The sequence below is a fragment of the Bradyrhizobium sp. 170 genome, from assembly GCF_023101085.1.
Taxonomy (GTDB): Bacteria; Pseudomonadota; Alphaproteobacteria; order Rhizobiales; family Xanthobacteraceae; genus Bradyrhizobium.
Genome location: NZ_CP064703.1, coordinates 4,623,055 through 4,851,662, shown reverse-complemented (window position 1 = coordinate 4,851,662; position 228,608 = coordinate 4,623,055). Strand labels below are relative to the sequence as shown.

210 protein-coding genes, 1 tRNA gene and 3 pseudogenes (2 of these 214 only partly in view) are annotated in these 228,608 nt (G+C 62.7%); 99 read left to right on the top strand and 115 right to left on the bottom strand.

All coding sequences use genetic code 11. The features are described 5' to 3' along the window. A protein-coding gene (locus tag IVB05_RS43775; protein WP_346771769.1) for a hypothetical protein crosses the window boundary here: on the top strand, window positions 1-371 show its 3' portion. Its footprint begins 79 nt before the window's first position; the window shows 371 of its 450 coding nt (coding positions 80-450); the start codon falls outside the window, past its left edge; the stop codon is at window positions 369-371. Window positions 372-388: 17 nt separating this feature from the next. On the opposite strand, the gene IVB05_RS43555 is transcribed toward IVB05_RS43775, so the two are convergent. Then, window positions 389-514: a hypothetical protein gene (locus tag IVB05_RS43555; protein ID WP_256472507.1), complete on the bottom strand. Its 126-nt coding sequence runs from the start codon at window positions 512-514 to the stop codon at window positions 389-391. Between the two features lie 134 nt (window positions 515-648). Continuing rightward, window positions 649-1,734 carry a hypothetical protein gene (locus IVB05_RS22540; RefSeq protein WP_247778113.1) on the bottom strand — a complete coding sequence of 362 codons (1,086 nt, stop codon included), beginning with the start codon at window positions 1,732-1,734 and terminating at the stop codon, window positions 649-651. Window positions 1,735-2,100: 366 nt separating this feature from the next. Here IVB05_RS22540 and IVB05_RS22535 point away from each other — a divergent pair, with 366 nt between their 5' ends. Then, window positions 2,101-3,090 (top strand): DUF2155 domain-containing protein, encoded by a 990-nt coding sequence (locus IVB05_RS22535; RefSeq protein ID WP_247778112.1) that lies wholly within the window; start codon window positions 2,101-2,103, stop codon window positions 3,088-3,090. 99 nt (window positions 3,091-3,189) lie between these two features. Here IVB05_RS22535 and aat read toward each other — a convergent pair whose 3' ends face one another. After that, complete coding sequence (gene aat, locus IVB05_RS22530; RefSeq protein WP_247778111.1) at window positions 3,190-3,861, bottom strand: leucyl/phenylalanyl-tRNA--protein transferase; 672 nt, start codon at window positions 3,859-3,861, stop codon at window positions 3,190-3,192. A 134-nt stretch (window positions 3,862-3,995) separates the two neighbouring features. Here aat and IVB05_RS22525 point away from each other — a divergent pair, with 134 nt between their 5' ends. After that, window positions 3,996-4,937, top strand: a complete 942-nt coding sequence (locus IVB05_RS22525) for an AEC family transporter (RefSeq protein WP_247778110.1) — start codon at window positions 3,996-3,998, stop codon at window positions 4,935-4,937. Window positions 4,938-4,959: 22 nt separating this feature from the next. Here IVB05_RS22525 and IVB05_RS22520 read toward each other — a convergent pair whose 3' ends face one another. The 6 genes from IVB05_RS22520 to IVB05_RS22495 form a co-directional block, all read right to left on the bottom strand. After that, window positions 4,960-5,835, bottom strand: a complete 876-nt coding sequence (locus tag IVB05_RS22520) for an amidohydrolase family protein (protein WP_247778109.1) — start codon at window positions 5,833-5,835, stop codon at window positions 4,960-4,962. Window positions 5,836-5,859: 24 nt separating this feature from the next. Then, window positions 5,860-6,240, bottom strand: coding sequence for a RidA family protein (locus tag IVB05_RS22515; protein WP_247778108.1), 381 nt, complete (start codon window positions 6,238-6,240; stop codon window positions 5,860-5,862). A 28-nt stretch (window positions 6,241-6,268) separates the two neighbouring features. Then, window positions 6,269-7,072, bottom strand: a complete 804-nt coding sequence (gene hpaH, locus IVB05_RS22510) for a 2-oxo-hept-4-ene-1,7-dioate hydratase (protein WP_247778107.1) — start codon at window positions 7,070-7,072, stop codon at window positions 6,269-6,271. 4 nt (window positions 7,073-7,076) lie between these two features. Then, window positions 7,077-7,937: a fumarylacetoacetate hydrolase family protein gene (locus IVB05_RS22505; protein ID WP_247778106.1), complete on the bottom strand. Its 861-nt coding sequence runs from the start codon at window positions 7,935-7,937 to the stop codon at window positions 7,077-7,079. A gap of 73 nt (window positions 7,938-8,010) precedes the next feature. Next, on the bottom strand, window positions 8,011-8,628 hold the full coding sequence (locus IVB05_RS22500) for a flavin reductase family protein (RefSeq protein ID WP_247778105.1): 618 nt from the start codon (window positions 8,626-8,628) through the stop codon (window positions 8,011-8,013). A 3-nt stretch (window positions 8,629-8,631) separates the two neighbouring features. Beyond that, on the bottom strand, window positions 8,632-9,609 hold the full coding sequence (locus tag IVB05_RS22495) for a tripartite tricarboxylate transporter substrate binding protein (RefSeq protein WP_247778104.1): 978 nt from the start codon (window positions 9,607-9,609) through the stop codon (window positions 8,632-8,634). A gap of 164 nt (window positions 9,610-9,773) precedes the next feature. Here IVB05_RS22495 and IVB05_RS22490 point away from each other — a divergent pair, with 164 nt between their 5' ends. Continuing rightward, window positions 9,774-10,580 (top strand): IclR family transcriptional regulator, encoded by an 807-nt coding sequence (locus IVB05_RS22490; RefSeq protein WP_247778103.1) that lies wholly within the window; start codon window positions 9,774-9,776, stop codon window positions 10,578-10,580. On the opposite strand, the gene IVB05_RS22485 is transcribed toward IVB05_RS22490, so the two are convergent. The 11 genes from IVB05_RS22485 to IVB05_RS22435 all read right to left on the bottom strand — a co-directional run bounded on the left by IVB05_RS22485 (window position 10,577) and on the right by IVB05_RS22435 (window position 20,843). Next, window positions 10,577-11,470 (bottom strand): nucleotidyl transferase AbiEii/AbiGii toxin family protein, encoded by an 894-nt coding sequence (locus tag IVB05_RS22485; RefSeq protein ID WP_247778102.1) that lies wholly within the window; start codon window positions 11,468-11,470, stop codon window positions 10,577-10,579. The genes IVB05_RS22490 and IVB05_RS22485 overlap by 4 nt on opposite strands. A 61-nt stretch (window positions 11,471-11,531) precedes the next feature. After that, a complete protein-coding gene (locus tag IVB05_RS22480) occupies window positions 11,532-12,170 on the bottom strand; it encodes a hypothetical protein (RefSeq protein WP_247778101.1) in 639 nt (212 codons plus the stop codon). 150 nt (window positions 12,171-12,320) lie between these two features. Next, on the bottom strand, window positions 12,321-13,412 hold the full coding sequence (locus tag IVB05_RS22475) for a histidine kinase dimerization/phosphoacceptor domain -containing protein (RefSeq protein WP_247778100.1): 1,092 nt from the start codon (window positions 13,410-13,412) through the stop codon (window positions 12,321-12,323). Next, complete coding sequence (locus IVB05_RS22470; RefSeq protein WP_247778099.1) at window positions 13,409-13,849, bottom strand: response regulator; 441 nt, start codon at window positions 13,847-13,849, stop codon at window positions 13,409-13,411. The genes IVB05_RS22475 and IVB05_RS22470 overlap by 4 nt, the downstream gene beginning before the upstream one ends. Then, window positions 13,846-15,375, bottom strand: coding sequence for a CHASE3 domain-containing protein (locus IVB05_RS22465; protein ID WP_247778098.1), 1,530 nt, complete (start codon window positions 15,373-15,375; stop codon window positions 13,846-13,848). The genes IVB05_RS22470 and IVB05_RS22465 overlap by 4 nt, the downstream gene beginning before the upstream one ends. Before the next feature lie 116 nt (window positions 15,376-15,491). Next, window positions 15,492-16,850, bottom strand: a complete 1,359-nt coding sequence (accC, locus tag IVB05_RS22460) for an acetyl-CoA carboxylase biotin carboxylase subunit (RefSeq protein WP_247778097.1) — start codon at window positions 16,848-16,850, stop codon at window positions 15,492-15,494. Window positions 16,851-16,873: 23 nt separating this feature from the next. Further along, window positions 16,874-17,365, bottom strand: coding sequence for an acetyl-CoA carboxylase biotin carboxyl carrier protein (accB, locus tag IVB05_RS22455; protein WP_247778096.1), 492 nt, complete (start codon window positions 17,363-17,365; stop codon window positions 16,874-16,876). Window positions 17,366-17,440: 75 nt separating this feature from the next. Then, window positions 17,441-17,908, bottom strand: coding sequence for a type II 3-dehydroquinate dehydratase (gene aroQ / locus IVB05_RS22450; RefSeq protein ID WP_247778095.1), 468 nt, complete (start codon window positions 17,906-17,908; stop codon window positions 17,441-17,443). Between the two features lie 194 nt (window positions 17,909-18,102). Then, the gene (locus IVB05_RS22445) at window positions 18,103-18,885 is read right to left on the bottom strand and encodes a hypothetical protein (protein WP_247778094.1); all 783 of its coding nucleotides are present in this window, start codon (window positions 18,883-18,885) and stop codon (window positions 18,103-18,105) included. Window positions 18,886-18,919: 34 nt separating this feature from the next. After that, window positions 18,920-19,489: a hypothetical protein gene (locus IVB05_RS22440; RefSeq protein ID WP_247786845.1), complete on the bottom strand. Its 570-nt coding sequence runs from the start codon at window positions 19,487-19,489 to the stop codon at window positions 18,920-18,922. Between the two features lie 58 nt (window positions 19,490-19,547). Beyond that, window positions 19,548-20,843: a YadA-like family protein gene (locus IVB05_RS22435; protein ID WP_247778093.1), complete on the bottom strand. Its 1,296-nt coding sequence runs from the start codon at window positions 20,841-20,843 to the stop codon at window positions 19,548-19,550. Between the two features lie 281 nt (window positions 20,844-21,124). Here IVB05_RS22435 and IVB05_RS22430 point away from each other — a divergent pair, with 281 nt between their 5' ends. Further along, window positions 21,125-22,231, top strand: coding sequence for a helix-turn-helix transcriptional regulator (locus tag IVB05_RS22430; protein WP_247778092.1), 1,107 nt, complete (start codon window positions 21,125-21,127; stop codon window positions 22,229-22,231). A gap of 113 nt (window positions 22,232-22,344) precedes the next feature. On the opposite strand, the gene IVB05_RS22425 is transcribed toward IVB05_RS22430, so the two are convergent. The 3 genes from IVB05_RS22425 to IVB05_RS22415 form a co-directional block, all read right to left on the bottom strand. Next, window positions 22,345-23,163, bottom strand: coding sequence for a DUF1236 domain-containing protein (locus IVB05_RS22425; RefSeq protein WP_247778091.1), 819 nt, complete (start codon window positions 23,161-23,163; stop codon window positions 22,345-22,347). A 187-nt stretch (window positions 23,164-23,350) separates the two neighbouring features. After that, complete coding sequence (locus IVB05_RS22420) at window positions 23,351-24,118, bottom strand: DsbA family protein (RefSeq protein WP_247778090.1); 768 nt, start codon at window positions 24,116-24,118, stop codon at window positions 23,351-23,353. Window positions 24,119-24,260: 142 nt separating this feature from the next. Next, window positions 24,261-25,667 (bottom strand): M48 family metalloprotease, encoded by a 1,407-nt coding sequence (locus IVB05_RS22415; RefSeq protein WP_247778089.1) that lies wholly within the window; start codon window positions 25,665-25,667, stop codon window positions 24,261-24,263. 273 nt (window positions 25,668-25,940) lie between these two features. Here IVB05_RS22415 and IVB05_RS22410 point away from each other — a divergent pair, with 273 nt between their 5' ends. Next, window positions 25,941-27,128: an aminotransferase class I/II-fold pyridoxal phosphate-dependent enzyme gene (locus IVB05_RS22410; protein WP_247778088.1), complete on the top strand. Its 1,188-nt coding sequence runs from the start codon at window positions 25,941-25,943 to the stop codon at window positions 27,126-27,128. Window positions 27,129-27,228: 100 nt separating this feature from the next. Here the strand turns inward: IVB05_RS22410 and IVB05_RS22405 are convergent, their stop codons facing one another. The 3 genes from IVB05_RS22405 to IVB05_RS22395 all read right to left on the bottom strand — a co-directional run bounded on the left by IVB05_RS22405 (window position 27,229) and on the right by IVB05_RS22395 (window position 30,306). Next, window positions 27,229-28,122: a ferritin-like domain-containing protein gene (locus tag IVB05_RS22405; RefSeq protein ID WP_256472503.1), complete on the bottom strand. Its 894-nt coding sequence runs from the start codon at window positions 28,120-28,122 to the stop codon at window positions 27,229-27,231. Between the two features lie 525 nt (window positions 28,123-28,647). Next, window positions 28,648-28,857, bottom strand: a complete 210-nt coding sequence (locus IVB05_RS22400; RefSeq protein WP_247778086.1) for a hypothetical protein — start codon at window positions 28,855-28,857, stop codon at window positions 28,648-28,650. Between the two features lie 69 nt (window positions 28,858-28,926). Next, entirely contained in the window at window positions 28,927-30,306 is a 1,380-nt protein-coding gene (locus IVB05_RS22395) for a hypothetical protein (protein WP_247778085.1), read from the bottom strand. A 314-nt stretch (window positions 30,307-30,620) separates the two neighbouring features. Between IVB05_RS22395 and IVB05_RS22390 the strand changes: the two genes are divergently transcribed. After that, window positions 30,621-31,949, top strand: a complete 1,329-nt coding sequence (locus tag IVB05_RS22390) for a dicarboxylate/amino acid:cation symporter (protein WP_247778084.1) — start codon at window positions 30,621-30,623, stop codon at window positions 31,947-31,949. Window positions 31,950-32,018: 69 nt separating this feature from the next. Here the strand turns inward: IVB05_RS22390 and IVB05_RS22385 are convergent, their stop codons facing one another. Beyond that, complete coding sequence (locus tag IVB05_RS22385) at window positions 32,019-35,162, bottom strand: ribonuclease E/G (RefSeq protein ID WP_247778083.1); 3,144 nt, start codon at window positions 35,160-35,162, stop codon at window positions 32,019-32,021. Between the two features lie 735 nt (window positions 35,163-35,897). Between IVB05_RS22385 and IVB05_RS22380 the strand changes: the two genes are divergently transcribed. The 8 genes from IVB05_RS22380 to IVB05_RS22345 all read left to right on the top strand — a co-directional run bounded on the left by IVB05_RS22380 (window position 35,898) and on the right by IVB05_RS22345 (window position 47,009). Beyond that, a complete protein-coding gene (locus IVB05_RS22380; RefSeq protein WP_247778082.1) occupies window positions 35,898-37,226 on the top strand; it encodes an N-acetylmuramoyl-L-alanine amidase in 1,329 nt (442 codons plus the stop codon). Between the two features lie 240 nt (window positions 37,227-37,466). Beyond that, window positions 37,467-39,977 (top strand): penicillin-binding protein 1A, encoded by a 2,511-nt coding sequence (locus IVB05_RS22375; protein ID WP_247778081.1) that lies wholly within the window; start codon window positions 37,467-37,469, stop codon window positions 39,975-39,977. A gap of 168 nt (window positions 39,978-40,145) precedes the next feature. Then, complete coding sequence (locus IVB05_RS22370) at window positions 40,146-42,677, top strand: penicillin-binding protein 1A (protein WP_247778080.1); 2,532 nt, start codon at window positions 40,146-40,148, stop codon at window positions 42,675-42,677. Between the two features lie 89 nt (window positions 42,678-42,766). Continuing rightward, window positions 42,767-43,898, top strand: a protein-coding gene (prfB, locus tag IVB05_RS22365) for a peptide chain release factor 2 (RefSeq protein ID WP_247521166.1) whose coding sequence is annotated in 2 segments (ribosomal slippage) — window positions 42,767-42,835 and window positions 42,837-43,898 — 1,131 coding nt in all. Because the reading frame shifts where the segments join, the coding sequence is not laid out codon by codon here. Between the two features lie 3 nt (window positions 43,899-43,901). Then, a complete protein-coding gene (locus IVB05_RS22360) occupies window positions 43,902-44,771 on the top strand; it encodes an NAD(P)-dependent oxidoreductase (RefSeq protein ID WP_247778078.1) in 870 nt (289 codons plus the stop codon). A gap of 73 nt (window positions 44,772-44,844) precedes the next feature. Further along, on the top strand, window positions 44,845-45,750 hold the full coding sequence (locus tag IVB05_RS22355; protein WP_247778076.1) for a DMT family transporter: 906 nt from the start codon (window positions 44,845-44,847) through the stop codon (window positions 45,748-45,750). A gap of 84 nt (window positions 45,751-45,834) precedes the next feature. Further along, window positions 45,835-46,518, top strand: coding sequence for an XRE family transcriptional regulator (locus tag IVB05_RS22350; protein WP_247778074.1), 684 nt, complete (start codon window positions 45,835-45,837; stop codon window positions 46,516-46,518). Beyond that, window positions 46,515-47,009: a hypothetical protein gene (locus IVB05_RS22345; RefSeq protein ID WP_247778072.1), complete on the top strand. Its 495-nt coding sequence runs from the start codon at window positions 46,515-46,517 to the stop codon at window positions 47,007-47,009. Before IVB05_RS22350 ends, IVB05_RS22345 begins: the two co-directional genes overlap by 4 nt. A 35-nt stretch (window positions 47,010-47,044) precedes the next feature. On the opposite strand, the gene IVB05_RS22340 is transcribed toward IVB05_RS22345, so the two are convergent. Further along, complete coding sequence (locus IVB05_RS22340; protein ID WP_247778070.1) at window positions 47,045-49,219, bottom strand: carbamoyltransferase C-terminal domain-containing protein; 2,175 nt, start codon at window positions 49,217-49,219, stop codon at window positions 47,045-47,047. Window positions 49,220-49,427: 208 nt separating this feature from the next. On the opposite strand from IVB05_RS22340, the gene IVB05_RS22335 reads away from it, so the two are divergent. Then, entirely contained in the window at window positions 49,428-50,084 is a 657-nt protein-coding gene (locus tag IVB05_RS22335) for a hypothetical protein (RefSeq protein WP_247778068.1), read from the top strand. Between the two features lie 356 nt (window positions 50,085-50,440). On the opposite strand, the gene IVB05_RS22330 is transcribed toward IVB05_RS22335, so the two are convergent. The 3 genes from IVB05_RS22330 to IVB05_RS22320 all read right to left on the bottom strand — a co-directional run bounded on the left by IVB05_RS22330 (window position 50,441) and on the right by IVB05_RS22320 (window position 53,312). Beyond that, window positions 50,441-50,890: an SRPBCC family protein gene (locus IVB05_RS22330; protein ID WP_247778066.1), complete on the bottom strand. Its 450-nt coding sequence runs from the start codon at window positions 50,888-50,890 to the stop codon at window positions 50,441-50,443. 216 nt (window positions 50,891-51,106) lie between these two features. After that, a complete protein-coding gene (locus IVB05_RS22325; RefSeq protein ID WP_247778064.1) occupies window positions 51,107-52,462 on the bottom strand; it encodes a M23 family metallopeptidase in 1,356 nt (451 codons plus the stop codon). Between the two features lie 112 nt (window positions 52,463-52,574). Continuing rightward, window positions 52,575-53,312, bottom strand: coding sequence for a peroxiredoxin (locus IVB05_RS22320; RefSeq protein ID WP_247778062.1), 738 nt, complete (start codon window positions 53,310-53,312; stop codon window positions 52,575-52,577). Between the two features lie 216 nt (window positions 53,313-53,528). On the opposite strand from IVB05_RS22320, the gene IVB05_RS22315 reads away from it, so the two are divergent. After that, entirely contained in the window at window positions 53,529-57,206 is a 3,678-nt protein-coding gene (locus tag IVB05_RS22315) for a DUF3971 domain-containing protein (RefSeq protein WP_247778060.1), read from the top strand. 86 nt (window positions 57,207-57,292) lie between these two features. On the opposite strand, the gene IVB05_RS22310 is transcribed toward IVB05_RS22315, so the two are convergent. Both IVB05_RS22310 and bla read right to left on the bottom strand, forming a co-directional pair. Continuing rightward, the gene (locus IVB05_RS22310; protein ID WP_247778059.1) at window positions 57,293-57,715 is read right to left on the bottom strand and encodes a hypothetical protein; all 423 of its coding nucleotides are present in this window, start codon (window positions 57,713-57,715) and stop codon (window positions 57,293-57,295) included. A gap of 7 nt (window positions 57,716-57,722) precedes the next feature. Beyond that, window positions 57,723-58,541, bottom strand: a complete 819-nt coding sequence (gene bla / locus IVB05_RS22305; protein WP_247778057.1) for a class A beta-lactamase — start codon at window positions 58,539-58,541, stop codon at window positions 57,723-57,725. 179 nt (window positions 58,542-58,720) lie between these two features. On the opposite strand from bla, the gene IVB05_RS22300 reads away from it, so the two are divergent. After that, complete coding sequence (locus IVB05_RS22300; protein WP_247778054.1) at window positions 58,721-59,635, top strand: LysR family transcriptional regulator; 915 nt, start codon at window positions 58,721-58,723, stop codon at window positions 59,633-59,635. Here the strand turns inward: IVB05_RS22300 and IVB05_RS22295 are convergent, their stop codons facing one another. Together IVB05_RS22295 and tyrS are read right to left on the bottom strand one after the other, a co-directional pair. Beyond that, window positions 59,636-60,883 carry an MFS transporter gene (locus IVB05_RS22295; protein ID WP_247778052.1) on the bottom strand — a complete coding sequence of 416 codons (1,248 nt, stop codon included), beginning with the start codon at window positions 60,881-60,883 and terminating at the stop codon, window positions 59,636-59,638. Between the two features lie 69 nt (window positions 60,884-60,952). Beyond that, window positions 60,953-62,206: a tyrosine--tRNA ligase gene (tyrS, locus tag IVB05_RS22290; protein ID WP_247778050.1), complete on the bottom strand. Its 1,254-nt coding sequence runs from the start codon at window positions 62,204-62,206 to the stop codon at window positions 60,953-60,955. Between the two features lie 175 nt (window positions 62,207-62,381). On the opposite strand from tyrS, the gene IVB05_RS22285 reads away from it, so the two are divergent. Beyond that, window positions 62,382-63,482, top strand: a complete 1,101-nt coding sequence (locus IVB05_RS22285; protein WP_247778048.1) for an anhydro-N-acetylmuramic acid kinase — start codon at window positions 62,382-62,384, stop codon at window positions 63,480-63,482. A 116-nt stretch (window positions 63,483-63,598) separates the two neighbouring features. Continuing rightward, complete coding sequence (locus IVB05_RS22280; RefSeq protein ID WP_247778046.1) at window positions 63,599-64,276, top strand: glutathione S-transferase family protein; 678 nt, start codon at window positions 63,599-63,601, stop codon at window positions 64,274-64,276. A gap of 111 nt (window positions 64,277-64,387) precedes the next feature. Here IVB05_RS22280 and IVB05_RS22275 read toward each other — a convergent pair whose 3' ends face one another. Continuing rightward, entirely contained in the window at window positions 64,388-65,035 is a 648-nt protein-coding gene (locus tag IVB05_RS22275; RefSeq protein ID WP_025589847.1) for an alpha/beta hydrolase, read from the bottom strand. 277 nt (window positions 65,036-65,312) lie between these two features. Here IVB05_RS22275 and IVB05_RS22270 point away from each other — a divergent pair, with 277 nt between their 5' ends. From IVB05_RS22270 to IVB05_RS22225, 10 genes are all read left to right on the top strand, one after another. Then, on the top strand, window positions 65,313-66,467 hold the full coding sequence (locus IVB05_RS22270; RefSeq protein WP_247778044.1) for a cysteine desulfurase family protein: 1,155 nt from the start codon (window positions 65,313-65,315) through the stop codon (window positions 66,465-66,467). A gap of 90 nt (window positions 66,468-66,557) precedes the next feature. After that, window positions 66,558-68,039: a Fe-S cluster assembly protein SufB gene (gene sufB, locus IVB05_RS22265; protein WP_247778042.1), complete on the top strand. Its 1,482-nt coding sequence runs from the start codon at window positions 66,558-66,560 to the stop codon at window positions 68,037-68,039. A 4-nt stretch (window positions 68,040-68,043) separates the two neighbouring features. Then, window positions 68,044-68,247 (top strand): hypothetical protein, encoded by a 204-nt coding sequence (locus IVB05_RS22260; protein ID WP_247778040.1) that lies wholly within the window; start codon window positions 68,044-68,046, stop codon window positions 68,245-68,247. Window positions 68,248-68,264: 17 nt separating this feature from the next. After that, entirely contained in the window at window positions 68,265-69,020 is a 756-nt protein-coding gene (gene sufC, locus IVB05_RS22255) for a Fe-S cluster assembly ATPase SufC (RefSeq protein WP_247778038.1), read from the top strand. An 11-nt stretch (window positions 69,021-69,031) separates the two neighbouring features. Continuing rightward, window positions 69,032-70,357, top strand: coding sequence for a Fe-S cluster assembly protein SufD (sufD, locus tag IVB05_RS22250; RefSeq protein ID WP_247778036.1), 1,326 nt, complete (start codon window positions 69,032-69,034; stop codon window positions 70,355-70,357). Window positions 70,358-70,365: 8 nt separating this feature from the next. Next, complete coding sequence (locus IVB05_RS22245; RefSeq protein ID WP_247786842.1) at window positions 70,366-71,613, top strand: cysteine desulfurase; 1,248 nt, start codon at window positions 70,366-70,368, stop codon at window positions 71,611-71,613. Continuing rightward, entirely contained in the window at window positions 71,610-71,981 is a 372-nt protein-coding gene (locus tag IVB05_RS22240) for an SUF system Fe-S cluster assembly protein (RefSeq protein WP_247778034.1), read from the top strand. The genes IVB05_RS22245 and IVB05_RS22240 overlap by 4 nt, the downstream gene beginning before the upstream one ends. A 9-nt stretch (window positions 71,982-71,990) precedes the next feature. Beyond that, entirely contained in the window at window positions 71,991-72,404 is a 414-nt protein-coding gene (locus IVB05_RS22235) for a VOC family protein (RefSeq protein ID WP_247778032.1), read from the top strand. A gap of 129 nt (window positions 72,405-72,533) precedes the next feature. Then, the gene (locus IVB05_RS22230) at window positions 72,534-72,923 is read left to right on the top strand and encodes an iron-sulfur cluster assembly accessory protein (protein WP_108521123.1); all 390 of its coding nucleotides are present in this window, start codon (window positions 72,534-72,536) and stop codon (window positions 72,921-72,923) included. Window positions 72,924-72,949: 26 nt separating this feature from the next. Beyond that, on the top strand, window positions 72,950-73,360 hold the full coding sequence (locus tag IVB05_RS22225) for a TfoX/Sxy family protein (RefSeq protein WP_247778030.1): 411 nt from the start codon (window positions 72,950-72,952) through the stop codon (window positions 73,358-73,360). Here IVB05_RS22225 and IVB05_RS22220 read toward each other — a convergent pair. The 3 genes from IVB05_RS22220 to IVB05_RS22210 form a co-directional block, all read right to left on the bottom strand. After that, window positions 73,357-74,424 carry a GGDEF domain-containing protein gene (locus IVB05_RS22220; protein WP_247778028.1) on the bottom strand — a complete coding sequence of 356 codons (1,068 nt, stop codon included), beginning with the start codon at window positions 74,422-74,424 and terminating at the stop codon, window positions 73,357-73,359. The two genes, IVB05_RS22225 and IVB05_RS22220, sit on opposite strands and share 4 nt — an antisense overlap. Window positions 74,425-74,554: 130 nt before the next feature. Further along, window positions 74,555-76,087: a DEAD/DEAH box helicase gene (locus IVB05_RS22215; protein WP_247778026.1), complete on the bottom strand. Its 1,533-nt coding sequence runs from the start codon at window positions 76,085-76,087 to the stop codon at window positions 74,555-74,557. Window positions 76,088-76,336: 249 nt separating this feature from the next. Next, a complete protein-coding gene (locus tag IVB05_RS22210; RefSeq protein WP_247778024.1) occupies window positions 76,337-76,942 on the bottom strand; it encodes an AraC family transcriptional regulator in 606 nt (201 codons plus the stop codon). Window positions 76,943-77,391: 449 nt separating this feature from the next. Between IVB05_RS22210 and IVB05_RS22205 the strand changes: the two genes are divergently transcribed. Together IVB05_RS22205 and IVB05_RS22200 are read left to right on the top strand one after the other, a co-directional pair. Beyond that, complete coding sequence (locus IVB05_RS22205; RefSeq protein WP_247778022.1) at window positions 77,392-78,855, top strand: caspase family protein; 1,464 nt, start codon at window positions 77,392-77,394, stop codon at window positions 78,853-78,855. Between the two features lie 1,022 nt (window positions 78,856-79,877). Further along, window positions 79,878-81,218: an O-antigen ligase family protein gene (locus IVB05_RS22200; RefSeq protein WP_247778020.1), complete on the top strand. Its 1,341-nt coding sequence runs from the start codon at window positions 79,878-79,880 to the stop codon at window positions 81,216-81,218. 210 nt (window positions 81,219-81,428) lie between these two features. Here IVB05_RS22200 and IVB05_RS22195 read toward each other — a convergent pair whose 3' ends face one another. The 4 genes from IVB05_RS22195 to IVB05_RS22180 form a co-directional block, all read right to left on the bottom strand. Continuing rightward, on the bottom strand, window positions 81,429-82,670 hold the full coding sequence (locus IVB05_RS22195) for an acyltransferase (RefSeq protein WP_247778018.1): 1,242 nt from the start codon (window positions 82,668-82,670) through the stop codon (window positions 81,429-81,431). Window positions 82,671-82,993: 323 nt separating this feature from the next. Next, the gene (locus tag IVB05_RS22190) at window positions 82,994-83,680 is read right to left on the bottom strand and encodes an ATP-dependent Clp protease proteolytic subunit (RefSeq protein ID WP_247778016.1); all 687 of its coding nucleotides are present in this window, start codon (window positions 83,678-83,680) and stop codon (window positions 82,994-82,996) included. Between the two features lie 127 nt (window positions 83,681-83,807). After that, on the bottom strand, window positions 83,808-84,356 hold the full coding sequence (locus IVB05_RS22185) for a hypothetical protein (protein WP_247778014.1): 549 nt from the start codon (window positions 84,354-84,356) through the stop codon (window positions 83,808-83,810). A 256-nt stretch (window positions 84,357-84,612) separates the two neighbouring features. Continuing rightward, the gene (locus IVB05_RS22180; RefSeq protein ID WP_247778012.1) at window positions 84,613-86,307 is read right to left on the bottom strand and encodes a sulfatase-like hydrolase/transferase; all 1,695 of its coding nucleotides are present in this window, start codon (window positions 86,305-86,307) and stop codon (window positions 84,613-84,615) included. A 660-nt stretch (window positions 86,308-86,967) separates the two neighbouring features. Between IVB05_RS22180 and IVB05_RS22175 the strand changes: the two genes are divergently transcribed. Continuing rightward, complete coding sequence (locus IVB05_RS22175) at window positions 86,968-88,182, top strand: FAD-dependent oxidoreductase (RefSeq protein ID WP_247778010.1); 1,215 nt, start codon at window positions 86,968-86,970, stop codon at window positions 88,180-88,182. Between the two features lie 226 nt (window positions 88,183-88,408). Next, entirely contained in the window at window positions 88,409-89,173 is a 765-nt protein-coding gene (locus tag IVB05_RS22170; RefSeq protein ID WP_247778009.1) for an outer membrane beta-barrel protein, read from the top strand. A 93-nt stretch (window positions 89,174-89,266) separates the two neighbouring features. Here the strand turns inward: IVB05_RS22170 and IVB05_RS22165 are convergent, their stop codons facing one another. Further along, window positions 89,267-90,037 carry a glucose 1-dehydrogenase gene (locus tag IVB05_RS22165; protein ID WP_247778007.1) on the bottom strand — a complete coding sequence of 257 codons (771 nt, stop codon included), beginning with the start codon at window positions 90,035-90,037 and terminating at the stop codon, window positions 89,267-89,269. Window positions 90,038-90,140: 103 nt separating this feature from the next. Continuing rightward, the gene (locus tag IVB05_RS22160) at window positions 90,141-90,326 is read right to left on the bottom strand and encodes a hypothetical protein (RefSeq protein ID WP_247521200.1); all 186 of its coding nucleotides are present in this window, start codon (window positions 90,324-90,326) and stop codon (window positions 90,141-90,143) included. Between the two features lie 176 nt (window positions 90,327-90,502). On the opposite strand from IVB05_RS22160, the gene IVB05_RS22155 reads away from it, so the two are divergent. Continuing rightward, window positions 90,503-91,147, top strand: a complete 645-nt coding sequence (locus tag IVB05_RS22155; RefSeq protein WP_247778005.1) for a hypothetical protein — start codon at window positions 90,503-90,505, stop codon at window positions 91,145-91,147. A gap of 93 nt (window positions 91,148-91,240) precedes the next feature. Here the strand turns inward: IVB05_RS22155 and IVB05_RS22150 are convergent, their stop codons facing one another. Together IVB05_RS22150 and parE are read right to left on the bottom strand one after the other, a co-directional pair. Continuing rightward, window positions 91,241-92,056, bottom strand: a complete 816-nt coding sequence (locus IVB05_RS22150; protein ID WP_247778003.1) for a porin family protein — start codon at window positions 92,054-92,056, stop codon at window positions 91,241-91,243. Between the two features lie 234 nt (window positions 92,057-92,290). Continuing rightward, the gene (gene parE, locus IVB05_RS22145; protein ID WP_247778001.1) at window positions 92,291-94,345 is read right to left on the bottom strand and encodes a DNA topoisomerase IV subunit B; all 2,055 of its coding nucleotides are present in this window, start codon (window positions 94,343-94,345) and stop codon (window positions 92,291-92,293) included. Between the two features lie 367 nt (window positions 94,346-94,712). Here parE and IVB05_RS22140 point away from each other — a divergent pair, with 367 nt between their 5' ends. The 7 genes from IVB05_RS22140 to IVB05_RS22110 all read left to right on the top strand — a co-directional run bounded on the left by IVB05_RS22140 (window position 94,713) and on the right by IVB05_RS22110 (window position 101,705). After that, window positions 94,713-95,243, top strand: coding sequence for a DedA family protein (locus IVB05_RS22140; RefSeq protein ID WP_247778000.1), 531 nt, complete (start codon window positions 94,713-94,715; stop codon window positions 95,241-95,243). A gap of 194 nt (window positions 95,244-95,437) precedes the next feature. Continuing rightward, window positions 95,438-96,427: an MBL fold metallo-hydrolase gene (locus IVB05_RS22135; RefSeq protein ID WP_247777998.1), complete on the top strand. Its 990-nt coding sequence runs from the start codon at window positions 95,438-95,440 to the stop codon at window positions 96,425-96,427. Window positions 96,428-96,667: 240 nt separating this feature from the next. After that, entirely contained in the window at window positions 96,668-97,354 is a 687-nt protein-coding gene (locus tag IVB05_RS22130; RefSeq protein WP_247777996.1) for an FMN-binding negative transcriptional regulator, read from the top strand. Further along, complete coding sequence (argC, locus tag IVB05_RS22125) at window positions 97,351-98,343, top strand: N-acetyl-gamma-glutamyl-phosphate reductase (protein WP_247777994.1); 993 nt, start codon at window positions 97,351-97,353, stop codon at window positions 98,341-98,343. Before IVB05_RS22130 ends, argC (IVB05_RS22125) begins: the two co-directional genes overlap by 4 nt. A gap of 110 nt (window positions 98,344-98,453) precedes the next feature. Continuing rightward, the gene (gene argC, locus IVB05_RS22120) at window positions 98,454-99,500 is read left to right on the top strand and encodes an N-acetyl-gamma-glutamyl-phosphate reductase (RefSeq protein ID WP_247777992.1); all 1,047 of its coding nucleotides are present in this window, start codon (window positions 98,454-98,456) and stop codon (window positions 99,498-99,500) included. Beyond that, window positions 99,497-100,108, top strand: a complete 612-nt coding sequence (locus tag IVB05_RS22115; protein ID WP_247777990.1) for a class I SAM-dependent methyltransferase — start codon at window positions 99,497-99,499, stop codon at window positions 100,106-100,108. The genes argC (IVB05_RS22120) and IVB05_RS22115 overlap by 4 nt, the downstream gene beginning before the upstream one ends. Window positions 100,109-100,295: 187 nt before the next feature. After that, entirely contained in the window at window positions 100,296-101,705 is a 1,410-nt protein-coding gene (locus tag IVB05_RS22110; protein WP_247786841.1) for an outer membrane beta-barrel protein, read from the top strand. Window positions 101,706-101,786: 81 nt separating this feature from the next. Here the strand turns inward: IVB05_RS22110 and IVB05_RS22105 are convergent, their stop codons facing one another. The 5 genes from IVB05_RS22105 to phaC form a co-directional block, all read right to left on the bottom strand. Continuing rightward, window positions 101,787-102,896 carry an SGNH/GDSL hydrolase family protein gene (locus tag IVB05_RS22105; RefSeq protein WP_247777989.1) on the bottom strand — a complete coding sequence of 370 codons (1,110 nt, stop codon included), beginning with the start codon at window positions 102,894-102,896 and terminating at the stop codon, window positions 101,787-101,789. An 88-nt stretch (window positions 102,897-102,984) separates the two neighbouring features. Further along, window positions 102,985-103,716: a PEPxxWA-CTERM sorting domain-containing protein gene (locus tag IVB05_RS22100; RefSeq protein ID WP_247777987.1), complete on the bottom strand. Its 732-nt coding sequence runs from the start codon at window positions 103,714-103,716 to the stop codon at window positions 102,985-102,987. 99 nt (window positions 103,717-103,815) lie between these two features. Continuing rightward, window positions 103,816-105,966 (bottom strand): BTAD domain-containing putative transcriptional regulator, encoded by a 2,151-nt coding sequence (locus tag IVB05_RS22095; protein ID WP_247777985.1) that lies wholly within the window; start codon window positions 105,964-105,966, stop codon window positions 103,816-103,818. A gap of 418 nt (window positions 105,967-106,384) precedes the next feature. Then, a complete protein-coding gene (locus IVB05_RS22090) occupies window positions 106,385-106,783 on the bottom strand; it encodes an MAPEG family protein (RefSeq protein ID WP_247777983.1) in 399 nt (132 codons plus the stop codon). Between the two features lie 70 nt (window positions 106,784-106,853). Then, window positions 106,854-108,659 carry a class I poly(R)-hydroxyalkanoic acid synthase gene (phaC, locus tag IVB05_RS22085; RefSeq protein ID WP_247777981.1) on the bottom strand — a complete coding sequence of 602 codons (1,806 nt, stop codon included), beginning with the start codon at window positions 108,657-108,659 and terminating at the stop codon, window positions 106,854-106,856. Window positions 108,660-108,949: 290 nt separating this feature from the next. Here phaC and IVB05_RS22080 point away from each other — a divergent pair, with 290 nt between their 5' ends. The 6 genes from IVB05_RS22080 to IVB05_RS22055 all read left to right on the top strand — a co-directional run bounded on the left by IVB05_RS22080 (window position 108,950) and on the right by IVB05_RS22055 (window position 115,074). Continuing rightward, entirely contained in the window at window positions 108,950-109,243 is a 294-nt protein-coding gene (locus IVB05_RS22080) for a hypothetical protein (RefSeq protein ID WP_247777978.1), read from the top strand. A 281-nt stretch (window positions 109,244-109,524) separates the two neighbouring features. Further along, entirely contained in the window at window positions 109,525-110,745 is a 1,221-nt protein-coding gene (locus tag IVB05_RS22075) for an LL-diaminopimelate aminotransferase (protein ID WP_247777976.1), read from the top strand. A 27-nt stretch (window positions 110,746-110,772) separates the two neighbouring features. Then, a complete protein-coding gene (locus IVB05_RS22070; protein WP_247777975.1) occupies window positions 110,773-112,092 on the top strand; it encodes a homoserine dehydrogenase in 1,320 nt (439 codons plus the stop codon). Window positions 112,093-112,168: 76 nt separating this feature from the next. After that, window positions 112,169-113,167, top strand: a complete 999-nt coding sequence (gene glpX, locus IVB05_RS22065; protein ID WP_247777973.1) for a class II fructose-bisphosphatase — start codon at window positions 112,169-112,171, stop codon at window positions 113,165-113,167. Window positions 113,168-113,314: 147 nt separating this feature from the next. Next, a complete protein-coding gene (locus IVB05_RS22060) occupies window positions 113,315-114,034 on the top strand; it encodes a haloacid dehalogenase type II (RefSeq protein ID WP_247777971.1) in 720 nt (239 codons plus the stop codon). A gap of 116 nt (window positions 114,035-114,150) precedes the next feature. Continuing rightward, window positions 114,151-115,074 (top strand): alpha/beta fold hydrolase, encoded by a 924-nt coding sequence (locus tag IVB05_RS22055; protein WP_247777969.1) that lies wholly within the window; start codon window positions 114,151-114,153, stop codon window positions 115,072-115,074. A gap of 133 nt (window positions 115,075-115,207) precedes the next feature. Here the strand turns inward: IVB05_RS22055 and IVB05_RS22050 are convergent, their stop codons facing one another. Both IVB05_RS22050 and IVB05_RS22045 read right to left on the bottom strand, forming a co-directional pair. Continuing rightward, window positions 115,208-115,435 carry a hypothetical protein gene (locus tag IVB05_RS22050; protein WP_247777967.1) on the bottom strand — a complete coding sequence of 76 codons (228 nt, stop codon included), beginning with the start codon at window positions 115,433-115,435 and terminating at the stop codon, window positions 115,208-115,210. A gap of 140 nt (window positions 115,436-115,575) precedes the next feature. Continuing rightward, a complete protein-coding gene (locus IVB05_RS22045) occupies window positions 115,576-116,670 on the bottom strand; it encodes a methyl-accepting chemotaxis protein (RefSeq protein ID WP_247777965.1) in 1,095 nt (364 codons plus the stop codon). A 308-nt stretch (window positions 116,671-116,978) separates the two neighbouring features. On the opposite strand from IVB05_RS22045, the gene recJ reads away from it, so the two are divergent. Together recJ and IVB05_RS22035 are read left to right on the top strand one after the other, a co-directional pair. Next, complete coding sequence (gene recJ / locus IVB05_RS22040) at window positions 116,979-118,820, top strand: single-stranded-DNA-specific exonuclease RecJ (RefSeq protein ID WP_247777963.1); 1,842 nt, start codon at window positions 116,979-116,981, stop codon at window positions 118,818-118,820. 33 nt (window positions 118,821-118,853) lie between these two features. Then, window positions 118,854-119,663, top strand: coding sequence for a glucose 1-dehydrogenase (locus tag IVB05_RS22035; RefSeq protein ID WP_247777961.1), 810 nt, complete (start codon window positions 118,854-118,856; stop codon window positions 119,661-119,663). Window positions 119,664-119,722: 59 nt separating this feature from the next. Here IVB05_RS22035 and IVB05_RS22030 read toward each other — a convergent pair whose 3' ends face one another. Then, entirely contained in the window at window positions 119,723-120,100 is a 378-nt protein-coding gene (locus tag IVB05_RS22030) for a tautomerase family protein (protein ID WP_247786839.1), read from the bottom strand. A gap of 93 nt (window positions 120,101-120,193) precedes the next feature. On the opposite strand from IVB05_RS22030, the gene IVB05_RS22025 reads away from it, so the two are divergent. Next, the gene (locus tag IVB05_RS22025; protein ID WP_247777960.1) at window positions 120,194-121,051 is read left to right on the top strand and encodes a LysR substrate-binding domain-containing protein; all 858 of its coding nucleotides are present in this window, start codon (window positions 120,194-120,196) and stop codon (window positions 121,049-121,051) included. A 29-nt stretch (window positions 121,052-121,080) separates the two neighbouring features. Here the strand turns inward: IVB05_RS22025 and IVB05_RS22020 are convergent, their stop codons facing one another. Together IVB05_RS22020 and IVB05_RS22015 are read right to left on the bottom strand one after the other, a co-directional pair. Further along, window positions 121,081-122,313 (bottom strand): lytic murein transglycosylase, encoded by a 1,233-nt coding sequence (locus IVB05_RS22020; RefSeq protein WP_247777958.1) that lies wholly within the window; start codon window positions 122,311-122,313, stop codon window positions 121,081-121,083. Window positions 122,314-122,380: 67 nt separating this feature from the next. Continuing rightward, window positions 122,381-122,890: a MarR family transcriptional regulator gene (locus IVB05_RS22015; RefSeq protein WP_247786838.1), complete on the bottom strand. Its 510-nt coding sequence runs from the start codon at window positions 122,888-122,890 to the stop codon at window positions 122,381-122,383. 128 nt (window positions 122,891-123,018) lie between these two features. Here IVB05_RS22015 and IVB05_RS22010 point away from each other — a divergent pair, with 128 nt between their 5' ends. The 3 genes from IVB05_RS22010 to IVB05_RS22000 all read left to right on the top strand — a co-directional run bounded on the left by IVB05_RS22010 (window position 123,019) and on the right by IVB05_RS22000 (window position 125,821). Beyond that, a complete protein-coding gene (locus tag IVB05_RS22010; protein ID WP_247777956.1) occupies window positions 123,019-123,498 on the top strand; it encodes a carboxymuconolactone decarboxylase family protein in 480 nt (159 codons plus the stop codon). 168 nt (window positions 123,499-123,666) lie between these two features. Continuing rightward, on the top strand, window positions 123,667-124,296 hold the full coding sequence (locus IVB05_RS22005; RefSeq protein WP_247777954.1) for a L,D-transpeptidase: 630 nt from the start codon (window positions 123,667-123,669) through the stop codon (window positions 124,294-124,296). A 22-nt stretch (window positions 124,297-124,318) separates the two neighbouring features. Beyond that, entirely contained in the window at window positions 124,319-125,821 is a 1,503-nt protein-coding gene (locus IVB05_RS22000; protein ID WP_247777952.1) for a L,D-transpeptidase family protein, read from the top strand. 108 nt (window positions 125,822-125,929) lie between these two features. Here the strand turns inward: IVB05_RS22000 and IVB05_RS21995 are convergent, their stop codons facing one another. From IVB05_RS21995 to IVB05_RS21985, 3 genes are all read right to left on the bottom strand, one after another. Beyond that, on the bottom strand, window positions 125,930-127,498 hold the full coding sequence (locus IVB05_RS21995; RefSeq protein ID WP_247777950.1) for a M23 family metallopeptidase: 1,569 nt from the start codon (window positions 127,496-127,498) through the stop codon (window positions 125,930-125,932). A gap of 54 nt (window positions 127,499-127,552) precedes the next feature. After that, window positions 127,553-128,119, bottom strand: a complete 567-nt coding sequence (gene efp / locus IVB05_RS21990; protein ID WP_247777949.1) for an elongation factor P — start codon at window positions 128,117-128,119, stop codon at window positions 127,553-127,555. Window positions 128,120-128,287: 168 nt separating this feature from the next. Continuing rightward, window positions 128,288-129,010 carry a hypothetical protein gene (locus tag IVB05_RS21985; RefSeq protein WP_247777947.1) on the bottom strand — a complete coding sequence of 241 codons (723 nt, stop codon included), beginning with the start codon at window positions 129,008-129,010 and terminating at the stop codon, window positions 128,288-128,290. 254 nt (window positions 129,011-129,264) lie between these two features. Here IVB05_RS21985 and epmA point away from each other — a divergent pair, with 254 nt between their 5' ends. From epmA to IVB05_RS21965, 4 genes are read left to right on the top strand one after another with little or no spacing between them, the layout of a single operon-like run. Then, a complete protein-coding gene (gene epmA, locus IVB05_RS21980) occupies window positions 129,265-130,317 on the top strand; it encodes an EF-P lysine aminoacylase EpmA (RefSeq protein ID WP_247777946.1) in 1,053 nt (350 codons plus the stop codon). Further along, entirely contained in the window at window positions 130,314-131,405 is a 1,092-nt protein-coding gene (locus tag IVB05_RS21975; RefSeq protein ID WP_247777945.1) for a lysine-2,3-aminomutase-like protein, read from the top strand. Before epmA ends, IVB05_RS21975 begins: the two co-directional genes overlap by 4 nt. Window positions 131,406-131,411: 6 nt before the next feature. Then, window positions 131,412-131,618 (top strand): hypothetical protein, encoded by a 207-nt coding sequence (locus IVB05_RS21970; RefSeq protein WP_247777944.1) that lies wholly within the window; start codon window positions 131,412-131,414, stop codon window positions 131,616-131,618. A gap of 28 nt (window positions 131,619-131,646) precedes the next feature. Then, the gene (locus IVB05_RS21965) at window positions 131,647-131,922 is read left to right on the top strand and encodes a hypothetical protein (protein WP_247777942.1); all 276 of its coding nucleotides are present in this window, start codon (window positions 131,647-131,649) and stop codon (window positions 131,920-131,922) included. 157 nt (window positions 131,923-132,079) lie between these two features. Here the strand turns inward: IVB05_RS21965 and IVB05_RS21960 are convergent, their stop codons facing one another. Beyond that, a complete protein-coding gene (locus IVB05_RS21960) occupies window positions 132,080-132,385 on the bottom strand; it encodes a hypothetical protein (protein ID WP_247777941.1) in 306 nt (101 codons plus the stop codon). A 164-nt stretch (window positions 132,386-132,549) separates the two neighbouring features. Here IVB05_RS21960 and IVB05_RS21955 point away from each other — a divergent pair. Further along, window positions 132,550-132,666: pseudogene (locus IVB05_RS21955) on the top strand (TonB-dependent receptor plug domain-containing protein); the annotation flags it as partial. Window positions 132,667-132,709: 43 nt separating this feature from the next. Here IVB05_RS21955 and IVB05_RS21950 read toward each other — a convergent pair. Continuing rightward, window positions 132,710-133,042 carry a hypothetical protein gene (locus tag IVB05_RS21950; RefSeq protein WP_247777940.1) on the bottom strand — a complete coding sequence of 111 codons (333 nt, stop codon included), beginning with the start codon at window positions 133,040-133,042 and terminating at the stop codon, window positions 132,710-132,712. Between IVB05_RS21950 and IVB05_RS21945 the strand changes: the two genes are divergently transcribed. Beyond that, the gene (locus tag IVB05_RS21945; RefSeq protein WP_247777939.1) at window positions 133,026-133,250 is read left to right on the top strand and encodes a hypothetical protein; all 225 of its coding nucleotides are present in this window, start codon (window positions 133,026-133,028) and stop codon (window positions 133,248-133,250) included. The genes IVB05_RS21950 and IVB05_RS21945 overlap by 17 nt on opposite strands. Before the next feature lie 330 nt (window positions 133,251-133,580). Here the strand turns inward: IVB05_RS21945 and IVB05_RS21940 are convergent, their stop codons facing one another. The 7 genes from IVB05_RS21940 to IVB05_RS21910 all read right to left on the bottom strand — a co-directional run bounded on the left by IVB05_RS21940 (window position 133,581) and on the right by IVB05_RS21910 (window position 140,612). Further along, window positions 133,581-134,669, bottom strand: a complete 1,089-nt coding sequence (locus IVB05_RS21940) for a 3-deoxy-7-phosphoheptulonate synthase (RefSeq protein ID WP_256472497.1) — start codon at window positions 134,667-134,669, stop codon at window positions 133,581-133,583. A gap of 222 nt (window positions 134,670-134,891) precedes the next feature. Beyond that, window positions 134,892-135,476 (bottom strand): HdeD family acid-resistance protein, encoded by a 585-nt coding sequence (locus tag IVB05_RS21935; protein ID WP_247777938.1) that lies wholly within the window; start codon window positions 135,474-135,476, stop codon window positions 134,892-134,894. A gap of 116 nt (window positions 135,477-135,592) precedes the next feature. Continuing rightward, entirely contained in the window at window positions 135,593-136,630 is a 1,038-nt protein-coding gene (locus IVB05_RS21930; protein ID WP_247777937.1) for a PrsW family glutamic-type intramembrane protease, read from the bottom strand. Window positions 136,631-136,745: 115 nt separating this feature from the next. Continuing rightward, window positions 136,746-137,960: an MFS transporter gene (locus tag IVB05_RS21925; RefSeq protein WP_247777936.1), complete on the bottom strand. Its 1,215-nt coding sequence runs from the start codon at window positions 137,958-137,960 to the stop codon at window positions 136,746-136,748. Between the two features lie 185 nt (window positions 137,961-138,145). After that, entirely contained in the window at window positions 138,146-139,378 is a 1,233-nt protein-coding gene (locus tag IVB05_RS21920) for a Zn-dependent hydrolase (RefSeq protein WP_247777935.1), read from the bottom strand. A 474-nt stretch (window positions 139,379-139,852) separates the two neighbouring features. Beyond that, complete coding sequence (locus tag IVB05_RS21915) at window positions 139,853-140,113, bottom strand: hypothetical protein (RefSeq protein WP_247777933.1); 261 nt, start codon at window positions 140,111-140,113, stop codon at window positions 139,853-139,855. Window positions 140,114-140,258: 145 nt separating this feature from the next. Beyond that, window positions 140,259-140,612, bottom strand: a complete 354-nt coding sequence (locus tag IVB05_RS21910; RefSeq protein ID WP_247777931.1) for a PEPxxWA-CTERM sorting domain-containing protein — start codon at window positions 140,610-140,612, stop codon at window positions 140,259-140,261. Here IVB05_RS21910 and IVB05_RS21905 point away from each other — a divergent pair. Beyond that, window positions 140,605-140,997, top strand: a complete 393-nt coding sequence (locus IVB05_RS21905) for a hypothetical protein (protein ID WP_247777929.1) — start codon at window positions 140,605-140,607, stop codon at window positions 140,995-140,997. The genes IVB05_RS21910 and IVB05_RS21905 overlap by 8 nt on opposite strands. A gap of 233 nt (window positions 140,998-141,230) precedes the next feature. On the opposite strand, the gene IVB05_RS21900 is transcribed toward IVB05_RS21905, so the two are convergent. The 3 genes from IVB05_RS21900 to IVB05_RS21890 form a co-directional block, all read right to left on the bottom strand. Beyond that, a protein-coding gene (locus IVB05_RS21900) for an IS630 family transposase (RefSeq protein ID WP_247777928.1) occupies window positions 141,231-142,174 on the bottom strand; the annotation gives its coding sequence in 2 pieces (ribosomal slippage) (window positions 141,231-141,836 and window positions 141,839-142,174; 942 coding nt in all). Window positions 142,175-143,386: 1,212 nt separating this feature from the next. Beyond that, window positions 143,387-143,557 (bottom strand): hypothetical protein, encoded by a 171-nt coding sequence (locus IVB05_RS21895; protein ID WP_161854519.1) that lies wholly within the window; start codon window positions 143,555-143,557, stop codon window positions 143,387-143,389. A 25-nt stretch (window positions 143,558-143,582) separates the two neighbouring features. Then, on the bottom strand, window positions 143,583-143,795 hold the full coding sequence (locus IVB05_RS21890) for a hypothetical protein (protein ID WP_247777926.1): 213 nt from the start codon (window positions 143,793-143,795) through the stop codon (window positions 143,583-143,585). Window positions 143,796-143,927: 132 nt separating this feature from the next. Between IVB05_RS21890 and IVB05_RS21885 the strand changes: the two genes are divergently transcribed. Beyond that, on the top strand, window positions 143,928-144,131 hold the full coding sequence (locus IVB05_RS21885) for a cold-shock protein (protein WP_247777924.1): 204 nt from the start codon (window positions 143,928-143,930) through the stop codon (window positions 144,129-144,131). 336 nt (window positions 144,132-144,467) lie between these two features. Here the strand turns inward: IVB05_RS21885 and IVB05_RS21880 are convergent, their stop codons facing one another. Further along, window positions 144,468-145,814: an IS5 family transposase gene (locus tag IVB05_RS21880; RefSeq protein WP_247777922.1), complete on the bottom strand. Its 1,347-nt coding sequence runs from the start codon at window positions 145,812-145,814 to the stop codon at window positions 144,468-144,470. A 1,243-nt stretch (window positions 145,815-147,057) separates the two neighbouring features. Here IVB05_RS21880 and IVB05_RS21870 point away from each other — a divergent pair. Then, window positions 147,058-147,501: a hypothetical protein gene (locus IVB05_RS21870; RefSeq protein WP_247777918.1), complete on the top strand. Its 444-nt coding sequence runs from the start codon at window positions 147,058-147,060 to the stop codon at window positions 147,499-147,501. A 449-nt stretch (window positions 147,502-147,950) separates the two neighbouring features. After that, window positions 147,951-148,154, top strand: coding sequence for a hypothetical protein (locus IVB05_RS21865; RefSeq protein WP_247777917.1), 204 nt, complete (start codon window positions 147,951-147,953; stop codon window positions 148,152-148,154). Between the two features lie 126 nt (window positions 148,155-148,280). Here IVB05_RS21865 and IVB05_RS43770 read toward each other — a convergent pair whose 3' ends face one another. From IVB05_RS43770 to IVB05_RS21840, 5 genes are all read right to left on the bottom strand, one after another. Then, window positions 148,281-148,595: a PilZ domain-containing protein gene (locus IVB05_RS43770; RefSeq protein ID WP_346771768.1), complete on the bottom strand. Its 315-nt coding sequence runs from the start codon at window positions 148,593-148,595 to the stop codon at window positions 148,281-148,283. A gap of 309 nt (window positions 148,596-148,904) precedes the next feature. Continuing rightward, window positions 148,905-149,093, bottom strand: a complete 189-nt coding sequence (locus IVB05_RS21855; protein WP_247777915.1) for a hypothetical protein — start codon at window positions 149,091-149,093, stop codon at window positions 148,905-148,907. 97 nt (window positions 149,094-149,190) lie between these two features. Then, window positions 149,191-149,266, bottom strand: a tRNA-Lys gene (locus IVB05_RS21850). A gap of 145 nt (window positions 149,267-149,411) precedes the next feature. Beyond that, window positions 149,412-152,090 carry a glycosyltransferase gene (locus IVB05_RS21845; RefSeq protein ID WP_247777913.1) on the bottom strand — a complete coding sequence of 893 codons (2,679 nt, stop codon included), beginning with the start codon at window positions 152,088-152,090 and terminating at the stop codon, window positions 149,412-149,414. 222 nt (window positions 152,091-152,312) lie between these two features. Beyond that, window positions 152,313-152,885, bottom strand: coding sequence for a beta-1-3, beta-1-6-glucan biosynthesis protein (locus tag IVB05_RS21840; RefSeq protein ID WP_247777912.1), 573 nt, complete (start codon window positions 152,883-152,885; stop codon window positions 152,313-152,315). A gap of 247 nt (window positions 152,886-153,132) precedes the next feature. On the opposite strand from IVB05_RS21840, the gene IVB05_RS21835 reads away from it, so the two are divergent. Beyond that, window positions 153,133-154,758 (top strand): beta-(1-6) glucans synthase, encoded by a 1,626-nt coding sequence (locus tag IVB05_RS21835; protein WP_247777910.1) that lies wholly within the window; start codon window positions 153,133-153,135, stop codon window positions 154,756-154,758. Here IVB05_RS21835 and IVB05_RS21830 read toward each other — a convergent pair. Together IVB05_RS21830 and IVB05_RS21825 are read right to left on the bottom strand one after the other, a co-directional pair. Continuing rightward, on the bottom strand, window positions 154,718-155,098 hold the full coding sequence (locus IVB05_RS21830; protein WP_247777908.1) for a hypothetical protein: 381 nt from the start codon (window positions 155,096-155,098) through the stop codon (window positions 154,718-154,720). The genes IVB05_RS21835 and IVB05_RS21830 overlap by 41 nt on opposite strands. Before the next feature lie 95 nt (window positions 155,099-155,193). Continuing rightward, a complete protein-coding gene (locus IVB05_RS21825) occupies window positions 155,194-156,519 on the bottom strand; it encodes a hypothetical protein (protein WP_247777906.1) in 1,326 nt (441 codons plus the stop codon). Between the two features lie 170 nt (window positions 156,520-156,689). Between IVB05_RS21825 and glmU the strand changes: the two genes are divergently transcribed. From glmU to IVB05_RS21800, 5 genes and pseudogenes are all read left to right on the top strand, one after another. Further along, window positions 156,690-158,048: a bifunctional UDP-N-acetylglucosamine diphosphorylase/glucosamine-1-phosphate N-acetyltransferase GlmU gene (gene glmU, locus IVB05_RS21820; RefSeq protein ID WP_247777904.1), complete on the top strand. Its 1,359-nt coding sequence runs from the start codon at window positions 156,690-156,692 to the stop codon at window positions 158,046-158,048. 223 nt (window positions 158,049-158,271) lie between these two features. Then, window positions 158,272-158,850, top strand: coding sequence for a hypothetical protein (locus tag IVB05_RS21815; protein WP_247777903.1), 579 nt, complete (start codon window positions 158,272-158,274; stop codon window positions 158,848-158,850). Window positions 158,851-159,145: 295 nt separating this feature from the next. Then, window positions 159,146-159,505, top strand: coding sequence for an SPW repeat protein (locus tag IVB05_RS21810; RefSeq protein ID WP_247777900.1), 360 nt, complete (start codon window positions 159,146-159,148; stop codon window positions 159,503-159,505). A gap of 97 nt (window positions 159,506-159,602) precedes the next feature. After that, a pseudogene (locus IVB05_RS21805) lies at window positions 159,603-160,097 on the top strand (DapH/DapD/GlmU-related protein); the annotation flags it as partial. Further along, complete coding sequence (locus tag IVB05_RS21800; protein WP_346771883.1) at window positions 160,074-161,336, top strand: tripartite tricarboxylate transporter substrate binding protein; 1,263 nt, start codon at window positions 160,074-160,076, stop codon at window positions 161,334-161,336. The pseudogene IVB05_RS21805 and the gene IVB05_RS21800, both read left to right, overlap by 24 nt. Before the next feature lie 64 nt (window positions 161,337-161,400). On the opposite strand, the gene IVB05_RS21795 is transcribed toward IVB05_RS21800, so the two are convergent. The 5 genes from IVB05_RS21795 to IVB05_RS21775 form a co-directional block, all read right to left on the bottom strand. Continuing rightward, a complete protein-coding gene (locus IVB05_RS21795; RefSeq protein ID WP_247777898.1) occupies window positions 161,401-161,856 on the bottom strand; it encodes a DUF1353 domain-containing protein in 456 nt (151 codons plus the stop codon). Between the two features lie 696 nt (window positions 161,857-162,552). Further along, window positions 162,553-162,972 (bottom strand): GFA family protein, encoded by a 420-nt coding sequence (locus IVB05_RS21790; protein ID WP_247777897.1) that lies wholly within the window; start codon window positions 162,970-162,972, stop codon window positions 162,553-162,555. Between the two features lie 1,212 nt (window positions 162,973-164,184). After that, window positions 164,185-164,394, bottom strand: a complete 210-nt coding sequence (locus tag IVB05_RS21785; RefSeq protein WP_247777895.1) for a hypothetical protein — start codon at window positions 164,392-164,394, stop codon at window positions 164,185-164,187. A gap of 731 nt (window positions 164,395-165,125) precedes the next feature. Then, a complete protein-coding gene (locus IVB05_RS21780; protein ID WP_247777894.1) occupies window positions 165,126-165,413 on the bottom strand; it encodes a type II toxin-antitoxin system RelE/ParE family toxin in 288 nt (95 codons plus the stop codon). Continuing rightward, on the bottom strand, window positions 165,410-165,676 hold the full coding sequence (locus IVB05_RS21775; RefSeq protein WP_247777893.1) for a CopG family ribbon-helix-helix protein: 267 nt from the start codon (window positions 165,674-165,676) through the stop codon (window positions 165,410-165,412). Before IVB05_RS21775 ends, IVB05_RS21780 begins: the two co-directional genes overlap by 4 nt. A 920-nt stretch (window positions 165,677-166,596) precedes the next feature. Between IVB05_RS21775 and glmS the strand changes: the two genes are divergently transcribed. The 3 genes from glmS (at window position 166,597) to IVB05_RS21760 (ending at window position 170,292) form a co-directional block, all read left to right on the top strand. Further along, on the top strand, window positions 166,597-168,423 hold the full coding sequence (glmS, locus tag IVB05_RS21770) for a glutamine--fructose-6-phosphate transaminase (isomerizing) (protein ID WP_247777892.1): 1,827 nt from the start codon (window positions 166,597-166,599) through the stop codon (window positions 168,421-168,423). A gap of 89 nt (window positions 168,424-168,512) precedes the next feature. Then, window positions 168,513-169,298, top strand: a complete 786-nt coding sequence (locus IVB05_RS21765) for a DUF502 domain-containing protein (protein ID WP_247777890.1) — start codon at window positions 168,513-168,515, stop codon at window positions 169,296-169,298. A 4-nt stretch (window positions 169,299-169,302) separates the two neighbouring features. After that, window positions 169,303-170,292, top strand: a complete 990-nt coding sequence (locus IVB05_RS21760) for a dihydrodipicolinate synthase family protein (protein ID WP_256473447.1) — start codon at window positions 169,303-169,305, stop codon at window positions 170,290-170,292. Here IVB05_RS21760 and recG read toward each other — a convergent pair. From recG to IVB05_RS21745, 3 genes are all read right to left on the bottom strand, one after another. Then, the gene (recG, locus tag IVB05_RS21755; protein ID WP_247777889.1) at window positions 170,244-172,349 is read right to left on the bottom strand and encodes an ATP-dependent DNA helicase RecG; all 2,106 of its coding nucleotides are present in this window, start codon (window positions 172,347-172,349) and stop codon (window positions 170,244-170,246) included. The genes IVB05_RS21760 and recG overlap by 49 nt on opposite strands. 84 nt (window positions 172,350-172,433) lie before the next feature. Further along, on the bottom strand, window positions 172,434-173,057 hold the full coding sequence (gene prfH, locus IVB05_RS21750; RefSeq protein ID WP_247777887.1) for a peptide chain release factor H: 624 nt from the start codon (window positions 173,055-173,057) through the stop codon (window positions 172,434-172,436). Then, window positions 173,054-174,247: an RNA ligase RtcB family protein gene (locus tag IVB05_RS21745; protein WP_247777885.1), complete on the bottom strand. Its 1,194-nt coding sequence runs from the start codon at window positions 174,245-174,247 to the stop codon at window positions 173,054-173,056. The genes prfH and IVB05_RS21745 overlap by 4 nt, the downstream gene beginning before the upstream one ends. A 438-nt stretch (window positions 174,248-174,685) precedes the next feature. Here IVB05_RS21745 and IVB05_RS21740 point away from each other — a divergent pair, with 438 nt between their 5' ends. Beyond that, the gene (locus IVB05_RS21740; RefSeq protein ID WP_247777883.1) at window positions 174,686-174,976 is read left to right on the top strand and encodes a succinate dehydrogenase assembly factor 2; all 291 of its coding nucleotides are present in this window, start codon (window positions 174,686-174,688) and stop codon (window positions 174,974-174,976) included. Then, the gene (gene mfd, locus IVB05_RS21735) at window positions 174,973-178,491 is read left to right on the top strand and encodes a transcription-repair coupling factor (RefSeq protein WP_247777881.1); all 3,519 of its coding nucleotides are present in this window, start codon (window positions 174,973-174,975) and stop codon (window positions 178,489-178,491) included. Before IVB05_RS21740 ends, mfd begins: the two co-directional genes overlap by 4 nt. A gap of 177 nt (window positions 178,492-178,668) precedes the next feature. On the opposite strand, the gene IVB05_RS21730 is transcribed toward mfd, so the two are convergent. The 3 genes from IVB05_RS21730 to IVB05_RS21720 all read right to left on the bottom strand — a co-directional run bounded on the left by IVB05_RS21730 (window position 178,669) and on the right by IVB05_RS21720 (window position 183,350). Next, on the bottom strand, window positions 178,669-179,925 hold the full coding sequence (locus IVB05_RS21730) for a GGDEF domain-containing protein (protein ID WP_247777879.1): 1,257 nt from the start codon (window positions 179,923-179,925) through the stop codon (window positions 178,669-178,671). Between the two features lie 91 nt (window positions 179,926-180,016). Then, a complete protein-coding gene (locus tag IVB05_RS21725) occupies window positions 180,017-181,522 on the bottom strand; it encodes a class I adenylate-forming enzyme family protein (protein ID WP_247777878.1) in 1,506 nt (501 codons plus the stop codon). Window positions 181,523-181,565: 43 nt separating this feature from the next. Next, complete coding sequence (locus IVB05_RS21720; RefSeq protein ID WP_247786832.1) at window positions 181,566-183,350, bottom strand: extracellular solute-binding protein; 1,785 nt, start codon at window positions 183,348-183,350, stop codon at window positions 181,566-181,568. Window positions 183,351-183,652: 302 nt separating this feature from the next. On the opposite strand from IVB05_RS21720, the gene IVB05_RS21715 reads away from it, so the two are divergent. After that, window positions 183,653-184,468, top strand: coding sequence for an invasion associated locus B family protein (locus IVB05_RS21715; protein WP_247777877.1), 816 nt, complete (start codon window positions 183,653-183,655; stop codon window positions 184,466-184,468). 70 nt (window positions 184,469-184,538) lie between these two features. Here IVB05_RS21715 and hspQ read toward each other — a convergent pair whose 3' ends face one another. After that, window positions 184,539-184,871, bottom strand: a complete 333-nt coding sequence (gene hspQ, locus IVB05_RS21710) for a heat shock protein HspQ (protein ID WP_027537766.1) — start codon at window positions 184,869-184,871, stop codon at window positions 184,539-184,541. A gap of 123 nt (window positions 184,872-184,994) precedes the next feature. On the opposite strand from hspQ, the gene IVB05_RS21705 reads away from it, so the two are divergent. Next, window positions 184,995-185,948, top strand: coding sequence for an AEC family transporter (locus IVB05_RS21705; RefSeq protein WP_247777875.1), 954 nt, complete (start codon window positions 184,995-184,997; stop codon window positions 185,946-185,948). Between the two features lie 158 nt (window positions 185,949-186,106). On the opposite strand, the gene IVB05_RS21700 is transcribed toward IVB05_RS21705, so the two are convergent. Then, window positions 186,107-187,297, bottom strand: a complete 1,191-nt coding sequence (locus IVB05_RS21700; protein ID WP_247777873.1) for a UbiH/UbiF family hydroxylase — start codon at window positions 187,295-187,297, stop codon at window positions 186,107-186,109. A 134-nt stretch (window positions 187,298-187,431) separates the two neighbouring features. On the opposite strand from IVB05_RS21700, the gene pcsA reads away from it, so the two are divergent. The 3 genes from pcsA to IVB05_RS21685 all read left to right on the top strand — a co-directional run bounded on the left by pcsA (window position 187,432) and on the right by IVB05_RS21685 (window position 189,958). Further along, window positions 187,432-188,166, top strand: coding sequence for a phosphatidylcholine synthase (pcsA, locus tag IVB05_RS21695; protein WP_247777870.1), 735 nt, complete (start codon window positions 187,432-187,434; stop codon window positions 188,164-188,166). Next, window positions 188,163-188,888 carry a TerC family protein gene (locus IVB05_RS21690; RefSeq protein WP_247777869.1) on the top strand — a complete coding sequence of 242 codons (726 nt, stop codon included), beginning with the start codon at window positions 188,163-188,165 and terminating at the stop codon, window positions 188,886-188,888. The genes pcsA and IVB05_RS21690 overlap by 4 nt, the downstream gene beginning before the upstream one ends. Window positions 188,889-188,983: 95 nt before the next feature. Next, window positions 188,984-189,958, top strand: coding sequence for a quinone oxidoreductase (locus tag IVB05_RS21685; RefSeq protein WP_247777867.1), 975 nt, complete (start codon window positions 188,984-188,986; stop codon window positions 189,956-189,958). A gap of 127 nt (window positions 189,959-190,085) precedes the next feature. Here IVB05_RS21685 and IVB05_RS21680 read toward each other — a convergent pair whose 3' ends face one another. Then, window positions 190,086-191,282, bottom strand: a complete 1,197-nt coding sequence (locus IVB05_RS21680; RefSeq protein WP_247777865.1) for an acetylornithine transaminase — start codon at window positions 191,280-191,282, stop codon at window positions 190,086-190,088. 242 nt (window positions 191,283-191,524) lie between these two features. Then, the gene (gene rimO / locus IVB05_RS21675; RefSeq protein WP_247777864.1) at window positions 191,525-192,844 is read right to left on the bottom strand and encodes a 30S ribosomal protein S12 methylthiotransferase RimO; all 1,320 of its coding nucleotides are present in this window, start codon (window positions 192,842-192,844) and stop codon (window positions 191,525-191,527) included. A 226-nt stretch (window positions 192,845-193,070) separates the two neighbouring features. On the opposite strand from rimO, the gene IVB05_RS21670 reads away from it, so the two are divergent. From IVB05_RS21670 to IVB05_RS21640, 7 genes are all read left to right on the top strand, one after another. Beyond that, window positions 193,071-193,337 carry a hypothetical protein gene (locus tag IVB05_RS21670; RefSeq protein ID WP_247777862.1) on the top strand — a complete coding sequence of 89 codons (267 nt, stop codon included), beginning with the start codon at window positions 193,071-193,073 and terminating at the stop codon, window positions 193,335-193,337. Window positions 193,338-193,517: 180 nt separating this feature from the next. Next, the gene (locus IVB05_RS21665; RefSeq protein WP_247777861.1) at window positions 193,518-194,108 is read left to right on the top strand and encodes an ANTAR domain-containing protein; all 591 of its coding nucleotides are present in this window, start codon (window positions 193,518-193,520) and stop codon (window positions 194,106-194,108) included. After that, on the top strand, window positions 194,105-195,271 hold the full coding sequence (locus IVB05_RS21660) for a CmpA/NrtA family ABC transporter substrate-binding protein (RefSeq protein WP_247777859.1): 1,167 nt from the start codon (window positions 194,105-194,107) through the stop codon (window positions 195,269-195,271). Before IVB05_RS21665 ends, IVB05_RS21660 begins: the two co-directional genes overlap by 4 nt. A gap of 352 nt (window positions 195,272-195,623) precedes the next feature. Beyond that, window positions 195,624-197,426 (top strand): NirA family protein, encoded by a 1,803-nt coding sequence (locus IVB05_RS21655; RefSeq protein ID WP_247777857.1) that lies wholly within the window; start codon window positions 195,624-195,626, stop codon window positions 197,424-197,426. Beyond that, window positions 197,423-199,021, top strand: coding sequence for a sulfite reductase subunit alpha (locus IVB05_RS21650; RefSeq protein ID WP_247777855.1), 1,599 nt, complete (start codon window positions 197,423-197,425; stop codon window positions 199,019-199,021). Before IVB05_RS21655 ends, IVB05_RS21650 begins: the two co-directional genes overlap by 4 nt. A 309-nt stretch (window positions 199,022-199,330) precedes the next feature. Then, window positions 199,331-200,455, top strand: coding sequence for a serine hydrolase (locus tag IVB05_RS21645; protein WP_247777854.1), 1,125 nt, complete (start codon window positions 199,331-199,333; stop codon window positions 200,453-200,455). A 179-nt stretch (window positions 200,456-200,634) separates the two neighbouring features. Then, window positions 200,635-200,787, top strand: coding sequence for a hypothetical protein (locus tag IVB05_RS21640; RefSeq protein ID WP_247777853.1), 153 nt, complete (start codon window positions 200,635-200,637; stop codon window positions 200,785-200,787). A 3-nt stretch (window positions 200,788-200,790) separates the two neighbouring features. Here the strand turns inward: IVB05_RS21640 and IVB05_RS21635 are convergent, their stop codons facing one another. From IVB05_RS21635 to pxpB, 3 genes are read right to left on the bottom strand one after another with little or no spacing between them, the layout of a single operon-like run. Then, window positions 200,791-201,561, bottom strand: coding sequence for a 5-oxoprolinase subunit PxpA (locus IVB05_RS21635; RefSeq protein ID WP_247777851.1), 771 nt, complete (start codon window positions 201,559-201,561; stop codon window positions 200,791-200,793). A gap of 35 nt (window positions 201,562-201,596) precedes the next feature. Further along, window positions 201,597-202,652: a biotin-dependent carboxyltransferase family protein gene (locus IVB05_RS21630; protein ID WP_247777850.1), complete on the bottom strand. Its 1,056-nt coding sequence runs from the start codon at window positions 202,650-202,652 to the stop codon at window positions 201,597-201,599. Further along, window positions 202,649-203,380 (bottom strand): 5-oxoprolinase subunit PxpB, encoded by a 732-nt coding sequence (gene pxpB / locus IVB05_RS21625; protein WP_247777848.1) that lies wholly within the window; start codon window positions 203,378-203,380, stop codon window positions 202,649-202,651. The genes IVB05_RS21630 and pxpB overlap by 4 nt, the downstream gene beginning before the upstream one ends. Before the next feature lie 225 nt (window positions 203,381-203,605). Here pxpB and IVB05_RS21620 point away from each other — a divergent pair, with 225 nt between their 5' ends. Then, window positions 203,606-204,304: a ribonuclease activity regulator RraA gene (locus IVB05_RS21620; protein WP_247777846.1), complete on the top strand. Its 699-nt coding sequence runs from the start codon at window positions 203,606-203,608 to the stop codon at window positions 204,302-204,304. 134 nt (window positions 204,305-204,438) lie between these two features. Beyond that, window positions 204,439-204,843, top strand: coding sequence for a cupin domain-containing protein (locus IVB05_RS21615; RefSeq protein ID WP_247777845.1), 405 nt, complete (start codon window positions 204,439-204,441; stop codon window positions 204,841-204,843). Window positions 204,844-204,855: 12 nt separating this feature from the next. On the opposite strand, the gene IVB05_RS21610 is transcribed toward IVB05_RS21615, so the two are convergent. The 3 genes from IVB05_RS21610 to IVB05_RS21600 form a co-directional block, all read right to left on the bottom strand. Further along, a complete protein-coding gene (locus tag IVB05_RS21610) occupies window positions 204,856-205,209 on the bottom strand; it encodes a hypothetical protein (RefSeq protein ID WP_247777844.1) in 354 nt (117 codons plus the stop codon). Window positions 205,210-205,372: 163 nt separating this feature from the next. Further along, complete coding sequence (locus IVB05_RS21605; RefSeq protein WP_247777843.1) at window positions 205,373-206,212, bottom strand: DUF2147 domain-containing protein; 840 nt, start codon at window positions 206,210-206,212, stop codon at window positions 205,373-205,375. Window positions 206,213-206,423: 211 nt separating this feature from the next. After that, the gene (locus IVB05_RS21600) at window positions 206,424-207,203 is read right to left on the bottom strand and encodes a transporter substrate-binding domain-containing protein (protein ID WP_247777842.1); all 780 of its coding nucleotides are present in this window, start codon (window positions 207,201-207,203) and stop codon (window positions 206,424-206,426) included. Window positions 207,204-207,299: 96 nt separating this feature from the next. On the opposite strand from IVB05_RS21600, the gene IVB05_RS21595 reads away from it, so the two are divergent. Continuing rightward, a complete protein-coding gene (locus IVB05_RS21595; protein ID WP_247777841.1) occupies window positions 207,300-207,812 on the top strand; it encodes a DUF1993 domain-containing protein in 513 nt (170 codons plus the stop codon). A gap of 18 nt (window positions 207,813-207,830) precedes the next feature. On the opposite strand, the gene IVB05_RS21590 is transcribed toward IVB05_RS21595, so the two are convergent. The 7 genes from IVB05_RS21590 to IVB05_RS21560 all read right to left on the bottom strand — a co-directional run bounded on the left by IVB05_RS21590 (window position 207,831) and on the right by IVB05_RS21560 (window position 215,280). Further along, complete coding sequence (locus IVB05_RS21590) at window positions 207,831-208,256, bottom strand: hypothetical protein (protein WP_247777840.1); 426 nt, start codon at window positions 208,254-208,256, stop codon at window positions 207,831-207,833. A gap of 120 nt (window positions 208,257-208,376) precedes the next feature. Further along, complete coding sequence (locus IVB05_RS21585) at window positions 208,377-209,801, bottom strand: amidase (protein ID WP_247777839.1); 1,425 nt, start codon at window positions 209,799-209,801, stop codon at window positions 208,377-208,379. 66 nt (window positions 209,802-209,867) lie between these two features. Beyond that, window positions 209,868-210,857: a hydroxyacid dehydrogenase gene (locus tag IVB05_RS21580; protein ID WP_247777837.1), complete on the bottom strand. Its 990-nt coding sequence runs from the start codon at window positions 210,855-210,857 to the stop codon at window positions 209,868-209,870. 31 nt (window positions 210,858-210,888) lie between these two features. Further along, window positions 210,889-211,989 carry a sn-glycerol-3-phosphate ABC transporter ATP-binding protein UgpC gene (gene ugpC / locus IVB05_RS21575; protein WP_247777835.1) on the bottom strand — a complete coding sequence of 367 codons (1,101 nt, stop codon included), beginning with the start codon at window positions 211,987-211,989 and terminating at the stop codon, window positions 210,889-210,891. A 4-nt stretch (window positions 211,990-211,993) separates the two neighbouring features. Next, the gene (locus IVB05_RS21570) at window positions 211,994-212,905 is read right to left on the bottom strand and encodes a carbohydrate ABC transporter permease (protein WP_247777834.1); all 912 of its coding nucleotides are present in this window, start codon (window positions 212,903-212,905) and stop codon (window positions 211,994-211,996) included. After that, on the bottom strand, window positions 212,905-213,840 hold the full coding sequence (locus IVB05_RS21565) for a sugar ABC transporter permease (protein ID WP_247777832.1): 936 nt from the start codon (window positions 213,838-213,840) through the stop codon (window positions 212,905-212,907). Before IVB05_RS21565 ends, IVB05_RS21570 begins: the two co-directional genes overlap by 1 nt. Window positions 213,841-213,939: 99 nt before the next feature. Then, window positions 213,940-215,280 (bottom strand): extracellular solute-binding protein, encoded by a 1,341-nt coding sequence (locus tag IVB05_RS21560; protein ID WP_247777830.1) that lies wholly within the window; start codon window positions 215,278-215,280, stop codon window positions 213,940-213,942. Window positions 215,281-215,713: 433 nt separating this feature from the next. Between IVB05_RS21560 and IVB05_RS21555 the strand changes: the two genes are divergently transcribed. After that, window positions 215,714-216,508 (top strand): Spy/CpxP family protein refolding chaperone, encoded by a 795-nt coding sequence (locus IVB05_RS21555; RefSeq protein ID WP_247777828.1) that lies wholly within the window; start codon window positions 215,714-215,716, stop codon window positions 216,506-216,508. Window positions 216,509-216,803: 295 nt separating this feature from the next. Here the strand turns inward: IVB05_RS21555 and IVB05_RS21550 are convergent, their stop codons facing one another. Together IVB05_RS21550 and IVB05_RS21545 are read right to left on the bottom strand one after the other, a co-directional pair. Continuing rightward, complete coding sequence (locus tag IVB05_RS21550) at window positions 216,804-217,205, bottom strand: VOC family protein (protein WP_247777827.1); 402 nt, start codon at window positions 217,203-217,205, stop codon at window positions 216,804-216,806. 9 nt (window positions 217,206-217,214) lie between these two features. Further along, window positions 217,215-218,417, bottom strand: coding sequence for an acyl-CoA dehydrogenase family protein (locus tag IVB05_RS21545; RefSeq protein ID WP_247777826.1), 1,203 nt, complete (start codon window positions 218,415-218,417; stop codon window positions 217,215-217,217). Between the two features lie 267 nt (window positions 218,418-218,684). Here IVB05_RS21545 and IVB05_RS21540 point away from each other — a divergent pair, with 267 nt between their 5' ends. Beyond that, entirely contained in the window at window positions 218,685-218,963 is a 279-nt protein-coding gene (locus IVB05_RS21540; RefSeq protein WP_247777824.1) for a PilZ domain-containing protein, read from the top strand. Between the two features lie 18 nt (window positions 218,964-218,981). On the opposite strand, the gene IVB05_RS21535 is transcribed toward IVB05_RS21540, so the two are convergent. Then, window positions 218,982-219,950, bottom strand: coding sequence for a tripartite tricarboxylate transporter substrate-binding protein (locus IVB05_RS21535; RefSeq protein ID WP_247777822.1), 969 nt, complete (start codon window positions 219,948-219,950; stop codon window positions 218,982-218,984). Between the two features lie 83 nt (window positions 219,951-220,033). Continuing rightward, window positions 220,034-220,669, bottom strand: coding sequence for a thioredoxin domain-containing protein (locus tag IVB05_RS21530; protein ID WP_247777820.1), 636 nt, complete (start codon window positions 220,667-220,669; stop codon window positions 220,034-220,036). 191 nt (window positions 220,670-220,860) lie between these two features. Between IVB05_RS21530 and IVB05_RS21525 the strand changes: the two genes are divergently transcribed. Next, the gene (locus tag IVB05_RS21525) at window positions 220,861-222,123 is read left to right on the top strand and encodes an aminotransferase class III-fold pyridoxal phosphate-dependent enzyme (protein WP_247777818.1); all 1,263 of its coding nucleotides are present in this window, start codon (window positions 220,861-220,863) and stop codon (window positions 222,121-222,123) included. A gap of 298 nt (window positions 222,124-222,421) precedes the next feature. Here the strand turns inward: IVB05_RS21525 and IVB05_RS21520 are convergent, their stop codons facing one another. The 3 genes and pseudogenes from IVB05_RS21520 to IVB05_RS21510 form a co-directional block, all read right to left on the bottom strand. Beyond that, window positions 222,422-222,679 carry a hypothetical protein gene (locus tag IVB05_RS21520; protein WP_247777817.1) on the bottom strand — a complete coding sequence of 86 codons (258 nt, stop codon included), beginning with the start codon at window positions 222,677-222,679 and terminating at the stop codon, window positions 222,422-222,424. 68 nt (window positions 222,680-222,747) lie between these two features. After that, window positions 222,748-222,939: pseudogene (locus IVB05_RS21515) on the bottom strand (helix-turn-helix domain-containing protein); the annotation flags it as partial. Window positions 222,940-222,976: 37 nt separating this feature from the next. Further along, on the bottom strand, window positions 222,977-223,192 hold the full coding sequence (locus IVB05_RS21510) for a hypothetical protein (RefSeq protein WP_247777815.1): 216 nt from the start codon (window positions 223,190-223,192) through the stop codon (window positions 222,977-222,979). A gap of 119 nt (window positions 223,193-223,311) precedes the next feature. Here IVB05_RS21510 and IVB05_RS21505 point away from each other — a divergent pair, with 119 nt between their 5' ends. The 6 genes from IVB05_RS21505 to IVB05_RS21480 all read left to right on the top strand — a co-directional run. Beyond that, window positions 223,312-223,737, top strand: coding sequence for a CBS domain-containing protein (locus IVB05_RS21505; RefSeq protein WP_247777813.1), 426 nt, complete (start codon window positions 223,312-223,314; stop codon window positions 223,735-223,737). 29 nt (window positions 223,738-223,766) lie between these two features. Then, complete coding sequence (locus IVB05_RS21500; protein ID WP_247777812.1) at window positions 223,767-225,338, top strand: bifunctional aminoglycoside phosphotransferase/ATP-binding protein; 1,572 nt, start codon at window positions 223,767-223,769, stop codon at window positions 225,336-225,338. A gap of 2 nt (window positions 225,339-225,340) precedes the next feature. Then, a complete protein-coding gene (locus IVB05_RS21495; protein ID WP_247777810.1) occupies window positions 225,341-226,243 on the top strand; it encodes a CHAD domain-containing protein in 903 nt (300 codons plus the stop codon). A 141-nt stretch (window positions 226,244-226,384) separates the two neighbouring features. Further along, window positions 226,385-227,215, top strand: coding sequence for a universal stress protein (locus IVB05_RS21490; protein ID WP_247777809.1), 831 nt, complete (start codon window positions 226,385-226,387; stop codon window positions 227,213-227,215). A gap of 163 nt (window positions 227,216-227,378) precedes the next feature. Further along, the gene (locus IVB05_RS21485) at window positions 227,379-227,747 is read left to right on the top strand and encodes a hypothetical protein (RefSeq protein ID WP_247777807.1); all 369 of its coding nucleotides are present in this window, start codon (window positions 227,379-227,381) and stop codon (window positions 227,745-227,747) included. Between the two features lie 166 nt (window positions 227,748-227,913). Beyond that, a protein-coding gene (locus tag IVB05_RS21480) for a bifunctional acetate--CoA ligase family protein/GNAT family N-acetyltransferase (protein ID WP_247777806.1) crosses the window boundary here: on the top strand, window positions 227,914-228,608 show its beginning. It continues 1,999 nt past the right edge of the window; only the first 695 of its 2,694 coding nucleotides appear in the window; it begins with the start codon at window positions 227,914-227,916; its stop codon lies beyond the right edge, outside the window.

The window sequence follows — 228,608 nt, the reverse complement described above, 5'->3', positions numbered from 1 at the left end:
ACACCTATTTCTCGGCCAGCTCTCGCGTGGTCCTAAAGACGGCCTTCCTTATGGGTTTCCTGAACGCGGCCCTTATTGATCCGATGTTCCGTCACCCGCGCTTTCTCATGATCGATATTACGGAGGACAAGGGAATGGAGCAGGAACGCAGCCATAACTTTCAGAGGCAAGTCATTGAGATTTCCGCGATAGCCCCTGTCGAGCACCAAATCATTCTCGCAACAGCCATGCCGTGGCGGAACATTGACCCCAGCCTGTTCGTCGGGAAGTTTTCTACCCTCCAGCAAGGAACGCTGAATTTTGTCGCCCCGAAAGAAGCAAGCACTGAAGCTGGCGCAAAGAGCAACAGTGGTGAGAGCACAACCTCTTGAGACTGCCGTCACGGGCGTTAGCGCCGGAACCATAGCCGCGCCGTAGCCGCCAGCGCGATCAGGGCGAGGGTGCCGATCGCAAACGGCCCGTCAGCCGCGCCTTTCAGCACCCCAAGAATTTCGATCGATAGATGTCCCGACATAGGGGCCTCCGCATTTCGCGTTGAGGCTTCCATTGATCGCATCCGCGATCGGCCAACAACGCACCGTGATGGGGAGGAAATTGGCGGCTAACCGGCCGGATGTCGGCCGATAAGGAGCGGAAACTGACGAAAACCTAGTTTCCGTCCTTTTCGATGGCGCGCCACAGCATGCGTGCGCGATCACGGATGGTCGTGCCGCCTGCTTCACGTCCTTGATCGGCGATCCACTGGTGCATGGCCGCCTCGATATCGGCCTGGGTCTTGGGCTTCAGGTCGCCGATGTACAGTTGCCTGGCGATTTCGACCCAAAGCTCTTCCCAGAACTCATGCCTAGGACGGCCGCCCTTGTTGCGGGCTGGCTCGGCCGCTGCGGCCGAGTTCAATGCCGGGGGCGGAGGAGGGGCGAGATCAGCCGGTATCATTTTCTCAAGATCCGAACGCAGGAACGAGACGTCAAAAGCTTCTAGATGCACCTTACCAGCAGAGAGCCGAAGGTCGCGGCTCAGCAAGCCGCTATCTGGCCATGTATCGAAATCGCCTGTGTGCCAATTTTGGTGAAGAGCTTCGTGCCCCTCAGCCCACCAAAAAACCGGCGGCAACTCCACATTGTCTCGGACTCTGCCTGCAATGATGAACCGCTGCGCGCGCGAGCGCACCATCCCCGCATGAGCGCGCTTGCACAAGGCCATCTTGGCCGCGAACTGGTCTTTGCCTCCCGGGGCAAGAAGCCCGATGGCCTCGGCGGCGCTGATCCATTTTTCTTTGCTTTCCACCTTTTCCGCGCGGGCAAAGCCCGTCCCTTTCTGGTGCCCGATCTCTACATTGCGAAGCGTGTTGTCGGAGCGCTGCTGAAAGACTGCCCGATATTGGTTTGTGAGACGCTGATGATCATGCGGAAATCCGTTGGGTGGCACCACGGCGAGAACCGAGTTGTTGAGGTTGTCGAGATGAGGACGCGCCCAGCCGACAATTTCTGTCGGCGCGCGCTCCATCCGCTCGATGAAGTTGAGCAGGATGGTGTGAGCCTGCTCCATCGCTTCCTTATGGATGGCGTCGGCCGCACTGATCGCCGTGACGATGACGCCGTTACTTTGAAGCGCACCCGCCTTAATCGCATCGCCCTTAATGCGATTCACCTGATCCATGAGCTTGTGGCGACTTTCGTGCATCAGCATCGACAAAGCCGTGTCCAAGTCGTTTTTGGTGGGGCGCTCGAACATTATCCCTTGTGGTCGGCCGACCTGGCTGGGTCGGCCGCGCAGTCGCATAATGCCCATTTATGCCTGATCAGATGGCAGAAAATGGTACCGTCATCGACAAGCGGGTACAAACCATGCTTCTTGTGAGGCGCACCGCCCTTGCCGGATTCCGTTCACGAAAGCCGACATCACCGTACCAGTTTCGTACCAGTAACATGCCGGAAACCCGGTAAACGATGAGAAGAGATGGTATGAAATTCCTTGAAATTACTGCGGAAATTCCGTCTGTCGCAAACCCGCCGTATTCGCCGTGTTAACCGGGAGGGACGCGAGCGGCGGATAGTCTGTACTATGTCGCGAGCCCGATTCGCCTGTAAAAGCCGCGAGATGCTTCGAACCATTGCCCTGACCGGTCTTGCGGCCCTGATCGCCGCCACCACGACCTCGCTTGTGCCGCCGGCGCAGGCGCAGATCGGCAATATCTTTTCCGATCCGCCGCTGCGGCCGCCGGGCGCCATTCCTCGCGGCAATCAGCAGCAGCAACCATTCCCCGACGACGACGAGGAAGTGCCGGAACTGCCGCGCGGCCGCCTGTTGCCGACCCCGAACCGTCCGCCGCCGGGGCAGGGCGCTCCGCCGCCAGGAAGCTTCCAGTCGCAGCCGCTGGCGCCGCCGCCGGGAACGACCGTCGCTCCCCAGGGCACGCAGCCGGGTGTTGCTGTTCAGCCGCCGCAGCCGGGCCAGCCGGGCGTCGCCAACGTGCCGCCGGGCCAGCGCCAGCCGCCAGCCAAGGGCGTGCCGCAATCGCCGGCGACGCTGCAGCCGGGCGACGAGGTCGTGTCCGAGCCGCCGGCCACCAAGATCACCAACAAGAAGGCGAGCTTCTCCGGCCTCGACAAGATCACCGGCCGCATCATCAATTTCGACGAGGATATCGGCGAGACGGTGCAGTTCGGCGCGCTGCGCGTGAAGACCAGTGCCTGCTACACGCGGCCATCGACGGAAGCCGCCAACACCGACGCCTTTGTCGAGGTCGACGAGATCACGCTGCAGGGCGAGGTGAAGCGGATCTTCTCGGGCTGGATGTACGCGGCAAGCCCCGGCCTGCATGGCGTCGAGCACCCGGTTTACGACATCTGGCTGACCGACTGCAAAGGCCCCGACCAGACCATCGTCAGCGCGCAGCCCGATCCGCCGAAGGGGGCGGCGGCGCCGCCGGCCGCCAAGCGTCCGCCGCCGCCGAAGCAGGCCGCGCCGCGTCCACCGGGACTACCGCCGCAGCCGCAGTTCCAGCAGCAGCCGCAGCAGGCTCCGCCGCCGCCACCCCCGCCGCAGCAGCGGCCGGGTGGACTGTTTGGCGGATTGTTCGGAAATTAAGCGCAAAGAACGTAGCCCGGATGGAGCGAAGCGAAATCCGGGGCTTTCCCGCCGCACGACCGCCCCCGGATTGCGCTGCGCTCCATCCGGGCTACGCGGCTAGCGCTGTGCGATGATCGCGAGCGCTTCCTCGCCGCTGATGCTGGCTTGTAATCGCATGAAATCCGCAGGCTCGCCTGTGATCGCCTTGTCGAGCAGGGCGCGATAGCGGCGCCGCGAAATTTCGACCGCGCCGAAGCTGCGCAGATGTTCGGTGACATATTGCGTGTCGAGCAGTTCGAACCCGCCCGCGATCAGCCGCGCCACCAGATGCACCAGCGCCACTTTCGACGCATCGCGGGTACGGTGAAACATGCTTTCGCCGAAGAAAGCGCGTCCCAGGCTGACACCGTAGAGGCCGCCGACGAGGTCGCCGTCCTGCCAGACCTCGACGCTGTGGCAGTGCCCGAGCTCGTAGAGCCCGACATAGAGGTCGCGGATACGCTTGTTGATCCAGGTGTCGTCGCGGCCCGGCTGCGGCGCCGCGCAGCCCGCGATGACCGCCTTGAAGGCGGTATCGACGGTAACGGTGAAGACGTCCGAGCGCACCGTGCGGGCCAGCCGCGAGGCGATGCGGAAGCCATCCAACGGAATCAGGCCGCGCATTTCCGGCTCGACCCAGAACAGCGTCGGGTCACCGGCGCTCTCGGCCATCGGAAAGATGCCGCAGGCATAGGCCCGCAGCAGCACTTCGGGCGTGATTTCGGAAACGGCTGACTCGCGCGAGGTCATGCGCCGATGATAGCAGGACGGACGGGGCCTATGCTACGTTCCGCAAACAATCAGTGCGCAGCCGTAGCCGCACGATGCGAGACGGATGACGGTAAGGCAATCCGCCCGACCGGCTTCCCGCAGATGAGTGCAGCATGAGCGCAGTGTTGATCGTCGTTCCGGTGTTCGCCTTGATTGCGGCCGGCTATGCCGCAGTTGCGCTGCGCTTTATCTCCCCGACGGCGCACAAGGGCATTTCCGAGTTCGCCTTCAGCATTGCCATTCCTGCGCTCCTGTTCCGGATCGTGGTCGTCGCGGAATTTCCCGCCGTCAACGCCTTTTCGGTGTGGGGCGCCTATTATGGGGCAACGGCGGCGACATGGATCGTCGCGCTTCTGGCGTCATCCGTTCTTCGGCAATCCCGGGCCGACGGCGTGGTCCTCGCGATCGGGTCGATCTACGGCAACATCGTGATGCTCGGCCTTCCCCTGACGTTGTCGGCGCTGGGAAGTCAGGCGGCCGGTTCGATGGCATTGATCCTGTCGGTCAACACGCCGCTGCTTTGGCTTTGCGGCACGCTGCAGATGGCATGGGCTGAGCGGAAGCCTTCCGAGTCAGCGCCGCTCCTGGTGCTGCGGGCGGTGCGCGAGATCGCGCGCAACCCGATCATGCTCGCGCTCGGCTTCGGCTTTCTCTGGCGCCTTACCGGATCGGGACTGCATCCCGTTGCGGACAAGACTTTGGAACTGCTGGCGCAGGCGGGTTCGCCCACGGCCTTGATTGCGCTCGGCATCAATCTCTTCGGATTCAAGATCAGGGGCCAGGCGCTCGGCATGGCCGTGATGTGCGCGCTCAAGCTGCTGGCGATGCCGGCCATTGCCGCGATCCTTGCGTTCTACGTCCTGGCCTTGCCGCCCATTTCTGCCGCTGTGATTGTCCTGTTTGCCGCGATGCCGACCGGCGCCAATGCCTACATCTTCTCGGCCCAGTACGGACGGCTCACCGAAGCCGTCTCGGGCGCGGTGGCGCTTGGCACGGTCCTGGCCGCGGTGACGTTGCCCGTCATCGTAGCCTTCGTGACGGTCGCGCTGCGCTAGGCGCTCGACATCAGTCGCAATTCTAGTCCTCGAAGCCGAACAGCTTGGCGGGATTGGTCACCAGGATTTTCCTCAGCTCCGCCTCATCGGGCGCGTAGCGATAAAGCAGTTCGAGCAGGTCGGCGTCGTTGGGCGGCTGCACCACCGAAACCGGGTGCGGCCAGTCGCTCGCCCAGACGCAGCGGTCGGGGGCGGCTTCGATATAGGCGCGCGCGATTGGAATGACGTCGTCCCAGGGTGGACCCTTTTTCGAGGTCTTTTCGCCGAGCGACAACATCACCCAGAAATTGCCCTTCGACAGAAGCTCCAGCATCTTTTGCAAATTCGGATCTTCCTTGCCGCGCACAGGGTCCGGACGGGCCATGTGATCGATCAGCACGGGTACATCGAGGTTTTCGTATTTGGCGACGCTGGAGACGATGCCGTCCTTCTCCGGCTGGATTTTTGCGTACCAGCCGAGTTCGCGCATTCGCGCGATCGCGCGGGCAAAATCCTTGTCCGAGAGCACCGCGCCGAGTTCCTGCCGGAAACTGAATCGGGCGCCGCGCACGCCGGCGTCGTGAAGCTTTGCGAGATAGGCATCGTCGGCTTCGGCAAACACCAGCGCGTTGGCGCAAGCGCGGTAGTTCGGTCCCATCGCGGCGAGGGCGTGGAGCACCACGGAATGATCGGCGCCATAGGTCGTGGTCTGCACGATGATGCCGCGCTCGATGCCGAGCGCCTTGTGGACGCGAAGTGCGGCTTCCCAGGTCGCGGTCGGCATCTGGTAGGCAGCGCCCGGCCGCACCGGATATTTCTCCAGCGGACCCAGCACGTGAAACTGGCTGTCGATGCTCTTCGGCGGCGGCAGTTTTGAGGGACGGCGCGGGTTCGGATCGAACGGGAGATAGGTCGGCATGTCAGGTTCCTTGACTGGTCGCGGTCAGCCGATCACGGCGGTGAAATCGCATTGCACGAGCGCGCCGTTCTCCATGTCCATCTGCAGCGCGTGGCGGGCGGGGCGGGAATGCTCATCGGGAAACATTTTCAGCCATTCGGTGTTCACCGGTGCGCGTTGCGTGCGATCCTGCAGCCACACCGTCATCTTGATGATGTCGTCGGTGGTCCCGCCGCCGGCTTCCACGATCGCCTTCATGTGGCCGAACATGTTGGCGCACTGATCTTCGATCTTTTCCGGCATCTTGCCGGTGGCGTCGCGGCCGAGGATGACACCGGACATCAGGAGATTGCCGATGCGGCAGGCGTTCGGAATGGGATTGGCGTGCTTGAACTCGCCGATATGAATGCTCTTGCGCCGTGTCATCGCTTCTCTCCCTGGGACGCTTTCTTGTTCAGACGAACTGGCAGGACACCGATCCGAACTGGCCGTAATCGGCATGAAACGTGTCGCCCCTGATGATTTCGACCGGGCGGGTAAACGATCCGGCCAGCACCACTTCGCCGGCTTCGAGATACTCGCCCTGGGCCGCCAGCCGGTCGGCGAGCCAGGCCACGCCGTTGGCGGGATGGTTGAGGACGCCGGCAGCGATCCCGGTCTCCTCGATCTGGCCATTGCGAAACAACAGCGCGCCGATCCAGCGCAGATCGAAATCGAGCGGCCGAATAGGCCGGCCGCCGACGACCAGCGCCGCATTCGCGGCATTGTCGGAAATCGTGTCCATCACCTTGCGCGGCGCCTTGGTCGCGGGATCGACGCGATGCATCCGGGTTTCCAGGATTTCGAGCGCCGGCGTGACATAGTCGGTGGCGTTGAGCACGTCGAACAGCGTGCAATCGGGGCCCTTCAGCGGCGTCTTCAGCACGAAGGCCAGTTCGACCTCGATGCGCGGCGCGTGGAAGCGGTCGAACGGGATCGGCGACGCGTCCGGATAGAACATGTCGGCGAACAGGACGCCGTAGTCCGGCTCGGAAATGCCGACGGCGTTCTGCATCGCTTTCGATGTCAGGCCGATCTTGTGCCCCCTGACGACGCGGCCGCGGGAGAGCTGCAGCTTTGTCCAGGCGCGCTGGATGGCGTAGGCGTCCTCGATCGTGAGATCAGGATACTCGCGCGTGAACGCAGTAATCAGCGACTTGCTGCGTTCGGCGTCATCCAGGCGCTGCGCCAGCCGTTCGACGGTTTGTTGATCGAGCATCGGCCTACTGCTCCTCCGCCACGGTGTTGCGAAGGATGCCAATGCCTTTGGATTCCACCTCCACGACGTCGCCGACCTTGAGCCAGCGCGGCGGCGTGAACCGGGCGCCGGCTCCGGTCGGAGTGCCGGTCGCGATCATATCGCCGGGTTTCAGGGTGGCAAACGTGGAGAGGTAAGCGATCAGGAAATCGAACGGGAACATCAGCCGCTCGGTGGAATCGCTCTGGCGCGTCTCGCCATTGACGCGGGTGACGATGTCGTGCGGCCCGCGCGGATCGCATTCGTCCGACGTGACGATCCACGGCCCGATGCTGCCCGAGCGATCGAAATTCTTGCCCTGGGTGACGTTGAACTTGCCGTGGTGCAACCAGTCACGGACGCTGCCTTCGTTGCACAGCGTCATGCCGAAGATGTGCTCCCAGGCGCGCTCTCGCGGAATGTGCCGGCCTTCCTTGCCGATCACGATCACAAGCTCGCCCTCGTAATCGAGCTGTTCGGAGATCTTCGGTTTCTCGATCGGCTGACCGGAGCCGACCACCGAGGAGGGGTTGCGGACGAACAGGCTCGGATATTTCGGCAGGTCCGAATTGTCCTTGTACTCGGCGTTGCGGTCTTTGTAGTTGACGCCGATGCACCAGAGCTTTTCCGGGTTGGGGATCGGCGGCAGCAGCGTGATGTTTTCGAGTGCGTAATCCGGCTTCTGTCCGGCCGCCGCCTCGCGGGCATCGTCAAGCGCGTTGGCCGCGATCAGCGCCTTCACATCGGAAAAGTCGGGGCCGATCCGCTTCGTCAGATCGACGACGCCGCTGTCGACTGCCGCGCCGTAGCGCGGCTCACCTTCCACCAGATAGCTCACCAGTCGCATTGTCGTCCTCTTCGAGAATTCTGCTTCGGTCTGCGTCCGGCGTCAGCAAGCTCGCTACGGATTGCTGCCACCGCTAATCGGTCGATTTCGGGGTTTGGAAGACGCCGCGCAGCGTCACGATCTCGCCGAGGCGGGCGTAGCGGGGCCCACCGATGCGGGCGATCGGGTCGAGCGCTTCGGTCTCGACCTTGCCGTTGTCCACGAGACCGTCGCGGATGTGGAACATCACGACCTCACCGACGATGAGCCGGCTGCGCGCCTCGCCGAATTCGAGACATTGCCGAAACACGCATTCCATCGCGACCGGCGCGGCGGCAAGCCGGGGCACCTTGATGCGCTCGCTGGGACTCGTTTCCAGGTTGAGCTCTTCGACCTCGCTGACTTCGGGCGGATGCTCGACCGAACTGTCATGTACCGCAGCCATCAGCGGCGTGTCGGCGATGTGGATGACGTACTCCTCGGTGTCGAGGATGTTGTGCGCCGTATCCTTGTAGTCGGGGCCCTTGCGGCCGACGCTGATGGCCAGCATCGGCGGCTTCTGCGAGACGAAGGTGAAGGCGCTGAACGGGGCGAGGTTGAGCACACCCTTGCGCGACAGGCTCGTCACCCAGGCGATCGGACGCGGCACCACGATGCCGGTCATCAGCCGGTAAATCCGTTCCGCGCCGAGATCGCCGGGATCAATCTGCATGGATCAGTCCGCCTTGATGTTCGCCTTGCGGACCACCGGAATCCACTTGGCGTCCTCGCGCTCGAGATAGCTCGTGAACTCCGCCGGCGTCATCGATACCGCCTCGGCGCCGAGCGCGTTGAACTTCTCGACGATGGCGGGATCTTTCAGGATCTCCGCGAGGGTCTCGTTCAGCCTGGTCACGATCTCGGCCGGCGTGCGCGCGGGCGCGAACAGGCCGGTGAAGGTCTGGCCGTCAAATTCCTTGTAGCCAAGTTCGGTGAACGTCGGGACATCAGGAAGCCAGGAGGCGCGGTGGGTGCCGGTGACAGCGAGGGCGCGCAGCATGCCGCTCTTGATGGACGGCAGTCCGACGGAGATCTGGTCGAGCGCGAATTGCACCTGTCCGCCGATCAGGTCGTTGAGAGCAGGGGCGTTGCCGCGGTAGTGCACCGTCAACCATTCCAGGCCGAGCGTCGACTGCATCAGCTCGCTGAGCAGATGGTTGGTGGTGCCCTGGCCGGGCGAAGCCATCGTCAGCTTGCCGGGATCGCGGCGGGCAAGTTCGATGAACTCCTTGAGATCCTTGGCCGCCACCGACGGATGCACTTCGAGCACCAGCGGCGTCATCGTGATCGAGGTGATGGGGACGAAATCCCGCTTCCAGTTATAGGCGTCGCGCTTGGCGATCTCAGGCGCGAACAGCACCGGGCCGTTGGCGCCCACGAACAACGCGTAGCCGTCGGGCGCCATTTTCGCGAACGCCTCGCCGGCGATCAGGCCGCCGGCGCCGGCCTTGTTTTCGACGATGAAAGGCTGGCCCAGCTTCGCCTGGAGCCTGTCGGCAATGACGCGCGCCGCGCTGTCGACATTGCCGCCTGCCGGATAAGGGACGATCAGGCGGACCTGCCGCGCCGGCCATTGCTGGGCGTCGGCCGGCGTGCTCAACGCTGCCGCTGACAGTACCGATAGAGCGACGCCTGCGATCGCGAAAAATTTCATCGCATTCTCCCGAAAAGCGGCGCATCTGCCGCTACATTCTTGTTTTGCGCGAGCCCCGTCCCAGCGGCACGCGCCTATATTTGTTCCGCGCCGCGATCTTGCGCGCGGCCCTTCCGCTGTCGACCAAATTGTGGTGTTTTTGTCCACATTGTGGACAGCGGACAATGCGTATGACAAACGGCCGGTTAAGGGCGCGCGGGCACGAGCCGCTTCAGGGCGGGCAGGCGATCCGCCGCGCGTTGGCCGTGTTGCGGACGCTCGCGGTTGGCGGGGAAAGAGGCGTACCTCTGGCGGAAGTCGTGCAAGCAACCTCGCTCGCTCGCCCTACGGTACATCGCATCGTGCATGTGCTGATCGAAGAGGGGATTGTCGAGCGCAGCGACCGCACAGGCAATTACGTTGTCGGCCGTCAGGTGCCCGAACTGGCGCTGGCGCGTCCCTCGCGTTCGCCACTGCTGATTGCAGCCGAGCCACATCTCGCGGCGGTGTCGGCACAACTCGGCGATACCCTGTTCCTGACGCTGCGTACCGGGCTCGACACCTTGTGCGTGGCCCGCCGCATCGGCAGTTATCCGATCCAGGTGTTGTCGATCGAGGTCGGTGTGCGGCGTCCCCTGGGCGTCAGCAGCGCCGGGGTCGCAATCCTGGCCGCCATGCCTGCACCGGAGGCGCGCAAGATCGTGCTCGCCAACGAAACGCGATTTGGTGCCTATCGGACCGATACGGCCACCGTACTCGGCCAGATCCAGCTCGCGCGCCGCAGGGGCTACAATCTGCGTGACGTCGGGCTCGTGCAGGGGACGAAGTCGCTTTCGGCCTGGATCCGGACGCCGGATGGCCAGCCTGCCGCCGCGATTACGCTCTCTGCCATCCGAAACAGGTTGAGCCCGCGTCGCGCGATCGAGGTGGCGGACGTTCTCCTGGCTACAGCGCGCGCGATAGAAGCGGCGACGCCACGTGAAGCGTCCTAAAGCCTGCTGATCCACTTTCCGATATCGGCCATCATCTCTGCGAAGGCCGGTCTGTCGGCATAGTAGAGCGCACCGCTATCTTCATACGCCTTGGCGTAGAGCGCGCGCGTTGCGCTGTTGTTGAGAACGAAAGCCTCGTTTCCGGCGATGTTCTGGTTGTCAGCTTGCCGGAAGCGCGTCTGCTTGTGAACCTTGTAGGCCTCAGTGCCGATGAACTTCTGAACTTCTGGGCGCTTCAGCAGACTCCAGATATCGTAGTAGTGGCGCATGAACTCTATGGGGGCGCCATCGCCGGCCTGCTGCTTGCGAAACTTGGTCGAGACAGTCTGAAGTTTTTCGACGAAGGTATAGCCGATATCGTAGCACGGGACAGCTTTTGCCCGGTTGTCGATGATGTCCACCTTGTCGCTGGCGTAGCCGTAGGCCCAGGCGCTGACGTCCTTCGGCGTGTTGGGAGCGACAGTATCGAAGCCGACTTCGAGCAGGACACCTTCGCGCAGGCCCTCCAGTGCTTCGGTGACGCTTTCGTAATTCAATCTGATGCCCGCGCTCCGATAGTTCGGCGTGTCATCAAAGGCCGTATCGCGTTCGACCTTCAAAATGCCGTCGATCTTGATCGTCTGGGCGAGCCAGTCGTAGAAATCCTTTCTTGTCTTGACGTGCGCCGGTTTGTTTTGATTGGGCCCCGTTTTCACGTAGTGACCAGGCGGAGGTTCGATGAGGATATCGATGTCCTCCGAAAACCGGTCGATAGCCTGATGCCCCTTTGACAGCGACGTGCCGCCCTTCAACTGAAGTACGAATCCGAACTGCTGGAGACCATGGAGGCAGTGCATGATCCAATAGTCTTTTTCGACCAGCGCCGGATCAATGCTCTTCTCGTCCGCCACGATCCGATCAGATCCGCGAACTGAGAATGGTCGTGCAAATAGCCGCGCGGCATGGTGGAATTCACCCGCTTCCCCGCGCGTGTTCGAACAATCGCTTCGTTTTTTCGTTTCCGTATTCGCGAACGGCGCGACGCAGGCGCGGCTTGTCGGCCGCCACCGCGCGCTCCATCACGCGCTTCAGGACTTCGTCCTTTGTCTCGGCAAGCTGGTCGAGGTTGTTGACGAGATCGACGAGCAGGAACTCCGTCGTCAGTGACTTCGGAAAGCGCGGTTTCACGCGGAATGCATATTTGCGGCCGCCAAGCTGAAATTCGCCATGCCGTTTGTGATTGTAGACGACGGTCCTGTCGTAGAGCTGCGTCGTGCCGACACCGAGACTGTTGTAGGCATTCGGCGACGCCAGCAGGAAGCGATGATCCCTAAGAAAGGCGCTTACGATATCCTTGTCGCTAGCGGGAGCCGGGCCGAATGCCGTCTCTTTCGGGTAAATATAAAGTCCGCCGGAAAGCTTCTTGAGCACGCCACTTTCGACCAATTGCTTGATGTGCCGGTCAACCGACGTTGACCAGCGGGTCAGGTCCGCACGCCGGTACGCCTGACCTGGCTTCAGGTGGGTTTTGAGCTCTTCGAGCTTAGTCATGTAAGGCAAAATAGGCCAAAACGGCCGAGATGGAAGTTTAATCATTGAAAAATCATGCAATTTGTTATTTAAGTATATGAAAATAAAAGGTTTTACGAAATATTAATAATTGAAATGTCGCCTTTGATCGCGAGGCGCTGCTCGTCTTCCCGCAGCTTACGATGCGGGCAATACGCCATCGAGGGGGATTCGGGCGCCGAACTCGGGGGCTTAGCTCGCCGCGGCGTTGGTCGATTTCGGCGCCGCCGCCGGGATGCGGCGGAAGCGCAGCACGATCCTGGTGCCGTGATGGTCCGGATCGCGCTCGGCACTGGCGTCCAGCTTGGCGGCCATCGCGCTCACGATGCGTTGTCCCATGCCGGTGGAGCGGGGGTCGGCCTTGGCGTTGAGGCCGACGCCATCGTCCGCAATCGCGACCACGAGATCGTCGCCATCGGCCTTCAGCTCGACGTGAATGGGACCGGCGCCGTCGGGATAGGCGTATTTGACGGCGTTCATCACCAGCTCGTTGACGATGATGCCGATCGCCACCGCGCGGTCCGGGTCGATCTCGATCGGTTCGGCCTTGAGCGTCAGCCGCGACATCCTGTTGCCCTCGGCCGAACGCCGGAGGTCTTCCAGCAGGGCTTCGAGATACTGGTTCAGCAGCACGCTCTTGAGGTCGTGCGAGGTGTAGAGACGTCGATGCACCTGGGCGACCGCGGCGACGCGGCCCATCGCATTGGTCAGCGCCGCCTTGACGTCCTCCTGGGTCGTCGAATTGGCCTGCAAATGCAGCAGCGAGGCGATGATCTGCAGGGAGTTGCCGACGCGGTGGTTGACTTCGCGCAGCAGCACCTCGCGTTCGGCGGCAAGCGCCGCATAGCGGTCGCGCGAGGCGTGGACCTCGGCTTCGGCCTCGTCGCGGGCGCGCTGAAGCTCGGCCTGCCGCAGGGCGCCGTTGACGGCGACCTGGAGCAGCGGAATGAAATCGCCCCTGATATCCTTGACCAGATAGTCGGCGGCGCCGGCCTTCAGCGCCGTGACGGCGATCGCCGAATCCTGGGCGGCCGTGACGAACACCACGGGCGGGGCGCCCGCTATCGCCATGATCTGTTCCAGCGTTTCGAGGCCGTCGAGACCCGGCATGTACTGGTCGAGCGCAATCACATCGATGCCGCCTTGCGCCAGCCGCGCCAGCCCTTGCTCGCCGCCCGCCGCGTGGACGACCTTGAAGCCTGCCCGCGTCAGGCCGCGGTCGACCAGCCGGGCGAGGCCAGCGTCGTCATCGATATACAGCAGTGTCGGCGTCGCTTTGTTCATGTGGCGGCAGGAGGTACCTGGATGACGGAAAAGAACAGACCGAGCTGGCGAATGGCGTTGGCGAAGCTTTCGTAGTTCACGGGCTTGGTAATGTAGACGTTGCAACCGAGTTCGTAGCAGCGCTTGATCTCGTGGGAATCGTCGGTCGTGGTCAGCACCACCACCGGCGTGGTCTTGAGATACTTGTTTTCCTTGACCCGCTTCAGAATGTCGATGCCGGTCGTATCGGGCAAATTGAGGTCGAGCAGGATCAGGAACGCGCTGCCCTTGTGGTCGAGACCCGTCCCGTCCTTGCCGAACAGGTAGTTCAGGGCGGCTGTACCGCTGGTGAACGGCTTTATCTCATTGTTGACACCGGATCGGCGTATATTGCGCTCGATCAGGCGGGCATGGCCCTCATCGTCCTCGATCATGATGATGGTGACTGGATTACTCATGTCCGTGTGTTCCGGTTGGCAGACCAATTAATGGGTAAAGTGATCGTGAACGTGCTGCCCTGGTGAAGTTCCGACGCGACCGACATGGTTCCTCCCAAGCGGCGCACCAAGGCGCGGACATGGGCAAGGCCGATGCCCTGTCCCGGCCTGTCCTGGGTTCCCGCGCGCCGGAACAATTCGAAAATGCGTTGATGGTCCTTGGGATCGATGCCGCGGCCATTATCCGAGATCTCGAAAATCGCAAAGCCGAGCTTGGTGCGGCCGCGCACGGTGATTTCGCCGGGGACGCCGGTCTTGAGGTATTTGAGCGCATTGTCGATCAGATTGGAGAAGATCTGCTCCAGCGCAAGGCGATCGCTGACGATATTCGGCAACGCGTCGATCCGGATCTCTGCCTGGGCTTCCGCGGCCTGATGCGCCACGGTCGTCACGATGGCCTCGATCAGCTCCCTGGTATCGATCCAGACCGGCTCGAACTCGCGCCGCCCCTCGCGGGTGAGATTGAGAATCGCCGATATCAGCCGGTCCATCTTGCCGATCGACGATTTAATGAAGGCGAGCGCCTCGGAGAAGTCTTCCGAGAGTTGCTTGTCGGAGCCCTCGAGCACGGGCTCGGCGGTATCGGTGGCGTTTTCCGGGGCAGGCGGCGCGGCGGACTGCTCGCGGGAAAGCGCTGCGATTCGCTTGAAGATGTCGCCGCGCAATTCCTCCAGTTCGCTGGTGAAGCCCATGATGTTCACCAGCGGCGAGCGCAGATCGTGGCTGACGATGTAGGCGAAGCGCTGGATCTCGTCATTGGCTTCGCGAAGGTCCGTGGTGCGCTCGTCGATCGTGGCCTCGAGGTTGAGATGGCTGTCGCGCAGCCTGGCGTCGGCCTGGTCGCGTGCGTGCGACGAACGCCGAACCAGGAAGATCGCGATGCCGGCCAGCACGACCACGAAGCCCGAGCCGATGCCGGTGATCGAGGCTGCCAGCGTCTGGCTGCGATCGGCGTTGGTCGTGCGCTCCACAAACAGACGGTCCTCCTCGGCCCGCATCCGCACCGCGAGATCTTCGATGTGTTTCATGGTGTCGCGTCCGATGCCCTCGCGCACGATCTTGGCGGCGTCGCTCATGCGCTTCGACCGGGCCAGTTCGTTCGTCGTGCGGAATTCCTCGATCCGCTGGTCGTAGAGCGGCATCATTTCGTTGATGAGCCGCCTTTGAACCGGATTGTCGCTGATGAGCTGACTCAATCGTGTCAGCGCCGGCGTCAGTTCGGATAGGGCTTGCTCAAAATCGGTCTGGAAATCCGGCCGCAATGTCGCGAGGTAGCCGCGCTGTGCGCTTTCAGCACGCCGCAACTGCAGTTGGACGAGCGATATCTGGTTTTCAACCTCGAGGGTACGCTGAACCTTGCGCGCGTCCTCGCGCGCCTCGTTCACCAGATGGACCGAACCGGCGCTGATCGCGGTCAACACCAGAAGCCCCGCCGCAAGCAGCAGGATGTGGCCCATGGCGCGTTTGCGCTGGGCATTAGCGGTCACGGTGATCTCGTGTCATGGACAAACGGAACAAGCGCCCCTGGCACCCCCTTTTGCACCCAACGTGCGATGGAACCCATCGGTTCCATGCCCCGTCGAATATTTCAGGGGAGCGTCGCTCAGGTCTTGCCATCCACCAGCTGGCCGGCGAGGTACTGCTCGAGCCAGTGGATGTGGTAGTCGCCGTTGATGATGTCGGCCTCCCGGACCAGCGCCCGGAACAGCGGCAGGGTGGTTTCGATGCCGTCGACCACCATCTCGTCGAGCGCCCGGCGCAGCCGCATCAGGCATTCGGCGCGGGTCTTGCCGTGCACGATCAGCTTGCCGACCAGCGAATCATAATAAGGCGGAATAACGTAGCCCTGATAAACAGCCGAATCGATCCGCACGCCGAGCCCGCCGGGCGGGTGGAATTGCGTGATCCTGCCGGGCGACGGGCGGAAGGTCTGCGGGTTTTCCGCATTGACGCGGCATTCGATGGCATGCCCGATGATCGTGATCTCTTCCTGCTTCGCGGGCAGGTCGCCGCCGGCGGCGATGCGGATCTGCTCCAGCACGAGGTCGATGTCGGTGATGCTCTCAGTGACGGGATGCTCGACCTGGATGCGGGTGTTCATCTCGATGAAATAAAACTCGCCATCCTCATAGAGAAATTCGATGGTGCCGACGCCGAGATATTTCATGTCCCGCATCGCCTTGGCGCAGGTCTCGCCGATCCTGGCGCGGGCGGCTGCGCCGAGAACCGGCGAGGGGCCTTCTTCCCAGACCTTCTGGTGACGGCGCTGCAGCGAGCAGTCGCGCTCGCCGAGATGGATCGCGCCGCCGCGGCCGTCGCCGAGAATCTGGATCTCGATGTGGCGCGGCTTCTGCAGGTATTTTTCGAGATAGACTGAGGCGTCGCCGAAGGCCGACTTGGCTTCGTTGGACGCGGTCGACAGCGCCATCATCAAATCGTCGGCGGAGTGCGCCACCTTCATGCCGCGTCCGCCGCCGCCGGCGGCCGCCTTCACCAGCACGGGGAAGCCGATTGCCTTGCCGATCGCGAGGGCGTCATCGTCGGGCGAGACCGCACCATCGGAGCCCGGCACGACCGGAATGCCGAGCCGCTTGGCGGTCTTCTTGGCCTCGATCTTGTCGCCCATCAGGCGGATATGCTCGGCCTTCGGGCCGATGAAATGCAGATTGTGCTCGGCGAGGATTTCGGCGAAGCGGGCGTTCTCCGACAGGAAGCCGTAGCCGGGATGCACGGCATCGGCGCCCGTGATCTCGCAGGCCGCGAGCAGTGCGGGGACGTTGAGATACGAATCCTTTGACGGCGGCGGCCCGATGCAGACGCTCTCGTCGGCGAGCCGCACATGCATGGCGTCGGCATCGGCGGTGGAATGCACCGCGACGGTGGAGATACCGAGTTCCTTGCACGCGCGCAGCACGCGGAGCGCGATCTCGCCGCGATTGGCTATTAGAATCTTATCGAACATCGCAGCGCCTGACGTTGACGAACTTATTCAATGATCACGAGCGGTTCGCCGAATTCGACCGGCTGGCCGTCCTCGACGAGAATTTGCGTCACCGTGCCCGCGCGCGGCGATGGGATCTGGTTCATCGTCTTCATCGCTTCGATGATCAGGAGAGTTTGCCCGGCCGATACCTTGCTGCCGACGTCGATGAACGGCTTGGCGCCGGGCTCGGGCGCCCAATAGGCGGTACCGACCATCGGCGAGGGGACCACGCCCGGATGCTTGGCCAGGTCGGCACCCGCCGCGGGGACGGCTGCCGCTGCAGCAACTGCCGCCGGCTGGAAGCCTGCCGGCATCGCCGCCGACACGGTGATGTTGCGCGCGACTCGCACCCGCAGGCCGGCACGCTCGATTTCGATCTCGGTCAGGCTGGTCTCATCCAGCAACAACGCGAGTTCGCGAATGAGCGCGCTGTCGTCGCTCTTCAGGTTTGCGGCTGATTTGTCCGCTGAGTTGTTGTCGGGCTGGCGGGCCATGCTCTTGATCCGGAATTCTCGATGTGGGTGACGGAAGCGTCAGGCTTGATGTCGTTCGACGTCAGGTTTTTGAAGTCAGGTTTTGGCCTTGGCGCCGAGTTTGGCGGCAAGGCCATTGATTGCGAGGCGATAGCCATCGATGCCGAAGCCGCAGAGCGATGCAAAGGCGGCCATGGCCGTGTAGGAGTGATGACGGAAGCTCTCGCGGGCGTGGATGTTGCTGATATGCACTTCCACCGTCGGGATTTTTACCGCGACCAGCGCATCGTGCAACGCGATCGAGGTATGGGAATAGCCGCCGGCGTTGATGATGATGCCGGCCACCTTCTTGGCATGCGCCTCGTGGATGAAGTCGATCAATTCGCCTTCGCGGTTGGACTGGCGGCAGTCGGCCTTCAGGCCGAATTGCGCGGCGGTTTCCACGCACAGTCGCTCGACATCGGCAAGCGAGGCATGGCCGTAGGTCTCCGGCTCACGTGTCCCCAGCATGTTGAGGTTCGGGCCATTGAGCACATAGATCGTCGCGGCAGAGGCTTGGGCCATCCGGATTCCAGCAAAGGGGGGCGGGCAGGTCGCGGGGTTATAGGTAACAACGAGGCCAAGGGGAAGCCTCTAGGCCGCCCATGGCTTGCCCGAAATACCTCACCCGATTTACAAAAATCCGCGTGGAACCTACTGAAATCGCTCATTAACCAAAGGAAGGGATGGGCGTGCCGGTTAGCGGCGGCCACCCGTCCTCACCACCGGTTTTGAAGCCGCAGGCTTTCGGCGAGGTCGCCGCGGAAATTGTGCTGCCCGAGGTGGAGCAGCTTGCATTGCAGGTCGACCCAGATCTTGCCGCCGATGTCGCGCCAGCGGCGGCAGAATGCGTAATCCTCCGACAGATAGCGATTGGTATCCGGATCGGACATGCAGTCGAAGAATCGCCAGTGCAGATGCGCCTCCGGATGGCCCGGCGGTCCGTCCGGCGTGTATTTCAGCTCGGGGTATTTTTCCATCATGCGCGAAAAGACATCGCGCTTGATGCACATGAAGCCGGTCGGTGCCTCCGCGACCTCGACGAATCCGTCGGCGTCGGCATAAGTGCTGACGCGCTCGGCGCCGTGGCCGATCGGATTGAACGGATATTGGGTATAGCGGTCCTCGAATTGCTGGCGCGTCGTTCCCGCCGGCAGGCCCGCTTCAGGCCAGTTGAAGTTCTTCATCGGATAGACGCCGGCGGTGACGTCGCGGTCGATCAGGAGCAGGCGGCAGACCGACTGCGGCGTGAAGGTGATGTCGGAGTCGATCCAGAACAGATGGGTCAGCGTCTCGTCGGACAGGAACTTGAGCAGCATCTTGTTGCGCGAACGGGTGATCAGGCTTTCCGAATGCATGTGCAGGATGCATTGCAGCCCGAACCGGTTGCAGTGATGGGTGAGCTCGAAGATGCTGGTGACGTAGTGCATGCTGACCGCCGAGATGTAGCAGGGCGTCGCGAACATCACCTTCATCGATTTCAAGGCTTCGTCGGGCAACATTTTGGGGCGCTCGCTTGTGGGTCGACTTATCGGGCTACTGCTTGTCGGCTGGTTTGTTCTCCGGCGGCGTGAGCTTAACCGCCGGTGTGGACTTTGCCGGCGCAGGCTGCTTGGCGGCGTTTGCAGGAGGTTGCTTTTGTGCTGATGGCGGCGAGGGCGGTTCTGGCGCGACGGGCCCGCTTTGTCCGATCGATACCGAGATGCCGAACAGCCGCCACTGACCGTTCACCGGCGCAAACGATAGATCGAAATTGACCTGGGTCGGCACCGAGGGAAAGAAGCCCGCCATACGCATCAGGCCGTTGGTCTCGATCTGCGGCAGCAGATTGAGCTGCGGATCGATCACGGCGACGCCGGAGAGATCGAGATTGTCGTTGCGCAGCTTGGCGAAGATTTCGCCTAGCCGTGCCGCCGAGTTGCTCTGAAAGCCGGGCGCGCCGAGGTCGCGCAGGACGGTGTAATTGCCGGTCTTGTTGGCCTGATCGAGCGCGAGCAGGGACGACCTGATCAGGATCAGCACGCCGTTGCGATCAATCTGCGCGGGTTTCGGCGCCGACGCGGGCGAGGGCGCCTGCGCGTGGCTAGCAGCAGCCGTTGCAGCCATGACAGCCACAAACATCAGAACTCGCCAGCCACGTCGCTTTCCTGTTACCACCCTTTCGTCACCATGCGACGGTCATGCCGGCCCGCCCGCCGACGCCGCCTTGCGCGAAGCCGGCGGCGACGCCGCCATTGAGCACCACATATTGGTTCAAGCGCATCTGCGCTCCAAGGCTCATGGCATTCTGCCCACGGAAGGTGCCCCAGTTCGTCGAGATCGCGAACTTCTTGTCCGACGGCAGCGCGCCCCCGCCCATGGCAATGGCAATCGCCGTTCCCTCGAAGGCCTGTCGCATCTGTGTCTGCAGCGTGGCGACATTGGACTGCAGAATAGAGATGTCCTGCCCGGTGAAACTCGCCGCCGCGAGATTGCCGGCCGCGTCGGTGGTAACGAGCGATGTCGGACCGGATTGCGCCGCGAGGCTCGCCGCCGAGGTGATGCCGGACATTCGGTAGATGTTCGATGCGGTGCCGATCGAGACCTGATTGGCGGCGGTCGTCGTGGCGCCGTTGCCGATGGCGGTCGAATTGGCGAACGCCGCGGTGGCGCCGGCACCAAGCGAGGTTGCGCCGGTGGCAGTGGCTTGGCTCGCCTGGCCGATCGCGGTGGTGGCGTCGCCGGTGGCGTTGCTACCGTGGCCGTACGCGCTCGCGGTGGCGCCAAATGCCACGCTTTGAGCACCGGTCGCGGTCGCATTGACGCCGATCGCGGCGCTGGTTTGGCCGGTCGCGGTCGCGAAGCTGCCGTTCGCAGTGCTGGCTACGCCAGTAGCGGTCGCGGCCATCCCGTTCGCGATGCTAATTACGCCTGTCGCTGTAGCGTTGGAGCCGTTGGCGAAGCTGCTCGCGCCAGTTGCGGTCGCGGCGTCGCCGGTCGCGTTGGCGTTCTGGCCCGTTGCAGTTGCGGCGACGCCGTCCGCGTTGGCGTTTTGGCCCGTTGCAGTTGCATTGGCGCCGATCGCGCGGCTGTTGTTGCCCGTTGCGGTCGCGCTGTCGCCGGTCGCGTCGGCGTTCTGGCCCGTTGCAGTCGCTCCGAAGCCCGCCGCATCGCTGCCATGGCCGGTCGCGGTTGCCGCGTCGCCGGTCGCGTTGGCGTTGTCGCCGTATGCGGTGGCGAAGTCACCCGCTGAAACCGCGTTCTGTCCGACCGCAGTGGCGTTGAAACCGGACGCGGTCGTGGCCGCGCAAGTCCCGGTAAAGCCGACGTTAGTGGACAAACATGCCGCCCAGGCCGGCGCGCCGCCGAAGGCGGTCACGATCCCGGCCGCAGCGGCGAGGCTTCGCAACGTCCCGCCAGAGAGCAGGTTGCTGGCGAGCAACCACGCTCGGAAGTCGCCTGGATACACGTCGGAAAACATCAAAAAAGCCCCCACGGCAGACGGCTCGATTCTGTTGTTTAGGTCTGCCCTGATGTGATCTTGACCCTAGCCATGCAGTGGCCGCATCTGACGTTCGTCAGATACATCGAGCGAGGGGAGAGCATTCTGAGCTGAATGTTGCGGAGTGAGGCTTCGTGGCAACAGCATCGTGCTTCATCCCATAATCGAGCCTTGCGGCCAGGACGACACCTGGGCCAGAGTTCGGGGCAGGGCTTGGGGTAGGGCGAATGTCTGGCGGTGGACTATCAGGCGAGGACAAGGTGCTGGACCTTGTCGGATCCATTTACGATGCCGCGCTCGACGCGCAGCTCTGGCCCGGCGTCCTCAACAGAATTGGCGATGCCGTTGGCGGGCCGCAGGTGGTGTTCGGGTTCTACGACCCGGCGAACGGGATCGTGAGCATGCATGCGCCGCGCACCGATCCGGACATCTTGCGCAGCTTTGACGAGTGGACGCCGAATATTCCGGCCTTGCCGTGCACTGGAAACCATCGGCCCGGCGAGGTCTTTACCGGTGCGGACGTCATCTCGCGGGACGAGTTTACCAGCACGGCCTTCTATAACGAATTGTGGCGGCCGGGCGGTTTCAGTGCCGATCCCCTGGTCACCAACCTGTTTGCCGATAGCGCGGCCTCCGGACACATTGCGAGCCACGGACTGCTGAACCGATCGCCATTCGACAGCAGCCAGAAGCGTCTGTTCGCTGCGCTCGCGCAACATCTCGTCCGCGCGGTCGCGCTGCAGCGCCGCCTGTACCGCCTGACGATCGCGAACGAGAGCGCGCTGATCGGTCTTGACGGGTTGCAACAGGGTTTCCTGCTTGTCGATGCGGGCGCGCGGATTCTGTTCGTCAATCGCGTGGCCCGCGCGCTGCTCGATACCCGCGATGGCCTGCGGCTCGAAGCCGGTGCTTTGTCCGCATCCGATGCTGACGCCCGGCGAACATTGCGGGGGCTCATTGCGTCATGCGCTGCGGAGGCCAATGCCGGAATTGATTCCGGTGGCAACGTCGCGCTGCAACGTGGGGAAGGGCGGTTGCCGCTTGATGTTCTGGTGACGCCGATACAGCCGGAAACGGCAATGGCCGCCATCCCGTGGACTTTTTCGCAACGTGCGATCGCGATTGTGCTCGTCTCCGATCCCGAGAGGGAGATCCAGGCGCGCGTCGAAGACCTGCGCGAACGGTTCGGTTTCACTCCAGCAGAGGCCGCGTTCGCGCTGGAGATCATCAAGGGCGACGGCAGGCAGGCCACTGCCGATCGACTCGGCATCACGGTAGGGACAGCGCGCAGTCACTTGTCCAGGATTTTCGACAAGACCGGTGTAAGGCACCAGGCCGCACTGGTGCGCTTGCTTTTGCAGAAGTGAAAAGAAGTCCGGTATCTCGTTGAGTGGAACCTTGGAGTGGAGTCGGAGTGGAGCCTTGGCCGCAAAAAGGGCGGGCATTTCTGCCCGCCCTGATGCTTGCGAAAAGCTCGCTGTTAGGATTCCAGAACCGCCACGATCTCGAAGGTTTCGGGATCCACGATCACGATCTGCTCCTTGACGAGGATAAACTTATATCTGCGCCATTCAGGATAGATCGTTACCACCCGCTCCGGCAGGGTGTGGAAGTGCACGTCCCGCGGTACGCGAGTGCCGACCGAAATGGAGAAGTTCACGTTCGTCACCGGCGAAACGCGTTGCTCCTTGATCACGCTGGTGATCTGGGTGCGCTGCTCGGTCGAGAGCTTCCCTGCGGCGCCAGCCTGGCCTGTCGTCGTGCTTTGGCCGGCAGCTCCGCCCTGAGTCTGGGTCTGCATGCGGTCCTGCTGACCCTGGGCCTTCTGGTCACGGCCCGGCTGATCGCGACCCTGGGTCGTGGTCTGGTCACGCTGGGTCTGGTCACGCTGCGTCGTGCTCTGATCACGTTGCATGCCCTGGCCGGTGGTCTGGCCCTTTTCGGACTTCTGTTCGGCCTTCTGCTCGGACTTCATGCCGCCGCGGTCTTCCTTACCCTCGGCCTTCATGTCCTTGCCGCCCTTCTTCTGGTCTTCGGCGCGCTGATTCTTTTCAGCGCCCATCGGCTTCTGCTCGGACTGCGTGGACTTCATGTCGGACTTGCCGCCGCTCTCGCGGCCGCTATCGCGCTGCATCGTGCCGGACGAGGCGCCACCGCGCTCGGACGAAGGCGCGCTCTGCTGCGCCGCGGAACCGGCCGACCCAGCGTCCCGCCCCATTCCGGTACCCTGCGCATTCGCAAAGCCGGTTCCGGCGATCAGGGCCGCTGTCGCGACCGTAATCAAGAAGCGATTACTCATCGAATTTCTCCTCACGTTTCTGCATTGCCCGCGCCAATAACGAAAGGATTTGCCCGATGTTCCTGCTATTTTATCGGTTCCGAAGGCTTAGTTTTGTGAATGCGAGATGAACTGATGCGCACGAGAATGCCGTAAACAAAAGGCCGGCTGTGAGCCGGCCCTTTCATCGCTATGCGTGCAGCTTGCCTCAGCATGTCGCCTTGCCGCAGCGGGCGTTGCTTATCTTTTCGCGCAGGTTCTCGACGCCGACCGCGCCGATCACGACCTGCTTGCCGATCACGTAGCTCGGCGTGCCGTTCATGCCCATCGCTTCGGCGAGCTTGAAATTTTCCTCGAGCGTGTTGCGCACTTCGGCGCTCGACAGGTCCTTCTCCAGCTTTGCCATGTCGAGCCCGACTTCCTTGGCAACGGCCATCGCGCGCGCCTTGTCGGCGGCGCCGCGGCCGGTGAGCAGCTTCTGGTGGAAGTCGAGATATTTCTTGCCGGTCGGATCCTGCATGCGGACCGCGACGCCGACCTGGGCGGCTTCGACCGAGCCCGCGCTCAGCACCGGAAATTCCTTGAGCACGACCTTCAGCTTCGGGTCGCTCTTCATCAGCTCCATCATGTCCAGCATCGCGCGCTTGCAGTAGCCGCAATTGTAATCGAAGAATTCGACGAAGGTGACGTCCCCGTCCTTGTTGCCGAGCGTGACGTTGCGCGGAGAGTTGAAGATCGCTTCCGCATTGTTGGCGACGCCTGAAGCGTGCTTGGCGGCTTCCGCCGCAGCCTGACGCTTGCTGAGTTCGGTCATCGCCTCTTCGAGCACCTCGGGATGTGCAATCAGGTAATTCCGGATGATGGTCTCGATGTCGCCGCGCTGGGTGTCGGTGAAGCTCTGCGCGGAGGCGGGCATCGGCGCGCCGCAGAGCGCCAAAGCGAACAATGCGGGGATGAGAAGACGGAACGAGGGCATCGGTAAATCCTTATGCGGCGGGTTCCCGGGCAATTCTGCTGAAGGCCGGCTCCTGGAGAATATCGTGGTCGCTGGTGACCAAGTTCTTGGGTGATTAAGTCCTTGGTGATCATGTCCGATTATAGCCGAACGCGGCTTATTTCTAGTTGCTCTTCTGGCCCGGCATCGGCTTGGCGCTCACAATGTCGTCAGCCTTGACCCATCCCGGCGTCCCGATTGCAAAGCGCGTTTTCGCGCGCGATGCAAGATCGCGCGCCGTCTTGCTGTCGCCGCGAAGGTAGGCGGCCTGGGCCGACGCCAGATCGGCCTGCGCGTAATCGCCTTTTCGGCCATAGGCCATTGCGAGCTGGATGTAGCCGATCGGCGCTTCGCTCTCGCGTGCAACCGCCGCGCGCAGGATGGCGATCGCCTCGTCGGTGTAGGCATTGTTGCTGGTTGCCACGAGGGCCTGCCCAAGCAGCATCTCGATGAGCGGGGAGTTGTTGGAAAGTGCTACCGCCTTGCGCAGCGGCGCAATCGCCTCCTGCGGCTTGCCGCCCTCCAGCAATGCCTGGCCACGCACCTCGTGGAAATAGGGATTGTTGGGCTGCTGCTGGATCAGGGCATCAATCTGGGTGAGTGCGCTGCGCAGATCGCCGTGCCGATAGGTCGCGATCGCGTGCGCATAGCGCGCGGGCAGGCTGTTGTTGGACATCGGATAGCGCCGGTACACCGTTTCCTGCCGCTCCATGAAAGCCGAGATCTTGGCGCGCACCATGTCGTGACGGAGCTGCAGGGCAGGGTCGTCCTTCTTGTCCCAATAAGGGCTCGACCGTGCCAATTCTTCCAGCGCGGCGACGCGCTGAGCCGGCATCGGATGCGACTGAACGTACGGGTCGGCGCCTCGTGCGGCGAACAGGCTTTCCTCGGTGAAGCGTTTGAAGGTCTCGTACATGCCCCTCGAGGATTGGCCGGTGGCGTTCAGAAACTTCACACCGGCCTTGTCGGCGTTTTCCTCCTGCTGGCGCACGTAAGAAAGTAGATTGCGGCGGATGATTTCTCCGGGAGCCGAGAACATTGCCGCGCCGGCGTTCGCCAAGCCACTGTTGCTGCCGCCTCCTTGCGCGCCCGCCACCATCGCGCCGGCGCCAAGCAGCATGGCAATGATCATCTGCGTCTGGGCCTGCGCCATCTGCTCGCGCATCTTGGCGAGATGGCCGCCGGCAAGGTGGCCGGTTTCATGCGCCATCACGCCGATGATCTGGTTCGGCGTCTCCGACTGCATGATCGCGCCATAGTTCACGAAGATGCGGCGGCCGTCGGCAACGAAGGCGTTGAAAACGCCCTGATTGATGATCACCATCTGGATGTTGTGTTTTTCCAGACCGGCAGCGCGCAGGATCGGCCGCGTATATTCGCGCAGCAACTGCTCCGTCTCGGTGTCGCGGAGCACCGGCGGACCCTTGTTTTGCTCCGCCACAGCCGCCATTGGCGTGACGGCAAGCACGACGGCCGTCGTCAGCGCGGTCAGTTTCAGCGGTTTCTTGCGTAAGGCGATGCGGAGCAGCATGAGCGGTCTTTGGCGATTGGCGACGCGCCCGGATTTGCCCGGACGCCGGTTCTGTTTCCGATTAGATCAGAAACGGGTCTCAGTTTGTTGTTTCAACGCGTTTCTTTCACCCGAGCCGGGGTATCACTGCGTGAACCCGGGTATCCACTCTGTGAACCCGGTATCACTTCGCTGGAAAAAGCTATAACAAGCCACCGAATACGGCCAGTCTGGGGCGGTAACCGGTTCGGGAACCTGAATCGGAGCGCGCGCCCGTGCAAATAGCAAATATCGATGCTGGAATCGACACTTAGAGACCGCGCTACGGCGCTGCTGACGCCCTCGGCACGGAGCGATGTTCCGCCCTTCATGGTGATGGACGTGATGGCGGCCGCGGCCCGTATCGAGGCGGACGGCGGCCATGTCATTCACATGGAAGTAGGGCAGCCGGCGGCGTCGGCACCCAGGGTCGCGATCGCGGCCGCGCATGCCGCGCTCGATGCGGCGCGGATCGATTACACGTCCGCGCTCGGCATTCCCTCGCTGCGCGCGCGAATCGCCAGGCACTACCGCGAGACATACGGCTGCGCGGTCGATCCCGAACGCATTGTGATCACGACCGGTTCGTCCGGCGGATTCATTCTGGCGTTCCTGTCGATGTTCGAGCCGGGCGACCGGGTGGCGGTCACGGTGCCGGGCTATCCGCCATACCGGCATATCCTGACCGCGCTCGGCTGCGAGCCGGTGCTGATCGAAACCTCGAGCTCGACGCGTCATGCGTTGACGGGCGAGGCCTTGCTGGCCGCGCATCGCAAGACGCCGCTGAAGGGCGTGCTGGTCGGCAGCCCCGCCAATCCGACGGGAACGATGATGTCGCGCGAAGCGCTCACCGGCCTGATCCATGCGGCGGAAGGCGCGGGCATCCGCTTCATTTCCGACGAGATCTATCACGGCCTCGACTATGCGTTTCCGGCGGTGGCCGCGGCGGAGCTTTCGCCGCATGCGCTCGTGATCAATTCGTTCTCGAAATATTTCTGCATGACCGGCTGGCGGGTCGGCTGGATGGTGGTGCCGGAGCCGCTGGTGCGGCCGATCGAGCGGCTGCAGCAGAACCTGTCGATCTCGGTGCCGACGCTGTCGCAGATCGCGGCCGAAGCGGCCTTCGAAGGCCGCGAAGAGATGGAGGCGATCAAGCGCGGCTATCAGGAGAACCGCCGCATCCTGATCGAGGGATTGCCGAAGGCCGGCCTCACCAAGTTCCTGCCCGCGGATGGCGCCTTCTACCTCTACGCTGATGTATCGGATTTCACCTCCGACAGTTTCGAATTTGCCGGCCGCATGCTGGAGAAGGCGCATGTGGCGGCGACGCCAGGCGTCGATTTCGATCCGATCCACGGCCGCAGCTTCATTCGTTTCTCCTACGCGCGCTCGGCTGACGAGATGCGTGAAGCGGTGACGCGCATCGCGCGGTGGCTTGGCTAGGGCTTAGGTTGGACTCTACCCAATTTCGAATTGAGTCTTTAGGTCACGACGAGAACGGCCGCCTAACGGCGGCCGATTCGCACACGTGCAAACGGGAACATCAGGTGCTCCTGAGTTCTCCGTTCATTCCGTTCGGGTAGAACCCGCCCTTACTGACGCCGGCCTTATCCGTCAGGTAGACGATGTGCAGAACCTGTTGCGGCGTACGGTGGAAGGCAATCGCGTCGGGGTTTGAAGGCACGAAGTTGGCTTTGCCGTCGACCCTGATGCCTTCGTCTTCTTTTTCGGGAGTCCCGTCAATTTTATCCCGCGCATCCGAAATTGCGTTGGCGGCTTCCCATGCCTTCTCGCCCATCATGTAGAGCTGAGAGCGGGCCATTCCCATGTGGTAAGCCTCAACGGCAAGGATCCCAGCCGCCGCCTGCACGAATTCCTTTTTCTTGAGCAGCGGTGCCGCACCGGCATACGCGGTCACGCCGACATCCTCGAACAGCATGCCGCCGAGCAGGACAGACATGTCATCGGCAAACGGGTCGAAATCGGCAGGCAGTCCGGCAGCCTGGGCAGCAGCCTTGAAGCCGGCGTCGAAGTCAATCGCCGGTCGCGAAATGGCATTTCTGCCAAGCGTCTTGCGATAAAAGCGAACGTGGGCCAGTTCGTTTTCCGCCGTCTCCTCGATGAATTCGCGGATCGCCTTGTCCTTGAATTGGGCCTCGTGTCCACCCACCACCCGACCTGCGTCCATCCCGGCATCGGTGTCGCTGATACCCTTGCCGGTCGTAGCGCGCAGATAGAACTCGGCTTCCATGTATTCGAGATTCAGAGCGAAGGTGAAGATGTCTTCGTCGTCGATCGCGGCCCCCTTCGGGCCGATTCCAACGCCGGTCGTCTCTCGCTTCTGCTGGGCATAGGCGTGCGGAATGAGTAATCCCGCGAGGCCAGCGACTGACAGGCCGGCGATCGACTGCCGGCGCGAAATACGCAATGCGTCCATGGCGTAACCTCCTCCGTTTTGATTGAGGGGTCGCGCCGCTCTTCACCGTTATCAAGGGCGCTATGGGGCGCGACCCTCGGCATCAATGCGATGCTTGAAGCGCACAACGTGGGGCCGCATGGCACGTTCCAAGCGGACGCTAAACCCAAGCAGCACGACTTCGTGACGCTTCGTCGCAGCCGTGATTTGGCCGTTTGGCTTTCGTCTTGATCGCGAGGATGCGTGCCCCGCACAGCGGGCCACACGTCGACATGAACATAGCCGGGAGCGTGCTAAGCGCCTTGCGTTAGATCACGGCCGCGATCATCAAGGGGCCGGGACCCATGGGGTCCGGCAAGCGCCGCGGATGCGCACTAGCGGAGCGCCCACCAGGGAAAGGCTGATGGGACGTTGCTGCATCGTCAAGAAACCAACCATAGCCGGAAGACCTGCGCCTGACCTCAGCGCGGCACATCACGGCTTTTCGAGTTACCGCCAGTGAAGCATCGGCCAGTTCAACAAGAGTGCGAGAGCCGACGCATCAGCCTATCCGCCCCACGAACTGCGATCGGCCGTCGACTTTTTCTTCGCCTTCTTCTTCTGCGCCGAGAATTCACTGATCGCGCTCTTCCCGTTCAGGTCCGTGCTTGTGACCTGCGGTCCGCTCTGCCCGGCGAGCGGCCTTTCGGTGGCGACCGCGGGTGCCGCAAGGCCGACACAGCCGGCGGCAGCAAGGATCAACGTCAGCTTTCTCATCTGCTCCTCCATTTGCAGTGATACTCACCCCAAAAGCGAACGCGCAAATGCTGCTCGCGTTCCTGCGGGTCAACGTGAATACGCGGGGCCGAGATGGCATGTGGAGCACCGTCTCAACGGCGATGGAGTGGGCCGCGAATGCGAAGCAATTGCACATTGCGACGGCTTGCCAAATGCGGAGCGCGAGAACGAATGGCCCGGCAGCCACGTGTGATAGTCAAGCAACGCGAAGAGGCGTTTTCCCTCATCACCTCGTAGTGAAGTCACCATGAACACGGTGGGTCGTCCGGAGAGAGCGTACCAAGCCCACGCGACGCGCGGACTTGCGAGGGGACACACCAGAATTCGCGCCGTTCCGTAGGGCGACAGAGCGGTCGTGCCGTTGACCGTCGCTGCGCACTCGCAGGGAGCGCGGGCGGCCCAACCGGGACGGATGGTGCCGGGCAAGACCGGCCTGCAGACCAGAGGCCGGTCACGATAATGCGTGATCGTGTAACCCCGCGGGTCCAGAAGCAGTGAATCCTGAGCCGTGATCCCGGCTTCCGGCCCGCCGAACGTGCGGGTGCGTTGGGCCGGCACGGTCCAGTCATACAGCACTTCGGCCGGGTACGGGTTTTCATCCGAATCGAAAGGGGTCATCACGCCTGTGATCGCGAGCCTCTCAGGCCACTCGGCAAAAGGGACCGCAGGACAATCTGTCTGGAGTTCGGGCATCACCCGGTTGATCTCGCTCTGCGCGAGTTGGCGCGATTGCGATATTTTATCGATCAGGGCATTCAGCGCACGCACCGGATTTCCGGTCACTGTGGGCTTGGCCTGTCTGCAGGCGGCATCGATCCCGGCGAGACCTGTCTCGTCCGGTGTGTTGAATCGAACCTGATAGCTGAGCGCATATCCGCTGAATGGTCGAAGCTGATCGCTTGCGAACGGGAAGACGAGGCGAAACGGCGTTTGATCTGATGTCTTGAACCAGAGCCAATAGCTTGCAGGCTCTGGAGCGATCGCTGTTTTCCACCACTCAACCGGCGTCTCGCCGATTGGCGCTGAGCCCGTGCATTGCGACTGCGACGCAAGCCAGTCTGCCGGAAGCGGACGCCAGCCGGTATCGCCTAACGCGCGGCACTCCTTGATCGTGGAGCCTTCCGACTTGAGGACATACGTCCGGTTGCCGGCAACAAACAAATCGAGCGATCCGCGCCTGACACCATGAAGCCTCACTCGCATCGCGGAAAGCACGGCGTCGGAGACGATTTCGGCCAGTACGAGTTGCGCCTTGGTGAAGGGCGCCATCAGATAAGTACCGCGCCATTTCTCTGGCAGGCGCGGATGGGATGGCGCGCCGCAAGGAGCGAGTTGCGGCAGGTCGAGCAGCGCGCGCGGCTCTTGCGCCGCCGCAGGAGAAAGCAGGAGGAGGGCGATCGGTATTGTCACCAATACGCGCGACAGCATGGGCGACCTCGCGGAGATCGGCTGCGCGGCTAACGTACGCCGAGCGGTTTTGCTCCAGACTTGAGCTGCGCACCAAGCAGGACGTTCGGCCACGCCTCTGGATTCATGGGGTTCACTCTCGCGCGCAGCTATCCCGTTTTTTGTTCCACCGCGCTGCGCCGGTCGAAGAATAAATTTTCTCCGCAGACCGCGGTACCGTCTGATTTGTTGGTCGGCGCCAATACCATTGACTTCGCTCGCTCAAAGTATTTTGGCTGTGTGCGACGGATTGGCGCAGGTTCGACCGGTCCGCGGCCTCTGAGGGAGTAAGCGTTATGGCGGCAACGATTGCGACGGAAGCGCCCGCAAGTGCGGCAAAGCCCTGGTATCGCGTTCTTTACGTCCAAGTCTTGATTGCGATCGTGCTCGGCGCGCTGTTCGGCTGGCTGTGGCCTGCGCTTGCGACCAACGACTGGATCAAGGCGCTCGGCGAAGGCTTCATCAAGCTGATCAAGATGGTCATCGCGCCGATCATCTTCTGCACCGTGGTATCCGGAATTGCGCATATACAAGATGCCAAGAAGGTTGGCCGGATCGGCGTCAAGGCGCTGGTTTATTTCGAGGTCGTCTCTACCTTTGCGCTGGTGATCGGTCTGCTGGTCGGCAATCTGGTCAAGCCCGGTCACGGTTTCGGCGGCGGCATGGCGAATGCGCAAGCCGTCGCCGGCTACGCCAAGCAGGCAGAGGCACAGAAGAGCGTCGATTTCTTCCTGCACATTATTCCCGATACGGTGGTCGGCGCTTTCGCGCAGGGCGAAATTCTCCAGGTGCTGCTGTTTTCGATCCTGTTCGGCTTCGCGCTGATGGGCCTCGGCGAGCGCGGCCACACGATGCGCGCCTTTATCGACGACGCGGCGCATGCTGTGTTCGGTGTCATCGCCATCGTGATGAAAGCTGCGCCAATCGGCGCGTTCGGCGCGATGGCGTTCACGATCGGCAAGTTCGGAACCGGCGCGATCCTGAACCTGGTCGGGCTGATCGCGACTTTCTACGTCACCGCCGCGCTGTTCGTGTTCGTGGTGCTCGGCCTGATCGCGCGGATGGTCGGCTTTTCGATCTTCAAGTTCCTGGCCTACATCAAGGACGAACTGCTGATCGTGCTCGGCACCTCATCCTCCGAAAGCGCGCTGCCGTCCTTGATGGAAAAGCTCGAGCGTCTCGGTTGCTCCAAGTCGGTCGTCGGCCTCGTGGTGCCGACCGGCTACTCGTTCAACCTTGACGGCACCAATATCTACATGACGCTGGCGACCCTGTTCATCGCGCAGGCGCTCGGCTTCGATCTCTCCTTCGGCCAGCAACTGACCATCCTCCTCGTCGCGATGCTGACCTCGAAGGGGGCGTCTGGCATTACCGGTGCCGGCTTCATCACGCTGGCGGCGACGCTTGCCGTGGTCGATCCGCGGCTGGTGCCGGGCATGGCCATCGTTCTCGGCATCGACAAGTTCATGAGCGAGTGCCGCGCGCTGACCAATCTGTGCGGCAACGGCGTCGCTTGCGTCGTGGTGTCCTGGTGGGAAGGCGAACTCGACAAGGACAAGCTGCACGCCAATCTGAACAAGCAGATTGATCCGTCCGACGTGGAGACCGCGATCACGACGGGATAGCGATCAGCTCGATGAAAATAAAAAACCGCCCGGTTTTGGCCGGGCGGATTTTCTTTTTTGGTTTGATCGTTACTCGCCGCTGCCGAAGCGCCGCGACCACCAGCCCGCCTTGCGGGGCGCGGATTCGTCCGATGCGGCCGGCGCCGGTTCGGCGGGAGCAGGCGCGGGAGACTCGATCGGCTCCGGCGCGCTGTGGCTGACGGCAGGCGCCGGTTCGGCCGGCGCGCTGGTCACGAAGCTGACTTTCTCGCGCACGGTCGAACGCCGCCGCGCCGCGGCCCGCTCGGCCTCTTGCGTGGTTTCGTCAGCGCTTGGCGCAGGTGCGCTCGCAACCGGCTCCGGCTGGCTATAGGCCGCAGGCTGCATCTCCGCCGGCTGCGAGACCGGTTCGGGCGGCATGTCGGCCTGCACCAGCGATGGCGCGGGCTCGGACGCGCCGCCGTCGAAATCGGCCACTGCGCTGGTCACTTCGGGAGCTGGTGTCGGCCCGAGTTCGTCCGCGATCGATCCTGCAAGGCCGTCTTCCAGCTCGGCACCCCGCCGACGGCGTCCGCCGCGACGGCCGCGACGACGCGGGCGCCGCTCGCCACCGGCAGGCTGATCGCCGCGGGCCATGCCGGGCTGTTCGTCGCCTTCGTCCTCGTCGGCTTCGCCATCCTCGGCGGTCGCGCCTTCGACGGCCTCGCCCGCGACGCGCATCGCGTCACCGTCCTCGCGCGGGGCGGCGCCGTCACGCGGCTCGCCACGGCCACGCCGGCGTCGGCGCCGCTTGCGGCGGTGGCCGTCTCCTTCGCCTTCGCCCGCCGCGGCTTCGGCGGCATCGTCGGCCAGCCCCTCGGTCTCCTCGGTTTCGACCTCGGATTCGGTTTCGAGGTCGAACGCCTCATCGTCGTCATAGGCTTCCTCGACCTGCGGCGGGAAGGCGGCAGCCTGAGCCGCCAGCAACGCCTTGGCGGCTTCCAGCGTGTGCACCTGTTCGCCGCGGTCGATGATGAACGACTGCTGGCCGGCGACGGTTGGATCGGCGCTCACGGCGAGCGACACCTTGAAGGCGTTTTCGAGATCGCGCAGATGGCCGCGCTTGTGGTTGAGCACATAGAGCGCGACGTCGGTGCGGGTGCGCACCACCAGATTGTGGGTCGCGCCCTTCATCAGGATTTCCTCGATGCCGCGCAGCAATTGCAGCGCGACCGACGAGACCGAGCGCACATGACCGCTGCCGCCGCATACCGCGCAGGGCTCGGTCGAGCTCTCCAGCACGCTGGCGCGGATGCGCTGGCGCGACATTTCCAACAAGCCGAAATGCGAGATGCGTCCGACCTGGATGCGCGCGCGATCCTGCCGCAGGCAGTCGGAGAGCTTGCGCTCGACCGCGCGGTTGTTGCGCTTCTCGTCCATGTCGATGAAGTCGATGACGATCAGGCCCGCGAGATCGCGCAAGCGCAGTTGCCGGGCGACTTCCTCGGCTGCCTCGAGATTGGTCTTGAGCGCGGTGTCCTCGATGTGGTGTTCGCGGGTCGAGCGGCCGGAGTTGACGTCGATCGAGACCAGCGCTTCGGTCTGGTTGATGACGATGTAGCCGCCGGAACGCAGCTGCACTGTCGGCGAGAACATCGCGTCGAGCTGGCTCTCGACACCCATCCGCGAGAACAGCGGCTGGCCGTCGCGATACTGCCTGACCGCCCGCACGTTCGAGGGCATCAGCATCTTCATGAAGTCGCGGGCTTCCTGGTAACCGGCTTCGCCGGCAACCTGGATTTCGTCGATTTCCTTGTTGTAGAGGTCGCGCAGCGAGCGCTTGATCAGCGAGCCTTCCTCGTAGACGAGGGTGGGGGCCTGCGACTTCAGCGTCATGTCGCGCACGGTTTCCCACATGCGGATCAGATATTCGAAGTCGCGCTTGATCTCGGGCTTGGTCCGCGAGGCGCCGGCGGTCCGCAGGATGATTCCCATGCCTTCCGGCACGTCGAGGTCCTGCACCACTTCCTTCAGCCGCGAACGGTCCTGGGCCGAGGTGATCTTGCGGCTGATGCCGCCGCCGCGGGCGGTGTTGGGCATCAGGACGGCATAGCGGCCGGCCAGCGACAGGTAGGTGGTGAGCGCCGCGCCCTTGTTGCCGCGCTCTTCCTTGACGACCTGAACCAGCATCACCTGGCGGCGCTTGATGACTTCCTGAATCTTGTACTGACGGCGCGGGCGGAACGGGCGTTCCGGAACTTCCTCGAGCACATCGTCGCCCCCGACGGATTCGACGACTTCCTCTTCGACATCCTCGCCGTCGTCTTCATCATCATGGCCGTCGTCGCGTTCGGAAGCCGGGGCGAGTTCGTCGGGAGAAGCAACGGCGTAGCCCTCACCGGCATGCTCGATATGCGGCGCGTCGTCGGCATGGGCCGCGTTTTCGCGCGCCCGTTCCTCGTCATGATGCTCATCATGCGCGTGTTCGTCGTGGGCGTGTTCAGTCGTCGCCTCGGGGGCGGCCGCCTCGACCGGCGCCACGGCGGGCACGCCGGATTCCAATTCCGCGACCGGTGCTTCGCTTGCGGCATCTGTCCGAGTGTCAGGACCTTGCGCATCGTGATCGTGGTGACGATCGTGGTCGTGGTGAGGATCGTGATCGTGCGAATGGTCGTGATCGTGACCATGCGTCTCATGCGCATCATGGTCGTGATGCGCCGTGTCCTCATGATGCTCATCATGATGCTCTGCGTCGTGCGGATGCACTTCGCCCGCATACGCGCCTTCGTGCTGATGCGCCTCGCCTTCATAGGGCTGGGCCGCCTGTGAGGGGTCCTGGCCGGCGTTCTCGACGACGCCGCTCTGGACGCGGTCGCCATGGCCGCGGCGGCGCGCATTGCGGTGGCGTGAGCGGCCACGGTGACGGTTGGAGGAGCGGTTCTCGCTCTCTTCCTCGGCCTCGCGATGGGCGCGCTCGTCGGCCTCGATCAGCGCCTGACGGTCGGCAACCGGGATCTGATAGTAGTCCGGATGGATTTCGCTGAACGCCAGGAAGCCGTGGCGGTTGCCGCCATATTCGATGAACGCCGCCTGCAGCGACGGCTCTACGCGCGTGACCTTGGCGAGATAGATATTGCCGCGGAGCTGCTTGCGCTGGGCGGTCTCGAAATCAAACTCTTCGACGCGGTTGCCGCGGACCACAACGACCCGGGTCTCTTCCGGGTGGGTGGCGTCGATCAACATCTTGTTGGGCATTTTGGAACTCTTGACGGCGGCGGGCGCGGTGCATGGCGCGCGCAAATTGCGCGGCCCGGTGACGCGACGGTCCACCTGATTCGGGGGTGAGGGGAAGGCCAAAACGCACTTCTTGGCGCCGCGCCGAACGGGGAGCCACCAGAGCGAGGCGACGTGCGAAGCTTTCGCTTCGCGTCGGCGCGATCGTTCCCTGGATCCTGGTCGGCAACACAGTCTGGCGCATCAAGCGTCGGCCCGTCTAAACATGTTGGCGGAAAGGATACCGCCGCATCTATCGCTGAAGGCCCGGTTCGGCGCCTAAACGCCCGCCGGCCATCGCATATCGGACCGTTCTGGGTCCGGATAATCAGTTTTGCCGTGTCTCAAACCGTCCCTGGAAAAGGTACCTGGGACCGGACGCCGCTCGGGCTCGAAACCGTCACTCCGTGTCAGCCGCGCGCGGCGCTGGCTGTGGAGGGATCGGGAAAGACGCAGGTTCCTTCGACTTGGAAGGCTCCAGCGCTGCACCGGGAGGCTGAACGCGACACAACCGGGAGTATTAGCCGTCAGCACCTCGTACATACGTGGATTGGGGGCTGCGTGCAAGGGAAGCGCAAGGAAGGCACAAAAGGGAACCAGCCGCCGAGCGTCGCAGCGCGGCAACACTCGCTCCTTTTCACAGATTTGACCTTAAGGTCTGATTAACCCTGTCGTTCTAATGCGGTAAGGGAAGGCTCCTCCGGAGGCACCGAATCGTTGGCGAGCCGCGCAAATCACCTTGTTTTGCTTGGATGCGGCGTTTTGTGCGCCGCAGCATTGCTGTGCGCCGTAATGGTCGGCCCCAGTGCGGCCCAAGCGCAGGTATATCAAGGACCGGCTCCTCAAGCCGCCATTCCAAGCCCGGCGGCGGCATCGAATTTCCCGATCGCGTCTGACGCGCGCCTGGCCGGCGATGCCAAACAGACCCGTTTCATTCTCGACCTCGACAAGCCGGTCCAGTTTCGGGCTTTTGCCCTGGCGGACCCCTATCGCGTGGTCGTCGATCTTCCCCAAGTCAATTTTCAGCTTCCGGCCGGGGTCGGTGTCACGGGGCGGGGACTGGTCAAGGCGTACCGCTACGGTCTCATCATGCCGGGCGGATCGCGGATCGTGTTCGACCTGACCGGACCGGCCAAGATCGCCAAATCCTATGTGCTGGAGGCGGCCAACGGCCAGCCGCCGCGGCTGGTGCTCGAATTCGAAGAGGTGGACCGCACCGCCTTTGTCCAGTCGCTTTCGCCCGAAAGCCGCCCCGAACTGCGGCCCGGGATCGCCGAGGCCAACGCCGCCGTTGCGCGGGCGGACGCGCCAGCCGCGCCTCCGTCGCCGCCGGACAAGAGGCCGGTGGTCGTGATTGATCCCGGTCATGGCGGCGTCGACAACGGCACCCAGGCCGGCGGCGGCGACATCATGGAAAAGAACCTGGTGCTGGGTTTTGGCCTGGCGCTGCGCGATCGGCTCGAGAAGTCGGGCAAGTATCGCGTCGTCATGACCCGGACGGACGACACCTTCGTTCCGCTCGGCGACCGCGTGAAGATCGCGCGCAGCGAGTCGGCGGCGCTGTTCGTCTCGATCCATGCCGACGCCTTGCGGCGTGGCGAGGGCGACGCCCAGGGCGCCACCATCTATACGCTGTCGGATAAGGCCTCCGACTCCGAAGCCGAACGGCTGGCGGACACTGAAAACAAGTCGGACGCGATCGGCGGGGTCAGTCTCGCCGACGAGCCGACGGAAGTCGCCGACATCCTGATCGATCTGGTGCAGCGGGAGACCAAAACCTTCTCAAACCGGTTCGCGCGGGTGCTGATGGGCGAAATGAAGACCACGGTGCGGATGCACAAGCATCCGTTGAAATCGGCCGGTTTCCGGGTCCTCAAGGCTCCCGACGTGCCCTCGGTCCTGGTCGAACTCGGCTATGTCTCGAACAAGGGCGACCTCGAACATCTGGTGTCGGAAAACTGGCGGAACCGGACGGTCGGATCGATGGCGCAGGCAATTGATGCGTTTTTAGCCAAACGGCTGGCAACTGCCGGACCGGGCAAGTGAAAAGTCCGGTGCTCGTGGCGTAAGAGCAGGGTGAAAAGCGTGCCGTCCGGTGGCCCAAGCCCTAGTTTGGCCACAGCGGCAACGGTATAGAAAATCGACTGCTGGTCTTCGGAATCGGTCAATTTGTCCGCCGGACCTTTTATTGTTCGACCGCGTGGCGGCAACTCGTTCGACGGGATTGCCGTGGTAGGATAGACGCCGCAGATATCGGCGCACAGGGTTGGAACGGAAACTTCGATAATGCGCTTGCTGGTCCGGTTTTTGGGTTTCCTGTTCGCGGCCGGGACCGTCGTGTTCCTGGTCGGCGTGGCTGGCGTCGCGGGCGCGATCTGGCATTTCTCCAAGGACTTGCCCGACTACTCACAGCTTCAGGATTACGAGCCGCCGGTGATGACGCGCGTGCATGCGTCCGACGGTGCGCTGCTCGGCGAGTATTCCAAGGAGCGCCGCCTCTATCTGCCGATCCAGGCGGTGCCAAAACTCGTCATCAACGCCTTCCTCGCGGCCGAGGACAAGAACTTCTACGAGCATGGCGGCATCGACTTCACCGGCATGGCGCGCGCGGCCGTGGTGTATGCGCAGAACTTTGGCTCCAACAAGCGTCCGCAGGGCGCCTCGACGATCACCCAGCAGGTCGCCAAGAACTTCCTTTTGACCAACGAGGTTTCCTTCACGCGCAAGATCAAGGAAGCCCTGCTGGCGATGCGCATCGAGCGCGCCTATTCGAAGGATCGCATCCTCGAACTCTATCTCAATGAAATCTATCTCGGCCTCGGCGCCTACGGCATCGCCGCGGCGTCGCTGGTCTATTTCGACAAGTCGGTGAACGAACTCACGATCGCGGAAGCCTCGTATCTCGCAGCGCTGCCCAAGGCGCCTGCGGCGCTGCATCCGGTTCGCAACCGCGATCGCGCGGTGGAGCGGCGCAATTACGTGGTCGATCGCTTGGTCGAAAACGGCTGGGTCAAGCAGGCCGACGCCGACAAGGCCCGCAAGGAAGCGCTCAACGTCACCAGCCGCGGCAACGGCGCGCATATCTTCGCCGGCGAATATTTCGCCGAGGAAGTCCGGCGCGACATTTTCGAGCGTTACGGCGAAAAGAAGCTGTACGAAGGTGGATTGTCGGTCCGTGCCACGCTCGACCCGAAGATGCAGGTCATGGCGCGCAAGGCCATGGTCGCCGGTCTGGTCAAATATGACGAGGCGAGCGGCTGGCGCGGCGCACCGTCGAAGCTCGACGTTTCCGGCGACTGGGGCGTCAAGCTCGCCGACGTCAAATCGCTCAGCGACATCTCGCCGTGGCGGATGGCCGTGGTACTCGAGACCAGCGACCAGTCGGCTCGCATCGGCTTCCAGCCCGGCCGCGAACTCGGCGGCGCCGTCAGCAAGGTCAGGCAGACCGGCATCATTACGCTCGACGGCGTGCGATGGGCGAAGGCCGCGTCGGGAGCCGCAAAGGGCAGGACACCGACCTCGGTGGCGCAAGTTCTGTCGGCCGGCGACGTGGTCTATGCCGACCCGCTGTTCGACAAGGAGGGCAAGCCGGTCGAAGGTCAGTATCGGCTGCGCCAATTGCCGGAAGTTTCGGGCGCGATGGTTGCGATGGATCCGTGGACCGGCCGCGTGCTTGCGATGGTCGGCGGCTTCTCGTTCGACCAGAGCCAGTTCAACCGCGCGACCCAGGCCTATCGGCAGCCGGGTTCGTCGTTCAAGCCGCTGGTGTATTCGGCGGCGATGGACAACGGCTACACCCCGTCGACGGTCGTCGTCGACGCGCCCATTGAAATCGATCAGGGACAGGGCGTCGGTGTCTGGCGCCCGGAAAACTATTCGTCGGGAAAATACCAGGGACCCGTCACGCTGCGCAACGCGCTGCGGAATTCGCTGAATACGGTGACGGTGCGACTGGCCCAGGACATCGGCATGCCCATGATCGGCGAGTATTCCAAGCGTTTCGGCGTCTACGACGAACTGCCGAACTATCTGTCGTATGCACTCGGCGCCGGCGAAACCACGGTCATGCGGATGGTGACGGCCTATTCGATGTTCGCCAATGGCGGCCGCCGCGTGAAGCCGACGCTGATCGATCGTATTCAGGACCGCTACGGCCACACCATCTTCAAGCATGACGCCCGCGAATGCCGCGGTTGCGACGCGCCCGGGGGCTGGAAGAATCAGGCCGAGCCGCAGCTCGTGGACCGCCGCGAGCAGGTGCTCGATCCGATGACGGCCTACCAGATCACCTCGATGATGGAATATGTGGTGCAGGCCGGCACCGCCACCGTCGTCAAGGAAGTCGGCAAGCCGATCGCCGGCAAGACCGGCACCACCAACGATGAAAAGGACGCCTGGTTCATCGGTTTCTCGCCGGACCTCGTGGTCGGCATCTATGTCGGCTTCGACAAGCCGCGCAATCTCGGCCGCGGTATGACCGGCGGTCATCTGGCCGCGCCGATCGCCAAGGACTTCCTGAAGCTCGCGCTCGCCGACAAGCCCGCGATTCCCTTCAAGGTGCCTGCCGGCATCAAGCTGGTCCGTGTCGACCCCAAGAGCGGCATGCGCGCCGGCCCGGGCAGTGGCGGCCTTCTGGAAGCCTTCAAGCCGGGCACCGCGCCACCGGATAACTACTCGGTCATCGGCGTCGCCGACGCGGACGGCCGGATGCCGCAGGGATACCCGCAAGGGTATCAGCAGGGGTATCAGCCCGACTCCGGCAATATCATGCGTCCGGGAACCGGCGGGCTTTACTGATCCGCACGAAGTGTTCACAACCTCAGGGCGCATCTTCCGACATCGCGTTATAAAAATGTTTGGACCCGGCGGATCTGAATGATCCGTGTCGCGGGAGAGGAAATGTCCGATGGACACGAGGACAAGCGCAGGCTGTTACGGTGCTAGGGTTGGAATGGAACTTCGATAATGCGCTTTCTGGTCCGGTTTTTGGGTTTCCTGTTTACCGCTGGGACTGTCGTGTTCCTGGTCGGCGTGGCCGGCGTCGCGGGCGGTATCTGGCATTTCTCCAGGGACTTGCCGGACTATTCGCAGCTTCAGGATTACGAGCCGCCGGTGATGACGCGCGTCCATGCGTCCGACGGTGCGCTGCTCGGCGAGTATTCCAAGGAGCGGCGCCTCTATTTGCCGATCCAGGCGATGCCAAAACTCGTCACCAACGCGTTCCTCGCGGCCGAGGACAAGAACTTCTACGAGCACGGCGGCATCGACTTCACCGGCATGGCGCGCGCGGCCGTGGCGTATGCGCAGAACTTTGGCTCCAACAAGCGTCCGCAGGGCGCTTCCACGATCACCCAGCAGGTCGCGAAGAACTTCCTTTTGACCAACGAGGTTTCCTTCACCCGCAAGATCAAGGAAGCCTTGCTGGCGATGCGCATCGAGCGCGCCTATTCCAAGGACCGCATCCTCGAACTCTATCTCAATGAAATCTATCTCGGCCTCGGCGCCTACGGCATCGCCGCCGCATCGTTGGTCTATTTCGACAAATCGGTGAACGACCTCACGGTGGCGGAAGCCGCCTATCTTGCTGCGCTTCCGAAAGCACCGGGCACGTTGCATCCGGTGCGCAACCGCGATCGGTCGATCGAGCGGCGTAATTACGTGATCGACCGTCTGCTGGAAAACGGCTGGATCAAGCAGGCTGATGCCGACAAGGCCCGCAAGGAACCGCTGGCCGTGACCAGCCGGTCCAACGCCGCGCATACCTTTGCCGGCGAGTATTTTGCCGAGGAAGTCCGGCGCGACATCTTCGAGCGCTACGGCGAAAAGAAACTCTATGAAGGCGGCCTGTCGGTCCGCACCACGCTCGATCCGAAGCTCCAGGTGATGGCGCGCAAGACCGTGGCCGCCGGCCTGGTGAATTTTGACGAGGCCCAGGGCTGGCGCGGCGCCATGAGCAAGCTCGACATATCAGGCGACTGGGGCGTGAAACTCGCCGACATCAAATCGCTGAGCGACATCTCGCCCTGGCGGATGGCCGTGGTGCTGGAGACATCCGACCAGTCGGCCCGGATCGGTTTCCAGCCCGGCCGCGAACTCGGCGGCGCCATTTCCAAGGAACGGCAAACCGGTCTCATCACGCTGGATGGTGTCCGATGGGCGAAGCCGGTCGCCGCTGCGGCGCGCGGCAAACCGACGACGACTTCGGTCTCGCAGATTCTGTCGCCCGGCGATGTAATCTACGCCGATCCGCTGTTCGACAAGGAGGGCAAGCCGGTCGAGGGCCAGTATCGGCTGCGGCAGATACCTGAAGTGTCCGGCGCCATGGTTGCGATGGATCCATTGACCGGCCGCGTGGTCGCGATGGTCGGCGGCTTCTCGTTCGACCAGAGCCAGTTCAACCGCGCAACGCAGGCCTATCGGCAGCCGGGATCGACGTTCAAGCCGCTGGTCTATTCGGCGGCGATGGACAACGGCTATACCCCGGCCTCCATCATGATCGACGGGCCGATCGAGATCGACCAGGGGCAGGGCAACGGCGTCTGGCGGCCGGACAATTTTTCGGTGGGCAGTTACCGCGGTCCGATCACGCTGCGCGAAGCCCTGAAATTGTCGCTCAACACCGTCACGGTGCGGCTGGCGCAGGATGTCGGCATGCCCTTGATCGGCGAATACGCCAAACGCTTTGGTGTGTACGAAGAGTTGCCGAATTATCTTTCCTATTCGCTGGGCGCCGGCGAGACCACGGTCATGCGGATGGTGACGGCCTATTCGATGTTCGCCAACGGCGGCCGGCGGGTGAAGCCGACGCTGATCGACCGTATCCAGGACCGCTACGGACGCACGATCTTCAAGCATGACCAGCGCGAGTGCCGCGGCTGCGACGCGCCGGGCGGCTGGAAGAATCAGCCCGAGCCCCAGCTTGTCGACCGCCGGGAGCAGGTGCTCGATTCCTTGACCGCCTACCAGATCACCTCGATGCTCGAGGGGGTGGTGCAGGGAGGAACGGCGACGATCCTGCGCGAGGTCGGCAAGCCGATCGCCGGCAAGACCGGCACCACCAGCGACGGAAAAGACGTCTGGTTCGTCGGCTTTTCGCCCGATCTCGTTGTCGGCCTCTATCTTGGCTACGACAAGCCGCGCACTCTGGGCCGGGCCGCGCAGGCCAGCCGTATCGCCGCCCCGATCGCGAAGGATTTCATGAAGCTCGCGCTTGCCGACAAGCCGCCGACCCCGTTCAAGGTTCCCCCCGGCATCCGGCTGGTTCGCATCGATGCCAAGAGCGGCATGCGCCCTGGTCAAGGCGAGGGCGGCCGCACCGTCCTCGAAGCCTTCAAGCCCGGCACCGCGCCGCCGGAGAATTACGTCCCCGTCAGCGTCGCCGAGGGCGAGGGACGCGTGCCGATGCCGCCGGGAATCCCACCCGAGGCCGGAAACGTGCAGGGAATGTCGCCTGACGCCGGCAATATCATGCGTCCAGGAACCGGCCGGCTTTACTAGCGGACGTTTGCGGATTGCGCTTTGGGGCGCAGGCCGCTACATCCCACGCACACCATCCAATAGCGGTCCGACCGCAGACAGAAGAGACCATGCGCGCCGAAGTCGAACGCCTCGTAGAAGAGATCAAGCAGTCAGTCGGGCTGCTGAGGAGGCATCTTTGACGTCGAGACATCAACAGCTCGCCTCGCCGAGCTGAACAAGCTCGCCGAAGATCCCAATCTCTGGAACGATCCCCAGAAGGCCCAGAAGCTGATGCAGGAGCGCACCTCGCTGGTGGATGCGCTCGAGGGCATCGGCAAGGTCGAGCGTGAGCTCGACGACAATGTCGAGATGATCGCGCTTGGCGAGGCCGAGAACGATGAAGGCGTCGTGGTCGAGGCGGAGAACGCGCTAAAAGCCCTGAAGAAGGAAGTCGCCCGCCGCGAGCTGGAAGCGCTGCTCTCGGGCGAGGCTGACAAGTTCGATTCCTATCTCGAGGTGCATGCCGGCGCCGGCGGCACCGAAAGCCAGGACTGGGCGGCGATGCTGCTGCGCATGTATACGCGCTGGGCCGAGGAGCACGGCTTCAAGATCGAGTATCTCGAAGAGACTCCCGGCGAAGAAGCCGGCATCAAATCCGCTACCATCCAGATCAGCGGGCACAACGCCTATGGCTGGCTGAAGACGGAAGCCGGCGTGCACCGCCTGGTGCGGATATCGCCGTTCGATTCCAACGCGCGGCGGCACACCTCGTTCTCGTCGGTGGCGATTTTTCCGGTGGTCGATAACAGCATCAAGATCGATATCGCCGAGTCCGACGTGCGCACCGACACCATGCGCTCGGGCGGCGCCGGCGGCCAGCACGTCAACAAGACTGAATCCGCAGTACGCCTGACGCATATTCCGACCGGCGTCGCGGTGGTCTGCCAGGCCGGCCGCTCGCAGCACAAGAACCGCGCCCAGGCCTGGGACATGTTGCGCGCGCGGCTCTACGAAATCGAACTGAAGCGGCGCGAGGAGCAGGCCGCCGCCGACCAGGCCGCCAAGACCGACATCGGTTGGGGCCACCAGATCCGCTCCTACGTCCTGCAGCCCTACCAGATGGTGAAGGACCTGCGCACCGGCGTGCAGACCTCGGATACATCAGGTGTGCTCGACGGCGACCTCGACGAGTTCATGGCGGCGACGCTGGCGCAGCGCGCCTTTGGCACCACGCCCGGCGCGGTCGAGGATGTGGATTAATCCATGACCAAAGTGGCCTTCATCGGGCTCGGGCGGATGGGCCACGGCATGGCCGGCCGCTATCTCGATGCAGGTTTTGCGGTTGCGGTGTGGAATCGCAGCAAGGCGAAAGCGGAAGACCTGATCGCGCGCGGCGCGCGTTGGGCCGCATCTCCGGCGGAGGCTGCCGATGGCGCTGATGCCGTTGTGACCATGGTCGCCGACGACGGGGCATCCCACGCGGTCTGGCTCGGCAAGGATGGCGCGGCTGCAACGATGAAGGCGGGCGGCCTCGCGATCGAATGCTCGACCGTCTCGCATCAGCACGCGCTCGACATGGCGCGCGAACTGCGCGGCCGCGGCCTCATCTATATCGACTGCCCCGTCACCGGCCTGCCGCAAGCGGCGGCTGCCGGAAAGCTGACCTTGCTGGTCGGTGCTGACACGGCAGATCTCGACCGGGCAAGGCCCTATCTCGCGCCGATCGGCGACCTGATCAGGCATTTCGGCGCGGTCGGTACCGGCACGGTCTTCAAGCTGATCAACAACCTGATGGGCGCGGTGCAGATCGCTAGCCTCGCCGAAGGCATCGCAATGGCCGAGCAGGCCGGGCTCGATATGAATCTCGTGGCGGAAGCGATGGCGACCGGTGCGGTGGCGAGCCCGCAGGTGATCCGGCATTCAAAGCGCATGGTGGCGCGCGACTTTTCCGGTGCGTCGTTCACAGCGGCGCTTCGCCACAAGGATGCGGTTTACGCGGTGGCGCTGGCCGAAACGCTGCTGCCCGACGTGCCCGTCAGCCGCGCCGCGCTTGCCGCCTATGAGAAGGCGAAGGCAAGCGCGCCCGACGATGACGAAGGCAAGATGATCGAGATCGTGTCGCAGCCGAAATAATCTTCGGAAATCGGGTGGACCGCGACGCGCGTCCGATCCTAGCTTGTTGCGCGATTTCACCAGGTTCTTGCGAATGACAGTCAGCGACGGCCGGATCGATGCGCGCGACTGGACGTTGCTTGCCGCATTGTCGATCCTGTGGGGCGGATCGTTCTTCTTCAATGGCGTGGTGCTACGCGAGTTGCCGCCGTTCACGCTCGTGCTGTTGCGCGTGCTGCTGGCCGCCATGATCCTGCTGCCGGTGCTTTGCGCGCAGCGACTGCCGTTTCCGAAGGGGTGGATGGGCTGGAGGCCGTTCTTCCTCATCGCCTTGTTCAACAATGTGCTGCCGTTCTCGCTGATCGTCACCGGACAGGTGTACATCCCGAGCGGGTTGGCTTCGATCCTCAATGCCACCACGCCGTTGTTCACGGTGGCGGTGATGGCGGCGGCGGGCGAGGAGAAGCTCGTCATCAGGCGTGTGGCCGGTGTGATCGTCGGCCTTGTCGGCGTCGTGATCCTTCGCGGCAGCGGAGTAGGCTTTGCCAGCGGGCAGGGGCTCGGCGTCCTGCTGTGTCTCGCGGCGGCGCTGAGCTACGGCATCTCCGCGCTGATAGCCCGGCGCGCGCTATCGGATTCGCCGCCGCTTGCTACCGCCACGTTTCAATTGATGGCATCGAGCCTGATGATGGCTGTCGTCGCCGGCATCTTCGAGCGTCCCTGGCAATTGCCAATGCCTGATACGGTGACATGGCTCGCGGTGCTCGGCCTCGCCGCGTTGTCGACGGCGCTGGCCTATATCGTTTTCTTCCAGGTGCTGCGGCGCTCCGGCGCCACCAACGTCATGCTGGTGACGCTGCTTGTGCCTGTTACGGCCATCCTGCTCGGCTCGCTCGTGCTCGGCGAGCAGATTTCGCAGCGTGAAATCGCGGGCGCACTGGTGATCGGCAGTGCGCTGCTGTTGATCGACGGCCGCGTGCTGAAGTTCCTCGAACGTTAGTTCGCTCGCGCAGGCGATGCGAGCCAACTTGACATTTACCTATATAGCAATACGATTTGCCTTATAAGCAAACGGGAGAGCCGCGTGGTTTCGGCAGAATCTGGCCGGCGCGCCCGCGAGGCGGCGCGCCTTGCCGCAATTGGAGCCGTCATTCGCCGGGCCCGCTCGGCGCGCGGTTTGACGCTCGATGAACTCGCCGGAATGGTCGGGCTATCAGTGACATTTCTCTCGCGGATCGAGCGCGGACTGATCGCGTGTTCGATCGGCAATCTGCTGGAAATTGCCGGCGTCCTTCAGGTGCCGCCGGCCGAATTGTTTGCCGACGTCGAAGGCGAGGACCGGACGCGCGCGTATCGCGTGGTTCGGTCAATCGATGCCGTTCCATCGAAGGACGCTGACGCAAACTATGCCTGGCGCAAGCTCGCTTCAGGCATAGGCGAGCAGCGGCTGGAAACTTTCCTGCTCGAATTGTCGGCAAAACCGCGCAGGCCGACGCTGGTCGCGCATCCCGGCGAAGAAATGTGCTTTGTCCTCGAAGGCAGTGTCGAATTTCAGGTGGGCGACGAAACCATCGCGCTGGAGCGCGGGGATTCGATTCATTTGCGCTCGGACGTACCGCATATGGCATGGGCGCGCGGGTCCGGCACTGCGCGCCTGCTCATGGTGACATCAATCGAAAATCAGTCGGCCATCGCGGTCGAGTGGTGGAGCAATATTGCGGGCAGGAAAAGCGAACGAGAGAGCACGGCAAAAGGGAGAGCAAAATGAGTGCTGTCAGCAAGGAGATTCCCGATACGGCGGCCGCAAATGCGGAATTGACGACCGCGCGCGAAGCGTCGCGAAAGGACCACAAGCCTTACGAGGCGCGCCATTTCGAGGAGGTCGATTGGGAGACAATCCGGTGGCCGGGCGAGACAGGCAAAATGCTTTTTCATCCGCGACCGGAACGTCCGACCGAACCGAACGCGGGAATTCTGCGGCTTGAGGCCGGCGCCTATCACCCCGAGCACTATCATGGCTTCGCGCAGGTCTGGCATATCCTGAAAGGCGAGTTTTCAATCGACGGAACGCTGCATGGTCCGGGAACGGTGCTGTTCCATCCCGACCCGCACTTTGAGGGCGAATTCCGCACCGAAACGGGCGGGGAGATATTCATCGTCCAGTATCCCGGTCCGACGACCGGTGAGCGTCCGATCTATGGCGGCCGGTTCAACATGGCGGAACGCAAGGCGGTTGCGAGCGAACGCGTCGATCTCTGAACCGGCGGATCACCCGATCTCAGGGAAGCAGCGAATTATCGCGTGCGCTGGCTGGAAGCCGATGTCTTCTTCCAGTCGGCGAGCCAGTTTCTGAACCTTCCGCTGTCGCGCTCGCCGCCGTGCCAGGCGGCGTGCACGGTGCCGTTGTCGGCTACCATGATGACGGCATCGAGCCCCTTTGAGCGGCGTAGCGTGTCGATCGCCTGCTGCGGCGTTTGCGCGATCGGTCCTGCGACATTGAAGGAGGTGTTGACGGACAGCTCGACGCCGATATGGCGGCCGAGCGCCTTCAGATAGGCATAGGTGAGGGGATCATCCTCGGCGCGCACGATCTGGATGCGGCCGGTGCCATCGGCGTGAATGACGGCCGGTATTTTTTCGCGGGCATGCGACTTCGAATGCGCCGTCAGCACCATGAAATTGTATGCGTTGTAACCGGCATCCGAGGCACCAGGCAGCAGTTCGAAATATTCTCGCGCGGCTTCCAGCGTCGCCATCGGCGCCAGCGGGCGAATGGCCTCGCGGTATTTGACGCGCTCGTTCAGCCGTTCGCGCGCCGCGGGGTCGCAGGGGTTGGCGAGGATCGAACGATGGCCAAGCGCGCGGGGACCGGTTTCGGCTGCGCCCTGATAGAGCGCGATGACGCCGCTTTGCGCGACCATGAAGGCCACTAGATCGGCGATGGCGTCGCGGCCTTCAGCCGTCGAGATGTCACCGATGCGTTGCGAGGCGATGTCATCGGCCTCGAGCGCGCCAGCAATGTCTTGCCGCGTCGGTGGCGTGCCGCAATAGAAAGCGTGCGTCATCGGTGCGCCGCGCGGGGCACCCGCCAGATGCGCGAACAGCCAGGCGGCGCCGATGGTGACGCCGGGATCGCCGGGGACCGGCGGCACCCACAGATTCAGGCGCGTGTGGCGCTGCTGGGCTTTGGCGAACCAGGCCTCGTCGAAATGTTCGAGCAGCCGCATATTGCCGACCGCGTTCAGCGCCACGCCGCCGGTCAGCACCAGCCGGTTCGCGCCTGACACGCGCAACAGATGATCGACGACGTGGATCATCGCGTCCTCGAACACCAGTTGGGTGGCGGCGGCCTTGTCGAGGCGGTCCTTGGTATCGGGGCGATGATGGATGTCCTCGACACGCAGCACCGCATCCGGATTCCAGAGCTGGTCCAGCCTGAGCGGTTCGCCGAGTATTTCCGTCAGCGCCTGCTTGTAGGGATGATCGAAGGGGTCGCAGTACCAGTTGGCCATCGCGCGGTTGAGCCGGACTTCGCCACCGCTGCCGAAGTGCAGAACGCCCTTGAGCCGCGCATAATAGGGATTGCTGGCGCGGTCCATGTCGCCCCACGCGGCGGCGCCCATGTAGCGGCCCTCGCTGGAAAGCCAAGTCCAGCCACCCTGCGTCGACGAGATCACGCTGTAGAACGCGCCGAGTGAATCGAACATGCTGTCGTTGCAGTAGAGCCGGCGCATCGCGCCATGTTCGACGACGTAAAGCGAGATCGAGCCCTGATCGCCGGTGCCGTCGAGCACCGCAATCGCCGTCGGTTTGCCGTCGTCGGCGAATGGCGAGGCGGCGTAGGAAAACCAGGCGTGGTTGTCGTGATGCGGCAGGCAGATCAGCGGAACGCGCTCGGCAAGCCCGAGTTGGCGGGCGAGGATCTTTGGCGTCCGCGTCATCTGGTCGAGGCGGCGGCCGTCGAAGCCGGCGGCCTCGGTGGTGCGCACGAGCTTGAAACTCTGCGGCAGTTCCTCGAGCACCGAGCGCGCCATCGTGCCGGCCAGCGTCGGATAATCCCAGCTGGTGAGCCAGGCATCGATGTCGCCGATATCGCGGCCCATCTCGCGCAGCGTCGCCACCGCCGCATCGATCGACAGTTTTGGATATTCGGTCGTGTGCTTGTTGCCCGAAAAGCGTTCTTCCTCGTTGTTGACGATCAGCCGTGGCCCGTGCGCCTGCGTCACCTCGACCAGCGCCAGACCTGAATTATGCGTGCCGGGTGCGCCGAGGCCGGCGAGATAGACCGTTTCGCCCCGCCCGAGCTTGTCGCGCACGTGCGCGATCCGCGCATCGGCGAATTTCGAGCCGAGCTGGTGAAATCCCGCGGCCCCCATCGTTGTGGCCGCCAGCCAGCGCGCGAAGCGGAAGCCGATGTCAGCTAGCCTGGAATGCCGCGGACCAATTCGTATGTTCTGTTCCAACCCCATCCAACCTCTGGGCCTTGCGATCGCGCCAGCCTGCATCAATCACAAATGGCGGCGCGCAACAATGCCGTTTCGTGATGCGGAATAAGCCCGTGCTTGCCACGGCCGACACCGCTTGCGAAACTCCTCTCCGAGACTTCGTCAGAACAAGAAAACAAGGCAGAGAACAATGCCGGTACGCACGCTTTGTGTTTCCATGAGGCCTAACTAGATGGACGATCATCCCATTCTGGAAGTGCTGGCAAGCTGGCCTGGCCGGGTTTCGACCCAGCTTGCCTTTGAGGCGCGCGGCTTTTCAATTCCGAGGGCGTGGCAGGACAGGATGATCGAGTTTTGTGGAGGACATCAGGCTGATCTGCTCAACCGATATTGGGATGAAGTGGCCCTGGAAACGATGCAGTCGGCAGGAAGAGTCAATTCGGATTCGCGTGTGTTCCGTATTGAGCAGCCAAAATATCGATCCGATTTTTTGGACAGACTCTTCGCTGCCAGAGATTTTGTTGAACTTCCATACCGGAACCCGCCGCTTGTAAAGTGCCTCTTCGAATACATGAAGAGAAATAATTCTGATGCGGAATTGCGGGAAGGTGAGGTGGCCTGGGTAAAAGAGCTACAGAAGCGTGAAGGCGAACGCCTGCGAATCCAAACGACAGGATGGACCGGAAAGAAGCGGGGCGTTATTCCTTTTGTTGGTGACTTCTGTACGACGCTTGGTTTTGCTCATCGCCGCAATCGTTGGCAAAAAAACTGGATTGCCATGCTGTCTTCGAGGTTAGTCTTGATCTTGGGGGCAATCCTCAACGTATCGGATCACCTTTGGTATTCAGGATTTTCCACGAAGATGATCCGGAATTTGCATTTGAGATGACAGGACCTGATCCGTTCGAGCACCTTATTTACGGGAGCTGGTTGTACTCAGCGGGCGCAACTCCTCGCGATGAAGTCCTTTGTATCCGCGCTTACATTGAGCTGTTTGATGTTATCGCCGCGTCGTTTGGGGGGCTCAGCAAGCCTAGCATCTGAAGTAGCCGTGGGAGTTACGGTGACATCAATGGACTGCACCCCTGAAGTGAGACACGCCAATTGCAGTCTCGTAGGATGGGTTGAGCCCTTGCGAAACCCATCAAATCCTTGCTCGGAAGCATGATGGGTTTCGCAAGGGCTCAACCCATCCTACCAGAGCCGGCGGAGGCGCCACCTCGTGACGTCTCCGTCCGTCCACCGCTACCCCGGAATGTCAGGCTCGACGAGCAACGCGAGCTGGGCGAGCGACTGTTGCCAGCCGAGATAGCAGGCTTCGACCGGAATCACCGTCGGCAGGTTTGTCTGTTCGATGTTGATTTCGGTTCCGACCGAAACCGCTTTCAGGGTCACGGTGACCTCTATTACGCCAGGCAAATTGGGATCGTCGAAACGATCAGTGTAGCGGATACGCTCGTTGGGCACGATCTCCAGATATTCTCCACCGAACGAATGGCCCGCGTTCGTGGTGAAATTCGAAAACGACATCCTGAATGTGCCGCCAACCTTCGGTTCAAAATGGTGGACCTTGCAGGTGAAGCCGTAGGGCGGCAGCCACTTGGCCATGGCTTCCGCATCGAGGAAGGCGCGAAAAACCTTCTCCGGCTTGGTGGCGAAGACACGATGCAAACGAACGGTATTGCCTTGGGACATGACGTTATTTTCTCCATTACTGAGCGGAGTATATCGCAGGACTTGCTTGGGTTAGCTCAGTCTCTGCCACAAGGACGCCTGGCCTCCCCGCGGGCCGACACGGGGCCAAAAAAAATTCAACGGCGCGGGGGCGCGCGCCGGTTCCGTTTTAGGTGACTGTGGAACAGCGCGGGTAGAACAGGGGGAGTATTCCGCGCGCGATCGACAAGCGCGATGCTAGCCCGAGCTCAGCCTCACGCCCGCGCGCAGAAATTTCTGCGGGTCGACGGCATCGCCGTCGATCCGTGTTTCGTAGTGCAGGTGCGGACCGGTGGAGCGGCCGGTCGAGCCGACGGCGCCGATCACCTGTCCGATCCTGACGACGTCGCCGACCCTGACGTGAATTTCGGAGAGATGGCCGTAGCGGGTCGACAGCCCGTTGCCGTGGTCGATCTCCACCATGCGGCCATAGCCGCCCATCCATCCCGATGACAGCACCTTGCCGTTCGCGGTGGCGCGCACGGGATCGCCGGTGGCGGCGCGGAAGTCGAGGCCGGTGTGCATGGCGGGGCGGCCGAGGAAGGGATCGCTGCGGACACCGAAGCCTGAGGTGAATTCGACCTCGCCGACGACCGGCTTGCGGTAGGGCACCAGCGCCAGCGTCGCGTTGAGACGCTGCATCTGCGAGCGGGTGATGTTGATCCGGTAGAGCTGGCGCTCGAACGCGCCGGCATCGGCCGAAAGCTTCACCGGCACGAACGGGCCACCGATGGCCGAGCGCGGCGTCGCCGCTTCGAGCTGCGCCATATCGAGGCCGAGATCGGTGAACACGCCGCGCATCCGGCGCAGGCGCGATTCCATGCCGTCCTCGACCGAGCTCAAGGCCGTCATCTGCCGCCGCTCGACGGAATCGAGCGAGGTCTGCAGGCGGACCAGCACGTTGTCGACACCCTGAACCTTGGCAAACTGATTGGGCTGCGGCTTGACGACGATGGGCGCACGCGATTCCAGCCGCGCTTCGCGATCCGGCGGCGCCACGAAGATCACGGTGTCGCTGATCGGGGAGGGTTTCAGGGTGCCGGAAGCGGGCGTCTCCACGGCCGCGCCGCGGGCCGGCGGCCTGATCGAACCGGTGGCTGCGCTATCCGGGATCGCGCCAAGCGCAGTGGCGCGTGATTCGAGCGCGGTCTGGCGGCGCATGATCTGGTCGAGCTTCTGGTCGAACTGTTCCTGATCGAGCAACTGGCGGCTGGTGGTGCGGTCGACCTTGGCGCGCAGCTCCGCGATGCGGTCTTCATAGGCGTATTGCATTTCGGCCTGACGGGCGATCAGCCGGGTCAGGACGTCGTCGCGAAACGCGAAATAGGTGGCGGTCGCCGCCGACCACATGCCGAGCAACACAATCGTGCCGACGACGATCCAGAACACGACAGGGCCGAGCCGGACCTGCTTGCCGGCATGCACGATGGTATAGCCGTCGCCGTCTATCGCAGCGGCCTTTGCCGCATAGTTGGCGGGACGGCGGGGCGGCGTCCGGCCATGATCGTGGGAATGATGGTGGTCTGAATAATGATGACCGGAACGGTACGACATCGGCACTCCAGCGCCGGTCGGAGAGGAGTTCCGTACGGCTCAATTTGCGTGCCGATTTGACCCTTTCATGGTTAATTTTTGGGAAATGGAACCTGCCAAATCGCCTGCCAAATCAGCTGGCGCGGACGGCGGCCAGCACCTCGTCGGCATGGCCGTCGACCCGCACATTGCGCCAGACTTTGGCGATCCGCCCATCGGCGCCGATCAGAACCGTCGTTCGAATGATTCCCATGAAGTTCCTGCCGTACATCGATTTTTCGCCCCAGGCGCCATAGGCCTCCAGCATCTCATGCTGCTCATCCGAGATCAGAGGAACCGAAAGCTGGTGCTTGCTGCGGAAGGATTCCTGGGCCTTTACGGTGTCCGCCGAGATGCCGAGCACTGCGGCCCCCTCGTCGGCAAACGCGTCGTTGAGCCGCGTGAAGTCGATTGCCTCACGGGTGCAGCCCGGCGTGTCGGCCCTCGGATAGAAAAACAGCACCAGTTTCTTGCCCGCATAGTCGGCCAGCGAGACGCTGCCGCCCCCATCGCGCGGCAGGTTGAAGCCGGGAGCCATCGCGCCCTCGACCATTCCGGTTCCGGCCGCCGCTTTAGGCGGTGCCGATAGATTGGATTTTATTAACTGTTTCGATGTCGGCTTATGCGACGCTTTGGCTGACGCGGTTTTGGCCGCCCTGGCGGCGGGTTTGGCTGCCTTGCTGGCTACCTTGGCGGCAGGCTTTTTGGCCGATGGGGTCGCGCCGCGGCTCGCGGTCTTACTGGCGGACTTGGCCGCGGATGGTTTTCGGGCGGACGTCTTGGGGCTTTTGGGGGATGGCTTGGAGGATTTCTTGCGCGTTTTCTTGGACATACGCCTTCCTTTCGTCGCTTTCCGCAGTTCAACCATTAGGGTATTGCGGGTCTCGCCTTTGACCGTCGGATTCGCTCCGGCTGCCGGGCAAGTTTGATGACCCCGGAGTATGGTTACAAGGAATTCGACGCTACACCCGTCCGCTCGTCGATGGGTCCGCCCAATCAACCCTTGGGTCCGACCACGAGTAACAGTATTAATCGAGGATTGGCAGCGATGCCGGCACAGGAGCGCTCGATAACGATCGAAGAGCGCGCCGTTGGCGGCGATCAACCTCAGCGCCGGCACCGAGAGGCAATGGCTAGGAATACTTCGCCCAAGGGGTCGAATCCGCGTGCCGAGGCCCACATCTCTCAGTGGGATGATGCAGGCGGCTGGGATCAAGAGCCCGACGAGGCGACGCGCCATCGGACAAAGCGGCTGCTTTCCCGCTCCAATTCCCGCTTTCACCGGCTGGGCGACAAGTTTGCAACGCTGCAGCTCTGGCTGACCGGCGAACGCTGGGTCAAGCGCCTGGCGATTGTGATCGGCGTACTGGCGGTGATTTTTGCCGGCTGCTTCGGCGGGCTGTGGTGGCGGCTCGGCGCCGGGCCCATCAATCTCGATGTCGCGACCCCCTGGCTGGCAGCCGCGATCGAGGAAAATATCGGCCACGGCAATACGGTTGCGGTCGGCGGTACGCAGATCGAGCGGGCCGGACGGATTCGAATCGCGGTGCGAATCCGCGACATCGTGGTTCGCGACCGTGACCAGGTCATCGTCGCCACCGCGCCGAAGGCCGAGGTGAAACTATCCGGCACGGCGCTGCTGATGGGGCGGCTGCGCGCTGAAAGCCTCAATCTGGTCGATGCCGAGCTCGCGGTGCGAATCACGCCGGACGGCCAGGTGACGGTGTCCGCCGGCGACACCGCAAAGCCGCTGGCGACGGGCGTCGCCTCCAAGCGCGACGCCGGCATGGCGCCGACATTCCCCCGCCAGGCGCCCGCACCCGCGCAAGGTGCTGTCGCGACGGCTCCCGACACGACGCAGAACGGATTGCTGGCCAGCCTCGACTGGCTCGACAGCCTCAGCCTTAGCGGCCTCGACGGTCAGAATCTGAACGAGATCGGCCTCAAGAACGGCAATCTCGTCGTCGACGACCAGCAGCGCGGCAACAAATGGACGTTCGACAATATCAGCCTCAGCATGCGCCGGCCGAGCGGTGGCGGGGTCGCGGTGAGCCTTGGCGAGGAGGGCGCGCGCCCGTGGTCGCTCAAGGTCGTGGTCGGGCCGCCGCAGAATGGCGTGCGGTCGGTCGATCTTCGCGCCGATAAGGTGCCGGCTGCCAACATCCTGCTGGCGATGCGGGTCAAGGATCTCACCTACAGCGCGGAATTGCCGCTCTCCGGTGAGCTGAAGGGCGAACTGGGGCGCGATGGCGTGCCGACCTATTTGCGCGGCAAGGTCATCGCCGGGGCCGGGAACCTGATCGACAGCGATACGCCCGATTATCCGATGCCGATCGATTCGGCGGAGATGAGCGTCGAATGGGATTCCGGACGGCGCGTGCTGGTCGCGCCCTTCAAGGTCGTTTCCGGCGCAAACCGGATTACGTTGCTGGGCCATCTCGAACCGCCGAACGGCGCCACCACCGAATGGCAGGCGGGCCTTAGCGGCGGCACGATCCTGCTCGCCGGCACCGACAATGAACCGCCGCTGATCTTCAACCGCATCGCGATCGGTATGAAGTTCGATACCGATCGGAAGCGCGTGCTGCTCACCCAGGCCGATATCAGCAATGGCGAGATCGGCATCGCCGGCACCGGCAGCGTCGACTATGCGAACGAGGCGCGCCTCCAGCTTGGGTTCGCAGGCACGCCGATGTCGGCATCCGCACTGAAGCGGATGTGGCCGATCCTGATCGTGCCCGAAGTGCGCGAATGGGTGATCGAGCGGATCGAAAAGGGTACGCTTCAGCGCATCGAGGTCGGCGTCAATTCGCCGGTGCGTAATTTGTCGCGCAAGGGGCCGCCGATTCCTGATGATGGTCTCGCCGTCAACATCGTGGCCTCGGGCGTCACGGTTCACCCGGTGGACGAAATGCCTTCGGTTCGCGATGCCGACCTGAAGGCACGCGTTACCGGCCGCACCGCGACGGTGACGATCGGGCAGGGCGTCGCCGACACGCCGGCCGGGCGCAAGATCAACATTTCGGATTTCACCTTCGAGGTGCCGGACATGGCGCCGAAGCCGTCACCTTCGCGGGTGAAGTTCAGGGTCGACGCTTCGGTGCCGGCGGCGGCCGAGATTCTGGCGTCCGACCGCATCAGCGATCTCTCCGGCACCCTGATCGATCCCAACGCCAGCAAGGGGACGGTGGCTGCCATCATCACGCTCGGCATGCCGGTCAAGGGCTCGCTGACCAAGGCCGATACCACCTACAGCGTCACGGCTGATCTGGCCGGGTTTGCCGCAGACAAGCTCGTGATGAACCAGAAACTGGAATCCAATACGCTGAAGCTGGTCGCCAACAACGCCGGCTTCCAGGTCAAGGGCGACGTCAAGATCAACGGTCAGCCAGCCTCGCTGGATTATCGCAAGGCGAACGAGGGCGACGCCGACATCAGGTTGCAGGCAACGCTCGATGACGCCAGCCGCCAACGCCTCGGGATCGATCTCGGACCCGCCGTCAGCGGCTCCGTTCCGATCAAGGTAATCGGCAAGATCGGCGAGAACGACAGCCGCGTCGGTATCGAGGCCGACCTGACCTCGCTGCGGCTCGACAACATCCTGCCGGGCTGGGTCAAGGTGCCCGGCAAGTCGGGCAAGGCGACGTTCATCGTGGTGAAGAAGGAACAATCGACGCTGTTCCAGGACATCGTGGTCGAAGGCGGCGGCGTTTCGATCAAGGGATCGCTGGAAGTCGACCAGAATGGCGACCTGTTGAACGCGAACTTCCCGACCTACGCGCCGTCGGACGGCGACAAGACCTCGCTGAAAGCCGAACGCGGCGCCGACGGCATCGTGAAGGTCATGATGCGCGGCGACGTGTTCGACGGCCGCGGCTTCCTCAAGTCGGCGATAACGGGCAAGGAGGCCGATCCCAAGAGCAAGTCCAGGAACATCGACCTCGACATCGACCTCAAGCTCGGCGCGGTGGCGGGATTCAACGGCGAGGCATTGCGCAGCGTCGATAGCAAGTTCTCCCGCCGCAACGGTATCGTGAGAGCCTTTACGCTGAACGGCAAGGTCGGGCGCGACACGCCTGTGACGGCGGAGTTGCGCGGTCGCGGACAGGGGCAGGGCCGGGACATCATTGTGCTGCAGACCAATGACGCCGGTGCCTTCCTCCGCTTCACGGACATGTACTCCAAGGTAATTGGTGGCCAGCTCGCCCTCGCCCTGGAACCGCCGACGGTTGAACCCAGCGCCAAGGAGGGCCTGATCAACGTCCGCGACTTCACCATCAAGGGTGAGGCTTCGCTCGACCGCGTTGCCGCAGGTGGCTCTACCGGCACTCAGAGCGGCGTTTCCTTTACGGCATTGCGAGCCGAGTTCACCCGGCAGAGCGGACAGCTCACGATCCGCGATGGCGTCGTGAAAGGACCGATGGTCGGTGCGACCATCGAAGGCAGCATCGATACCGCCGCCAATCAGGTTCGGATGAGCGGCACCTTCATTCCGATGTACGGATTGAACAACATGTTCGGCCAGATTCCCGTGCTTGGCCTGTTCCTCGGCAACGGCGACAAGGAAGGCCTGTTTGGCGTGACCTATGAAGTGGTCGGCACCCCCAGCCAGCCCGTGCTGCGCGTCAATCCGATCTCGGCCATGTTTCCGGGCGTGACGCGAAAGATCATGGAATTCAACACCGGCAAGCAGAACAACCCGATCGAATTGCCGCCGAATAACTAGGCGGGCGGCCGCCCCGCGACAACCGGGGCCGGGGATCGTCGAACGGCAGATTCACCATTGAAGTGTGGAGCTGCTTTCGGCCGAAATCACTGCTCCGGTCTGTTTGCCAGACACGGATCCAACATGACGTGGTTGGCGTCGCGTCGCAGATAACCGCCTTTTATGATGACCCGGTCGCCGATCGCCATGCCATTGGATTGATAGGTCACGCACATGATCCGGACATCCGGCGGCGAACACAGCACGAGATACCACAATACGTTATCCGTCTGCACCGCCGTGAGGCTGCCGACTACGGAAAGGTCGATCCGGTAGTCGATTTCAGGAATGCCCTCCGCCATCCGCCTGACATCGCCGCATTCGGCCGGCATCCGCACGGGCTGCTCCGCTACAGAAAATGCGGACCGGTTGGCGAAAATGTCGTCCGACGCGATCGAGGGAGATACACCCGGCACCGCAAGGCACAGGACGGTGGTCGCTACCGCCAAGCCGGCAATTGCTGCCTGCATTCCGCACCTAGCCAGATGTCATCGCCGATACCGCGCGCGCAACCGAAGCCAAAGTGGCGTTCTGCTGCGCGGTAGAAACGGTGGCGCCAGTCAGGTAGGCGGCGATCACGATGGGGGCCTTGTCGGGCGGCCAGATCACGGCGACGTGATTGTTCGTGCCTCGATCACCAGCGCCGGTCTTGTCGCCGATACGCCAGTCTTTCGCAATGCCTGCGCGCAGTCGTGCATCGCCAGTCGTGTTGGCGATCAACCATGCCGTCAGTTGCTCGCGCGATGCGGCCGACAACGCCGTGGTTCCGAGGATGAGGGCCTGCAAATTCGAAGCCATTGCATTTGGTGTCGTGGTATCGCGGGGATCGTCAGGCAAAGCCTCGTTGAGCGAGGGCTCATCCCGGTCCAACCGCGTGACCTGGTCACCTAGACTTCGTGCGAAGGCCGTCAGCCCCGGAGGTCCGCCGATGCCAGCGAGCAGCAAGTTGCCGGCCGTGTTGTCACTCCGCGTTAGTGCCGCATCGCAGATTTCAGCGAGCGTCATGCCGTCGCCGCCGACGCGCTTTTCAGTTACCGGTGAGTTCACGATGAGTGCGGACGCCTCAAAGGTTATGCGCCGTGCCAACTGCTCGTTGCCGGCATCTACCCGCGCCAGAACAGCCGCGGCTGCCAGCACCTTGAAGGTGCTGCACATCGGAAAGCGCTCGTCACCCCGATGGACATGACGCGTGCCAGTTGCTGTCTCAAGGACGCAGACACCAAGCCGGCCGCCGCTCTCGCTCTCCAGACGCTTGAGCTCATCGATCAGCCGCTGATCTGCGGACGATGCGCGCATCGCTTTCGGCCGGATGCTCAAAGCAGTCGCTACCAGCGCTGCGCCGATTCCAAGCTGGAACTGTCTTCTGGTGATCACTGCGAATCCCTCCTTGCTGCGCGCAGGAAGGTGCCGACGGGCCGCCGTCTTGACAAACGATCAGTTCTGCGGGCAGGCATAAGAAAAACTAGGAACGAGAAATGCGCCGCCGGACGAAGCTTTCGCACCTTCCGCTCAATGCACTACGGGCCTTTGAGGCGACGGCGCGCCACCTGAGTTTCACCCGTGCTGGCCTGGAACTTCGAGTCACGCAGGCCGCCGTCAGTCAGCACGTGAGAGTGTTGGAGGACCGGCTTGGCGTACAGTTGTTTCGCCGGCTGCCGCGCGGCGTCGCGCTCACCGATGAAGGGCAATCGCTGCTGCCGAGCATTGTCGAGGCCTTCGGCCGGCTCACCGAAACGCTCAATCGTTTTGAAGACGGTCGCTATCAGGACGTCATCTCGGTCGGCGTGGTTGGGACTTTCGCTTCAGGATGGCTGTTGCCGCGACTCGATGGTTTTAGGAAGGCCTATCCGCGGATCGATTTGCGCCTGTTCACCAACAACAATCGTATCGACATCGCGGGCGAAGGCCTCGATTACGCGATCAGGTTTGGCGATGGCCTTTGGCACGGCACCGAGGCGACCCACCTGATGGGAGCGCCATTTACCCCGTTCTGCGCGCCTTCGCCGGCTCGCAGGCTGAGCCGGCCGGTCGATCTCAAGCGCGAGGTGCTGCTGCGTTCCTACCGACAGGATGAATGGCCGCGCTGGTTTACCGCAGCGGGATTGCAGAGTCCGGTGCTCAAGGGAATGGTGTTCGATTCATCGATCACGATCGCCAGTGCAGCGGCGCGCAGTTTCGGCGTTGCGTTGTTGCCGGCGGCATTGTTTCAGGACGAGGTCCGTCAACGGCGGCTGGTCCGTCCCTTCAAGATCGAAGTGGCGCTTGGCGATTATTGGATTACGTCACTGCACTCCCGGCGACCATCACCCGCGATGCTCTCCTTCAAAAATTGGTTGCTTGAAACGATCGCCGCAAAAAAGAGCAGCCCCGGCAAGCAGGCCGAGGCTTAGCTAGCGCCGCAGCGCCGGCACGACCAAAAACGGGATCATTCCCAGCACCACCGCCACCAGCGCGAAGGCGATCACGGGATCGTAGCTGTGGGTCCAGTCGTGGATCAGGCCGCCGGCCCAGGCACCGAGTCCTGAGCCAAGACCGCTGCCGATCGAGATCGTGCCGTAGATCGTGCCGACGCGTTCACCGCGAAAGATCTTCATTGCGGTCGCCGTGATCAGCGGGCCGCGCGAACCGATCATGCTGCCGAAGGTCACGACGAAAGCGGTGAGCAGCCAGAAATTTGGATAGAACTGCAGCAGCCACAGCAGGATGATGCCGACGATCGAGATGGCATAGCTCAACAGCACCGACGGGCGTCGCCCGATGATGCTGTCGAGCTGGGTCACGCCGAGCATGCCGAACAGCAGTACGACACCGGAAAAGCCCCAGGCGGTCGCCGCCTGCAGAGGCGGGAAGCCGGCGTCGATCAGATAGGCGACGATCTGTGCGGCAAGCGCATACATCCCCACCGCCGTGAAGAAGAAGGTGGCGAACAGCGCCCAGAATGCATGGTGGCGCATGGCGCTCGCGAGCGTCCAGCCCGCGTCGATGAAACCGGGATCGGCTTTTCTGGCGATGTGTGGCGAGCCCGTGGAGAACAGCCGCCACGGCAGCAGCAGTAGCGGCACCAACAGGCAGAGCGCGACGATGCCGAAAATCTGGTAGGCGCCGCGCCAGCCGACATGATCGATCAGCAGCTGCGAGGCGGGTAGCAACACCAGCACACCCGCGCCGGCCGCCGAATAGACCACCGCCATCGCCGTCGGCAGGCGTGGGCCGAACCAGCGGCCGAGCAGGATCGAATTCGGTACGTTGCCGATGAAGGCGATGCCGATCCCGACGGCGAGCCCGACGCTCACCTGGAATTGCCACAGCGCTTGCGCCTGCGACGCCACCAGGAACGCGCCGCCGAGCAGCAGCAGTCCCAGCGAATACACGGTGCGGGGGCCATAGCGGTCGAACAGCCGGCCGACCACGGGCGCCGTCAGCCCGCCCGCCAGCCAGGTCAGCGAATAGACCGAGACCACCGCCGCGCGGTCCCAGCCGAAATTCTCCGAGATCGGTTTGAGGAAAACCGTAAAGCTCTCGCCGAGGCCGCGGCCGATAAGCGCCAGCGTAAAGCACAGCGCCAGCACGTTGAGCGCCACACGCTGCGACTTGAGCGGCCTGGCTAACGCATCTCCCTCAGGCGTCTTGTTGTCCATAGGACGCAGGGAGCGCGTTTCCGCATGTCCCCGCAAGCATCAAAAGCGAATGCGCCTATGCAGGCCCGATCATGCGGGTTTCAGCAGGACGTGCTTTTTCTTCCCCATGGAAAGTTTGATGACGCCTTCCGGCGTGAGGTTGGACGGCGTGAGCACCATCTTCTCGTCGGTCACGGCGGCATCGTTGACGCGCAAGCCGCCACCCTTGATCTGGCGCCGCGCCTCGCCGTTCGAGGCGACGAGGCCCGCCTTCACGAACAGCCCCAGCACTCCGGCGCCGGCCTCGAGCTCGCCACGGGAGACTTCCACGGTGGGCAGGCTCTCCGCGATCGCGCCTTCCTCAAAAGTGCGGCGTGCGGTTTCGGCAGCCGTGATGGCGGCCTCGCGACCATGCAGCAGCGCGGTCGCCTCCGTCGCCAGCACCTTCTTGGCTTCGTTGATCTCGCCGCCCTGCAGCGCTGCGAGCTTGTTGATTTCGCTCATCGGCAGGATCGTGAACAGCTTTAGAAACTTGACGACATCGGCGTCCTCGACGTTACGCCAGTATTGCCAGAAGTCGTAAGGCGAGAACTGGTCGGCGTTGAGCCACACCGCGCCCTGCGCGGTCTTGCCCATCTTGGCGCCCGAGGCGGTCGTGAGCAGCGGCGTCGTCAGCGCGAACAATTGCGGCGTGCCCATGCGGCGGCCGAGATCGACGCCGTTGACGATGTTGCCCCATTGATCGGAGCCGCCCATCTGCAGCCGGCATCCGGTGCGCCGCGCCAGTTCGACGAAGTCGTAGGCCTGGCAGACCATGTAGTTGAATTCGATGAAGCTCATCTCCTGCTCGCGCTCGAGACGGAGCCGCACCGAGTCCATCGTCAGCATGCGGTTGACGGAGAAGTGCCGGCCGACGTCGCGCAGCATCTCGATGTAGTTCAGTTTCGTCAGCCACTCGGCATTGTCGAGCATGATGGCATCGCTCGGGCCCGAACCGTAGCGCAGTACCTTCGCGAACACGCCGCGGATCGAGGCCTTGTTGGCCTCGATTTCCTCGATCGAGCGGATGGCGCGCGATTCATCCTTGCCGGAGGGGTCGCCGACCATGGTGGTGCCGCCGCCCATCAGGGTGATCGGCTTGTTTCCGCTCTGCTGCAGCCAGTGCAGCATCATCATGGTGAGGTAGTTGCCGATATGCAGCGACGGCGCCGTGCAGTCGTAGCCGACATAGGCGGTCGCCTGGCCCTTCGCGGCGAGCGCGTCGAGGCCCTCGAAATCGGAACATTGGTGGATAAAGCCGCGTTCCTGTAAAATGTTCAGGAAATCTGATTTAAATCCGGTCATGGCGAGCTGCTCTGATCATTCTATTTTCACTGTAATTGTAGCGAGTTGCGGAACCATGGCGGAACAGGCTGCCGAAGGCCGGGCGCTGTGGCATTATAAGATGTCTGTGTTTGGCACAAGCTGATCGTCGTCGGCGGGACGGATCGAGCAGGGCGTTGCAAAGGCACGATTTAACATGATGTTGACGGCGCTTGGTCTGATGAGCGGCACCTCGCTCGACGGGGTCGATGTCGCTATGATCGAGACCGACGGCCGCCGGGTGAACGCCCTGGGACCGTCCGGATACCGCCCCTATAACGAAATGGAGCGCAGCCTGCTGCGGCAGGCGCTGTACGAGGCCACCGACCTGCCGGATCGCGCGGCGCGGCCCGGCTGCCTGCGCGAGGCCGAGCGGGTCGTCACATCGGCGCATGCCGAGGCGGTGGCCGCCTTTACCGCGCAACACCGGCTGCGCTTCGACGACATCGACATCGTCGGCTTTCACGGCCAGACCGTGCTGCACAGGCCCGACAAAAAGTTGACGGTCCAGATCGGCGATGCGTCAGCGCTCGCCAAAACGATCCACATTCCGGTCATGTACGATTTCCGCGCTGCTGACGTCGAGGCCGGCGGGCAGGGTGCGCCCTTTGTGCCGGTTTATCACCGCGCGCTCGCCCAATCGCTGGATTGGGAGGGGCCGACCGTCGTGGTCAATATCGGCGGGGTCGCCAACATCACCTATATCGACGGCGACACGCTGATCGCCTGCGACACCGGCCCGGGCAACGCGCTGCTCGACGACCACATGTTCCGCTGGCTGAATCAGCGTTTCGATACCGAGGGTCGCACTGCCGCGCTGGGCAAGGTCGATGCGGCCTGGATCGCCCGCGCTCTGGAGATGCCGTTCTTTTCGCTGCCCCCGCCGAAATCGCTCGACCGCAACGATTTTGCGGGGCTGAAGCTAGGCGATGTACCGCCCGAGGATGGCGCGGCGACGCTGACCGCCTTTACCGTAGCCGCGATTGCCCGCGTGGTGCCGCTGCTGCCGAAAGAACCCAAGAACTGGATCGTGGCCGGCGGCGGCGCCCGCAACCTGACCATGCTGCGGATGCTTCGCGAGTGCCTTGCGCCGGCGACCGTCCGGGCGGCGGACACGCTGGGCTGGGCGTCCGACGCCATCGAGGCGCAGGCCTTCGGATTTCTGGCCGCGCGGGGCCTGAAAGGCCTGCCGCTGAGCTATCCTGCCACCACGGGGGTGCCATTCCCGATGACCGGCGGCATCATCGCGCGACCCTGACCGGTTCAAGATGTGTTGATGCAACTGCATCGACCTTGACGACTGCATGCAAATGCATCTAATTAAATGCAGATGCATGGAGCGAGGCCTGCCCGGGCTTCGCCTGGGAGGTCGTCATGGCACCAAAACTCACGCTGATCAGCCACAAGCTTTGTCCCTATGTGCAGCGCGCGGTGATCGCGCTCACCGAAAAGGGCGTTCCGTTCGAGCGGATCGATATCGATCTCGCCAACAAGCCGGACTGGTTTCTGAAGATTTCGCCGCTCGGCAAGGTACCGGTGCTGCTTGTCGAGACCGGGGACGGCGAAGCGGCGCTGTTCGAGAGCAACGTCATCTGCGAGTACATCGAAGATACGCAAGGCGGCGCGAAACTGCATCCGCACGATCCGCTGCAACGTGCGCAGCACCGCGCCTGGATGGAGTTCGGCTCCACCATTCTGAGCGAACTCTGGGGCCTGGAGACGACGGGTGATCCCGCGGTCTTTGAAACCAAGCGGAAGGCGGTCGCCGCGAAGTTCGCGCAGGTCGAGAAAGCGCTCGGCGCGGGACCGTTCTTTGCCGGTGGGGATTTCAGCCTGGTGGACGCGGTGTTCGCGCCGATCTTCCGTTACTTCGACGTGTTCGATGAACTGATCGATCTTTCGGTGTTTGCCGATACGCCGAAGGTGCGTGCATGGCGAGCCGAGCTGGCGAAGCGGGCCAGCGTCCGCACGGCGGTCGGGCCTGACTATCCGCAATTGCTGCGCGCGTTCCTGGCGCGTCACGACGCGCATATGCTGAAACTGGCGGCGTGAGACGCAGATGTCGCCGTAGCCCGGATGGAGCGTAGCGCAATTCGGGAATCCTCAACGCTGGCTGCGGTCCCGGATTTCGCTGCGCTCCATCCGGGCTACGACACGGTCACGTCACCGGACGTTGGCGAGCCGCATGTCGAGATAGCCGGTCACCGTCTCCATCAGCGGCTCCAGCTTGCCGTCGAAGAAGTGATTGGCGCCTGGGATGATCTGCTGATCGATCACGATACCCTTTTGGGTCTTCAGCTTCTCGACCAGCGTGTTGACGTCCTTCGGCGGCACCACCGCGTCCTTCTCGCCGTGCACGATCAGGCCCGACGACGGGCAGGGCGCGAGGAAGGAGAAGTCATAGAGATTGGCGGGCGGCGCGATCGAAATGAAGCCTTCGACCTCGGGCCGGCGCATCAACAACTGCATGCCGATCCAGGCGCCGAACGAGAAGCCGGCGACCCAGCAGGCGCGCGCTTCCGGATTGATGGTCTGCGCCCAGTCCAGCGCGGAAGCGGCATCCGACAATTCGCCGGTGCCGTGATCGAACGAGCCCTGGCTGCGGCCGACGCCGCGGAAATTGAATCGCAATACCGAGAAGCCGCGATGCGCAAACGCGTAGTAGCACTGGTAGACGATCTGGTGATTCATCGTGCCGTGGAATTGCGGATGCGGATGCAGGATCATCGCGATCGGCGCGTTCTTCTGCTTGGCCGGGTGATAACGGCCTTCGAGGCGGCCCGCGGGGCCGGTGAAAATTACTTCAGGCATTGATGATCCCTAGGCAACGGACGTGATCCGGCGGAGAAAATGTGATCATGCGTCGTTGGGCGATGCGCGGACGGGCGCTCCCGTGAACTGGTTGCGGCCTTCTAGCATGAGGCGAGGGGCAAAAAGCAAGCATCTTGAACATCTGGAAGGCAGTTCAAGGCGTTAGCCTGAGATTGTAAGAGACGGCGCGATCCCCAATTGCCATAAGGCATCTAGCGCCGGCGGTGAGGCCGAGGCTCGCGGAGCTGCTTGCCGATATAGGTAATATTGTACAGAAATGCCTGACCGGGTCTATCTCGACTGGAATGCGACGACGCCGCTTCGCCCCGAGGCCAGGCAGGCGATGGCGGCTGCCTGGGACATCGCCGGCAATCCGTCATCGGTTCATGCCGAAGGTCGGCAGGCGCGTCGGCTGGTCGAGGATGCGCGCGCCGCCATCTCCGCGGCCATCGGCGCCCGGCCGCAGGATGTGGCGTTTACGTCTGGTGGTACGGAGGCGAATGCGCTGGCGCTGACGCCGGGGCTGCGTCGGAGCGCGGGCGAACCGGTTCGTCGGCTATTGGTCTCGGCTATCGAACATACGTCAGTGCTGTCAGGGGGGCGTTTCTCGCCGGACGCGATCGGGGCCATCCACGTTACCGGGTCCGGCCTGATCGACATCGACCATCTACGGAGGCTTCTTGCCGGTGGGCAGCGGGCGCTTGTCTCGGTCATGCTGGCCAATAACGAGACTGGCGCGCTTCAACCGGTCGGCGAAGTCGCTGACATCGTACATGAAGCAGGCGGGCTGCTGCATGTCGATGCAATCCAGGCATTGGGAAAAATACCTTTTGATATCAAATTGATGAAGGCCGATCTGGTTACGCTTTCTGCGCACAAGGTCGGTGGCCCAAAAGGGGTGGGGGCGCTGGTCCTGTCGGAGGAGGTGCAGGGGCTGGAGCCATTGCTGCGCGGCGGCGGACAGGAGCTGGGGCGAAGGGCCGGCACCGAGAACGTCGCAGGCATTGCGGCCTTTGGTGCTGCGGTCCGGGCCGCCATGGCAGCCCTGCAAGGTAACGCGGCTCGGCTTCGGGACCTTCAGGGCCGGCTCGAGGCGGGCCTGAAACTAACCCCGGGAATGATCCTGTTTTCAGCGGACACGCCACGCCTGCCCAATACCACCCTGTTCACGGTTCCCGGGCTTAAGGCCGAAACGGCCGTGATTGGCTTCGATCTCGGCGGTATTGCGGTATCTTCGGGTTCCGCCTGCTCGTCCGGCAAGGTCCAGCCGTCGCACGTTCTGGCCGCCATGGGGGTCGGCGGGGAACTGGCGCAGGGAGCGGTGCGGCTCAGTCTGGGCTGGTCTACCTCTGAGGCAGACATTGATTTGGCCCTTCAGGCTTGGCGAAAGCTCGCCGATGCCTTACTTAGAGGGCGACGAAACACAGCTTGAAACGTTCTAAGCGGGTTTCGTTGGAATGCTTCGAATTCGACTTTTGTGATTGTTCCACCGCGGTCCTTGAAACCGCGAGCGGAGGATGGAATGCCAGCCGTACAAGAGACGGTCGAGCGCGTCAGGCGTATCGACGTCGACCAGTATCGATATGGGTTTGAGACGCTTATCGAGTCCGACAAGGCCCCCAAGGGGTTGTCGGAAGACACGGTCCGCTTCATTTCCGCAAAGAAGAACGAACCGGCCTGGATGCTGGAATGGCGTCTGGAGGCCTATCGCCGCTGGCTGACCATGACCGAGCCGACCTGGGCCCGCGTCAATTATCCCAGGATCGACTACCAGGATCTCTATTACTACTCCGCGCCGAAGCCGAAGAAGCAGATCGGCTCGCTCGACGAGATCGATCCGGAGATCCTCAAGACCTACGAGAAGCTCGGCATTCCCCTGCGTGAAGTTGAGGTGCTCGAAGGCGTCGTGAAGCCGGAAGGCGAGCGCAGGATCGCGGTCGACGCCGTGTTCGACTCGGTTTCCGTCGCCACCACCTTCCAGAAGGAATTGAAGGCGGCCGGCGTGATCTTCATGCCGATCTCGGAGGCGATCCGCGAACATCCCGAGCTTGTGAAGAAGTATCTCGGTTCGGTCGTGCCTACCTCGGACAATTACTTCGCAACGCTGAACTCCGCGGTGTTCTCCGACGGCTCGTTCGTCTACGTGCCGCCGGGCGTGCGCTGCCCGATGGAGCTGTCGACCTACTTCCGCATCAACGAGCGCAACACCGGCCAGTTCGAGCGCACGCTGATCATCGCCGACAAGGGCGCTTACGTCAGCTATCTTGAAGGCTGCACCGCACCGCAGCGCGACGAGAATCAGCTGCATGCCGCAGTCGTCGAACTCGTCACGCTCGACGACGCCGAGATCAAATATTCGACGGTGCAGAACTGGTATCCCGGCAACTCCGAGGGCGTCGGCGGCATTTATAATTTCGTCACCAAGCGGGGCGACTGCCGCGGCAACAATTCAAAGATCTCCTGGACCCAGGTCGAGACCGGTTCGGCGATCACCTGGAAATATCCGAGTTGCATCCTGCGCGGCGACAATTCACGCGGCGAGTTCTACTCGATCGCGATCTCGAACGGCTACCAGCAGGTCGATTCCGGCACCAAGATGATTCACCTCGGCAAGAATACGACCAGCCGGATCATCTCCAAGGGCATCGCGGCGGGCGTCTCGCAGAACACCTATCGCGGTCTCGTCACCGCGCATCGGAAAGCCACCGGCGCGCGCAACTTCACCGCCTGCGACTCGCTCCTGATCGGCGACAAATGCGGCGCGCACACCGTACCCTATGTCGAGGCGAAGAATTCGTCCGCGACCTTCGAGCACGAAGCGACCACGTCGAAGATTTCCGAGGACGTGCTGTTTTATTGCATCCAGCGCGGGCTGTCGCAGGAGGAGGCCGTCGGCCTCGTCGTCAATGGCTTTGTGAAGGACGTGCTGCAGCAGCTGCCGATGGAGTTCGCGGTTGAGGCGCAGAAGCTGATCTCGATCTCGCTGGAGGGCAGCGTCGGGTAAGCCAATGATCAGCAACATCCTCGCGTTCGTCCGGTTAGCGCCACTTGCGATCTTTTTGTTTGTTGCGATCGCTGGAGCATTTGCGGCTCTGATCGGCGGCCTAGCGGGATGGGCTGATGTAACCGAATTCGGCAAATTGGCTGCCGGTGGTGGAGCACTAGGCTTCTTTGCCTGGTTCTTTCTTCCGGTTTTCATTCGGGCGATTTAGGCCCACAGGGAAACAACATGACTGCGTTGCTTGAAGTGAAAGATCTAAAGGTTCGTGTCGAGGATAACGAAATTCTCCACGGGCTGACGCTCACCGTAAATCCGGGCGAGGTGCACGCGATCATGGGGCCGAACGGCTCCGGCAAATCCACGCTGTCGCACGTCATCGCAGGCAAGCCGGGCTATGAAGTCACTGACGGCCAGATCCTGTTCAAGGGCGAAGACCTTCTTGAGATGGCGCCGGACGAGCGCGCCGCCAAGGGTGTGTTCCTGGCGTTCCAGTATCCGGTCGAGATTCCGGGCGTTGCGACCATGACATTCCTGCGCACCGCGCTGAATGCCCAGCGCAAGGCGCGCGGCGAGAGTGAATACTCGACGCCGGACTTTCTGAAAAAGGTCCGCGAGGTCGCGAAGTCCCTGAACATTCCGCAGGACATGCTTCGCCGCGGCGTCAATGTCGGGTTTTCCGGCGGCGAGAAGAAGCGCAATGAGATCTTGCAGATGGCGCTGTTCGAGCCTGCCGTCTGCATCCTCGACGAAATGGATTCCGGCCTCGATATCGACGCGCTTCGTGTGGCGGCCGACGGTGTCAACGCGCTGCGTTCGCCGGATCGCGCGATGGTCGTGATCACGCACTATCAGCGGCTGCTCAACTACATCGTGCCTGACTTCGTGCACGTGATGTCGAAGGGCCGGGTCGTGAAAAGCGGCGGCAAGGATCTGGCGCTGGAGCTCGAGGCTTCCGGCTACGCGCAGTTCGAAGACGCAGCCTGACAGGTATCGTGATGAATTTGGCTTTGGCAAAGAACGAGACGGGACGTGCGGTAAGCGACAGCTTCGCCATCGCGCGCGACCGGCTGCCGGGCACAGGCAGGGTCGCCGAGGCGCGAAGCGCTGCCTTCGAAGCCTATGACCGTGTGGGCCTGCCGCACCGGCGGATCGAGGACTGGAAATACACCGATCTTCGCGCGCTGATGCGCGAAGTGCTGCCGCTGGCGCCCGCACCGGACGCCGCTGCGCTGAAGCGGGCTGCAACGGCCGTGAAGCTGCAGGCGATCAAGGGTGCGCGGCGGTTGGTGCTGGTGGACGGCGTGTTCGCGCCAAAACTTTCCGAACTGGACGGGCTCGAGAAGGGATTGACCATCCGCACCCTGCGCGGGGTGCTTGAGGATGGCGACGCTACGCTGCAGGCGCAGCTGTTCACGCCCGATATTGCCAATCCGATGGTCGCGCTCAACAGCGCGATGATGACCGATGGCGTGGTGATTGAGATCGCCAATGGCGTCGTGCTGACGCAGCCGCTGCATGTCATTCATATCGCCAGCGGCTCTGCGCCCACAGCGATGTTCACGCGCTCGATGCTGCGTCTCGGCAAGGACGCCGGCACGACGCTGGTCGAGAGCTACATCGCCGCCGATGGCGCGACGACCTATCAGGCCCATGACTCGCTGATCGTCACGATCGGCGACAATTCACGGCTCGACCACGTCCGCCTGATCGAGGACGCTCGCGAGGCCTTCAATATTTCCTCCGCCGTGTTCACGCTGGGTGCGCATGCGCATTTCAACACCTTTGGCATGGTGTCGGGCGGTGCGGCCAGCCGCTATCAGGCGACTATTACGTTTGCCGGCGAGGGCTCCCGGGTCGAGACCAACGGCGTCAATCTGCTCAACGGCCGCCAGCATGCCGACACGACGCTGTTCATGGACCACGCGGTGCCGCATTGCGCCAGCCGCGAGGTGTTCCGTGCCGTCGCCGACGACCGCGCCCATTCGGTGTTCCAGGGTCGTATCGTCGTGCGCCCCCACGCGCAGAAGACCGACGCCAAGATGATGACGCGGGCGCTGTTGCTGTCCGACGAGGCCGAGGCCGATAACAAGCCGGAACTCGAAATCTTCGCCGACGACGTCACCTGCGGCCATGGCGCCACCACGGGCGCGCTCGACGAGAGCCTGCTGTTCTACCTGCGTGCCCGCGGCCTTTCCGAGAAGGAAGCCCAGGCGCTGCTGATCCAGGCTTTCGTGGGCGAGGCGATTGAATCGATCGTCAACGATGATCTGCGCGAACTCGCGATTGCAGCGGCCCAGCGTTGGCTGGAGGCAAGGGGATGACCAAGGGGATGACAATGCATCCGGCGGTTTCCAACGGTGCATATGATGTCGCCCGCGTGCGGGAGGATTTCCCCGCGCTGGCGATGAAAGTCTATGGCAAACCGCTGGTCTATCTCGACAACGCGGCCTCGGCGCAAAAGCCGAATGCGGTGCTCGACCGCATGACGGAAGCCTACAAGAGCGAATACGCCAACGTGCACCGCGGCTTGCACTACCTCGCCAATGCTGCGACCGAGGCTTACGAGGGCGCCCGCGCCAAGGTGGCGAAATTCATCAATGCAGCGCGTAGTGAAGAAATCATCTTCACCCGCAATGTCACCGAGGCCATCAACCTCGTGGCGTCGTCCTGGGGCGAGCCCAACATCAAACCGGGCGACGAGATCGTGCTCTCGATCATGGAGCACCACTCCAACATCGTGCCCTGGCACTTCCTGCGCGAGCGCCATGGCGCCGTGATCAAATGGGCGCCGGTCGACGACGACGGCAATTTCCTGATCGAGGAATTTGAGAAGCTGCTGACGCCGCGCACCAAGCTCGTCGCCATCACCCAGATGTCGAACGCGCTCGGCACTTTCGTTCCGATCAAGGAAGTCGTGAAGCTCGCCCATGACCGCGGCATTCCGGTGCTGGTTGACGGCGCGCAAGGCGCGGTGCATCTGCCGATCGACGTGCAGGACCTCGATTGCGATTTCTATGCCTTCACCGGCCACAAGATCTATGGTCCGACCGGGATTGGCGCGCTCTATGCCAAGCATGAGCACCTGGTGGCGATGCGCCCCTATAACGGCGGCGGCGAGATGATCCGCGAGGTGGCAAGGGATTGGGTCACCTATGGCGACCCGCCGCACAAGTTCGAGGCCGGGACGCCGCCGATCGTCGAGGCGATCGGGCTGGGCGCTGCGATCGACTACGTCAATTCGATCGGCAAGGAGCGCATCGCCGCCCACGAGCACGATCTCTTGAACTACGCCCAGGATCGCCTGCGCGAAATCAATTCGCTGCGCCTGATCGGCACCGCGCGCGGCAAGGGACCGGTGATCTCCTTCGAGATGAAGGGGGCGCACGCCCACGACGTCGCGACCGTGATCGACCGGCAGGGAATTGCGGTGCGCGCCGGCACCCATTGCGTGATGCCGCTTTTAGAGCGGTTCAATGTCACTGCCACCTGCCGCGCGTCGTTTGGAATGTATAATACCCGGGAAGAAGTCGACCATCTGGCACAGGCGCTGATCAAGGCGCGGGAATTGTTCTCATGAGTGACACAGCCGAAGTCAAATCAGCCAATATGGAAACCGTCTCGGCGCTGCCGCCCGAGGAGACCGAGCGGCTGGGGACCGAGATCGTCGCCGCGCTGAAGACGGTATTCGATCCCGAAATTCCGGCCGATATCTATGAGCTCGGGCTGATCTACAAGGTCGACCTCAAGGACGACCGCGGCGTCGATGTGATGATGACGCTGACCACGCCGAACTGTCCGGCGGCCGGCGAACTGCCGACCATGGTGGAGAACGCCATCGCCAGCGTTCCCGGCGTCGGCGTCGTCAATGTCAATCTGGTGTGGGACCCGGCCTGGACGCCGGATCGCATGTCCGACGAGGCCCGTCTCGTCCTCAATATGTGGTGAAGGGATCCGTTGCCGAAATTATCCGGTGTCATCGAGACCGCGCTTTACGTTGATGACCTCGACCGCGCCCGCGCATTTTACGAGAGGGTGCTCGGGCTTGTGCCGCTGACGGCCGACTCGCGATTTCTTGCCTATGATGTTGGCGGCCGCAGCGTGTTGCTGCTCTTTCTCCGCGGTTCGACGCCCGAGCCGATCCATCTACCCGGCGGAACCATTCCGCCGCATGACGGCAGTGGCCCTATTCACATGGCCTTTGCCATTGCGGCGACTGAGCTGCCAGCATGGGAAAAGTCGCTAGGTGAGCACGATGTCGCGATCGAAGGCAGGACGGATTGGCCGCGCGGCGGAAAGAGCATCTACTTCCGTGATCCGGACGATCACCTGCTGGAGCTGGCGACACCGGGAATTTGGGCGATTTACTAGGAAACTTGCGGTTCGTTTCGACGGGTTCTGATCGAGTTTATGACGAGAGACCTTCACAGCGGGAATTTCGTTGTTATTTTAATGGCAAGATAGTTCGTCGCCATGATGCGACGCGGGAGATCGACTGCAATGGATACCACCGTCCAGTCTTCCAAGCCGAAGCCGCGGCCGCGCCCGCAGGTCATGAAACTGACCGAGGCAGCCGCGCAGCGGATTACGGAACTGACCAAGCGCGCCGATTCCGAAATCGTCGGGCTTCGCGTCGGGATCAAGAACGGCGGCTGCGCCGGCCAGTCCTACACGGTGGAATATGCCCATGAGGTCCGCCCGACCGACGAAGTGGTCGAGGACCGCGGCGTGAAGATCCTGGTCGATCCCAAGGCGGTCTTGTTCCTGCTCGGCACCGAGATGGACTACAAGGCCGACAAGATGCAGGCCCAGTTCATCTTCAACAATCCGAACCAGGTCTCCGCCTGCGGCTGCGGCGAGTCGGTGCAGCTGACGGCGGCGAAGGTCTAACGACCGCATCGCCGGGGCGGTGAGCGATGGACCGCGATTTCCTGATCGACCTGTTTGCCGATTTCGGCCCGGTCACCATCCGCAAGATGTTCTCTGGATTCGGCATCTCCGCCGACGGCACCAACTTCGCGCTCGCGCTGCGCGCGGGGCTTTATTTCCGCGCCGATGAACAAACGATCCCGCAATTCGAAGCCGAGGGATCGACACCATTCCAGTACCAGACGCGGACCAAGACGGTCACCGTGAACTCGTACTGGCAATTGCCGGCACGGCTATTCGACGATTCCGAGGAACTGGCCGATTGGGCGAGGGCGGCGCTGGCCGCGGCACAGCGCGCGGCATTGCGCAAGCGGCCGAAGGTGCGCAAATCGGCGAAGGCGGTGGCGAAGCGGCCAGCACCGAAGCGGAAGCCGGCGAAGCGGAAAGCCAAAGCCTAGGCGACCTGGCTGCGGGTCTCGGCGGCGTATTCGGGATCGACTTCGCAGATCACGCGGTTGCGGCCGTTACGCTTGGCGGCGTAGAGGCAGGCGTCGGCGCGCTCGATCAGTGAATCCGTATCGTCGTCCGATTTCAGCATGGAGACGCCGACGGAGATGGTGACGCGGCCGAGAATTTCGCCGGTGGATTTCTTCTTCAATTCTTTCGCCATCACGGCGCGGCGAATGTGGTCGGCGACCGTCAGGGCCTGACGCAGCGCCGTGTTGGGCAGCACCACCGCAAATTCCTCGCCGCCATAGCGGGCGGTGATGTCCTGGCCCTTGATGGTCTGCTTCAGCGACATCGCAACCAGCCGCAGCACCTGATCGCCGGTGAGGTGGCCGTAGGAATCGTTGAACGATTTGAAATGGTCGATGTCGAACATCATCAGCGACAGCGGCTCCCCGCTCGCCAGCGCCGCCCGAACCGCCAAGTCGATCGAGCGGTCGAAATATTTGCGGTTGCCCAATCCGGTCAGCGGATCGGTCAGGCTCTCGGCGCGGATCGCCTCGAGGCTGTGCTGGAGATTGCTGATCTCGGTCTTTGACAGCGACAGCCGGCTCTCCAGCGCCTTGTTGGTCTCCTGCATCTCGCGGGTGGACTTCACCAGCCCATCGACGACCGCCTTGATCTGATCGCGGTTCTTGGCATTCCGGAGTTTCTCGCTGGCGCCGCTCAGCCTGGCGTCATAGCTCTGCGACATGTCGAGCGCGTCCGTGATCAGGTTCATCACGTCGTCGATTTCGCCGATCACGCGCGCGCCGACCTTGTCGATGCGGTCGGAGGTCTTGATGTGGGAGAGATAGGTTTCGTAGATCTGTTCGAGATCGGACTCGCTCAGCCTGCCGTTGCGCGCCAGCGTCTCGTTGATGATCTTGTTGAGGGGGGCATTGTATCCGGTCGCGTACACGTACCAGATTTCGTAATTGCGCGGGACGGCGGTCTGGCGGAGGGATTTGATCTGGCCCAACGCTACTTCGGCAAACGCCAAAGTGCGTTCGTGTTCGTCCAGCAGCTTGACCACTGATCCGTCCCCAATATCGAGCAGCGCCGCTCGTTGCCGTGCCGCAATGATTAAATTATCGGCGGCAGGTTAATGGAGGAGAATGAACGGCCGGTAAATGGTTCCGGCCGTTGGGTCGTGCCGAGTTCGCTCAGACGCGGGCGCGCACCGGCCGCAACAGGAACGCCGGAAGATGCGAGTGATCGGCGGGCTCCGATTCAGCGTCGCGCTGGGCACGCCGCGGTTCCGGACGACCGATCGAGGGCACGCGCGAAGGCTGTGCAGGGGCGGGCGGCACGAAGGCTGCGGACGCTGCCTGCGGCTGCGGGCCGGCACTGCGGCCGGCGCCCTTGGCATGCCGCGGTTCGCGTTCGCCCTTGTCGCTGCGCTGGTCAGGATCCCTGGCGGCGCGCGGTTCGCGTTCGCTGCCATCGCTACCTTTGGCAGCACGCGGCTCGCGTTCACGTCGCGGCTTGCGGCCGCCGCGTGAACCTTCCCGAGATCCCTCGCGTGAACGGCGGGGCTGGTCGGCCTCGTCGGAGGCAACCGACTGCACGGCATAATCGCCTTCGGCGGGGGGAATGTTTTGCCCGATCAGCCGTTCGATCGCGGCGATCGATTTGTTGTCGAGCGAGGTAACGATCGAGATCGCGGTGCCGGCGCGACCGGCGCGTCCGGTACGGCCGACGCGATGTACATAGTCGTCGGCATGATGCGGCACGTCGAAATTGAAGACGTGGCTGACGGCGGGAATGTCGAGGCCGCGGGCGGCAACATCGGAGGCGACCAGCAACGGGATCTCGCCCTTGCGGAATTGATCGAGCGCCGCGGTGCGGGCCGACTGGTCCATATCACCGTGCAGGGCGCCGACGCTGAAGCCGTGCTTCTGCAGCGATTTGTAAACGACGGCGACTTCGCGCTTGCGGTTGCAGAAGATGATCGCGTTCTGAAGATCCTTGGCGTCGCGCAGCAGGCGGCGCAGCATCTCGCGCTTCTCGTGTACCTCGCGTCCGCAGCTAACCTGGAACTGCGACACGCCCACCGCAGTCGTGGCGGGCTTGGAGACCTCGATGCGCGCGGGATTGTGCAGGAAGGCTTCGGTGATGCGGCTGATTTCCGGCGGCATCGTCGCGGTGAAGAACAGGGTTTGCCGCGTGAACGGCACCAGCTTGCAGACGCGTTCGATGTCGGGGATGAAGCCCATATCCAGCATGCGATCGGCTTCGTCGATGACCAGCAGTTCGACGCCGGTGAGCAGCAGACCGCCGCGTTCGGTGTGGTCGAGCAGGCGTCCGGGGGTTGCGATCAGGACGTCGACGCCGCGGGTCAGTTTACTGTCCTGGTCGCCGAACGAGACGCCGCCGATCAGGAGCGCGACGTTGAGTTTCTGGCCGATGCCGTATTTGTCGAAATTCTCTTTTACTTGTGCCGCGAGTTCGCGGGTCGGTTCGAGGATCAGGGTGCGGGGCATTCGTGCCCGGGCGCGGCCCTTTTCCAGCAGGGTGAGCATGGGCAGGACGAAGGCAGCGGTCTTGCCGGTGCCGGTCTGGGCGATGCCGAGGACGTCTCGGCGGGCCAGAACGTGGGGAATCGCCTGTTCCTGGATGGGGGTAGGGGTGGTGTAACCGGTAGCCGCAACCGCGGCGAGGACCTTATCAGAAAGGCCAAGATGGGAAAAAGACATTGAGCCTCTAGTCGACACCGCCGTTCGGAATCGAGGGTAAAAAGGCTGTCGCGTTTTGCCCCGAAACGGCGCGCTTTGAAAAGCTGGGGGCTCTGACTTACGCAGACGAGCGGCTAACCTAGGGAATCGCGTTTCGATCCAAGGCCGCGTTGAGCGCGAACATAGGGTCGAAATGGCCAAAGTCAATCTGGGAACGGGCCAAAAGGCCGAAAAGCCTTAATGTTTTCGAACAAATAAGCGGTGAACCCGTCATTTATCGGTCAAATGAGTCGGTTGCTCCGTGGTCGGATGGAAGGGGCTGACGGTCCCTGAGCGAGCGCCTCGCGCCCTGAACTCGCCCGGGGTCATCCCCTCGGTTGCATGAAAGACCCGATAGAACGTCGCCAGACTCTCGAAGCCGCAGGCGCGCGCGACCTCGGCGACCGCCCGCTCCGGTGCCTCACGGAGCAACCGGCCGCTCAGGCGGATGCGCTGCACGGTCACGGTCTGGGAAAAGCTCCTGCCTGTGCCCTCGAACAGCATGTGCATGTGGCGGACCGAAACCCCAAGCAGGTCAGCTACCATCGCGGGTGAGAGGCTCGCTTGCGACAAGTGGCGCGTGATCAATCGGCGCGCCAGCGACAGCCGGGCCAAGCGCAAGGCCCGTTGTCCGCGTCGGCTTCCCGCCGCGATCATGCCGCGCTCGATCAGCGCTAGCTCCTCCAGCGCCTTAACCAGCGGCGCGGATCTTGCCGTGTCACCATCCTCCATTGCCTCCTTGAAGTCGGCGAAGCTGGCTTCCACCAGGGATGCCAATCCGCGATCGCCTGATGTCTTCCCGATGATGTCATGGCCGACCAGACCGGGCGCCGGCATCTTTTGGATCCGCAGGTCAAAGCCGTCAGCGGCAGGAGGCGAGCCGCCGGCCGCCGGTCCCGGATCACAATTGAGCGCGTGCTTACCATGCATGGCGGATGACACCTTTGCCTGCGCAAGAGCGGGTGACGTTGGCGACCTCGCTTTTCCCAGATGCGGCTCAGCCTGTCCTGAAACGGAGAGCAGAAGTTCTGAAGTTTTTCTGAAATTAGGCGTATTCGGCCGCCACAAGAGGAGTTTCCAGGCTTTTCCGGCGGATGTTGACCCATGGTAAGGAGATCGTGGTCCGGCGCGCCTGACCGATACGGTGCGATGACGGCAGCCGAAGGATTGAACCGCTGCAGTGGGCATGCCGACTACGTCATGAAACGGCCGCAGGAGCCGGGATTCGTAGTGCCGGGGGAACTTTGATGAGGCCTTGGATTTCCAGATTTTTGGCGGCAGTCGGAATGGTTGCTGCCTTCGCGGTATGTGCCGCGCCCGCGCTCGCCGAAAAGCGCGTCGCGCTTGTCGTCGGCAACAACGACTACCGGAACGTGCCCAAGCTGCAGAAGGCGGTCAACGACGCCCGCACCATGGGCGATACGCTGAAGCAGCTCGGCTTCACGGTGATGGTGGCGGAGAACCAGAACCGGCAGGCGTTCAGCCAGACGCTGCTGGCGTTCGACAAGGCGGTCGACGCCGGCGACACCGCGTTCTTCTTTTTTGCCGGCCATGGCTTTGAAATCGCCGGCCAGAATTTCCTGCTGCCGACCGACGTGCCGGCGGCAACCGAAGGCCAGGAAGAGCTAGTGCGCGACGCCTCGGTCCTCGCCGACCGCATCATCGAGCGGATGCAGAACCGCAAGGTGCGCACCGCCATCCTGGTGTTCGATGCGTGCCGCAACAATCCGTTCGAGCGCGCCGGCACGCGTGCGGTTGCCGGCCGCGGCGGCCTTGCGCCAATGACGCAATTGCCGGAAGGCGTGTTCTCGATCTTCTCGGCGGGGCCGCGGCAGACGGCGCTGGACCGGCTCTCCAATGACGACGCCAATCCCAATTCGGTGTTCACGCGCACCTTCGCCAAGGAGCTGACGCAGCCCGGCGCGAACCTCGTCCAGGTCGCGCAGCGGACGCGGCGGGCGGTCAGCGAACTGGCGGAGACCGTCCGTCACAAGCAGATCCCGGTTTATTTCGACCAGATGGTCGACGACGTGTTCCTGAACGGTCTAGCGAGCAAGGCGCAGCCGGAAGCGGCGGCGAAGCCTGTCGAGTCGCTGCAGCAGCTGGCGGCGTTGCCACCGGTGCAGCAACTCAAGCCGCAGAGCGATTCCGTCAACGCGCCGATCGCGATGTTCTCGCGCCACAATGGCGGCTGGACCGTGGTGTTCTCGATCGCCGACCCGACGCTCGGCATTTCCTGGCGGCTGGGGGACAGCGGCAATTTCCGCGAAACCGGCTTCATGGATACGCTCGACCCGCGGACCCGCAAGCGGATGCCCAACCCGTCGGTCGAACTGCCGGCCGATGCGCCGGCGGCCGTGATCCAGGTGCGCTATGTCGACACCAATGGCGAGTTGCAGGGTCCGTTCCCGATCCGCTTCGACCCCGAGGCCGCCCTGATCCGCGACCAGCGCAAGATCCTCGACATGACCGCCACGAGCTGGCTGTCGTTCCGCGAATTCAACGGTCTCTTGGTCTACTACACGCATCTGATGTCGTATCGCTGCGCGATCCGCGAAGTGCGCGTCGGCATCGACTCTACGGTGCCCGACAAGGTGCTGAAGATGCCGCCGTGCGATCCCCGGGACCCCAGCGTCATTCCGCACGAAGCGACGCCGTACCTGAAGCTCGCCCCGCAGACCAAGTCGGTCTCGGTGGAGCTGACGTATCGCGACGGCAGCGTGTCCGAGATCAAGAGTTTCCGGCGGTAGCAGGAGCAGCGGCGCCGCACACCACGCTGTCACACTCCGCGAAGGCGGGGTATCCAGTACGCTGCAGCCTATCGATTCCATCACTGATGTCTCTGGAATACTGGATCGTCCGCCTTCGCGGACGATGACAGTTTGCGTCGTCATTGCGAGCGAAGCGAAGCAATCCATTCTTCCTTTTTGCGGCACCATGGATTGCTTCGCTGCGCTCGCAATGACGGCTGGATATAGTTTCGCGTTCTCGCGGCAGGATATGCCCGAGGTTTGCATGAACCTTTTCCCTCAAACGAGAGGGAGCAGGGAATGCCGGGTGCTTGCTGCACCCGCGGTCTCGTGTGCAAGATGGAGATAGAGGCGCACACGAGCATACAGGTACAGCCGGAGCACTCCGGCATTCCCTGCGCAATGGTTTGACGGCTTATGCCGCGCTCTCCCTGGAGACGAATTCGTCTTGCCTCCATCACTGCCGGCTTGATGGCTCAATCGATCCGGTTGGATCGACTTCGCCACCAGCAGCTTGGCACCAGCCACGGGTGTCGGGACCACACGGTTTTGCCGTACGCGTATAGCGCCGTTCGTTGTGCGCGCCGTGAACCGCTCATGAGGTTCAACTCACCCTGCGATTCCCATTTGCGCGCCGGCGCTCTCGCGTCCACCGCATCCCGTCCCGCGTTCGTGACGACGCGCGATCCGCCCCTCTTGTCGAGACGGGACAGCGCGGAAAAAGCCACTGATTTGGGGGTGAGGGAAAGCGGAATATTTTTGAGCGGGAGACTGGATGACCCAAATCAGCCTGAAATTGTTCAACAAATCGCCGTGTACGCGCAACGATACTAACGGCCTTTCAAGGGCGGGGACTGCCGGAAGACGAAGGCATGCGGCCAGATAGTACCTAGTCAAGCAAGGTGTATGTATGTGCGTATTTCAGATGATCTTTCAAAAGCCGGGCCGATCGCTCCGGGGCCGTGTCTGCCAGCATCGCTGCAGTCCTTCTTCGCAAATCGTGATCGAGTTGTAGGAGTGCGATGTCAGAGCTGACCGCTCCCGTCGTACGGCCGGGAATTCCTGAACTCATCGGCTCGTGGCCGCAATCCCGGTTCTGGCTTCTGTGTGTCGATCTTTACCCGGCACTGGCCGCCGCTTCGCTTCCATGGTCCACAACGGCGGTTTCCGTTTCCATGGCGCTGTGGGTGCTCGTGGTTCTTCCCACGATCCGCTGGCAGGCGTTTCTCGAGTCGTTGCGCGCACCGGCCAGCTTCCTGCCGCTGGCCTTCCTCGCACTGGCGATGGCGGGCCTGTTCTGGACCGAGGACACCTGGCCGGTTGGAATTCAAGGCCTCGTGCCCGTATCAAAGCTGCTGGCCGTTCCGCTTCTGCTCTATCACTACGAACGCTCCCAGCGCGGGCATTGGGTGTTGTTCGCGTTCCTGGCTTCCTGTGTCCTCCTGATGGGATTGTCATGGGTGACATACTTCGCCGACTGGAAGGCCTCCTCGCCGGGAGCGATGGCTGGTGTCCCGGTCAGAAACTACATCGATCAAAGCCACGAATTCGCATTGTGCCTGTTTGTCATGGCGCCGCTGATCCTGTGGTTCGCGGCGAACGGTCATCGCGCGTGGACCTTCGCCTGCGCAGCCGTCATGTTGGGCTTCTATTTCGACATGCGGTATGTCGCGACCTCGCGTACGGCATTCGTCTACTTCCCGATTCTGCTGATCCTTTTTGCCGTCAAATATTTGAACCGGAGACGCGCGATTTATCTTCTGATGTTTGCGGCAGTCGTCGAGTTCGCGGTCCTGTTCACATCGCCCTATATGCGTGACCGGGTCGGGCGCACGGTGCAGGACTACAAGGTGGACCGCGATACCACTGCCGCGACATCGAATGGCCCGACCAGCACCGCGACGTCGAATGGCCTGCGACTGGCGTATTGGCGCGTTTCCATCAGGTCGATTTCCGAGGCGCCGGTTTTCGGGCACGGCACCGGATCAACCCTGCAGCTCTTTAGCCGCGAAGCCGAAGGCAAGAGCGGTGAATGGGGCAACATCATCCGCAACCCTCATAACCAGACACTTTACGTCGCAATCCAGTGGGGCGTGCTCGGTTGCCTCGTGCTCTATGCGATGTGGTACTTCCATCTGCAGCTTTTTCGCGGATCGCTTTTTGCATCGTGGATCGGCCTGGTGATCGTGGTTCAGAACTTCATCAGTTCGCTGCTCAATTCCCACCTGTTCGACTTCCACGCAGGGTGGATATACGTGTTGGGCGTTGGCGTCGCGGGCGGCATGGCCGCTCGCGCGCAACGCCTGTCCGGCGCCCAACGCCCAGGCTCATATCCGCTGGGCACCAATAGCAGGACGAGTTAGATTTTAATGATGCTATCGACGGTCAACTCTACGTCGCTGCAGCCGAAAACGAACTTTGGCGCGATATCCTGACGGCTATAGCTGACCTGACAAACAGCCAGGGGGCTGTCCTTCTTCCGCCGCCCGCGGAAACAGAAGTGGTGGATTACGTTTCCGCCTGAGCGCTTCGAGCTTCACCGGACAAATCGCTAGCGCACCTTGCGAACTGCGCTACCGTCCCGTGAAGTTCACCTTTACTCGGATGGGCAGCGAAAGGCGCAGCTCGGGAAGCGGAGCTGGAAGGCCCGATGCCGCCGCCGCCTTCGGACGCACTCTGAAGTTTGAAAAGAACTCCGTCAGTAGCCGTCGAATGGCGGGCTCTATCTTCGCGCAGATGAACCAGCAGACCGGAACAAGCATGGCTACACTGGCCCATACCGCCAGGGAGGCATCCAGACCGGCATCGGTCAGGACACGGATGATCGCAGTGCCGGTGACGTTGTGGGTCAGATAGAGCGGATAGGTGATTAGCCCGAGCGTTCTCAAATAAGCTGGTGCTTCAGGGGAAGCGGTGCCGGCAGAATGCCTGCTTTTGTTCGCGGCAAAGGCAATGAGCAACACCGCCGCAGCCCAAACGAGGATTGGCACAAAGGCCGATTGATCCGAGATGGCGGGTATAGCCGTCAAAAGGAAATGGGAAAAATAGTAGATCTCGGCACACCCGGAGAGGCATGTCACGACCACGGCGAACTGTTCGAGGGCCGACAATTTTCTGTTTGCCGAAATGAACAGCCAAATCCCGAGCGCAAAAAAGCAGCCGTGACACAACAGCCATGTTGCACCCGGCACCCGGAACATCAGGACAACCCAATAGAGCATGTCGGACTGTATCGCACCCGATAGCAACAGCATGGAGAAGGCATTGAACACGGCGCTATAGATGGTGAGACCCCAAGCCAGATGCCGCAGCGTGACTTTCTTCGTGAGCAGCGTGCAAAACACCAGCCCGTAAAAGGCCATTTCTGCCGCCAACGTCCAATAGACGGCGTCAAGCCATTGACCCTTGATCCCCTTGGGAATGAGCAGCATCGCCTGGAAGTATGGAAGGATGAATTCGGATGCCTTCTCACGCGCAAAGAAAAGCAGAACGAGGAAGCTCAAGGTGGAGCCAACCCAGACCGCCGGATAAAGCCGAAGTGCACGGCCGAAAAGAAATTCCTTGGGCGAAGACTTGCTCGCGGAGTTCGCAATGACGAAGCCGGAAATGACAAAGAATATTTCAACGCCCACCCAACCGAACCACGTGAAAGGTGCGGCGTTCGGAACTTGAACGTCGGCGGCGAAGTATTGCTCAAAACCTTGAGGGGCGTTGATTGAAGACCCGGCCCAAGAGTAGAACATCAGGTGAAAAACCGCGACGCCGAGGGCAGCCCCGAAGCGCAGCGGATCCAGCAATGAGAAGTAGTTCTTCACGGGAATTCACCAAATTCATGGAGCAATCCCGTTGCAAATATTGGGTACGTTCAAACCGCTCTTTGACGAAGGTCACACAGCAGCTCCCAAAGTCGGCTTTGGGTCATTCGCGTCGGTTTGGCCGGACCAGGGACTTCGGGTCTACCCCGGTTAACGGACATTCTCAGGACAGGCGAGCATGTCTCCAAGGTGCCGGCAGCCGCTATAGCAGGCCCTCGATACCTTCCTGCGCGCGGCTTAGGCTCCATTCCTTCAAATAGTACGCCAACTCTCTTCGTGCTCTTGGAGATCCGCATCTCATCTGGATGGGAGAACCAGTCCCGTTAACGAGCAGGTGTGCGAATGAGACTATCGACGATGCCAGAGCCCTCATCTACGAGCTGTTGACCGCTCATCCAGATATCGCGGCCCGAGATTTTCTCACGCATCCTGGCAAGCCAGGCCACGCTAACCCCGCGGATGCCGATGTCGTTACGGAAAAACTCGTTGGTGGCTTGCGTCTCGATTGTCTTGACGGTTTGCGAGAAGAGGGCTTTCTCGGACTCGCTGAACTCCTGTCGCTTCATGTTTTCCCTGGCGCTACTGTTCAAGCTGGCTTGGTGAAACATGAAGTAAGCTTCGGGATCGGCGATGCGCTTGGAGCCAGCGAGAAAAATCGGAACGCACATTGAGGCGCAAACGCCGGCCTTTTGGACAAACGTGTCAATAGCGCGATCACGCGCGCGGATCGCGGCGACGACTTTGCGTCCGTGTTCGATCGAGCCGCCCGGCGAGTTGAGGATGAGGACGAGCCTGCGCCGATCAGCCTTGTAACGATCGAAGGCAGCGGCGACGCGCTCGCTCATCGGCTCCTGCACGGGCCCGCTCCAGCCGAGCACGATGCGGTCCGGCTCTTCGCTGATGGACAAGATCTGTCGAGATGCCACATCTCCAGAGCCGGAAGGCAGTTGGAAAATGGCCCAAAACAGCAAGATGCAGCAGCCGGCACCAAGAATTTTGAGCCAGGACATGGCCTACTCACCCGAGCTCGACGACAGGGAGTACACCTGCGGCGGAGCAAGACTAATATGTCCTGAGGTGTTCTTCATCAACGTCACAGCCTGAACGACGGATGTTTTCGAAGGATTACGTTCTCGGTCAGAAGGAATTGGCCGCTTTCCAAAAAATGAACAGCGCGCAGACACTAAATAGTGCGAGAATGCCTGCCACGGACACAAACGACAGCGTACGGTTCCAAAGCTTTGTTTCCGCTGCGTAGAAGATCGAGACTGCACTGCGGTCAGCCGTTGAGCGCACCGGCACTAGAGCCTCCCCGCCACCGCCCGCAAATAGCATCAAGAAATTATGAGCGATCGGCGCTTGATCAGGCCTGGCGACCGATTTGATTTTGACGCTGCAGCGGGTGATCACGAAGTTTGTTCGCTCGCACTTCCCATCCGTGGCTTGCAAATCATACGCCGGTTGCCAGGTTCCGGCCAGGCGATGGTCCCGCAGGATGTCCGGACCATAGCTCACAAAAAGTCCGTAAAGCATGGCGCCGCAAGCAAGGAGCACGACGAGCCAACGAAACGGGTGGCCTACCGGTTGGGTGGTGTCGTTGGCGGCTTGGCTTTGTGCGACAGTCATGTCGACATTGAAAGCTTGTGAAGCGGCTCCCACTCCGGATTGACGCTTGCCGAACGCCATTGTGATCACTCCTTACGCTCCATTCGCCTGCCACCTAAGGGTGAATCCAATAAAATTCGGCTAAGAAGCATCGACGAATTATCACGATTCATACATCGTTAAGCGCTGGATATATGAAGTCCGTAATGTCGCCAGGGTCTTTTCAGACCTCGGCGCACGCAATCGCGATGTCCGCTCTTCGCCGATGAGCCGAATTCGTCAGCCTCACGCGTCACTTCCAAAAAGTGCCAACAACAGACATAGCGGGCTCATTCGATTACTTCGTCGGCGTGGGCGAGTAGCGGCCGTTTGGAACGCTCGGCCCCGTGTCTATCATGCCCAGATCCACAAGCGTGCGATGGAATCGGCGCTTCTGTTCGGAAGGCGACGCAAAGTAGGTTTCCCGGCAATGGTCAAGCAAGCTGGCGCGGGTGGCAAATATCGGATCAAGCGGCAGACCTGCTTGCTGCAGGGCGACGGTCCCAAGAAAAGCAATATCCAGGTCCGCACCCGGTCCGGAAGCAAGGCGATCGGATGCGATGTTTAGCGCCTCCATCGCATAGAATGTGCGGAACGCGCGCCGTGCATCGTTGGGGAGTTTGAGCTGCCGATCGATCCGCTTCGCCACGACGGGCTGATGATCCCCGTAATGCACGATGAGAACAGGACGTTTGGGAAAATTCGTTGCCAGCTCAAACTTGAGCCGTTTCCAGGTTGAGGCTGTCTCCGCAAGCCTTGCGTAGTATTCGGCATATTGAGCATCGGGAAGGCTTGATGCGGCAAAGGCACGTTCCCTCTCAAACCGTCCGGGCGCTGCCAGCCTTCGGTTGTGGGGGCCGTGATTGAAGTTGGTCAGTGCATATAGAAAGCGGGGCGCCGGGTCGTCAGCAATACCCTTCGTATGGGCCGCGAACGCGGCTTCCAGAAAAAATGCATCGGAATTTGTCGTCTCGAACTGGCTGATGTCGAACGGTGGAGGGAAGTCGTCCGCAAAGATGCGTTCGCTAATGCCAATCGAACGATAAAATTCATCGTAGTTGAGAAAGCTGCGACGACAGCTCGACGCGAGCATGGTCCTGTACCCAAGCGCAGCCAACGCGTGGGGAAGACTGTTGTGAAATCGGCCCGCGCCCTGCTTGAAAAGGTAATAGGCATTTGAACCGAAGCTTGCACTTGAAAGACCGGTCAACAAGCTAAATTCGGATTGCCACGAACCTCCGCCGAAAATGTCGACGTTGAGGATTCCATGGAGGCCATTCTTTGGGGACAGGAACGCTTCGACAGTCGGCTCAATCGGAAGTCCAAAAATGCGAGGATCGAAAATCGATTCATGCTGGATGACGATAATGTCGGGATATTCGATGGTGCGCGCTGGTACGGCCGCCATTAGCGGCAACGGGTCGTTTGCAATATCGCTCAGAGCCAATCCGCCGACTTGCCGCCAGGAATGTGGATCGATTAGCGAAGCCATGAAGGTCGAGTAAAAGCACCGCCGCTGGGCCATGATCCGCTGGAAGGAAATGCCGCCGCCGCTCATCCTGAAGGCCGCTACAACGCAAACAAGCGTAACGCTGAATAGAGAAACCCTGACATCCAGGGGAATTGATGGCCCGGTTCCGTGGATCAGAGTAGCAATTACAGCCAGGATGAGTGCGCCAGCTCCAGTCAGAACGGCTAATACGGCGCGCGGGTACTGCGATACAAAAAAGGGAACTGTGCCTGCGAACATCAGTGGCAAGTCGGTTACAGTCAGCTTAAGCGCGCTGTAATTATGTTTGATAGTCGATGCGGCGGTGATTGCTGCGGCCAGCACACCAGCCAGCAGGATCGCTCTGTCGAAATCGCCAACGACGAATGAGAATCCGGCCACGCTAAGGGAGAGCATCGAGATCGCGAATGGCAGGTGCTCGGCGCTGCGTTCTGCCAGCACAATGACACCGATAGCTGCGAGCAATATCAGGGTCAGGATCATGCGAGTAAGGTAGCTGGAGGTGAGCGGAATTCAACGGTCTTCTGGTCTATTACACGCACCTGATGTCGTATCGCTGCGCGATCCGCGAAATGCGCGTCGGCATCGACAGCACGGTGCCCGACAAGGTTTTGAAGATGCCGCCGTAACGCCCGCGTGGCCTTTGTCTTGGGGGCGGGGCCGCCTCGAGGGCACGAGGCGGCCCCTGATCGCGCAGTACGCAGGCTAAACTAGGGGGGCCAATCTGCGCGACTGCAGCCACGCTAGACTTGTTTGGATCGGCCGCAACGAAACTCGCATGTTAAGCTTGATGTTCGTCGCGCAGGTTAATTCTGGAACCCGGACAGCACCAGGCGAACAGGTCCGCGCCGCGGCCGTTTGTGGCGGGGAGTCGCTGGTGGACGACGCCGGGGTGAGCAGTGAGGCCAGGGCGTTATACGTCGAAGCGCCAGTCGCGGAGATCGAACCCATGGCTCACACCCTTTCCGAGGCAAAATTATCGTGCATATGGTAGTTGTGGCTGTGGTGAAGCGACAACCTAAGGAGATAAGGTAGACTTGTCCTTCGTTGATGACGAATTAGTTGGCAGATGGCGCTTCGCCGCCGGCGTCGGGCATTTTAATCTCCCGCCGAACTGGTTTTGAATATTAAGGAGCGCGAGCGATGAAAACACGTTGCTGCATCGTCGGCGGCGGGCCCGCGGGCATGATGCTCGGTTATCTGCTCGGGCGCGCCGGCATCGATGTCGTGGTGCTGGAGAAGCACGCGGATTTTTTCCGCGATTTTCGCGGCGACACCGTGCATCCCTCCACGCTGCAGGTGATGGACGAACTAGGACTGATCGACGGCTTCCTGAAATTGCCGCACCAGCGCCTGCAGAAGATGGAGGGGATGTTCGGCGGCGAGACGGTGCGGATCGCGGATCTGAGCCGGCTCAAGATCAAATACCCTTTCATCGCCTTCATGCCGCAGTGGGACTTTCTCAACTTCCTGCGCGAGAGCGGCAAGCGGTTTGCTTCGCTCAAGGTGATGATGTCGACCGAAGCGGTCGACCTGCTGCGTGACGGCGAGCGCATCACGGGCGTGAAGGCGAAGACGCCGGATGGCGTGATCGATATCGAGGCGGACCTGACCATTGCCTGCGACGGCCGCCATTCGCTGGTGCGCGAACGCGCTCGCCTCGAGGTCGAGGAAATCGGCGCGCCGATGGATGTGCTGTGGTTTCGCGCCGGCAAACGCGCGGGCGAAAGCGAAAACCTGTTTGCGCGGGTCGATCCCGGCAAGATGATGGTGACCTTCGACCGCGGCGACTACTGGCAATGCGCCTTCGTCATTCCCAAGGGGCAGTATGACGCCGTGAAGGCGAGGGGGCTGCCGGCGTTGCTCGACGCTATCGCGCGGATGGCGCCGATCCTGAAATCGGGGCTATCAGAGCTGAAGAGCTGGGACGACGTGAAGCTGTTGACGGTTGCGATCAACCGGCTGAAGCGCTGGACCCGGCCAGGGCTGTTGTGCATCGGCGACGCCGCGCATGCGATGTCGCCGATCGGCGGCGTCGGCGTCAATCTCGCGGTGCAGGACGCGGTGGCGGCCGCCAACCTGCTGGCTTTGAGACTGGCGGGCGGCTGCCCGTCGGAGGACGAACTCGACGCCGTCCGCCGCCGCCGGGAGTTTCCGGTCAGGATGACGCAACGGATGCAGGTGGTGGCGCAAAACAACATCGTCAGCGCCGCGCTCAAGCCGGGCAATCAGCCGCTGAAGGTCCCGCTCGTGATGCGGCTGGTCACCGCCGTGCCCTGGCTGCAGGGCATCACGGCGCGGTTTATCGGCCTCGGGGTGCGGCCCGAGCACGTGCAGTCGCCGATTCGCGGCCATTAGGCTGATTCGTGCGCGGCGGCGGGACGCTGCTGGCGGGTGAGTGAGCCCCGGATGATGCTGAACAGGAATGATTAACCAAATGATCAACCAACCTGTATTGCAAGGCCGCAATCAGGACGTGCGAAGGCCGAATTTGCGTCGCTGTTGCGGCGTGGTTACAGCCATTCCGAGTAGTTCTGGATAATTTCACGGCAGAATTTCGAATTTGTCACTCTGGGAAATAACTATGAAAAAGTTCGCTATCGCCGTTGCCGCCCTTGCGATGGGCTCCATGTCTGCTTCGGCCGCCGATCTGGCGGCGCGGCCCTATACCAAGGCGCCGATTGCGGTCGCACCGGTTTATAACTGGGGTGGTTTCTATATCGGCGGCCACGTCGGTGGCGCCTGGACCAACCAGGAGTGGATCAATACCGCTAACACCACCCTGTTCGGTGATCTCTCGCCCGGCGACGGCTTCCGCCAGCGCGGATCGGGCATCTTCGGTGGTGGCCACGCCGGCTACAACTGGCAGGCCAGCAACTTCGTGTTCGGTATCGAGGGCACCATTTCGGGCCTCGATAACCGCGGCACCGTGCTCAACACCGTCTTCGGCGCCGGACTTGATGACCAATTTAGCTGGCGCGCCGACTGGATGGCGACGGTTACCGGCCGTGCCGGTATCGCGGTGAATAACAACCTGTTCTACGTCAAGGGTGGCTACGCCGGCGTCAACAACCGCTTGTCGGTGGTTGACGCGGTACCGGTGACGGGTTCGGGATCGCAGACGCATTGGCACCACGGCTGGACCGTCGGCGCCGGCTGGGAATACGGCATCACCGCGAACTGGATCGTCGGACTTGAGTACGATTATTCGGCCTTCGAGCGGAAGAGCTACCAGCTCGCTGGCGCGGCTGTGGGATCCTACGCCTTCGATGCCAAGCCCCGCGACATTCAGTCGGCTGTGGTCCGTCTGAGCTACAAGTTCGGCGCCCCGGTCGTCGCGAAGTACTGATCGACAGACAAATATCCAGGCGAGCAAGCCCCGGCGAAAGCCGGGGCTTTTTCGTTGCGGAAATCAGGCGAACTCTGATCTCCGGTTTACGCCTTAGCCCATGATCGAGTACCCGCCGTCGACGGGAATCGCTGACCCCGTGACGAAGTCGGACGCGGGCGAGGCGAGAAACACGGCGATACCTGCAAAGTCGTCAATCCCGCCCCAGCGCGCCGCAGGCGTCCGCGCCAGCACCCGGTCGTGCAGGCCGTCGATCTCTTTGCGGGCGCGCTTGGTCAAATCGGTATCGATCCAGCCCGGCAGCACGGCGTTGGCCTGGATGTTGTCGGCCGCCCAGGCGCAGGCGCAGGAACGGGTGAACTGCACGATGCCGCCCTTGCTGGCGGCGTAGGCCGGCGTGAAGCTGGCGCCGAAGATCGACATCATCGAGCCGATATTGATGATCTTGCCGCCGCCGGCCGACTTCATGGCGGGATAGACCGCCTGCGAGCACAGGAAGGCGCTGGTGAGGTTGGTCTGGATCACGCTGTTCCACTCGGCGATATCGAGCGCGTGCGGCGGCTTGCGAATATTGATGCCGGCATTGTTGACGAGGATGTCGATCCGGCCGAGTTCGCCGGCGACGCGGCTGACCATGGCGGCGACCGCTTCCTTGTCGGTGACGTCGGTCACGACCGCAATCGCCTTGGCGCCGCCTTGCTTAAGCTCAGCGACCGCGGCAGCCGACTTGGCCTCGTTGCGGCCCACCACCGCGATCGCCGCGCCGGCTTCCGCCAATCCCCTGGCCATGCCGAGCCCGATGCCGCCGTTGCCGCCGGTGACGATGGCTACCTTGCCGGAGAGATCGAAGGGTTTTGCTGCCATAGCTGTTGTCCAGTTTCTGTAGGATGGGTGGAGCGCAGCGATACCCATCAATCACAACGCCTAAAGTTGATGGGTATCGCTGCGCTCCACCCATCCTACGAATCTAGCGGTTGCCCTGCCAGATCAGGATCAGGCCGACGGCGCCGAGCAGCGCGCCATATCCGGCCCATTGCAGTTGATTGATCATGAAACTCGATGGCGGCCAGGGAATCGCGCCGGTGCCTTGCCCGATCCACAGCAAGCCGATGGCGAGCGCCAGAAACCCGATGATCGAAAGCGATCTGGCCATGGATTTCCCCCTGTTGCCGTCTCAGACCCGAATCATGCTCCAGGCGCGGCCGCGGCTTGTCGTGGGGCCGCTTAAGGAAACCGTTGCCCGCGGCGGCCGTAGCTTCCGATCGAATAGAAAGCCGGCCGGCTTCGCAAGGCCGGAAGTCGTTTGCACCGCGCTTCCCAGGGGCCATCATGAACCGCCGGACGGCTATTCTCGCGCTCGCGCTTGTGTCGGTCGCCATTGGCGCCTACGCGGCGTGGCCGCGGCATGCGGATTTGCGCGGCTTCGAGCCGGCCGACATCGCACGGCTGGAGACGGCGATGTGGCGCGACTATTACGACAAGCGCTACCCCGCGCTGCTCTTTCATCTCTACCAGCTGTCGCGGACGCAGTTCGGCTTCTCGCCGCTGGACAGTTTGCGGATCGCATTGGCGGCGGCGCAGGCCACCAAAGCGTTCCAGCCGACGCGCTCCCGCGAAGCGGCCGAAGCCGCGCTGCCGCCGCTCGTCACCTACTACCGCCTGCTTGCATCCGCCACGCCCGGAGGCTTTGATGTCGAGGAGGCGGCGCGGCTTGAGCTCGATTGGTGGCAGGCGAGGCGCGAAGCCGTGGGCCCGGGGCAGTACGGCGTGACCGTCGCCCGCGTCGCCGCCATCACCTATGGCAAGCGGGCGGACGACCCGTCGCTCGTGATATCAGGCATCGGCCGCGCCGAGGCGATGGCCTATCGCGACGCGCGCGGGCAGACGATGACGGATCCGGACTGGTCCGAGATCGAGTGCCGGCTGCGACGTGCCTACCGGTCGCTGAAGGCGGCGGTGGCAGAGGGCCCGTGAAGGCACAGGCGGCGATAAGTTCGCGCGGCGGCCTGCAGACGCAAAAAAGCCCCGGACGATGCCGGGGCCTTTGAGCTGCTGATTTAGCAGAGATCAGTACTTGGCAGCGATCGGAGCGCCACCCCAGTTGAAGCGGTAGACCAGCTCGGTCTTCGCGGTGTAGGTGATCAACTTGCGCGAGTCGACGTTGCCGAACGGGTCGGGGCCAGCGCCGACGCACTGGGTGCCTGCACCGACGCAGGAAAGACGCGAGTCCTTGCGATCGTACCAGGCGGCCCGGCCTTCGGTCTTCACGAACAGGCCCGGGAGGAAGTCGAGCTGATATTCGAAACCGCTGCCGATGAAGAAGCCGTCAAACGTCTGGCCCGGAACCTGAAGGCCGGAAGCTCCGAACGGAGCAACGATCGTCCGCAGATTATAGGCCTCGGTATGAGCTTGGGTGTAGCCGGCGTTGAAGTAGGTCAGGAACGACGGGCTCACCAGATAACCGATGCGAGCGCCAGCTGCCCAGGACCAATCCAGCTTTGAGCGGCCGACAAAGGTTTCGCCCGGGCCGAACACACGCCAGGCGTGGTCACCGTTGATATCGGAGTAGGTGCCATCAGCGAAGGCGCCGACAACCCAACGGCCGCTAAACTGGTAGTCACAGCCAACGCCGGCCGTGACCAGCCATCCATCCGAACCGGACGTGCTGTTCAGTACGGTGGTTGCGCCGGTCACCACATCCCGTGAGTCACGGTTGGTGCGGGAGATGCCGTAGCCGCCGCCGCCGCTGACCCAGCAGCCGGTCCAGGACGGCGTATATGCAACCGGGGCTGCCCGCAGGGGCGCCTTGGCTGCCATATCGGCCGCGAGGGCCGGGGAGGCCAAAGCCGCCACGGCGGCGAGAGCGATCACTAATTTCTTCATATTCCAATCCCTCAGTCTAGAAGCGTCTAATCTGACCGCTCTGACGATGCGCGAGCACCCGATTCCCAAAACCCAGTACCGTGACTATACGCAGTTCCTCCCAAAAAGCTGTTGCGGGGGAAACACAGCTACTGGAAAACGAAGGACCGAAAAATGCCCGGAAAACGGGCACATTCGGGCGCTAACCGGCCAAAAATGCCGGAAATCGCCCGAAAGTCGCCGCTACCGGTAAAATCACACGTCGAGCAGGTCGTCGCTGGCGAATTCGGCCTTGTCGGAGATGAAGGCGAACCGCGCCTCGGCCTTGGTTCCCATCAGCCGCTCGACGGAATCGGCGGTGCCTTCGCGGTCGTCGGCCAGCAGCACCACGCGGAGCAGCGTGCGCCTGGCCGGGTCCATGGTGGTTTCCTTGAGCTGCGCCGGCATCATCTCGCCGAGGCCTTTGAAGCGGCCGACATCGACCTTGGCGTTGGCGTTGAACTCGCTCTTCAAGAGCGTGTCCTTGTGGGCGTCGTTGCGGGCGTAAACCGTCTTGGCGCCATGGGTAAGGCGATAGAGCGGCGGCACCGCCAGATAGAGATGCCCCTCGTCGATCAGCCGCGGCGTCTGCCGGTAGAAGAACGTGATCAGGAGCGAGGCGATATGCGCGCCGTCGACGTCGGCGTCGGTCATGATGATGATGCGGGAATAGCGCAGATCTTCTTCGCGATAATGCGCGAGCGTCCCGCAGCCGATCGCCTGCATCAGATCGGCGAGCTGCGCGTTGGCGGTGAGCTTGTCCTTGCCGGCGGAGGCGACGTTGAGAATCTTTCCGCGCAAGGGAAGCACGGCCTGGGTCTTGCGGTCGCGCGCCTGTTTCGCACTGCCGCCGGCCGAGTCGCCCTCAACAATGAACAGTTCGGAGCCTTCGGTCGCCGTATTTGTGCAATCGGCGAGCTTGCCGGGCAGGCGCAGCTTCTTCACCGCGGTCTTGCGTGAAGTTTCCTTCTCGGCGCGGCGGCGCAGCCGCTCGTCGGCGCGCTCGACGACGAAATCCAGCAGCTTGTTGGCCTGCAGCGGATTGCCCGAGAGCCAGTGATCGAACGGATCCTTGATCGCCTGCTCGACGATCTTCTGGGCTTCCGCGGTGGCGAGGCGATCCTTGGTCTGGCCCTGGAATTCCGGCTCGCGCACGAACACCGAGAGCATCACGGCAGCGCCCACCATGACGTCTTCCGACGTGACGGGCGCGGCGCGCTTGCCCTGGCCGATACGCTCGGCGTGGTCTTTCAGGCCGCGCAGCATCGCGCTGCGCATGCCGGATTCATGGGTGCCGCCGTCGGGCGTCGGCACCGTGTTGCAATAGGAGGAGAGGAAGCCGTCGGCATCCGCGGTCCAGGCGACCGCCCATTCGCAGGCACCATGGGCGCCGTTGCGTCCCGATTTGCCGGAGAAGATATCCGGATGCACCAGCGTGTCGGCGTGGATGGCGGCGCCGAGATAATCCTTCAGGCCGCCCGGGAAGTGGAAACTATCCTCGGCCGGCACATCCTCGATGCCCTTCAACAGCGCGGGATCGCAGCGCCAGCGGATCTCGACGCCGCCAAACAAATACGCTTTCGAGCGCGTCATCTTGAACAGGCGCTGCGGCTTGAAGGCCGCCTTGGCGCCGAAAATATCGGTGTCCGGCTTGAAGCGGATGCGGGTGCCGCGGCGGTTGTTGATCTTGCCGAGGTCTTCGAGCTTGCCCTTGGGATGGCCGCGCTCAAAGCTCATCCGGTAGAGCTTCTGGCTGCGCGCGACTTCGACCTCGAGACGTGAGGACAGCGCGTTGACCACGGAGACGCCGACGCCGTGCAGGCCGCCCGAGGTCTCGTAGACCTTGGAGTCGAACTTGCCGCCGGAATGCAGCGTGCACATGATGACTTCGAGCGCGGACTTCTTCGGAAATTTCGGATGCGGATCGACCGGGATGCCGCGGCCGTTGTCGGTGACGGTCAGAAATCCGTCGGTGGTCAGTTCGACCTCGATGAAGGAGGCATGTCCGGCCAGCGCCTCGTCCATGGCGTTGTCGATGACTTCGGCGAACAGATGATGCAGCGCCTTTTCGTCGGTGCCGCCGATATACATGCCGGGGCGGCGGCGCACCGGCTCCAACCCTTCCAGCACTTCGATGTCGGCCGCGGTATAGCCGGCCTCGGCGCTGGTCGCCCGCGAGGCGGCACGGGCTGGGGTGCGGCCCTTCGGTTCCGCCCCAAACAGGTCGTTGGCAGATTTGGTTTTTGCAGCTGATTTCAATGGTTTGGACATGGCTCTTTAGGTGTTGCGCGCGATGTCGCGCAGCGAATCGGTCACTCTGACTATGCCACGGATGGGCTCAAAAGGTGACGGTGGGGCAAGCGTGATTGCGCCTTCTTGCCGTGTTGCACCTGCTGGTGAGCCTCTATCAGGCCAGCGCGGCGCTGAACAGACGACCGTAACGTCATCGGCTAAAGGCTGGAGAGACCACGGATTTTGGCTGGCGCGGAAGGCCGTCGCGGCGGCGGGATTGAGGGCAATCACAAGCTTTGCCAGCCTTTGTGACTTGAAGTCACGCAAGCGGCTGGCTTAGCTGTCGTGAGCCTTGAATCAGTGAAAAATTCAACGGCGCAAACGGGGCGGGGAAGGCACTCAGGATATGCAAGACTTTGCGCGCGCTCTGGCTGATTTCGTGCGCGACAATCAGGTTTGGGCTGCCCCGATCGTCCTGGTGCTGGCATTCGGCGAATCGCTTGCGTTCGTCTCGCTGCTGGTGCCGGCCTGGGGCGCGCTGGTTGCGATCGGCGCGCTGATCGGCGTCAGCGGCATCAGCTTCTGGCCGGTCTGGCTGGCCGGCGGCGTCGGCGCGGCGCTCGGTGATTGGGTCTCTTACTGGATTGGCTTCAAGTACAAGGAACACGTCGCAGAGATGTGGCCGCTGTCGCGCTATCCCGGAATCCTGCTGCGTGGCGAGGACTTCGTTAAGAAATGGGGCGTGCCCTCGATTTTCATCGGCCGATTCTTCGGGCCGCTGCGGGCCTCGGTGCCGCTCGCCGCCGGCATATTCGAGATGTCCTACTGGCCGTTCCAGATCGCCAATTTCGTCTCGGCGCTGGTCTGGTCGGCCGCCCTGCTGCTGGTCGGCGACGTGATGGGCAAGCTCGCCGAATGGCTGTGGCGGGCGGCGTAGGGGCAGGCTGGAATAAGCTGATGATGAGGGTGTTAGCATCCGAAGCTGCGGCCGACGTGCGGCGCTGTCTTTAAGGATCGGGTGACTGTCATCGCGATAGAGCAAGAGCGCCGCTGGAATCAGCTTCAATCGAACCAAGGGCACACCAAACAGCGGCGCAATCGAAATCATCGTCTCACTGGGAGAACATCGCTATGGAATTGACACGTCGTCACGCACTCGCCGGAGCCGCTGCGCTCGCCGCCACGCCGCTGTTGCCGCAAGCGCCTGCCAGCGCCGCTGCGCCGGTGGCGGAAAAGCAGGCGCCGAGCTTCTATCGCTACAAGGTGGGCGATGCCCAGGTGACGGCCATCTCCGACGGCGTCAACAATTTCGCGCTGCCCGACACGTTCGTGCTCAACGTCAAGAAAGACGAAGTTAACGCGGCGCTCGAAAAGAACTTCATGCCGAAGGACAAGATGTCGATCCAGTTCGCGCCGCTGGTCATCAACACCGGCGGCAAGCTGGTCGTGGTCGACACTGGTAACGGCGCGGCCGCCTTTGCGTCGAGCAAGGGCAATGTCGGACAGTTCGCCGCCAACATGGTCGCTGCGGGTTTCGACCCCAAGGCGGTCGACATGGTGGTGATCTCGCACTTCCACGGCGACCACATCAACGGCCTGTTGACCGCCGAGAACACGCTGGCGTTCCCCAATGCCGAAGTGCTCGTGCCGGCGGCGGAGTGGAAGTACTTCATGGATGACGGCGAGATGAGCCGTGCGCCCGAGGGGCGGATGCAGACCGTGTTCAAGAACGCCCGCCGCGTGTTCGAGGCGGGACTGAACAAGAAGGCGACGCCCTATGAGTGGGGCAAGGAAGTCGCACCGGGGCTGACGGCGGTCGAAACCATCGGCCACACGCCGGGCCACACCTCCTACGCCCTGTCGTCGGGCTCCGACAAGGTGTTCATCCAGTCCGACGTCACCAACCTGCCGGCGCTGTTCGTCTCCAATCCGGGCTGGCACCTGATGTTCGACCAGGATCCGGCGCTGGCGGAAAAGACCCGCCGACGGGTCTACGACATGCTGGTCGCCGACAAGATGCGGGTCCAGGGCTTCCACTATCCGTTCCCGGCCAATGGCTTCGTCGAGAAGGACGGCAACGGTTACCGGCTGATCCCGGCTCCGTGGAATCCGGTGATCTGACGCCAGACCCTGCCGGAATGGCAGTCATAACTTGACGTCCGGCGGGCGCGGCCTTATAGCCGCGCCCATGACTATCGCTTCGACCATGACCATCGCTCGCCGCCGCCGCATCATCGCGGTATGGGCGGACGTCTGCGTTTGAGATCGTCGCCCCTGCCGCCGGATCGGGTCCCGCGGCTTCTTCCTTTTCCAGAAAACGCGGTCTGAACTGGCGGCTCCTACGTCAAGCAGGAGTTTGAGATGTATACGCCTCCACCGTTCAAGTCCGACCGCGCCGCGAGCCTCGCGTTCGCGGAAGCGCGCGGCTTTGGGCTTTTCTGCGCGTGGGACGGCAACAAGCCGATCGCCTCGTCGCTGCCGTTCTATCTGACCTCGGCCAATGACGGCACGCCGCGCGCAGCCTTTCACGTCGCGCGTCACAATCCGCTGATAAAGCTCGCGGACGGGACGACGTCCTGGCTGCTGGCCGTCAACGGCGCGGATGCCTATGTGTCGCCTGACTGGTACGTCTCGCCCGATCAAGTGCCGACCTGGCTCTATCAGGCGGTGCACCTGACCGGCCCGGTGCGAGCGATGTCCGAGGGCGAACTCGCCGAGCAGATCGAGACGCTCAGCGCCAAGTTCGAGGAGCGGCTCTTGCCGAAAAAGCCGTGGCTGTCGTCGAAGATGACGGCCGGGCGGCTGGAAGCGATGAAGAAAGCGATTGTGGGCCTTGAGATGACGGTTGAAGAGGTGGAGGGCAGCTTCAAGCTGAACCAGCACAAGTCCGAGACCGACTATGCGGCGGTTGCGGGGTCGCTGGCCTCGCAAGCCGACGCCTACGCGCAGCAGATCGCGCATTTGATGAGAGAGGCGCGGCCCAACGCGTTTGCAAACCAAGAGGCCTTTGCCGACGAAACGAACCAGCTCGAAAGGACCGTGCCATGACCCTCACCGACGGTCACCAGCCCAAGATCACCGACAAGACCGCCGGCGCCGCGACCAAGCCCGCCGTGTTCGTTGACGGCGCATCCGGAACGACGGGGCTCGGCATTGCGGAGCGCCTTCGGCTGCAGAACGACGTCGTGGTGAAAAACATCGCCGAGGAGAAGCGCAAGGATGCGGGCGCCAAGCGCGCGCTGATGGAGGAGGTGGACCTCGTCATCCTCTGCCTGCCTGACGATGCGGCGAAGGAAACCGTAACCTTGATCGACAGCATGGGCGCTTCGGCCCCCAAGGTGCTCGACGCGTCGACCGCATTCCGGGTCGCCAGCGACTGGGCTTACGGCTTTCCGGAGCTTACGCCTGACCAGGCCGACAAGATACGGGCAGCCCAAAAGGTCTCCAATCCCGGCTGCTATCCGACCGGCGGCATTGCGCTGCTGCGGCCGCTGGTCGATGCGGGGCTCGTGCCTGCGGACTATCCCGTCACCATCAACGCGGTGAGCGGCTATTCGGGCGGCGGCAAGTCGATGATCGCAAGTTTCGAGGATGGCAGCGCGCCGTCCTTCGAATTGTATGGTCTCGGCTTCGAGCACAAGCATCTGCCGGAGACGCAGCTCTACTCAAAACTGACGCGGCGGCCGATCTTCGTGCCGTCGGTCGGCAATTATCGGCAGGGCATGCTGGTCTCGGTGCCGCTGCATCTCGACACGCTGACGGGCAAGCCTGATGGAGCTGACCTGCACGCCGCGCTGGCAAAGCGCTACGCCGGCAGCAGCTACGTCTTGGTGATGCCGCTCGAGAACGCGGCGACCAAGGGCGGCCGGCTCGAGCCCGAGGCGCTCAACGAGACCAACAAGCTGGAGCTTTATGTCTTTGCCAGCGAGAAACATCGTCAGGCGGTTCTGGTCGCGCGGCTCGACAATCTGGGCAAGGGTGCCTCGGGTGCCGCCGTGCAGAACATGCGGCTGATGCTGGGCCTTGCCGAGAAATAGCTGATCGGGCGTGGCTCGCGAGGCGAGCCCGGTGGACGAAGCGACGCTGCAATTCTACCGCGGCAAGACAATCAAATGCGCCTGCAAATGACGCCTGAAAGGAACGCGTGATGAGCTCGAAGAAGATCGGCATTCTCGGCGCCTCCGGCTACACCGGAGCCGACGCGGTGCGCCTGTTGGCGCGGCATCCGAATGCCGAGATCACGGCTCTGACAGCCAATACCCACGCCGGCAAGTCGATGGGCGAGGTGTTTCCGCACTTCTTCATGCTGGATCTGCCGAAGCTGGTCGAATGGGAAAAGGTCGACTGGACCAGCCTCGACGCGGTGTTCTGCGGGCTGCCGCACGGCACCACGCAGGAGATCATCGCCGCCGTCCTCAAGGCCAACCCGAAGATCAAGGTTCTCGACATGTCGGCCGACTTCCGGCTGCGCGACAAGGACACCTATGCGCAATGGTACGGCCACGAGCACCGGGCGCTCGAGCTGCAGGGCGAAGCCGTGTATGGCCTCACCGAGTTCTACCGGGAGAAGATCACCTCCGCGCGGCTGGTCGCTTGTCCCGGCTGCTATCCGACCGCGGCGCTGCTCGCGCTGGTGCCGCTTGCGAAAGCCAAATTGATCGACGTCGACGATATCGTCATCGACGCGAAATCGGGTGTCACCGGCGCCGGGCGCGGATTGAAGCAGAACACGCTGTTCAGCGAGGCGGGCGAGGGGCTGTCGCCCTATTCGGTCGGCACCCACCGTCACGCGCCCGAGATCGAGCAGGAGATCGGCGTCGCCGCGGGCTCCGCGGTGACGATCAACTTCACGCCGCATCTTATCCCAATGGCGCGCGGCGAACTCTGCACGTCCTACGTCAAGCTCAACGGCGCAACGCCGGACGATCTGCGCACCGCGCTGGAGAAGGCTTACGCTGACGAACCGTTCGTGCATGTCGCGAAGAAGGGCGTGCTGCCGCAAACCCAGAACGTGCGCGGCTCCAACTATGTGCAGATCGGCGTCGTCGCCGACCGCATCAAGAACCGGGCGATCGTGATTTCCACGCTCGATAATCTGGTGAAGGGTTCGGCCGGGCAGGCGATCCAGAACATGAACCTGATGTTCGGGCTCCCCGAGACGGCGGGGCTGGAACAGATCGCGCTGTTCCCATGACACGAGGTGCTGCGGTGGACGAGGAGACGCTGCAGTTCTATCGCGGCAACGCCGAGGCCTATGCCAGGCGCACGTTCACCTCGCGCCAGGCGCGGTTGACGGCGTTTCTGGCGCCGCTTCCGCCGGGCGCTTCCATCCTCGAACTCGGCTGCGGCGCTGGTGGCGACACCGCGGAAATGCTGGCGCGTGGATTCGAGGTGCGCGCGACCGACGGATCGCCGGAAATGGCTGATGTCGCGTCAAAGCATCTCGGCCGCACGGTCGAGACGCTGCTGTTTCATGAACTCGACGAGGTCGATGCCTATGACGCCGTCTGGGCCAATGCCTGTCTGCTTCATGTGCCGAGGCCGGAGCTCGCGGATGTTCTTGCGCGGATCTGGCGCGCGCTGAGGCCTGCGGGCGTCTTCTACGCCAGCTACAAGGCCGGCGACGGCGGCGGCCGTGATACGCTCAATCGCTATTACAATTACCCGTCGCCGGACTGGCTGCACGCGACCTATGCCAAAGCGGGCCGGTGGAACTCGCTGTCGATCGAGAGCGGCGAAGTCAGAGGGTTCGACGACAAGATAGCGTCGATGTTGTTCGTCGTGGCTCGAAAAGGCGGCTGAAGAACGGCTTCCAAGCCCGTGATATTGCCCGGATATTGCCGCAGTTCGTCACGTGAGAGAAATCCCCGGAGGATGTGGCTGGCAGGCTACAGCTTTAAGATACGAATCCAGTAAGCACATTCCGAGTGCCAACAGCGCGTGTGTTGGAAAGTTTTGGAATGCCGGACTGGGAATGCCGTAAATGAAATTGAAGAAGTACCTGTTGGCCACCGCTCTCGTTGGCCTGGGATCCGCCCCGACGATCGCCGCAGACCTCGCCGCCCGCCCTTACACCAAAGCTCCCGCATTGGCCGCCGTCTACGACTGGACCGGCTTCTACATCGGCGTCAACGCCGGCGTCGGTATCGGCCGTGATCGCTTTCAGCACGACTGGATCGGCGCAGGATCGCCCTATTCGTTCTACGTCTCGCCGCAAGGGGGCTTCGGCGGCGGCCAGATCGGTTACAACTGGCAAACGGGTTCGGTGCTTGGACCCATCGTTTTCGGTGTCGAAGCCGATATTCAGGGTGCCGGCCTGAGCGATGATCGCACCAATTTTGCGATTCTCGGGGTCAACACCGCCTATCGCCAGAAGCTCGACTGGTTCGGGACCGCGCGCGGGCGCATCGGCATCGCCAATGGTCCGGTGCTGAGCTATGTGACCGCCGGCTACGCGTTCGGAAACGTCAAGACCGATGCGACCCAGTCGGCACTCGGCGTCAACTCGACGTTTTCGACCGACCGTACACAGAGTGGATGGGTTGTCGGCAGCGGTGTCGAAGCCGCGCTGGGCGGCAACTGGACCGGAAAGATCGAGTATCTCTACCTCAATCTCGGCAACAAGACCGACGCTTCGACACTGTTTGCTGCGACCCCGATCAACACCGAGATTCGTGAAAACATCTTTCGGGTAGGTTTGAACTACCGCATCGGCGGCAATTCGGCCTATGCGCCGGTCGCCGCGGCCAACTGGGCCGGCTTCTATCTCGGCGGCAATTTCGGATCCGGCACCGGGCGCGATCGCAGCTCGCTGAGCGTACCGGCCGCGGCGATTCTCGAAACCTTCAACCTCGCGCCTGATGGCATCAATGGCGGCGTCCAGGCCGGCTACAACTGGCAGGCGGCCAACTGGGTATTCGGTCTGGAGGCCGATATTCAGGGCAGCACCCAGAAAGACAACAAGACGTGCGTTCTCACCTGCACACCCGGGGTCATGGCGGCTTACGATGCCACGTTGCCGTGGTTCGGCACTGTGCGCGGGCGGCTGGGTTATTCGGTCGGATCGACCTTGTTCTACGCGACCGGCGGTCTCGCCTACGGCAGCATCAAGACCAAGATCAACACGAACTCCTTCGTCGGCCCGGTCACGCAATCGTTCTCGCACACCAATACTGGCTGGACCGCAGGCGCGGGCATCGAAACACCGTTTACGCTGCTGGGATTGCTGGGCCCGAACTGGACGACCAAGACCGAATATCTCTATGTCGACCTCGGCTCGACGTCGGACAACTTCATCATCGGCGCTACCACGGCGACCGCGACCCGTTCGGTGACCGAGCACGTCTTCCGCACCGGCATCAACTACCACTTCAATTCGCCGGTCGTTGCGAAGTACTGAGCGCTGTTTCAGAGGCAAGAAGATTCGTCGCAAACGAGAAGCCGCCCGCAGGCGGCTTCTCAATTCAACCCTGATGATGGATCAGACGGCCATCAATGCTGGCTTTGACTTGCGTCGATACGCCATGTATCCGACGCCAGCAAAGCCGAGGATCATCATCGCCCATGTCGAGGGCTCGGGGATGGCGGTTTGCAACAAACCATATTCGTACTCGGCCAGGATTCGTTGCCCTGCTGCGGAAAGATGCTGATCGTCAGAATAGAAGCTCGTTTCCTCGGAATCGACTGATCTCAGCCGCGCGTAAGTACCGTCACTGGTGGTCTTGTTGGCACACCATTGACCCCATCCCGATCCTGCGCCAGCAACACACGCGGAGCCGGTCGTCGGACCATTGATTCCCGGCGCGACCGTAAATGGGGTAAATCCATACGCCGTCGGATTCGCTTTTACGGTCGCTATGAGCCCCGCGACATCGGCGTATATGTAGTCAACTTCAGCGCTGTTGAGCGCGGCACGAAGCGTATCGTTGTAATAGATGCCCAGCGGTCCGCTGGCTTGCACACCTTCAACAAGAATATTCCTGGCTCCTACGCCCTGGAGGAAATCGATCTTGCTTACATACGCATTGATTTGGGTCGTCAGATACGCCTGCTTGGCAGCAAAGTTCGCACCGTATGTGTCATTCGCGTAGGAAAGGTCATTACCTCCTGAACTGAAGACGTAGAGCGCGCTGGAATTTGCAGTCCCGCCGGTGCTCGTCAAATAGTTGTTTATTTGGCCGACGGTGGATGGAAGATTGGGGTTGGGATAAAGGTTCCCGGTCCCGGCAAATACATCGTTCTTTGATCCGCTGATTGCATAATTCGTGCCTCCGGGCTGGTTTGCGGGAATAGCCGTCAGTCCAAACTTCCCGGCAAGCACTTCAGAGTGCATCAGGCCGACACCCACCGGGGCACCTGTACCCCCGTTGGCGATAGCATTGCGTATAAGTGTGTCTCGGGTGGGATTGCCGGTCCCGCAAGGCGAGGCTGCACCATCGCACTGGCCAGGCGTTGCGAGAGCCCCCTTCCACCAGCCGCTGTCGAGCGTACTGTCACCGAACGCAATAAATTGGCTGTAGACCGGTGTTGCAGAAGCCGGAGCGTAGGCAAGCACAGCCCCCAAACTTGCGATCAATAAGCGTCCAATCATTTCCAAGACTCCATATTTTCGAATCCGCAATGTTCAACCCAAAGATAAAGATGTCCGGGCAAACGAAAGCCGCCCGAAGGCGGCTCGATTACACCCAACGAACGGAATTGCTCCCGCGCCGGTAGGCAGCGAAGCCGACGCCTGCGAAGCCGAGAATTATCATGGCCCATGTGGAGGGTTCGGGCACGCCCGTGGTGACGGTAAGACTGGTCACATTGGCTTGGACATAGGTGTCTTGAATAACTTGGCCGAGATTGCGATCGTAGACGTAGTCGTTAAAGCTCAGATAGCCGACGTAGGTCGGAGTGTAGGTAAACGGGCCGGTGAGCGAGAAAGGGACGCTGCCGTCGTAGGCGTAAACGTAGGCTTGCGAAGACAAATCCGCGTAAATGTTGTTTGCTGAATTATTGTATCGCGCAAGGTGAGTTTGTTGGCCAAACCCAGAACCATCGGTATTATATTGGGTAGCAGCCGTACCGATATACGTCGCGGGGACGGAGACCGTCACGCTACCGATGGTAACGGTCGAGCTGATCACGGGTGACGTGGTGCCGTAGCCTGTGCCACCGTAAACTCGCTGATCGGCGTAGGGGCCCGGATTGCTAGTGGAAGTCCCAAGCGAGGTATCGAACGTGAATTTCGCAGTGTAGGACTGCCCGACCAGATCATTGCTTCCGCCGACAGTTCCGAAAACGCCAGTCAGGTCACGATCATAGGTCACGATCCCCTGGTAGGTGACATTGACGATGGTGGCGGATGCCTGCGAGGCAATCGAACATAGCGCCGCGCCCGCAAGCGCGCCCAATAGACGAGATTTCATTTAAGCCTCCTGTTGTCATGCAACAGAGGCCAGCACAGGCACCGTCAAGTGGCCGTCAAAGTGCCGTCAATCGGGGAAATTTCTCGCGCAAGCCGCGGTTTAGTTGGTCGGCTCTGCCGCCAGGGCCATTTTGAAGGCCGCGACATATTCGTCGCGAGCCGATTTGTACCGGGCACTGGCGTTGATTCCACCCCGGCGGGCCATCATTTCGGGCGTATAGGTCGGCGACAGGCTCCTGGATGTCGCGGCGGCGATGGCCGCCTCGGACTTTCGGCCGGCGCGGTGAAGAGCGGCCGCCCGCATTCCGTGAATACGGGAGACGGTGGGGTTGCCGCTGATGGCGAGGTCGAGATATGTGATCGCCCGCTCCGGATATCCGGCCATGAGCGCTGTTTCGCCGGCGATATAGGCAGTCTCAGCCGAGGCTATGTCCGGCAGCAGATAGTTCGTTACCCCTTCCATTTGCGCGTAGGCATCCTCAAACCGGCCCAGAAACAGCTTGATATGTGCGGCCTGGGCGGCGGCATTCCAGTGGGTCCGATCCAGCAGAAAGGCGCGTTCGAATTCGAGGCCGGCCTGCTCGAACTTGCCTTGCAGCTTGTCGATCATGCCCATGCCGAAGGCTACTTCGGCCAAGTTGGGGGCCTGCTCTCGCGCACGAAGCAAAAGACTTTTAGCACGCTCGATATCCTGTGCGCGCGCCTGGCTCTGTTCGCGCGCGACCTTCAGGATGTAGTGCTCCGATACTCCGAGGAGGCCATAGAGCTGGTTTGAATCCTGCTTGAGGACTTCCTCAAACAACTCGACTTCAGATGTATCTGCGTTACCCACCCGCGTCCGAATTCGGGCAGCTGCGGCCCGCCATAGCAGCGCCGGGATCGAGTCGGTTGCGGCATCGGATAATGTCTTGGCGCGGTGTAGCGCAATTTCGGTGTAGACATACCGATAGAACTGGCGTGCAAATCTGACCGATGCGGACTCCGTTGCGGTTACGGACAGTGGCCCGGCCCAGACGCTGACACCGGTTGTCGCGTCAAACAAGTTGATATCTGCGTGGATCTCGAGCTGAGATTCCTTGAGCCTAGTCTGCACCACATAGCGCGCACGGTGGGAGCGCCCGAGGTTGACGGGATCGCGAGGCAAGGTACCGCCCTGCGCGGCAACGATCGAAAGGCGATTATTGCGTGCAAAGGCAAGAACGGTCTCCGCCTCAAGACCGGCGGTTTGGACCTCTGGCAAGTTGCGGCCTCCTGCGGTTTCAAACGGCAGGACAACGACCGAGACCCGGCCGGAGTCTTCACCAACATAAGAGATCGAATCCGCGGAGCTGTTCCATACCCGATAGCCGATCGATATACCCACAGCCAAGGCTGCGAGGATAAGGGCAGCAACGGCATATTTGTATGTTCGGCGGGCTACCGAAGCGCCAGGCCCCGGCAGCACGGGAAGCGGGGCCGGATCCGGAATCTCCCCGGACGGCTCGTTGATGCTCTCAGGTGCCGATCCCTTTTTTCGCCGAAGCTGCTCGATCAACTCTTGCGTCGCCGCCTCAGGGCGAACGCCCAGTTCTTCCCGAAGAAGAATCCGGAATGTCTCAAACCGCTGCATGGCAGACGCTCGTCCTGAGGCTGCAGCTTCCTGCGCGATGACAAGGCGCTGAGTTTCCTCTCTCAACGGGTCGATTTCCACCAAACGATTGGCGACCGACAAAGCTTCGGCGCGTTCCCCACGTTCGGCCAACATGCGGACCAAGCGGTCGAAAACTGCGATTGCAATCTCCCTGGTTCGCAAACGCTCATTGGCCAGCCAATCATCAAACTCGGCCTCGCCGATTTCTGCCTCGCTGCCAAAATCACCCCGATACGAATCGGCAATTTGCCGGATGTCCGAAGCTTCAGACGCCGAACGCCAGTCCGCCAGCGCCGACCGATCGATGGCCAACAGGGACGTGTCGAGCCCTACGGTCGAATCGTCGAACGCAATCATGTCGGCAGCCCGCGAAGCAGCGCCTCGCCGGAAGTTGCTCAGGAGTTGTCGCAGGCTTTGACGCGCTTGCTCCTCGCCGCTTCTGCTCCATAATAGCGACGCCAGTTTTCGGCGGCTTTCGCTGAAGTTGGGCGCCGCGGAAAGATAGACGAGCAGGGCGCGCATCTTGGCGGACTGAAGTGGAATGGGCTCGCCGGTTTCCTTTACAGCAAGCTCTATCGACCCTAACACCCTCAATTGAAATCGTGCGGTCGATGTTTTCATTTCGCCTTGTGTCGTCATGGATAATGATGGGCTATGCCGTTCAATTCCGATAAAAGCTGTCGTCAGAGCAGGGGCTCTTTTCTGCCATGAACAATTTATGCAGCGGGTGGTTACAAGACGTATCGCCCCAAACTGGGCTAAATGAATTTTGTCGGAATGCCGTCAGCCCAATTCTTCCAATAGCCTGGATAGTATGTTCTACCGCCGTGCAGTCGACAACGTGAAATTTGTCTCCTGACCGGCCTGAGCCAGCCTCAATGGGGCCGCTCGGTGCAGCGCCGCCGCGGCCTGTCTATAAGGCCGAACCCCTCCCCGGAGTGGGTTCACCATAACCCAACCGGAATCTCAGGATTCCGGAGTGGCCCCTCAGCGCCCCGGATGACGATGCAAGGAGATGGATGCCCGAGGGCTAGTCGCCTCAAACCAGCTTGAAGATCGCCAGCGCCAGCACGGCCTGCGCGAGGAAGCCGACGGTGAAGGCCAGCGTGCGGAAGATCGGCAAGCCCAGCGTGTAGACGATCAAATGGGCGACGCGGGACCAGAAGTACACGGCGCAGGCCATTACGGTCCACTTGTCGGAATAGTCGATGGCGTTGAGGATCAAAACCAGCGGCGCGAAGATGACGAGGTTCTCAACCGCGTTGTCGTGCGCGAACATCAGCCGGTTGGCCCAGTCCGCATGCGGCTTGTCGTTGCGCGAGGGGTTGGCCATGGCGCCGGAAAGGCCGCGCACCTGACAGCGATTGATGATGTAGGGGATCCACAACAGCCCGGTCAAAATCACGGTCAGAGTGAGCCAGAACAATTCACGCGTCATTGGTTTCCCCTCAAACGATTTCGAATCCCGGCGCGGGACGGCTGATTATAGCGAACCGCATACGGCGGCGCTATGCGCGGACCTTGACGTAGCTGCCGGGCGCGTCCTCGATCGGCGGCATCTCCTCGGAGCCGACGGCGCGCGCGGGCACCTGCTCGGCGTCCAGGCTCTCCAGCCATTGCCGCCAGTCGGGCCACCACGAGCCCTTGTGTTCGGTCGCGTTCTTCATCCAGTCGGCGAGCGTGACATCCCTGATGTTGTCGTTGGTCCAGTACTGGTACTTGCCGCCGGCCGGCGGGTTGACCACGCCGGCGATGTGGCCGGAACCGGACAGCACATACTTTACCGGGCCGCCGAAGAACTGCGAGCCGTAGAGCACGGAGTCCGCGGGCGCGATGTGATCCTCTTTGGTCGCCAGATTGTAGACGGGCACCTTGACCTTCGACAGGTCGAGCAGCGTGTTGTCGAGCACCATGCTGCCGGAGGAGAGCCGGTTTTCCAGATAGCAGTTGCGCAAGTAATAGGAATGGTTGGCCGCCGGCATCCGCGTGGCGTCGGAATTCCAGTGCAGCAGGTCGAACGAGGAGGGCGCCTGTCCCTTCAGATAGTTGCTGACGACATAGGACCAGATCAGGTCGTTGGAGCGCAGCATGTTGAAGGCCATCGCCATCTTGCTGCCTTCGAGCACGCCCCTTTCTTCCATCTCGCGTTCCAGCGTCGATATCTGGTCCTCGTCGACGAACACCAGCAGATCGCCGGCATGGGTGAAGTCGACCTGCGCCGCAAAGAACGTCGCCGAGGTGACGCGCTGGCGCCGTTTCTCGGCGAGCCAGGCCAGTGTCGAGGCGAGCAGGGTGCCGCCGACGCAGTAGCCGGCGGTATGGACCTTCATCTCACCCGTCACCTTTTCGATGACGTCCATCGCGGTGAGCGGACCTTGCTTCATGTAGTCGTCGAAGGTCTTCTTGCCGAGCTCCTTGTCCGGATTGACCCAGGAGATCACGAACACGGTGATGCCCTGGTCGACGCACCATTTGACGTAGGATTTTTCCGGCTTGAGATCGAGAATGTAGAACTTGTTGATCCAGGGTGGCACGATCAGGAGCGGCGTGCGCAGCACGGTCTCCGTGGCCGGCGTGTACTGGATGAGCTGCATCAGCTCGTTCTGGAAGATCACCTTGCCCGGCGTCGTCGCCATGTTGACGCCGACGACGAGGTTCGACGGGTCGGACTGGCGGATGCGCAGGGTGCCGCGGCCGGCTTCGATGTCCTCGGCCAGCATCCTCATGCCGCGCACGAGATTGTCGCCGTTCGAGGCCAGCGTCTCGCGCAACACTTCCGGATTGGTGAGGATGAAATTCGACGGCGCGATCGCGTTGGTGATCTGCTGAACGTAGAACTCGGCCTTCTTGCGCGTGTGCGGATCGACGCCCTCGGCGTTCTTCACCAGTTCTTGCGCCCATTGCGCGGTGAGCAGATAGAGCTGCAGCACGAAATCGAAGAACTGGTTCGATTTCCACTCCGGATCCTTGAAACGCTTGTCGCGCGGCGACGGTTCGATCGCGGGCTTGGCCGCTTCGCCGGCCATGCGACGTGCGGCCTGGCCCCAGAGATCGAGATAGGCCTTGGCCATCCTGGTCTGCAGCTCTTCGGCGCGTTGCGTGTCCGTCAGCCAGTATTCAGCCACCTTGGTGAAGGTCTTGATGACCTCACCGATTTCGCTGGGCGGCTTGTCCTTCGGTTCCCCTCCCTCGCGCGGCTTGAGATAGGCCGCGAGCGCCTGACCGCTCGTCTCCATCGCCTTGGCGATGTTCATGGCGAAGGCTTCGGCGTTGAAGGTTTTCGCAGACTGCGTTTCGGTGTTGACGTCGCTCATATCAAGGACACTATAGCTTCGTTTCGCGTTCGTCACCGCGTGGATTGATGGCAAGAGGGTTGGGGTTAACCCTGTTGCAGTGCGATAAAGTTTGCGTGTTCGGACACATTGTACACATTGCAGCCGCACCGATCACATTTGCTCTTCGGGCTTTAATCGTTTCGGGCGACAATGGTTTGAACGGTTAGAGCGAAATCAACGCCGCGGGACAGTTTGGCGTTGCAAAGCTCGTACCACCGCATAGATGCGATCGCGATGCGGTGCAGAGGTAGTTGGGGATTTCCGGACGGATGCCGGCAGATCGAACGATAAGGCTGTGGTCGATTGCCGCGCTGGTCGCGACGGCATTTGCGCTCGGCGGCTGCTCGACGCAGATCGCGGATATGCCGGGCCTTGGCGTGCCGGCTGGCGCGCCCGAGCGTCCGAAGGAAGCCGGTGGCTATCTACCGGTGCATGACCTGCCGCCGGACCGCAACGAGGAGGCGATCAAGCCGGCCGAACTGGCTAAAATTCAGTCAGATTTGACGGCCGCCCGGGACCGTCAGGCGACGGCTTCCACCCCGGCAAAGCCGGCCAAGAAATGAAAAGGCCGCCGTTTTGACGCGCTGTCCCGGCCGCTATCGGCCGCCCCCGGATCAGGTCCGGAGCGGGGGCTTGAAAGCGCCATAAGAACTGGCGCTGCCGGGCTCCCGTGGTAAAAGAACCCAATTCAACCGCATTGCGGGTCCAGAGCTCCGGGGACCTCGCGCCCGAATTCGCTCTAAATCCTTGATTGAGCGCGACTTCTGACCGAAACCCAATCCGGTTTCGATAGCCGCGAAGGTTCCCCCGATTCTGTCCTGCCGGTTGTCGGAGCAAGGGTCCCATGGAAGATTTTTACCGCATCCGCCGTCTGCCGCCTTACGTGTTCGAGAAGGTCAACCAGGCCAAGGCGGCCGCGCGCAATGCCGGGGCCGACATCATCGACATGGGCATGGGCAATCCGGACCTGCCGACGCCGCCCCATGTGCTGGAGAAGCTGAAGGAGACGCTGGGCAAGCCGCGGACCGATCGCTACTCGGCCTCGCGCGGCATCAACGGCCTGCGCAAGGCGCAAGCCGCCTATTACGGGCGGCGGTTCGGCGTGAAACTCAATCCGGACACCCAGATCGTGGCCACCCTCGGCTCGAAGGAAGGTTTTGCCAACGTGGCGCAAGCGATTACCGCGCCCGGCGACGTCGTGCTGTGCCCCAATCCAAGCTATCCGATTCACGCCTTCGGCTTTCTGATGGCGGGCGGCGTGATCCGCTCGGTGCCCTCGGAACCGACGCCGCAGTTTTTCGAGGCGGTGGAACGCGCGATCATCCACTCGATCCCGAAGCCGATCGCGCTGATCGTCTGCTATCCCTCCAATCCGACCGCCTATGTCGCCGACCTCGATTTCTACCGGGATCTGGTGGCGTTCGCGAAGAAGCACGAGATCTTCATCCTGTCGGATCTGGCCTACGCCGAAGTCTATTTCGACGACAACAATCCGCCGCCCTCGGTGCTGCAGGTTCCCGGCGCGATGGACGTCGCCGTCGAGTTCACCTCGATGTCGAAGACGTTCTCGATGGCGGGCTGGCGCATGGGCTTTGCCGTCGGCAACGAGCGCATCATCGCCGCGCTGGCGCGGGTGAAATCCTACCTCGACTACGGCGCGTTCACGCCCATTCAGGTCGCCGCCACCGCCGCGCTGAACGGACCGGACGATTGCATCAAGGAAATGCGCGACACCTACCGCAAGCGCCGCGACGCGCTGGTCGAATCGTTTGGCCGGGCCGGCTGGGAGATTCCGCCGCCGCAGGCCTCGATGTTCGCCTGGGCGCCGCTGCCCAAGACCTTCGAGGGCGTCGGCAGCATGCAGTTCGCGACCCTGATGGTGGAGAAGTCCGGCGTGGTGGTTTCGCCGGGCGTCGCCTTCGGCGAGCATGGCGAGGGCTATGTCCGCATCGCCATGGTGGAAAACGAGCAACGTATCCGTCAGGCCGCCCGCGGGGTGCGGCGCTTCCTTGAAAGCGGCATTGAAACGTTGCACAACGTGGTTCCTCTCGCCAACCGGCGCTAATTCCTTTTATTGCAGGTTCTCTCATTCATGGTCGCACCCCTGAAAGTGGGTATCGCGGGGCTCGGCACTGTTGGCGCCGAAGTCGTCCGCCTCATCGAAGAGCAGTCGCGGACGCTGTCCGAGCGCAGCGGGCGCGGCGTGCGCGTCGTTGCCGTCACTGCACGCTCGAAGGCAAAGAAGCGTTCGCTCGACCTGCGCGGCATCGACTGGGCCAAAAGCCCGCTGGCGTTGGCCACTGACCCCAACATCGATTGCTTCGTCGAACTGATGGGCGGCTCCGGTGAGCCGGCGCTGTCGGCGATCGAGGCCGCGCTGAAGGCCGGCAAGTCGGTGGTCACAGCCAACAAGGCGCTGATCGCCAAGCACGGCATCCGGCTGGCGAAGGCCGCCGAGAAGCATGGCGGCGCCCTGAACTACGAGGCGGCGGTCGGCGCGGCCATTCCCGTCATCAAGACCCTTCGCGAGGGGCTTTGCGGCACCGGCGTCAATCGCGTCTACGGCATCCTCAATGGCACCTGCAATTACATCCTGACCCGGATGGAGCAGGAGGGCCTGTCGTTTGCCGAATGCCTGAAGGATGCGCAGCGGCTCGGCTATGCCGAAGCCAATCCGTCGTTCGACGTCGACGGCCACGACACCGCGCAGAAGCTTGCAATCCTGGCCAGCCTCGCCTTCGGCACCAGGGTGGCGCAGAGCGCGGTCTATGTCGAAGGCATCTCCTCGATCACGCCGGAAGATCTTCGCGCGGCGGAGGAACTGGGCTATCGCGTAAAACTGCTTGGCGTGGCGGTACGCACGGCGAAGGGCATTGAGCAGCGCGTGCATCCGACCATGGTGCCGAAATCATCCTCGATTGCGCAGGTGATGGGCGTCACCAACGCCGTCACCATCGACGGCGAAGGCATTCCACCGATCACGCTGGTGGGACCGGGCGCCGGCGGGGCTGCAACGGCGTCTGCCGTGGTGGCCGACATCGCCGACGTGGCGCGTGGTATTCGCGCAAAACCGTTCGGGCGCCCGGTGGAGCGGCTGCGCGAAACCAGCAAGGCGCCGATGGAGCGCCACGAGGGCGGTTACTACATCCGCCTGATGGCGCGTGACCTCGCCGGTACCGCCGCTACCATCGCCACGCGCCTGGCCGAACAGAAGATTTCACTGGAGTCGATCGTGCAGCGGCATCCCGAAGGTGTCGACCTGAATGGTGCCACGAAAAAAGCGTCACCGGTTCCGGTCATCCTGATTACCTACGCAACATCAGAGGATGCGGTGTATCGTGCGCTAGAGGCGGTACAACGCGACAAGGTGATCAGCGGCCGACCGCAGGTGATACGAATCGAGAAAAACTAGCGCGCGAATTGCATAAGCTGCGCGTTGAACGATTGATCGGGCCGGGGGCCCGTGCAGGTTTCAAAGGAGTGAGCCGATGTCGACCCATATTTCCGTTCCGCCGCAGTTACTGCTCGAGCGCATCCTGACGCTCGAGATCGTGCGGGTGACGGAACGCGCGGCGGTTTCGGCCGCGCGGCTGCGCGGCCACGGCCAGGAGAAGCCGGCGGACCAGGCCGCGGTCGATGCGATGCGCCGCGAACTCAACAAGCTGCCGATCGAAGGCACCATCGTGATCGGCGAGGGCGAGCGCGACGAGGCGCCGATGCTGTTCATCGGCGAGAAGGTCGGGCTGAACGCCGGTCCCCAGGTCGACATTGCCGTCGACCCGCTGGAAGGCACTACGTTGTGCGCCAAGAACATGCCGGGCGCGATCGCGACCATGGCGATGGCCGATGGCGGCACGCTGTTGCATGCGCCCGACGTCTACATGCAGAAGCTCGCGGTCGGCCCGGGCTACGCCAAGGGCGTGGTCGAACTCGACGCGTCGCCTGCCGACAATGTCCGCCGCCTTGCGAAAGCCAAGGGCGTCGAGCCCGCGGCGATCACGGTGCTGGTGCTCGATCGCCCGCGCCACGCCGATATCATCGCAGGCGTCCGCTCGACCGGCGCTGCGGTGCGGCTGATCACCGACGGCGACGTGGCGGGCGTGATCCATTGCGCCGATCCCGATAACACCGGCGTCGACATGTATATCGGCACCGGCGGCGCGCCCGAGGGCGTGCTGGCGGCGGCAGCGCTGCGCTGCATCGGCGGCCAGATGCAGTGCCGGCTGATCCTCGACAGCGACGAGAAGCGTGAGCGCGCGCACAAGATGGGCGTGACCGATCCGAGGATGATCTACGGGATCGAGGACATGGTGCGGGGCGACTGCCTGTTTGCGGCAACCGGCGTCACGACAGGCTCGCTGCTCTCGGGCGTCAAGTTCCGCAAGGACGTCATCGAGACCGAAACGGTGGTGATGCGCTCGGTCACCGGCACGGTGCGCTACATCAAGGCCGAACACCGGCAGTTGGATAAATTCCACCTGGATTGAGTTGTCATTCGGGGCGCGCGAAGCACGAGCTTTGATGTGCAATTGCACATCAGAGAATCCATTCATCCGCGGAGTGAGAGCAAAATGGATTCCGGGCTCGATGCTGCGCATCGCCCCGGAATGACAAGAAGAAAAGGGGAGGCTCGCATGTCCGACGTGTCCGCGGTGAAGGCGCTGGTGTTCGACGTGTTCGGCACCGTCGTCGACTGGCGCACCAGCCTCATCAACGATTTCACCAAATGGTCGGAAACCTCCGGCATCAAGGCCGACTGGACCGCTTTGGTCGACGGCTGGCGCGGCGTCTACATGGCCTCGATGGACGAGGTCCGAAAGCATCCCGAGCGTGGCTATCAGATACTGGACACGCTGCACCGGCGGTCGCTGGAAAAACTGGTCGCCGATATGTCGATCAAGGGACTGAGCGACGCCGATCTGCATTACCTGACGATGGGCTGGCATCGTCTGCACCCCTGGCCCGACAGCGTGCCCGGCCTGACGCGGCTGAAGCAGAAGTACATCATCTCGCCGCTCTCCAACGGCAACGTCGCGCTGCTGACCAACATGGCGAAGTTCGCCAGCCTGCCGTGGGACCTCGTGATGTCGGCAGAACTGTTCGAGCACTACAAGCCGGATCCCGAAACCTATCTCGGCGCGGCAAAGTTGCTCTGCCTGCCGCCGGAGCAGGTGATGATGGTCGCCGCCCACAACGGCGATCTGAAAGCGGCGCAGCAGAACGGGCTGAAGACCGCCTTCGTCGCGCGTCCGACCGAATACGGCCCGCACCAGAAGTATGATTTCGAGGCCAGGGGCGACTGGGACATCGTCGCCAAGGATTTCGGCGGGATCGCCGATAGGTTGGGGTGCTAGCACGGCTGCCGCGCACCCCGTCGTTATCCTGAGGCGTGCGCGCTTTGCGCGCATCGAAGGCTGACGGCGCTCCAAGCGAGTCGAATTTCTCTGACTTTGTGTCGATGGGGGGAAACATGGTTTACGCAGCACTCGTTGTTGCACTCGTTCTGATTTGCATGATCTGCCTCAATTACCTTTTCCCTGAATTCACCGCGCGGCAACTCCTCGCGCTTCGCCTGAAGGTCATGGGCTTTTCCGACAACAGGGTTCGCATACCAGGCTTCAACATCGCGTATTGGGAAGCGGGCACAGGAGAGCCGCTGGTTCTGGTTCACGGCATGGGGGTGGATCGAGGCACGATGCTGGACGTCGCTGGAAAACTGAAGCAGCAATTCCGCGTCATCCTTCCCGATCTTCCCGGGTTTGGCGACAGCGACAAGCCCGAGGCGGCCGACTACGGCATTCAGGCGCAGGTCGATCATCTGCGTCAGTTCATTGAAGCCGTTGGACTGCGCCAGGTGCATCTGGGCGGTCACTCGATGGGAGGATGGATCAGCGCCGGTCTTGCATCCTCCCATCCCGAAATGATCGCCAGCCTTTGGCTGATTGCGGCGGCCGGAACGGCCGATCTGGAAGGTTCGGTGGCGATGGAGGCGTACAGGCGCGGCGAATATCTGCTTTGCTGCCGCACGCCGCAGGATCTCCGCGGCGTGATGGGGCTTGCCATGGTGAAGCTCCCGACGCTTCCGTACTGCGTCTGGCAGACGTTGGGCCGGCGGGCCGCGGCCAATTATGAATTGCACAAGAAGATATTCGACCGGATCATGGCCGACGTCGCCGGCTACGATCTCGAAAAGCGGCTTTCCGGGATCAAGGCCCCGACATTGCTTGTCTGGGGAGATTCCGATCGCCTTGTGCCTCCATCCGCGCTTCAAACGTTCAAGCGGCTGATTCCGAACGCTCGGCCGATCCTGCTGAGCGGCGTCGGGCACGTGCCGCAGATGGAGGCGATCGACCGTTGCGCGGCCGACTATCTCGCTTTTCGGCAATCGATCTAGCCCCGGATGCTGCGCAGCACGTAGCGCGTAGGATGGGTTGAGCCTTCGCGAAACCCATCGCCTTCGTGTACCGCAGCTGATGGGTATCGCTCCGCTCCACCCATCCTACGCGCTGCAGAGCCGCGCGCTAACCTCACACAGGACGCTTTGCCAGGATCGAGCGCATCTGTTCGTCCGTGGTGAACTCCCCTCGGGCGATTTCCGCATCTGCTTCGGCGAGGTCGGCGCGTTCCTCTGACGTTAATCGAATAACGGTTTGCTCTTCGCCGGCCACCTGCAAAAGCAGGCGCGCAAGTTCGTCCTGCACCTCGCTGGGTAGGGCGCGTACCCTGTCGACCGCATGTTCGAGCAGTTTGGTCATGGGTTGAAAGGTAGGCATTTCCGCAGCCGTACGGAAGGACGTAGGATGGGTTGAGCCTCGCGAAACCCATCACCTTCGCACCGCAGCTGATGGGTATCGCTTCGCTCCACCCATCCTACGCGCTGGTGCCCTTGCGCAGCCTATCCCGCGCCGCCCTGGATCACGCCGAACCAGCCGAGGCCCTTGTAGGTCTCGTAGCCGGGCGTGGCGTGGAACGCGACCAGTGCGCCGGAGCGGTCCTGATGGAAGCCGGAGCGCCGTCCCTCCAGCGGAAGCGAGACGCGCTCGGTGAGCAGGCCCTGACCGTCGGACGCCGCGATCACCCGGAAATTCGAATCGACCAGCAGCACGCGTGCCTTGTCGGCGGCGCCGACACGCACGCCCTGGACGATGGCGCGGGCCTGCGGCTCCCAGTCGAAATGAACCGCCAGCACGCCGGTCGGCTTGCCATGGGCTTTGCCGCCGGCGCGAACGCTGGCGCAATAGGTCACGACCTGGGCATTGCCGAGCAAGGGCTGGCATTCGACGTCGCCGATTGCGTATTCGTCGCCGGAGCGCAGGTCCCGTGCCGCGCGAAACCACTTGGTGTGCGCCACGTTCTGGCCGACGACGCCAAAGCGATCGGCGCGGCCGTTGGCGCGCACATGGCCATCGAGATCGCACAGCCAGAGATCGAGATAGACGGTATAGGCGCCAAGGATCACGGCCATCCGTTCCGACGCATGTGCGACCGCTGCGGCCTCGGGCGCCGCCGCGCAATCGACGACGGCGGAGTCGGTCGCCCACCAGCGCACGTCGCAGGTGCGCTCATAGAGATTGCGGTCGATCAGCTCGATGGCATTCAGTGACAGATCGACCATGCGCTCGCCGCGCGAGCGGTCGGCCATCTGCGCGATCGAGTTCATCAGATTGCCGGTCCGGTTGGTGAGCTGGCTTTCGAGCTCGCGGGCGATGGTCTCGACCTGCTGGCCGACGTTGCGGACTTCCTGCGCCACCACGGCAAAGCCCGCGCCCTGGGCGCCGGCGCGCGAGCTCTCGATCAGCGCGTTCAGCGCCAGCATCTTCATCTGGTTGGTGATCTTCTGGATCGACTTGGTCTTCTCGCAGGCGACCTGGTTGACCTCGGCGGTCAATCTGGCGATCAGCGCGGAAACGTCGGCCTCGTTCTCGGCGCCCGCTGTATTGGCTGACTGTTTTGTTACGTTTGCGGTTTGGGAGCGAAGCGCGACGGACATTGGCGGGAATTCCTCAGTCTTTGTGCGGCTGCCGGTCTTCTGCGGATCGGCGGAGACTCAACGGGAGCGTGTTCGACTCCTTTGTCGGGGATCATGGCTAACGATTGGTTTATGTTCCGCCGTCCCGCGGATAGTATTACGGGGACAAGTTGCATCTTCTTTGTGCAAGTCGTTTTTGTCGGCATAGGCTCAAAGCTGACGTGGCCGAGGTTGTGTCAACCTGGCCGCAGCGATTCGCGCGCAGCCGCACCGTCGCCCCGGTTGGCGTTTGCCGAGCGGCGGCTTTGCCCCTATGTCTCGAAGGCATCATGACGCTTCCCGCATCCGCACTTCCCGTTGAACTGCCGCCGGCGTTTCTCGGCGTATTGCGTTCGGCGACCGGCAAATTGTGGCGCGACCGGCTCGACGCCAGGGGGGCGGCGCGGGCGCTGGCGATCACGCAGCGCTACCAGTTGCCGGAGATGCTGGCGCGCGTGCTGGCGGGCCGCGACGTCGGGATCGACGAGGTCGAGGACTTTCTCGATCCGACTATCCGTAAACTGATGCCTGATCCCCACACCGTGACGGCGATGGAGACGGCGGCGAGGCGCATTGCCGACGCGGCCGCGCGCGCCGAGAAGGTCGCGATCTTCGGCGATTACGACGTGGATGGTGCGACCTCGGCGGCGCTGCTGGCCTGGCATTTGCGCCATTGCGGGCTCGATCCGCTGATTCATATCCCCGACCGCATCTTCGAAGGCTACGGGCCCAATGTCGAGGCGGTGCGCGGTCTCGCAGCCAAAGGCGCCACGCTGCTCGTCACCGTCGATTGCGGCACCACCAGCCTCGAGCCGCTGGCGGAAGCACGGAAGCTCGGCATGTCGGTCGTCGTTATCGATCACCACCAGACCGGCGACGAATTGCCCGAGGTCGATGCGCTGGTGAACCCGAACCGGGCTGATGATCTGTCCGGCCTCGGCCATCTCGCAGCCGTCGGCCTCGTGCTGATCACGCTGGTGGCGGTGAACCGGGAATTGCGTAGCCGCGGCTTCTGGAATGCAGAGCGGCCGGAGCCGGATCTGCTCGGCATGCTGCACCATGTGGCGCTCGGCACCGTCGCCGACGTCGCGCCCCTGACCGGGCTCAACCGCGCCTTCGTCGCCAAGGGCCTGATTGCGATGCGCCGCCGCGACCATGTCGGCCATACCGCGCTGATGGACGTGGCGCGGCTGAACGGCCCGCCCGAGGCCTGGCATCTCGGCTTCATGCTGGGGCCGCGCATCAATGCGGGCGGCCGGATCGGGCGCGCCGATCTCGGGGTGCGGCTTTTGCTGGAGGGCGACGTCTCGGAGGCCGCGCGGATCGCGGCCGAACTCGACCGGCTCAACAGCGAGCGCCGCATCATCGAGCAGGCGGCGGAGGCGCAAGCCGAGGCCGAAGCGCTGGCTTCGCTCGGGCTCGAGGACAAGGGCGCGGTGATCGTGACCGCCGCCGAGGGCTGGCATCCCGGCATCGTCGGCCTGGTCGCCTCGCGGCTGAAGGAGAAATTTGCACGTCCCGCCTTTGCCATCGCGCTGGAGCCGGGCGGCATCGGCACCGGCTCGGGCCGCTCGATCTCGGGCGTCGATCTCGGCAAGGCGGTACGGCGGGCGGTGAAAGAAAAATTGCTGATGAAGGGCGGCGGTCACGCGATGGCCGCGGGCGTGACGCTGCGCAAGGAGAAGCTCGCGGAGTTTCGCGCCTTCATGGAAAGCGCACTGGCCGAGGACGTCGCCAATTCCCGTCACGAAAATGAGCTGTTCATCGATGGCGCTGTCAGCGCGCGCAGCGTGACGGTAGAGTTCGCGACGATGCTGAACCGCGCCGGGCCGTTCGGGGCGGCCAATCCGGAGCCGGTGATCGCGCTGCCGGCGCATCAGCTCGTCTATGCCGATGAAGTCGGCCAAGCGCATCTGCGGTTGCGGTTCAAGTCCGGCGACGGCGCCATCGTCAACGGCATTGCGTTTCGATCGGTCGGGCAAAAGCTCGGCCACGCCCTGTCGCAAAACCGCGGCCAGCCCCTGCATGTGGCGGGATCGCTGGCGGTCGATCGCTTTCAGGGTTCGGAACGCGTGCAGTTGCGCGTGACCGACGTCGCGGTGCCGGACCCGGGACCGGCCGTGATCAGGTAGTTCAACAACCAAGAACAACAAACGGGAGAAGACATGACAGGGCAGGTTCAGGGCAAGGTCGCGCTGGTGACGGGCGGTGCATCCGGCATCGGCGAAGCGGTTTCCGAATTGCTGGCGGGCGAGGGCGCGTCGGTCGCGGTCACCGATGTCGACGATTTGAAAGGGCCCGAGGTGGTGGCGCGGATCAAGAAGGCTGGTGGCGAAGCGAGCTTCCTGCATCACGACGTGACCAGCGAGGCGCGCTGGATCGAGGTCGTGGCCGAGGTCATGAAGCGCTATGGCCGGCTGGACGTGCTGGTCTCGAACGCCGGCATCGGCATATCCGTGCCGTCGATCACCGAGATGTCGCTTTCGGATTGGCGGCGGCAGACCGCGATCAATCTCGACGGCGTGTTCCTGTCGGTGAAGCATTGCCTGCCACTGATGCGCAAGACCGGCGGTGGCTCCATCATCATGATGTCGTCGCTGGCGGGCCTGCGCGGCGCGGCCGGTCTCTCCGGTTACTCCGCGACCAAGGGCGGTGTCCGGCTGTTCGCCAAGTCGATCGCGATGGAGTGCGCCACGTTCGGCGACGGCATCCGCGTCAACTCGGTGCATCCCGGCATCATCGACACGCCAATCTGGGGCAAGATTCCGACGGAGGCGGCGGGCAATGGCCAGAACGCGCCGATCGATCCGGAGGAGCGCGCGAAAATGGTAACGCCGCTGGGGCGTGCCGGCCACGCCGAAGAGATCGCGCAGGGCGTCTTGTATCTCGCATCCGACGCCTCACGCTACGTGACGGGGACCGAACTCGTCATCGACGGCGGCATGTATGCGGGCGGTATCGCGCGGAGAGTCTGACCTGCATCACCCGGAGACGCGCGCCATGACGAGGAGCGCGCCATTCTTGGATCTGCACCTCAGGCGAATTGCGCGAGGCCGTGGCCGACGGACCAGTTCTCTTTCGCGGCGTCGAGAATGGTCACGAAAACGTCCTGCGGCCGGATGCCCGGATTTTCGCCGAGCAGCTCCGCGACGCGCCGGAACAGCCCCTTTTTTTGCTCGACGGTGCGGGTGTTGAACACGGTAATCTGGATGTACACGACATCGGCACTCCGGACGACGCCGTAGGCATTACCGTATCGGAAGTTCGCCGCGTCATGCTCCGTGATGGTCATGAACTGGTCGTCTTCGGGCACACTGAGCGCTTCGCGCATCGCATGGTAGAGGCTGTCGAAGATCGCCTGCCGGTAGGCTTCCGGCTTTCCGGCGCGCAGTGAGATGTGAAGCAGCGGCATCGCGGTTCCTTCCATTCCGTTCTGCCCAGACACTAATGCCGTCTGATTATTTTGGTATGCTATGGATATTGGTATCAGCTATAACACTGGGAAATGATTGAGCGCCCCCTCGACCTGGATTCTGTCCAGGCTTTCATCCGCATCGCCGAGCTTGGCAGCTTTACGCGCGCGGCTGATGCCATGCGGACGACGCAAGCCGCGGTCAGCTTGAAGCTGAAGCGGCTCGAAGAGAGATTCGGCTGCCGGCTCATCGAACGGACGCCCCGGCACGTGCAGCTTTCGGCGCAGGGCGCAGCCTTCCTCGAACACGCCCGCGAACTGCTGGAGGTGCACGATCGGGCGCTGGCCTTGTTTGCCGGAGCCCGGCAGCGCCTCACCATCGGCATCAGCGACCACGTTGCGGGGCCGGAACTCCCGGCGCTGATCGCGCGCATGAACGCGCAAGACCCGCAGCTGTTGATCGAAATCCGGATCGGGTCGTCGGGCGACCTGCTGCAAAGCTTCGACCGGCGCGAGCTCGACACGGTGATTGTTCGCCTGCACGCCGGACGAAGCGACGGGGAAATTCTTACCGAAGAACAATTCGGCTGGTTCGCAAGCCCAGGCTGGCAGCATCGCGCGGGCGAGCCTCTGCCGCTTGCCACGATGGCCGAGCCCTGCGGCGTGCGCGCGCTGGCCGGGCGGCTTCTCGATGCGGCAGGCGTGCCCTGGACAGAAATTTTCGTCGGCGGCGGCGTTGCGGCGGTCGCGGCGGCTGTCATGGCCGGGCTCGGCGTTGCTGCGTTGGCGCCGCGCATGCTGCCATTCGGCGCGGTTGATGTCGGCCGCAAGCTCGGGCTTCCCGACTTACCGCGCTTGCCGGTTCTGCTTCACACAAGGGTCAAGGACGGCCGGCCGCGCGATGCGCTTGCGGCGCTTTCGGCCGCCTTCAGGAGCGCGGTGCGAGGCTAGCCAACGCCTCTGGTTTTATGGGTTCACGCCTAGTTTCCCTGCCTCAACCGCGCCAGCACCTTCAGCCCGCCATAGCCGTCGGCCGGCAGCAGTCCCATCCTGGTCTGATAGTCCTTCACCGCCTTCATGGTGTCGTTGCCGACGCGGCCGTCGGTGCCGCCGGTGTCGAAGCCGGCTTTTGTCAATCGCGTCTGCAGCTCCTGCACTTCGGGCAGCGTCAGCGCGCGTTCGGAGCCGGGGAAAGGCTGGATGAAGGGTGGCGCACCCAGAATTCGATCGCCGAGATGGCAGATCGCCAGCGCGTAGTTCATCGACGGATTGTAGCTTTTCACCGAATAGAAATTCGGACCCAACAGGAATGACGGACCGCCGGCGACCGGCACCCACATCTGCGCCGACGCGTTCGGCTGCGGGAACGGCTTGCCGTCGGCGCGCGTGACGCCGGCGCTGGCCCATGCCGCGTAGGTCCGGCTGCCGCTTGAAGATCCTCCTGAGCTGCGGACCTCATAGCCCCAGTGCTCGCCGCGGTGATACTTGCCGCGGTTGAGCAGATAGCGCGCGCTGGAGCCGAGCGCGTCGTCGGGCCTGCCGAACGGCGAGACGCGGCCGTCCTTGTCGTAGTCCATGCCGACATTGAGCCAGACTTCCGGCATCCATTGCGTATGGCCCATCGCGCCGGCCCAGGAGCCGCGCATTTCCTCCGGCGTTCCCCAGCCGCGGTCGACGATTTTGAGCGCGTTGATCAGCTCGGTTTCCCAATAGGCGCGGCGGCGCGGCTCGTTCCAGGCCAGCGCTGCAAGCGCGGGAAAGATCGGGCGCATATGGTTCTGCTGCACCAGGGGATCGCCATAGGCTGATTCAACGCCCCACAGCGCCAGCAGCGTGCCGCGCTCGACGCCAAAGTCCTGCTCGATCCGCGCGAACAGCGCCTCATGCTTCTTCAACGCTTCGCGGCCGTTGATGATGCGCCAGTCCGAGGCGCGGCGATTGATGTATTGCCAGATCTGCTCGTGGAATTCCGGTTGCTTCTGCATCTGCCGGAACACGCTCATGTCGGGCTCGATGCGCCCCATCACGCGCGTCCATGTTGCATCCGAAATGCCCTTGGCGCGGGCGCGGGCGTGAAAATTGTCGCGCCACGCGTCGAAGCCGGGCGGCGCGGCAAGCGCGGAAAATCCTGTCGCGAGCAGCGCGCCGGCGCTGATGCCGCCTTGCAGCACGGCGCGGCGGGTCGGGGCATCAGGGGAATCAGGCTGTTTCATGCCGGCAGTCTAGCGGCGTGGAGGGCCTGCGCCAAAAGCCATGACGCCGCGGGAACCGGCGATTCCCTCACAAATCCGCGGCGATTCTGGCGAGCCAGCGGCGGATCATGCGCTGGGCGTTGGCAGGGAGCCCGGCTGCCAGCCGCCGTTCGACCGCCCGGGCGTGCCGCCGGCATCTATCGAGCAGCGCCGCGCCCCGCCGTGTCACCGTCCATTGCAGCACCCTGCCGTGGATCGGGTGCGGGGTTTTCCGGATGGCGCCATCGCGCTCGAGGTTACGGATGATGACGCCGACCGTCTGCGGCGCCAGCATTGCCACCCGTGCGAGGTCGGCGCCGGACAGGCCGGGATAGGCCTTCAACATCGTCAGCACCACGAATTGCGGCGAGGTGACGCCGAGGCCGGCCAGCGACCGCTCCATCGCCAGCCGCGTCGCGGCCTGGGCCTGCCGCAAGAGATAGGCGAGGTAGCCTTGCTCGCCGCGCTTGCCTTCGCCGGGCGGCGGCGGGCGCAGCAACGGTGCGGGATTTTCGGCGGATGTTTGCCGCGACTGCCGGCCGACGCTTCCGGTGGACAGTTTTCGCGACCCTCGCGATTTTTTCACCGGTGCATTTCGCGATCGTGCCGTCGTGTTCCGTCGTGCCTTGCGCAGCATATCAGTGCTCTTATAATAAATCAGAGCACTGATAACACGAGGCACAAACGATGTCACACGCCCGCAAAGAGTACAAAGACTTCATGTCGCTGACGCCTGACGCCTACGAGGCCGTGCTGGCGCTCAGCAACATCGCGGGCAAGGCGGGCATGGACAAGCAACTGCTCGAACTGATCAAGCTGCGCGCCTCGCAGATCAACGGCTGCGCCTTCTGCGTGCAGTATCACATCCTGGAGAGCGAGAAGCTCGGCGTACCCACCGACAAGCTCAACCTCGTGGTGGTCTGGCGCGAGGCGCCGCAGTTCTCGCAGCGCGAACGGGCGGCGCTGGCCTGGACGGAAGCGCTGACCTTGCTCAGCGAGGGCGTCAGCGACGAGGTCTATGCAGAGGCGAGCCGCGAATTCTCCGAGAAAGAACTCGCCTATCTCACGTCGGCGGTCGCTTCGATCAACGTCTGGAACCGGTTCGGCGCGGCGTTTCGCTGGACGCCGCCGGCACGCAAGCAGGCCGTCGGCGCGGCCGCTTCATAAATCAAGGCGCCGGCTCATTGGCACCGAACCAAATACCGATCGGTGTGCGTTGGAAGGCCAGATTGTTGGCTGCCAGTTGATCGTATCGCGCGCTTTCCAATGTCGCCTTGATTTCTGCACTATTTAAGCAGCAGATGGCCCAATGTGACGCTTTTTGGAGGACTCGCGGTGCCGAGGTCCGGACTGGCGTTGTTGCTTGTGGGGTTACTCGGGTTTGGGCTGGGCGGTTGCATGCAATCGACGCTCTCACCGACGTCGAGTGCCAGTTTGAGCCCAAGGGACCGGCAGTTGCTGGCCCATCCGCCTTATGCGCGGGCGGACATCCCCGAGACCTATCGCCGGCACATTGTCGACTACATGCGCAAAGAGCAGCCGGGCACGATCCTGGTCGATACCAATGCACGCTATCTGTATTACGTCCTGCCGGGAGGCAAGGCGGTCCGCTACGGCGTGACGGTGGGAGAGGAAGCGCTGGCCTGGTCCGGTGTCGCGACCGTTGGCCGTATGGCTGAATGGCCCGACTGGATTCCTACGGCGGAGATCCAGGCTCGGCTCGGCCCTTACCCGAAGCGCATCGCCGGAGGCCCGGAAAATCCGCTCGGCGCGCGGGCGATCTACCTTTACCAGGGCAACAAGGACACCCTGTACCGTATCCACGGCACCAACCAGCCGGAATATATCGGCCAAGCCATCTCGTCCGGCTGCATCCGAATGACCAACGAGGACGTCATCGATCTCGTGAATCGGGTGAAGCCAGGCGCGATCGTCGTCGTCCTCCCGCCAGGTCGGAGCGCGTAGATGGCGCTTATCGCAGGTTCCCGTGACTGATCAGGGCTCGCCGCAGGTCACTCGCAGCCCGTTGCGCTGGCCCATTTATCTTGCCGTTGCGAGTCTGGCCGTACTGGTCGCGGCGGGGGACGATGCGGGCGCCAGAAGCGGCGAACGCTCGATCGAGTCCATCGAGACGCGCAGCGCCGGCGAACCGCTCATGGCCATCGTTTCGCTCCGCAACCAGCGGATCACCGTCTACGACGCCAAGGGATGGATCCTGCGGGCGCCGGTGTCGAGCGGTACGAAGGGACGCGAGACGCCCGCCGGGATCTTCAGCGTCATCCAGAAAGTAGAGGAGCATTACTCGAACCTGTACGACGACGCCTTCATGCCGCACATGCAGCGCATCACGTGGTCCGGTATCGCACTCCACGGCGGCGTCCTGCCGGGGCGTCCGGCGTCCCATGGCTGTATCCGGCTGCCCTTCGACTTCGCCGAACGCCTGTTCGACGCGACCGCGATGGGCATGCGGGTGATCGTGGCGCCAACCAATGTGGCGCCCGTTGAGTTTGCCCATCCGGTTCCGTTTCAACCCAAGCCGGGAGCCGGCGCCATGGCGGCTGCTCGCACGGCAGAGGCGCAAGAGGCTGCGAGGAAAGCGGCCGAGGCGCGATTGGCCGCCGGGACGGCCTTGCGGGAGGCCACGCAGGCCAAGGCGCCGGTTCGCGCGGTGGAAAATCTGAAGCGCAGAGCCGAGGCGCAATTGGCGGCTGCCGAGACCAAACCTGGCTCCGACATCTCGGCGGAGGCAAAGGAGCAGGCCGAGGACGCCAAGGCGCAGGCCGTCGCCAGAATCGCGGAGCTGCAGCTGCAATGGGAGGTCGCCAACGCGGTTCTGCAACAGAGGCTCGATGCCGTCACGTCTGCGCGTGAAGCCGCCGACGCGGCCGAGGCTGCGCGCGTCGCGGCAGCGGAGGCGGTCCGCGAGATCGCACGCGAACTTCAGCCGGTATCGGTGTTGATCAGCCGCAAGACCCAGCGGCTCTATGTCCGTCAAGCTTTCAAGGCCATCCTGGAAAGTCCGGTCACGATCGCAGATCCCGACCGTCCAATCGGTACACATGTTTTTACCGCCATCGACCGCGCGATTGACGAAGGCAAGGTGAGATGGAGCGTCGTTTCACTGGAGGACGGACGTTCGTCCAATGCCTCGGTTGAGCCCCGCGACCGGACGCGCGGGAATGGTGGTCGCGATGTTGAGCCGGTGTCGGCGGACCCGGAGACCGCAAAGGCCGCGCTCGACCGCATCGCCATTCCGCAGGACGTATTGGATCACATCGGCGGCATTGTGCCGCGATCTTCGCTGATCGTCACCGACGAGGCGTTGAGTTCGGAAACCGGTAAGGGAACGGAATTCGTAGTGCTGTTGAGCGGCGAGCCGCAAGGTGGCATCAAGAGGCGGCGACGCAGTCCGGGAACTGACTTCCGCTACACCCGCCAACGCAACCAGCCTTTTTGGCACTCGCCTTTCGGGAGTCCCTTCACCTGGTGAGCCCGCTCTTCTCGCGGCAAACTCGAACGTCACGTCGAGTGCAGGGCGACGCCGTAGTTTATTTTTTTGACGCGTTTTCTTGACGCGAACCGGTCGCTAGAAAACGCTTTAGTTCTCCCGGCCTTCCCGGGCATTGTGGCGAAGGATATCCTCCGGCAAAGCGTGCACCACGGCGGCGACAGCTGGCGGATCGGTCCCGATCTCGCGGCCGCGGCCGCGGATCAGCCGTTCATAGGACGCGATCAGGGTGGTGTAGGGATTGACCCAGATCCAGCCGTCGCGCGTGAACACCTGCACGTCGAAGTGAAGGTGGTAGGACGTGCCGTTCGGGAAATCGAGATAGTTGGAGACCACGCCGATCTTTTCGCCCTCGGCGACCCTGCGCCCGTTGAGAATGCCGTCGGCATCCATGGCTGACGGGTTCATATGCATGTAGCGAAAACGGATGTGCTCGTTGCGGGTATTGATCTGCAGCGTTGCCGCCTGCTGCCTCAGTGAACGGATCAGGATGCCGTCGCGGACGGCGACCACAGCCTGCTTCCTGGGATGGCAACTGCTTTCGCTGTTGCTGTTCGGCGGGCAGGGCGCGGGACGGATGTCTTGGCCCTGGTGCCCGAAGCCGGCGGCGCATTGCCCGACCTGGAAGCTGCGGGCTTCGCAAAAATTGTCCCGCCACGGATAGACGCCGCGGCCTTGCTCAGTCTTTTTCCTGCTGAAGGATTGCGAGCGGATGGCGGCTGGGGCTTTCTCGAGCGGAAAACGGATTTGCGAATAAGCGGCGAAGTCGGCGCGTCCGCCGCGCCGACGCACGCTGCTGCGGGCGATGATGTCGCCGCCCGGGTAATAAGTGAAGTCGGGCGAAACCGCCGTCGGTCGTTCAGCGATCTCGGACGAAATGTCGTGGCGCGGCTGCGCCGGTTGTCCGCCCGAGATCCGCAAGGTTTTCAGAAAGCGCTCGGCAATGGGATAGGCCTCGCGGCAAGCCAGCCGCCGCGCCCGCGGCGCTGAATCGAGACACTGGATCGACACCACATAGGGCACGCCGAAGCGCGTGAAGGCGTAGCGCACATAGCCTTCACGGATGAAGCGGCGCATGTCGGGGAACTGCGCCGCCAGCGCCTTGACCGGCTCGCCTTTGCCGCCAAGCGGATCGGCGAGGTCGTAGACGAGGATCGAGCCGGTGATCTGCACTTCGACCGGCTTGGCGAAGATCCGTGAGCTGCCTGCGCCCGGATGCAGCGAAAACACCGCGTCGTAGCCGGCCGGACCGGCGTGAAACAGGTCTGCGGGGCGGAAGTCAGCCTGGTAGCGCGACAGCGGCAACTGTGTGCCGCTGGCCTCGCCTTCGAGGTAGCCCGCGGTATCGAACGGCAGCAGCACCGGCACTGGACTGCGTCCGATCCCGGCGAACAGGCTCGCGTTGATGGCGTTCAGTTGCACCAGCGCGGGCGTTGCGCGCGGATCCCAAGCCGGCACGCGCCGCTGGCCGGCGAACGTGAATCGGGAAGCGATCGCCGGGCGGGTGCCGATCTCGGTGCGGAGCTGATCGACAACCGCCCGCCATTCGACGCGGACGGCCGTGATCGACGGCGTCCGGAACCCGGCTGCTGCTGCGGTGAGCCCGGCCGGGAGCAAACATAGGGCTGCCAGCCAACGCCTGAGCAAGCGGACAGCCATGGTATTCAATGCAATCGCCCCCCGGCGCGTGCCCCTTAATTCCAGTGCGCGATCTTAATCCTTTGCGCGCTCGACGTAGGAGCCGTCCTCGGTCATGACCACGATCCGCGTTCCCGTTCCGACGTGCGGCGGCACTGCGGTGCGAACGCCGTTGGAGAGGATAGCAGGTTTGTAGGAGGAAGACGCGGTCTGACCCTTGGTGACCGGCTCGGTATCCACGACTTCCAGCGTCGTGCGCTGCGGTAGCTGGATTGCAACCGGATTCATGTCGTGGAGCGACAGCTTCACGGTCATGTTCTCCTGCAGATAGGGCGCGGACGAACCGACGATTTCCTTGGAGACCTGGACCTGGTCGTAAGTCTCGGCATTCATGAAATGGAAGCCGTCGGCATCTTCGTACAGATAATTGAAATTGTGATCCTCGACGGTCGCCTTCTCGACCTGATCGGTGGTCTTGTAGCGTTCCGAAATCTTCACGCCATCGCCAATGCGGCGCATTTCGATCTGGCTGACCGGAGTTCCCTTGCCGGGATGGATGTTTTCGGCGGTGAGGACGACGTAAAGCCGGCCGTCCTGCTCGATGATGTTGCCCTTGCGAATAGAACTGGCGATGACTTTCAAAGCTGTTTTCCTGAATTTCTGGCCTCTGGCCAAATCCGGACATCGTGTCCAAGGGCCAAATCGGGCGGTTTCCGGCTGCAACATACTGATTTTGCCCGCCGATGCCAGCGTTTTGCCGCCATCCCCAGAGGTATGCCTCAGGGCCGTAACGGCCCTATTTTGCTGTGCTTATCGGCGGCGCCGGTCGGGGAACTGGACCGCCTTGGCGTTGTGGCCGGCGAAATCGGAGGGAATCGAGAATTGCCCGGTTTTCGTATCGAAGACACAGCGCCGACCGTCGATCCAGGGTAACGGCTTGCGCTCACCCTGTGAATCGAACGAAAGGCTGAGCACGATATAGCGGCTGTCAGGCCAACGCTTTCCCGTCCAGGCGTAATTATCGTCCATCCCCTCGAGCAGATTTACCTGCTTGTGATTGAGCGAACGGCGATCCCTGGATTTCCGATGGATCTTCCTGGACACCGGCTGGCTGAAGAAATAGTCCCAGGCCATGTCGCCGAGCGGCTTTGCGGTTGCCGGTGAGAATCGATATCCGTCGCGCCGGTAGAGCAACAGCGTTTGATACCCCGCGCCGAGCTTCTGCATGCGCACCAGCCATCGGCTGTCGGAGCTGAAGCGGAATCCGGCGCGATATCCTGCAAGATCGGCGCCTTCGCCGCGATTCAGCAGGAAGCCGTGATGCTTCGGGTCGAAGATCCAGAACTGGTGGAGAACGTCATTGTCGCGTTCCATCCAATACTGCTCGACGCGCACCTGGCCATCGGGGGAGGTGAACGTCTCGTCAGTCAGATGCTTGAATTCGGGCCCCGGTCCATCGGCGTAGGCTGGCAGCGCGGTGACGAGGCCCATTAACAAAAGAATTGCGGTTCTTCTTAACCAGCCGCCAGACATGCTCGTATCCTGTTGCAAATTCTGGCCATTGGACTGGGGAACGGGCCACAAGGTTCAGCACGCGGCCTCGGCTATCGAGCGGAATGGACAAGGCGAGCGGGTTTCGCCATGAAAAGATGGATTAAGCGGGAGTTTGCCGCCTGCTGGCGGAATCACAGAGAAAGTCGAACAGTTTCAATGGCGTTTTCCGATTCCTTGAATGGCTATCCAGGCTCTGCGGAGAGTGCTCCGTGGCTCGGCAAGGACCGTTGCTGATGGTTGGGACCGACCAGCCGTCGGCATGGTGGTCGCCCGCGCGGCACGGCGACCGAAAGCCGTTCCTGATGGCGCGAGGCGCGATCACGAAAGCGGTGCGGGCCTGGTTCGACGAACAGGGTTTTAGCGAGGTCGAGACCGCCATCCTTCAGGTCTCGCCGGGCAACGAGACGCACCTGCATGCCCCGCGCACTGAGATCATCGGCAGCGATGGCAGCCGCGCGACGCGCTATTTGCGAACGTCGCCGGAGTTCGCCGCCAAGAAATTGCTCGCCGCCGGCGAGGCCAAAATCTTCGAGTTCGCGCGCGTGTTCCGCGACCGCGAGCGCGGCGATCTGCATCTGCCCGAATTCACGATGCTGGAGTGGTACCGCGCGGAAGCGAGCTACGATGCGGTCATGGCCGACACCATCGTCGTGATCGCGCATGCGGCGCAGGCGACCGGAATCGGCCGGTTTTCGTTCCGGGGCAGAGCAGCCGATCCATTCGCCGAGCCGGAACTGTTGACGGTGGCGGCGGCATTCGAACGCTTTGCCGGGATCGACCTTTTGGCCACGATCAGCAATGGCGAGGGCGACCGCGCGGCGCTTGCGGCCGCGTCGAGCGCGCGGGTGCGGATCACCGATGACGACACCTGGTCGGACATTTTCAGCAAGGTGCTGGTCGAGCATGTCGAACCTAGTCTGGGGCAGGGGCGTTTGACTGTGTTGTTCGAATATCCGGCGCCGGAGGCGGCGCTGGCGCGGACGAAGGCGGCCGATCCGCGGGTCGCCGAACGTTTTGAGGTCTACGCCTGCGGCGTCGAACTTGCCAACGGCTTTGGCGAACTGACCGACGCGGCCGAGCAGCGCCGCCGTTTCGCCGCAGCCATGGACGAGAAGGCGCGGCGCTATGGCGAGCGCTATCCGCTCGACGAGGATTTTCTCGCAGCGGTTGCCGCGATGCCGCCATCGAGCGGCGTAGCCCTCGGTTTCGATCGGCTGGTGATGCTGGCCAGCGGCGCGCTGCGGGTGGATCAGGTGGTGTGGACGCCACCGGCAGGAGAGACATGAACAGGATCGATCCGAAATGGGCAGCAACGCTACGGCAGCCCGCCGAGCTCATCGAGCGCGGGTTGGCGAAGGCCACCGATCTCGCCGACCTTGAACGGGTCGCCGCGCGCTATGCCATCGCCGTGACGCCCGAGATCGCTGGTCTGATCGACACTGAAAATCCAGATGATCCGATCGCGCGGCAATTCATTCCGAGCGCGCTGGAACTGGTGGAAGCTCCCGGCGAGAACGCCGATCCGATCGGCGATGACGCGCATTCGCCCGTTCCCGGCATCGTCCACCGCTATCCCGATCGCGTGCTGTTCAAGCTGGTGCATGTCTGCGCGGTCTATTGCCGGTTCTGCTTTCGCCGGGAGATGGTCGGGCCGGGCAAGGCCACGGCGCTGTCGGAGGCGGCCTATCGCGAGGCGCTGGACTATATCCGCGGTCACACGGAAATCTGGGAAGTCATCCTGACCGGCGGCGATCCGCTGATGTTGTCGCCACGGCGGCTTGCCGAAATCATGACCGACCTCGCCGCCATCGATCACGTCAAGATCGTCCGCATCCATACCCGCGTGCCCGTGGCGGCGCCTGCGCGCATCGATGGGGACATGACCAAAGCGTTGCGCGTTGACGGCGCGACGACCTGGATCGCGGTTCATGCCAATCATCCGCGCGAACTGTCGGGCGAGGCGCGTGCCGCCTGCGCGCGGCTGGCTGATGCCGGCATTCCCCTGGTGAGCCAGACGGTGCTGCTCCGCGGCGTCAATGACGATGCGGCGACACTGGAAGCGCTGATGCGGGCTTTTGTCGAAAATCGGATCAAACCGTATTACCTGCATCATGGCGATCTGGCACCGGGAACGGCGCATCTGCGCACCACGATTGCAGATGGCCAGGAACTGATGCGCCGTTTGCGGGGGCGCGTCTCCGGCCTGTGCCAGCCCGAATATGTGCTCGATATTCCCGGCGGCCACGGAAAGGCGCCGATTGGTCCGAATTATTTGTCGCATGCAAGTTCCAGGGAATCTGATCTATCCTCGGAAACGCAGTATCGTATCGTCGACTATTGCGGCGACGTTCACCTCTATCCGCCAAAGCCGTGACCTGCGATGGCGGAGGACGGCGAGGGCAAACGGGAGCCGCCGGACGATGAGGGCAATCGCGGAATCGAAAACGCCGTGATGCTCGGCTTCTTCGTGGTGCTGGTGGCCGTCGGAATCTGGTTGCTTGCCACCATGGCCGATGTACGAAAGGCGCAGGACTGCGCCGCCCAGGGACGCCGCAATTGCGCAACGATCGACGCGCCGGTGCGTTAGGAAGAAACAGAAAGACGGGAGAACCAACATGCGAAAAACAATCCTCTCGATAGCGCTGATGGTTCTGATCGGCGGGGCGGACGCGTTCGCGCAAGGGTCCTCGTCCGTTTCGAAGAATTCGGGCGGAGGTGGAAGCGGAGGCGGAGGCGGAGGCGGAGGGGTCATCCAGGCGCCGGTCGGCCATCGCCAGCCACGCGCCAGCGACGTGCCCAGCGAGAAGAACCTGAGCGATCCGAACGACCCGCTGAGCAAGGAAAACGCAGCGCTCGACCGCAAGATCAAGAGCATCTGCCGCGGCTGCTAGACGAGTGAGCGGCTACACCGCCCACGCAGCAGTTCCAGGACCGCGTCGCTGTTTCAAGGATTGAGGATCGGGCGAGGCAGCGCTCGCTCCGGGTATCGCGGAGACGCCGCCGGGTTGCTTCGGCGGCGTCAGGCGCAATCCGCGAAATCAGTGGAACCTAGCGACCACCGCCACCACCACCGCCGCCACCACCACCACCGCCCGCATCCTGCATAGACTGGTTAAAGCGAGGATCGGTGTTCTTCATGTAATTCGGTGACGTGTCGCCGCGGTGCGTGCGAAATGTTTGCTTCGTGCGATGGGTCTCCTGATAGTTGAAGGCGTCTCCACAACCCCAATTCGGTGCCGACCGAACGCAAGGCGGATCGAACAGTGTAAACGCGTTGGCGTTGGTGGCTGCCATGGCGCTCATTGCGACGAGCGTGACTGAAGCCGCTGCAGCTAATCTTGATTTCATCGACATCTGAACACTCCATTCTTCGGTTCTGCGAAACCGGAATGGTTCGCACAGGAGTTCGACGATGCCAGATGGAAACAGGTTCGGTGCCTTTGAGAACAAACTCGGACCGGTTAACCACACATCGCCGTGATCGGGCCCTGCAGCCGAGCTCCAGTTCGACCCGCGGCATTGGCAACATCCCCGGTCAAACCACCGTCCTGACGCGGGACGTGCTCGACGACATGAAAGCCACGAGCGTCAGGGACGCCTTGCGTTCAACCGCGGGCGTGACGGTCGGAAGATAAGGGGAGCGGCCTTTCTTCGGTCGCTTTCGACGTGTCACCGCAGCTAGTAATCGAGATCCGACAAGAACGTGGTGTTCACGATTTCGAACTCGGAATCGCGCCAGTCTTTCAATAATTTCGCACGCGCCAAGCGATGCGATGTCGAATCTGAAGTGTTGCATTTCACGGCGTGGTGATCGATGCCTGAAATCTCAAGCAAATCATCGAAGCTTGCCTGCCGGTCTTCGCGGTTCTCAACTTCGCCGAAGTAGATGGTATGGTCGAACTTTCCCATCGCCCAACAAAATTGAACGCGAGCGTACTCGGTGTCGGCAAATGCCGAGCCTGGAGCGAGCAAGGCTGCAATCAAGAGCAATCGAATGATCGGTTTAATCATCGCGTTATTTCCAAAAAATGAATGTTATTTGAGTAGTCGGTCCGCGGCGGCTTACGGCTTGGCGACCGACCTGGCTGCTGCCGGACCGTCGATAGATGCTGATGAGCCCTTCAAGCGCGCCATCTGGATTTCGTTCGACGCTCTGAGATCGCTTGGGGGCCTGTTCGTGAAGGTAAGGCCAACCGCGACGATGATGGCGGCCAAATAGGACAGCTATAAGCCGCCGGTCTGCCGGCGGTAGGTACGCAGGTCGTCTGCATTCAGGTTGCTCGGAAGTGGTTTCATGTGGACCTCGTTCGAGACAGCAGTCCCGACAAGGCAATATTCCGAAGTGCTGTTTTCTAGTGTGAAGTACGCCACAGGCGGGTCGATTTTTGCCATGTGTACGACGTGTGCCTGCCAGGGTAATCATCCATTTGCATGAGAAGTAATCCGGATTTATGCGTCCACGCTCCGGATCGAGGTTGCAGCCTCAAATCAAACGGGAGCAGGGCGCGCCGATCGCGTGCCCTGCTCCGCCGTCATCCGACCCGGGTGGCTAGGCCGAACGCTCTTCCCCGAACTCGCGCGATGGCGCGTTCCTCCGCGTCGCCACCGCATCGGCCAGCACGTTCAGCGCGGACACCGTCGTATCCCAGTCGATGCAGCCGTCGGTGATGCTCTGGCCATAGGTCAACGGCTTGCCCGGCACCACGTCCTGGCGGCCGGCGACCAGATTGCTCTCGATCATGACGCCGGTGATCCGTTGCTCGCCGTTCGAAATCTGCTGCGCGATGTCGGCCACGACCAGCGGCTGGTTCTCCGGCTTCTTGTTGCTGTTGGCGTGGCTGGTGTCGATCATGATCCGCGGCGCCACGCCGGCGCGGACAAGTTCGACGCACGCGGCATCGACGCTGTCCCGGTCGTAGTTCGGCGTGTGGCCGCCGCGCAGGATGATGTGACAGTCCTCGTTGCCGGTGGTTGCCGCGATCGCCGAGCGTCCGCCCTTGGTCACCGCCATGAAATGGTGCGGATGCGAGGCCGACTTCACCGCGTCTGCGGCGATGCGGACATTGCCATCGGTGCCGTTCTTGAAGCCGACCGGGCACGACAGCCCGGAAGCCAGCTCGCGATGGATCTGGCTCTCGGTCGTGCGCGCGCCAATCGCCGCCCATGCCATCAGGTCGGCGATGTATTGCGGCGTCGTCATGTCGAGGAATTCCGTTCCCGCCGGCAGGCCGAGATTGTTCACCGCCGACAGCACGTTGCGCGCCAGCCGCAGCCCCTTGTTGATGTCGAAACTGCCGTCGAGGGCGGGATCGTTGATCAGCCCCTTCCATCCGACGGTGGTACGCGGCTTCTCGAAATAGACGCGCATCACGATCTCGAGGCGGTCGGCAAGCGTTTCGCGCAAGGCGGCGAGGCGCTCGGCGTACTCCACGGCGGCGACGGGATCGTGGACGGAGCAGGGGCCAACGACGACCAGCAGGCGGTCGTCGGTCCCGTTCAGGATGGCGTGGATGGCGTTGCGCGCCGCCATCACCACCCGCGTCGCGGTCAAGGTGCGCGGGATCTCACCCATCACCTCCTGCGGCGTACTCAGCTCTTTCAGTTCGCTAATTCGAAGATCGTCGGTGGTGCTCAACACGGCTGTGGCTCCTGTTCGTTGGGAACCTGCCGGCCAATAAAAAAGCCGCCAGGTTTGGCGGCTGTTCGGACATCTTGGCTTCAATTCGTCAGATTGAGCGCGATCCTCCCACCGCCAGCGAGCTGTCGTAGCTAAAATACCAAAAGCTGTTGGCGGCGATCTTGATCATGGCGGGCTCTATAGCGCACCCGGCAGGCCTTGTCATCCCATAATCGGCGATGTTCAGGATTGGCGCGCGGCGAGCGCCATGCCGACCAGCGATGCGCCGCCGAGCACGAGGTTGATCCCGACCAGGAGACCGATCGCCCATTCCGCCGAACCCGGGAGGCCGGCGACGATGATGAACGCGATCAGCAGGTCCATCACGCCTGCGATCAGCAGCCAGGACCAGCGCCCCGACAATTCGCGGCGGTGCTCCAGCGCGTACATGATGGTGACGACGCCTTCGGCCAGAAAATACGCGCCGATCACGATGGTGAGCGTGAGGACACCCTGCACGGGTTTTGCGAGCAGGATACCGCCGGCCAGAACAGCCAGCGCCGCCGAAAACAGCGACCACCAGAAGCCCGGCGTCTGCCGCGCCCAGTACGTAGCGAACAGCCCGGCAATGCCGCTGATCAGGAACATCCAGCCGAGGAAGATGGTGACGGCGAGACTGGCCAGCGGCGGCACGATCATCGCAGCTAGGCCGAGCAGGGCGAGCACGATGCCCTCGAACAGGAACGCTTTCCAATGCGCCTTCACCCTGGCGTTCATTTCGGACTGCAGTTTGCCGATGTCTGGCGGGATATCCTTGGGAAGGGTCATTGGAAACTCCCGATGCCTGCCGCGCCGATTGAGTTTCCAATATAGCTCGTGCGCCGCCTGCGGGTAAATTTGTTCGCAGGCCTTTTTGAGCGAGATCAACGACGCAGGGATGATGTTCAGCCCGGTTCGGGGGCGGACGAAAATCCCTCCGAGGACGTCCTGATGCGGTTGCGGCCGAACACATAGACCGCCGACGTCGCCAGCAACAACGCCAGGCCGATCAGAATGGAGGTCATGCCAAGCGGAACGAGAAGCAGCGACGCGTTGCGGTCAGGATTGATGAACCAGTGATGGAGCGAGGTCAGCACGAAAGCAGCCCCGGCGAAGCCGGCCCCGCTGCCCACGAGCAGCAGGGCCCACATCCGCCGCAACTGGCTCAGCCGCTCACGGCCGATCTCGGTACGCGGCGCATGGTGGCGTCCGACGCGCCGCACCAGCCGGATGGCAAATCCGATTGAACTAAATCCGATCAGCAGGCTGGTCGCCCCGAGCAGCATTCGCGTGGTGGGGCCGAGGTCGGGATGTTTCTGCAATGTCAGCAGCGGAAAATCGAATGCGGCATGCAATGCTACCGGCGCGAACAGCACCAGACACCAACTTGAAATCCGCGCCCAGTCGCGATGATGCCGGTGCGCGCCCAGCGCCGTTCCTGCGCGCGCAATCGCGATATAGGCGCCTGCGATAATGCCGAGCGCGCCGTGAAACGGCACCGTCAGTACGCTGCGCAACGCAGCCAGCGAACGCCACATGTCGGAGTGCTGCACGAGATAAGCGAGGTTTTCATAAGCCGCGAAGCCGAGGCCGGCGGCCGCGCCATAGACCACGGTATCCATCGGGTCCGCAAACGTACGCCGCCGCACCGACACGGCGATGATCACGAGGACCTTCACGATCTCTTCGGGCGCGGCGACGCCGAAGATCGAACGCAGGCCCTGCGTCATCCAGGGGTTTCCCGGCACCGCGAGGATTGCCGCAAACGGGGCGCGCGCAATTCCCAATAGAGAGATGCTGGCGGCCCCGAGTATGAAGGCGAGCCATACCCGCGTAGGCGGGCCGGGGCGCTCGTCGGCGGCAATGACGAGCCAGAGCACCAGCAACGCCGGCGCAATGGCGGCAACGCCGATCGATGTGGGGAGGGCCTGCAGCAGTAACATGTCGGGAACTTCACCTCGTCAGATACTCAAATTGCCGCAAATTCAGTTGTTTGCAAGAAAAGCCGAACGCGACTCGTTGTCGCCAACAGCTATTTGAAAATCCGGGCCTTGCGGGCTATGCGCCGGCCTTGCCGCCGATCTTGCCCCGCACCATCAGCAATCCCGCCAGCGCGGCCAGCGCGAAGCCGGCGCCGGCCAGGAACGTTCCCTGCGGCCCCGCGATGTCCCAGAGGCTGCCTGCAATGATGCTGGCCGCGAGCATGGCCAGGCCGCCGAGCAGGTTGAAGAATCCGTAGGCCGTGCCGCGCAACTCGGCCGGCGCAGTGTCCGCCACGAGGGCGGCCAGCAACCCTTGCGTCAGTCCCATGTGCAGGCCCCAGAGGACGACGCCCAGCGCAACGCCGGCGATCGACGGCAGCAGGGCCAGCGCGATGTCAGCGGCAACCAGCAACAGAATGCCGCCCGCCAGCACGGCCGTGCGGCTGACGCGATCCGAGATGGCGCCGGCGGGATAGGCCGCGACGGCATAGACGACATTCATTAACACCAGCACGGCAGGTACCAGCATGATCGGCAGCCCGACATTCTGGGCGCGCAGAACCAGGAACGCCTCGCTGAAGCGCGCCAGCGTGAACACGCTGGCCACCGCCACCACCCACCAATAGGCCGGCCCGAGGTTTTTGATCTCAACCAGGCTGATCGGATTGCGCACCGCGCGCAGCGCCTGCGGCCGGTCCGGCTCGCGCACGGCGAAGACGATCAGGGCCAGCGCCAGGAAGGCGGGAATCACGGCAACCCAGAATACGGCCGTGAAGTTGTCTGCCGTCCACCACATCAGGGCAATGGCGAGCAGAGGGCCTGTGAAGGCGCCGATCGTGTCGAGCGATTGGCGCAGGCCAAAACTCGCGCCGCGCAGCTCGGCCGGCGAGAGGTCTGCCACCAGCGCGTCACGCGGGGCGCCGCGAATACCCTTGCCGATCCGATCGACGAAACGCGCCGCCACCAGCCAGGCGACGGTTGGCGCCAGCGGAAAGACCGGCTTGGTGAAGGCCGCGAGTCCGTAGCCGAAGGCCGCGAGCCATTTGCGCTTGCCGAGCCAGTCCGAGAGCGCGCCGGAGAATATTTTTGTGATGGAGGCGGTCGCCTCGGCGATGCCTTCGATGATTCCGACCGTCACCATCGATGCGCCAAGCACCGAAACCAGGTAGATCGGCAGCAGGGCGTGGATCATCTCCGACGAGATGTCCATCAGCATCGAGACGAAGCCGAGGACCCATACGCCCGGTGGAATATCCCTGATCGAATAGGTCGGCTTGGTGCCAGCAGCCATGTCGTCCCTTACGCGCTCCCGCCGTGCACCATACCGGCGGCGGCACCGGTCAACCGGGGCTCATTCGGCCAACTGCCGGCAGGTGCCAACATGGTCCAATCATGGCTGAGGTCGCCGATCAAGGGGACGAGGAACATACCTCCGGCACTCATGCGCAGAATATGGGCGGCTCGCTGCCTGGTGGTTCATCGCGCCAGCAGTTTCCGGCACGCTTCGGCAAAGACCTCGGCCCCCGTGACGATGTCAGCGTCTGCGGTGTTCTCGGTCCAGTGGTGCGAGATGCCGCCGATCGAGGGCACGAACAGCATGCCTGCCGGCATGACGGTCGCGAGAATCTGGGCGTCGTGACCGGCGCCGCTCGGCATGCGCAGCGACTTGCCGCCGGCAAGGGCTGCGCTGGCTTGTTCGATGGCCTGCTGAAAGGAGACATCCATCAGCGCGGGCGCACCGGTGCGAATGCGCTCCACGGCGACGCTGCAGCGGCTCTGATTATCGACTTCTGCGGCCATGCTGTGGAGGAGGGCCTCCAGCCGCGCGATCACACTCGGGTCGTCGTCGCGGATCTGGAACAGCATTTCCGCCGATCCAGGGATGATGCTGGGCGCGCCGGGATCGAGGGTGATGCGGCCGGTGGTCCACACCGTGCGCGGACCGCAGGCCGTGGGGAAGCGATCGTCGATATCGACGCAAAATCTGGCGAGTGCGAGGCCGGCGTCCCTGCGAATGGCCATCCGCGTGGTGCCGGCGTGGTTTTGTTCGCCCGCAAACGTGATGCGGTATTGCCAGATCCCGACGATGGACGTGACGACTCCAATCTTGAGACCGCTGCTTTCGAGCGCCTCGCCCTGTTCGATATGGGCTTCCAGATATCCGATATGCCGCCCGTGCTCGCACCGCGCGCGGGCGCGGCCGGCGAGGCCGGCCTCGCGCAGCGCATCGCGCATGCTCCTGTCGTTGTTGCGGTCGCGCGCCTCGTCGATACCGGCTTCGGTGACGCCGCCGACATAGGACCGGCTGCCGAGGAAGTGTCCGAAATGCCCTTCCTCGTCGCACCAGGACGCAACTTCGACGGCGCCGTTCATGTTCGGATCGCGATTGATGACGCGGGCGGCTTCGAGCGCATAGACCACGCCGAGCGGTCCATCGAGCCAGCCCGCGTGGTTCTGGCTTTCCAGATGCGACCCCGCCAGCAGTTTCGGTCCGGGCTTCGTGCTGGTGCCGAGGACGTTGCCGATGCCGTCGATCTCGCCCGCGAGGTCGGCCTCGGGAAGACGCTGCACCAGCCACTGCAGGGAACGCAGATGCGGCTCGGAGAAAGTCGGCTTGTGAACACCGGTCTTGTACGTGCCCATTGCACGCAATGCGTGAAGATCGGCGAGAACACGCGCGCCGTCGACGCGAGAAGAATTGTCAGTCATGGATTTACATGCCTGCGGGTCCGTAGTTCTCCGGGGTAGAACAAAGTTCCTGATATCATCCGGAGTAGAACAAAGTTCCTGAGTGTGTTCTTGCAGTAGAACAAAGTTCCCGGCACATCACCAGCCACCTGTATTATCCGCCGGACAGCAGCGCCAATGCGACGACGGCAAGCCATGCCACGATGACGAGCGCCGCCACCGCGCCGGCGGTTATCTTCGCCTTCTCCTTTGGCGTGTAGTCGCGCATTTTTCTCGCAAACGTGTGAGAGGCGTTCAGACCCGTGCGGAGGATATTCAATCACTCAATCGCATCGGGAAAGAAAATAGTTCGCGTCGTGTGAGCGGAAAAGGGCGATGCAAGCAGGAAACGGCTCCGGCGCGCTACGGCCGCCATTTCGGTCGATCGTCGACCGCGGCTGCAAGCGGGCCGAGAGGTCCTGCTTCAGGCGTGTTGGAAAGTCGCCTCTAGCGGGGCTAGGAGAGTTCGCTTCGCCACATGCCGAACATGGCGCGCCCCTCGGTCATGCGGTTCTTCATGGCGGCGACGACCTCATTGGCAAACGCAATTTGAGGATCGGTCGACGGCAGATGAGAATCGGTTGACGTCAGGCCATGAACTTGAGGTGCCTTCGATTGGTATCCGACCCGGGCTTCGAATGCGTCGAGCTGATGCTCGAAGTTCGCGAGAGCCTGCTTCAGATCAGCCAGTTCTTTCGCGCGGGGATCTCGAGCCATACGATGCTCCCAGGACGATGCCCCAAAGGCTGGAGGGCATGTGCGTCAGGCGATGCACGCAACGCTTCACCGCTCGTTGAGAGTGGAAAGGCCGCCGTTACGGTGGCGGCCTTTCCAGAGCAAACAACGGGACGTCATGTTGGACCTAGGCCAGGCGAACGCTGCCTTGATTCTTCCGTCGATAGGCCAGGAAGCCAACGCCGAGGAAGCCGAGCATCATCATGGCCCAGGTCGCCGGCTCCGGCACCGCGCCGGCTACCGTGTAATTGCCGAAATCGACCAGCTTGATGGATTTGAAGTTTTCAGGGAGCTCCGTATAGACCTTGACCTTGTCGATGTACTGGCCGGTGCCCGCAACGGCGGCCGCGCCGAACGGTCCGAAGACGGAGTTGGCCGGGACGTTCGCGAACGTGAACGTATTGCCGAAATTGTCGTTCACTTCGACAAAGATGGTGCCGAGGATGTCGAGTTGCCCCTGGAAGGAAAACGACGTGAACACGTTGTTCGTGGGATCGAACGTTATTGAGCTGAAGACATTCCTCTTAGCCGCCGAGGCCGTTGCGTTTCCGCTGCCGGTATCTACGGCACCGACCGTAGCAATGTTGATAAGTTCGCTGCCTACATGGGCAGTGAAGCTGGTTACAGCGTCATTGTTGTTGTCGACGTTCCACGATGTGCTGCTGGTCTGCCAGCTCGAAGACGTGCTCGAAACAATGTCGGCGCGAGCAGCGACGCTGAATGTGGCTGCAGCCGCCGTGATTGAAATTGCGACTACGGTTTTGCGAAGATTTATCATCGACTACTCCTGCCAAATACTGGAACTCAAAATGACTTTATTCGCTGGCCTGAATTGCCAGAGTTTCCCGAAAACTATCACCCATTAAAATTTAGTAAAGTAACTGAACTTTACTATCATACCTTAAATTAAAATAATTCTATCGATTATAGGTTGTCTCGTTCCTTCGCACACCCGGCGAGAAAATCGCGCGGCGCCTGTATTTTTCGTTTACTGCAATCCCTGCAGATTTAAATTTGCTCGGTGTATTAAATATAGATTTTGAATAAATGCGCAACCTTCCCGGTCTACGTGGGTCGCGTGTTCTAGAGCGTGATGAGTCTAGGTTTGGTCATAACCGGCGTTGGCGAAGTAATTGGCGCATTCGGCCGGTGATACGGTGTCGAGGATTGGAGCGATAGCATCGTAGACGGCCTCGGTGGTTCGCTGCGCGGCTTTGCGCAGCCAGTGTTTGAACTTGGCAAAGAACTGCTCGATTGGGTTGAGATCTGGCGAGTATTTCGGCAGGTAGAAGAGTCTTGCGCCGGCGGCACGGATGGCGCGACGCACGGCGCGGGCCTTGTGCGAGCCAAGATTGTCCATGACCACGATGTCGCCGGGCCGCAGGGTCGGAACCAAAACCTTCTCGATGTAGAGAAGGAAGGCTTCGCCGTTGATTGGCCCCTCGATGAACCAGGGAGCGGTGATGCGATCGTGGCGCAAAGCGGCCATGAAGGTCATGGTGTGCCAGCGGCCGTGCGGCACCTTGGCTTTGAGACGTTGACCACGCGGCGCCCAGCCCCGTAGCGGCGCCATATTGGTTTTGGTCCAGGTCTCGTCGATGAACACCAGCCGAGTGGGATCGATCCGATTCTGATACTTGGTCCACTGCATCCGCCGACGGGCAACATCGGGACGATCCTGCTCGGCGGCAATCAGCGTCTTTTTTTGTAACTGAGCTTCTCAGCGTGGAGGAACTCCCACATCGTGCGGTAATCGACCTTGAGCCCACGCACAGCGAGTTCGGCCACCAGCCCGCGCACGGTAAAATCCTTCCGGCACCGTTGCATCAGCCATTCGCGGTGCGGCCCCGCAATCTTCTTTGGCCTATAGCCGCCGATCTGGTCCGGCTTGACGCTGCCGGTCTCGTGGAAGCGCTGTACCCAGTTGATCGCCGTGCTGATGCCCACCCCAAATTGGGCGGCCGCCTGATGCCTCGACAGGCCGCCTTTGATGACAGCCTTCACCACCCGCTCACGAAGGTCGTTCGAATAGGGTTTTCCCATCCATGCTGGCCTCCTTCCCAGCCAGCATGTTGAATCAGAAGCCTTCCGATTTGGGAATCCTCAATCGATTCAAACTAGACCCATCCCGCTCTAGTGGCGGGCCTGTCCAAGCCCGTGCGGGCGAGGACCCGTTCGCGTTTCGCATCCTTCCCGCTCATGATTAGACCCAAGCCTCGTGAGGAGGGGCCGTCAGGTATCTGGTGGAAAGTAGCACCGCAACGTCACGCGGAGTGCGAGGTAAAGCCCGACGCAGGTTGTGATCACAATAGCGGCCGTATTCATTTTCCTGTCCCTCCTGCTTACGCACTGATCTCCGTTTGCCGGACTATGCAGCGGATGGAACCTGGGCCGTGAAAATGGTTCCCTTAAGCCTCGAAAATGGTCGCCTTGGGCTTTGAAAGTGTTTGCAACGTGATAACGCTCTCTGCGCGAAGGGCGATATGCAAACAAAATCAATCGGTTTGCTACATTTCTGAGGGCAAACTCGCCGATTGATGCGCTTGGCCAGTTTCGTTTGGCGGTTGGCAAACTTTTCTGCAGTAGCGCGAGGAAATCGCGCTCTGGTCACAGAGCGTCGGCGAATGTCTCGTCCATGCACGTCATGTGGTTGGCGGTTGCGGCAATCCGGCTATGGCGCGATAGGGCCTTCAGCATGGCATGCGATCGCGACCGTGCCGTAGCCGCGGCAAGCGCGTTGCCGACCCTGATCATGCGACGTTCGACCCACCGCCAGGTCAGGATGGAAATAATGGCGCAGACGGCCAGTGTTGCAAAACGCCACGGCTCGCAGCTCCAATTGGCGGCGCGAGGTAGGCGCAAAGATAGACCGAGCCGACGAAGACGACGTAGTGCAGCAGATAGACCGAATAGGAGGCGTCGCCGACCGCGACCATCCAACGAAACGGCCAACGATCCCACGTAGCTGCAGCTGCGTCATTCCCAGCAGGATGATCCCCATCGAAACGGGAATGGCCAGAACGTGACCGCTGGCATGTGTCGCGACGAGCAGGCCGGTTCCGGCCACCAGGGGCGCCACGGCGCCGAGGAACTTGGTGTGCGCACGAAGCAGAAACACCACAATGCCGGCGAGAAATAGCGCCTGTGTCGATAACGCGTAGCGCCGCTCGCTCGACAGGAGTTTGTTGAAACCATCGGCGTGACGTTCGGGGAGGGGAGGCAGGGGCGCGTTCAGCCGGGGCGGCTCGGGCCTTGTTAATATGTTAGCGGCAGCACTCGTTGCACAATTGCGCCGAGGCAAACGAGCACCACGAGCAACTTAAGCAGATTTGCTAACCGGCTGTCGGTGGCGAACTTGTCGATGGCCCAAAAGCAGATTGCGCCGACGACGACGATAATTAAAACCCCGATCAAAACTGAAATCATGGCGCCCTCGTTGTGCTGTTGATCTTCATTTCCCCTTCGCCTTCATCCCCAGCTCGACCAGGCGGCGGATGGCTTCGGGGCGATCGAGTTTCACATCCTGACGGGCGATCCACTCGTCTATTGATCGCATTTCGGACTCAGTCCACTCAGGGTTTGGGCTGCTCGCCAGCGCCTTTTGAGCCATCCCTTTTGCAGCGGCTACGGACGCCGTGATTTTGGCTAGGGTGCTTTCTTTCATCGGATCTTCGCCATCTTCGCTGACTCAACCCAGCGGCGCTTTTTGGTGCGAGGGTTCACCCCTGGCGGGCCCTTTTTTCGCCGGATTTCTGTCACCATCATTTCGTGTTTCGAATCAATGGGGAGAATAGACGTGGCGACAGGTACAGTGAAGTGGTTCAACCCCACTAAGGGCTATGGATTTATTCAGCCCGACAGTGGCGGCAAGGATGTCTTCGTGCACATCTCGGCCGTCGAGAAAGCGGGACTGAGCAGCCTCAATGAGGGTGCCAAGGTGAGCTACGAAGAAATGAGCAACCGTGGCAAGACGTCCGCCGAAAATCTGAGAGTCGGATAAAATTAATTCTGTCGGCTCGCTGGCATCTGAAATGCAAACGGCCCCCGCCCTCTCAATAACTGGGGCCGTCATTCCAATGCGCCATGCTGGAAAGCTTCTGGCGCCAGCGTCAACGCGCCTAGCTGCCTCCCGGTCCCATTCGCGCCGGCTCGAACAACAGCCTGATGAGGCACCCCAAAAGAACCGATTGGACACCCAACAGAGTAGGTACGAGGTAATCTGCCATTTGCTATCAAGTGGATGTGCCGAACCCAGTTTGTTTCTCGGCACCTGACGCATAATCCTTACTTACGGCCCCAGCCTTCCCCCTGGGGCCGTATTTTAGTTGGTCGTCCGTTAAGAAGCCGATCTGAGTGTTGATTGGACGGTGATGGCTGCGATGAGAGCGGTGAGGATGAGGCACCAGGAATCCCTCAGCCAGGCGAGGATGCGGCGGAAGTTATGTCCGACGGCGGAGAGGATGACGTTGGCGGCGTCACCGGCGCGGCCTTTGAGATAGCAGCGGCCGAGGTGGCCGTCGGCCTTCAAGTGCCCGATGATGGGCTCGATGGCGGATCGGCGTCGCAGCTCGCGTTTGATGACGCCGAAGACGCCGCGCTTCTGGCCTGAGATGAAGACGCGGCGCGGGTTCTCGGTGGCATGGCCGCGGTATCCCTTGTCGACATAGGCGCGCTCGATCGGGCAGCCGGTGAGCCTCTCGGTGTCTTCGATGACGTCGCGGAGGGTGCGGCCGTCGTAGGGGTTGTCCGGCAACGCCCTGGCATGCAGCACGAACTGGCCGCCCGGGGCGCGGCGGTTGGTGGTGACGATGGAGGCCTTCACGCCGAACTCGTAAGGTGCGCTGGCCTTGCCCTTGCCGATGCACTCCACCTCCGGGGCATGGAAGGAATAGAGCTTCCAGCCGCGCTGGCGCTGCTGCTGCGAGCGGATCTGCGCGGCGCGGCCGAGCGGAAGTGCGAAGGTCTCCTCGAGAGCCGTCCGTCCTTCGATCTTGCGGCGGATATCGCGGATGATCCGGCCCAGCCGGCTGCGCAGGATGCGCAATTGCCGCTGATGCCGCTTGAACTGCTTGGCATGGGCGTAGCGCCCCGCCATCATCGCCGCGCCCTTGGCGATCCGCAGATAGGATTGCCGCAACCGCACGCCGTACCTGGTCGCCAGGCGGTTCAGTCCTCGGATCGCCGCGTGCAACAGCTTGGCGTCGGTCGGGAAGGTGATGGCCTTCGGCTGCACCGTGGTGTCGACCGTGACCCGCTTGAGGTCGTTGCTGCGCAAGGCGCCGGCGCCGTGCGCCACCCGCAGGCTCTCGGCCAGCAGCAGCTCCAGCTTCTTGCCGAGCCGCTTGCGCCAGTGGCTCAGGTCGCTGCGCTCGTGCGGGAAGGCGTGCTGGAAGAACTCCTCGCCGGTGAAGTACTGGAAATACGGGTCGTGGACCCAGCGCTCGCACACCCCCTCGTCGGATAGCCCGTAAATGTGCTTGAGCAGCAGAAGCCCGATCATGAAGCGGGTCGCGATCCCCGGCCGGCCCTGCTCGCTGTAGAGCGGCGCAATCTCGCCGTCGATCCAGTCCCAGTCGATCTTGCCGGCGAGCAAAACCAGTTCGTGCTTCAGATTGATGATCTGGTCGAGCCGAGCCCGGAACAGATCGTTCGATCCAGTCGTCTGGTGCTTCTTCGGCCGCATCGTCCCCTCCGATGCAGACAAGGAATCATGCTTCCCGCTTCGAGGGAATCCCGAAAACGAAATTGCTAGGTTCCGACGCCCAAAGCATCAAAACCTTGCAATCTGGAAACGTCCCTTAGCTCAAATCGAGATTCCCGATCAGTGGCTTACGCCTTCTTCACGGACGACTAGTTGGCGGCGTCCTACAGTCTACAGCGACCCGAGCACCTGCCAAACGATCGCCAGCCCCAACATAACGACCATCGCGTAGGCGGGTCCTTCCGGTTCATTCCAGACGCCAGATCCGAAGCTATTTGGTCAGGTGCGCCACCATGGCCTCACAGGCCTTCTCGGCTTCCGCAAACGTCTTAAAGGGTGATCCGCCTACCCGGATGGCGGTCCTGTTGAAATTGATGGGGCGCCAAGAAGCTACAAAGCCGGGCTGCCCGTGGAGTCCAGGACCACTGCGACTCTCATTACTGATTACAAATGAGAAGCCGCTCTCGCTTGCGATCCATATTTCTAGCTCCTCTGTCGCGGGAGCGATGCGGCTGAAGTGCAGGGCCATTCCGCCCTCCAGACAACCCTTAAACGGCTCCAGCCTGTTGGAAGCTGGAGCCGTCAACCCTCGAAGGGTTTTCTTCCGGTGGGCGTTGGGGGCTAGAACCGGACGCCATATTAGATTCATTTCGAGGCCAACCGTTCCATCGCTCTGCCGTTTTTCCCGAAACGCGATGTAGAGTCTGATGCCGGACAGACGGGTGAGCGGCGCGGGATTTTAATTGGCCCTCGCGTGGGTGGGGGCCGCGATGCGTCAGCAGCAATTGAAGACAGCAGAGTCGCCGATTAGACGGCAAGCCGCAGACGCCTTGCGGCGGGCCCGGAAGCTCCCAGTTGGCCACGCCAGAAACGACCTGAGGCAACTGGCGCTTGGACTTCGCTGGCTCGAAAAGAGAGGGTTCGTTGCCGTCGTGCAAGATCGCGATGGCATTCTGGAGATAGCGAGGCAGGCAAGCCTAGACTGAGGCCGCCTCAGTTGCCGGCGTCTTTCACTGATCCTCCACGAAATGGCTTGTTTACCGCGTCAGCTTGGAAGCCTCTTGCATCCTGCTTGGCCGCCTCGTCCAGGTCGGGGCAACGTTTGAAGCGGCGCGAAGTCGGGAGTGATCAGATCACATCGGTTTGATCCGCAAGCAGGAGGCGGAACATCTATCAGTCCGGCGCTTGTTACCGAAATCGCAAATCACAAGAAAGGGAGAGTTCCATGACGAGACTGGGTCTTGCGATCCTCGGCACCGCCGCGATCCTCACCTCCGCGCTGGCGGGTCCCGCGCTGGCCAAGGGCACCATGGCCAAGGGTGCGAAGGAAAAACAGGTGACCCACGCCAAAAGCCAGAGCCACATGGAACGCCGCGCGGCCTATCGTGGCGAACGGTTCCGCGACGCCAACGCTGTCGTGACTAGGGATCAGTATGGCAGGCCTATGGGGCCGGTCGGCGCGGCGGGTGCCGTCGTCGGCGGTGCCGTCGCAACGGCAGGCGCGATCGCGACTGCGCCGTTCCGTGCCTTCGATAATAGCTACAATGACTATTACGGCTACGGCTATGGCGGCCGCGACTGGAAGACCTATGCGGCTCGCAATAGCCTTGCCTGTACGCCTGGCACCACGTTCCGTGGCGCAGACGGCCGGCAACGCCCCTGCCAGTAATTCCTTGACACTGAGCAGAAGAAAAGGCGGCTCTGCTCTGCGAGCCGTCTTTCCCATGAGCGCGCATGGCTCGATGCATTCGCCGGCCTGCTACCTGGATAAAAAGCTGCAGCGCCCCGCAGTTACAGGCACGCGCGCCCAACCAGGGTCTGTCGCTGTGGTTCTCGCAGACCCAGCGGCAGTTGTCGCAACGGGCGCACCGTTCCATCACAGGTCCTGACCTTATTCGTCTTCCTCGCGGCGCTGCATGAACTTTGGAGTCGCTGCCTCGTCATGGCCGCAGCGGCTGCACAACATCAGCGCTTCAATCGCCGTTTGCCATTCTGGCAAGTCGGACTCCTTCTTCGGCAGCTTCGCAACATAGTCGGCCGCGTTTCCTTCAGCGTGAGCAGCTTCTGGCCGTCGGGCAAATGATGGGAAGGGCGCGTGCTTGGCGGCCGGAGCTGGTGATGGCAGAGACGCTGCGATGGTACGACGAGAAGGCGGACAACTCGCCCTGGCTCGACGCGCTTGCTGAATTGCGTCAGCGCGCGGCGCGCGAGGGCCACTGCTATCAGCACGTTCAGGCGATCACCGTTGCGATCGACCAGTACGCAGAGAAGGCGCTGGGCAACCGCGACTACTTTCTCAACAAGCCCTACGGCGTCGGCTAGCTTAATAAATCGTTAATCTCGGATTGCTACGAGTGGCCCAATCGCGGAAACCCGCCCAAGCCCCCGCGAGAGTGCGAAACCCGCCGATCTCAACCCGGCGGGTTTCTGCATGGCGCCCAACAAGAATCACCCGCAGCGTGAATAACCATTCTGGTGGGTGACCGTTGTGGTAAGGCCCGGCGTATGTCGTCCGGCAACGTCGTGCGCCAAGCCGCCGTCAGCAGAGTCGTTTCTAGCGGGAAGGAATTTGACGCCGATCGTGTGGCGCATTCGCCATATCACCGTGCACCCGCACCGCAAGCGATCAGCAACGATCAGAAGCGTAATTTGCGCTGGGATGCCCAACGAGCTGACCACCTCCAGCGCCGCCCCGGTGTCGGACTGGTTACGAATGCGACAGGCGATCGTGCGCCCGTTGAACTCGATACTTCCTGACTTCAAACCGTGTCATCCCAACTCGGTGCCGCTCGTCATGCTATCGCAATTCGAACGCATGTTCAGTCCGCCAGCCGACAAAGCGCTGCTCGGCTATTCGAACCAAATGCGGTTCCCGCACTTCCTGCATTCGAACATGCGAAAGGCGGTTCCCGTATCGGAATCAATGATCAATCTGACAAGAGCTAGCTTGCCATCGCAGAGACGACAGGTCTCGTCGGATTGGTCGCTGACAGTGGCAATCCTCTTAGCCCGAAACAGGTCCATGACGCCGACCCCGATCAACTGAGGTAGGATCTATAGGATCTAATCGGGCTACGGCGGCAATTCGTCCTGCGGATGATGAATCTCTGACAGCTTGCCGGCGGCCATTACGACTCCGGCCCTACTCTCGGATACTGGTTTTTCCGGCGGGCGCTTCCCGCAGCGCGACCGTCCGGCAGCGATAAAGAATGCGGCCAGCGCAGCCACCAGAACGACAAGGCCGATCGTATCGGTATCCATCACAACCTCGCGCAAAATGTGTGCTCGAGGTGTGCGCTGGCTAAAAAAATCAGGTCCGATCTAAGACCTGGGGCATACCATAACTATTTGATTTCATTGGTGAGCGCGGTGGGACTCGAACCCACGACCCCATGATTAAAAGTCACGTGCTCTACCGCCTGAGCTACGCGCTCACTTGTCGCGCTGTGTAGGGGGCGGGCCCCTGCGGGTCAATAGTGCCGGCGCGACAAAAGCGGCACTCGCGTAACCCAAATTTTCCTTGTGCCCGTGGCGCTTAGCAAGGCTTGTTGAAGCGGACAGGGGCCTGTTCATCCACCGTCAGTTCGCCTCGCGGCGAATTTCCGACGCGACCGGCTGGGACTGGCTGCTGACTGTGGGCAGGCTGACCGGGCGCAGCCCGATCAGTTCCGCCGTCCGCACCGCGCTGTTACGCCAGAAGGCGAAGGAATTGGTGCGGGAGTTTTCCAAGAGCGCGATCGCGACCGCCGCGAGGAACGGCAGGCTTTGCAGCACCAGCACGCCCGCGAAGACATAGATCTCGTGCACCTGCTTGTAGCCGTTTGTCACGATCAGCACGGCGGCGCCGATCAGGAGCAGCACGCCGATCACGGCTTCCCAGAATGCCTGGAATTCGATCGACATCCGCGACAGGCCGCCCTTGGAGGTACGGGCGAAGGCGAGGTGCTCGGTGATCAGACCCTGGGCCACCGCGCGCGACACCGTCCACTGCACGCTCATCGCCGCGATCATGGCGCCGAGCATTTGCCCGGCTTTGACATGCACGCGCAGGCGGTAGAGCGCGATGAAATGCACCAGCGAGACGACGAAGGAGGCGATGATCGGCAGCGTCAGGATCTTGTCGGGGATGGCGATGTCCGCAAACGCCACGATCGGCACCCAGATCAGGTTGAGGATCGCGACCACCACGCCCAGGCTTTCGGCGCCGAGCCAGTTCAGCCAGCCTAGCGAGAATTCGCGGCGCTGGTCAGGGGTCAGCCGGCTCGCGCCGGGCATGAAGCGCCGCCAGTGCTTCTTGACGATCTGGAAGCCGCCATAAGCCCAGCGGTGGCGCTGTTTCTTGAACGCTTCATAGGTGTCGGGCAGGAGACCCTCGCCATAGCGGACGTTGGTATAGTGCGTCAGCCAGCCCTGCTGCTGGATGGTCAGGCCGAGATCGGTGTCCTCGCAGATGGTGTCGCTGGACCAGCCGCCGGCCATGTCCATCGCGGAACGGCGAATCAGGCACATCGTGCCGTGCACGATGATGGCGTTGCATTCGTTGCGCTGGACCATGCCGATGTCGAAGAATCCGGCATATTCGCCGTTCATGATGTAGTGCATCAGCGAGCGGTCGCCGTCGCGATGTTCCTGCGGCGCCTGCACCAGGCCGACGCGTGGGTCGGCGAACACAGGAACCAGATCCTTCAGCCAGTCCGGATGCACGACATAGTCAGCGTCAATGATGCCGATGATTTCGGCGTCGACTGCCGTGCGCTCCATGGCTATGCGCAGCGCGCCGGCCTTGAATCCCTGCACCTTCTCGGCATTGATGAACTTGAAGCGTTCGCCAAGCGCGCGGCAGTGGTCCTGGATCGGCCGCCAGAATTCCGGATCGGGCGTGTTGTTGATGATGCAGACGCATTCGAAGTTCGGATAGTCCAGCCGCGACACCGCATCGAGTGTCTGCTTCAGCATCTCGACCGGTTCGAAATAGGCGGGGATGTGGATCGAGACCTTCGGGAAGACGACGTTCTCGCCGATGGTGGCGGGCGCCAACGGCGCGCTCTTGGTGATCAGCCGGCGCGGGCCGCGGCCGAAGGCAACCGCCGCGATTTCGTCGATGCGCGCCATCGCGATCAGGACGAGCGGCACCAGCAGGGTCAGGCCAAGCGTCAGCGCAAACGCCGAGCCGAGCACGAAGTAGTGCCCGGCCCAGTAGGCGAACACGGTGGAAGCCCAGGCGCCGACGCCGTTGGCCGCGGCTGAAAGCACCACAGCCTGCATGATGGTCGGCTGCTCGAGCCGCAGGATCGGCAGCGACATCAGGATGCCGACCAGGAGCGCGATCGCAGCCAGCTTCCAGTAGTTCTCGTTCACGATCGGGCCGGTCCACGCGAATTTCGGTTCGCGGGAAGCATCGAGAATGCCCCAATAGGGTCCGACGCCGCCTTCGAAGAATTTCCAGGGCTGATCGATCGCCTCGACGATGTTGTAGTCCATGCCGATGGCTTCGGCGCGGGTGACGAAATTGCGCAGCACCGAGGCCTGTTCGAACGGGCCGGGGTCGGCGTTTCTCAAATTATATCCGGCGCTCGGCCAGCCGAACTCGGCAATGACGATCCGCTTGCCGGGAAACTGGTCGCGCAGCAGCTGGAACATGGCCACCGCCTGATCGACGGCCTGCTTGGAGGTGAAGTTCTCCCAATAGGGCAGCACGTGCGCGGCGATGAAATCGACGGAGGACGCCAGTTCCGGATTATCGCGCCAGATGTTCCAGATCTCGCCGGTCGTCACGGGGACGTTGACGGACTTCTTCACCTGCTTGATCAGTTCGATCAGGTCATCGATCTTCTGCTCGCCGCGGAAAATCGTTTCGTTGCCGACGACGATGCCGTTGACGTTGCTGTTGCGCTTGGCGAGGCTGATCGCCGCCTCGATCTCGCGCTTGTTGCGATCGGAATTCTTGTCGATCCAGGCGCCGACGGTGACCTTCAGGCCGAACTCGGCGGCGATCGGCGGCACCAGTTCGACGCCCCCCGTGGAAGAGTAGAGACGAATCGCGCGCGTGATCGTCGACAGCTTCTTCAGGTCGGCGCGGATCTTTTCGATCTGCGGAATATTGTCGACGTCGGGATGGGCGCTGCCCTCGAACGGCGCGTAGGAGACGCTCGGCAGGATGCCACGGAAATCGGGGGCCGGCTGCTTTTCCTGGAACAGGCCCCACAGCCCGGCGTGAGCTGCGGTCACAAACAGCAGAACGGCGACGACGGCACGCATCGGGGGCTAAACCATACGGGGCTGTGATTTAAGGAAAGCGAACCCGTCCCCTGGGTTCGACCGACACGGCGGCATCATAAGGATAGTCCTGCCCTGCGAATTCACAACTGGTATGACGCCATGACTTTTTTAAGGACGGCGTTTTGAGCGCGCGGCCAATCCAAACGCCAAACGCCGGATAATTAGGATCGTTCCGCTGAACGTATCCTGAATGCCGGGCGGCTATTTTGCCGGCGGGGCAGGGCTGGCGCTCGGGGCCGGCGAGGGCGAAGCGGCCGGCGCTGGCGGCGCGTTGCCGGCGGTCGCAGGCGCCGGGCTGGCCGCCGCGGCAGCCTGGGGTTGGGCGCCCGGGTTGATCCAGCAGACATGGATGCGGCTGTCGAGGGTTTCGGCCACTTTGGGATCGATCTGTCCGCCAAAGCGGGTCAGGCAGCGGAAGGCCGCCTGGACATGGCCGCCGGGGCAGCCGAACCGGTCGTAGAGATCGAGATGCCGGAACGCAGTATCCAGGTCGTCGCGCCACATCAGGCGAACCACCCGGCGGCCGAGCCAGACGCATTCGGGGTTTCCGCCCGGGCCGTTGATGGCCTGGGCCGCCTCGACGAATTCGTCGGCCTTGCGCTGATTGTCCTTGTTGACGTCGGCGGCATTGGCGGGCGGCTTGCCGGATTGATCCTGCGGGGTCGGGCTGCCACTTTGGGCAAACGCGCCAGCCGATCCGATCAGGAGGGCCAGGCCGGCAGCGGCGAAGCGCCTCAAAACCGCAACTCTTGGATCAAGCACCCGTCGACGCATACATTCCCCGATTAGTTTCCAGCCGCGCGGCTGGTGTGATCTTCTGGCTTGTTGCCGCCCAAATTGGTCCCCAATGCGGCAGACACGCCCGGCGATTCACATGACGGGTATTTCGGATTTTGTCCAGCAAAGTCACAACTTTATCATGGCGGTGGTAAAACTGCCGCAGGGGATGAGGCGCAATAGGGCTATCGTGCATCTTGGCAGAACGCCGATGAACGGGTAATCGACGGTCCCCGCCCGGAGGATGGAACCGATTTCTCTTCGTACGCCGCTGGCGCTTCTCCTTTCATCGCTCGGTATGATCGCGGCCCTTTGGTGGTGGCTGGCCACGCCGATTACGCTTGCGCGCGCGCCGATCGATCCCAACGCAAAGCTGCAATGCGTTTCCTATGCTCCGTTCCGCGGCGCGCAGACACCGCTGATACCGACCACGCAGATCTCTCCTGAACAGATCGCGCAGGATCTTGCGCAGCTCGCCAAGATCACCGACTGCGTGCGGACCTATTCGATCGAGAACGGGCTCGACCAAGTTCCGGCGCTGGCCGCCAAGGTCGGGCTGAAGGTGATCCAGGGGATCTGGCTCTCGAGTAACCGGATCAAGAACCTCGCCCAGATTGCGGTCGCGGTCGAACTGACCAAGGAACACCCAGGCGTCATTACCGCGCTGGTGGTGGGCAACGAAGTGCTGCTGCGCGGCGAGATGACGACATCGGATCTCGCGGCCAATATCCGCTCGGTCAAGTCGCGCGTCACGGTGCCGGTCACCTATGCCGACGTCTGGGAATTCTGGCTGCGCAACCGCGAAGTCTATGACGCCGTCGACTTCGTCACGATCCACATCCTGCCTTACTGGGAAGACATCCCGGTGCGCGCGAAATTTGCCGCCGGCCATGTCGACGATATCCGCAAGCGGATGGCGGTTGCGTTTCCAAACAAGGAAATCCTGATCGGCGAAACCGGCTGGCCGAGCGCGGGCAGGATGCGCGAGGGCGCGCTGCCGTCGCGCACCAACCAGGCGCGCGTCGTGTCCGAAATCCTCGACCTCGCCAAGCGCGAAAAGTTTCGCGTCAATTTGATCGAGGCCTATGACCAGCCGTGGAAGCGTCAGCTCGAAGGCACCGTCGGCGGCTATTGGGGCCTGATCGATGACGGGCAGCGCGCGGTGAAATATCCGCCCCTTGAGCCGATCAGCAATTATCCGTTCTGGAAACTGCAGATGGGATGCGGGATGGCGCTCAGCGCCTTCGTCTTCCTGGCGGGCTGGCTGACGCTGCGGTGGCGGCCGTGGAAACCGCGGTTCGCCTCATGGGTCGCGGTCGGGACGTCGGCGACAACAGCCGGCATGCTGCTCGGGGTCGCCGCCGACAAAATGTTTTACGAGAGCTACGGCGCCGGGGGCTGGCTGCAATGGGGGGCGCTGCTGGCGGCCGCCATTGCGTCACCGATGCTGTGCGCGAACGCTGCGATGTCGGGACGGCCGCTGCCGACATTCCTCGAACTGCTCGGACCGCGCGGTGGCCGGACCGACTCGGTGCTGGCGGTGCTGCTGGGCCTGGTCCTGATCGTCACCACGCTGATCGCGGCGGAAACCGCTATCGGCTTTACGTTCGATCCGCGCTACCGCGATTTTCCGTTCGCTTCGCTGACCATGGCAGTGGTGCCGTTCGCGGCCTTGATGCTGCTCAACCGGCCGAAAGAGGGCGTGCGCCCGATCGCCGAATCCGCTTTTGCCGGCCTGCTGGTCGCAGCCGCGCTCTTCATCGGCTTCAACGAGGGCAACCAGAACTGGCAGTCGATGTGGACCTGCGCGGTCTATCTCTTGCTGGCGCTCACGCTGTGGCGGGCGCGGGCCGTGCAAATCCCAAAATAAGCAGGCCGATCGCAATTCCCGACAGCGCGATATTGTAGAGCACGATCCCGAATCCCGCCGCGATCAGCCCGCCGGTCAGCAGCACGATCGACGGCCGCATGACGTGAAGCGTCGCAATGATCAGCGCGACGATGCCGAAGACCGAATTCTTGAACAGGTACGTCGCAAGCGTTCGCGACTTGCAAAGCGTGCTTTGCAGGCCGGCGTCGCAGGCGAGAGCAACGGTTGAGAACTCGACCGCGAGGTAGCGCAGGTAAAGCGCGTAACCGACGGTGACGAAGCCGACCACCAACAGGAATTGAACTTGATAGGGCGTGAGCCGGAACGGGGATTTTTTCATGGGGGCAATATGGTCGGGATTGACTGCCGGGACAAGCGTTCGCATGGCCCAGGAGGCGGGTCAAAAAATCGGCGTAACGCTCTGTAGTCAAAAGATTATTGCGAATTTTTCCTGTTGAAGAAGGACGACAATGTCGTCTGCGTTGTCGCAGGCGGCGGGTCCGGCTTCTTCGGCGCCTCCTCGGCGACCACCGCCGGCCGCTTGGCGATGACGCGCCGGCGCGGCATCGGCTTGGCGGCCGTGGGCGGCGGATCGTCTGACTTCAACGACAGCCGCTGGCCGTCAAAGATCGTGGTCTCGCAAGGCCGCTTGTTTTCGGTCAGGACGGCGCAGATCCTGGCGGCGGCGCCAGCGTCGTTCAAGGGACCGGCTACCAGGCGAAGCTGCATGCCGAGGCCATTGGTGCTCTCCTTGATGACGATGATCGGGCGCAACGCCGTCAGGGGGGCGTTCGATCTCGATTTCAACAGCCCGCTCCACAACGCGCGCAGGCCGTTCACCGAATTGGCGGTGCCAAGATCGACCCCGAACTCGGTTCGCCGCAGGGAGACTTTTGGCGCCGTGTCATCGTCGGCTTCCGCATCGGTCGCCGACGGCGCTGACGCCACGACATCAGGGATCGGGCTCGCGATCACAGGGTTTGGCGCCTTGCCCGGCTCGATCAGCTTGCCGGCTGCGGGATCGGGCGGGGCCATCATCGACTGCGCGGCCATCAGCGGCGTGGCGGGCGAAGGCTTTGCGGGCTCCGGCTTGATGAGATCGGCCTTTGCCAAGTCCGCTTTTGCCAAGTCCGCTTTTGTCATCTCCGCCTTTGCCGCTTCGGGCCTGGCGCTCTCGGCCTTGGCTGAGTCGGTCTTCGCGGCATCCTTGGCGGCGGAGTAAACCGCCGCCGGGGCGGGCTCCGCGGTGGCGGATTTGTCCGCAGCGGACGCCGCGGCCGGGGTGCTTGCTACCGGCGCGACGGGAGGCGACGGCTGCGGGCTTTGGGCGGTGGTCGATTCCGCATTTGCAGCCGGCGGCGAAGCCGCAGCGGAACCCTGCCGGGCGATGGCCCCGGTGACGGAGTCGAGCCCCTGTTCCAGGCCGGTAACGCGGGAATACAGCCTGTCGCGATCACGATTGAGCGTATCGATGGCGGCGGCAAGCCGCCGCGCCTCGTTCTGGGTTTCCCTGGCGACCGTCTGGATCTGCTGTGCCTGCCGGGTCAGATCGGCGGCGGCGACCTGTTCCCGCTTCAATCCGAGCGACGACTGGTTGGCCATGACGGCCAGGATCACCGCAGCCGTGGCGCCGACGCCCCAGGATGCGATCCGCCATAGCGTGCGGCGGTCGAGTTCATTTTCCTCGGCCAGCAAACCGCTCAGCACCCCGCCGGCGTCATCCGCCTCGAAGTCCGCGAGATGGTCTGGTTTCTTGGCCAAGCGCCCCTGGCCCTCCTCAAGGCCCTGCCGAATCACACGGCAAACATTAACAGGAAAAGCGCCGGCCACTTGAATCCGGACGTTTTCGGGGCGGCGAATCGGTTTCATCTCCGGGGGAAAACAATTAAAGACGGCCGATGCCGACCGCTGTGCTCGCCCGAGGAAATTGAATGATCGCCCGATCCAGCCTGACTGTCGTGCTTGCGGCCGGTGAGGGCACGCGCATGCGATCCTCGCTGCCGAAGGTGCTGCACCCCGTCGCCGGCCAGTCGCTGCTGGCGCATGTGCTGGACGCCGCCCCGCACGGAACAGGCGCGGCCCTCGCGGTCGTGATCGGGCCGGACCACAAGGCGGTCGCCGACGAGGTCAAGCGCATCCGCACCGATGCGGCAACGTTCATTCAGGCCGAGCGCCTCGGCACGGCGCATGCCGTGCTGGCCGCCCGCGCGGCCATCGCGCGTGGCGCGGATGATCTGCTGGTGGCGTTCGGCGACACGCCGCTGATTTCGGCAAAAACCTTTGCGCGGCTGCGCGCGCCGCTGGAGCAGGGCGCCGCACTCGCCGTACTCGGCTTCCGCGCCGCGGATCCGACGGGCTATGGCCGGCTGCTGCTCGAGGGCGACCGCCTGGTGGCGATCCGCGAACATGCAGATGCGACCCCAGAAGAGCGCAAGGTGACGCTGTGCAATGCCGGCGTGATGGCGTTCGAGGGTGCCCGCGCGCTGGAAATTCTCGACCGGATCGGCAATGCCAACAGCAAAGCTGAGTATTATCTGGTCGATGCCGTCGCCATTGTCAGGGAAATGGGATTGGAGGCCGTCGTGATTGAAACCAGCGAAGACGAAGTGCGCGGGATCAACAACAAGGCGCAGCTCGCCGAAGCGGAAGCGGTGATGCAGGCGCGGCTGCGCAAGGCCGCGCTCGATGCCGGCGTGACGCTGATCGCGCCGGAGACGGTCTATCTCGCCGCCGATACCACCTTCGGCAGCGATGTCACGATCGAACCGTTCGTGGTGATCGGCCCCGGCGTCACCATCGCCGACGGCGCGGTGATCCATTCGTTCTCTCACATCGTGCAGGCCTCGATCGGCAAGAAGGCGTCGGTCGGCCCCTATGCGCGCCTGCGCCCGGGCACCTCGCTCGGCGAGGGCGTTCGGATCGGCAATTTCGTGGAGACCAAGGCTGCGACGCTCGAAGCGGGCGCCAAGGTCAACCATCTCTCCTATGTCGGCGACGCCCATGTCGGCGCCAACGCCAATCTCGGCGCCGGCACCATCACCTGCAATTACGACGGCTTCTTCAAGCACAAGACCACGATCGGCGCCGGCGCCTTCATCGGCACCAACTCCTCGCTGGTGGCGCCGGTGAAAATCGGTAACGCCGCCTATATCGGCTCGGGCTCCGTCATCACCAAGGACGTGCCTGACGATGCGATGGCCGTGGAGCGCAGCCCGCAGAACAACCGCGAGGGCGGGGCGGCAAGGTACCGCGAGATGAAGATGCGGGCGAAGAAGCCGAAAGAGGGTTGAGCGCAGGGCCTGTTAATAAGACCTGTCTTAGCTTCGGCGGAACCATGATCCAGATCAAGATGGGCGCTCGACAGCCGCCCAAGGAATTCGCGCAGTAAGTTGCTCAACCCGTTTTCTGGGCTGGACGCTTCGCGGCTGGGTCGCCGCGCTGGTGTGTGCGGTCGGCCACCGCGATCCCAACCCCGCCGCCGCTTGCTGTTCGGTGATCTGGAGCATGTCACCAATGAAACGCTGTCTCGCTGCTTTCGCAATCGCCGCCAGCCTGTTCGCACCAGTTGCACACGCCAACGATGCCTTGGAAGCCAAGGTGCGGGCCTACGTTCCGGTCGTCTCCCTCGCCAAAGTATGTGATCTCAGGATCAATGACGCCACCTCGGGCGACCACCGCGCCATGCTCGAAGTGGTGAAATCCGACCCGAACGCCAACAAACTCGCCTACCGCCTCCATTACGAAACGCAGACGGCCTACATCAAGGCCCGCGACGGAGGTCAACGGGTCGCCTTCTGCAAGGACTTCATCGCAGCCAACAGCCAATACGCCAAGGCGCGTTTCACCGCCGTGGTCGAGGGCCACATGAGCGACGTCAGCACTGGTGTGCAGAAAGCGATTGCCCACAACGTCTGCGGTGCGCCCCCCGTCAAGCTGTCCAAGGCCGACTGGAAACCGTACGCGCTCATCAAAAAGATGCTTCAGAACGAGCAAAAGTTGGCCAAGGAAAACGCCGAGACGAACGGCTGGAACGTCACCGAGGAAACGACAGCGGTCACGGAACAGTTCTGCGCGGCGGTAAAAACCCGATGAGCATCACCGCCGCCAAAGTCCGAGCCCCGCTGATGCGTCTTTGCGCGGCCCCGGTGGTCCCCGGGGCCGTGCGCTGGCGTCCGAAGCGCTACCCCGTGCCGCTGATGCCTCGATCGACCATGTCGAGGCTTTCGATAATCCTGATGCCGCTGGAAACCCACCCGAAAAGTGCGACAATGCCGCGGGCTTGCAGGGCTTTCCGCGTAGACCCGTTTTTGTGTCGCACCCGGCCGATGGAACCGACGCGGCGAGCGTACGGTTGAATTGGCGTGGAAAACCTCCAATGGAGGGTGTCATGGAGAACTGGACGAACGCCAAATTGTGCGACGTCGCAAACCTGATCCTCGGCGCGGTTCTGTTCGTTTCGCCCTGGATGTTCAGCTTCGACGCTGGAACGGTTTCCAACAACGCCCATGTTACCGGTATCGTCATCGCGGCCCTTGCGATCGCGGCGCTGGCGGCATTCGCGGTGTGGGAGGAGTGGCTGAACCTCGTTGTCGGTTTGTGGGCACTGGTTTCGCCCTGGGTCTTGGGCTTCCAAGGAACCACGGCGATGACGGTGCATGTGATCATCGGTGCGGCGGTCGCGATCCTGGCTGCGATCGAGCTCTGGATGATGTCCCAGATCCCGCCGCGGCTGACCACCGGCCGCTGAGGGCTGAGGTCATTGAAATTCTGCCCGGCCGCCGCGTGCGCCGGCCGGGTATCGGCGGCCGGGTATCGGCGGCTCGGATACGTTGATGCCGCAATCCGTCACCATCGCCGACGGTGCGGTGATCCATTCGTTCTCGCACATCGTGCAGGCCTCGATCGGCAAGAAGGCCTCCGTCGGCCCCTATGCGCGCCTGCGCCCGGGCACCTCGCTCGGCGAGGGCGTCCGGATCGGCAATTTCGTCGAGACAAAAGCCGCGACGATCGAGGCAGGCGCCAAGGTCAACCATCTCTCCTATGTCGGCGACGCCCATGTCGGTGCCAACGCCAATCTCGGCGCGGGCACCATCACCTGCAACTATGACGGCTTCTTCAAGCACAAGACCACGATCGGCGAGGGCGCCTTCGTCGGCACCAACTCGTCGCTGGTAGCGCCGGTGAAAATCGGCAACGGCACCTATATCGGTTCGGGCTCCGTCATCACCAAGGACGTGCCTGACGATGCGATGGCCGTGGGACGCAGCCCGCAGAACAATCGCGAGGGCGGGGCGGCGCGGTATCGCGAGATGAAGATGCGGGCGAAGAAGCCGAAGGAGGGGGAGCGCAGGGCTTGTGGAGCTTTCCGCTTAAGACTGTCTCAATCCGCAATAAGGTTATCGTCAAAAGTTGAAGGATTAGCGGGAGTCGCCCCCTGTGAATTCGACCTCTCGGACCCAAAGGAGCACGGGAAGGGTTCGAAATCCTACCCGTCATTGACATATTTACGTCTGGCAAAATATCCTTCGGAACGACCAGTCGCTCCTCGGGCTGACCGACTTTCTTGCTGCAATGCAACTCGTCAGAGACCGGAGAACGAAATGCTGTATCGTATTCTCGCAAGACTCGCTGTGGTGGCCGCGACGCTCGGGTTGCTCGCTGGCGCTGCGACGGCTCAAGACAAGTGGCCATCGAGGCCCGTGACGATCATCGTACCGTTCGCCGCCGGCGGCAACACGGATGTCATGGCGCGCATTTTTGCAGAGCAACTGACAAGGCGGCTCGGCCAGCAGTTCGTCGTCGAGAACAAGGCCGGTGCGGGCGGGGTCAACGGCCTGCACGCGATGACGCGCGCGGCGCCGGACGGCTACACCATTGCGGTGGCGACCTCCGGTGGAATCGCCATCAATCCGATCCTGATCAAGGACAAGATCCCCTACAACGTCGAGAAAGACTTCACCTACCTCTATGGCATGGCAGCACAGCCGAACATCTGGCTCGTCAACCCATCCGTCCCGGCCAACACCATGCCGGAGCTGATCGCCTGGCTGAAGGCAAACCCGGAGACGCCGTATGCGACATCCGGCCCCGGCACGACGCAGCATATCTGCGGCGCTATGCTGGAGGACGCGGCGGGGGTCAAGATGACGGCCGTCTCCTACCGCGCGTCGAACATCAGCATCCAGGATCTGATTGGTGGTCAGATCCGGCTCGCCTGCGACAACTTCGCCGTGGCATACGAGCAGGTGAAAGGCGGCAAGCTGCGTGCCGTCTCGATCACGTCGCCTGGGCCCTATCCGCTCGCCAAAGAGATCGAGCCGACAGCCGCGACCCTACCGGGCTTCGAACTGATGCCGGCATTCGGCTGGGTCGGCCCCGCCAACATGCCGCCCGACATCGTGAAGAACCTCATTGAAGAGCTTGTCGCGGTCGGCAAGATCCCCGAAGTCCGCACCGCACTCGAAAAGTTTGGTGTACTCCAGACCGAACTGCCCGGTCCGGCCTACGCCGAGGCGCTCGCCAAGGAGCGCGCAGGGTACGCACGTGTGATCGAGCGTGCCGGGATCAAGGTGCCTTGAGCGCCAGACAACCTAAGGTTTAGACGTAATTCCGGACTAATTCCGAATTCCGGTGCCAGCACCGTCATCGTAACCTTAGTTGCGTAGCGTTGGGGGTGGTGTTGTGGTCGATCATGGTGGTCCTTACGTTATACCTAGTCCCAAAGCGTACGCCCCAGTAGAGCAGGTACTTCTGAACCCAGCCGACATTGAGGAGCTCCATGGCTTCGAAGAAAATTCGGTCGGCATGGTCGCGCGTCGGCGCTTCAGGATGGGGATTGTTGAGCGCGATTAGGTAGCACAGGTAGTCATGAACGACCCCCGCGCGGCTCCAGCTTGCCCAAACTGGTAGGATCGACCACAGTAATCGTGGAATGGATGGACCGTCGGTGATGAAGCCCTTCGAAACGAGGATGACGCGACCGGAGCCGCGGCCTCCGACCTCATAGATGAGGGGCTCTGCCAAGCGCCATAAGCGCCAGCCATGCGTATCGTTACCGGAGAGATGCGTAATCGTCAGTTCGCTCGTGAATGCGCCCACAGCTCTTCCTCCCCTTCCTCGAATAAGCGATCCCGTCAGTTGATGATGCGAGGATGTTAAGGGAGATCAGCTCCACAGACTGTGATGATCGTCACTAAGCTCTAAGCTTGAGTGCGCAGGATGCACTCTGAAATCCAAGTGTTGCCCGAACAGCCCGGCACGGAAGGTGCCGCGCTCCAGCGAGCGCAGTCGCCTACAGTCCGCGCGTATCGCTGCGTAGGGATGAATGCCTCGCTTGACGGGAAGATCACAGCGTCCACCGTATGCGAGTCAACCGATGTGGACGGTGACAAGCGACTTACATATTTTTCGACTGGCGATGGAAAAGTAACTAGGACGTTCGTTGCAGGAACTGGAAAATACGAAGGCATGGTCACGGCGGGCACGGTTCAACCGCTGGGGCCGTTTCCGGTTATCAAGGCCGGAACGTTTCAGGACTGCAATAATCAGACGGGCACGTACAAGCTAAAGTAAGCCCGCAACGAGAATTAGCCGTCGCTTACCAACAACCTTGAGCGGCGGCTTTTTCTTTCGTCCCCCCTCGATGGCCGCGAACGGTGAAGTGGTCGTCATGGCTAACGGTTCGTCGTAACCCTTCCAACATTGCGCCCGCTGGCATCGTAGATCGCCGTCGTGTTGCCGCTCGTCGATTCGCGGCTGATCACCTTGCCGCGCGCGTCGTAGTTCGGTGGTGTCTCAGTTTGAATTTTTTGGGAGGCTGCTTTGCCGGAAGTGCTCCACGGCACCATCAATTTGAACCCAATCGTGTTTCGACTGTTCGAAAACCGATATGACGGGGGCTGGGTATTTTGGTTCTGCCATCGTGCCGACGGCAACGGCGATCAGCGCGGGCAGAGTGCTGAGTTTCCAGTAGACTGTTGAGCCGCACTGTGGACAAAAATAGTTTTGGATTTTCCCGCCGCTTGCGGCGGCGTGCGTGAACTCTTTTGAGGTTCCTGAGATGGTGACAACATCAGCGGGGTAATAAGCGCCTACACCGAACGGCGCGCCGGTTCGGCGTTGGCAGTCGATGCAGTGACACGCAACGACTAGCTTGGATGGTTCTTTTGGAAGCGAGAGCGTGACTGCACCGCAGCTGCATCGAGCGTCAGCCATTCGAATTATCCTCCAATTGCTTCTGAGCAGCAAAGCTTACCGCGAAGGGACGACGGGCCATCCGACCGATGACGGTCAAATCGATCTGATCGAACTTTATGGGGCTTTATTGCGCCGTCAAAGCTGAATACGGTGACAGTGCACTTAATCCGGCCGAGGATTGCTCGCGTAGCGCATTTAAGTGCACTGTCACCGTGATTCCCAGGTAGTCAAAAGCCCGGCAGCCATTTCGGACTGCCGGGCGAAACGCAAATACTAGGTGAACTGAATGCCGCGCCGCTGCAATGCGGCTATTCTGATGCGGATTTCGGGACTGTGGAAGAGTACGGGCGCGCACTTTCGTCCTGTTGGAGCCGAACCCTCGCACCTTTGCGGGGCCGGCGTATCTCGCATACCGGCAGAGCGCGAGGTCGCACCGGAGCTAGAGGATTTTATTGCAGACGATTTTTTATCCGGTGGGCCGCAGAGCAATCTGCGGCCATTGTGCTTTCTGAACCCGGAGCTGGAAGCCGCCCGCGATATCCGCGCCGCACAGTGCGCAGTCGTGTTCAGGGAGGAGTGGTGAGAGAGGAGCCGACCCGAACGGGACTGACTTAACCTCTGAGCTGCGTCTTGTCTTTTAACTCCCGAAGTCGATCGATTTGCATTTTGAAGTTCGCGGGTATCTCTCGATCTTCCTTTATCGACGCTCGTAGTCTTTCGCCAATCTTTTGAACGATCGCGCGACTGTGTCGGGAGTCAATCTCAACAGTGTTTCGCTCAACAGTGTTTCGCATAACAGTTCTCCAGCGCGCACGGCCCACCGACGCCCGACAGTAATATCGAGGGCCTTCTTCCTGCTTGCCGATCAGACGGAGACCGTCGCCTTTGGCTATCTTGCGCGTGCGCTTGTTCTTGAACAGCGGGTCCAAAGACCTTTGGCTATCCGCGACATGCGCCGTTCATTGACGGCGGGCGACGGTCTCGCATCGACAATTCCGCGATGAGGACTTTCGTTCCGGTTCCATTAACGGCTGTTCAGCTTTCCTTGGATCGGAACTTTTGAGACGACAGAACTTTTTGGGAATTACGGGGGCAGCACCGGAAATTCAGTTTCTGCCACGGTTCATCACTGGCGCGGAGAAAGCTCAAGAGGGACAGACTGTGATCTAGTTCACACCTTGGGCCCCAAGAAAAATGATAGCTTGGAATTGGAATTGGAATTGGTGCAGATCAAACAAACGAGGTTAGATCATGCCCGCCATATTCGATCTCCTGTACCGCGAATACTGCCGTGCCCGCCTCGCCGAGATGCGGAAACAGCTTCTGATCTCGCCCGACAGGCATGAGGTCCCAGAAGCGCTTTGCGATGCCAAGAATGCTGTCGGCGCTAGTCCGGTAGGCGGCAGTGAGACAACCACGCAGCACGAACTGCTGAAGCATTAGGCCGATCTATAACCGCAATTACGGCGACAGTGTCACCGTAACTACCAGGAATCTCGAAGTGAAGGCCTTGCCCCTATAGGAACAGGAGAAGACCAAGTTGTGCGCTGGCCATTGACTGGCTACAAGCAGCCGAGTCGTTCAATTATCTCGCCAACTCTGGCACGCCAAGCACCGATGTTACTCTTCTGCAACTTGGTTAGGAGAGTGCAAGCGCCGATCTTATCCCCTCGACCAAATCTAAGGATCGCGAGATTAATGATATCGGGCGGATATTTTCGCTTCGTCACCCGAACGTCTGCCAAGTGACGCTCGATAGCTTCGGCTGTATGGGTCCTTTCTAGGAAAGGGAGCCCGTGCGATGATATTTTAGCCACAAGATCCGCGGCGCATCGGCTATCGTTCAACTGCCACCAAATGTCTTTCCCCTCCACTAGGTCGCCAATTCTAGCGCGCACCGTGCAATGTGGCTCCTCGACCAACTCTGGCGAGCAATCCCCCCAAAATATCTCGTGAATGCCTCGATCCAATATCCCAACGCTGGCTGTTACGGCATCGCCGGCCTTACTAACCTGAATGTCTATGACATCAACAAGCGAGCCGCTCTCGCGATTCCATGTTGTTTTCCGCCGAACAAAGCCAAGCGGCGCGATTAACTGGTTCAACTGCGCAATGACCGTCTTCGTACTCATGCTTCTCACTTGGGGGAGTTGCAATTGCGCTGACACGTCTCAAAACGCCTCAGGCCACCGGCGTGCACTGTGGAAGACCCGCAGGACTTGGATTGTGTTGCCGACCAGACGGTACGGCACGATGTATGGCGTCCTCGGGATCACGAACTCGCGCGTCCCCGGAACTCGACCGGGCCGCCCCATTTCGGGGCTATTGGGAAGTAACGTCTCGACATTGCGTACGATATGGAGCGCAACACGTTGCGCTGCTGCGGGATCGTCCTGCGCGATGTAAGCCCGCAACGCCGCGAGGTCGGCAATCGCCTCTGGCGACCAGATTGGGTTCATGACCTCTTGGGCGCCGGTCTCTCGTTCGCGCTTCCCCAGGAAGCGACCCAATCCTTAACCTGGTCATGCGGAATCCCCTCGCCGCGATCGAGCGAGGCGATGGCGCGCTTGATACCGGCCACCTGCCATTCATTGAATTCGAGATATTCGTTGATGGCCTCGGCAGCGAGAAAGGAACGACTGCGACCGGTACTCTTGGCCAATCGCTCCAGCCGTTTCTTCACGCCCGTATCGACGCGCACCGTAAAGGTTGTCGACTTCATGAGGGACCTCGGTAGGTGATTGTGTACAATATAATACTAGCGTCAGAGATGCACAATCTTGACGGTATAATTACGGTGTGCATTCAATTGCCTTTCCTCCTGCGCGCTCAAGCTAATTTGTTGAACCAGATCAACCTGATGCTAGCGGTCCAGCCTCGTTCGAAAAAATAAACCGCTTCCGCCGCAGGCCAAATCACCGCTATCACTCCGGCCGTCCACCCCGGCAAGAGGGGCGTATCGCGATCGTCACGGACGCGGGGTTGGATGCGGTGGACGCAGCGGCGTCGGGCGCGATCGTGGTCACAGGGCGGGTTCTCCCGTGAGTGATCTTACGTTTGCGCAGACGATCGGCGTTTCAAGGCCTTCGTCAGCTTCGGTTGGCATCTCGCCGATCGGAGTGAGGGTGGGGGCGCTGCGTACGGCGAAGTCGTGTGGTTCTGGCATCCGTTGCTGATGTCAAGCCAGCGGAGACGCGTCGGCCCGACCGGGCTTGGACAAGTCTCAATCCGCTGGTGACGGTGACAAAAAGGAATTCGTCGCCGGGAAGAGCGCGAAGTAAGCCGTAAAGCCATTGCGCAGGGAATGCCGGATTGCCTCCGCTGAACCTGATGCTCGTGTGCGCTTCCTTCTACCCATTGCACGCGAGACCGCGGGTGCAGCGCGCATCCGGCATTCCCTGCTCCCTCTCTTTCGGGGAGGAACAAGCCAAGCCTCGGGCAGATCATGCCGCGAGATCGCGGACTCATATTCCGCACGCCTCGCGGCTGTGACAGGTTAATACCCGGTTTGGCTACCCATTAAGCTTTCCGCTTAAGACTGTCTCAATCCGCAATAATTATTGAGTATCTGTCGGAGTGCGAATTTCGTTAAGAGACTAGCGGGTTGCGACGGTATTCGTCGATTTGGGGATATTGAACCGCATGTGCGGCATTGTCGGCATTCTAGGGAAAGCTCCGGTCGCGGAGCTGTTGGTGGATTCACTCAAGCGCCTTGAATATCGCGGCTATGATTCCGCAGGCGTTGCCACGCTGGAAGGCGGTCACCTCACGCGCCGCCGCGCCGAGGGCAAGCTGAAGAACCTCGAAAAGCGGCTGGATGCCGAACCGCTCAAGGGCCACACCGGAATCGGGCATACCCGCTGGGCGACCCACGGCAAGCCGACCGAGAACAACGCGCATCCGCATGCGACCGATCGCGTCGCCGTGGTTCACAACGGCATCATCGAGAATTTCCGCGAGCTGCGCGAGGCGCTCGAGAAAAAGGGAACGGTTTTCAAGACCGAAACCGATACCGAGATCGTTCTGCACCTGGTCGACAGCCTGCTGCAGCAGGGCATCAAGCCGGTCGAGGCGGTGAGGGCGGCGCTGTCGGAATTGCGCGGTGCGTTCGCGCTCGGCTTCATCTTCGCCGGCGACGACGATCTGATGATCGGCGCCCGCAACGGGCCGCCGCTGGCGATAGGTCATGGCGACGGCGAAATGTATCTGGGATCGGATGCAATCGCGCTCGGGCCGTTCACCGATACGATCAGCTATCTCGAAGACGGCGACTGGGTGGTGCTGACGCGCAAGGGCGCCGTTATCTACGACAAGAACAACGCGATCGTTCGCCGCGACGCGGTCAAGCACAGTGCCTCGACCTCGCTGGTCGACAAGGCGAACTACCGCCACTTCATGGCCAAGGAAATCCACGAGCAGCCGGAAGTGGTAGGTCACACGCTGGCACGCTACGTCGACATGGCGAGCGAGCGCGTGATGCTGCCGGTCAAGCTGCCGTTCGACTTCAAGGACATCCAGCGCATTTCAATCACGGCCTGCGGCACCGCGAGCTATGCCGGCGCCGTCGCCAAATACTGGTTCGAGCGGTTGGCGCGCGTGCCGGTCGAAGTCGATGTCGCCTCCGAATTCCGCTACCGCGAGACCCCGTTGCGCAAGGGCGATCTCGCGATCTTCATTTCGCAGTCCGGCGAGACCGCCGATACGCTGGCCGCGCTGCGCTACGCCAAGGCCGAGGGCGTCCACACCGTATCTGTCGTGAACGTGCCGACCTCGACGATTGCGCGCGAAAGCGAAACCGTGCTGCAGACGCTGGCCGGTCCCGAAATCGGCGTCGCCTCGACCAAGGCGTTTACCTGCCAGTTGATGGTGCTGGCCTCGCTCGCGGTCGCCGCCGGCAAGGCGCGCGGCGAATTGTCGGATGAGGACGAAGCAAAGCTCGTCCACGGCCTCGTCGAGATTCCGCGCCTGATGGCGGCGGCGCTGACTATCGAGCCGCAGATCGAAAAGCTGGCGCGCGACATCTCGAAATCAAAGGACGTGCTCTATCTCGGCCGCGGCACCAGCTATCCCTTGGCGCTGGAAGGCGCGCTGAAGCTGAAGGAAATTTCCTACATTCACGCCGAGGGCTATGCCGCCGGCGAACTCAAGCACGGGCCGATCGCGCTGATCGACGAGAACATGCCGGTCGTGGTGATCGCGCCGTTCGATCGAGTGTTCGAGAAGACCGTCTCCAACATGCAGGAAGTCGCGGCCCGCGGCGGCAAGATCATCCTGATGACCGACGCCAAGGGGGCGGCGGAAGCCACCATCGAATCCCTGGTAACGATTGTGCTGCCCGACATGGCGGCGGCGTTCACCCCGATGGTCTACGCCGTCCCGGTGCAGCTGCTGGCCTATCATACCGCCGTGGTGATGGGGACCGACGTCGATCAGCCGCGAAATCTCGCCAAATCGGTAACGGTCGAATAGTCAAGACCATCGGCTGTCACGTTGGCCCTTCAAAAACCTGCTAGGATGGCTTAGCTGGATCAAGCCGGCTGCTCCGACCTGGAACCCGAATGAACCGCGAAGAACTGCCCCCGACCGCGTCCCCGGAGGAACCCCTGCCGGACGCGCACCATGCCGGGCTAATGGCCCGTTTCCGGAACTATTTTCTGACCGGACTGATTGTCGCAGGGCCGGTCGCGATCACGCTCTATTTGACCTGGTGGTTCGTGAACTGGGTGGACAGCATCGTCCGCCCGTTCGTGCCGACGGTCTACCGTCCCGAAACCTATCTGCCGTTCGGCCTGCCCGGGTCGGGGCTGATTGTCGCCGTGATCGCGCTGACGCTGCTCGGGTTCCTCACCGCCAACCTGATCGGGCGGACGCTGGTCGATCTCGGCGAGCGCCTGCTCGGCCGCATGCCGGTGGTGCGCGCGATCTACCGCGGCCTCAAGCAGGTGTTCGAGACGCTGTTCTCGGGCAAGGGATCGAGCTTTCGCAAGGTCGGCCTGGTCGAATTTCCCTCGCCGGGTATGTGGTCGATCGTCTTGATCTCGCAGTCGCCGAGCGCGAACATCGCCAGCCAGCTTCCCGGCCAGGAGGAGCATATTTCGGTGTTCCTGCCCTGCGCGCCGAACCCGACCACGGGTTTCTTCTTCTACGTGCCGAAGAGCAAGATCATCGAAGTCGACATGAGCACCGAAGACGCCGCGACCCTGATCATGTCGGCCGGCGTGGTGCAGCCCGGCTCCGATCAACAGAAACGCAATGGCGCGCTGGCCGGCATGGCGAACGCGGCGCGTGTGGCCAATTCGGCCGCCGCGCTGCAGCCGGCTCCGGCAAAGGTGAAGGTGGAGTAGGGACCTGCGCCGCACCAAAAAAATCAAAGGCATCATTCCCGTGATGATCACGCCGTTTACCGAAAACGGCCAGATCGACTATCCGGGCCTCGGCCGGCTGGTGGAATGGTACATCGCCAACGGTTCGGACGCGCTGTTCGCGGTCTGCCAGTCCAGCGAGATGCAGTATCTCAACCTGGAAGAACGGGTTGAACTCGCCGCCTTCGTCAGACAAGCCGCAGCGGGCCGCGTGCCGGTGATCGCTTCCGGTCACATCAGCGAAAGCCTGGAGGACCAGCTTGCCGAATTGGCCGCGATTGCCGCCACCGGGGTTGACGGCATGGTGCTCGTCACCAATCGTCTCGACGCCAGGCGGGAAGGCGGCGGCAAGTTCATCGACGATCTGACTTGGCTCCTCGAGCGGCTGCCGAAGCAAATTCCCCTCGGCCTCTACGAGTGCCCGGCGCCCTATCGCCGGCTGCTGACCGATGATGAACTGACCTTCTGCGCGGGTACCGGCCGGTTCGTCATCCTCAAGGACGTCTCCTGCGATCTCGAAACGGTCAAACGTCGCGTGGCGCTGACCAGGGGCACGCCGCTTGCGATCGTCAACGCCAACGCGGCGATTGCCTATGAGGCGATGAAAGCCGGTTCGCGCGGCTTTACCGGCGTGTTCACGAACTTTCATCCCGATCTCTACCAGTGGCTGATGACCGAGGCGGCCGCCCATCCGGCGCTGGCGGACGAACTTTCCGTCTACCTCGCGCTATCGGCGATGGCCGAGCCGATGGGCTATCCAAAACTCGCAAAGCTCTACCACCAGCGCCTCGGGACGTTCGCGTGCACCGACAGCCGTGCCGTCACCTTCGATATCCACGAAAAATTCTGGGCGCTGGAGGCGTTGATCGACAAGATCGTCGAGGGCACCGAGCACTACCGGCTTCGCATCGCCGCCGCCGGAGCGCGCTATCCCGCACCGATCAGCGGCACGGCCTCGTCGCGTTCGTACAGGTAAAGCAGGCAACGCAGCGCTTCGCCGCGCTCGCCCTTGAGTTTTGGATTGTCCTTCATGATCCGTAGCGCCTCGTCGCGGGCCTGCGTGATCAGTTGGGCGTGCACGTCGGAGCGGGCGATGCGATAGCCGGGCAGGCCGCTCTGGCGGATGCCGAGCACGTCGCCTTCGCCGCGCAGCTTGAGGTCCTCTTCGGCAATCCGAAAACCGTCGGTGGTCTCGCGGATCACCTTCAGCCGCGCCTTCGACATTTCGCCGAGCGGCTCCTTGTAGAGCAGCAGGCAGGTAGACGCCTCCGAGCCGCGCCCGATCCGGCCGCGCAACTGGTGCAATTGCGCAAGCCCGAAACGCTCGGCGTTCTCGATCACCATGATGGTCGCGGCGGGGACGTCGACGCCGACCTCGACCACCGTGGTCGCCACCAGCAGCCCGATCTCGTGGGCGGCGAATTGCGCCATCACGCGATCTTTCTCCGTGCCCTTCATCTGCCCGTGGACGAGACCAACCTTGTCGCCGAAGCGCTGCCGCAACTTTTCAAACCGCTCCGTCGCGTTGGTGAGGTGCTCGGTACCTTCGGCTTCCGATTCCTCCACCAGCGGGCAGATCCAGTAGACCAGCTTGCCGGCCTGCAGCGCGCGGCCGACGCCATCGGTCACCTCGTCGAGGCGGCTCATCGATATATTGCGGGTTTCGATCGGCTGGCGGCCGGCCGGCTTCTCGCGCAGTTCGGAGACGTCCATGTCGCCGAAATAAGTGAGCACCAGCGTGCGCGGGATCGGCGTTGCGCTCAGGACCAGCACGTCGACCGCTTCGCCCTTGTTGGTGAGCGCGAGCCGTTCGCGCACGCCAAAGCGATGTTGTTCGTCGACCACGGCGAGCGCGAGCGACTTGAAGATCACATCGTCCTGGATCAGCGCGTGCGTTCCGACCAGAAAATCGATTTCGCCGGCCTCCAGCTGGCCTAAGATTTCGCGGCGCTCCTTGCCCTTCTCGCGGCCGGTCAGGATCGCCACCCGAAGCCCGGCGCGTTCGGCCAGCGGCGTGATGGTCTTGATATGCTGGCGGGCGAGGATTTCAGTCGGCGCCATCAGCGCGGCCTGCTTGCCGACCTCCGTGACCGCAGCCGCGGCGAGCAGCGCTACGACCGTCTTGCCGGAGCCGACGTCGCCCTGCAGCAGCCGCAGCATCCGCACCGGCTGGCGCAGATCCTCGGCGATGGCGGCCATCGCCTCGCGCTGCGAGGACGTCAGCGCATAGGGCAGGGCGTCGATGATCCTGTGGCGCAGATTGCCGTCGCCGGCGTTGCGGTCGCCGGCCGGGCGCCGCAACTGCGCACGCACCAGCGCCAGCGCCAGTTGGCCGGCCAGCAGTTCGTCAAACGCAAGCCGCGACCAGAACGGGCCGTCGGGCAAAATGTCGGTGAGTTCGAGCGGCACATGCACGCGGTTCAGCGCTTGGCTGATCGGCGGAAAGCTGCAGCGGCGAATGACTTCCGGGCTGATCCACTCGGGCAATTCCGGCAGCTTTTGCAGCGCCTGCGCGATCGCGCGGCGCAGCGAACCGAGCGCGAGACCTTCGGTGAGGGGATAGACCGGATCGATGCCGGTCAGTTTTGAGAACGCCGCTTCGTCTACGACTCTATCGGGATGCACGATCTGCGGAATGCCGTCATACATCTGCAGCGTGCCGGACACGTAGCGCTTCTCGCCGACCGGCAGCAGTTTTTCGACATAGCCGGGCTTGGCGCGGAAGAATGTCAGCACCACGTCGCCGGTATCGTCTGAGGCATAGACGAGGTAGGGCGCGCGGGAATTGCGCGGCGGCGGCCGGTGGCGGTCCACGGTGACCTCCAGCGTCACCACGGTTCCCTGCACCGCCTCGCGGATCTTCGGCTGTGCCCGGCGGTCGATCACGCTGGCCGGCAAATGCAGCAGCAGATCGACCAGCCGCGGCGTCTCATCGCGCGACAGCAGATAGCGCAACAGCTTGTCCTGCTTCGGCCCGACGCCGGGAAGGGTCGTGACCGGTGCAAACAGCGGATTGAGCAGGGTGGGTCGCATCAAGGAAACCTAAGACCGTTTCGTGCCGTCATGCGCGGGTTTGGGCGAGACGTCCACGGCTTTTTTCCGACCAGGGTTCAACGATTACGACGCCCGGAAGGCATCGCCCTTGAACCGCTTCACCGGGCGCCCGCGCTCGAGGCGGTCATGCACCGCGTGCGCATCGTTCCGCGCGGTGATCGCTTCCAGTTCGCCCTGCAACTTGAGCAGCGCCGCAATTCGCTCCAAGGCCAGCGCCTTGTTTCGGTGCTGCGAGCGCTCCTCGCGCGCCACCACAGAGAGACCGCTTGCGATGTGGGTGGCGCGGACGGCGCTCTCGGTCTTGTTCTGATGCTGGCCGCCGGGGCCGCCGGCCCGGAAGGCTTCAAAGCGAACATCGTGGATCGCCAGCGCTTTCGGTGCATCAGGCAGCGCCGGTAGCTCGAACACGCCGATAAACCAGTTCTTCCGCTTGTGATGTGGCCGGAGCGGGCTTTGCGCCACCCATTGGATCGCACCGATCCACGGCCGCGCGAATGCCGCCGCGGCATCGCCGTGAATGACGACGATCGCCGAAGCCGGGCCATGCTCGTCCGTATTCGGCCCTTCCAGGCAATCGGTCTCGAGTCCGAGCGACGCAGCCTCAGCAGTAAGAGCCGCAACAGCCTTCCGGACCGCGATCCGGCACTCCGCCGGACCGCGCCCGCTGGTGAAGAGAAGTCGGATCATCGGCGATCCTCCTTCCAGGATTTCTCCCGTTTGGCGCCGCCGGCTGCGGCATTCGACTGCGCCTTCTTGAACGTCACCAGCGGCCGGAACGTCGCCACCACACGCGCCAGGCCGAACTCGACCAGGTCGGCGATGACGCGTTCAATGTTCTTGTAGGCCTCCGGCGCCTCTTCCGCGAGCAGGCCACGATCCCCGCAGACCACGATGCCGCCATAGGGATTGCGTTCCAGCCGCGCCACGTCGGATTTCTTGACCCGGACGCGGCCGTGCATGGAGCCGCGGTCGTATTTGCGGCCCGCACCATGCGCGAGCGAGGCGAGCGCCTCCGTTCGCATCGCCGGAAGCGGCTCCACCAGATACGACAGCGTCCCGCGCGAGCCCGGCACCGGCACCAGCCCGCGATCGGACGCCGCCGCACCCTTCCGGTGCAGCGCCATGACGTCGCCGTCTGCGCTGTGCGCACGCTCGACCATGTTGTGCGCGAGATCGTTGACGGGACGCAGGTCCGCACGCGCCGCCGCTGCGGCCCGTTCCGCGATGATGCGACGATTGAGTTTGGCCCACTGCACGGCGTGATCGTGCACGTCCATGTAGGCTCCGCCTTCATCGCTCGCGGGATCAAGCGTTGCCTGCCCCTTTAGCAGGATGCGCTCCAGTATCGAGAAGCCGAGGCCCCGCGAACCGGAATGGACCAGGACATACGCAAGGTCGCTGTCGAGCCCCGCCTGCGCGGCAATCTCAGGCTCAAGGATTTCCTCGATGGCCTGAAGTTCGCAGAAGTGATTGCCGCCGCCGATGCTGCCAAGCGAGGCATCAAAGGTGGTGGTGTGCAGGCCGGCGCCCGTCAGGACGCCGTCGATGTCGCCATCCCACGGCTGATCGAGCGCGTGCAACCGGTCGGCCAATTGGTCGAGCCGCAGCTTGCGCGCCGCGATATCGAGCTCAAACAGGCCCATGCCGCAGCCGATGTCGGAGCCGACCAGTTGCGGGTGAATGCGATCAGCCAGAACGGCGCAGCCGACCGGGCCATATTTGCCGGGATGAAGATCCGGCATGGCCGCGACCGCTCGCACGCCGGGCAATCCGGCGACCTGTTGGAGTTGAAGCGTGGCGTTACCCTCGATCCAGGATTTGGACGAGGCGAAGACGTGGATCGGCGCGCAGCCGTCCACCTTGGGAGAAGTGCCCATTGAAAAACTTTCAGGAGATCTTGGAATCGTCGGCGCGCGCAACGCAGATATCGCTGACTTAAGCGCGCGAATTCCCAAGCGGCGCGGCTAACGCACGCGCCCTTAGGCGATGCCCTCGACGGGGCGGCGAGACAACGTCATCGAGCCTTCTCCGTGATGATCGTGCCAAAATCGGCCACCGATCGCGCGAGACACATAACGGCGAAATGGAAAATCCGCAAGTCCCGTCACGAGCGACGACTTGTCCGCAGAAGCTCAACGAGCGAAGGCGGAAGCAATCCACGCAGGGGTTGTGCGCGCAACGACTGCTGTGCGAGCAACATACGCTACTTTCGCGAGGTTCTGTGGGCGAAACGCTACTGACATTCCCCGGTGCGAGGGCTATATCAACCCCGCCCGGCACGTCCGGGCTTTTGGCGTTCGAAATGGAATGGGACAATGACGGGTACGACACGATCAAGCGGTGGCCTCGACGACCGCCGCAAGCGGCTTTTGTTCCGCTGCTGGCATCGCGGTACCCGCGAGATGGATCTCATCCTCGGCCGTTTTGCGGATGCCGAGATATCGGGCATGCGCGATGACGAACTGGCCGAACTCGAGCGCCTGATCGAGGTGCCCGATCCCGATCTCTATGCCGCGGTGATCGGCGACAAGCCGCTCGATCCAGAATATGCGACCGCGCTGTTCGACCGCATCAAGGCGTTTCGCGCTGTGGATCACGACGCATGAAGTCGCCGGTCAAATCACCTGCCGCGCTGCTCATTCCCGGCCGTGCGCTGACCTTTGCCAACGTTGCCGAAGGCGCCGAGGGGCTGGTCGTATCCGATCTGGCGCGCGCGGTGGCGGCACGACCAAAACCGCCGGCGGTCAGCCTTGCCGTCGTCTGCCGCGACGGCCCGCGGATGCAGCAGCTCGCGCGGGCGCTGGAATTCTTCGCTCCCGATTTGCCGGTCATGCAGTTTCCGGCCTGGGATTGCCAGCCCTATGACCGGGTGTCGCCGCATGGCGGAATCCTGGCGCAGCGCCTGACCACGCTGGCGCGGTTGTCGCGCCTGCAGGGCAGCGACAAGCCGCTGATCGTGCTGACGACGGTCAACGCCATCGTGCAGCGCGTGCCGGCGCGCGAGGTGGTGGCGGCGCAGGCGCTGTCGGTGGCGCCCGGCCATGTCGTGCCGATGGACTCGATCGTGGCCTGGCTGGAGCACAATGGCTACAACCGCTCCTCGACCGTGCGCGAGCCCGGCGAATATGCCGTGCGCGGCGGCATCCTCGACCTGTTTCCCGCCGGTCTCGACCAACCCGTGCGGTTCGACTTCTTCGGCGACTCTCTCGAATCGATCCGTACGTTCGACGCGGAAACCCAGCGCACGCTGCTCGACATGCGCGCGCTCGATCTGGTGCCGGTCTCGGAATTCCAGCTCGTCACCGAAACCATCCGCCGCTTTCGCATGGGCTATGTCGCGGCCTTCGGCGCGCCGCAGCGCGACGATCTGCTCTATGAGGCCGTCAGCGAGGGCCGCCGCCATCCCGGCATGGAGCATTGGCTGCCGCTGTTCCAGGAGCGGATGGACACGCTGTTCGACTATCTCGACGGCGCGCCGGTCGCGATCGAGCCGCAAAGCGAAGACGCCGCCCGCGAGCGCTTCAAGCAGATTCAGGATTATTACGAGGCAAGGCGCGAGGCGCTGGAACATCCAGGCGGTGGCGCGATCTACAAGCCGTTGCCGCCGGACCGGCTCTACCTGACGGAAACCGAGTGGACCACGCGCGTCGGTGAGGCGGCGGTGGCGCGGCTGACGCCATTTGCTGTGCCTGAGGGCAGCGCCGATGTGTTCGACGCCGGCGCGCGGCAGGGCCGCAACTTTACGCCCGAGCGCGCCGATGGTTCGGTCAATGTGTTCGAAGCCGTGGTGGCGCACGTGCTGGCGTTGCAGGCGCAACGCAAGAAGGTAGTGATCACGCTGTGGAGCGAAGGCTCCCGCGACCGCATGGGCAGCATGCTGCGGGATCACAAGCTCGCCAACATCACCAGCGTCAACGCCTGGCGCACCGTGCAGGCGACGCCGCGCAACGAGGCCATGCTGGCGGTTGTCGGCATGGAAAGCGGTTTCGAGACCGACGAATTCGCCGTCATCAGCGAACAGGACATCCTCGGCGACCGCCTGGTGCGCCCGCGCAAATCGAGCCGCAAGCTCGACAACTTCATCTCCGAGGTCACGAGCCTTTCCACCGGCGATCTCGTGGTCCATGTCGAGCACGGCATCGGGCGATTTGTGGGCTTGCAGACCATCGAGGTCGGCGGCGCGCCGCATGACTGCCTCGAACTGCATTATGCCGCCGAAACAAAACTGTTCCTGCCGGTCGAAAACATCGAACTGCTGTCACGCTACGGCTCCGATCACGCCAATGTCGAACTGGACCGGCTGGGTGGCGGCGGCTGGCAGGCGCGCAAGGCAAAGCTCAAGAACCGCATCCGCGAGATTGCCGGCGAATTGATCAAGATCGCGGCGGAGCGGCACCTGCACGAAGCGCCAAAGATGCCGGTGCAGCCGCATGTCTATGACGAGTTCTGCGCGCGCTTCCCCTATGAGGAAACCGAGGACCAGCTAGGAGCGATCACGTCCACGCTGAAGGATCTCGAAAGCGGCCGTCCGATGGACCGGCTGATCTGCGGCGATGTCGGCTTCGGCAAGACCGAGGTGGCGTTGCGCGCGGCGTTTGCGGTCGCGCTCGAAGGCAAACAGGTCGCCGTCGTGGTGCCGACCACACTACTCGCGCGGCAGCACAGCAAGAATTTTGCCGAACGCTTCAGAGGTTTCCCGGTCAATGTCGCGCAGGCCTCCCGCCTGATTCCGGCCAAGGAATTGACGCAGGTCAAGAAGGGGTTGACCGATGGTAATGTCGACATCGTGGTCGGCACCCATGCGCTGCTCGGCAAGGCGATCAAGTTCAGGGATCTAGGTCTTCTGATCGTCGACGAGGAACAGCACTTTGGCGTCAGCCACAAGGAACGACTGAAGCAGTTGCGCGCGCAGGTTCACGTGCTGACGCTGAGCGCCACCCCGATCCCGCGTACGCTGCAACTGGCGCTGACCGGCGTGCGCGATCTCTCGATCATTGCTTCGCCGCCGGTCGATCGCCTTGCCGTTCGCACCTTCGTGGCGCCGCACGATCCGCTCATGATCCGCGAGGCGCTGCTGCGCGAACGCTACCGCGGCGGTCAGGCGTTCTACGTCGTGCCGCGGATCGAGGACCTCGCCGGCGTCAAGGATTTCCTCGACAAGAACGTGCCGGAGATGAAGGTCGCCGTCGCCCACGGCCAGATGCCGCCGACCGTTATCGAAGACATCATGTCGGCGTTCTACGACGGCAAATACGACATCCTGCTCTCGACCACCATTATCGAGTCCGGTCTCGACATTCCCACGGCCAACACGCTGATCGTGCACCGTGCCGACATGTTCGGGCTGGCGCAGCTCTATCAGCTGCGCGGCCGGGTGGGGCGCTCGAAGCTGCGGGCCTATGCGCTGTTCACGCTGCCGGCGCAGCAGAAGATCACCGCCCAGGCCGAGCGGCGGCTGAAGGTGCTGCAGTCGCTGGAAACGCTGGGGGCGGGCTTTCAACTGGCCTCGCACGACCTCGATATCCGCGGCGCCGGCAATCTGCTCGGCGAAGAACAGTCCGGCCACATCAAGGAAGTCGGCTTCGAGCTCTATCAATCGATGCTGGAGGAGGCGATCCTCAACCTCAAGGCCGGCGTGGTGGAGCCTGTCGCCGACCGCTGGTCGCCGCAAATCACCATCGGCATGCCGGTGTTGATCCCCGAGGACTACGTCAACGACCTCGCGGTGCGGCTGTCGCTGTACCGGCGGCTCGCCGATCTCGAGACCGACGAGGAGATCGACAATTTCGCCGCCGAGATGCGCGACCGCTTCGGCGTGCTGCCGGACGAGGTCCGCTATCTCTTCAAGGTTGCGGCCATCAAGGCCTATTGCAGGCGCGCCAATGTCGAGAAGGTCGATGCCGGACCGAAGGGTGCGGTCATCACCTTCCGAGAGAACAAGTTCGCGCAGCCGGACCGGCTGGTGTTCTTCATCCGCCAGCACGGCCAGGCCGCCAAGGTGCGGCCGGACATGAGGGTGGTGTTCCTGCAGACATGGAAGACGCCGGAAGAGCGGTTGATGGGCACGACCGAGATCCTGCGGCAACTCGCTAATCTCGCGGAGAGCAAGAAGGCGGCGTAATTGCTTTCGTGTCCCGGACGCGGTGCGGCACGAAGTGCTGCTCCGCAGGGCCGGGACCCATTCCAAACGTAGAACGATGGACCCCGGAACAGGAGCGCACCGCCGGAGTCGCGCGAAGCGCGATCCCGAGCGCGCTGCGCAGCATCCGGGGAACGTTGTGGTGCCGGCAAGGGGCGGTTACGACGCGGCGCGATGCGCCTCTTCTTGCAGGCGTGACCGCAGCGATTTTGCGGAATCGTTCGGCAGCAGCGTTGCGACCGTCACCGACGGCTCCGCGCGCGCGTCGCGCGTGCCGTGGCTGGTGTGGCGCATCACGCTCGACAGCCGCCGCGCGATGGTGTGCGCCGTCTTGAGGTCGGTTTCGGCGAAGACTACGACAACCGAACCGTCCTCCTGGGCGGCGCCGAAATCCATTTGCCGCATCAAGCGGCTAATGATCCGCGCGCCGTCGAATTGCGCGCGCGGGTGTTCGGGATCGAACGAAAAGCGTGCGACCGACAACCCGCCGCCGCGTTGCTGCGTCTGGTAGATGGCGCTGGCAAAGTCGCGCTCGAAAGCCTCCCGGGTGAGCAGGCCGGTCCGTGCGTCGATCAGGCCGTCGGCGTCGATGGCCTTCAGCGTGCGGCTCAGATGGGCTTCGAAGGCATGCTGGCGGATCAGCGGCAGCGCCGTCGCAACCACTTGGGCGGCGTTGTCGGACACGACCTCGAGATTCGGCAGATCGTAGGCCGGCGCCAGATCGATGACCGTCACGACGACGGGAAGGTTGCGGAAACGGGCGTCCTCCGTCAGCACGGTGAGGAAGGCGTCGACCACGCGCGGGCTAAAACCTTCGCCGAGCACGATGCCGTCGATGTCCCTGACGTTGAGATGCTTCGCCGCCGCCTCGATCGAGAGCGCGCCGACCACACCGGTGCGCTCGCCAAGCGCGACCGACAACGTCGGATAGGCTCCGCCGCGGCCGATCAGCAGCACGGTAGCATCGCGCGCCGGATCGATATCTGACAGCGCCATCGGCGTTGCCGGCACCAGCCGGCGCATCACGGTCGCATGCAACGACCGCACGCGCAGCGCGGCACGCAGCCGAGCCACCAGACGGTCGGAGCCGCCTTGGGATTGCGAGGTTTGGGTTTGCGAGATTTGACTCTGAAAGAAGGGAATGACGTTGTCTGGATGCGGCACCCGTGGGTCGACCGCGATCAGCGGCAGATAAGGCTGGCGTGCCGCAACCCGCGCTGCCAGTTCCGCCAGTCCGGCTTCATCGGCGTCGGCAGTTGCAGCCAGCACGGCGGCCGGTTGGACCTGTTCGACCGCGCGCACCGCGTCCGCCCACTCGGTCTCGACCACCGGAAACAGCCTGCCGACATCGAGCGTGGCGGCAAAAGACGGCCGTCTCGCAGTCGACACGACGAGGATCGGACCTTGCTGGGACATTTTTAGAACTCGGGTCAGGCGCGCATCTGGAACCTGCGAGTCTAGTTTGCGCCGCTTAATGCGGCGTCAACGCCGCCCCTGCCGGCGGCTTTCAGGTCGGGCTGTTCCGATCGCGAAAGGCTTCCACCATCAACGGGTTAAGGCCGAGTTCTGTCAGCGCGTCGCGGGCGCGCGCATTGTCGAGCGCGCGGCCGGCGAGCCGGTGGCCGCTGAGGCGGTCGGGCAATGCGGTCAACAGCGCGCCTTGGCCGAGCCGCCGCGCCCATTCCTGCAGGTCCTGCGCCAGGAAGCGGTAGCCGCCGACGGCCATGACGCCGGACGGCGGCGCAGTGATGTTGATCGCGCCGGTCACGCGGTCGAGCCGTGCCGCGTAATCCGTATCGACGTAATCGCGCGGCGGCGAGGCGATCAGGGAGTCGCTCGGCGGCGGAGGCGGCGCATAGGCCGCGACCGGCACCATCGGCCCGCGCAATCCCAACGTGCCACGTGGCGTCAGCAGGATCTCGCCGGCGATCGACGATCCCGGCAATTCGCGCGGCGCGCCGTGGAGGCCGGGCTTGATCAGGGCCGGCGAGCCGTCCTCCGCGATCCGGCGCGCGCCGAACAATCCGGCCTCGCCGAACAGATAGACATCCGTCAGCGTCGCTTGTTGCGCGGTCCAGCACGCGCTGGAGCCGACCTGTTCCGGTGTGCGCCACAGGCCGATGACATTGCGCAGGCTAGGCATCCGCGCAGCGAGGTCCAGTTCGTCCAGCCTCAGCGCCAGTTGGGCAGGTGCAATCAGCGTGTCGCAGGCTTGTTCAATGATCTGTTGTTCCAGCGCCTCTTCGTCGAACGGATGGTGCAGCACCAGCGTTCCGCCCGACAAGAGCCAGATCGCCAGCGACGAGGCGAGGCCGGCAAACGACATCGGCGAGAAGGCCGACAGGACAGTTGCGCCCTGCGGCACGTCGCTTTCGAGCGACATCGCAAGGCCGCCGGCAATCAGGCCGAGATGGGCGCGCGGGACCGGCCGGAAGCCGTCCGCGGTGACATCGAAGGAAATCAGCGCCGCCTTGCGGCCGTCCTGGATCACGGCGCGCGTGGTCAGGGATTCCCGGAAAATCGCATTGTCGAGCGAGGCCATGCCATCGGGCAGGTCGCTGCCGAAGCCGCAGACATGGCGGATCGAGAACGCTTCGGCGGCGGCGTTCATGGCGATGTCCGAATAGATCACGCCGTCGATCCTGCCCGAGGTCACGATCCCCCGCGCGGCGGTGCGGTTGAGCGCCATGGTCAATTCCGACTGCCGCCAGAGCAGCGGCAGCACCGCGACGACGAGCCCGGCGCGGAAGGCGGCGAGCACGGTGAGCGCGAATTCGATGGTGTTGGGCAGTTGAACCGCGATCACCGAATTGGACGGCAAGCCGGATTCGATGAAGTGCGCGGCCAGCGACGAGATCATGCGGTCGGCCTGCGCGAAGGTAAGACGCTTCGGGGGCTGGCCGGTGATGCGCTGCTTGTTGAGGGGATCGACCAGCGCCAGCGCATCCGGCTGTCGCGCCAGGTTCCGTTTGAACAACGTATCGAGCGTGGGCGAAGCGGTGGGCTGGGTCACGGTGTTACTTCGGCTCTGTCACGAGGGTTGCACAGTTGGTGATTCATTTCGCTTCCGGCTTCTGCCACCAAGTTTCCGGCAGATAGCCCGTCAGCGCGGTCGCTACAGGCCGTTCTACCCGATTCCATCGCGCTATCCATTGCTCCGGCACGTTAATAACGGGGATAGCGTAGAAGCCCGACATCAGGGCGCGGTCGAGTGCTCGCACGGCGGACACGAACGCTGGACGCTCGCGCGCCTCGAGCAGCGCCGCAATCAGGGCGTCAATGGCGGGCTCCTTGGCTCCCATGTAATTCCGCGTGCCGGGAATGTCGGCGGCCTGGCTACCAAAGTAGAAGGACTGCTCGTTGCCGGGGGACAGCGATTGATCCCAGCGGTTCTGCAGCATATCGAACTCGTAGCCGAGCCGGCGCTGGTCGAACTGCACGGGATCGACCGCGCGAACGCTGGCCTCGATGCCGGCGCGCTTGAGGTCGCGCTGATAGGCCAGCGCAATCCGCTCCTGATCGCGCGTCGTCACCAGGATTTCGAAGGTGAGCGGCGTCCTCGTCGAACGCTGCCGCAGCACGGTTCCATCGAGATCGTAGCCGGCCTCAGACAATAGTTTCAGCGCACTGCGTAAGGTCGTGCGATCGCGGCCCGATCCGTCGGTGACGGGCAGGCGATAACTGCCGTCGAGAATATCCGGCGGGATGCGCTCGGCGAACGGTTTCAAAAGTTCGCGCTCGCGCTCGTCGGCGGGACGGGCATAGGCGGATAGTTCGGAGCCTGCGAAGAAGCCCGCGACGCGCGCATAGAGTCCGAAAAAATAATTGCGGTTGATCCACTCGAAATCGAACAACAGCGTCAGCGCCTGCCGCACCCGGATGTCCGAAAACACCGGGCGCCGGGTGTTGAACACCAGGAATTCCGACGGCTGCGGCATCCCGGTCTTGATGGTATCGCGGATCACTTCGCCGCTGCGGGCCGCCGGAAAATCGTAGCCGTCGTGCCAGCGCAGCGGTTCGTGCTCGACGCGGAAGTCGTAGAGGCCGCGCTTGAACGCCTCGAACTGGCCGTTGGACTCGCGATAGAAGTCGAGCCTGATCTCGTCGAAATTCCACAAGCCGCGATTGGCCGGCAGGTCGCGGCCCCAATAATCGGGATTGCGGGTCAGCGTGACGCTGGCCCCCGGCTTGACCGCGGTGACGCGATAGGGACCGGAACCGATCGGTCCGGTCATTGTCGTTTCCTCGAACGTCGCGGGATCGACCGCGTGCCGCGGCAAGACCGGCATCAGGCCGAGGATCAGCGGCAGCTCGCGGTCATTGGCGCCGCCAAAATCAAATCGCACCGTGCGCGGATCGGGCGCCTCGGCCTTTGCGACCTTGGAATAATACTGGCGGTGATTGGGACGGCCCTTGTCGCGCAGCAGCTCCCACGAAAACAGCACGTCCTCTGCCGTGACCGGCTTGCCATCGGCGAAGCGCGCTTGGGGGTCAAGGTGGAAGGTGACGTAGCTGCGCGCGTCGTCAGTCTCGACGCTTTTGGCCAGCAAGCCATAGAGCGTGAAAGCCTCGTCATTGCCGCGCGCCATCAGGCTCTCGACCACAAAGCCCCTGATCTGCTGAACGGCGATACCGCGGACGATCTGGGGATTGAGGCTGTCGAAAGTTCCAAGGAGGCCCCAGACCAGCCGGCCGCCCTTCGGCGCATCGGGATTGGCGTAGGGCATATGCGTGAAACCGGGGGGGAGGGCTGGCACGCCGTGCATCGCCAGCGCGTGGCTTTCGGCCGCCTTCGCTTCGCAGAACGGCCCGGACGGCGTTACACCCAGCGCGAGGGCGATACATGCCAACACACGCAGGCGGATACGCCCGGAGACGGTCACAGGCGGGCAGGGATTTGATTCGAAAATGCGCACCCGAAAGCTTTACCATAGGCTTTGGCCTCGGCCTGCGAGGAACGCCAAAGATGCCTGTCGGCATTGATCTTTTCGTCTGCCGCTGTATTGAAGGCGGGCAGTTGATGATGGCGGGAACACCTGTCACGTATCCGCCTCAATTGCCAACGAGACAGCCGCCCCAGCGCGGCTAGGTGTCGGTGCCTGTAGCGGTTTCGGGCGCTGCGGTTCAGAAAGGGTTTTCCGCAATGAATTTCGGTATCTTGGCCGGGTCGATCCGGCCGCGTGGGCAGATCTTGGCCCTGTTGGCGGCCTCGGCATTGTCGGCAACGTTGATCGCTTCGGGTGCGCAAGCCCAGCAGCCCGCGCCGGCGCCAGGCGCGACCAAGTTGGCGCAAGCGCCTGCGCCGGCTCCAGCGGCGCCAAAAGCGCCTCCGAAGGCTGCTCCCAAGGCTCCCGCCCCGGCCGCGCAGGCCCCTCCGGCCGGCGCTCCTCCCGCCGCCGCCCAGCCGCAGGAACAGCAGGTCCAGCTGATCTACGCGCCCTGGACCAAGTTCTGCCTCAAGGGCCAGGAAGCCGGCGCCAAGCAGGTTTGCTTCACCGGCAAGGACGGCCGCATCGAGTCCGGCCAGCCCGTCATCGCCGCCGTCATCATTGAGCCGGAAGGCGAACCGAAGAAGCTCCTGCGCGTGACCCTGCCGCTCGGCATGCAGCTCGTGCACGGAACCCGGATCATCGTCGACAGCAATGCGCCGATGCAGGGCCCCTACGTCATCTGCTTCCAGAACGGTTGCATGTCCGACTACGAAGCAACCCCCGAGTTGATCGCCAGCATGAAGAAGGGCCAGAATCTCGTTGTTCAGGCGATCAATTCCAATGGCGCGCCGCTGACGCTGCCGCTGCCGCTCGCGGGTGAGTTCGCCAAGGCCTATGACGGTCCGCCGACCGACCCGAAGCAGTTCGAGGAAAACCAGAAGAAACTGCAGGAAGAGCTGCAGAAGAAGGCTGAGGAGCAGCGCAAGAAGCTCGAGGGGGGCGGCGGCGCCAATCCGGCGGCGAAGTAAGAGCCGCATCGTTCGACAAAACACAAAAGGCGCCCGAGCAGGGCGCCTTTTTTATTGCGGGCAAAGATCGCTAGTTCAGCGAAGGATTGCGCGGGCGGTAGCCGCCTGACTTGTCCTTCACGAAGATCTCGGCCACCTGCGAATGCCGGATCGGCTCGCCGGAATCGTCCGGCAGCAGGTTTTGTTCGGAGACATAGGCGACGTATTCGGACTCCGAATTTTCCGCGAGCAGGTGATAGAACGGCTGATCCTTGTGAGGCCGAACCTCCTCGGGGATGGACAACCACCACTCCTCGGTATTGTTGAATTCCGGATCGATATCGAAAATCACGCCCCGGAATGAAAACACCCGGTGGCGGACAATCTGCCCGATCTGAAATTTGGCGGTGCGCGCTTTAATCATGTCCCGTCGAATAGACCATGATTGTGGCCGATGCTAGGGGCAATAGGACGAATTAACCTTTACATCTAGTGGCCACGTCCGGCGCCATACCCCCGAAATCACTGACGAAAAGACGTTTTCGAGATGCTCGATATCCTCAACCTCGCGCTTCCCTATTTCGGCCTGATCTTCATCGGCTTTGCCTGCGGCAAGACCAGGGGCCTTCCGGAATCGGGCCTCGCCTGGATGAACTTCTTCCTGCTGTATGTTTCCCTGCCGGCGTTGCTGTTTCGCATCATGTCGGAGACACCGTTCGCCGAACTGAACAACCCGCCATTCCTGATCGCAACGACGATCGGCACGATCAGCGCTTTCGTGCTGGCGATGGTGACAGGTCGAATCATCGGCGAGCTCTCGCTGCGCAAGGCGACGATCTCCGGCCTTGCGGGTGCCTACGGAAACATCGGCTACATGGGACCGGGGCTGGCGCTGGCGGTGCTTGGCAGCAAGGCGGCGGCGCCGACCGCGCTGATCTTCTGCTGCGACAGCATTTTCCTGTTCTCGATCGTGCCACTGTTGATGGCGCTGACCGATCGCAAGCATCCCTCCTTCCTGCACGCGATTGGTGTCGCCGTGCGGCAGATCGTGCTGAACCCGCTGATCATGTCGGCTGCCGCCGGAGCGCTCGCTGCGGCGCTACAAATTCAATTGCCCGTTGCGATCGACAAAACGCTGCTGTTCCTGCAGAACGCGGCCGCGCCGACCGCGCTGTTCGTACTCGGCGTCACCGTGGCGCTGCGCCCGTTCGATCGCGTGCCCTGGGAAGTGCCCGGCGTGATCGCGATCAAGCTGCTGGTTCATCCGCTCATCGTGTTCGGCTTGATGCTGCTGTTCGGGCCGTTCGCGCAGCCCTGGGCGGCGACCGCGGTCCTGATGGCCGCACTGCCGCCGGCGCTGAACGTGTTCGTGATCGCCCGGCAGAACAATACCTGGATCGAGCCGGCGTCGGTCGCCGTCCTGATCGGGACCTTTGCCTCGGTGGTCACACTGACCAGCGTGATGTGGTTCATCCAGAGCGGACGGCTGGTGTTCCCATAAAGCGTGGCGCGGGTTTCTCGAACCACAAAATCGCGAAAACAACCCCATGCAAAGTAGAAAATCACTTCGCGGCGCGATGAGCGTAGCCCGCATGAGCGAAGCGATATGCGGGACCGCTCCCCGGGGTCGCTTCGCTCGCCCGGGCTACGGCAGTATGGTCAGCTCACGCGCTTCCAGGTCGGCGCCAATCCCTCGCGCATCGCGAGCCGCCGCAGCGGACCGAACGAACCAAGCAGGTGCATGCCGGCGGCGCGCAGCGATTGCATGCCTAAGAAATCGCTGAGCAGCGAGCGGTTGGCGACATCGATGGCAATCAGCCGGCTCGCGACGTCGGCGCGGCGGGCGGACTGATAACGCGCCAGCACCGCCGGCGATCCCGGATCTTCCCCGAGCGAGATCGCACCGCCTGCGATGTCGGCGATATCGGCCGCATCGCGCAATCCCATGTTGAGGCCCTGCGCGCCGATCGGTGGCACCACATGGGCGGATTCGCCGACCAGTGCGACGCGACGGCTGGCGAACTGGTCGGGACGCTCGATCGTCAGCGGAAACAGGTTGCGGCCGGCTTCAACCTGGACGCGGCCGAGAATGGAGTGAGACTGCCTTTCCGCGGCCTCCGACAATTCGTCATCACCGAGCGACATCAGCCGCTCGGCTTCCCTGGTTGCCGAGACCCACACCACGCTGCAGCGGTTGCCGGGCAGGGGCACGAATACGCACGGACCTTGCGTGGTGTGAAATTCGGTGGAGATGCCGTTGTGCGGCCGCGAATGGGAAATGTTGAACGTCAGCGCCGACTGATGCAGGTCGCGCCGGCTGATCCCGATTCCGGCCGCCTCGCGGGAAGGCGATTGCCGCCCGTCGGCGCCGATCACGAGCCGCGCGGCAAGCTGCTCGCCCTTGCCGGTCCAGATGATGACGGTCGCGTCCTGCGGGTCGATCGTTGCCGCCTCATCGTCAAATCGGATCAGGTTCGAAAGCCCGGCGGCACGCTCTTCGAGGGCGACCATCAGCGAGCGGTTGTCGATGTTGTAGCCGAACTGTTCGAGACCGATCTCGTCCGAGGTGAAGCGCACCTCTGGCGCGCGGATCAGCCGGCCGGTGTCGTCGACGAGGCGCATGGTCCGCAAGGCGGCCGCCTTGTCCCGGCAGCGGGACCAGACCTCCAGCCGTTCGAGCAGGTCGGTGGAAGCCCCGAGCAGCGCCGTGGTGCGGTTGTCGGCATAGGGGACGCGACGGGCGAGCAGGGCGGTTTTCGCGCCAGTCGCGGCCAGCGCGATGGCCGCGGTCAATCCCGCCGGACCGCCGCCGATCACGGCGGCGTCATAAACTTGCGATGCATCGTTCATATTGGGACAATTGACGTTCGGGGCGGCATTTTCAAGCCATCAACTGGCCGAAATGTTTCCGCCCAATCGCGCGGCGGAACGCCGCAAGCGCCGATATGCAAATCGAAGCGATTCCTGATAGCACTGCCGGAGCAATGGACCAGACAACCGAGCCAGATTCCGCACCCGCGACCAGCCGAATGCGGACCGCAGCATTCGCCGTGCATATCTTCACGGCGATGGGCGCGGGCATCGCGTTGTTGGCGATGCTGGAGGCCGTGCGCGAACACTGGGCCAGCATGTTCGGCTGGCTTGGCGTCGCCCTGATCATCGATGCGATCGACGGCCCGCTGGCGCGGAAGCTGGATGTCGTGCGGCTGCAGCCGAACTGGTCGGGCGAGGTGCTCGATCTCGTCGTCGATTTCGTGACCTATGTCTTCGTGCCGGCCTATGCCATCACGGCGAGCGGGATGCTGCTGCCGGTGGCGGCGCCAATTCTCGGCATCGGCATTACGGTGTCAGGTGCGCTCTATTTCGCGGACCGGCGCATGAAGGCGTCCGACAATCACTTCCGCGGCTTCCCTGCGCTATGGAACGCGGCGGCGTTTTATTTGTTCTTGCTGCACCTGCCACCGGCCCTGTCGACACTCGGAATAGCCATCTTGATCGCGCTGACATTCGCACCGTTTCATGTGTTGCATCCGATCCGGGTGGTACGTTTGCGCTGGCTGACCCTGTGGCTGATGGCCATCGGAGCCGTGCTGGCGATCTATACGCTCGTCTGCGATTTCAACGTGGGCGCTCCCGTCGTCGTCGGGCTTTGCGCCATCGCGGCTTACGTAATAGGAAGTGACGCCGTGATCCGGCAAATCAAGTCGTTCAAGGCATGATCGAATTATTGACGAGTCCGGAAGCCTGGGCGGCGCTGTTGACCTTGACGGCGCTGGAAATCGTGCTCGGCATCGACAACGTCATTTTCATATCGGTGATCGTCTCGCGCATTCCTCCCGCGCAGGCCAAACGCGCACGCCAGATCGGCCTGCTTCTTGCGCTGGTGTTTCGCATCGTGCTGCTCAGCGTCCTGGTGTGGCTGATCGGCCTGACGGAGCCCGTCGTCACCGTGAGAGACGTCGAACTTTCGTGGCGCGACATTATCTTGATCGCCGGCGGGGCATTCCTGATCGCGAAGGCAACGCATGAAATTCATGCCGAAGTCGAGGCGAGCCATGGCGAGCCCGACACCGAATCCAAAACCAGTGTGTTCTTCTGGGCGATCATGCAGATCATCGTCATCGACATGGTGTTTTCGCTGGACTCCATCATCACGGCGATCGGGATGGTGGAGGATCTCGAAATCATGATCGCGGCGGTCGTGATCGCCTGCGTGATCATGTACGTCTCGTCGGGTCCGGTGGCGAAGTTCGTGGCCGATCACCCGACCACCAAGATGCTGGCGCTGGCGTTCCTGGTGCTGATCGGGGTGGCGCTGGTGGCTGACGGATTCAAATTCCACATCCCGCGCGGCTATATCTACTTTGCCATGTTGTTCGCGGCGGCCGTCGAACTATTCAATGTGCTCGCCAGGCGCAACCGCAGGAAGGTCGCCAGGTAGCAGGGTTCGGCCGGGCGAGTTGACAACCCGGCGGGGATGGCTTTCGTTTGCGCCTACAAGTTGGGTGCTTCAGGAATACCGAGGGAGAGACTGTCATGACCAAGGCCGTGCGCGTGCACAAGGTAGGGGGTCCGGAAGCCCTGGTGTATGAGGACGTGGACGTGCCGGCGCCTGGACCGGGCGAGGTCCGCATCCGTCAGCATGCCGTCGGCCTGAATTTCATCGACGTCTACTTCCGCACCGGCCTCTACAAGGCGCCGGGGCTGCCGTTCATCGCCGGAAACGAAGCCGCGGGCGAGGTCGTGGCGGTCGGGACGGGCGTCACCAATTTTCACCCCGGCGATCGCGTCGCCTATTATTTCACGCTCGGCGGCTACGCCAGCGAGCGGGTGATCCCGGCGGACAAGCTGGTCAAGCTGCCCGACCACATCACCTACGAGCAGGGCGCCGTCCTGATGCTCAAGGGGCTGACGGTCTGGTACCTCCTGCACAAGACCTTCAAGGTCGAACCCGGCCACCGCGTGCTGATCCATGCCGCCGCGGGTGGCATCGGCCTGCTGGCCTGCCAGTGGGCGAAGGCGCTCGGCGCGCACGTGATCGGTACCGTGGGTTCCAAGGCGAAGGCCGATCTCGCGCTCGCCAATGGTTGCGACCACGTCATCCTCTACAACGAGGAAGACTTCGTGGCGCGGGTCAAACAGATCAGCCGCAACGAGCTCTGCGATGTCGTCTATGACGGCGTCGGCAAGACCACATTCCCGGGCTCGCTGTCGTGCCTGCGGCCACGCGGCCTGTTCGTGAGTTTTGGCAACGCCTCCGGCCCGGTACCGCCGTTCCCGCTCACTGAGCTCAACAATCACGGTTCGCTGTTTGCAACGCGGCCGAAGCTGAACGACTATGTCTCTACCCGCGCGGAACTGCTCGAAGGCGCCGACACGCTGTTCGCCGCCGTCATCAACGGCAAGCTCCACGTGCCGATCAACCACGCCTATGCGCTGAAGGACGCGGCGAAGGCGCATACGGAGCTCGAGAGCAGGGCGACGACGGGGGCTGCGATCTTGCGGCCGTAAGTCTCCGCCGCCATTGCCTGCGACAAACGCAAAGCGTTTGCGCAAGGGAGCGTGAGCGACGAAGCAATCCATGCCTCCACGTGTGGCGCGATGGCTTGCTTCGCTTCGCTCGCAATGACGATTGGGGCTAAGCCACCCTTCGTGCCGCGCCTGCCTTGACCAAAATCGCATCGAGGCAATCGATCATCAGCGATATCTCCTCGCGGGTGACGTTGAGCGCCGGCATGAAGCGGAGCGCATCGGGTTGCGGCGAGTTGATGAGCACGCCGTCCGCAAGCGCCTCGGCCACGATCGCGGCGCCGATCGGCAGTTTCAAGTCGAGCGCCAGCAACAGTCCGCGGCCGCGCACCTCGCCGAGACCATGGCGCGCCGACAGTTTCTGCAACTCGCTTTCCAGGAAAAGGCCGACGTCCGCCACTGCTTTCAGGAATTCCGGTTTTGAAACCTCCTCAAGCACGGCAAGCCCTGCGGCGCACATCAAGGGATTGCCGTTGAAGGTACCGCCCTGGTCACCGTGCTCGAAGCACGACGCATGCGCGGTCGCGAGCAGGGCGGCCAGCGGCACGCCGCCGCCGATGCCCTTGCCGAGCGTCATGATGTCGGGCTCGATTTCGGCATGTTCATAGTGAAACAGCTTGCCGGTACGGCCCATGCCGGTCTGGATCTCGTCGACGATCAGCAACAACCCGTGCTCCTTGGTCAGCGCGCGCAACGCCTTCAGGAACTCATCCGTCGCCGGCCAGACGCCGGCTTCGCCCTGGATCGGCTCCAGCATCACGGCGACCGTGTTGTCCGAGATCAGCGCCTTCACTGAATCGAGGTCGTTGAGTTTGGCCTTGCGGAAGCCCGATACTTTCGGCTCGAACAGCGGCTCGAACGCCTTCTTGCCCGACGCCGACATGGTGGCGAGCGTGCGGCCGTGAAATCCGCCTTCGAAGGTGATGATTTCGAACGCGCCGTTCTTGTATTTCGCGCCGTACTTCCGCGCGAGCTTGATGGCGCCCTCATTGGCCTCCGCGCCTGAATTGGCGAAGAAAACCTGATCGAAGCAGCTGTTCTCGACCAACGCTTTCGCAAGCTTCAGGCTGGGACCGTTGTAGAAGGCGGGGCTTGGCGTCAGCAGTAGCTTGGACTGCGCGGCGAGCGCTTCCGCAACGGCAGGCGGCGAATGGCCTAGCGCGTTGACGGCCCAGCCCTGGACGAAGTCGAGATAGCGCTTGCGGGAGTCGTCCCAGAGATAGGAGCCCGCACCGCGGACGAACACCACCGGCGGGCGAGCGGTAATCTCCATCAGCGCGTCGAACGGATGGGTAGCGTCAGTCATGTCGATCTCCTCTGGGGTTTTGGGGGAAGGGGCAGGCCGAAACGCAAGAAGGCCGCACTTTTGAGGGTGCGGCCTTCTCGAAAACGTTGCTGAACTAGTCGATCAGCGTAGTCGTCGGACACGGCGCAATCCATCGTCGCTGGAGCGACGACGCAGGCAGGCGCGGCGGTTGGTCCGGTTCAGTTTCATGGCGATGGCCCATACAGCCGAATGGCAGGCCGTGTCAAGCGGCGTCGCTTTGATCAAAACCCTGCGACGCTGCCGTGCAGATCATACTGGTCCGCGCGTTCGATCTTCGCGGTGACGATCTCGCCGACCTTCAGCGGGCGGCGGCTGGACAGATAGACCGCGCCGTCGATCTGCGGCGCATCGGCCTTTGAACGACCCTTTGCGACCGTCGGCCCGACTTCGTCGATGATGATCTGCTGCCGGGTGCCGACCTTGCGTTTGAGGCGGCGGGCGGAGATTTTCTGCTGCCGGGCCATCAGCGCGTTCCAGCGCTCCTGCTTGATTTCGTCGGGCACGGCATTGCCGATGGCGTTGGAAGCAGCACCCGCCACCGGCTCGTATTTGAAGCAGCCGAGCCGATCGATCTCGGCTTCTTCCAGCCAGTCGAGCAAATACGCAAAGTCGGAATCGGTTTCGCCGGGGAAGCCGACGATGAAGGTCGAGCGCAACGTCAGGTCAGGACATTCCGCGCGCCACTTCTGGATCCGCGCCAGCGTCTTTTCCTGGTGGGCCGGACGCTTCATGGCCCGGAGCACGTCCGGGCTTGCATGCTGAAAGGGAATATCGAGATAGGGCAGAATCTTGCCCTCGGTCATCAGGCCGATGACTTCGTCGACATGCGGGTAGGGGTAGACATATTGCAGCCGCACCCAGGCGCCGAGATCGCCGAGTTCTTTGGCGAGGTCGAAGAATTTGGCGCGGACCTGGCGGTCCTTCCACGGGCTGTCGGCATATTTGATATCGACGCCATAGGCCGAGGTGTCCTGCGAAATGACCAGCAATTCCTTGACGCCGGCGGCGACCAGCTTTTCAGCCTCGCGCAGCACGTCATTGGCCGGGCGCGACACGAGATCGCCGCGCAGCTTTGGAATGATGCAGAAGCTGCAGCGGTTGTTGCAGCCCTCGGAAATCTTCAGATAAGCGTAGTGCCGCGGCGTCAGCTTGATGCCCTGCGGCGGCACCAGATCGAGATGCGGGTTGTGGACCGGCGGCAGCGCCCGGTGCACGGCTTCCAGCACGCTCTCATATTGCTGCGGACCTGTGATCGACAACACGCCGGGATAGGCCGCCTCAATCTGCTCCGGTTCGGCGCCCATGCAGCCGGTGACGATGACCTTGCCGTTCTCGGCCATGGCTTCGCCAATGGCGCCGAGCGATTCCTGCTTGGCGCTGTCGAGGAAGCCGCAGGTGTTGACGATCACGATATCGGCGCCGTCGTGTCGCCGGGCTAGCTCATAACCTTCGGCGCGCAGCCGGGTGATGATGCGCTCGGAATCCACCAGCGCCTTGGGGCAGCCGAGGGATGTAAATGATATACGCGGCGCTCGTTCCATGTGCTCGCCTTGGGTCTGCAGCTGAATTGTTCGGAGTTGCGGTTCAAGTAATTGATCTGATAGAAAATTTCAACCACCGCGGTCCCGGCCGCGGGCCACTGCCAACGCAATGGGCCACGAGCTGGCATGGCAAGATGTACGCCTTGGGGTAGTCAATTGGCCGGCATGCAGTCACTTCGACCAAGCCGCACGGATCTCCGCATTGAGCGTTTGAGGATACATGAAGATGGAGTTGGTGAAGGTGTTAGAGGCAATTCATGTCGTATCTGTCTCTACGGGGAAGCCGCAGCAGCGGCGCGTTGCAATTCTGCAGCGCGATGACGGGCATTTTACCTTCGCGGAAGAATACTCTTACAAGTCGGAATACGAAGGTGAAATAATAGCTGAAGGTTGGCAGCGACTTCCAGCCGAAGGCATTTTCGAGAGCGCAGAACTCGCAGAGATAGCAGGTCAGTCAGCTCTTCTTAAAAGATATAAGACGCCGCCACTCTGATCATTTTTGCAGTGGTGCACCGGCAGCGGGGCTTGGCGAGGCACTTTGGCCGCAGCCGCTACTCGCGTATCCAAATCCGCCTGATTGATGCGCACGAACTAGTCCCAATTGCCCACAATTACAAGGCTTTGCCGGGGCTCCCGACGTGCTATGCATGCTGGCCGGGCCAAGAGTTGATCCATGAGCGCTGAGTCGTCGCCGAAAATCGTCATTGTCGACGAAAGCCCGATCCGGGCCGCAATCCTTGAAGAGGGGTTGCGGGAAGCCGGCTTTACCGGCGTCGTGCATATCAGCGAAATGCAGAGCCTTTTGGCGCGTATTTACGCGCTCGATCCCGACGTCATCCTGATCGACCTGGAAAACCCCAGCCGCGACGTGCTGGAACAGATGTTCCAGGTCAGCCGCGCGGTGCGGCGGCCGATTGCCATGTTCGTCGACCAGAGCGATGCGGCCTCGATCCAGGCCTCCGTCGATGCCGGCGTTTCCGCCTATATCGTCGATGGCCTGAAGAAGGAGCGGATCAAGCCGATCCTCGACCTCTGCATCTCCCGCTTCAACGCCTTCTCGAAGCTGCAGGACGAACTCGACCGCACCAAATTCGCGCTCGAGGAACGCAAGGTGATTGACCGTGCCAAGGGAATCCTGATGAAGGTGAAGGGCCTCACGGAAGATGAGGCCTATGTGCTCATGCGCTCCACGGCGATGCGCGAGAAAAAGAAGATCGGAGAGATCGCGCAGTCGATCCTGACCGCCTCGGAGCTGTTGAAATGACGACACCGCTGCATATCGGCTTCATTCCGCTGGTCGACGCCGCCGCGCTGATCATCGCCGTCGACAAGGGCTTTGCGGCGGCCGAAGGGCTCGACGTCAAGCTGGTGCGGGAAGTGTCGTGGTCCAATGTCCGCGACAAGCTCAATATCGGCCTGTTCGACGCCGCGCATTTGCTGGCGCCGGTAGCGATTGCGTCGAGTCTCGGGCTTGGACACGTCAAGGTGCCAATTGTGGCGCCATTCAATCTGGGCCTCAACGGTAATGCGATCACGGTATCGCCGGCGCTGCATGCGGCAATTATGGGCGAGATCGAGGGCGATGCCGTCGATCCCATGGCTACCGCGCTGGCGCTCGCGCGCGTCGTGGCCATCAGGCGCAAGAGCGGCGCGGAACCGCTGACTTTTGGCATGACGTTCCCGTTCTCCACCCACAACTACCAGCTTCGGTTCTGGATGGCGGCCGGCGGGGTTGATCCCGACGAGGACGTTCGCCTGGTGGTGCTGCCGCCGCCCTACATGGTGGACAGCCTCGCCAATGGGCATGTGGATGCGTTCTGCGTCGGCGCGCCTTGGAACTCGGTTGCGGTCGATCTCGGCGTCGGCCACATCCTGCATTTCGTCTCTGACATCCTGGTGCGCGCCGCAGAAAAGGTTCTCGCGGTCAGGCAAAGCTGGGCGGAAAAGAATGCGGACGTGCTGGCTGCCCTGGTCCGGGCGGCTTCCCACGCCGCCGAATACATCGAGGATCCCGGAAACCGCGCCGAGACCGCGCATGTCCTGGCGCGGCCCGACCGGATCGGCGTCGGCGCCGAGGTGATCCAGCGCACCCTCGATGGCCGGCTGAAGATTTCACCCGATGGCCAGCGGCGCGAGAGCGGCCGATATCTTCTGGTCGGGCGTGAGGGCGCCGGGCGTCCCGATCCCGCGCAGGCCGCCTGGCTTTATGCGCAAATGGTGCGCTGGGGGCAGACGGCGATGCGGCCGGACGCGCTCCGGACCGCCATGGGGGTCTTCAGGCCGGACCTCTACGACGCCGCCAAGGGGCATCAGGGCAAGCCCCCCGGCGCATCGGAAGCCATCGGCGCCTTTGCTGGCCCCGCGTTTGACCCCGGCGACATCGCCGGGCATCTGGCCGCATTTCAGATCGGCCACTGGAAGCCCTGACCGGACTCCTCAGTGAAGCAATATTCGGCACACATCCATGTCGCCTAAATTTTAGGCCAGTTGCTTCACGAGCAGCAGTGAAGCCAGCTTCATAGTTTCGAGACTTGGCTCGGAACACATTGAAATACAAAGATATTTTATAGACCCTGATGTGGCACGCAACTTGTATGTTGCAGTGCGGCCGGTCGTCGTAGATGCCTGCTGGCCTACGTCCAAGATGGATTTCCGCAGCAACGAAGCTGGTCGGACCGTTCAATCCAGCCCGGCCCAAAAGGCCACGCTGGTTTCCAGGCGGTCGCACCCAACTTCGTTGACGCCACCCCTCGTGGCCGCAGGAGCTTCGTCGCGCACCATGAAGATCGAAACGCTCACAGTCGACTTTACCGACGAGCAGAAACGCTACCTCGAAGGCTTTACCACCGGGCTGCAGATCAGCCGGGTGGGACGCGGCCTCGGCGGCGCTGGCGTCGGCAAGGCGAATGCCGAACCAGCCGGACCGGATGCCGCGCATATCAAGGCGCAGGACAAGGTCACAGCCTCCGGCAAGAAGCTCGCCGATCCGGAAAAATTCAAGCGCGAGGAGCATCCGTTCGATGCCTATCCGCGGCTGAAGCAGCAGGCGCTCGACAATACGCCGCCGAATCCTGCGGATAATTTCCGCTGGCGCTATTACGGCCTGTTCTATGTGGCGCCGGCGCAGGATTCCTACATGTGCCGCTTACGGATCCCGAACGGCATTCTGAAGCACTGGCAGTTTGCCGGCCTGGCTGATCTGGCCGAAAAACTGTGCGGACCGTTCTGCCACGTCACCACGCGCGCCAATCTGCAGGTGCGCGAGATTCCACCGAAGAACGCGGTGGCGTTGATCGAGGGCATTCAGGATCTCGGCCTGTGCTCGCGCGGTACCGGCGCCGACAACATCCGCAACGTCACGGGCACGCCGACCGCCGGGATCGATCCGCAGGAGCTCTTGGACACCCGCGAATATGCGCGCGAGTGGCACTACCACATCCTCAACGATCGCTCGTTGTACGGGCTGCCGCGCAAGTTCAACGTCGCCTTCGACGGCGCCGGCAAGATCGCGGTGCTGGAAGATACCAACGACATCGCGTTCTCCGCGGTCGAGGTGAAGGATGGCTTTGGCGCAGAGCCCGGCGTCTGGTTTCGCCTGGGGCTCGGCGGCATCACCGGCCACAGGGATTTCGCCAAATATGGCGACATCATCGTCAAGCCGGCCGATGCGACAAAAGTGTCTGACGCCATCGTGCGCATCTTCATCGATCTCGGCGACCGCACCAACCGCAACAAGGCGCGGCTGAAATACGTGCTCGATGGCATGGGGCACGACAAGTTTCTCACCCTCGTCGAGGAGCGGCTCGGCAAACCCTTCACCCGTGTGCCGCCGGAAGCGCTCGCCCCGCGGCCGGCGTTCGACCGAATGGCACATATCGGCGTGCACAAGCAGAAGCAGGAGGGATTGAACTGGATTGGCGTGTCGCTGCCGCTCGGCAAAGTTACCTGCGATCAAATGCGCGGGCTGGCCAGGATCGCGCAGGACCTCGGCGACGGCGATATCCGGCTAACGGTCTGGCAGAACCTGCTGATCCCGGGGGTGCGCGACGAGAACGTCGAGCTGGCGATCGCCGCGATCAGGAAGATCGGATTGGCGGTCGAAGCCTCGCAAATTCGCGCCGGCCTGATCGCCTGCACCGGCAATGCCGGATGCCGGTTTGCGGCGTCGAACACCAAGCGCCATGCCGCCGAGATCGGTGACTGGTGCGAGCCGCGCGTCAACATCGACACGCCGCTCAACATCCATGTCACCGGCTGTCATCACTCCTGCGCGCAGCACTACATCAGCGATATCGGGCTGATCGCGGCGAAGGTGGATGTCGGCGAGGATGTCGATCCGGTCGAGGGCTATCATTTGTTCACCGGCGGCGGCTTTGGTCCGGATGCCGATGTCGGGCAGGAGGTCTATCACGACCTCAAGGCGGAAGACGCGCCGAAGACGGTCGAGAGACTGCTGAAGGCCTATCTCGCGCACCGCGTTTCGCCCGAAGAAACCTTCCTGACGTTTGCGCGCCGCCATGACGGCGAGACGCTGCGCAAGCTCGCCGATGCCCAAGTTGCTGACGCTCAGGTGTCCACATGAACCAGATCACGCCTCCGCCGAAGATCGAAATCATCCCGTCCAGTGCGCCATTCTCCGAAGCGCAGCGCTCGTGGCTGAACGGGTTCTTCGCCGGACTTCTGTCAGATGCGACGCCGTTGTCGGCCGAACAAGGCGCGGCCGTCATGCAGGGCGCGGCCGGCGACGGCGATGACGGCGAAGCACCGTGGCACGACCAGACCATGCCGATGGCCGACCGCATGAAGCTCGCGGAAGGCCGCCCGCTGCGGCGGCGCATGATGGCTGCGATGGCGCAGCAGGATTGCGGCCAGTGCGGCTACGACTGCCACAACTATTCGGAAGCGATCGCAAGCAAGAGCGAGGCGCGGCTCAACCTCTGCGTCCCCGGCGGCAAGGAAACCGCGCGGATGCTGAAGTCGCTCTATGAAGACATCGACAAGGAGCCGGCTGCGGCCTCATCGACGCCCGCAGCCGCGCCGGCTGTGCCTGCAGTCGTGGCCGAGCCTGGACGCTCGCGCGACAACCCGATCGCGGCGACCTTCCTGTCGCGGCGCCTCCTGAACAAGAAGGGTTCGGAGAAGGAGACCTGGCATATCGAGTTCGATCTCTCCGGTTGCGGCCTCGACTATGTCGTCGGCGATTCCTTTGGCATCTTCGCGCGCAACGATGTCGGGCTGGTGGACCAGATCATCGCGCTGCTCGGCGCCTCCCACACCACCAAGGTCAACGGCAAGACCCTGCGGGAAGTCCTGATCGATGATGTCTCGCTGTCGCCGGCACCGGACTCGCTGTTCGAGCTGATCTCCTTCATCACTGGTGGGACCACCCGCGAGAAGGCGAGGGCGCTGGCGCAGGGCGAGGATCCAGACGGCGACGCGGCAACCCTTGACGTGATGGCGGTGCTGCAGAAATTCTCCGGCGTACGCCCACACTCCGAGGCCTTTGTCGAAGCGCTCGAACCGCTGCAGCCGCGGCTCTATTCGATCTCGTCGTCGCATAACGCGACGCCCGGAAAATTGTCGCTGACGGTCGACTGCGTGCGCTATGTGATCAACAAGCGCAAACGCCTGGGGCTGGCTTCGACCTTCCTCGCCGAACGCATCAATCCCGGCGATGTGCTGAAGGTCTATGTGCAGAAGGCCCACGGCTTCGCGCTGCCGCAGGATCCCAAAACGCCGATCATCATGATCGGGCCCGGCACCGGCGTTGCGCCGTTCCGCGCCTTCCTGCTCGATCGCCGCGCCACCGGCGCACCCGGCAAGAACTGGCTGTTCTTCGGCCACCAGCGCAGCGACTGCGATTTCTTCTATGCCGACGAACTCAACGCCTTGAAGACGTCGGGCCTGCTGACGCGGTTGTCGCTGGCGTGGTCGCGCGACGGCGACAAGAAGTTCTACGTGCAGGATCGCATGCGCGAAGTCGGTCGCGAATTGTGGACCTGGCTCGCCGAGGGCGCCAACATCTATGTCTGCGGCGACGCCAAGCGTATGGCCAAGGACGTCGAGCGCGCCCTGGTCGATATCGTCGCCCAGTTTGGCGCCCGTACGACCGACGAGGCCGTCAATTTTGTCGGGGAACTCAAGAAGCAGGGCCGATTCCAGCAGGATGTTTACTAGGGCGTTGATTTATTAACGCGGAGCACACCTGCTTGACGCAAGTTGAACGAATGTGAGGCAGCAGCGCTTGGCCCCCAGAGTATCCGGAATGTGATTTCGGTTGCCTCGCCAACGCTTATATTTGTCTTGGTCGAGACCAAGCAGCGACGACTACGATGTCGAACGAAATCCCCACAATCGACGTGCTGTTGTTTGATGGCGCTTGTGTCAATCGCTTGTGTCGCTCGACCGGCGAACCAGCCGCCGGTTATCTCGTGATGCCTGTCGGATTGTAGTATGAGATCATGGTCCTCCTCGTTCACCGCGGGCTTGGCCCTTCTGTTCGTCTTCCTGCCCAGTCCGGCGCGCGTGGCCATGACAGAGTTGGACTTGAGCTCACGGGTTCAGGACATTATGGCGGAAAATTTCGCCCCTGTGGTGACGGCCAATGATGCCGGCGGGCTCGCATCCGCGATATACATCGCGGGCCACGTCCAGTTCTTCAACTACGGCCTCGCCGATCAAGCCGGCAAGCGGCCGATCACACCGGACACGCTGTTCAACATAGCGTCCGTGCGCAAGGTGTTTGAGGCTGCACTGGTCGCGCTCGGAACGCTGCGCGGCGAAATAAGGCTGGACGATCCGGTCAACAAGTACGTCACCGAATTGAACGGCGACTATATTCGTCGGGTCACGATTGGTGAGCTTGCGACCCATACTTCTGGCCTCTTGCTGGCGACGGATCACCCACCATGGCCCAACGAGTCATACTCGTTGGGCCAATTTCTCGACATCCTCAATGCCTGGACGCCGCAGGCGGGCGAACAGCCGGGCAAACAACGCATCTACACTCACGCCGGTTACGTGCTGCTGCAGCTAGCGCTCGAGCGTCGGTATGGGGTTCCAATTGGTCAGCTCATCGAAAGCCGGATCCTGAGGCCGCTAGGGATGAGTTCGACGCTGCTTCCCGAACGTGGACCGGACAACCGTGCCGTCATGCGTCCTGAATTCATGCAGCGCGTCGTCCAGGGCTATTCCGATGACGGCACGCCGATCGGTCCGCCGGGCAACCAGCAGGGCTATTATGATTTCCCAGGGAGCGGGCAGATGTTCTCATCAGCGCAGGATCTCGCCATTTTTCTCACCGCCTGCCTCGGCGGTGGAGCGGTGGATCCGCAATTGCGCGAAGCGCTGCAGATGACTCAGCGTGAAATGTTCCGTTTCAACGAGAAATTCGGACAAGCGATGGCGTGGGAGAATGTCGACGTGGACGGAGTAGGCGTCGTTGACAAACCGGGCGGGCTCAACAACGCGTCGGCCTATGTCGGACTTGTACCGGATCACAAGGTCGGCGTGATTCTGCTCGCCAACCGCGGCGACTTTGGGCATGAAATCGCCCGCTACCGTGTGCTTCCAGCACTGTCGCGATTGGAGCCGAACCTGCCAGCGCACTGATTTGGGTTCCAACTGGCTCAAATCGGCCCGAATAAAATTCTCGCTCTGGTCGGGTAGAGGGGAATTTTCCCCTCGAAATGGAGGGCGCCGGAGCGCCCGCATCGCTATTTCGGCGGATATCTTGCATCAGAGCGCAAACGATATTCCATATGCAGTCCATGCCGCGTTGGAGATCGATCATGCGCGAACTATCGGCGGAAGCCCGCCTGCACCTTTACGCACGCTCGGTGTCCCGCCGTTCCGGCACCGGCTTGCACACCGCCGCGCTCTACAGCGCGTTCGCGCTCATTGCCGCCATCGTGTTCGGCACGCTCTCGGTTCATCCGTTCTGAGAGTTACTGCGCCGTCTTGAACGGCGCGACTGCGATCCCGGCATCCTTCAACGCCTGACGCACCGCGCGCGCGATGTCGACCGCGCCGGCCGTATCGCCGTGAATGCACACGGTGTCGGTGCGCATCTTGATCACCTTGCCGGTGACCGACACGACCGCGCCGTCCTGCACCATCCGCACCACGCGGCCGGCGATCGCTTTCGCATCGTGCAATACGGCGCCCGGCTTCTTGCGCGACACCAGCGAGCCGTTGTCTTCGTAGGCGCGGTCGGCAAACACCTCGTGCACCAACGGCAGGTTGGCGGCTTCGCCGGCCTGCACCAGTTTTGAATTGGCGAGCACCACGAAAATCAGGTTGGGGTCGACGGCCTTGATGCCGTTGGCGATGGCCTTCGCGGTCATGTCGTCCTCGCAGGCGACGTTGGAGAGCGCGCCATGCGCCTTGACATGCGTGACCTTGTGGCCAGCCGCGGTCGCAATCGCCTGCAACGCGCCGATCTGGTAGGCGATGAGGTTCTCGATCTCCGAAGACTTCAAGCCGGGGATCGGCCGCCGGCCGAAGCCGTGCAGGTCGCGATATCCGGGGTGCGCGCCGACACTGACGCCGCGCGCTTTCGCCAGCTCAACCGTTCGGCGCATGATGTCGGCGTCGCCGGCATGAAAGCCGCAGGCGACGTTCACCGACGTCGCCAGCTCGATCATCGCGGCGTCGTTGCCCATTTCCCACGCGCCAAATCCTTCGCCGAGATCGCAATTGAGGTCGATGGTTGTCATGTTGCTGGTCCGCTTCTCGTGAGTGGATTGGTTGATCAGTCCGGGCCCGACATTTCAGCCAGAGATACGGCGTGCCAGGTTCCGGCATCGACGGCGCTGACGGCGTGGCCCGCGACATTGGCATCGTGCAGCGCATCGATGTTGAGATCAACGCTTTCGATGGCCCGCAGCCGCTCGGGCAGGGTGCGCAGCAGCTCCGCAAATTTGCGCGCTTCCGCCTGCGCTTCCGCCATGCTGACGGCCCTGAAGCGAAAGGCGCGCCCGGCGGGGATCTGCGCAAGCCGTCCGAAGTCGGCAGAAATCACGGTCGCGATCTTTGGATAACCGCCGCTGGTGCCGCGGTCGGGCATCAGCACGATCGGCTGGCCATTGCCAGGCACCTGCAGGCTGCCGTTGACGGTGCCGTCGGAAACGATGTTGTGGCCGTGGAGGTGCTTGAGCAGGGGGCCTTCGAGCCGGTAGCCCATGCGGTCGCTGGTCGCCGATATCTTCCACTCGCTGTCGAGAAACAGTTTTTTGGTCGCGTCGGCGAATTCGTCATCCTGCGGACCCCAGACTACGCGGATCGGCGCGTCGGTTGCCGCCGGCAGTTCGATCCGCCGCTCCGCCGCGCCGCTGGCGGCCTTTGTCTGCAGTTCATCGCCAGCCTGTAGGGGGCGCGGATAGGGGCTGCCGAGGCCGGCGCGCACGTTGACGGCGAGGCTGCCGAACATCGACTCGCCGGTGATGCCGCCTTCGATCGCGAGGTAGCTGAACGAACCGCCGCGGGCAAAGCCTAGCGTCAGCGTCTCGCCGTCGGCGAGGGTTGCGGAAGTATCCGACGCCACGGCGCGGCCGGCGATATCGGCATTGCGCGGGGCTCCCGCCAGGGCGACGCGCACCGCGCCGCCGCGTGCGGTAAACCTTGCTCCGAACGGACCGACCTCGACAGCCGCCGTGAACGGCTCATTGCCGGCCAGCGTATTGGCGGCCGCCAGCGCCAGCCGATCCATCGCCCCGCTCGGCACCAGGCCGTAGCGCTGGGCGCCGGGGCGTCCGCCGTCCTGTACCGAACTTGCCGGGCCGATCGATGCAATGACGAGCTTGCTCATGAGGCGATCTGCTCGGCAATGAATTCGCCGGCTTCAGCGGCGCGATCCTGCTCCGCGAAGGTCTTGGCATCGACCGGCGCAAAGGTGACGTTGTCGCCCGGTTCCAGCAGGAAGATCGGATCGCGATGGAGTTGGTAGGTGCGGACCGCCGTCCGCCCCAGAAGGTGCCAGCCGCTCGGGCCGGCGAGGCACTGCACGCCGGTCTGTACCCCGCCGATCGAGATGGTGCCGGCCGGCGTCAGCAAGCGCGGGTTCTGCCGCCGCGGCATGTGCAGGGAGTCTGTAAGCCCGCTGAGATAGGACCAGCCGGGCGTAAAGCCGATCATGGCGACCCGGTAGTCGCCGGCGACATGCCGCGCCACAATCTCGTCGGGCGTGGTGTTGAGGGTTTTTGCGACATCCTCGAGGTCGATGCCGTGCTCGCCGCCATAAACGACCGGAATGCGCCAGCGCCGGGTCTTTGTCGTTGCCGGTACCGGCCGTTGCGCGAGCGCGAGAATCTTTTCGCCAAGCTTGTCGAAATCGATTTGCTCGGGATCGTAATGCACCAACAGCGAGCGATAGGTCGGCACGGTCTCGGTGACGCCCGTCACCGGCTCGGCGGCCATGGCACGATCGAGTGCCAGCACCCGCTGGTTGGCGGCATCGTCGATGTTACGGCTGAATTCCACCGTGATGGCGCTGTCGCCACTCGGCAAAAGGCGGGGCGGGGGAAGCGTCGCGGCCATGGCCTCTAAACTGTCTCGCAGCTTCTGTGCTGGCCTTAAGCTGTACCGTGTTTTGGGCGCGAGTGGAATTCGCTTCACGCGAAATCAGCCAGTAAGTTCAATAAATTAATCTGCATGCCGACGATAAGATGTTGTGATCGCGCTTTTTTCCGCGAGCCCTTGACGTGACATCCGCGCTTCGCAAGATGCGCTACCTTTGCCCATTCTCCGGAGCCCGCATCCCAGATGTCCCTGTCCCCCGAAGCCCTCGCAACCCTGTCCGGCGTATCCACCGCCACCATCACCACCGTGCTGCTCAAGAAGGGCCTGCGAAACATCTGGATGCGCGGCACCAAGCCGCTGCGGCCCGGGCAGCCACGGCTGGTCGGACCGGCCTTTACGCTGCGCTTCGTGCCCGCGCGCGAAGATCTCGCAACGCCCGAGTCGTGGTCGTCGCCGATTTCGACCCGTACCGCGATTGAAGCGATGCCGAAAGGCTGCATCGCCGTGGTCGACGCCATGGGCGTCACTGATGCCGGCATCTTCGGCGACATTCTCTGCGCGCGCATGGTCAAGCGCGGCGTTGCGGCGCTGATCACCGATGGCGTGGTGCGTGACGTCGAAGGCGTGCTCGGCACCAATCTGCCCGTGTGGTGCGACGGGTTTGCGGCGCCGCCTTCGGTGGCCGGGCTGACCTTCGTCGGCTGGGGCGAGCCGATCGGCTGCGGTGGGGTTGCGGTATTTCCCAACGACATCGTCGTCGCCGACCAGGACGGCGCGGTGCTGATCCCGCGGGCGCTGCTCGACCATGTGCTGGCCGAAGGGCCGGAGCAGGAGCGGATGGAAGCCTGGATCGTCAACGAGGTGAACAACGGTGCGGCATTGCCGGGCCTCTATCCGATGAACGCCGAGACCAAGGCGCGCTACGCGGCCAGCAAGAAATAACGATGTAGGGTGGGCTAAGCGAAGCGAGCCCACCGTCGAACGCGGCATACGGCTCGGGTTATGGTGGGCACGGCGCGAAGAGCGCCTTTGCCCACCCTACAAGAAACACAAGTCCAGAAAAGGGAGACAACTCCATGGATATCCATCTCGCGGGCTCCCGGCCGACGCGCCGGGCGCCACCGGAATATTTCACCGGCACGGTGCTGCAGGATCCGATCATCCAGACCGAGGCGCCGGCACGGCTGGCCTCGACGCGCGTCTCCTTTGAGCCGGGCGCGCGCACGGCCTGGCACACGCATCCGCTGGGCCAGACGCTCTATGTCCTCTCAGGGGTCGGACGGGTGCAGGCCAAAGGCGGACCGATCAGAGAAATTCGCCCCGGCGACGTCGTGTGGATTCCGCCCGGTGAAAAGCACTGGCATGGCGCTTCGCCAACCAACGCCATGACTCACATTGCCATGCAGGAAGCGGCCGACGGCAGCTACGTCACCTGGATGGAGCACGTGACCGACGCGGAGTATTCGGCGAAGCTCGGCTGAACGCCTGTCGCTTCACAGGCGCTGCGCGGTCCAGGTGCCGGAGCACAGGGCTGCGCGCCATGTGCCCGATCCTGACGTGGCTGTGAGAACGCCGGAGCCGACCGCGCGCTTCATGCCGCTCGCCAGGGTCACATGGATGGCGCCCGCTTCGGCCACGCGACCGGATGCCGTTACAGTCGCGCTGTTCGAGGCGACCTGGCCGTTGTTGATTCCGATCGAGACCGACGCGCCGCTGTTGCAGGCGGCGTTCGACGAATTGATCTGCACATTCCAGGCGCCGTCGAACGTCGCGGCCGCGGATGGTGTCGCAAAGCCTAGTGCCGCAATCAGCGAAGCGGCTACCAGAGATTTCCGAGACTTTAACATGACGTGCCCCTTTGGTTTGGACACGATCATGGTCTCACAGCGGTTCCATGACGACTGTGACTGTCATCACGAGCTAGTTTCTCGGTGAAAAGCCCGCGCAGTGAAAAGCCCCGCGTTGCGGCGGGGCTTTGGTTGAACGCGTTAGACTAGCAGTGCTTGCCGATCAGTTGACGCGGGTCCAGGTCTGACCGCCACAGAACATGCCGCCGAAGGCGCAGCCCTGAACGCGCAGATTGTCGGTGCCCTTCAGCGCGATCGTCGAATCGTAGGTGCTGCCGGAATTCGGATCGAAAATCCGGCCGCTCCACTTGTCCTTGCCGGGCTTCATGTTGATCAGGACCTGCTCGCCATTCTGGTTCGACTTCTTGTCGACGGAATAGCCGCAGAGATTGGGGCCGCACTGTTCGATCCGCACCTTGCCTTCCTTCTCCTCCGTCAGCCACATGCCGAGCGGTGAGTTCGCAGACGAAGGTGTCGAAGCTGCCGGGACGGCGGCCTGTTTCTGCTGCGGCGGCGGTGGCGCTGGTGCGGCAACGGGAGCCGGCGCCGGCGGTGCAGCCGGAGCGGCATTCTGTTGCACTGGAGGCGCGGGCGCTGCAGGCGCAGCCGTATCCGCCGGCGCTACTGCCGCCGTCGCGGCCGACGGCTCGCCCCTCGAAGTGGTGGGTGGAGCGGGCGGAGCAGGGGCGGCAGGCGCAGCCGCCGGAGCGGCAGCCTGTTCAGCCGGTGCAGGTACAGCCGGCGTTGCCGTCTCAGGTGCAGCCTGCGGGGCGGACTTTGCCTGCTGCGGCGCCTTCTTGCCCGGACGATCAAGATCGCCTTCCTCGCCACGCGAGCGCTTGGCCTTCTTGCCGGTATTATCGTAGACGCCGGGAATCTGAACCGTGCCGCGATCGGGATCGATGGTGATGGTGCGGCCGCCATACTCAAACGAGTACTGGGCCTGCGCGGTGGTGAGGCTGCTCGCCAGCAAGAGCACGGCGATAGCGAGACACTTCTTCATTGTTGCGACCTCCTGAGCAGGGAACCCCATTCCCCCGAAGCTATTACGCAGCAATAGCTTCCCCCAACGTGATCCAGATCACTTTCAAAGTATAAGTCGTGTACTAGCGGCTTTGGTTCAAATTCGACTTCGGTGGTCTAACTTGGGGCAGTCTAAATAGCGCCCAAGGGACGGTCAATTTCCTGCGAAAACAGGCTTATCCGACCAGGAATCAATCGAACCAGGCCGCATAAATTTTCCTGAAGCTGCCGTCCTCAGTGGCGATGTGCAGCCACTGATCGACAAAGGCCTTCAGGGCTATGTCGCGCTGCAGCCAGTAGGCCTTCTCGGCAAAGTCGAACGGTTTTTCCGGATGCACCGCGCAGAGCACGCCCGGGTGCTGTTTCTGCTGGTAGCGGGTCTCGGAAGAGTCCGTCATCATCAGGTCGGCATTGCCCTTGGCGATTTCGTCGAAAATCGTGACGTTGTCGTTCCACATCTTGATCTCGGCGTTCTTGATGTTCGCCTTGGCGAAGCGTTCATTGGTGCCGCCCGGATTGACGATGACGCGCGTGCCGGCCTTGTCGATATCGGCAATGGTCTCATACTTGTCCTTGTCGGCGCAGCGGGCGATCGGCGTCTTGCCCTCGCGCATGATCGGCGTCGAGAACATTCCCTTCTTCTGCCGGTCGAGCGTGATCGAGACGCCGCCCATCGCGATATCGAAATTGTCGGCTTCGAAATCCTTCATCAGCTGCGGCCACGCCGTCTGAACGAACTCGACCTTGACGCCGAGCGCCTTGCCAAGTGCTTCCGCCATGTCGACGTCGAAGCCGGTAAATTTCGAAGTCGTCTTGTCGAGATAGGTGAAGGGACGATAGTCGCCGGTCATGCCGACTCGCAGCGTGCCGCGCTTGATGATGTCGTCGAGGCGGGAATTCGCCAGCTGCTGCGCGTGTACGGAAACCGTCCACAGCATGACGAACGCAAGGCTGGCCAACATCCGAAACATCACGTCTTCTCCACCGGCGAAATAGCTGACATCCTGAAGCGACGGCGTCGGATTTAAACCAGATAGCAACGCGATGCCAGCCGGAGAAATCGAAACGTGACCATCTCGCTTCACGAGGCTTCCGTCGGCGTCTTCGTTCCGTATCTCGGGAATCTGTCCAGCCTTCTCGACCAGGCCTCGGCCTATGCCGAAGCCCGAACCATCGATCCCGCCGTCCTTCTGAACATGCGGCTCTCACCCACCATGTACAGCCTGAAGCAGCAGGTGGGAGAAGCCAACCGGCATGCGATCGTTGCCGGTGCGCTGCTGGCTGGTCGTGCACCTCACACGTTTTCAGATACCGAGCCCGACATCCCCGAGCTCAAGGCGCGGATATCGGCGGCGATCGATTTCGTGCAAGGCTTGCCGCGCGCCGAGATCGACGCCGCAGCCGACAAGGAAGTCGCTTTCACTTTCAAGAACGGCGCCCAGCGAAAATTCACCGGCAAATCGCTGCTGCTGACGTTCAGCGTTCCGCAGTTCTTCTTTCATGTCACGACGGCCTACGACATCCTGCGCCATGCGGGCGTCGACCTCGCCAAGAAGGATTTTTTGGGGCCGCCGAGGTAACGCTTGAGAAGCGGCGGTCTATGCGTCTCCGCTGTCCTTGCGAACCAGGTTGGCGGCGGCACCGCGTCCGGTCATCTCGCTCTTCAATTGCTCGAAGCGCCGGCGTGAGTCGCCTTCGCGATCGTCCACCATCTGGATCGCGGCTTCCCTCGACATCGGGCCGTTGACCATCGGAGCGGAATTCTCCCCGATGGTCTCGTCGACATAGTAGTCGCCATTCTCGAGGCGGACCGTCCACTTGAAGCGGATCGAGGCCATCGGCCCGGGGCCGAATTTGGAGTAGCCGTGAGCCTCGATCGGCGAAGGGATCACGGGGATCGGCGGAGGGACCATCGGCCCATGCTCCGCGACCGCGGGTTTTTCGGGCTCGCGGTGGCTCTCCGGTCGGTCGAGAATGCTGGCGATGGCCGCCAGCGCGTTATCGGTCGGGTCGCCTTGAGTCACGATTCAGCCTCCGGATCGGGGCGCCGTGAGCAGAATCAGTGTCCTCGTTGCCGCCCCGTGTCTTCCCTCGTTACCGAATAAGGCTGCGCCTTGTCCATCCGTGGCGCTTTTGCGGCGGAGTTAAGCGCACACTGGCGGTATTCTGTTCTTCCAGGGCCGCTCCTGTTCGAGCTGCCCGGCCAGCCGGAACAGGGTCGCCTCATCACCGAACCTGGCCGAGAACATCATGCCGAGCGGCAATCCGGCCTTGTTCCATGCCAGCGGCACCGACATCGCCGGCTGCCCGGACATATTGAACATGGAGGTCCCGGGCATATAGCGGCGCAGGATCGGGGCAATATGCGACAGATCCTCCGACATGGTGTTGAGTTCGCCGATCCGCAGCGGCGGTGAGCACAATGTCGGACACAGGAAAATGTCGCAACTCTCGAAGAAGGTGGTAAGGGCGCGTGAAATCTGGAAGGCCGCGAGTTGGGCAGCGACGTAATCGGTCGAAGTTGTCTTCCTTGCGTTGTGTGCGCTTGCCAGCGTCAATACTTCAAAATCGTTTTCCGTTGCGTCGCGCCCGAGCCTTTGCTCGATCAGCCGCACCGTCAGCGCGGTGTTGCTGCCGACAATGGTGGCCATGACTGCGGCGGGATCAGCGGCAAGCACCGGCGCCCGTTCCTCGACATGATGACCGAGCCTCGCCAGAAGGCCTGCAATCTCGCGTACGGCTGCCGCGATTTCCGGATCGATGGCGTCGCCATACGGCGATTTGTCGGTGAAGGCGATCCGGAGCTGACCGGGATCGCGGCCGACTTCCTGCGAAAACGGCCGCCCCGGCGGCGGCGCCACGTAGGGGCTCGACGGCTCAGGGCCGTGGATCGCGTCCATCATCACCGCGCTGTCGCGCACGCTGATGCTCACGACATGGCCGCAGGAGAAGCCACCCCAGCCTTCGCCGCGATCGGGGCCGAGCGGATTGCGCGCCCGGGTCGGCTTCAAGCCGAACACGCCGGAGGCGGAGGCGGGAATCCGGATCGAGCCGCCGCCATCGCTGGCATGTGCGACGGGCAGGATCCGGGCGGCAACCGCCGCCGCCGCGCCGCCCGATGACCCGCCGGAAGAATGCTCGAGATTCCAGGGATTGCGGGTCGGCCCGTGCAGGCGCGACTCCGTCGTCGGCATCAGGCCGAATTCTGGACTGGAGCTCTTGCCGAAGATCGAGACGCCGGCGTCGAGGAAGCGCTGCGCCAGCGTGCCGCTGTGGTCGGCCACAAAGTCCTTCAGGACCGTGGCGCCGGAGGTCGTGCGCGTTCCCTCCAGGAGGTCTAGATCCTTGAGGAGGAACGGTACGCCGGTAAAGGGGCCGTCGGGCAGGCCGCGCTCGATCTGGCGTTCGGCATAGTCGTAATGCTTGACCACGACCGCGTTGATCTGCGGATCGACCTTCGCTGTACGGGCGATGGCCTCGTCGAGCAATTCCCTGGCTGAGACGTCTTTCTTCCGAACCAATTCGGCAAGGCCGACCGCGTCGTAATTGCCGTATTCTTTGAAGGCCATGCGCATACCTCGCTTGCCGGCCGGCCGGTAAACCGGCCGTGCCCAGGGTCATCTACTGCGGACGATCTAGCCGAGCACGTCCTGATTGATCACGTTCTGGCGCAAGGGATCGCCATCCAGCACGCTCAGAATGTTGCGGGCGGTCTGCTCGCTCATCCGATCTACGGCTTCCACCGTAACGCCCGCGACATGCGGTGCCATGATGACGTTCGGCAGGGCGAGCAATGCCTGACCAGCCGGCGGGGGCTCCTGCGCGAAAACGTCGAGGCCCGCACCGGCAAGCTTGCCGGACACCAGCGCGGCGTGCAGGGCGGCCTCGTCGACGATGCCGCCGCGCGCCGTGTTGATCAGATAGGCTGATGGCTTCAACCGCTTCAGCCTGTCAGCATTGAACATGCCGACCGTCTCCGGATTCTTCGGACAATGGATGCTGACGAAGTCGGCGCGCGGCAGCGCGGCGTTGAGGTCGGCAACTGGTTCGCAGCCAGCGGCCTTGATGTCGGCGGCGGGCTTGTAGGGATCGAAAACCAGGACGTTCATTTCCATCGCAAGGCACCGCCTGGCGGTGCGCGTGCCGATGCGCCCAAATCCGATGATCAGCACCGTCTTGCCGAAGAGGTCGTAGGGCAGCATCCCGAGCCTATCCGCCCATTTGTCGTCCCTGACCAGCGAATGCATTTCCGTCGCGCGCTTGGCGAGCGTCAGCATCATGAACAGGGCGTGTTCGGCAACGGACGGCGAATTGGCGGTGCCCGCCACCATCAGCGGGACCTTGCGGCGGCTGAGCGCGGGGACGTCGACGGCGTCGAACCCGACACCGATCCGGGTCACCACCAGCATGTCTTTCGAGGCGTCGAGCTCGGGCTCGCCGAAACGGGTCCCGCCGAGGGCGACGCCATGGACCGGCGCATGCTCCTTCAGCTTGGCTTCGAAATCCTTCTGCGAAATCATGTTGGGAAATTCGACGAGTTCGATGTCGTCTCGCGCGTGAAGCAGTGCTCGTCCCGGTTGCGACATCGATTCCGTGACGAAGATTTTCTTCTTGTTGGTCGTCATTTCCTGCCCTTGATAATCAGCAATTGCGCCGTCAAAGGACGACGCCGGTCACCTCGTTTAGCAGGTGCATATTGTTGAGGTCCACAGCCAATCGAAGCGGGCCGCCGTCGTGCGCGCCGGCATTGGGATTGACCCGGCCGCAGACCAGCGTGCCCTCCATCGTAAAATAGATCAGCGTCTCCATTCCCATCGGCTCGGTGACATCGAGCACCGTGTCGAAGGTCTCCACGCCCGGCTCCGCATGCTGCTTGGCCTCGGTGATGTGCTCGGGCCGCAGCCCCAGCAGCAATTTGTCGGTGCGCGGGACGCCCTGATAGCGCGCGGCGCGGGCTGGCGGCAGCGGAAATACGACGCGATCGGTAAGCCGAACGTGCAACTTGCCGGCGAAATCCTCCAGCCGGCAGGGGATGAAATTCATCGCCGGCGAGCCGATGAAGCTGGCGACGAATTTCGTCGCCGGCTTGTGATACAGCTCGTTCGGCGTGCCGATCTGCTCGATCCGGCCATGGTTCATCACCACGACGCGGTCGGCCAGCGTCATCGCCTCCACCTGGTCGTGGGTCACATAAACCGTCGTAGTGCGGACTTTCTGGTGCACCTTCTTGATCTCGATCCGCATCTGCACACGCAGCTTGGCGTCGAGATTGGACAGCGGCTCGTCGAACAGAAACACTTTCGGGTTGCGCACGATGGCGCGGCCCATGGCGACGCGCTGACGCTGGCCGCCGGACAATTGTTTCGGCTTGCGGTCGACGAGTTCGACGATGTCGAGCATGCGCGCGGCCTCGTCGACGCGGCTCTTGATCTCGGCCTTCGGATAGCGCTTCAGCCGTAATCCGAACGACATGTTCTCCGCAACCGTCATATGCGGATAGAGCGCGTAGTTCTGGAACACCATCGCGATATCTCGATCCTTTGGCGGCACGTCATTGACGACGTCGCCGCCGATCATGATGTCGCCGTCGGAGATATCTTCCAGGCCGGCGATCATTCGCAGCGTGGTCGACTTGCCGCAGCCCGACGGTCCCACCAGCACGACAAACTCATGGTCCGCGATATCGAGATCGATGCCGCGCACCGCCTCGACCTCGTCATAACGCTTGACAACCTTACGCAACGTCACGTCAGCCATGAGATCAACCCTTCGTCGCACCGGCGGTCAGGCCGGCAATGTAATAGTCCATCAGGAACGCGTAGATGATGAGCGGAGGCGCTGCGCCGAGCAGGGCGCCGGTCATGATCTGTCCCCAGTTGAAAACGTCGCCCTTGATCAGGGTGGTGATGATGCCGACCGGCATGACGAGTTGGTCGGTCGAAGTCGTGAACACGAGGGGATAGAGGAACTGCGCCCATGACACCGTGAAGGCAAAGATCGTCGCGGCAATGATGCCGGGGAAGGCAACCGGAATAAAGATGCGAGTCAGGGTCTGAATCCACGACGCGCCATCGATGATGGCGGCTTCATCGAGTTCTTTCGGGATCGAAGCGAAGTAGCCGATCATGATCCAGGTGCAGAACGGCACTGTCAGGGTCGGATAGAGAATAAGCAGCACGTACCATTTGTTGATCAACTGGATGCCGGTCCAATCGCCGATCACCGCGAACATCTTGAAGAGCGGGATGAAGAGCAGTGTCTCGGGAATGAGATAGGTCAGGAAGACGCCGGTGGCGAGAACCGTAGAACCCCAGAACCGCATCCGTGCCAGCGCGAATGCAGCCGGCACGGAGATCAGCATGGTGATGGTAACGACGAAAATCGAGACGATTGCCGAGTTCCAGAAGAAGCGCAGAAACTGGTTCGAGGTCAGCAGACCGATATAGTTCTCGAGCGTTGGGTGGAACACCCACCACGGATTAGTCGCAGCCGAAATCTCCGCGCTGCTCTTCAACGACGTGATGAGCATGTAGATCGGCGGCGTCAGCGAGAAAATGGCAAAGATCCCCAGGAAGAAATACGACCAGCGCAGCGCCCAGGTGCGGTCGCGGCTCATGCTGCCGTATTTGATCTTGCGGCTCGGCGCGGCCTTGTCGATTGTCACCGTTGTCATCAGGCTTCATTCCCGCGTTTGTTGACGTCGCGCAGGATGAAGATCGCCGCGACCGCCAGGATCGGCACCATGAAGAGAGATACGCTGGCGCCCAGCGGTATGTCGCTGCCCTCGATTCCGATGCGGAACGCCCACGTCGCGAAGATATGGGTGTGATCGAGCGGGCCGCCCGCGGTCAGGATGCGCACGATGTCAAAATTTGCGAACGTCACGATGAGCGAGAACAGCGTCGTAATCGCGATGATATTTCGCATCATCGGTAGCGTGACGTACCAGATGCGCTGCCACCAATTCGCGCCGTCGATGGCGGCGGCCTCGTAGAGCTGTTCCGGCACCGATTTCAGCGCCGCCAGATACATGATCATGAAGAACGGTGCGCCGACCCAGATGTTGACGAGAATGACCGAGAAGCGCGCCCACATTTCATCGCCGGTCCATGGGATCGGCCCGATGCCGAAGAAGGAGAGCGTGTAGTTGAACGCACTGTAGGAGGGGTCAAATAGCCACAGCCACGCCAGTGTGCTCATCGCCGGGGGGATTACCCACGGTACCAGCAGCATGCCGCGCCATTTGCGCTGGCCCTTGGCCGGTATGTTGTGAACGAAATGCGCAATGATAAAGCCCAGCAGCGCCTTGAAGATGACGGCTGTGATCGCGAAGATGCAGGATTGCTTCACGACGAGCCAGAACGTCTCGCGCTTGAACAGAAATTCGAAATTGCTGAGCCCGACGAAGCGCTGCATCGACTTGTTCAACGTCGCCAGATGCAGCGCGTAGAATGCCGGATAGATCACGAGGGTCGCGATCAGGAGGATCAGCGGCAGCGTCATCAGGAACGCCACAGTCGATTTGCGCCTGAGCATTTTGTGCAGGCTGCCGCGTTTGCGCGCGGCTTGCGCGGCGGCCCGGTTCGACTGCAATGCGACGTCAGCCATGATGTGTTTTTATCCCTGTAACGCTTCGCCGGGTCCGCGATTGAAGAAGGATGGAAATGGCGGCCTGCAATCAGGCAGGCCGCCATGGTATCTCGTCCGTCAGCTCCGCATGAAGCCTTCGCACTCGCCTTCAGCCCAGGCGAGCACCTTTTCCATCGCTTCGCCCTTGTGATAACGCAGGCACATCTTGGTCAGGGTCGCCTGCGTATAGATCTGCTGTGCGATCTTCGGCGGGGCGGGCGCCGCGGCGATCGAAAGCGTCTGGTGGTTGTGCGGGTTCGGATAGTGGTAGAGCGTGCCCTTCGGCGGCCCTTCCTCCTGCCAGACCTTCAAGGTGGTGAGCTTTTCGTAGCAGGGGAGGTCGTAGCCACCGCTCGCCACGCACATCTTCTCGATCGCATCCGGTTGCGAAAGCGCCCTGAGCACGCGCTTTGCCGCTTCCTTGTTCTTGGAGAACGACCAGGTGCCCCAGAAGTAGGAGAGGTAGGGCGCGTAGCGGCCCTTCGGTCCGGCCGGGAAGCCATGGGTCCAGCATTGCTCGGCCACCTGCGGGGCGTCGCGCTTGGCGACCGCCCAGGCGCTCGGCGGGTTCATGATCATGGCGCCCCTGCCGGAGACTAGCCATTTGTTATTGGAGGAGTCGTCCCAGGCGCCGGCGTCCGGGGGCAGGAAGGAGATCAGCTTCTTGTAGAATTCGAGCGCCTGGCGCACCGGGTCGGTCTTTACGGTGACGTTGCCCTTCTCATCGACAAGGGCTGCTCCGAACGACTGGAAGATCGCGCCGGCCGTATCGACGTTGTCACTGGTCTCGCCAAGCCCGATGCCGAAGGGAACGCCGCCCTTGTGGCAAGCTTCCGCAGCCTTCAGGAAGGTGTCCAGATTCCAGCTGTCGGCCTTTGGTGGAGCGCCGGCGGGATACAGCGCCTGGACGTCGATGCCGGCATGTTGCTTCATCAGGTCGATGCGCGAGCAGGGACCCTTGATCTGGCTGCCGACGCTCGCGGGTACCGCAAGCCATTTGCCCTTGGACTGACCGAGATATTTCACCGTGCCGTTGGGTTCACCGTTCTGCTTGATGAGACCTTCCATGACGTCGTTCATGGGTTCTAGCAGTTCGGACTGCGCATGCGGCCACCATGTCGGCATGGCCAGAATGTCATGGCCTGACTTTGCCTGCGCTTCGGCGGCGATGGTCAGCAGATTCTTGTTGCCCTGGCTCGGGATGTAGTCGATCTGAACCTCGACCTTCTCTTTCTCGGCCCAGGCATTGACGATATCGGTGGACGCCTTGTTGGCACCGGGAACCCAATGGTCCCAGAAGCCGATCGAAAGCTTACCTGCAGCGTGGGCGCCACGCACATAAGGCGCGGTGACGAGGGCTGCGGATGATAGCGCGGTAGCAGCAATGAATTGTCGGCGAGAAAGCTTCTTGCGTGACATGGTGTTTCCTCTTTGCTTGCTTTTTTGTTGTCGTCTTGTTGTTCCTCTTCTTATTCTTATCGGCCTTCACGCGATCGCGCCGATCTGGGATGGCGTGCGCCCCGCGGAGATTTGGTTGCGCAATCAGAACAGAATTAAACGCGTCTGTCGAGAAATGACATGTGTGACATTCTAGAACTAACGTTGCGTGCGATTTCCAGCGCTCGGAATAATGAAATGCCTCTCTGCACGGCATATTGCGTTGCACACGGCATCATGAACGTGAGGGAGTTTAGAGGCTACGGCCGTGCCGCGGAGTTCCCGGTCGACGGGATTGAACTTTCGACGCCGGCGATAACGGTCAGCACCGTGGCTAGACTTGCTCGTCGCTAAAACGATAAGATTCAAACTCGAGGACGATACCAGTCCTGGTTAACGACCACGGAGACCAATAATGACCAGCCCGACGTCCAAACTGCGCACGCGTTGGAAAGTGTGCGCGGCCATGGGGTTGGCCGCCATCATGCTTCTCACGCCACGGCTTGCGGATGCGCAGGTGGTTCAGGGTGTCGAGAAAGGCGCCCGCGAGGGTAACAAGGCAGCGGGCCCGGTAGGCGGCGTGCTTGGCGGCGCCATCGGCGGCGTCGTGGGCGTCGTGACCGGAGTCACCGGTGTGCTGACCGGGGGCAATAACAATAACAAGGGCGGACAGGCGCCGGCGGCCAAGGATTCAAAACAAGGCGAGGCTTCCAAGCAAGGCGAGGCTTCCAAACAAGGCGAGCCTTCCAAGCAGGGTGACACGTCGAAGCCGGCGAAGGGAAGCAAGGCTACGAAGACCGCCAAGGCGCAACAGCAGCAGCCCGCCGTCCTCACCCAGACCGGCGCGCCGCAACTGACGGCCGAACAGATCGTCGCCACCAGCGACGCCAATATCGAGCGGATCAAGAAGGAGCTAAACCTCACGCCCGAACAGGAGAAGCATTGGGCCGGGTTCAACAGTGCGATGCACTATCTCGGTCATAACGGCGCCGATCGTCTCAATCTGCGTGTGGCGCGCGCCAAGCGCGATCCCCCCGATGACATCATCGAGCAGATGCGCAACGAGGCCCAGTTCCTCAATGACCGCGCCGTCGATCAGCGCAATGTGGCCGATGCGGCCGAACCTCTATTTACCAGTCTGAACGACAAGCAAAAAACGGTCTTCATTCAGGAAATGGTCAATCTGAGCCACGAGCGCGGGCTCGATTAGCAGGCTCCGCCGGACGAATAGCCGGGTACGCATGCCCTGGGGTAGGTTGAAAGGCGCGGCACCCGGCTACTCTGCCGCAGCGGCGCGGCTTCTCCCAATCTCATTGCAATGATGATGAAACCCTGACGAACTCGCGCCTTACTGATGGCTGACTTGCCGCGTTGTCGGGAACTTCAGTCTTTGACGGGTAGTGTTGCACCTCAACATCGGATGCGTGGCACTACAGCGGGCCGAAAACCAATTGGGCCGTCATAGATGCGGCCGAATTGGGCTCGGTTCTCCGGCGGGCGCGGGCTCAGGTATTCGGAAAGTTCAGTTCGACGCCGACGCCGTCGGGATCGTAGAGAAAGAACTGCGTATCGCCGGTGCGCGGCACGATGCTCTCGCGGAATTTGACGCCTTTCGACTGCAGACGCTTGCGCATGTCCTCGACATCGGTCGCCGCAAAGGCGATGTGGTCAAGCCGTCCGGTATCCTCGTACTTTTTCTCGGTGCCGCGCACTACGATGCCCTCGCGCGGCTTGCGCGTGCCCATCAGATGCACCGTGGCGGTGCCGCCGGAATAGAGCCAGTAGCCGGGAAAATCGAGCGGCGGACGATCGCCGTTTTCCAGGCCCAGCACGTCGCAGTAGAAATCCTTGGTTCGCTCAAGGTCAGATGGTTCGATGGTGTAGTGCTGCAAGCCGCCAAGTCCCATGGTCGTCTCCTAGACAAAGCTGAGGTCGGTCTCGACGCCCATCATCCAGGCGCCGACGGTTTCAAAATGCCTGAGCTGGCCCTGCAGTTGCTGGGTCACGGTATGGATATCGCGGAAGCGGCGCTCCAGCGGATGGTTCTCGAAGATCGCGGTGGCGCCTGCGGCGTTGTAGGCAAAGTCGACCGCCTCGCGCGCCTTGTGAATGGCGTTTGTAGAGGCCATGCGGATGTTCATGCGCTGAGCCACCGAGATGGTCGCGCCCGCGGCGAGATCTTTCCAGGTGTCGGCCATCGACTGCAACACGTAGCCGCGCGCGGCACGGAGATTAACTTCCGCCTGGGCGAGGTTGCACTGGACCACGGCATTGTCCCGCAACGACAGCTTCGCGCCACGCGGCACCTTGTTGCGCATCGTCTCGACGAAATTGTCGAGGGCAGTGCGGGCGATGCCGCAGGCGACGCCGGCAAAACCCACCTGGTAACAGGTGTGGTTGCTCATGCGGTAGAGCGGGCCGCGCTCGCGGCATTCCCGGTCGAACTCGCGGGTAATCGAATGGTCTGCGCGCACGAAGAAATCGTTGAGCGCGAACTGGTCGCTGGCGGTGCCGCGCAGGCCAACAGTGTTCCAGATGTCGGTCCACTCGACGTCCTCGGAGCGTACCAGCATGGTCCGCTCGAGCGGCACCCCGTTGGCGTCGTATTTGGGCGAACCGTCGGCTGCATGGATCGGGCAGTGCGCCCCGAGCCAGGTCGCATGCCGGCCGCCGGACGCAAAGGACCACACGCCGGTCACCCGGTAGCCGCCTTCGCATTCGACCGCACGAACCCTGGGCCCGGGTCCCCACGCCAGCACCGCGCGCGGATCGCCGAAGATCGCCTGCGCCACCGGCAGGTCGAGATAGGCCGCCGACATCGCACAACCGCCGGCCTGGCTGAGGCACCAGGCGGTGGAAGCATCGGCCTTGGCAATGGTTTCGATGACGTGGAAAAAAGTTACAGGATCGGTTTCGATCCCGTCGGTCGAGCGGGGCAGCAACAGCCGGAACAATTGCGCATCGTGCAGCTTGTCGAGCAGCGCGGGCGGCAGCCGGCGCGCGGTCTCGATGTCGTCGGAAGCTGTCGCGACATCAAGACGTATGGCCTCGGCCCGGGCGATCACCGCCTGGTCGCCGGCAAGATCGGCAGAGTTTGCGATCGGTGTATTCAAAACCATGCCTGCCGGTCCATCGCGTCCGTGTGTCAGTCATTGGTGGAAAAGCTATCGTGCCATCGCTGCGATCGGCAAGTCCATGGTGACGCGGAGCACATCTGCGAATAAGCGATTGGGATTTCGTGCCGCTCTGCACAATGGAGCCCGAAGGCAATCGCGCTGGCCGCAGACCGCGCCTATTCCGGTTTTCCGGGCGCACGCGCCGACTTGTTTAAGGTTTTGCGTTAGCCTTGCGGTTTGGTTGGAATCGATCGGGACGGGACGGGCGGCATGGAAGAGAAGCGAAAATATCCGCGAACGGAGATTGACGAGCCTGGCTATGTTTCGTCGGGCGGTTCCGTCATGCCCTGCGTGGTGCGGAATATCTCGCGCGAGGGAGCGGCGATCGATGTCGACAATCCGGCTTTCGTCCCGCAGCACTTTCGCCTGGTGATGGCAAGGGATTCCTCGATCGTGCACGAATGCCGGGTCACCTGGATCCAGAAGAACCGTATCGGCCTGACCTTCATCAAGATCGCGGATGCGGTCGCGGAACCGCCGCCATCGTAGCGGCGGGCGCCGAGCTCGTTACTCGATCCGCAACTTTGCATCGCGCACCACCTTGCCCCACTTGTCCATCTCCAGCCTGATACGCGCGCCGAACTGATCCGGCGTATTGGCGACTGGCTTGAAGCCAAGCGTCGTGAGGCGTTCCTTGACGTCCGGCTGGGCGACGATTTTGGCGATCTCACGATAAAGCAGATCGACGATCTCTTTCGGCGTCCCCGCAGGCGCGACGATGCCCGTGAGCGTGTCGGCTTCCTGATCCTTCACGCCCTGTTCGGCGAAGGTCGGCACGTCGGGCATGCCGGCGGCGCGTTCGGTTGACGCCACGCCCAGCGCGCGCAGTTGTCCGCTCTGCACCGCCGACAGGGCAGGCGGCAGCGCGGTGAAGGCGATCGGCGTGTGCCCGCCGACCGTTGCCTGGATCGCCGGCCCGGCACCTGTGAAAGGCACGTGCACCAGGTCGAGTTTGAAGGCCAGCCGGAACAGCTCGCCACCCAGATGCGGCGTCGAACCGATGCCGGGACCGGCAAAGCCGTACTTGCCGGGGTTGTCCCGAATGAGCTGCACCAGCTCCGGGAGTGTCTTGGCGGGCACTTGCGGGTTGACCACCACGACATTCGGCGAGACCGCGACCAGCGTCACCGGCACGAAATCCTTGACTGGATCATACGGCACCTTGGCGTAGAGGCTGGGATTCACGACGAAGCCGGTGCTGATGACCATGATGGTGTAGCCGTCCGGCGTTACGCGCGCGACCTGGCCGGCCGCAATGTTGCCGCCCGCACCGCCAACGTTCTCGACGAAGAATTGATGGCCGAGATTGTCGGTAAGCTTCTGGGCGACGATGCGGGCGATGGCATCGGTCGGTCCGCCGGCGGGGAAGCCGACCACGACACGCACTGGTTTGCTCGGATAGCCTTGCGCCAATGACGCCACGACGCCGGACAGCAACCACGTCGCTGCCAACACTACGCGCAAAGCCGCGACCATGGCGCTCTCCCCAATATGTTTGTTGGGGCCATCATCGGCGAGCCGGCCTCGCCGGGCAAGGGGCTACTGCGACGGCGGGGGCGCTATTGCTTGAGCAGCGGCTTGATCCGTTCTTCCAGCTCCTCGAACGACATCGAGCCCTGCAGTCGTACACCGTTGAGAAAGAAAGTCGGCGTCGACGTGACCTTCACTTCCCGATGCGCGTATTGCTGATCAGCGTTCAGCTTGTCGAACTGCGCCTGGTCTTCCTCGCAGGTCTTGACTTCCTGCTCGCTCATGCCGTGCTGGCTCCCGACATAGATCAGCGTCTCCCTGGTCTGCGCCATCAGGCGGTCCTGCAGCTTGAACAGCATCTCGACTGCCCCAAGGTATTTTTCGGAATCACCTTTGCCGATGCAGCGCGCCAGTATCGAAGCTGCGGCGGCCTTTATGTCGAGCGGAAATTCCCGGAACACGAAACGTACCTTGCCGGTATCGATATATTTCGACCGCAACATCGGGAACACATTCTGGCCGAAGGCTGCGCAATGCGGACAACTCATCGAGGAATATTCGGTGATGGTGATCGGTGCGTTCGCGGACCCGATTGCAATGTCCGGCAGCGATACCGGTTTGGCGACTGCTGCGGCAATCACGCTTTGCGCGATGGCGCCACCTGAGAAAGCCGGCGATGCGAAAGCGAGGAGGACGGCGAAGGCGATGCGGTGACGAACGTTCAACGGTTACTCCGAAACGAACTGGCGAGGGCGAGCCGACAGGGCCGTGGCATATCGACAATTCTACCGGTTTTGCGAACCAAAAGCCACCTGACCTGACTGCGATCGGAGTTGACCGTGAATTGTTGGCGATCCAATCATAGGCGGCGACAGGAAGCGCAAGGCAAACTCTGCAAACCAGACAAGAGAACGTCATGACCCAGCACGCGACGCTGTTGAGCGAAACGCAGACGGCGGATGCCATGTTGCGAGCAAGGGCGCGGCTGGTAGTTCCAGGCGGCATGTGGGGCCATCTCAACGCTGCGCGGCTCCCGGAAGGCTATCCGCAATTCTTCGCCTCCGCGGAGGGCTGCCGCGTCCGCGACGTCGATGGGCGCGAGTACATCGATTTCATGTGCAGCTGGGGTCCGATTGTGCTCGGCCATCGGCATCCCGAGGTTCAGGCGGCGGCTGAGGCGCAGGCTGCCAAAGGAGATTGCTTCAACGGCCCGGGGGAGGTCATGGTGGAACTCGCCGAAGATCTCGTTGCCATGCTGCCGCATGCCGATTGGGCGATGTTTCAGAAGAACGGCGGTGACGCGACCACGAGCTGCGTGACGATCGCTCGCGCCGGCACCGGACGCCGCAAGGTGCTGGTCGCACGTGGCAGCTATCACGGCGCGCTGCCATGGTGTTCGCCAAGTGTTGCCGGGGTAACGGCCGAGGACCGCGCGCATCTTTTGCACTTCGAGTACAACGATGTGCAGAGCCTGCAGGCGGCCGTCGACGAGGCCGGCAGGGATCTCGCTGCGATACTGGTGACGGCTTTCCGCCACGACATGGGACGCGATCTCGAACTGCCAACGAAGGAATTCGCGGCAGCCGCGCGTGCGGCATGCGACGCGGCCGACGCCGCTTTGATTATCGATGAAGTGCGGGCCGGCCTGCGCCTCGATATCAGGGGGAGTTGGGAAGCGCTCGGCGTGCGTCCGGACCTGTCCGCCTGGAGCAAGGCGATCGCCAACGGCCATGCGCTGGCTGCCGTTACCGGCAACGAACGCTTCCGCGAAGCCGCCACCAGGGTCTTCGTCACCGGGTCGTTCTGGTGCGGCACAGTGGCGATGGCGGCGGCGCGGGCGACGTTGCGGATCGCGCGCGAAACTGACGTGGCCGGGCATATCCGCGCGATGGGCCAGCGGTTGCGCGAGGGACTGGCGTCGCTGGCGAAAGAATATGGCATCGCGATCCGCCAGAGCGGCCCGCCGCAGATGCCACTGATGCTGTTCGAGGATGATGCGGATGTACGCAAGGGCAGGGCGTTCTGCTCGGCCGCGCTACGCCACGGCGCCTTCTTTCATCCCCAGCACAATATGTTCCTGTCCTTGGCGCATCGCCCAGCCGATATCGACGAGGCGCTGCAGGCGGCCTTGCACGGCTTCAAGGCCGTCCGCGACCTGGAAGCGAGATCCAGTCGATAAGTCGCCGAGGCGACCGGGAGCCGATTTGGGATTTGCAGCCATCCATAAAAATGCCCCGCAACGCGGTCTTTACGACCAGCGATGGCGGGGCAGTCTTGGGAGAAAACGGCGAGATCGCCGACTGATGCGGACATCGTCGTCAGACATCATGTAGATCGACTTTCTGCTCTCTCGGTGACGTTCGCATTGACCTGGATCAAGCTACCGTCACGCCTGTCCTGAAAACGCGCGCAGCGAAGCTGCCGACCGCGCGGGTGCGCGGTCCGCGAGGATTCGATACAGGCCGCGGTCAAGTTCATCACGCGATGCGGTTCCATGCGTGCTTGCCGGGGGCGGGTGTATAGCACGCCGGATGTTCGAACTCGTCATGGCCCGCCAGGTGCGTGACTTCGACGCAATCGGCATTCAGACGTTCGTTGTCGACCAACCGCTCCGCCAACACCAGCGCCTGGGCGGGACCAATCGACTGGACCTCGATCTGGCGCTGCAGGCACTTGAAGCTGTGGCCGTCGGAGTTACAGAGATCCTTGTAGAAGGAGACGCGATAATTGTTCATCTTGCCCTCCCGTCCTTGCGGCACCCTTGTCGCCCAGCTTACTCTCAAGCGTCCGTGTCTGCCAGCCGCTAGCGGTTGCGCAGCACGATTTGATGTGCGCTCGAAAACACGAGAATGCCCTGGTCGCTGAGCTGCGAAAGCGCCCGCGAAACGGTTTCCGGGGTCAGGCCGGGATAGTCGCCGATGTCGCGGCAGCACATCGGCAGGGCCGTCATGCCGGCCTTGGCGTGCCGACGGTCCATTTCCAGCAGGAAAGCCGCAAAATACCAGCGAAACGAAATTACAAACGGCATATATCTAATTGATAAAATGAGAGTTTATCGACTTGTCGGCTCGGATTTCTGCAGAATGGTCGGTCTGGTGCTGGACCGGCCCAACGATGCCTGCCTCCGGGTAGCCGCGTGGCCATGGCATTGCGGCGAACACCGTCGTCCCGAAATGGCCGGCGCAACCGAGCAGATCGAGAGGATCGCTGCCAATGTCGGGACAGGTGCCGTGATTGCCGGCGCCCAATGGCCGCCACCCGCGATTGCGCGAATGGGTGCTCAGCGGCGTTGCGCGCCACCTTGCAACTGAATCGCGCCGCTGCGCGTTCCTGTCCCATTAAGGGTCTGCAATGGCGAGGAACCCCCGTGCATCGATTTCTCGAAGCGACCGCCGGGCAATACATGACGCGCAAGGTGAAGACGGTTGCGCGCGACACCACCATGCGCGAGCTGCACAAGATGTTCGAGGTCGACGATTTCAACTGTTATCCGGTGCGCGAAGGCGATGACATCGTCGGCGTCGTGAGCAACTTCGATTTCCTGAAATGCTTTGCATTCAACCCCGGCCGCATGGTTCCGGCCTATGACGATTTGTTGTCGCGTATGGTGGTGGATGTGATGACGCCGGAGTTCATCCATGTCGATCCGGCAACAAAACTGACCCGCGTCCTGCAACAGATGGTGGACCACCGGATGAAGAGCCTCCCCGTGCTGGACGCCGAACAGCGGCTGGTCGGGATCATCGCGCGCGAGGACATCATGCGCGCGCTGACCGAGAGCGCGCGCGGATAAACCCCAAGCAATAGCGGAACGCCATAGCTATGACCGTGCGACCGGCCGCCGACACAGCTGTAACTGATGCCGACCTGCAGCAGCAGGTGCTCGATTTCCTCGACGGTTCCAGCTTCGGCCCGGCCAGGGGCGGCAAGCGGATCGACACCCATGCCTCCATGGTTTTTCTCGGCGCCGATCGGGCATTGAAGATCAAGCGTGCCGTGCGCCTGCCGTTCCTCGACTATTCGACACTGGAGAAGCGCAAGCGTGCCTGCGAGGAAGAACTAAAGGTCAACGCCGGCAACGCTCCGGAGCTCTACCGGCGCGTTGTCGCCATCACGCGCAATTCCGATGGCGCCTTCGAAATCGACGGCACGGGTACGCCCGTCGAATGGGCGGTCGAAATGGCGCGGTTCGACGAGAAGCAGTCGCTCGATCGCGTTGCGGCATCGAAGACGATCGATCCATCGCTTGCGGCAGCCGTGGCCGACGCGATCCTGCGATCCCACGACAAGGCGCCGCGCAAGGACGATGAAAGCTGGCTTGCCTCCCTTCTACCCATCATCGAACGCAATACGGCGAAGTTTCACGCCGTGCGTGGACTTGATGCCGTTGCCGTCGATCAACTCGATGCCGTTAGCCGCGATTCTGCAACGACGTTGCAACCGCTGCTCAGGCAGCGTGCCAAGCAAGGGTTTGTGCGCCGCTGCCACGGCGATCTGCATCTCGCCAATATTGCGTTGGTGGACGGTCGACCGCTGCTGTTCGACGCGATCGAATTTGATGCCGTCATCGCTACGACGGACGTGCTCTACGATCTCGCGTTCACACTGATGGATCTGATCCACTTCAATCAAGGTGCGGCGGCGAACACGGTGTTCAATCGCTATCTTGCGGGAGCAGGGGACGAAGGTCTCGATGGCCTGCGTCTGCTGCCGCTGTTTCTGTCGATGCGAGCGGCGATCCGCGCGCATGTGCTGTTCATGAAGAGCGAACATGCCGGAGAGAGCGACGCGGTCTGGCAGGAGGCCAAGCACTACTTCGATCTGGCGGGACGCCTCATCGCGCCCAAGCCGCCGCTGCTGGTGGCGATCGGCGGGTTGTCGGGGACCGGAAAATCGGTGCTCGCACGCGGGCTCGCGGATCTGATCGAGCCTCCGCCCGGCGCCGTCATTGTCCGCTCGGACGTCGTTCGCAAGCACCTCTTCGGTGCCGGTGAAACCACGGCTCTGCCGGAATCCGCCTATCGGCCCGATGTCACGGAGCGTGTCTACGGCACGCTTTCGAGTGCCGCGCGGCGCGTCCTCGCCCAAGGCTGTTCAGTCGTGATCGATGCCGCTTACCTCCAGGAAGCGGAACGGACGGAAATCGCACGTCTCGCAGCCACTTGCGGCGTACGCTTCGTCGGCCTGTTCCTCACGGCAGATCTCGCGACGCGGCTGGCGCGCATCGAGCAGCGCAAGGGCGATGCGTCTGATGCAACCCGGAATGTCGCCCTGCAGCAGGAGACTTTCGCGATCGGCGCGGTAAACTGGCATATGATCGATGCCTCAGGGACGCCGGGCCAGTCGTTGCGCTGCGCCCGTGTTTCTTTGCTTGCGGTGCCGGGCGAGCGCTGAAGATGAGAAACGGTCAAACAAGAACGTCCGGCCGACATAAGGCCTCTGAAGCGGTGGGGCTCGATTGCGCGACCGCATTCCAGAAGATGACGCTCGACAGCGTCGCGGCTATCAAGGCCCATCACAGCAGCGCGTGCGCCGGCGATGCCGAGGCCGTGCATCAGATCCGGGTCGCGATCACGCGGTTACGCGCCGCCGTGGCGTTCTTCGCGCCGATCGTGGTCGATGCGGAATGGCGGCGTCTGAAGGAGGAAATCGCCTGGCTGAATGGCCCGCTCGGCGCCGCGCGCGACAGCGATGTCGTCGTGGAATATGCCCGCCGCAAGCGATACCGCGCCTGGGCGCAGGACATGATCGGCGAGCAGCTCGATCAGCGCCAGATGCGGGACCACCGCCGTCTGGTGCGCTGCCTGCGCTCCGTTCGTACGCAACGGCTCGTCGCTGCCATGGCGGCCTGGATCAGGCAAGGGCCGTGGCTGCAGCGCTATAAGCGGCGGAAGCACGCGGAGGCCCTGCAATCCTATTGCGCGGGCGAACTCGACCGCTGGCACGAACGGCTGGTCCGCAAGGGGAAACGCCTGAAGACCTTGGGTGCGTCACGTCGTCACCGGCTGCGGATCAAGGCCAAACGCTTCCGCTACATGCTGGAAGCGCTGTCCGAGACCGTCACGCTGTGGGGGCGGGGCGAATTCCATCACCGGCACCGGCCGGCAAAACGATTGCAGCGCGCATTGGGCGACATGCGCGATCTCGAGCGCTTCGCCGGCCTTGCCAGCGGATCGCCGCAGGTAGAAAATGGCAAGCGAGGCAAGAAGCATCCGCCGGGCTATCGCCATCGAAAGGAAAAGCTGCTCGGCGACGCCATCGCGGCTCATCACGACCTCAAATCCGCCGGAGTCCGCTGACGTCGCCGTTCGCATGCGCTGCCGTTCGGCATTTTTCGGGTTTGATGTGCGTCAACTTCGGCCATCGGTCCGTCGGTTACCTTGCCGGCAGCAATCCGTGACGGGGGCCGCATGCCCTCGCGAATGTGTGGGAGAATGGCGATGTTCAGGAACATTCTGGTTCATATTCCCTCCGAGCGTCAGGTCAGGCCGGTGATTGACGTCGCTGTCGCGCTGACCGTTGCGCGCCGGTCGCATCTCGATGCGGTCGCCATCGGCTATGAATCGATGAGTGCCGCCGGGATGATTGTAGAGGGTGGCGCCGCTGTTGGCGCCGTCATGGGGGCTGAACAGGAGCGCGCCCGGGAAAGAGCGAACGCCGCGATCGCCATGTTCGAGATCGAGGCCAAGCTCGCCAAAATCGCCTACGGCACCAGGACCTTCGCGACAATCCCCGCCGAGGCCGGGCGAACCATCAGCGCGCTTGCCCGGCTTTACGACATGACGATCGTGCTGCAGCCGGAATCCTCGAAGGCGAGCTACGACAACGAGATTCCGCAGCAGATCCTGTTCAATTCCGGCGGGCCGATGCTGATGGTTCCCTATATCCACAAGGGGCCGCTCGACGCCAACCATGTCGGCATCGCCTGGGACGGCAGCCGCCTGGCGGCCCGTGCATGGCGCGATGCGATGCCGTTTCTGATGGGCGCGAAGGCCGTCACCGTGATTGCGGCCAATGAGGAGGCGGGTGAAGCTTCTTCGGACCAACTCGTCGCGCATCTCGGGCGGCGCGGCATTGCGGCCCGGGTGCAGCGGCTGACGGCGGATCGCAGCGCCGTTCAGGGCGCCATTCTGTCGGTCGCAGCCGAAAGCAATATGGGTCTGCTGGTGATGGGGGGATACGGCCATTCGCGATTGCAGGAGCGAATTCTGGGCGGTGTCACGCGCAGCATGTTCGACAGCATGACCGTACCGGTGCTGATGTCGCACTGATCTTGGCCAGGCAGGGGATGTGACCTTTCGCCCCGGCGAGTTCCCTGTCTTGTACCTTTTGGCTGTCGCTGCGGTCGCAATGACGCCAGCTTGATGTGCCTCAATGTTCGGCGCGAAGCCGGTCAATATCTTTTCGGCGGAAACTCAGAAATTGGAGGTTGTCATGTCAGAATTGTCTGAACGGGCCGCTTCCGTTCGCTTTCCAGCAGCCGCAAATGCAGAAGCGGAAGCCGCCAAGCTGAACCAGGGCGCGCTGGAATTCATGTTTGGCGCGCAGAAGATGGTGCTCGATGAAATGGTGTTTCTCGGCGACGAGATGCTGGAGCGAACGCAGACCGAGATGCATCTGTTCACGGAGTTCGTCACGAAGATGGCCGGCGCGCATTCAGTAAAGGACATCAAGACGATGTGCGAGGAATGCGGCCAGCATCAGCTCGACTTCTACCGCCGCGACTCCGAACGGCTGTTCAAGCATTGCGAGCGGATGATCGCAGCCACGTCGAACCTGATCAGTGGCCGCGCTCTGAACTGATCGGCCAATAGCCAGACGATTATGTATCTCGATGAGTCCACCCGGCTGGGCACGATTTGTCACGCGCAGGAACCATTCCGGCGCTAACCTGCCGCGCAAGGGGCGGATTGCGTCGAACATCTGCCCGGGCTCACAGAAGGCCGCGATCTGCCGGCACCGGAGAACGATGTCCACCTATCGTCTGCAGAATCTGCTTTCGCCGCATTCCGTCGCGCTGGTCGGGGCCAGTCCGCGCCATGGCTCGGTTGGCCGCGCCATCCTCAACAATATTCGTAAAGGCCAATTCAAGGGTGAATTCGGTCTTGTTAACCCGCGCTATCACGAGATCGACGGCGTCGCGACCGTCGGCAGCATCGCAAAACTGGCTTTTGTGCCCGAACTCGTTGTCCTCACCGCACCGGCGCACACCATCGCGGGCCTGATCGATGAGGCGGGCCGCCGCGGTGCGGCGGGGGCCGTCATTGTCAGTGCCGGGCTCGGCCGCGGTCCGGGTTCGCTGGCGGATGCAGCGGAGCGGGCCGCGCAACAATACGGCATGCGGCTGATCGGCCCGAATTGCCTGGGCATCATGATGCCGGGCGCCAGTCTCAATGCGAGCTTTTCCGCGCATATGCCGGCGGCGGGAAATCTGGCGCTGATCTCGCAGTCCGGCGCCATTGCCGCGGGCATGGTGGACTGGGCGGCACAGCGGGCCGTTGGCTTTTCCGGCATTGTTTCGACCGGTGACCAGCTCGACGTCGATATCGCCGATCTGCTCGATTATTTCGCGCTGGATGAAAAGACCCACGCCATCCTGCTCTACATCGAAGCGATCAGGGATGCGCGCAAGTTCATGTCGGCGGCGCGCGCTGCCGCCAGAGT

Coding starts and splice junctions, on each gene's coding strand:
- IVB05_RS43555 (WP_256472507.1), bottom strand. CDS start 514: ATGTCGGGACATCTATCGATCGAAATTCTTGGGGTGCTGAAAGGCGCG.
- IVB05_RS22540 (WP_247778113.1), bottom strand. CDS start 1,734: ATGTTCGAGCGCCCCACCAAAAACGACTTGGACACGGCTTTGTCGATG.
- IVB05_RS22535 (WP_247778112.1), top strand. CDS start 2,101: ATGCTTCGAACCATTGCCCTGACCGGTCTTGCGGCCCTGATCGCCGCC.
- aat (WP_247778111.1), bottom strand. CDS start 3,861: ATGACCTCGCGCGAGTCAGCCGTTTCCGAAATCACGCCCGAAGTGCTG.
- IVB05_RS22525 (WP_247778110.1), top strand. CDS start 3,996: ATGAGCGCAGTGTTGATCGTCGTTCCGGTGTTCGCCTTGATTGCGGCC.
- IVB05_RS22520 (WP_247778109.1), bottom strand. CDS start 5,835: ATGCCGACCTATCTCCCGTTCGATCCGAACCCGCGCCGTCCCTCAAAA.
- IVB05_RS22515 (WP_247778108.1), bottom strand. CDS start 6,240: ATGACACGGCGCAAGAGCATTCATATCGGCGAGTTCAAGCACGCCAAT.
- hpaH (WP_247778107.1), bottom strand. CDS start 7,072: ATGCTCGATCAACAAACCGTCGAACGGCTGGCGCAGCGCCTGGATGAC.
- IVB05_RS22505 (WP_247778106.1), bottom strand. CDS start 7,937: ATGCGACTGGTGAGCTATCTGGTGGAAGGTGAGCCGCGCTACGGCGCG.
- IVB05_RS22500 (WP_247778105.1), bottom strand. CDS start 8,628: ATGCAGATTGATCCCGGCGATCTCGGCGCGGAACGGATTTACCGGCTG.
- IVB05_RS22495 (WP_247778104.1), bottom strand. CDS start 9,609: ATGAAATTTTTCGCGATCGCAGGCGTCGCTCTATCGGTACTGTCAGCG.
- IVB05_RS22490 (WP_247778103.1), top strand. CDS start 9,774: ATGCGTATGACAAACGGCCGGTTAAGGGCGCGCGGGCACGAGCCGCTT.
- IVB05_RS22475 (WP_247778100.1), bottom strand. CDS start 13,412: ATGAACAAAGCGACGCCGACACTGCTGTATATCGATGACGACGCTGGC.
- IVB05_RS22470 (WP_247778099.1), bottom strand. CDS start 13,849: ATGAGTAATCCAGTCACCATCATCATGATCGAGGACGATGAGGGCCAT.
- accC (WP_247778097.1), bottom strand. CDS start 16,850: ATGTTCGATAAGATTCTAATAGCCAATCGCGGCGAGATCGCGCTCCGC.
- accB (WP_247778096.1), bottom strand. CDS start 17,365: ATGGCCCGCCAGCCCGACAACAACTCAGCGGACAAATCAGCCGCAAAC.
- aroQ (WP_247778095.1), bottom strand. CDS start 17,908: ATGGCCCAAGCCTCTGCCGCGACGATCTATGTGCTCAATGGCCCGAAC.
- IVB05_RS22445 (WP_247778094.1), bottom strand. CDS start 18,885: ATGTTGCCCGACGAAGCCTTGAAATCGATGAAGGTGATGTTCGCGACG.
- IVB05_RS22440 (WP_247786845.1), bottom strand. CDS start 19,489: ATGGCTGCAACGGCTGCTGCTAGCCACGCGCAGGCGCCCTCGCCCGCG.
- IVB05_RS22435 (WP_247778093.1), bottom strand. CDS start 20,843: ATGTTTTCCGACGTGTATCCAGGCGACTTCCGAGCGTGGTTGCTCGCC.
- IVB05_RS22425 (WP_247778091.1), bottom strand. CDS start 23,163: ATGAGTAATCGCTTCTTGATTACGGTCGCGACAGCGGCCCTGATCGCC.
- IVB05_RS22420 (WP_247778090.1), bottom strand. CDS start 24,118: ATGCCCTCGTTCCGTCTTCTCATCCCCGCATTGTTCGCTTTGGCGCTC.
- IVB05_RS22415 (WP_247778089.1), bottom strand. CDS start 25,667: ATGCTGCTCCGCATCGCCTTACGCAAGAAACCGCTGAAACTGACCGCG.
- IVB05_RS22410 (WP_247778088.1), top strand. CDS start 25,941: ATGCTGGAATCGACACTTAGAGACCGCGCTACGGCGCTGCTGACGCCC.
- IVB05_RS22405 (WP_256472503.1), bottom strand. CDS start 28,122: ATGGACGCATTGCGTATTTCGCGCCGGCAGTCGATCGCCGGCCTGTCA.
- IVB05_RS22400 (WP_247778086.1), bottom strand. CDS start 28,857: ATGAGAAAGCTGACGTTGATCCTTGCTGCCGCCGGCTGTGTCGGCCTT.
- IVB05_RS22395 (WP_247778085.1), bottom strand. CDS start 30,306: ATGCTGTCGCGCGTATTGGTGACAATACCGATCGCCCTCCTCCTGCTT.
- IVB05_RS22390 (WP_247778084.1), top strand. CDS start 30,621: ATGGCGGCAACGATTGCGACGGAAGCGCCCGCAAGTGCGGCAAAGCCC.
- IVB05_RS22385 (WP_247778083.1), bottom strand. CDS start 35,162: ATGCCCAACAAGATGTTGATCGACGCCACCCACCCGGAAGAGACCCGG.
- IVB05_RS22375 (WP_247778081.1), top strand. CDS start 37,467: ATGCGCTTGCTGGTCCGGTTTTTGGGTTTCCTGTTCGCGGCCGGGACC.
- IVB05_RS22370 (WP_247778080.1), top strand. CDS start 40,146: ATGCGCTTTCTGGTCCGGTTTTTGGGTTTCCTGTTTACCGCTGGGACT.
- IVB05_RS22360 (WP_247778078.1), top strand. CDS start 43,902: ATGACCAAAGTGGCCTTCATCGGGCTCGGGCGGATGGGCCACGGCATG.
- IVB05_RS22355 (WP_247778076.1), top strand. CDS start 44,845: ATGACAGTCAGCGACGGCCGGATCGATGCGCGCGACTGGACGTTGCTT.
- IVB05_RS22345 (WP_247778072.1), top strand. CDS start 46,515: ATGAGTGCTGTCAGCAAGGAGATTCCCGATACGGCGGCCGCAAATGCG.
- IVB05_RS22340 (WP_247778070.1), bottom strand. CDS start 49,219: ATGGGGTTGGAACAGAACATACGAATTGGTCCGCGGCATTCCAGGCTA.
- IVB05_RS22335 (WP_247778068.1), top strand. CDS start 49,428: ATGGACGATCATCCCATTCTGGAAGTGCTGGCAAGCTGGCCTGGCCGG.
- IVB05_RS22330 (WP_247778066.1), bottom strand. CDS start 50,890: ATGTCCCAAGGCAATACCGTTCGTTTGCATCGTGTCTTCGCCACCAAG.
- IVB05_RS22325 (WP_247778064.1), bottom strand. CDS start 52,462: ATGTCGTACCGTTCCGGTCATCATTATTCAGACCACCATCATTCCCAC.
- IVB05_RS22320 (WP_247778062.1), bottom strand. CDS start 53,312: ATGTCCAAGAAAACGCGCAAGAAATCCTCCAAGCCATCCCCCAAAAGC.
- IVB05_RS22315 (WP_247778060.1), top strand. CDS start 53,529: ATGCCGGCACAGGAGCGCTCGATAACGATCGAAGAGCGCGCCGTTGGC.
- IVB05_RS22310 (WP_247778059.1), bottom strand. CDS start 57,715: ATGCAGGCAGCAATTGCCGGCTTGGCGGTAGCGACCACCGTCCTGTGC.
- bla (WP_247778057.1), bottom strand. CDS start 58,541: ATGCGCGCATCGTCCGCAGATCAGCGGCTGATCGATGAGCTCAAGCGT.
- IVB05_RS22300 (WP_247778054.1), top strand. CDS start 58,721: ATGCGCCGCCGGACGAAGCTTTCGCACCTTCCGCTCAATGCACTACGG.
- IVB05_RS22295 (WP_247778052.1), bottom strand. CDS start 60,883: ATGGACAACAAGACGCCTGAGGGAGATGCGTTAGCCAGGCCGCTCAAG.
- tyrS (WP_247778050.1), bottom strand. CDS start 62,206: ATGACCGGATTTAAATCAGATTTCCTGAACATTTTACAGGAACGCGGC.
- IVB05_RS22285 (WP_247778048.1), top strand. CDS start 62,382: ATGATGTTGACGGCGCTTGGTCTGATGAGCGGCACCTCGCTCGACGGG.
- IVB05_RS22280 (WP_247778046.1), top strand. CDS start 63,599: ATGGCACCAAAACTCACGCTGATCAGCCACAAGCTTTGTCCCTATGTG.
- IVB05_RS22275 (WP_025589847.1), bottom strand. CDS start 65,035: ATGCCTGAAGTAATTTTCACCGGCCCCGCGGGCCGCCTCGAAGGCCGT.
- IVB05_RS22270 (WP_247778044.1), top strand. CDS start 65,313: ATGCCTGACCGGGTCTATCTCGACTGGAATGCGACGACGCCGCTTCGC.
- sufB (WP_247778042.1), top strand. CDS start 66,558: ATGCCAGCCGTACAAGAGACGGTCGAGCGCGTCAGGCGTATCGACGTC.
- IVB05_RS22260 (WP_247778040.1), top strand. CDS start 68,044: ATGATCAGCAACATCCTCGCGTTCGTCCGGTTAGCGCCACTTGCGATC.
- sufC (WP_247778038.1), top strand. CDS start 68,265: ATGACTGCGTTGCTTGAAGTGAAAGATCTAAAGGTTCGTGTCGAGGAT.
- sufD (WP_247778036.1), top strand. CDS start 69,032: ATGAATTTGGCTTTGGCAAAGAACGAGACGGGACGTGCGGTAAGCGAC.
- IVB05_RS22245 (WP_247786842.1), top strand. CDS start 70,366: ATGACAATGCATCCGGCGGTTTCCAACGGTGCATATGATGTCGCCCGC.
- IVB05_RS22240 (WP_247778034.1), top strand. CDS start 71,610: ATGAGTGACACAGCCGAAGTCAAATCAGCCAATATGGAAACCGTCTCG.
- IVB05_RS22230 (WP_108521123.1), top strand. CDS start 72,534: ATGGATACCACCGTCCAGTCTTCCAAGCCGAAGCCGCGGCCGCGCCCG.
- IVB05_RS22225 (WP_247778030.1), top strand. CDS start 72,950: ATGGACCGCGATTTCCTGATCGACCTGTTTGCCGATTTCGGCCCGGTC.
- IVB05_RS22215 (WP_247778026.1), bottom strand. CDS start 76,087: ATGTCTTTTTCCCATCTTGGCCTTTCTGATAAGGTCCTCGCCGCGGTT.
- IVB05_RS22210 (WP_247778024.1), bottom strand. CDS start 76,942: ATGCCGGCGCCCGGTCTGGTCGGCCATGACATCATCGGGAAGACATCA.
- IVB05_RS22205 (WP_247778022.1), top strand. CDS start 77,392: ATGGTTGCTGCCTTCGCGGTATGTGCCGCGCCCGCGCTCGCCGAAAAG.
- IVB05_RS22200 (WP_247778020.1), top strand. CDS start 79,878: ATGTCAGAGCTGACCGCTCCCGTCGTACGGCCGGGAATTCCTGAACTC.
- IVB05_RS22190 (WP_247778016.1), bottom strand. CDS start 83,680: ATGTCCTGGCTCAAAATTCTTGGTGCCGGCTGCTGCATCTTGCTGTTT.
- IVB05_RS22185 (WP_247778014.1), bottom strand. CDS start 84,356: ATGGCGTTCGGCAAGCGTCAATCCGGAGTGGGAGCCGCTTCACAAGCT.
- IVB05_RS22180 (WP_247778012.1), bottom strand. CDS start 86,307: ATGATCCTGACCCTGATATTGCTCGCAGCTATCGGTGTCATTGTGCTG.
- IVB05_RS22175 (WP_247778010.1), top strand. CDS start 86,968: ATGAAAACACGTTGCTGCATCGTCGGCGGCGGGCCCGCGGGCATGATG.
- IVB05_RS22170 (WP_247778009.1), top strand. CDS start 88,409: ATGAAAAAGTTCGCTATCGCCGTTGCCGCCCTTGCGATGGGCTCCATG.
- IVB05_RS22165 (WP_247778007.1), bottom strand. CDS start 90,037: ATGGCAGCAAAACCCTTCGATCTCTCCGGCAAGGTAGCCATCGTCACC.
- IVB05_RS22160 (WP_247521200.1), bottom strand. CDS start 90,326: ATGGCCAGATCGCTTTCGATCATCGGGTTTCTGGCGCTCGCCATCGGC.
- IVB05_RS22155 (WP_247778005.1), top strand. CDS start 90,503: ATGAACCGCCGGACGGCTATTCTCGCGCTCGCGCTTGTGTCGGTCGCC.
- IVB05_RS22150 (WP_247778003.1), bottom strand. CDS start 92,056: ATGAAGAAATTAGTGATCGCTCTCGCCGCCGTGGCGGCTTTGGCCTCC.
- parE (WP_247778001.1), bottom strand. CDS start 94,345: ATGTCCAAACCATTGAAATCAGCTGCAAAAACCAAATCTGCCAACGAC.
- IVB05_RS22140 (WP_247778000.1), top strand. CDS start 94,713: ATGCAAGACTTTGCGCGCGCTCTGGCTGATTTCGTGCGCGACAATCAG.
- IVB05_RS22135 (WP_247777998.1), top strand. CDS start 95,438: ATGGAATTGACACGTCGTCACGCACTCGCCGGAGCCGCTGCGCTCGCC.
- IVB05_RS22130 (WP_247777996.1), top strand. CDS start 96,668: ATGTATACGCCTCCACCGTTCAAGTCCGACCGCGCCGCGAGCCTCGCG.
- argC (WP_247777994.1), top strand. CDS start 97,351: ATGACCCTCACCGACGGTCACCAGCCCAAGATCACCGACAAGACCGCC.
- argC (WP_247777992.1), top strand. CDS start 98,454: ATGAGCTCGAAGAAGATCGGCATTCTCGGCGCCTCCGGCTACACCGGA.
- IVB05_RS22115 (WP_247777990.1), top strand. CDS start 99,497: ATGACACGAGGTGCTGCGGTGGACGAGGAGACGCTGCAGTTCTATCGC.
- IVB05_RS22105 (WP_247777989.1), bottom strand. CDS start 102,896: ATGATTGGACGCTTATTGATCGCAAGTTTGGGGGCTGTGCTTGCCTAC.
- IVB05_RS22100 (WP_247777987.1), bottom strand. CDS start 103,716: ATGAAATCTCGTCTATTGGGCGCGCTTGCGGGCGCGGCGCTATGTTCG.
- IVB05_RS22095 (WP_247777985.1), bottom strand. CDS start 105,966: ATGAAAACATCGACCGCACGATTTCAATTGAGGGTGTTAGGGTCGATA.
- IVB05_RS22090 (WP_247777983.1), bottom strand. CDS start 106,783: ATGACGCGTGAATTGTTCTGGCTCACTCTGACCGTGATTTTGACCGGG.
- phaC (WP_247777981.1), bottom strand. CDS start 108,659: ATGAGCGACGTCAACACCGAAACGCAGTCTGCGAAAACCTTCAACGCC.
- IVB05_RS22080 (WP_247777978.1), top strand. CDS start 108,950: ATGCCGGCAGATCGAACGATAAGGCTGTGGTCGATTGCCGCGCTGGTC.
- IVB05_RS22075 (WP_247777976.1), top strand. CDS start 109,525: ATGGAAGATTTTTACCGCATCCGCCGTCTGCCGCCTTACGTGTTCGAG.
- IVB05_RS22070 (WP_247777975.1), top strand. CDS start 110,773: ATGGTCGCACCCCTGAAAGTGGGTATCGCGGGGCTCGGCACTGTTGGC.
- glpX (WP_247777973.1), top strand. CDS start 112,169: ATGTCGACCCATATTTCCGTTCCGCCGCAGTTACTGCTCGAGCGCATC.
- IVB05_RS22060 (WP_247777971.1), top strand. CDS start 113,315: ATGTCCGACGTGTCCGCGGTGAAGGCGCTGGTGTTCGACGTGTTCGGC.
- IVB05_RS22055 (WP_247777969.1), top strand. CDS start 114,151: ATGGTTTACGCAGCACTCGTTGTTGCACTCGTTCTGATTTGCATGATC.
- IVB05_RS22050 (WP_247777967.1), bottom strand. CDS start 115,435: ATGACCAAACTGCTCGAACATGCGGTCGACAGGGTACGCGCCCTACCC.
- IVB05_RS22045 (WP_247777965.1), bottom strand. CDS start 116,670: ATGTCCGTCGCGCTTCGCTCCCAAACCGCAAACGTAACAAAACAGTCA.
- recJ (WP_247777963.1), top strand. CDS start 116,979: ATGACGCTTCCCGCATCCGCACTTCCCGTTGAACTGCCGCCGGCGTTT.
- IVB05_RS22035 (WP_247777961.1), top strand. CDS start 118,854: ATGACAGGGCAGGTTCAGGGCAAGGTCGCGCTGGTGACGGGCGGTGCA.
- IVB05_RS22030 (WP_247786839.1), bottom strand. CDS start 120,100: ATGCCGCTGCTTCACATCTCACTGCGCGCCGGAAAGCCGGAAGCCTAC.
- IVB05_RS22025 (WP_247777960.1), top strand. CDS start 120,194: ATGATTGAGCGCCCCCTCGACCTGGATTCTGTCCAGGCTTTCATCCGC.
- IVB05_RS22020 (WP_247777958.1), bottom strand. CDS start 122,313: ATGAAACAGCCTGATTCCCCTGATGCCCCGACCCGCCGCGCCGTGCTG.
- IVB05_RS22010 (WP_247777956.1), top strand. CDS start 123,019: ATGTCACACGCCCGCAAAGAGTACAAAGACTTCATGTCGCTGACGCCT.
- IVB05_RS21995 (WP_247777950.1), bottom strand. CDS start 127,498: ATGGCTGTCCGCTTGCTCAGGCGTTGGCTGGCAGCCCTATGTTTGCTC.
- IVB05_RS21985 (WP_247777947.1), bottom strand. CDS start 129,010: ATGTCTGGCGGCTGGTTAAGAAGAACCGCAATTCTTTTGTTAATGGGC.
- epmA (WP_247777946.1), top strand. CDS start 129,265: ATGGTTGGGACCGACCAGCCGTCGGCATGGTGGTCGCCCGCGCGGCAC.
- IVB05_RS21975 (WP_247777945.1), top strand. CDS start 130,314: ATGAACAGGATCGATCCGAAATGGGCAGCAACGCTACGGCAGCCCGCC.
- IVB05_RS21970 (WP_247777944.1), top strand. CDS start 131,412: ATGGCGGAGGACGGCGAGGGCAAACGGGAGCCGCCGGACGATGAGGGC.
- IVB05_RS21965 (WP_247777942.1), top strand. CDS start 131,647: ATGCGAAAAACAATCCTCTCGATAGCGCTGATGGTTCTGATCGGCGGG.
- IVB05_RS21960 (WP_247777941.1), bottom strand. CDS start 132,385: ATGTCGATGAAATCAAGATTAGCTGCAGCGGCTTCAGTCACGCTCGTC.
- IVB05_RS21945 (WP_247777939.1), top strand. CDS start 133,026: ATGATCGGTTTAATCATCGCGTTATTTCCAAAAAATGAATGTTATTTG.
- IVB05_RS21950 (WP_247777940.1), bottom strand. CDS start 133,042: ATGATTAAACCGATCATTCGATTGCTCTTGATTGCAGCCTTGCTCGCT.
- IVB05_RS21935 (WP_247777938.1), bottom strand. CDS start 135,476: ATGACCCTTCCCAAGGATATCCCGCCAGACATCGGCAAACTGCAGTCC.
- IVB05_RS21930 (WP_247777937.1), bottom strand. CDS start 136,630: ATGTTACTGCTGCAGGCCCTCCCCACATCGATCGGCGTTGCCGCCATT.
- IVB05_RS21925 (WP_247777936.1), bottom strand. CDS start 137,960: ATGGCTGCTGGCACCAAGCCGACCTATTCGATCAGGGATATTCCACCG.
- IVB05_RS21920 (WP_247777935.1), bottom strand. CDS start 139,378: ATGACTGACAATTCTTCTCGCGTCGACGGCGCGCGTGTTCTCGCCGAT.
- IVB05_RS21915 (WP_247777933.1), bottom strand. CDS start 140,113: ATGGCTCGAGATCCCCGCGCGAAAGAACTGGCTGATCTGAAGCAGGCT.
- IVB05_RS21895 (WP_161854519.1), bottom strand. CDS start 143,557: ATGATTTCAGTTTTGATCGGGGTTTTAATTATCGTCGTCGTCGGCGCA.
- IVB05_RS21890 (WP_247777926.1), bottom strand. CDS start 143,795: ATGAAAGAAAGCACCCTAGCCAAAATCACGGCGTCCGTAGCCGCTGCA.
- IVB05_RS21880 (WP_247777922.1), bottom strand. CDS start 145,814: ATGCGGCCGAAGAAGCACCAGACGACTGGATCGAACGATCTGTTCCGG.
- IVB05_RS21870 (WP_247777918.1), top strand. CDS start 147,058: ATGACGAGACTGGGTCTTGCGATCCTCGGCACCGCCGCGATCCTCACC.
- IVB05_RS21865 (WP_247777917.1), top strand. CDS start 147,951: ATGGCAGAGACGCTGCGATGGTACGACGAGAAGGCGGACAACTCGCCC.
- IVB05_RS21855 (WP_247777915.1), bottom strand. CDS start 149,093: ATGGATACCGATACGATCGGCCTTGTCGTTCTGGTGGCTGCGCTGGCC.
- IVB05_RS21845 (WP_247777913.1), bottom strand. CDS start 152,090: ATGCGTGCCGTCGTCGCCGTTCTGCTGTTTGTGACCGCAGCTCACGCC.
- IVB05_RS21840 (WP_247777912.1), bottom strand. CDS start 152,885: ATGCGTCGACGGGTGCTTGATCCAAGAGTTGCGGTTTTGAGGCGCTTC.
- IVB05_RS21835 (WP_247777910.1), top strand. CDS start 153,133: ATGGAACCGATTTCTCTTCGTACGCCGCTGGCGCTTCTCCTTTCATCG.
- IVB05_RS21830 (WP_247777908.1), bottom strand. CDS start 155,098: ATGAAAAAATCCCCGTTCCGGCTCACGCCCTATCAAGTTCAATTCCTG.
- glmU (WP_247777904.1), top strand. CDS start 156,690: ATGATCGCCCGATCCAGCCTGACTGTCGTGCTTGCGGCCGGTGAGGGC.
- IVB05_RS21815 (WP_247777903.1), top strand. CDS start 158,272: ATGAAACGCTGTCTCGCTGCTTTCGCAATCGCCGCCAGCCTGTTCGCA.
- IVB05_RS21810 (WP_247777900.1), top strand. CDS start 159,146: ATGGAGAACTGGACGAACGCCAAATTGTGCGACGTCGCAAACCTGATC.
- IVB05_RS21800 (WP_346771883.1), top strand. CDS start 160,074: ATGCGGGCGAAGAAGCCGAAGGAGGGGGAGCGCAGGGCTTGTGGAGCT.
- IVB05_RS21790 (WP_247777897.1), bottom strand. CDS start 162,972: ATGGCTGACGCTCGATGCAGCTGCGGTGCAGTCACGCTCTCGCTTCCA.
- IVB05_RS21785 (WP_247777895.1), bottom strand. CDS start 164,394: ATGCTTCAGCAGTTCGTGCTGCGTGGTTGTCTCACTGCCGCCTACCGG.
- IVB05_RS21780 (WP_247777894.1), bottom strand. CDS start 165,413: ATGAACCCAATCTGGTCGCCAGAGGCGATTGCCGACCTCGCGGCGTTG.
- IVB05_RS21775 (WP_247777893.1), bottom strand. CDS start 165,676: ATGAAGTCGACAACCTTTACGGTGCGCGTCGATACGGGCGTGAAGAAA.
- glmS (WP_247777892.1), top strand. CDS start 166,597: ATGTGCGGCATTGTCGGCATTCTAGGGAAAGCTCCGGTCGCGGAGCTG.
- IVB05_RS21765 (WP_247777890.1), top strand. CDS start 168,513: ATGAACCGCGAAGAACTGCCCCCGACCGCGTCCCCGGAGGAACCCCTG.
- recG (WP_247777889.1), bottom strand. CDS start 172,349: ATGCGACCCACCCTGCTCAATCCGCTGTTTGCACCGGTCACGACCCTT.
- prfH (WP_247777887.1), bottom strand. CDS start 173,057: ATGATCCGACTTCTCTTCACCAGCGGGCGCGGTCCGGCGGAGTGCCGG.
- IVB05_RS21745 (WP_247777885.1), bottom strand. CDS start 174,247: ATGGGCACTTCTCCCAAGGTGGACGGCTGCGCGCCGATCCACGTCTTC.
- IVB05_RS21740 (WP_247777883.1), top strand. CDS start 174,686: ATGACGGGTACGACACGATCAAGCGGTGGCCTCGACGACCGCCGCAAG.
- mfd (WP_247777881.1), top strand. CDS start 174,973: ATGAAGTCGCCGGTCAAATCACCTGCCGCGCTGCTCATTCCCGGCCGT.
- IVB05_RS21730 (WP_247777879.1), bottom strand. CDS start 179,925: ATGTCCCAGCAAGGTCCGATCCTCGTCGTGTCGACTGCGAGACGGCCG.
- IVB05_RS21715 (WP_247777877.1), top strand. CDS start 183,653: ATGAATTTCGGTATCTTGGCCGGGTCGATCCGGCCGCGTGGGCAGATC.
- hspQ (WP_027537766.1), bottom strand. CDS start 184,871: ATGATTAAAGCGCGCACCGCCAAATTTCAGATCGGGCAGATTGTCCGC.
- IVB05_RS21705 (WP_247777875.1), top strand. CDS start 184,995: ATGCTCGATATCCTCAACCTCGCGCTTCCCTATTTCGGCCTGATCTTC.
- IVB05_RS21700 (WP_247777873.1), bottom strand. CDS start 187,297: ATGAACGATGCATCGCAAGTTTATGACGCCGCCGTGATCGGCGGCGGT.
- pcsA (WP_247777870.1), top strand. CDS start 187,432: ATGGACCAGACAACCGAGCCAGATTCCGCACCCGCGACCAGCCGAATG.
- IVB05_RS21690 (WP_247777869.1), top strand. CDS start 188,163: ATGATCGAATTATTGACGAGTCCGGAAGCCTGGGCGGCGCTGTTGACC.
- IVB05_RS21685 (WP_247777867.1), top strand. CDS start 188,984: ATGACCAAGGCCGTGCGCGTGCACAAGGTAGGGGGTCCGGAAGCCCTG.
- IVB05_RS21680 (WP_247777865.1), bottom strand. CDS start 191,282: ATGACTGACGCTACCCATCCGTTCGACGCGCTGATGGAGATTACCGCT.
- rimO (WP_247777864.1), bottom strand. CDS start 192,844: ATGGAACGAGCGCCGCGTATATCATTTACATCCCTCGGCTGCCCCAAG.
- IVB05_RS21670 (WP_247777862.1), top strand. CDS start 193,071: ATGGAGTTGGTGAAGGTGTTAGAGGCAATTCATGTCGTATCTGTCTCT.
- IVB05_RS21665 (WP_247777861.1), top strand. CDS start 193,518: ATGAGCGCTGAGTCGTCGCCGAAAATCGTCATTGTCGACGAAAGCCCG.
- IVB05_RS21660 (WP_247777859.1), top strand. CDS start 194,105: ATGACGACACCGCTGCATATCGGCTTCATTCCGCTGGTCGACGCCGCC.
- IVB05_RS21655 (WP_247777857.1), top strand. CDS start 195,624: ATGAAGATCGAAACGCTCACAGTCGACTTTACCGACGAGCAGAAACGC.
- IVB05_RS21650 (WP_247777855.1), top strand. CDS start 197,423: ATGAACCAGATCACGCCTCCGCCGAAGATCGAAATCATCCCGTCCAGT.
- IVB05_RS21640 (WP_247777853.1), top strand. CDS start 200,635: ATGCGCGAACTATCGGCGGAAGCCCGCCTGCACCTTTACGCACGCTCG.
- IVB05_RS21635 (WP_247777851.1), bottom strand. CDS start 201,561: ATGACAACCATCGACCTCAATTGCGATCTCGGCGAAGGATTTGGCGCG.
- IVB05_RS21630 (WP_247777850.1), bottom strand. CDS start 202,652: ATGAGCAAGCTCGTCATTGCATCGATCGGCCCGGCAAGTTCGGTACAG.
- pxpB (WP_247777848.1), bottom strand. CDS start 203,380: ATGGCCGCGACGCTTCCCCCGCCCCGCCTTTTGCCGAGTGGCGACAGC.
- IVB05_RS21620 (WP_247777846.1), top strand. CDS start 203,606: ATGTCCCTGTCCCCCGAAGCCCTCGCAACCCTGTCCGGCGTATCCACC.
- IVB05_RS21615 (WP_247777845.1), top strand. CDS start 204,439: ATGGATATCCATCTCGCGGGCTCCCGGCCGACGCGCCGGGCGCCACCG.
- IVB05_RS21610 (WP_247777844.1), bottom strand. CDS start 205,209: ATGTTAAAGTCTCGGAAATCTCTGGTAGCCGCTTCGCTGATTGCGGCA.
- IVB05_RS21605 (WP_247777843.1), bottom strand. CDS start 206,212: ATGAAGAAGTGTCTCGCTATCGCCGTGCTCTTGCTGGCGAGCAGCCTC.
- IVB05_RS21600 (WP_247777842.1), bottom strand. CDS start 207,203: ATGTTTCGGATGTTGGCCAGCCTTGCGTTCGTCATGCTGTGGACGGTT.
- IVB05_RS21585 (WP_247777839.1), bottom strand. CDS start 209,801: ATGGCCTTCAAAGAATACGGCAATTACGACGCGGTCGGCCTTGCCGAA.
- IVB05_RS21580 (WP_247777837.1), bottom strand. CDS start 210,857: ATGACGACCAACAAGAAGAAAATCTTCGTCACGGAATCGATGTCGCAA.
- ugpC (WP_247777835.1), bottom strand. CDS start 211,989: ATGGCTGACGTGACGTTGCGTAAGGTTGTCAAGCGTTATGACGAGGTC.
- IVB05_RS21570 (WP_247777834.1), bottom strand. CDS start 212,905: ATGACAACGGTGACAATCGACAAGGCCGCGCCGAGCCGCAAGATCAAA.
- IVB05_RS21565 (WP_247777832.1), bottom strand. CDS start 213,840: ATGGCTGACGTCGCATTGCAGTCGAACCGGGCCGCCGCGCAAGCCGCG.
- IVB05_RS21560 (WP_247777830.1), bottom strand. CDS start 215,280: ATGTCACGCAAGAAGCTTTCTCGCCGACAATTCATTGCTGCTACCGCG.
- IVB05_RS21555 (WP_247777828.1), top strand. CDS start 215,714: ATGACCAGCCCGACGTCCAAACTGCGCACGCGTTGGAAAGTGTGCGCG.
- IVB05_RS21550 (WP_247777827.1), bottom strand. CDS start 217,205: ATGGGACTTGGCGGCTTGCAGCACTACACCATCGAACCATCTGACCTT.
- IVB05_RS21545 (WP_247777826.1), bottom strand. CDS start 218,417: ATGGTTTTGAATACACCGATCGCAAACTCTGCCGATCTTGCCGGCGAC.
- IVB05_RS21540 (WP_247777824.1), top strand. CDS start 218,685: ATGGAAGAGAAGCGAAAATATCCGCGAACGGAGATTGACGAGCCTGGC.
- IVB05_RS21535 (WP_247777822.1), bottom strand. CDS start 219,950: ATGGTCGCGGCTTTGCGCGTAGTGTTGGCAGCGACGTGGTTGCTGTCC.
- IVB05_RS21525 (WP_247777818.1), top strand. CDS start 220,861: ATGACCCAGCACGCGACGCTGTTGAGCGAAACGCAGACGGCGGATGCC.
- IVB05_RS21520 (WP_247777817.1), bottom strand. CDS start 222,679: ATGAACAATTATCGCGTCTCCTTCTACAAGGATCTCTGTAACTCCGAC.
- IVB05_RS21500 (WP_247777812.1), top strand. CDS start 223,767: ATGACCGTGCGACCGGCCGCCGACACAGCTGTAACTGATGCCGACCTG.
- IVB05_RS21495 (WP_247777810.1), top strand. CDS start 225,341: ATGAGAAACGGTCAAACAAGAACGTCCGGCCGACATAAGGCCTCTGAA.
- IVB05_RS21490 (WP_247777809.1), top strand. CDS start 226,385: ATGTTCAGGAACATTCTGGTTCATATTCCCTCCGAGCGTCAGGTCAGG.
- IVB05_RS21485 (WP_247777807.1), top strand. CDS start 227,379: ATGTCAGAATTGTCTGAACGGGCCGCTTCCGTTCGCTTTCCAGCAGCC.